172 protein-coding genes, 2 tRNA genes, 1 other RNA gene and 2 pseudogenes are annotated in these 184840 nt (G+C 66.0%); 101 read left to right on the top strand and 76 right to left on the bottom strand.

Features of this window, described 5'->3' with window-relative positions; translation table 11 throughout:
* Window positions 1-381: 381 nt before the first annotated feature.
* The 5 genes from HV793_RS29380 to HV793_RS29360 all read left to right on the top strand — a co-directional run bounded on the left by HV793_RS29380 (window position 382) and on the right by HV793_RS29360 (window position 4009).
* A complete protein-coding gene (locus HV793_RS29380) occupies window positions 382-540 on the top strand; it encodes a DUF5993 family protein (protein WP_013395673.1) in 159 nt (52 codons plus the stop codon).
* Window positions 541-550: 10 nt separating this feature from the next.
* Window positions 551-1123 carry a disulfide bond formation protein B gene (locus HV793_RS29375; protein WP_175214361.1) on the top strand — a complete coding sequence of 191 codons (573 nt, stop codon included), beginning with the start codon at window positions 551-553 and terminating at the stop codon, window positions 1121-1123.
* Between the two features lie 103 nt (window positions 1124-1226).
* Complete coding sequence (gene purE / locus HV793_RS29370) at window positions 1227-1748, top strand: 5-(carboxyamino)imidazole ribonucleotide mutase (protein ID WP_054451468.1); 522 nt, start codon at window positions 1227-1229, stop codon at window positions 1746-1748.
* Window positions 1749-1753: 5 nt separating this feature from the next.
* Window positions 1754-2944 carry a 5-(carboxyamino)imidazole ribonucleotide synthase gene (locus HV793_RS29365; RefSeq protein ID WP_054451466.1) on the top strand — a complete coding sequence of 397 codons (1191 nt, stop codon included), beginning with the start codon at window positions 1754-1756 and terminating at the stop codon, window positions 2942-2944.
* Window positions 2945-2956: 12 nt separating this feature from the next.
* Window positions 2957-4009, top strand: coding sequence for an L-threonylcarbamoyladenylate synthase (locus HV793_RS29360; RefSeq protein ID WP_175214360.1), 1053 nt, complete (start codon window positions 2957-2959; stop codon window positions 4007-4009).
* A 10-nt stretch (window positions 4010-4019) separates the two neighbouring features.
* Here HV793_RS29360 and HV793_RS29355 read toward each other — a convergent pair whose 3' ends face one another.
* The 4 genes from HV793_RS29355 to HV793_RS29340 are packed head-to-tail and all read right to left on the bottom strand — an operon-like array spanning window position 4020 to window position 7214.
* On the bottom strand, window positions 4020-4847 hold the full coding sequence (locus tag HV793_RS29355; RefSeq protein ID WP_054451462.1) for an IclR family transcriptional regulator domain-containing protein: 828 nt from the start codon (window positions 4845-4847) through the stop codon (window positions 4020-4022).
* A complete protein-coding gene (locus HV793_RS29350; RefSeq protein WP_175214359.1) occupies window positions 4847-5488 on the bottom strand; it encodes a 3-oxoacid CoA-transferase subunit B in 642 nt (213 codons plus the stop codon). Before HV793_RS29350 ends, HV793_RS29355 begins: the two co-directional genes overlap by 1 nt.
* Window positions 5489-5514: 26 nt before the next feature.
* Window positions 5515-6195, bottom strand: a complete 681-nt coding sequence (locus HV793_RS29345) for a 3-oxoacid CoA-transferase subunit A (protein WP_175181926.1) — start codon at window positions 6193-6195, stop codon at window positions 5515-5517.
* A 17-nt stretch (window positions 6196-6212) separates the two neighbouring features.
* Entirely contained in the window at window positions 6213-7214 is a 1002-nt protein-coding gene (locus HV793_RS29340; protein ID WP_054451456.1) for a Bug family tripartite tricarboxylate transporter substrate binding protein, read from the bottom strand.
* Between the two features lie 337 nt (window positions 7215-7551).
* Here HV793_RS29340 and HV793_RS29335 point away from each other — a divergent pair, with 337 nt between their 5' ends.
* The 7 genes from HV793_RS29335 to HV793_RS29305 all read left to right on the top strand — a co-directional run bounded on the left by HV793_RS29335 (window position 7552) and on the right by HV793_RS29305 (window position 14766).
* Entirely contained in the window at window positions 7552-8574 is a 1023-nt protein-coding gene (locus HV793_RS29335; RefSeq protein ID WP_054451454.1) for an amino acid ABC transporter substrate-binding protein, read from the top strand.
* Window positions 8575-8693: 119 nt separating this feature from the next.
* Entirely contained in the window at window positions 8694-9560 is an 867-nt protein-coding gene (locus HV793_RS29330) for an IclR family transcriptional regulator (protein WP_119450585.1), read from the top strand.
* 270 nt (window positions 9561-9830) lie between these two features.
* Window positions 9831-10739, top strand: a complete 909-nt coding sequence (locus HV793_RS29325; protein ID WP_175214363.1) for an arginase family protein — start codon at window positions 9831-9833, stop codon at window positions 10737-10739.
* Window positions 10740-10781: 42 nt separating this feature from the next.
* Window positions 10782-11570, top strand: coding sequence for an ABC transporter substrate-binding protein (locus HV793_RS29320; RefSeq protein WP_054451452.1), 789 nt, complete (start codon window positions 10782-10784; stop codon window positions 11568-11570).
* Between the two features lie 30 nt (window positions 11571-11600).
* Window positions 11601-12293, top strand: a complete 693-nt coding sequence (locus tag HV793_RS29315; RefSeq protein ID WP_054451450.1) for an amino acid ABC transporter permease — start codon at window positions 11601-11603, stop codon at window positions 12291-12293.
* 4 nt (window positions 12294-12297) lie between these two features.
* Window positions 12298-13050 (top strand): amino acid ABC transporter ATP-binding protein, encoded by a 753-nt coding sequence (locus tag HV793_RS29310; RefSeq protein ID WP_054451448.1) that lies wholly within the window; start codon window positions 12298-12300, stop codon window positions 13048-13050.
* Window positions 13051-13209: 159 nt separating this feature from the next.
* Window positions 13210-14766: an acetolactate synthase large subunit gene (locus tag HV793_RS29305; RefSeq protein ID WP_054451445.1), complete on the top strand. Its 1557-nt coding sequence runs from the start codon at window positions 13210-13212 to the stop codon at window positions 14764-14766.
* On the opposite strand, the gene HV793_RS29300 is transcribed toward HV793_RS29305, so the two are convergent.
* The 8 genes and pseudogenes from HV793_RS29300 to HV793_RS29265 all read right to left on the bottom strand — a co-directional run bounded on the left by HV793_RS29300 (window position 14763) and on the right by HV793_RS29265 (window position 22342).
* Window positions 14763-15473, bottom strand: coding sequence for an ABC transporter ATP-binding protein (locus HV793_RS29300; RefSeq protein WP_175214358.1), 711 nt, complete (start codon window positions 15471-15473; stop codon window positions 14763-14765). The genes HV793_RS29305 and HV793_RS29300 overlap by 4 nt on opposite strands.
* On the bottom strand, window positions 15470-16234 hold the full coding sequence (locus HV793_RS29295) for an ABC transporter ATP-binding protein (RefSeq protein WP_175214357.1): 765 nt from the start codon (window positions 16232-16234) through the stop codon (window positions 15470-15472). Before HV793_RS29295 ends, HV793_RS29300 begins: the two co-directional genes overlap by 4 nt.
* Window positions 16227-17309, bottom strand: a complete 1083-nt coding sequence (locus HV793_RS29290; RefSeq protein WP_175214356.1) for a branched-chain amino acid ABC transporter permease — start codon at window positions 17307-17309, stop codon at window positions 16227-16229. Before HV793_RS29290 ends, HV793_RS29295 begins: the two co-directional genes overlap by 8 nt.
* Before the next feature lie 2 nt (window positions 17310-17311).
* Window positions 17312-18193, bottom strand: a complete 882-nt coding sequence (locus tag HV793_RS29285; protein WP_175214355.1) for a branched-chain amino acid ABC transporter permease — start codon at window positions 18191-18193, stop codon at window positions 17312-17314.
* 25 nt (window positions 18194-18218) lie between these two features.
* Complete coding sequence (locus HV793_RS29280; protein WP_054451436.1) at window positions 18219-19379, bottom strand: ABC transporter substrate-binding protein; 1161 nt, start codon at window positions 19377-19379, stop codon at window positions 18219-18221.
* 37 nt (window positions 19380-19416) lie between these two features.
* Window positions 19417-20241 (bottom strand): alpha/beta fold hydrolase, encoded by an 825-nt coding sequence (locus tag HV793_RS29275; RefSeq protein WP_175214354.1) that lies wholly within the window; start codon window positions 20239-20241, stop codon window positions 19417-19419.
* Window positions 20238-21798 (bottom strand): annotated as a pseudogene (locus HV793_RS29270) (benzoate-CoA ligase family protein). Before HV793_RS29270 ends, HV793_RS29275 begins: the two are co-directional and overlap by 4 nt.
* A gap of 73 nt (window positions 21799-21871) precedes the next feature.
* Entirely contained in the window at window positions 21872-22342 is a 471-nt protein-coding gene (locus HV793_RS29265) for a DUF4863 family protein (RefSeq protein WP_054451429.1), read from the bottom strand.
* 176 nt (window positions 22343-22518) lie between these two features.
* On the opposite strand from HV793_RS29265, the gene HV793_RS29260 reads away from it, so the two are divergent.
* The 5 genes from HV793_RS29260 (at window position 22519) to HV793_RS29240 (ending at window position 28518) form a co-directional block, all read left to right on the top strand.
* Window positions 22519-23427 carry a helix-turn-helix transcriptional regulator gene (locus HV793_RS29260; RefSeq protein WP_042794737.1) on the top strand — a complete coding sequence of 303 codons (909 nt, stop codon included), beginning with the start codon at window positions 22519-22521 and terminating at the stop codon, window positions 23425-23427.
* A gap of 143 nt (window positions 23428-23570) precedes the next feature.
* Complete coding sequence (gene boxC, locus HV793_RS29255; RefSeq protein ID WP_175181930.1) at window positions 23571-25229, top strand: 2,3-epoxybenzoyl-CoA dihydrolase; 1659 nt, start codon at window positions 23571-23573, stop codon at window positions 25227-25229.
* Between the two features lie 58 nt (window positions 25230-25287).
* Window positions 25288-26715 (top strand): benzoyl-CoA 2,3-epoxidase subunit BoxB, encoded by a 1428-nt coding sequence (gene boxB / locus HV793_RS29250; RefSeq protein ID WP_054451425.1) that lies wholly within the window; start codon window positions 25288-25290, stop codon window positions 26713-26715.
* A gap of 54 nt (window positions 26716-26769) precedes the next feature.
* The gene (boxA, locus tag HV793_RS29245) at window positions 26770-28005 is read left to right on the top strand and encodes a benzoyl-CoA 2,3-epoxidase subunit BoxA (RefSeq protein WP_119450593.1); all 1236 of its coding nucleotides are present in this window, start codon (window positions 26770-26772) and stop codon (window positions 28003-28005) included.
* 69 nt (window positions 28006-28074) lie between these two features.
* Window positions 28075-28518 carry a MaoC family dehydratase gene (locus HV793_RS29240; protein ID WP_054451423.1) on the top strand — a complete coding sequence of 148 codons (444 nt, stop codon included), beginning with the start codon at window positions 28075-28077 and terminating at the stop codon, window positions 28516-28518.
* 10 nt (window positions 28519-28528) lie between these two features.
* Here the strand turns inward: HV793_RS29240 and HV793_RS29235 are convergent, their stop codons facing one another.
* The 4 genes from HV793_RS29235 to HV793_RS29220 all read right to left on the bottom strand — a co-directional run bounded on the left by HV793_RS29235 (window position 28529) and on the right by HV793_RS29220 (window position 33156).
* Complete coding sequence (locus HV793_RS29235) at window positions 28529-29515, bottom strand: TRAP transporter substrate-binding protein (RefSeq protein ID WP_175214353.1); 987 nt, start codon at window positions 29513-29515, stop codon at window positions 28529-28531.
* 173 nt (window positions 29516-29688) lie between these two features.
* Window positions 29689-30042: a nuclear transport factor 2 family protein gene (locus HV793_RS29230; RefSeq protein WP_054451417.1), complete on the bottom strand. Its 354-nt coding sequence runs from the start codon at window positions 30040-30042 to the stop codon at window positions 29689-29691.
* A gap of 124 nt (window positions 30043-30166) precedes the next feature.
* Window positions 30167-31360: an acyl-CoA dehydrogenase gene (locus tag HV793_RS29225; RefSeq protein WP_054451413.1), complete on the bottom strand. Its 1194-nt coding sequence runs from the start codon at window positions 31358-31360 to the stop codon at window positions 30167-30169.
* Between the two features lie 113 nt (window positions 31361-31473).
* A complete protein-coding gene (locus HV793_RS29220) occupies window positions 31474-33156 on the bottom strand; it encodes a thiamine pyrophosphate-binding protein (RefSeq protein WP_175214352.1) in 1683 nt (560 codons plus the stop codon).
* A gap of 185 nt (window positions 33157-33341) precedes the next feature.
* Between HV793_RS29220 and HV793_RS29215 the strand changes: the two genes are divergently transcribed.
* The 4 genes from HV793_RS29215 (at window position 33342) to HV793_RS29200 (ending at window position 36491) form a co-directional block, all read left to right on the top strand.
* Window positions 33342-34247, top strand: coding sequence for a LysR substrate-binding domain-containing protein (locus HV793_RS29215; protein ID WP_175214351.1), 906 nt, complete (start codon window positions 33342-33344; stop codon window positions 34245-34247).
* Between the two features lie 16 nt (window positions 34248-34263).
* Window positions 34264-35247, top strand: coding sequence for a site-specific tyrosine recombinase XerD (gene xerD / locus HV793_RS29210; protein ID WP_119450596.1), 984 nt, complete (start codon window positions 34264-34266; stop codon window positions 35245-35247).
* 41 nt (window positions 35248-35288) lie between these two features.
* On the top strand, window positions 35289-35777 hold the full coding sequence (gene ybaK, locus HV793_RS29205) for a Cys-tRNA(Pro) deacylase (RefSeq protein ID WP_054451406.1): 489 nt from the start codon (window positions 35289-35291) through the stop codon (window positions 35775-35777).
* A gap of 135 nt (window positions 35778-35912) precedes the next feature.
* Window positions 35913-36491 carry a DJ-1/PfpI family protein gene (locus tag HV793_RS29200; protein ID WP_054451405.1) on the top strand — a complete coding sequence of 193 codons (579 nt, stop codon included), beginning with the start codon at window positions 35913-35915 and terminating at the stop codon, window positions 36489-36491.
* A gap of 69 nt (window positions 36492-36560) precedes the next feature.
* Here HV793_RS29200 and adhP read toward each other — a convergent pair whose 3' ends face one another.
* Window positions 36561-37586, bottom strand: coding sequence for an alcohol dehydrogenase AdhP (gene adhP / locus HV793_RS29195; RefSeq protein ID WP_054451403.1), 1026 nt, complete (start codon window positions 37584-37586; stop codon window positions 36561-36563).
* Window positions 37587-37810: 224 nt separating this feature from the next.
* Here adhP and HV793_RS29190 point away from each other — a divergent pair, with 224 nt between their 5' ends.
* On the top strand, window positions 37811-38197 hold the full coding sequence (locus HV793_RS29190) for a ribbon-helix-helix domain-containing protein (protein ID WP_054451398.1): 387 nt from the start codon (window positions 37811-37813) through the stop codon (window positions 38195-38197).
* Between the two features lie 90 nt (window positions 38198-38287).
* Here HV793_RS29190 and pbpG read toward each other — a convergent pair whose 3' ends face one another.
* Window positions 38288-39487 carry a D-alanyl-D-alanine endopeptidase gene (pbpG, locus tag HV793_RS29185; RefSeq protein WP_225588909.1) on the bottom strand — a complete coding sequence of 400 codons (1200 nt, stop codon included), beginning with the start codon at window positions 39485-39487 and terminating at the stop codon, window positions 38288-38290.
* A gap of 374 nt (window positions 39488-39861) precedes the next feature.
* Window positions 39862-39936 (bottom strand) — tRNA-Arg (locus tag HV793_RS29180).
* A 309-nt stretch (window positions 39937-40245) separates the two neighbouring features.
* Here HV793_RS29180 and HV793_RS29175 point away from each other — a divergent pair.
* The 4 genes from HV793_RS29175 to HV793_RS29160 all read left to right on the top strand — a co-directional run bounded on the left by HV793_RS29175 (window position 40246) and on the right by HV793_RS29160 (window position 47819).
* Window positions 40246-41445, top strand: a complete 1200-nt coding sequence (locus HV793_RS29175) for an MFS transporter (RefSeq protein WP_119450599.1) — start codon at window positions 40246-40248, stop codon at window positions 41443-41445.
* Between the two features lie 7 nt (window positions 41446-41452).
* Entirely contained in the window at window positions 41453-41617 is a 165-nt protein-coding gene (locus HV793_RS29170) for a hypothetical protein (protein WP_166738338.1), read from the top strand.
* An 88-nt stretch (window positions 41618-41705) separates the two neighbouring features.
* Window positions 41706-44369: a PD-(D/E)XK nuclease family protein gene (locus HV793_RS29165; RefSeq protein WP_175214350.1), complete on the top strand. Its 2664-nt coding sequence runs from the start codon at window positions 41706-41708 to the stop codon at window positions 44367-44369.
* 3 nt (window positions 44370-44372) lie between these two features.
* The gene (locus tag HV793_RS29160; protein ID WP_175214349.1) at window positions 44373-47819 is read left to right on the top strand and encodes a UvrD-helicase domain-containing protein; all 3447 of its coding nucleotides are present in this window, start codon (window positions 44373-44375) and stop codon (window positions 47817-47819) included.
* 24 nt (window positions 47820-47843) lie between these two features.
* Here the strand turns inward: HV793_RS29160 and HV793_RS29155 are convergent, their stop codons facing one another.
* Window positions 47844-48638, bottom strand: coding sequence for an IclR family transcriptional regulator (locus HV793_RS29155; protein WP_119450601.1), 795 nt, complete (start codon window positions 48636-48638; stop codon window positions 47844-47846).
* Window positions 48639-48784: 146 nt separating this feature from the next.
* Here HV793_RS29155 and HV793_RS29150 point away from each other — a divergent pair, with 146 nt between their 5' ends.
* From HV793_RS29150 to HV793_RS29070, 17 genes are all read left to right on the top strand, one after another.
* On the top strand, window positions 48785-49864 hold the full coding sequence (locus HV793_RS29150) for an ABC transporter ATP-binding protein (RefSeq protein ID WP_175162064.1): 1080 nt from the start codon (window positions 48785-48787) through the stop codon (window positions 49862-49864).
* 28 nt (window positions 49865-49892) lie between these two features.
* Window positions 49893-50939, top strand: coding sequence for an extracellular solute-binding protein (locus tag HV793_RS29145; protein WP_175162062.1), 1047 nt, complete (start codon window positions 49893-49895; stop codon window positions 50937-50939).
* A 16-nt stretch (window positions 50940-50955) separates the two neighbouring features.
* Window positions 50956-51792 carry an ABC transporter permease gene (locus HV793_RS29140; RefSeq protein WP_119450604.1) on the top strand — a complete coding sequence of 279 codons (837 nt, stop codon included), beginning with the start codon at window positions 50956-50958 and terminating at the stop codon, window positions 51790-51792.
* Between the two features lies 1 nt (window position 51793).
* Window positions 51794-52585 (top strand): ABC transporter permease, encoded by a 792-nt coding sequence (locus tag HV793_RS29135; protein ID WP_119450605.1) that lies wholly within the window; start codon window positions 51794-51796, stop codon window positions 52583-52585.
* A gap of 26 nt (window positions 52586-52611) precedes the next feature.
* A complete protein-coding gene (locus HV793_RS29130) occupies window positions 52612-52920 on the top strand; it encodes a N,N-dimethylformamidase alpha subunit family protein (RefSeq protein ID WP_119450606.1) in 309 nt (102 codons plus the stop codon).
* Between the two features lie 48 nt (window positions 52921-52968).
* Window positions 52969-55209 carry a N,N-dimethylformamidase beta subunit family domain-containing protein gene (locus tag HV793_RS29125; RefSeq protein WP_175214348.1) on the top strand — a complete coding sequence of 747 codons (2241 nt, stop codon included), beginning with the start codon at window positions 52969-52971 and terminating at the stop codon, window positions 55207-55209.
* Window positions 55210-55217: 8 nt separating this feature from the next.
* Window positions 55218-56504 carry an NAD(P)/FAD-dependent oxidoreductase gene (locus HV793_RS29120; RefSeq protein WP_175214347.1) on the top strand — a complete coding sequence of 429 codons (1287 nt, stop codon included), beginning with the start codon at window positions 55218-55220 and terminating at the stop codon, window positions 56502-56504.
* A gap of 28 nt (window positions 56505-56532) precedes the next feature.
* Window positions 56533-56895: a cupin domain-containing protein gene (locus tag HV793_RS29115; RefSeq protein ID WP_119450609.1), complete on the top strand. Its 363-nt coding sequence runs from the start codon at window positions 56533-56535 to the stop codon at window positions 56893-56895.
* 286 nt (window positions 56896-57181) lie between these two features.
* An RNA gene (gene ffs / locus HV793_RS29110) (signal recognition particle sRNA small type) lies at window positions 57182-57279 on the top strand.
* Between the two features lie 213 nt (window positions 57280-57492).
* A complete protein-coding gene (locus tag HV793_RS29105) occupies window positions 57493-59652 on the top strand; it encodes a DNA polymerase III subunit gamma/tau (protein ID WP_175214346.1) in 2160 nt (719 codons plus the stop codon).
* 45 nt (window positions 59653-59697) lie between these two features.
* Complete coding sequence (locus HV793_RS29100; RefSeq protein WP_042794716.1) at window positions 59698-60024, top strand: YbaB/EbfC family nucleoid-associated protein; 327 nt, start codon at window positions 59698-59700, stop codon at window positions 60022-60024.
* Between the two features lie 19 nt (window positions 60025-60043).
* The gene (recR, locus tag HV793_RS29095) at window positions 60044-60652 is read left to right on the top strand and encodes a recombination mediator RecR (RefSeq protein WP_054451387.1); all 609 of its coding nucleotides are present in this window, start codon (window positions 60044-60046) and stop codon (window positions 60650-60652) included.
* Between the two features lie 68 nt (window positions 60653-60720).
* The gene (locus tag HV793_RS29090) at window positions 60721-61980 is read left to right on the top strand and encodes a CaiB/BaiF CoA transferase family protein (protein ID WP_054451385.1); all 1260 of its coding nucleotides are present in this window, start codon (window positions 60721-60723) and stop codon (window positions 61978-61980) included.
* 11 nt (window positions 61981-61991) lie between these two features.
* Window positions 61992-63032 carry an ABC transporter substrate-binding protein gene (locus tag HV793_RS29085; RefSeq protein ID WP_054451384.1) on the top strand — a complete coding sequence of 347 codons (1041 nt, stop codon included), beginning with the start codon at window positions 61992-61994 and terminating at the stop codon, window positions 63030-63032.
* Window positions 63025-63834 carry an ABC transporter ATP-binding protein gene (locus HV793_RS29080; protein WP_054451383.1) on the top strand — a complete coding sequence of 270 codons (810 nt, stop codon included), beginning with the start codon at window positions 63025-63027 and terminating at the stop codon, window positions 63832-63834. The genes HV793_RS29085 and HV793_RS29080 overlap by 8 nt, the downstream gene beginning before the upstream one ends.
* A gap of 3 nt (window positions 63835-63837) precedes the next feature.
* Window positions 63838-64632 (top strand): ABC transporter permease, encoded by a 795-nt coding sequence (locus HV793_RS29075; RefSeq protein ID WP_054451381.1) that lies wholly within the window; start codon window positions 63838-63840, stop codon window positions 64630-64632.
* Between the two features lie 12 nt (window positions 64633-64644).
* Complete coding sequence (locus HV793_RS29070) at window positions 64645-65172, top strand: carboxymuconolactone decarboxylase family protein (protein ID WP_175214345.1); 528 nt, start codon at window positions 64645-64647, stop codon at window positions 65170-65172.
* A gap of 62 nt (window positions 65173-65234) precedes the next feature.
* On the opposite strand, the gene tal is transcribed toward HV793_RS29070, so the two are convergent.
* Window positions 65235-66188, bottom strand: a complete 954-nt coding sequence (tal, locus tag HV793_RS29065) for a transaldolase (RefSeq protein WP_175214344.1) — start codon at window positions 66186-66188, stop codon at window positions 65235-65237.
* A gap of 219 nt (window positions 66189-66407) precedes the next feature.
* On the opposite strand from tal, the gene carA reads away from it, so the two are divergent.
* The 3 genes from carA (at window position 66408) to HV793_RS29050 (ending at window position 71666) form a co-directional block, all read left to right on the top strand.
* Window positions 66408-67562, top strand: a complete 1155-nt coding sequence (carA, locus tag HV793_RS29060) for a glutamine-hydrolyzing carbamoyl-phosphate synthase small subunit (RefSeq protein WP_059380170.1) — start codon at window positions 66408-66410, stop codon at window positions 67560-67562.
* A gap of 10 nt (window positions 67563-67572) precedes the next feature.
* A complete protein-coding gene (gene carB / locus HV793_RS29055) occupies window positions 67573-70812 on the top strand; it encodes a carbamoyl-phosphate synthase large subunit (RefSeq protein ID WP_054451376.1) in 3240 nt (1079 codons plus the stop codon).
* An 89-nt stretch (window positions 70813-70901) separates the two neighbouring features.
* A complete protein-coding gene (locus HV793_RS29050; RefSeq protein WP_054451375.1) occupies window positions 70902-71666 on the top strand; it encodes an SDR family oxidoreductase in 765 nt (254 codons plus the stop codon).
* 4 nt (window positions 71667-71670) lie between these two features.
* On the opposite strand, the gene HV793_RS29045 is transcribed toward HV793_RS29050, so the two are convergent.
* The 6 genes from HV793_RS29045 to HV793_RS29020 all read right to left on the bottom strand — a co-directional run bounded on the left by HV793_RS29045 (window position 71671) and on the right by HV793_RS29020 (window position 78017).
* Window positions 71671-72315, bottom strand: a complete 645-nt coding sequence (locus HV793_RS29045) for a histidine phosphatase family protein (RefSeq protein ID WP_013395601.1) — start codon at window positions 72313-72315, stop codon at window positions 71671-71673.
* Window positions 72316-72333: 18 nt separating this feature from the next.
* A complete protein-coding gene (locus HV793_RS29040; protein WP_175214343.1) occupies window positions 72334-73242 on the bottom strand; it encodes a LysR family transcriptional regulator in 909 nt (302 codons plus the stop codon).
* Between the two features lie 10 nt (window positions 73243-73252).
* Window positions 73253-74338 carry an ABC transporter ATP-binding protein gene (locus HV793_RS29035; RefSeq protein ID WP_175214342.1) on the bottom strand — a complete coding sequence of 362 codons (1086 nt, stop codon included), beginning with the start codon at window positions 74336-74338 and terminating at the stop codon, window positions 73253-73255.
* On the bottom strand, window positions 74335-76047 hold the full coding sequence (locus HV793_RS29030; protein WP_054451371.1) for an ABC transporter permease: 1713 nt from the start codon (window positions 76045-76047) through the stop codon (window positions 74335-74337). The genes HV793_RS29035 and HV793_RS29030 overlap by 4 nt, the downstream gene beginning before the upstream one ends.
* Before the next feature lie 86 nt (window positions 76048-76133).
* Window positions 76134-77459 carry an ABC transporter substrate-binding protein gene (locus HV793_RS29025; RefSeq protein ID WP_054451370.1) on the bottom strand — a complete coding sequence of 442 codons (1326 nt, stop codon included), beginning with the start codon at window positions 77457-77459 and terminating at the stop codon, window positions 76134-76136.
* A gap of 129 nt (window positions 77460-77588) precedes the next feature.
* Window positions 77589-78017, bottom strand: coding sequence for a hypothetical protein (locus HV793_RS29020; RefSeq protein WP_054451369.1), 429 nt, complete (start codon window positions 78015-78017; stop codon window positions 77589-77591).
* A 138-nt stretch (window positions 78018-78155) separates the two neighbouring features.
* On the opposite strand from HV793_RS29020, the gene HV793_RS29015 reads away from it, so the two are divergent.
* On the top strand, window positions 78156-79466 hold the full coding sequence (locus HV793_RS29015; RefSeq protein ID WP_175214341.1) for a solute carrier family 23 protein: 1311 nt from the start codon (window positions 78156-78158) through the stop codon (window positions 79464-79466).
* Between the two features lie 52 nt (window positions 79467-79518).
* On the opposite strand, the gene HV793_RS29010 is transcribed toward HV793_RS29015, so the two are convergent.
* A complete protein-coding gene (locus tag HV793_RS29010) occupies window positions 79519-81138 on the bottom strand; it encodes a methyl-accepting chemotaxis protein (RefSeq protein ID WP_054451367.1) in 1620 nt (539 codons plus the stop codon).
* Window positions 81139-81787: 649 nt separating this feature from the next.
* Between HV793_RS29010 and greA the strand changes: the two genes are divergently transcribed.
* Window positions 81788-82264 carry a transcription elongation factor GreA gene (gene greA, locus HV793_RS29005; RefSeq protein WP_054451366.1) on the top strand — a complete coding sequence of 159 codons (477 nt, stop codon included), beginning with the start codon at window positions 81788-81790 and terminating at the stop codon, window positions 82262-82264.
* Window positions 82265-82393: 129 nt separating this feature from the next.
* On the opposite strand, the gene HV793_RS29000 is transcribed toward greA, so the two are convergent.
* Complete coding sequence (locus HV793_RS29000; RefSeq protein ID WP_054451365.1) at window positions 82394-82993, bottom strand: YhbY family RNA-binding protein; 600 nt, start codon at window positions 82991-82993, stop codon at window positions 82394-82396.
* 18 nt (window positions 82994-83011) lie between these two features.
* Here HV793_RS29000 and HV793_RS28995 point away from each other — a divergent pair, with 18 nt between their 5' ends.
* The 5 genes from HV793_RS28995 to HV793_RS28975 all read left to right on the top strand — a co-directional run bounded on the left by HV793_RS28995 (window position 83012) and on the right by HV793_RS28975 (window position 88968).
* Window positions 83012-83644, top strand: coding sequence for an RlmE family RNA methyltransferase (locus HV793_RS28995; RefSeq protein WP_054451364.1), 633 nt, complete (start codon window positions 83012-83014; stop codon window positions 83642-83644).
* 214 nt (window positions 83645-83858) lie between these two features.
* Window positions 83859-85745 carry an ATP-dependent zinc metalloprotease FtsH gene (gene ftsH / locus HV793_RS28990; RefSeq protein ID WP_054451363.1) on the top strand — a complete coding sequence of 629 codons (1887 nt, stop codon included), beginning with the start codon at window positions 83859-83861 and terminating at the stop codon, window positions 85743-85745.
* An 18-nt stretch (window positions 85746-85763) separates the two neighbouring features.
* Entirely contained in the window at window positions 85764-86609 is an 846-nt protein-coding gene (folP, locus tag HV793_RS28985) for a dihydropteroate synthase (RefSeq protein WP_054451362.1), read from the top strand.
* The gene (glmM, locus tag HV793_RS28980; protein WP_119450615.1) at window positions 86606-87949 is read left to right on the top strand and encodes a phosphoglucosamine mutase; all 1344 of its coding nucleotides are present in this window, start codon (window positions 86606-86608) and stop codon (window positions 87947-87949) included. Before folP ends, glmM begins: the two co-directional genes overlap by 4 nt.
* A 212-nt stretch (window positions 87950-88161) precedes the next feature.
* A complete protein-coding gene (locus HV793_RS28975) occupies window positions 88162-88968 on the top strand; it encodes a GNAT family N-acetyltransferase (RefSeq protein WP_054451360.1) in 807 nt (268 codons plus the stop codon).
* A 181-nt stretch (window positions 88969-89149) separates the two neighbouring features.
* Here HV793_RS28975 and ppx read toward each other — a convergent pair whose 3' ends face one another.
* The gene (ppx, locus tag HV793_RS28970; protein ID WP_054451359.1) at window positions 89150-90637 is read right to left on the bottom strand and encodes an exopolyphosphatase; all 1488 of its coding nucleotides are present in this window, start codon (window positions 90635-90637) and stop codon (window positions 89150-89152) included.
* A gap of 220 nt (window positions 90638-90857) precedes the next feature.
* Between ppx and ppk1 the strand changes: the two genes are divergently transcribed.
* From ppk1 to HV793_RS28940, 6 genes are all read left to right on the top strand, one after another.
* Window positions 90858-92933: a polyphosphate kinase 1 gene (ppk1, locus tag HV793_RS28965; RefSeq protein ID WP_054451358.1), complete on the top strand. Its 2076-nt coding sequence runs from the start codon at window positions 90858-90860 to the stop codon at window positions 92931-92933.
* A gap of 290 nt (window positions 92934-93223) precedes the next feature.
* A complete protein-coding gene (gene pstS, locus HV793_RS28960) occupies window positions 93224-94264 on the top strand; it encodes a phosphate ABC transporter substrate-binding protein PstS (RefSeq protein ID WP_054451357.1) in 1041 nt (346 codons plus the stop codon).
* 155 nt (window positions 94265-94419) lie between these two features.
* A complete protein-coding gene (gene pstC / locus HV793_RS28955; RefSeq protein WP_054451356.1) occupies window positions 94420-95436 on the top strand; it encodes a phosphate ABC transporter permease subunit PstC in 1017 nt (338 codons plus the stop codon).
* Window positions 95437-95462: 26 nt separating this feature from the next.
* Window positions 95463-96317 carry a phosphate ABC transporter permease PstA gene (pstA, locus tag HV793_RS28950; RefSeq protein ID WP_082400756.1) on the top strand — a complete coding sequence of 285 codons (855 nt, stop codon included), beginning with the start codon at window positions 95463-95465 and terminating at the stop codon, window positions 96315-96317.
* 48 nt (window positions 96318-96365) lie between these two features.
* Window positions 96366-97142: a phosphate ABC transporter ATP-binding protein PstB gene (gene pstB / locus HV793_RS28945; protein ID WP_006221056.1), complete on the top strand. Its 777-nt coding sequence runs from the start codon at window positions 96366-96368 to the stop codon at window positions 97140-97142.
* 227 nt (window positions 97143-97369) lie between these two features.
* Window positions 97370-97446: transfer RNA gene (locus HV793_RS28940), tRNA-Pro, on the top strand.
* Between the two features lie 60 nt (window positions 97447-97506).
* Here the strand turns inward: HV793_RS28940 and HV793_RS28935 are convergent.
* Entirely contained in the window at window positions 97507-98076 is a 570-nt protein-coding gene (locus HV793_RS28935; RefSeq protein ID WP_225591306.1) for a TetR/AcrR family transcriptional regulator, read from the bottom strand.
* A 518-nt stretch (window positions 98077-98594) separates the two neighbouring features.
* On the opposite strand from HV793_RS28935, the gene HV793_RS28930 reads away from it, so the two are divergent.
* Window positions 98595-99431 (top strand): SDR family oxidoreductase, encoded by an 837-nt coding sequence (locus HV793_RS28930; RefSeq protein ID WP_125471439.1) that lies wholly within the window; start codon window positions 98595-98597, stop codon window positions 99429-99431.
* A gap of 66 nt (window positions 99432-99497) precedes the next feature.
* On the opposite strand, the gene HV793_RS28925 is transcribed toward HV793_RS28930, so the two are convergent.
* From HV793_RS28925 to HV793_RS28895, 7 genes are all read right to left on the bottom strand, one after another.
* Window positions 99498-100148: an HD domain-containing protein gene (locus HV793_RS28925; RefSeq protein ID WP_175214340.1), complete on the bottom strand. Its 651-nt coding sequence runs from the start codon at window positions 100146-100148 to the stop codon at window positions 99498-99500.
* Window positions 100149-100235: 87 nt separating this feature from the next.
* Complete coding sequence (locus HV793_RS28920) at window positions 100236-101564, bottom strand: purine-cytosine permease family protein (RefSeq protein WP_119450618.1); 1329 nt, start codon at window positions 101562-101564, stop codon at window positions 100236-100238.
* Between the two features lie 137 nt (window positions 101565-101701).
* Complete coding sequence (locus HV793_RS28915) at window positions 101702-102691, bottom strand: 5-oxoprolinase subunit C family protein (protein WP_054457871.1); 990 nt, start codon at window positions 102689-102691, stop codon at window positions 101702-101704.
* Window positions 102684-103556 carry a 5-oxoprolinase subunit B family protein gene (locus HV793_RS28910; RefSeq protein ID WP_119450620.1) on the bottom strand — a complete coding sequence of 291 codons (873 nt, stop codon included), beginning with the start codon at window positions 103554-103556 and terminating at the stop codon, window positions 102684-102686. The genes HV793_RS28915 and HV793_RS28910 overlap by 8 nt, the downstream gene beginning before the upstream one ends.
* On the bottom strand, window positions 103553-104953 hold the full coding sequence (locus tag HV793_RS28905; protein WP_175214339.1) for an acetyl-CoA carboxylase biotin carboxylase subunit: 1401 nt from the start codon (window positions 104951-104953) through the stop codon (window positions 103553-103555). Before HV793_RS28905 ends, HV793_RS28910 begins: the two co-directional genes overlap by 4 nt.
* An 8-nt stretch (window positions 104954-104961) precedes the next feature.
* Window positions 104962-105204, bottom strand: coding sequence for an acetyl-CoA carboxylase (locus HV793_RS28900; RefSeq protein WP_119450622.1), 243 nt, complete (start codon window positions 105202-105204; stop codon window positions 104962-104964).
* 37 nt (window positions 105205-105241) lie between these two features.
* Entirely contained in the window at window positions 105242-106018 is a 777-nt protein-coding gene (locus HV793_RS28895) for a 5-oxoprolinase subunit PxpA (RefSeq protein WP_054457867.1), read from the bottom strand.
* Between the two features lie 262 nt (window positions 106019-106280).
* On the opposite strand from HV793_RS28895, the gene HV793_RS28890 reads away from it, so the two are divergent.
* The gene (locus HV793_RS28890; RefSeq protein ID WP_175214338.1) at window positions 106281-107192 is read left to right on the top strand and encodes a LysR family transcriptional regulator; all 912 of its coding nucleotides are present in this window, start codon (window positions 106281-106283) and stop codon (window positions 107190-107192) included.
* 13 nt (window positions 107193-107205) lie between these two features.
* On the opposite strand, the gene HV793_RS28885 is transcribed toward HV793_RS28890, so the two are convergent.
* From HV793_RS28885 to HV793_RS28855, 7 genes are read right to left on the bottom strand one after another with little or no spacing between them, the layout of a single operon-like run.
* Window positions 107206-108366, bottom strand: a complete 1161-nt coding sequence (locus tag HV793_RS28885; protein WP_175214337.1) for an acyl-CoA dehydrogenase family protein — start codon at window positions 108364-108366, stop codon at window positions 107206-107208.
* Window positions 108367-108383: 17 nt separating this feature from the next.
* On the bottom strand, window positions 108384-108776 hold the full coding sequence (locus HV793_RS28880; protein ID WP_119450623.1) for a MaoC family dehydratase: 393 nt from the start codon (window positions 108774-108776) through the stop codon (window positions 108384-108386).
* An 8-nt stretch (window positions 108777-108784) separates the two neighbouring features.
* Complete coding sequence (locus HV793_RS28875; protein WP_119450624.1) at window positions 108785-109180, bottom strand: hypothetical protein; 396 nt, start codon at window positions 109178-109180, stop codon at window positions 108785-108787.
* Entirely contained in the window at window positions 109177-109578 is a 402-nt protein-coding gene (locus HV793_RS28870; RefSeq protein WP_119450625.1) for a Zn-ribbon domain-containing OB-fold protein, read from the bottom strand. Before HV793_RS28870 ends, HV793_RS28875 begins: the two co-directional genes overlap by 4 nt.
* A 1-nt stretch (window position 109579) precedes the next feature.
* On the bottom strand, window positions 109580-110731 hold the full coding sequence (locus HV793_RS28865; protein WP_175214336.1) for a thiolase family protein: 1152 nt from the start codon (window positions 110729-110731) through the stop codon (window positions 109580-109582).
* The gene (locus tag HV793_RS28860; protein ID WP_054457860.1) at window positions 110728-111537 is read right to left on the bottom strand and encodes an enoyl-CoA hydratase/isomerase family protein; all 810 of its coding nucleotides are present in this window, start codon (window positions 111535-111537) and stop codon (window positions 110728-110730) included. The genes HV793_RS28865 and HV793_RS28860 overlap by 4 nt, the downstream gene beginning before the upstream one ends.
* Entirely contained in the window at window positions 111534-112682 is a 1149-nt protein-coding gene (locus HV793_RS28855; RefSeq protein ID WP_054457859.1) for an acyl-CoA dehydrogenase family protein, read from the bottom strand. The genes HV793_RS28860 and HV793_RS28855 overlap by 4 nt, the downstream gene beginning before the upstream one ends.
* Before the next feature lie 228 nt (window positions 112683-112910).
* On the opposite strand from HV793_RS28855, the gene HV793_RS28850 reads away from it, so the two are divergent.
* The 18 genes from HV793_RS28850 (at window position 112911) to HV793_RS28765 (ending at window position 133357) form a co-directional block, all read left to right on the top strand.
* Window positions 112911-113912: a tripartite tricarboxylate transporter substrate binding protein gene (locus tag HV793_RS28850; RefSeq protein ID WP_054457858.1), complete on the top strand. Its 1002-nt coding sequence runs from the start codon at window positions 112911-112913 to the stop codon at window positions 113910-113912.
* Window positions 113902-116046, top strand: coding sequence for an acetate--CoA ligase family protein (locus tag HV793_RS28845; RefSeq protein WP_425321817.1), 2145 nt, complete (start codon window positions 113902-113904; stop codon window positions 116044-116046). Before HV793_RS28850 ends, HV793_RS28845 begins: the two co-directional genes overlap by 11 nt.
* The gene (locus HV793_RS28840) at window positions 116043-116819 is read left to right on the top strand and encodes an enoyl-CoA hydratase/isomerase family protein (protein WP_175214335.1); all 777 of its coding nucleotides are present in this window, start codon (window positions 116043-116045) and stop codon (window positions 116817-116819) included. The genes HV793_RS28845 and HV793_RS28840 overlap by 4 nt, the downstream gene beginning before the upstream one ends.
* 83 nt (window positions 116820-116902) lie before the next feature.
* Window positions 116903-117676: an IclR family transcriptional regulator gene (locus tag HV793_RS28835; RefSeq protein WP_125471425.1), complete on the top strand. Its 774-nt coding sequence runs from the start codon at window positions 116903-116905 to the stop codon at window positions 117674-117676.
* 235 nt (window positions 117677-117911) lie between these two features.
* Window positions 117912-118883, top strand: a complete 972-nt coding sequence (locus HV793_RS28830; RefSeq protein WP_119450671.1) for a thiamine pyrophosphate-dependent dehydrogenase E1 component subunit alpha — start codon at window positions 117912-117914, stop codon at window positions 118881-118883.
* A gap of 1 nt (window position 118884) precedes the next feature.
* Entirely contained in the window at window positions 118885-119859 is a 975-nt protein-coding gene (locus tag HV793_RS28825) for an alpha-ketoacid dehydrogenase subunit beta (RefSeq protein ID WP_175214334.1), read from the top strand.
* 14 nt (window positions 119860-119873) lie between these two features.
* Window positions 119874-120659, top strand: a complete 786-nt coding sequence (locus tag HV793_RS28820; protein ID WP_175161581.1) for an enoyl-CoA hydratase/isomerase family protein — start codon at window positions 119874-119876, stop codon at window positions 120657-120659.
* A gap of 3 nt (window positions 120660-120662) precedes the next feature.
* A complete protein-coding gene (locus HV793_RS28815) occupies window positions 120663-121883 on the top strand; it encodes a dihydrolipoamide acetyltransferase family protein (protein WP_054457851.1) in 1221 nt (406 codons plus the stop codon).
* 5 nt (window positions 121884-121888) lie between these two features.
* Entirely contained in the window at window positions 121889-123064 is a 1176-nt protein-coding gene (locus HV793_RS28810; RefSeq protein WP_054457850.1) for an acyl-CoA dehydrogenase family protein, read from the top strand.
* 73 nt (window positions 123065-123137) lie between these two features.
* Window positions 123138-124631 carry a long-chain-fatty-acid--CoA ligase gene (locus tag HV793_RS28805; protein ID WP_175214333.1) on the top strand — a complete coding sequence of 498 codons (1494 nt, stop codon included), beginning with the start codon at window positions 123138-123140 and terminating at the stop codon, window positions 124629-124631.
* Between the two features lie 36 nt (window positions 124632-124667).
* Window positions 124668-126026 (top strand): MmgE/PrpD family protein, encoded by a 1359-nt coding sequence (locus HV793_RS28800; protein WP_125471420.1) that lies wholly within the window; start codon window positions 124668-124670, stop codon window positions 126024-126026.
* Window positions 126027-126098: 72 nt separating this feature from the next.
* On the top strand, window positions 126099-127310 hold the full coding sequence (locus HV793_RS28795; protein ID WP_054457848.1) for an ABC transporter substrate-binding protein: 1212 nt from the start codon (window positions 126099-126101) through the stop codon (window positions 127308-127310).
* A 66-nt stretch (window positions 127311-127376) separates the two neighbouring features.
* Window positions 127377-128261 (top strand): branched-chain amino acid ABC transporter permease, encoded by an 885-nt coding sequence (locus HV793_RS28790; protein ID WP_054457847.1) that lies wholly within the window; start codon window positions 127377-127379, stop codon window positions 128259-128261.
* 5 nt (window positions 128262-128266) lie between these two features.
* Complete coding sequence (locus tag HV793_RS28785; protein ID WP_166738336.1) at window positions 128267-130081, top strand: branched-chain amino acid ABC transporter ATP-binding protein/permease; 1815 nt, start codon at window positions 128267-128269, stop codon at window positions 130079-130081.
* The gene (locus HV793_RS28780) at window positions 130074-130799 is read left to right on the top strand and encodes an ABC transporter ATP-binding protein (RefSeq protein ID WP_054457845.1); all 726 of its coding nucleotides are present in this window, start codon (window positions 130074-130076) and stop codon (window positions 130797-130799) included. The genes HV793_RS28785 and HV793_RS28780 overlap by 8 nt, the downstream gene beginning before the upstream one ends.
* Before the next feature lie 6 nt (window positions 130800-130805).
* The gene (gene lpdA / locus HV793_RS28775; RefSeq protein ID WP_119450637.1) at window positions 130806-132245 is read left to right on the top strand and encodes a dihydrolipoyl dehydrogenase; all 1440 of its coding nucleotides are present in this window, start codon (window positions 130806-130808) and stop codon (window positions 132243-132245) included.
* A gap of 42 nt (window positions 132246-132287) precedes the next feature.
* Entirely contained in the window at window positions 132288-132941 is a 654-nt protein-coding gene (locus tag HV793_RS28770; protein ID WP_054457843.1) for a TetR/AcrR family transcriptional regulator, read from the top strand.
* 101 nt (window positions 132942-133042) lie between these two features.
* Window positions 133043-133357 carry a hypothetical protein gene (locus HV793_RS28765; RefSeq protein WP_054457842.1) on the top strand — a complete coding sequence of 105 codons (315 nt, stop codon included), beginning with the start codon at window positions 133043-133045 and terminating at the stop codon, window positions 133355-133357.
* A 27-nt stretch (window positions 133358-133384) separates the two neighbouring features.
* Here the strand turns inward: HV793_RS28765 and HV793_RS28760 are convergent, their stop codons facing one another.
* Entirely contained in the window at window positions 133385-133987 is a 603-nt protein-coding gene (locus HV793_RS28760; RefSeq protein WP_175214332.1) for a LysE/ArgO family amino acid transporter, read from the bottom strand.
* Window positions 133988-134166: 179 nt separating this feature from the next.
* A complete protein-coding gene (locus tag HV793_RS28755) occupies window positions 134167-134391 on the bottom strand; it encodes an HP1242/YdcH family protein (RefSeq protein WP_013395499.1) in 225 nt (74 codons plus the stop codon).
* A gap of 256 nt (window positions 134392-134647) precedes the next feature.
* On the opposite strand from HV793_RS28755, the gene HV793_RS28750 reads away from it, so the two are divergent.
* Window positions 134648-135796 carry a sterol desaturase family protein gene (locus tag HV793_RS28750; RefSeq protein WP_175214331.1) on the top strand — a complete coding sequence of 383 codons (1149 nt, stop codon included), beginning with the start codon at window positions 134648-134650 and terminating at the stop codon, window positions 135794-135796.
* Window positions 135797-135875: 79 nt separating this feature from the next.
* On the opposite strand, the gene ycaC is transcribed toward HV793_RS28750, so the two are convergent.
* The 3 genes from ycaC to HV793_RS28735 all read right to left on the bottom strand — a co-directional run bounded on the left by ycaC (window position 135876) and on the right by HV793_RS28735 (window position 138298).
* The gene (gene ycaC / locus HV793_RS28745; protein WP_054457839.1) at window positions 135876-136502 is read right to left on the bottom strand and encodes an isochorismate family cysteine hydrolase YcaC; all 627 of its coding nucleotides are present in this window, start codon (window positions 136500-136502) and stop codon (window positions 135876-135878) included.
* 55 nt (window positions 136503-136557) lie between these two features.
* Window positions 136558-137235 carry a hydrolase gene (locus tag HV793_RS28740; protein ID WP_054457838.1) on the bottom strand — a complete coding sequence of 226 codons (678 nt, stop codon included), beginning with the start codon at window positions 137233-137235 and terminating at the stop codon, window positions 136558-136560.
* A gap of 115 nt (window positions 137236-137350) precedes the next feature.
* The gene (locus HV793_RS28735) at window positions 137351-138298 is read right to left on the bottom strand and encodes a LysR substrate-binding domain-containing protein (protein WP_175214330.1); all 948 of its coding nucleotides are present in this window, start codon (window positions 138296-138298) and stop codon (window positions 137351-137353) included.
* A 107-nt stretch (window positions 138299-138405) separates the two neighbouring features.
* On the opposite strand from HV793_RS28735, the gene HV793_RS28730 reads away from it, so the two are divergent.
* A complete protein-coding gene (locus HV793_RS28730; RefSeq protein WP_054457836.1) occupies window positions 138406-139224 on the top strand; it encodes a 2-keto-4-pentenoate hydratase in 819 nt (272 codons plus the stop codon).
* Between the two features lie 30 nt (window positions 139225-139254).
* Here HV793_RS28730 and HV793_RS28725 read toward each other — a convergent pair whose 3' ends face one another.
* The 9 genes from HV793_RS28725 to HV793_RS28685 form a co-directional block, all read right to left on the bottom strand.
* Entirely contained in the window at window positions 139255-140343 is a 1089-nt protein-coding gene (locus HV793_RS28725) for a LacI family DNA-binding transcriptional regulator (protein WP_054457835.1), read from the bottom strand.
* Window positions 140344-140368: 25 nt separating this feature from the next.
* A complete protein-coding gene (locus tag HV793_RS28720; RefSeq protein ID WP_054457834.1) occupies window positions 140369-141403 on the bottom strand; it encodes a M14 family metallopeptidase in 1035 nt (344 codons plus the stop codon).
* 66 nt (window positions 141404-141469) lie between these two features.
* Window positions 141470-141817, bottom strand: a complete 348-nt coding sequence (locus HV793_RS28715; protein ID WP_054457833.1) for a RidA family protein — start codon at window positions 141815-141817, stop codon at window positions 141470-141472.
* A 22-nt stretch (window positions 141818-141839) separates the two neighbouring features.
* Window positions 141840-142625 (bottom strand): transporter substrate-binding domain-containing protein, encoded by a 786-nt coding sequence (locus HV793_RS28710; RefSeq protein WP_054457832.1) that lies wholly within the window; start codon window positions 142623-142625, stop codon window positions 141840-141842.
* Window positions 142626-142649: 24 nt separating this feature from the next.
* Window positions 142650-143390: an amino acid ABC transporter ATP-binding protein gene (locus HV793_RS28705; protein WP_119450640.1), complete on the bottom strand. Its 741-nt coding sequence runs from the start codon at window positions 143388-143390 to the stop codon at window positions 142650-142652.
* The gene (locus HV793_RS28700; protein WP_054457830.1) at window positions 143377-144027 is read right to left on the bottom strand and encodes an amino acid ABC transporter permease; all 651 of its coding nucleotides are present in this window, start codon (window positions 144025-144027) and stop codon (window positions 143377-143379) included. Before HV793_RS28700 ends, HV793_RS28705 begins: the two co-directional genes overlap by 14 nt.
* Before the next feature lie 11 nt (window positions 144028-144038).
* Complete coding sequence (locus HV793_RS28695; RefSeq protein WP_175181996.1) at window positions 144039-144707, bottom strand: amino acid ABC transporter permease; 669 nt, start codon at window positions 144705-144707, stop codon at window positions 144039-144041.
* A 3-nt stretch (window positions 144708-144710) separates the two neighbouring features.
* Window positions 144711-146012: an alanine racemase gene (locus tag HV793_RS28690; protein ID WP_175214329.1), complete on the bottom strand. Its 1302-nt coding sequence runs from the start codon at window positions 146010-146012 to the stop codon at window positions 144711-144713.
* A gap of 117 nt (window positions 146013-146129) precedes the next feature.
* Complete coding sequence (locus tag HV793_RS28685; RefSeq protein WP_054457828.1) at window positions 146130-147092, bottom strand: AraC family transcriptional regulator; 963 nt, start codon at window positions 147090-147092, stop codon at window positions 146130-146132.
* Between the two features lie 319 nt (window positions 147093-147411).
* On the opposite strand from HV793_RS28685, the gene HV793_RS28680 reads away from it, so the two are divergent.
* The 3 genes and pseudogenes from HV793_RS28680 to HV793_RS28670 all read left to right on the top strand — a co-directional run bounded on the left by HV793_RS28680 (window position 147412) and on the right by HV793_RS28670 (window position 150092).
* A complete protein-coding gene (locus HV793_RS28680; protein ID WP_054457827.1) occupies window positions 147412-148458 on the top strand; it encodes an aldo/keto reductase in 1047 nt (348 codons plus the stop codon).
* Between the two features lie 159 nt (window positions 148459-148617).
* Window positions 148618-149355 (top strand): annotated as a pseudogene (locus HV793_RS28675) (YoaK family protein); the annotation flags it as partial.
* An 83-nt stretch (window positions 149356-149438) separates the two neighbouring features.
* Window positions 149439-150092: a thiopurine S-methyltransferase gene (locus tag HV793_RS28670; RefSeq protein ID WP_175214328.1), complete on the top strand. Its 654-nt coding sequence runs from the start codon at window positions 149439-149441 to the stop codon at window positions 150090-150092.
* A gap of 44 nt (window positions 150093-150136) precedes the next feature.
* Here the strand turns inward: HV793_RS28670 and HV793_RS28665 are convergent, their stop codons facing one another.
* The 6 genes from HV793_RS28665 to HV793_RS28640 form a co-directional block, all read right to left on the bottom strand.
* Window positions 150137-150904: an SDR family oxidoreductase gene (locus HV793_RS28665; protein WP_175161549.1), complete on the bottom strand. Its 768-nt coding sequence runs from the start codon at window positions 150902-150904 to the stop codon at window positions 150137-150139.
* Window positions 150901-151896, bottom strand: a complete 996-nt coding sequence (locus HV793_RS28660) for an NAD(P)H-quinone oxidoreductase (protein ID WP_054457823.1) — start codon at window positions 151894-151896, stop codon at window positions 150901-150903. The genes HV793_RS28665 and HV793_RS28660 overlap by 4 nt, the downstream gene beginning before the upstream one ends.
* A gap of 15 nt (window positions 151897-151911) precedes the next feature.
* The gene (locus tag HV793_RS28655; RefSeq protein ID WP_054457822.1) at window positions 151912-152616 is read right to left on the bottom strand and encodes an ABC transporter ATP-binding protein; all 705 of its coding nucleotides are present in this window, start codon (window positions 152614-152616) and stop codon (window positions 151912-151914) included.
* Window positions 152609-154390 (bottom strand): branched-chain amino acid ABC transporter ATP-binding protein/permease, encoded by a 1782-nt coding sequence (locus HV793_RS28650; protein ID WP_054457821.1) that lies wholly within the window; start codon window positions 154388-154390, stop codon window positions 152609-152611. Before HV793_RS28650 ends, HV793_RS28655 begins: the two co-directional genes overlap by 8 nt.
* A gap of 22 nt (window positions 154391-154412) precedes the next feature.
* The gene (locus tag HV793_RS28645) at window positions 154413-155279 is read right to left on the bottom strand and encodes a branched-chain amino acid ABC transporter permease (protein WP_054457820.1); all 867 of its coding nucleotides are present in this window, start codon (window positions 155277-155279) and stop codon (window positions 154413-154415) included.
* A 118-nt stretch (window positions 155280-155397) separates the two neighbouring features.
* Window positions 155398-156597 (bottom strand): ABC transporter substrate-binding protein, encoded by a 1200-nt coding sequence (locus HV793_RS28640; RefSeq protein ID WP_054457819.1) that lies wholly within the window; start codon window positions 156595-156597, stop codon window positions 155398-155400.
* Window positions 156598-156922: 325 nt separating this feature from the next.
* Between HV793_RS28640 and HV793_RS28635 the strand changes: the two genes are divergently transcribed.
* The 3 genes from HV793_RS28635 to kce are packed head-to-tail and all read left to right on the top strand — an operon-like array spanning window position 156923 to window position 159589.
* Entirely contained in the window at window positions 156923-157705 is a 783-nt protein-coding gene (locus tag HV793_RS28635; RefSeq protein ID WP_054457818.1) for an SDR family oxidoreductase, read from the top strand.
* On the top strand, window positions 157705-158661 hold the full coding sequence (locus HV793_RS28630) for a 3-hydroxyacyl-CoA dehydrogenase (protein WP_175214327.1): 957 nt from the start codon (window positions 157705-157707) through the stop codon (window positions 158659-158661). Before HV793_RS28635 ends, HV793_RS28630 begins: the two co-directional genes overlap by 1 nt.
* Window positions 158654-159589 (top strand): 3,5-dioxohexanoate:acetyl-CoA acetone transferase, encoded by a 936-nt coding sequence (gene kce / locus HV793_RS28625; protein ID WP_175214326.1) that lies wholly within the window; start codon window positions 158654-158656, stop codon window positions 159587-159589. The genes HV793_RS28630 and kce overlap by 8 nt, the downstream gene beginning before the upstream one ends.
* Before the next feature lie 39 nt (window positions 159590-159628).
* On the opposite strand, the gene HV793_RS28620 is transcribed toward kce, so the two are convergent.
* Both HV793_RS28620 and HV793_RS28615 read right to left on the bottom strand, forming a co-directional pair.
* A complete protein-coding gene (locus HV793_RS28620) occupies window positions 159629-160699 on the bottom strand; it encodes a glycerol dehydrogenase (RefSeq protein WP_175214325.1) in 1071 nt (356 codons plus the stop codon).
* A 21-nt stretch (window positions 160700-160720) separates the two neighbouring features.
* Window positions 160721-161425, bottom strand: coding sequence for a GntR family transcriptional regulator (locus tag HV793_RS28615; protein WP_054457814.1), 705 nt, complete (start codon window positions 161423-161425; stop codon window positions 160721-160723).
* A 127-nt stretch (window positions 161426-161552) separates the two neighbouring features.
* Here HV793_RS28615 and HV793_RS28610 point away from each other — a divergent pair, with 127 nt between their 5' ends.
* From HV793_RS28610 to HV793_RS28595, 4 genes are read left to right on the top strand one after another with little or no spacing between them, the layout of a single operon-like run.
* A complete protein-coding gene (locus HV793_RS28610; RefSeq protein WP_054457813.1) occupies window positions 161553-162410 on the top strand; it encodes a transketolase in 858 nt (285 codons plus the stop codon).
* Window positions 162411-163397: a transketolase family protein gene (locus HV793_RS28605; protein WP_175161538.1), complete on the top strand. Its 987-nt coding sequence runs from the start codon at window positions 162411-162413 to the stop codon at window positions 163395-163397.
* A 15-nt stretch (window positions 163398-163412) separates the two neighbouring features.
* The gene (locus HV793_RS28600; RefSeq protein ID WP_119450651.1) at window positions 163413-164234 is read left to right on the top strand and encodes a shikimate dehydrogenase family protein; all 822 of its coding nucleotides are present in this window, start codon (window positions 163413-163415) and stop codon (window positions 164232-164234) included.
* Between the two features lie 5 nt (window positions 164235-164239).
* Entirely contained in the window at window positions 164240-165838 is a 1599-nt protein-coding gene (locus HV793_RS28595) for a GMC family oxidoreductase (protein WP_175161536.1), read from the top strand.
* 109 nt (window positions 165839-165947) lie between these two features.
* Here HV793_RS28595 and HV793_RS28590 read toward each other — a convergent pair whose 3' ends face one another.
* Genes HV793_RS28590 through HV793_RS28570 form a run of 5 tightly spaced genes read right to left on the bottom strand, consistent with a single transcriptional unit; the run spans window position 165948 to window position 170747 of the window.
* Window positions 165948-166961, bottom strand: coding sequence for a proline racemase family protein (locus HV793_RS28590; protein ID WP_054457809.1), 1014 nt, complete (start codon window positions 166959-166961; stop codon window positions 165948-165950).
* 37 nt (window positions 166962-166998) lie between these two features.
* Entirely contained in the window at window positions 166999-167790 is a 792-nt protein-coding gene (locus tag HV793_RS28585) for an ABC transporter permease (protein WP_054457808.1), read from the bottom strand.
* The gene (locus HV793_RS28580; RefSeq protein ID WP_054457807.1) at window positions 167787-168635 is read right to left on the bottom strand and encodes an ABC transporter permease; all 849 of its coding nucleotides are present in this window, start codon (window positions 168633-168635) and stop codon (window positions 167787-167789) included. Before HV793_RS28580 ends, HV793_RS28585 begins: the two co-directional genes overlap by 4 nt.
* On the bottom strand, window positions 168632-169681 hold the full coding sequence (locus HV793_RS28575; protein WP_175214324.1) for an ABC transporter ATP-binding protein: 1050 nt from the start codon (window positions 169679-169681) through the stop codon (window positions 168632-168634). The genes HV793_RS28580 and HV793_RS28575 overlap by 4 nt, the downstream gene beginning before the upstream one ends.
* Before the next feature lie 13 nt (window positions 169682-169694).
* On the bottom strand, window positions 169695-170747 hold the full coding sequence (locus HV793_RS28570) for an ABC transporter substrate-binding protein (RefSeq protein ID WP_054457805.1): 1053 nt from the start codon (window positions 170745-170747) through the stop codon (window positions 169695-169697).
* A gap of 152 nt (window positions 170748-170899) precedes the next feature.
* Here HV793_RS28570 and HV793_RS28565 point away from each other — a divergent pair, with 152 nt between their 5' ends.
* From HV793_RS28565 to HV793_RS28540, 6 genes are all read left to right on the top strand, one after another.
* Complete coding sequence (locus tag HV793_RS28565; protein WP_225590506.1) at window positions 170900-171955, top strand: GlxA family transcriptional regulator; 1056 nt, start codon at window positions 170900-170902, stop codon at window positions 171953-171955.
* A gap of 63 nt (window positions 171956-172018) precedes the next feature.
* Window positions 172019-172729 (top strand): glutathione S-transferase, encoded by a 711-nt coding sequence (locus HV793_RS28560; RefSeq protein ID WP_175214323.1) that lies wholly within the window; start codon window positions 172019-172021, stop codon window positions 172727-172729.
* 182 nt (window positions 172730-172911) lie between these two features.
* Window positions 172912-174348: a methyl-accepting chemotaxis protein gene (locus HV793_RS28555; RefSeq protein ID WP_175214322.1), complete on the top strand. Its 1437-nt coding sequence runs from the start codon at window positions 172912-172914 to the stop codon at window positions 174346-174348.
* A 104-nt stretch (window positions 174349-174452) separates the two neighbouring features.
* On the top strand, window positions 174453-174677 hold the full coding sequence (locus HV793_RS28550; RefSeq protein ID WP_054457802.1) for a DUF1653 domain-containing protein: 225 nt from the start codon (window positions 174453-174455) through the stop codon (window positions 174675-174677).
* Window positions 174678-174681: 4 nt separating this feature from the next.
* Window positions 174682-175299, top strand: a complete 618-nt coding sequence (locus HV793_RS28545) for a 3'-5' exonuclease (RefSeq protein ID WP_119450657.1) — start codon at window positions 174682-174684, stop codon at window positions 175297-175299.
* Window positions 175300-175307: 8 nt separating this feature from the next.
* Window positions 175308-175667, top strand: a complete 360-nt coding sequence (locus HV793_RS28540; RefSeq protein ID WP_054457801.1) for a nucleotide pyrophosphohydrolase — start codon at window positions 175308-175310, stop codon at window positions 175665-175667.
* Window positions 175668-175696: 29 nt separating this feature from the next.
* Here HV793_RS28540 and HV793_RS28535 read toward each other — a convergent pair whose 3' ends face one another.
* Window positions 175697-175987: an antibiotic biosynthesis monooxygenase family protein gene (locus HV793_RS28535; RefSeq protein WP_054457800.1), complete on the bottom strand. Its 291-nt coding sequence runs from the start codon at window positions 175985-175987 to the stop codon at window positions 175697-175699.
* A gap of 454 nt (window positions 175988-176441) precedes the next feature.
* Here HV793_RS28535 and HV793_RS28530 point away from each other — a divergent pair, with 454 nt between their 5' ends.
* Both HV793_RS28530 and HV793_RS28525 read left to right on the top strand, forming a co-directional pair.
* Window positions 176442-176906 (top strand): hypothetical protein, encoded by a 465-nt coding sequence (locus tag HV793_RS28530; RefSeq protein ID WP_119450659.1) that lies wholly within the window; start codon window positions 176442-176444, stop codon window positions 176904-176906.
* 44 nt (window positions 176907-176950) lie between these two features.
* On the top strand, window positions 176951-177625 hold the full coding sequence (locus tag HV793_RS28525) for a hypothetical protein (RefSeq protein WP_119450660.1): 675 nt from the start codon (window positions 176951-176953) through the stop codon (window positions 177623-177625).
* Between the two features lie 47 nt (window positions 177626-177672).
* Here the strand turns inward: HV793_RS28525 and HV793_RS28520 are convergent, their stop codons facing one another.
* Window positions 177673-180081: a DUF3772 domain-containing protein gene (locus HV793_RS28520; RefSeq protein WP_119450661.1), complete on the bottom strand. Its 2409-nt coding sequence runs from the start codon at window positions 180079-180081 to the stop codon at window positions 177673-177675.
* Window positions 180082-180314: 233 nt separating this feature from the next.
* Window positions 180315-181235 carry a LysR family transcriptional regulator gene (locus HV793_RS28515; protein ID WP_119450662.1) on the bottom strand — a complete coding sequence of 307 codons (921 nt, stop codon included), beginning with the start codon at window positions 181233-181235 and terminating at the stop codon, window positions 180315-180317.
* Between the two features lie 240 nt (window positions 181236-181475).
* Here HV793_RS28515 and HV793_RS28510 point away from each other — a divergent pair, with 240 nt between their 5' ends.
* On the top strand, window positions 181476-182993 hold the full coding sequence (locus HV793_RS28510) for a succinyl-CoA:acetate CoA-transferase ScpC (RefSeq protein ID WP_175214321.1): 1518 nt from the start codon (window positions 181476-181478) through the stop codon (window positions 182991-182993).
* A gap of 131 nt (window positions 182994-183124) precedes the next feature.
* On the opposite strand, the gene HV793_RS28505 is transcribed toward HV793_RS28510, so the two are convergent.
* Window positions 183125-184069: a LysR substrate-binding domain-containing protein gene (locus HV793_RS28505; RefSeq protein ID WP_119450664.1), complete on the bottom strand. Its 945-nt coding sequence runs from the start codon at window positions 184067-184069 to the stop codon at window positions 183125-183127.
* Between the two features lie 120 nt (window positions 184070-184189).
* On the opposite strand from HV793_RS28505, the gene HV793_RS31200 reads away from it, so the two are divergent.
* The gene (locus tag HV793_RS31200) at window positions 184190-184495 is read left to right on the top strand and encodes a hypothetical protein (RefSeq protein ID WP_225596842.1); all 306 of its coding nucleotides are present in this window, start codon (window positions 184190-184192) and stop codon (window positions 184493-184495) included.
* The last annotated feature ends 345 nt before the right edge of the window (window positions 184496-184840 follow it).

Raw genomic sequence — 184840 nt, 5'->3', positions numbered from 1 at the left:
GGATCCCTCCGTCCGGACACCGGCTTACAGCATCTACCTATGAACGGGGTCTGAGGCCAACGCATTAGGCGACTGCCAGCCGAGGACCCCGAAGCCATCCGAAGCGCAGCCCCACCGGGGCGAGCATCGGAATGGCGCAGGGCAGCCTCGGCGGCTAAAGAACCCTGACGCCCGCAAGCTCGAAGCCCTACCGCTTCGCCCCCAGCAAGTTGGATTTACGTCCAACTTACCGCGGCCGGTCCAGATGGAGCGGTTTTTTCGACCCGAAAAGCGCTTGCCCTGCAAGTGTTATCAGGGCTTTCGATAGGATTTATTGCGAATTGTGACGTTATAATTCCCGGCTGCTTGCATGGGGACGTTCCCCAGAAAGGAGCTCCCAGCATGGTAATGATGTTGCCTTTCCTGACTGGCCTGATCGCGGTGTGGTTCGGCATGCTAGGCAGGCGCCGCCCCTGCGTGACCTTCTGGCTGCTGACGCTGGCGCTGTTCGCCGCCTGGTGCCAGTACCACATGACCAGCCCTCTGGCCTTGTCGTTCTGAGGGCGGGGCAATGATCTTCTCCCGCAATCCCGCGCGCGGCTCGCGCGTCCTCAATGGCCTGGCGCTGCTGGGCGTCACCAGCGCCCTGGGCATGGCCTTCTTCTGGCAGATCGCCTACGACGAGCTGCCTTGTCCGCTGTGCCTGTTGCAGCGCGTGGCGCTGCTGCTTGCGGGCGTGGGCTTCTTGCTGAACATGCGGTTGGGGCCTTCGCCCATGCACTATGCGATGAGCATCGCGGCCGCATTGGGCGGCATGCTGGCCGCCGGCCGGCAAGTGCTGTTACACATCGCGCCGGGCGATCCGGGCTACGGCTCGCCCTTCCTGGGCCTGCACTTCTACACCTGGGCGTTCATCGCCTTTGCCGCCATCATCGTGTTCTGCGCCGTGATGCTGGCTGTCGACCGCAAATGGGGCGACAACATGCTGCGCAAGCCGGTGTCGGTGCTGGGCGTGCTGGTCATGGCCCTGTTTTTCCTGGTGGCGCTGGCCAATGTGGGCAGCACCACGCTGGAGTGCGGGTTCGGGCCGTGTCCGGACAACCCTACCAGCTATCAATGGCTGGATTCCGCCTCCGCGACATAGCCCTTGCCGGCGCCGGGTAAAATACCGGGTTTCGCGGCATCCGTCCGCGGTCCTTTGACTTTCCGCGGCCCTGCGCCGCGGTCTCAACTCTACGACACCGGTTATGACAGCCAAGACTTCCGCAGCGGCAGAGGCCACCCCCGTGGTGGGCGTGATTATGGGTTCTTCCAGCGATTGGGAGGTCATGAAGCACGCGGTCACGATGCTGGAGGATTTTGGCGTTCCCCATGAGGCGCGCGTGATCTCCGCGCACCGCATGCCGCAGGACATGGCCGAGTACGGCGCGGCGGCGCATGCCCGCGGCCTGCGCGGCATCATCGCCGGCGCCGGCGGCGCGGCGCACCTGCCGGGCATGATGGCCGCCCTGACCGAAGTGCCGGTGTTCGGCGTGCCGGTGCCGTCCAAGTACCTGCGCGGCGAGGATTCGCTGCTGTCCATCGTGCAAATGCCCAAGGGCGTGCCGGTGGCCACTTTCGCGATCGGCGAAGCCGGCGCGGCCAATGCCGCGCTGCACCTGATCGCTACCCTGGCCGGCACGGACGCGGGCTTGCACAAGAAGCTGGTGGCGTTCCGCGCCCGCCAGACGCAAGCCGCGCGCGACATGAAGGTTCCGCCCGAGGCCTGATCAGAATGACTCAATCGACTGCTTTCATGATTGCTCCCGGCGGCTGGCTGGGATTGCTGGGCGGCGGCCAACTGGGCCGCATGTTCTGCCACGCGGCCCAGAGCCTGGGCTACAAGGTCGCGGTGCTGGATCCGGCCGCCGAATGCCCGGCGGGCATGGTGGCCGACCTGCACATCCAGGCCGCCTATGACGACGAGGCCGGCCTCGAGCGCCTGGCCCAGACCTGTCAGGCCGTCACCACCGAGTTCGAGAACGTGCCCGCGGACAGCCTGCGCACGCTGGCCACGCGCTGCCGCGTCAGCCCGGCCGGAGACGCCGTGGCCATCGTGCAGGACCGCATCGCCGAAAAGACGTTCATTGCCTCGCAAGGCATTGCTGTCGCGCCGCACGCCGCGATCCGCAGCGAAGCCGACCTGCGCGCAGCGCCCCAAGGGCTGTTTCCGGGCATCCTGAAAGTCGCGCGCCTGGGTTACGACGGCAAGGGCCAGGCCCGCATCAACACGCGCGAGGAAGCGCTGGCGGCCTTCGCCGAATTCGGCGGCGTGGCCTGCGTGCTGGAAGCGCTGATGCCGCTGGACTACGAAATTTCCGTGGTGCTGGCGCGCGGCTTCGATGGCGCGAGCGTGGTGTTCCCGGTGGCGCGTAACGTGCACCGCGACGGCATCCTGGCGGTGTCGACCGCGGCGCCGGTGCAGCAGGACGCAGCCCATGCCGAAAGGCAGGCCCGCGCCACGCAGGCCGCGCAAGCCATCGCGCAGGGGTTGGGCTACCACGGCGTGCTGTGCGTGGAATTCTTCGTGCTCAAGGACGGCAGCCTGATCGTCAACGAGATCGCGCCGCGCCCGCACAACAGCGGCCACTACACCATGGATGCCTGCCTCAGCAGCCAGTTCGAGCAGCAGGCGCGCGCCATGGCCGGCCTGCCGCTGGGCGGCTCCGACCTGCTGGCGCCCGCCGTCATGCTGAACATCCTGGGCGACATCTGGTATCCGTCGGCCACCGCCACGGCGCAGCGCGAACCCGATTGGGCCGCCGCGCTGGCCGTGCCAACCGCCAAGCTGCACCTGTACGGCAAGCGCGAAGCGCGCCGTGGCCGCAAGATGGGCCACATCACGATCGTGGCGCCCACCCTGCAGCAGGCTCGCGACGACGCCGCCCGCGTGGCGGCGGCGCTGGGCATGCAGGCTCCCGAGTAAAGCGCGGATTCCATGACTTCCTTGTCCCCGTCAGCATCCGCCACCGCCGCGGAGATCGCCCACGCCGCCCAGCGCATGCTGGACGGCGAGCTGGCCGCATTTCCCACCGAGACCGTCTACGGCCTGGGCGCGGACGCGGAAAACCCGCAAGCGGTCGCCAAGATCTACGCCGCCAAGGGCCGGCCTTCCAACCATCCCGTCATTGTGCACATCGCGCCGCAAGGCGATCTGTCGTACTGGGCGGCGGAAGTGCCGCAAGAGGCGCGCCTGCTGATCGACGCCTTCTGGCCCGGTCCGCTCACGTTGATTCTCAAGCGCGCGCCGCACATCGTCGACACGGTCAGCGGCGGCCAGGACAGCATCGGCATCCGCTGCCCCTCGCATCCGGTGGCGCAGGCGCTGCTGGAGGCTTTTGCCGCGGGCAAGCCCAACGGGCAGGGCGGCGTCGCGGCGCCATCTGCCAACAAGTTCGGCCAGGTGTCGCCGACGCGCGCCGAGCACGTGCGCAGCGAGTTCTCCGAGGAAGTCGCGGCCGGCATGCCGGTGCTGGAAGGGGGCGCCTCGGAAGTGGGCATCGAGTCCACCATCCTTGACCTGTCGCGCCTGGACCGCGGCGCCGGCCCCGTGCTGCTGCGTCCCGGCCACATCAGCGCCGCGCAGATCGAGGCCGTGCTGGGCGTGCAGGTCTTCGCGCCCGACGCCGCCGCGCCCAGGGCATCGGGCACGCTGAAGGCGCACTACGCGCCGCGCACGGCGCTGGAACTGGCTTCCGACGCACGCCTGCGGGACGTGGTGCAGGGGCAGGGCCTGCCCGAAGGCAAGGTCGTGGTGGTCGCCTACGGCGAGCGCCCCGATGTGCTCGACGCCCGGGTGCAGTGGCAGGGCGTGCCAGCCGATCCGGCGCGTTATGCGCAGGCCCTTTACGGCCTGCTGCGCGACCTGGACAAGCAGGGTTATGCGCGCATCATCGTGCAGGCGCCGCCTGCCACCGATGACTGGCACGCGGTCAACGACCGCATCGGCCGCGCCGCCGCTGCCTTCACGCTGGATACGACGGACCTGTAGGCCTTGCGCCTCAGGCCGCCAGGAACTCCCCGATCCGCTCCACCGCCTGCCGCAACGGCGGCAGGAACTCCTCCGTCAGCCGGTTCAGCGGCACCCGCGCCGCCTTGACACTGACGTTGACCGCGCCGCAGGCCTTGCCGCTGGCCGAGCGCACCGCCACGGAGATGGCGCGCACGTTCAGTTCCAGTTCCTGGTCGACGACGGCGTAGTCCTGCTCGCGGATGCGCGCGAGTTCGGCGCGCAGCTTGTCCTCGGTGACCAGCGTGAATTCCGTGTACGGCTGAAGCTCGGTCGCGGCGAAGTAGCGGGCCAGCGCGGGTTCGGGCAATTGCGCCAGCAGCACCCGGCCGATCGAGGTGCAGTACGCCGGCAGCCTGCTGCCCAGCCCCATCGAGGTCGCCAGCAGGCGGGTCACCTCGGAACGCGCCAGGTACAGCATCTCGTGGCCTTCCATGATGGCCAGCGCGCAGGTCTCGTTGATCGTGGCGCTGAGTTCTTCCAGCACCGGCTGCGCCAGCGACACAAAGGGCGTGGACGAGAAATAGGCGTAGCCCAGGCCCAGGATGCGCGGGGTCAGTACATAGAGCCTGCCGTGCTGTTCGGCGATGCCCAACAGGATCAGCGTGTGCAGGCAGCGCTGTACCACGGCGCGCGGCAAGCCGGCGCGGCGGCTCAGTTCGGCCGCGGTCTGCGGATGGCGGCGGGTGCCGAAGGCGCGGATCACATGCAGCCCGCGCGCCAGCGTCAGCATGTAATCCGGATCGCCGCGCAGCTGGTCGGGATGGTCTTCCGCCGCGAGCGGCGCGGCGTAGCCGGGCGGCGGAAGATTGGGCCGCATCAGGCTGCGCGCAATGGCGCGCCGGTGCGCGCCTGGAGGGCTGAGAGGGTCATGCCGTCGATCATATCCCGAACCAGCAGCCCGTCCGGCGTGACCTCGATGACGGCCAGGTCGGTATAGATGCGGTCCACCACGCCGGCGCCTGTCAGCGGATAGGTGCAGCGCTCGACGATCTTGGGTTCGCCGCCTTTGCTGTTGTGCTCCATCATGATGTAGACGCTGCGCGCGCCCACCGCCAGGTCCATCGCGCCGCCCACGGCCGGCGCTTCCCCCGGCTTGGCCAGCGACCAGTTGGCCAGGTCGCCGTTGGCGGCGACCTGCATGCCGCCCATGACGCAGATGTCCAGGTGGCCGCCGCGCATCATCGCGAACGAATCGGCGTGATGGAAATACGCGCCGCCTTCCAGCAGGGTCACGGGCTGCTTGCCGGCGTTGATCAGGTCCAGGTTGATGTCGGCTTCGGCGGGCGGCGGACCCATGCCCAGGATGCCGTTTTCGCTGTGCAGCACGATCTCGCGGCCGGCCGGCAGATGCGCGGCCACCAGCACAGGCATGCCGATGCCCAGGTTGACATAGCTGCCGTCGGGTATGTCCTGGGCCAGGCGGCGCGCCATGGCCTCGCGGGTCAAGGGTTGGAACATGCGGACTCCTTGGGATTCGGCCAGCCCTAGCTGGAAAAGGCGGCGTTGGCGACCTGGGTGACGCGCTTGACGAAGATGCCCGGCGTCACCACGGCCTCGGGCGACAGCTCGCCCAGCGCGACCTTGGCGCGCACCTGCACGATGGCGGTCTTGGCCGCCATGCACATGACCGGGCCGAAGTTGCGCGCGCTCTTGTTGTAGGTGAGGTTGCCCCAGCGGTCGGCCAGGTCGGCCTTTACCAACGCGAAGTCGCCATGCAGGGGCTGTTCGAAGACGTGGCCACGGCCGTCGATCATGCGCGTTTCCTTGCCGCGCGCCAGTTCGGTGCCGTAGGCTGTGGGCGTGTAGAACCCGCCCAGGCCGGCGCCGGCCGCCCGCAGGCGTTCGGCGATGGTGCCTTGCGGCACGCATTCCAGTTCGATGCGGCCCTGGCGGTAGAACTCGTCGAAGACCCAGGAGTGCGACGCCTTGGGAAACGAGCAGATCACCTTGCGCACGCGCCCGGCCTTGATCAACGCCGCCAGGCCGGTTTCGTGGTTGCCGGCGTTGTTGCTGACCACGGTGAGCTCGCGCGCGCCCTGCGCGATCAGAGCGTGGATCAGTTCGGTGGGCATGCCGGCGCCGCCGAAGCCGCTGATCAGCACGGTGGCGCCGTCGTGCACGTCCGCAACGGCGGTCTCGGGAGTGTCGTAGAACTTGTCGATCATGCGGGGCTCCTGCGCTTTCAGTCCACGGTGATACGCGCCTGCTTGATGATCCCGGCGTAGCGCGTCGAGTCCGTCTTCATCAGGTCGGCGAATTGCGCGGTGGTGCCGCTGACCGGCAGGAAGCCCGCGTCCAGGAATTTCTGCCTGACGTCGGGCTCCTTGACGATCTCGCTGATCTCGCGCGCCATGCGGTCGATGACCGGCGTGGGCGTGCCGGCCGGCGCCATCAGGCCCGCCCACGAACCGGTGACGAAGCCGGGCAGGCCGGCTTCTTCCATGGTCGGGATCGAGGGCTCGGTCGGCCAGCGCTGCTTGCCGGTGAACGCCAGCGCCTTCAGCCGGTTCTGCTTGACGTACTGCATGGGCACGAGGATCGGATCGAAGACCATGGACACGCGGCCGCCCAGCAGGTCCGCCAGGATGGGGGCGCTGCCTTTGTAGGCCACGTGCGTCATGGTGATCTTGCTTTGCAGCGCGAAGTCCGCGCCGGTCAGGTGCGCGCTGGAACCGTTGCCGCTGGAGGCATAGGTGAGCTTGTCCGGATTCTTGCGGGCATAGTCGACCAGTTCGGCCACCGTCTTCACGGGAATGTCTTCGGCCACGAACAGGAACAGGGGCAGGTCCGCCATCTGCACCACGGGCGTCAGGTCGGCGGGCTTGTAGCCCAGTTTGTATAGATGGAAATTGATGATGTAGGCGGGCAGGATGGAAAGAAAGGTGTAGCCGTCCGGCTCCGCCTTCGCGGCGATGGCGGCCCCCACGCTGCTGTTGGCGCCGGGGCGGTTCTCGATGATGATGGTCTGCTTCAGGCGCGGGCCGAGCTTGTCCATCACGATGCGCGTGACGATATCGGTCGAGCCACCCGGCGTGTACGGCACGATGACTTTGATCGGCTTGCTGGGCCAGTCGTCTGCGGCGTGAACGCCAGCGCCGGCGGCCAGGCCGGCGGCCGCCAGGGCCGTGCCCAGCAGGGATTTAAGGGTGCTGCGGCGGGACTGCAAGTGGCTTGCATGGGTCATGGGTTGGGTCTCCTCCATGAATCGGCCGCTCGCGTAGTCGCGGCCGTTATTTTTTGAGAGATCGCGGCGCCGGCAGCGGCGGGCCCGGGACGCGAAAAAAGTATGGCACCAAGGCAAGCGGCCATCGCGGTCTGGCGGGCGGATAAAGTTCGTTCACCGGACAGGTCTGCAACCTTCAGGAATCGCGCCCCGTCCTCCGGGTTTCCACTAGGCGCCTTCGCGTTGTTCACGCCGTGGACATGGCTTAATCTGGCGGCCGGCCCAGTAAGGCAGGGCTCGGTTTCAACCGCAGTCGGCTTACAAGCCGGCGCGGCATCCATACTCAGGAGAAGTGATCATGAAGCGGTCCATCTTGTTTGCAGCCGGCGCCTTGGCCCTGGCTTGCGCATCCCAGGCGGCGGTGGCGGGGCCCACCCTCGATGCCGTGAAGAAAAAAGGATTCGTGCAGTGCGGCCTGACCGACGGCGTATCCGGCTTTTCGGCGACCAACAGCAAGGGCGAATGGGAAGGCATGGACGTGGACATTTGCCGCGCGGTCGCGGCGGCGGTGTTCGGTGATCCGACCAAATTCAAGGGCACGCCGCTGTCCACCCAGCAACGCTTCACGGCGCTGCAATCGGGCGAGGTGGACGTGCTGCTGCGCACCGTCACGCTGACGCAGACCCGCGACACGTCGCTGGGCTTGGCGGCCGTGGCGGCCAGCTTCTACGACGGCCAGGGCATCCTGGTAAGCAAGAAGCTGGGCGTCAAAAGCGCCAAGGAACTCAACGGCGCCACGGTCTGCGTGCAGCCCGGCACCACCACCGAGCTCAACCTGGCCGACTGGTTCCGCACCAACAACATCGAATTCAAGCCGGTGGTGATCGACAAGGTGACCGAGGTCGTGCGCGCCTTCGAATCGGGCCGCTGCGACGCCTTCACCGACGACGCCTCGCAACTGGCCGCGGTGCGCGCCACCCAGGTCGCCAAGCCGGACGACTACGAGATCCTGCCGGAACGCTTCTCCAAGGAGCCGCTGGGTCCCATGGTGCGCCAGGGCGACGAGAACTGGCTGGGCATCGTGCGTTGGACGCTGTTCGCGCTGATGGAGGCCGAGGAATACGGCATCACCCAGAAGAACGTCGACGAAATGTTGAAGAGCAACAACCCCAACATCGCCCGCATCCTGGGCGTGACGCCGGGGGCGGGCAAGAACATGGGGCTGGATGAGAAGTGGGCCTACAACGCCATCAAGGCAGTGGGCAACTACAGCGAAGTGTTCGAGCGCAACGTGGGCAAGGACAGCAAGCTCGGCCTGCAACGCGGCACCAATGCGTTGTGGAACAAGGGCGGCGCCATGTATCCCTGGCCGATCCGCTAAGGTTCGCGCCAGCCAGGACGGCCCGGATTTCCGGGCCGTTTTTTTATGGCATCGCCACGCGATACGTCTGCACCGTATTGCGGTACGCTATGCGCTTTCCACTGGACGGCCCACGCGCCATGACGCAGACCCGAAACGCCGAGGATTCCCCACTGTTCATCGCCGCGCTGGCGCGCGGCGTCTCCGTCCTGCGGGCCTTCAGCGAGGGGCAGCCCGCCATGACCTTGCCGGAGCTGGCCGAAGCGACCGGACTGAGCAAGAGTTCGGTGCAGCGCTTCACCCACACGCTGTGGACGCTGGGCTATCTGCGCAAGGACCCCTTGAGCAAGAAGTTCTCGCTGGGGCCCTGGTCGCTGGAGCTGGGCATGAAGTACGTGCAGACCAGCCCGCTGGTGCTGGGCGGCAATCCTTTCCTGCACACGCTCAACCGCAACAGCCAGGAAACCTGCAGCCTGGCCGAGCCCGACGGTCTGGACATGGTGTACGTGGCGCGCTTTGCCACCCACAAGGAAATGTTCGTGAACATGCCGGTGGGCATGCGCCTGCCGCTGTACTGCACGGCGGCGGGCCGGGCGGTGCTGGCCAGGCTGGATCCCGCGGTCGCGCGCGGTCTCCTGGAACGGTGCGACCGCAAGGCCTACACGGCCGCCACCATCACAAGCATGGACGAGCTCCTGGCCGAGCTGGAGTTTGCCCGCAGGCACGGCTATGCGCGCTCCAACGGCGAGTTCTATCCGGGCGACATCACGGTCAGCGCCGCGGTGCTGGATGCCGGTGGCACGCCGGTAGGCGCGGTCAACGTATCGGTGCCGTCCAGCCGCTGGTCGTTCGAGCAGGCGCAGGCGGTGTTCGGTCCGCAAGTGGTGGAAACGGCGCACGCCATCAGCGCGTCGCGCACGCTGGGGCGGTCGCGCCCCTTCTATGAAATGGAGCCGCCGGGCGGCGCCCTGCGCGACGCGATGCCGTTCGCGGGCGACGAAGCCTGATTCCAGGGGGCCCGGGTCCTGGGCGCGCCGACCACGTGCGTTCGTTATTCATACTAATTTAGTCGGATATAAAACTGCTGATTAGGGGAAACTCCCTAATTGGCCGGATGCTTGTACGCACGCTACTCTTATTTCGACACGATCATATCGCACAGCGATTTGATTGAATCTAAATAGTGATCCCAGCCTTATCCAGGGCAGCGGTCGTCACCCAGGAGCCGAGTTGTGCAGCAGCCAGCCGAAGTCTGTTTTCATCCCGTCGCCGGGTTCATGGGCCTGCCTGCCGTCCGCGCCGCGGGCACGGGCGCGGCGCGCGCCTGCGTGGTCGGCATTCCCTTCGATTGCGGCACGCATCCGTTCCGGGTCGGATCGCGCCAGGGGCCGGACGCGATCCGCGAGCAGTCCAGGCTGCTGCGGCCGGTGGATATCTTCCGGCGCCACGGCATCGACAACCCGCCGGAGTTCCTGCGCGCCATCGATGTGGGCAATGTGGCCTGCCATCCGGGCGATCCGGACGCCTCCTATCCGCTGATCGAGGCCGGCATAGGCGCCATCCTGGATTCGGGCGCCATACCGATTTCCATGGGAGGCGATGGCGCGGTCACCTTGCCGCAGCTGCGCGCCGTGGCGCGCCGCCATCCGGATTTCGTGGTGCTGCATTTCGATTCGCACACCGACACCTATCCCATCCCTGGCTACAACACGGCCACTACGTTCACACGCGCCGCTGAAGAGGGGCTGCTGGACGTGGCCTCCAGCTTTCACATCGGCACGCGCGGCAGTTCCTTCATGCCGGGCGTGTTGGAGTTCGGGCGCGAGGTCGGCTACACGATCCTGCCTTATGACGACTTCGACCAGGACCAGAAGGGCGCGCTGGCCAACATCAAGCAGCGCATCGGCCAGCGGCCCGTGTACCTGTGCTTCGACATGGACATCTTCGATCCTTCCTGCGCGCCGGGCGTGTGCACGCCGGAGTGGGGCGGACTTACGGCCAAGGAAGGGCTGGCGCTGCTGCGCCAGCTCGCGGGCCTGAACTTCGTGGCGTTCGACGTGAACACCGTGTCGCCGCCGCAAGACGTGCAGGGGGCCACGGCCTTCCTGGCAGCCACCGTCATGCAGGAATTCTGCGCGCTGGCGGCGGTAGCGGTGCAGCAGTATCCGCAGGGGCGTCCGGCCTGAGCCGGCAGCGCCACGCCAACCAATTCATCCAAGGGGAAAACGATGAAACTCAAATCCATTCTGCTGGGCCTGGCTGTAGCCGGCCTGCTGGCCCAGGGCGGCGCGCAGGCGCGCACGCTGGACGAGATCCGCGCGGACCAGAGCCTGAACGTCGTCACCACGGCGTCCGCGCCGCCGCACGGCTTCAAGAATCCGAAGTCGAACCAGCTGGAGGGCATCATGGTGGACGTGGCCGCGGCCGTGGCCAAGCACCTGAAGGTGTCGGACAAGCTGTCCGACGTGCCGTTCTCCGGCCTGATTCCCACGCTGACCTCGGGCCGCGCCGACGTGATGTCCGCGCCGCTCTTCATCACCGAGGAACGCGCCCGCGCCATCGATTTCTCGGCGCCGGTCTATGAATGGGGCGAGGGCATCGTGGTCAGCGACAAGGCCGACAAGAAGTACGCCAAGTTCGAAGACATGAAGGGCCAGCGCGTAGGCGTGCTGGTGGACTCGGTGCAGTTCAACATGATCAAGGACATGCCCGGCACCAAGGTGTCGACGTACCAGGACTATTCCACGCTGCTGGCCGACGTGCGCGCCGGCCGCATCGACCTGGGCATCGTGGATCCGCCCAGCATCATCTACCAGATCAAGACCAAGAACATCCCCGGCGTGAAGCTGGACACGGGCTATCAGCCGCAGCGCAAGTGGCAGGTGGGCATGGCGGTGCAGAAAGGCAACGCCGCGCTGCTGGAGGCGGTCAACGGCGCGCTGGCACAGATGAAACAGAACGGCGAGCTCGCCGCCATCGGGCAAAAGTGGGGCGTGGCCGACCTGATGAGCAAGTGACGCCGTACCGGCACGGATAAGGAGTACGACTTGGATCTCGCGACCCTGCGCATGTACCTGACCCCCCTCGCCGAGGGCACGGTCTGGACCCTGGCGCTGTTTTTCTCTTCGGCATTCCTGGCGGTGGCCCTGGGCCTGGTCGTCTGTCTGTGCCGCCTGTCGCCGTCGCGGCTGCTCAGCCGCGGCGCGCGTTTCTACATCGACGTGATACGCGGCACGCCGCTGCTGCTGCAGCTGTTCTACATCTACTACGGCCTGCCTGAGATGGGCGTGGTCATCAACGGCTTCGTTGCCGGCGTATTGGGCCTGACGCTGAACTTCGGCGCCTATCTGGCCGAACTCTTCCGCAGCGGCATCCAGTCGGTGGACAGCGGCCAGTACGAGGCGGCGCGCGCGCTGGGCCTGGGCAAGGTGCAGCGGCTGCGCCGCATCGTGCTGCCGCAGGCCTTGCGCACGGTGTTCCCGGCGCTGGGCAACTACGCGCTGGTGCTGATCAAGGAAACCTCGCTGGTGGCCGTCATCAGCGTTTACGAATTGATGCGCGCGGGCGAAATGCTGGCGGGCGCCACCTTCCAGGCGCTGACCGTCTACACCATGGTGGGCGTCATCTACTTCGCCATGTGCAGCGTGCTGTCCTACGTGTTCCGCCGTTCCGAAAAGCGCCTGACCGTGCCGGGCTACTGGAGCGGCGCGGGCGAAAACCATGACATTTCCAAGGCCTGATGCGATGGATGGATTGAACTACGCCGCCCCTATCATCACGATGCAGGGCGTATGCAAATGGTATGGCGACTTCAAGGTGCTGGACGAGCTGGCGCTGGAGGTGTTGCCAGGCGAAAAGCTGATCCTGTGCGGGCCGTCCGGCTCCGGCAAGTCCACCACCATCCGGCTCTTGAACCGGCTCGAGGAACACCAGCAAGGCCGCATCGTCGTCGACGGCATCGAGCTGAACGACGACCTGAAGAACATCGAGCGCATCCGCGCCGAGGTCGGCATGGTGTTCCAGCACTTCAACCTGTTTCCGCACCTGACCGTGCTGGACAATTGCACGCTGGCGCCGATGCTGGTGAAGGGCGTGCCGCGCGAGGAAGCCGAGGCCCGCGCCATGGAATACCTGGAGCGCGTCAAGATTCCGCAGCACGCCTCCAAGTACCCGGGCCAGCTGTCCGGCGGCCAGAAGCAGCGCGTGGCGATTGCGCGGGCGCTGTGCATGCGGCCCAAGATCATGCTGTTCGACGAGCCCACATCCGCGCTGGACCCCGAGATGGTCAAGGAAGTGCTGGACACCATGGTGGCGCTGGCGCGCGACGGCATGACCATGGTGTGCGTGACGCATGAAATGGGTTTCGCGCGCGAGGTCGGCGACCGCGTGGTCTTCATGGACCAGGGCGCCATCGTCGAGGCCGACACGCCGGACAATTTCTTCCGCGCGCCGCGCACCGAACGCGCGCAGGCCTTCCTGGGGCAGATACTGGGTTGATCGGGCCTTTCAAATTCCGTTTGGCGGAACCTGTGGAATGGTTCCATGACGGCGGCCTGAAATGGCTCTAGCCGGTTTCGGCTACGCTACCTATCATGCATGTCACGCGGGCGCGCATGCGCCCATGCACCGCCAATGGAAAATGATCAGGGAAAAACGATGAACGGCGCTGATAGTCTTTGCGATACCTTGCTGGCCAACGACGTGGATGTTTGCTTCGCGAACCCCGGCACATCCGAAATGCACTTTGTCGCGGCATTGGATCGCAAGCCGAAGATGCGCTGCGTGCTGGGCCTGTTCGAAGGCGTGGTGACCGGCGCGGCCGACGGCTACGCGCGCATGGCCGACAAGCCTGCCGCGACGCTGCTGCACCTGGGCCCGGGCCTGGGCAACGGGCTGGCCAACCTGCACAACGCCAAGCGCGCCCGCACGCCCATGGTCAACATCGTGGGCGACCACGCCACCTATCACGTCCAGTACGACGCGCCGCTGACCAGCGACGTCGAAGGCGTCGCGCGCCCGATGTCGCATTGGGTCAAGCGCACCACCAAGGCCGCCGACCTGTCCGCGGACGCCGCTGAGGCCGTGGGCGTGGCGCGCCGCTCGCCGGGCAACATCGCCACGCTGATCCTGCCCGCCGACGCGGCCTGGACGGACTTGCCGGAAAACACCGCGCCGGTGCTGGCCAAGAGCGAGGCCTTGGCCCAGACCTCGGCCGACGCGGTGCGCGCGGCGGTTGCCGCGATCCGCTCGGGCGAAGTCACGACGCTGATGCTGGGCGGTTCCGCGCTGCGTGAACGCGCGCTGAATGCCGCCGGCCGTATCGCGCGCGCCACCGGCGTGCGGCTGGTGTCGGAAACCTCCAACCGCCGCATCGAGCGCGGCGGCTCGCGCACGCCGGTGGACCGTCTGCCGTATCCGATCGACCTAGCGGTGGCCAAGCTGAAGGACGTGCGCCATCTGGTGCTGGTGGGCGCGAAAGCGCCGGTCGGCTTCTTTGCCTATCCCGGCAAGCCCAGCCTGCTGGCGCCGCCCGACTGCAAGCAGGTGGTGCTGGGCACGCCCGAGCAGGACCTGGCGCATGCGCTGGAGTGGCTGGCCGATGAGCTCGGCATCGCCCAGGACGCGCCGCGCCTGGCCGCTGCCCCCGCCAACTACGAGGTGCCGCAGTCCGGCAAGTTGACTGGCGCCGCCGTCAACATCCTGGTCGCGCACCATCTGCCGGAGCAGGCCATCGTCTGCGACGAGTCCATCACCCAGGGCCGCGAATTCCCGCTCTACAGCGTCAACAGCGCGCCGCACGATTGGCTCATGCTGACGGGCGGCGCCATCGGCATCGGCCTGCCGCTGGCGACCGGCGCTGCCGTCGCCTGCCCGGACCGCAAGGTCGTCACCCTGCAGGCAGACGGCAGCGGCATGTACACCTTGCAGGCGCTATGGACGCAGGCGCGCGAGAACCTGGATTGCCTGACCGTGATCCTGGCCAACCGTTCCTACGCCACCCTGCACGGCGAGATGAAGAACGTCGGCGTACAGGAACCCGGGCGCAACGCCCGCCGCATGCTGGATCTGGAAGAACCGTACCTGGACTGGACGCATCTGGCGCGCGGCATGGGCGTGGAAGCGGTCAGCGTGGATACGGTGGAAGGCTTCGCGCGCGCGCTGCAGGAAGGCCTGAAGCGCCGCGGCCCGTTCCTGATTGAAGCGGTGATCTAAACCCCCAGATAGCGCGTCAACTGCTCGGGCTGCCGGGCCAGCGACGCGCTGTCGCCGTCCTGCACGATCTGGCCTTTTTCCATCACCAGGCAGCGGTCGGTGTGTTCCAGCACCGCCCGGTAATTGCGGTCCACGATCAGCGTGGACATGCCGCTGGAGCGGATCTGGCGGATGATTTTCCAGATCTCGGCCACGATCAGCGGGGCCAGGCCCTCGGTGGCTTCGTCCAGGATCAGCAGTTCGGGATTGGTCATCAGCGCCCGGCCGATGGCCAGCATCTGCTGCTCGCCCCCCGATAGCTGCTGGCCGCCATGGCCCAGGCGTTCCCGCAGGCGCGGAAACACCTCCAGCACGCGCGCGTAGGTCCAGTCCTGGCGGCCGTCGCGGCCGGCGCGCGCAGCCACCTGCAGGTTCTCGCGCACGTTCAGGTTGGGAAAGATGCCGCGCCCTTCGGGTACATAGGCCACGCCCATGCGGGCGATGGCATGGGGCTGCGCACGGGTGCAGTCGCGCCCGTCCACGCGCACGCTGCCCTGGGCGCTTCTTACGTGGCCCATCAGGCTGCGGATCAGCGTGGTCTTGCCCATGCCGTTGCGCCCCACCAGGCCTACGGATTCTCCGGGCGCGATATGCATGTCGATGCCGCGCAGCACATGGCTGGCGCCGTAGTAAACGTGCAGGCCGCCTGCTTCGATCAATGCGGTCATACGCTGGCTCCATGGCTGTCTTCGCCCAGGTAGGCGGTGCGCACGTCGGGGTTGGCGCGGATCGCGTCTGGCGTGCCGCTGGCGATGGCGGCGCCGTTGACCATGACGGTAATGGTTTCGGCGACGCGGAAGACCGCGTCCATGTCGTGTTCCACCAGCAGGATTGCGTGGCCGGGCTTGAGCGCTTCCAGCAGCTCCAGGATGCGGTCGGTTTCCTCGGGGCCCATGCCGGCCAGGGGTTCGTCCAACAGCAGCACCTGCGGTTCGCCCGCCAGGCACATGGCGATCTCAAGCTGGCGCTTGCGGCCATGCGGCAGCAGCCCGGCGTCGCGCGCGGCGTCGTCCGCCAGGCCGGTGCGCTCCAGCGCGTGACGCGCAAGCTCCGCGCTGTGGCGGCATTCTGCGGCGGACCGCCACCAGTGCCAGAAGCGCTGGCGGCGAGCCTGGGCGGCCAGCCTGCAGTTTTCGAACACGCTCAGTTCGGGAAAGATGGTGGACCGCTGGTAGCTGCGGCCCAGGCCCGCGCGCGCCCGGTCGGGCTGGCGCCAGGCCGTGATGTCGCGGCCGCCCAGCATGACTTGGCCGCTGCTGGGCGCGAGTTCGCCCGACAGGATGTTGATCAGCGTGGACTTGCCTGCGCCGTTGGTGCCGATGACGGCGTGGACCTGGCCGCGCTGCAATTCCAGCGACACGCCGTTCACCGCCGTCAGGCCGCCGAAGCGGCGCGTGACCGCGCTTGCGGCCAGCAGGACATCAGACATGGGGCTCTCCCTGGATGGGCAGGCGGGCGGGGGCCTGCTGACGGCTGGAATGCGCGGCATCCGGTTTGGGCGCGGCGCGGGCGGTGTCGGCGTCCGGGCCGGGGGCGGCAACGTGCGCCGCGCGGCGCTGGCGCAACTGAGCCGGCAGCCCGGCCAGGCCGTTGGGCAGCAAGGCCACCAGCGCGATGATGGCTACGCCCAGCGGCAGGTGCCAGTGGCGCGCGTATTCGCCGAAAATCTCCTGCGACTGGAACAGTTCCTGCATCAGCACCAGCGCCACAGTGCCCAGCACCGCGCCGCCCAGGCTGCCCATGCCGCCCAGGATCACCATTAGCAGCACCAGGCCTGATTGTTCCCAGGCCAGCAGCTCGGGCGTGACGAAGCCGTCCTTCAGCGCGAACAGAAAGCCCGCCAGGCTGGCCAGCGTGGCGCCGATGACATAGGCGGCCAGCTTGTAGGGATAGGTCGAGTAGCCGGCTGCGCGCATACGCTGTTCGTTGACGCGGATGCCGGCGAGCGCGGCGCCGAAAGGCGAACGCCGCAGCAGCGCCAGGAAGCCCCAGGTCAGCGCCAGGCAGGCGAGCACGAAGAAGTAGAAGGTCCGGGCATCGCCCAGGTCGAACGGCAGCCAGCCGCCCAGGGACAGTTCGGGCCGGAAGTACAGGTAGATGCCGTCGCTGCCGCCGCCGATCTTGGTGTCGTGGAACACGTAGTAGGCCATCTGCGAGAAGGCCAGCGTGACCATGATGAAGTACACGCCGCGGGTGCGCAGCGCCAGCGCGCCGGTCGCCAACGCATAGGCCGCGGCGGCGAGCAGGGCGGCCGGCAGCAGCCACCACAGGCCGGCGGCTTCGGATTCCGGCGACAGCAGCGCCGCGACGTAGGCGCCGATGCCGAAGAAGGCGGCGTGGCCCAGGCTGACCAGTCCCGCGCCGCCCACCAGCAGCTGCAGGCTGAGCGCGAAGATTCCATAGATCATGATCTTGATCGCCAGGCCGGTGTAGTAGTCGCTGCCGCTCCAGGAGAAAACGGCCAGCGCCAGCAGCGCCGCAATGGGCAAGAGTCGGTTCAACATGGTCAGCCCTGCTTGAACAGCCCTTCGGGCTTGCAAAGAAGTATGAAGGCCATCAGCAGGTACACCAGCACGCCCGCCGCGGACGGGAACAGCACCTGGCCGAAGGTTTCCACCACGCCCACCAGCATCGCGGCCAGGAAGGCGCCACGGATCGAGCCGATGCCGCCGATCACCACCACCACGAAGCAGATGATGAGTACGCCGTTGCCCATGCCGGGATAGACCGAGGACACCGGCGCGGCGATGCTGCCTGCCAGCGCCGCCAGCGCCACGCCCGCCGCGAACACCAGGCGGTAGAGCTTGTTGATGTCTATGCCCAGCGATCCGATCATCTCGCGGTTGCTGGCGCCGGCCCTCAGCATCATGCCCAGCCGCGTGCGCGTGATGACCCAGTACAGCAACAGCGCCACCGCGATGCCGACGGCGGAAATGAACAGCCGGTAGACCGGATAGGTCATGACGTCGCCCAGCGCGATGCTGCCCTGCAGCCAGGCTGGCAGGGGCACGCCGTGCACGTCGTTGCCCACCAGGATGCTGCGCAGTTCTTCGAAGACCAGGATCAGGCCGTAGGTCATCAGCACCTGCTGCAAGTGGTTGCGCTTGTACAGGTAGCTGAAAAAAGCGGCCTCCAGCAGATAGCCCAGGGTGCCGGCGGCCAGCACGCAGACCGCCAGCGTGGCCAGGAAGCCGCCGCCCAGCCAGCGGTCGACGGCCGGTCCCAGCGCGAACGCCATGTAGGCGCCGATCATGTAGAAACTGCCGTGGGCAAGATTGATGATGCCCATGATGCCGAAGATCAGCGTGAGTCCGCTGGCCACCAGGAACAGCAGCAAGCCGTACTGGAAAGCGTTCAGGCTCTGGATGAGCAGGATGCTGATGTCCATGGGGCCTCCCTGTGGCGGATTGCGGTCAGAGCTTGCAGCCGCGGGCCGGGTCGGCCAGCTTCTTCACGGCGATATCCACGACCTTGTTCTCCAGCCCGTCGACGCGGCGCAGGTAGATGTCCTGCACCGGGTTGCCCGCGCTGGACAGCGTGAAGGGGCCGCGCGGGCTGTCCACCGTGGCGCCGCGCATGGCCTTGCGGAAGTCTTCCTTCTTGGCGAAGTCGCCCTTGACCGCGGCCAGGCCCGACTGCATCAGCTGCGCCGCGTCATAGCCCTGCACCGCGTAGACGTCGGGCTGCGCCTTGTAGGCTTTGCTGTAGTCGGCGCGGAAGGCGTTGTCGCGAGGCGTGTTCAGGCCGTCGGCATAGTGCAGGGTGGTCAGCAGGCCTTGCGCCGAAGCGCCCTGGGCCTCCAGCGTGCCGTCGGTCAGGAAGCCCGAGCCGTACAGCGGGATGGTCTTGCCCAGGCCCGCGGCGTAATAGTCCTGCACGAATTTCACGGCGCCGCCGCCCGCGAAGAACGTGAACACCATGTCGGGCTTGAGCGCCGCGATCTCGGTCAGCAGCGGCTGGAATTCCACGTTGGGAAACGGCAGGCTCAGTTCCTTCACGACCTTGCCGCCGGCCTTCTCGAAGCCTTCCTTGAAGCCGCCGATGGCTTCGTCGCCGGCCGCATACTTCCAGGTGATGGTGACGGCCGTCTTGTGGCCCTTGGCAAAGGCCACCGGACCCATGGCGTACGCCGGCTGCCAATTGGTGAACGAGGTGCGGAAGATACCCGGGCCGCACAGCGGGCCGGTGATGGCGTTGGCGCCCGCGTTGGTCACGATCAGCGTGGTGTCGGCGTCCTTGGCGGCCTTGGCCAGCGCCATCGCCACGCCCGAGTGCACGGTGCCGATCAACACGTCCACCTGGTCGCGCTTGATCAGGCGGTTGGCGTTTTCGGCGGCCTTGGCGGGGTTGGACTCGTCGTCCACCTTGAAGTATTCGATCTCGCGTCCGCCCAGCTTGCCGCCTTGTTCGGCGACGTACAGCTTGAAGCCGTTCTCGATGGCGTTGCCCAGCGCGGCGTAGGTGCCGCTGTAGGGCAGCATGAAGCCGACCTTGATCTTGTCGGCGGCCTGGGCGCCGGTGGCGGCGAGCGTCAGAGCCGCGGCGAGCGCAGCCCGGGTCAGGGCGTGGTTCATGGTTAGTCTCCGTGCTTGTTATGGGCCGACGCAGTGGTCAGCGGGGTTTTTCCAGGCCGCCGATAAAGCTGGCGACGGCCTGGATAACGCGGGCTGGCTGGTCCTTGTGCGCCGAGTGGCCGCAGTCGGGCAGTTCCAGCAGTTCGGTCTGGGGCGCGAGTCGGCGTATGCCGCGTATCTGCGCCAAGCTGCCGTATTCGTCGTCCGCGCCCTGGATGGCAAGCACGGGGCAGGCGATGCGGGGCAGGTATTCGTCCAGGTTCCAGCGGCGGAAAGCCGGGTCCAGCCAGATGTCGTTCCAGCCCCAGAACGCCGAATCCGGGTCCGCGTGATAGCGCCCCAGCCGGGCTCGCAGGTCCGTGTCCAGATAGGCCTGGCGCGCCTGCGCGATGCTGGCGAGCGACACGTCTTCGACCAGGATATGGGGCGCGGCGGCGACCACGCCGGCCACCGCGTCGGGATGCATGGCCGCATACAGCAGGGCGATGGAGCCGCCGTCGCTGTGGCCGAACAGCACCGGCTTGTCGCGCCGGGCGTCCACGCCCAGCGCGAGTAACAGCGCGGGCAGCACCTCGCGCGCCTCGATGTGCATGAAGTCCACCGGTCGCTTTTCTGTTGGCGGCCGGGGCGTCGATTGCCCGTAGCCGTAGCGCGAATACACCAGTCCGCGGCACCCGGCTGCTGCACAGACGCGCTCGGGCCAGTCCTTCCACATGGATACGGACCCCAGTCCTTCGTGCAGGAAGACCAGCAACGGGGCGCCGGGGCTGTCGGACCCTATCCACTGGTATTCCAGGCGCAGATCCCGGCCGCCGGCATGAAACTCGGCAAACACGGTCTCGGCCACGGCGCAGGCGCTCATAGTGTGGCCTCTTCCAATTGGCGCAGGCGGAAGCGCTGTATCTTCCCGGTGGCCGTCTTGGGCAGTTCTTCCGTGAAATTGATCTGGCGCGGATACTTGAACGGCGCCAGATGCTGTTTCACATAGTTCTGCAGCGCGGCCCCGGTCTGCGCGTCGGGCTCGAAGCCGGGCCGCAGCACCACATAGGCCTTGGTCTTGACCAGCCCGTCGTGGTCCGGCACGCCGATCACCGCCGCTTCCAGCACGGCCTCGTGCTGCACCAGGATGTTCTCGACCTCCACTGGCGACACGTACTGGCCGCTGACCTTGATCATGTCGTCGCTGCGCCCGGCATAGGTGTAGTAGCCGTCCGCGTCGCAGGTGTACTTGTCGCCGCTCTTGAGCCAGTCGCCCAGGAAGCACTGGCGCGTCTTGTCGCGGTTGTTCCAGTACATCAGGGCTGCGCTGGGGCCTTTGATGTAGAGGTCGCCGATGGCGCCGGGCGGCACCGGGGCGCCGTTCTCGTCGCGCAACTGCACCTCATAGCCCGGCACGGGCTTGCCGGTGGTGCCGTAGCGCAGCTGCCCGGTCTGGTTGGAGATGAAGATGTGCAGCATCTCAGTGGAGCCGATGCCGTCCAGGATCTCGCAGCCGAAGTGGCGCGTGTAGCGTTCGCCGATGTCGCGCGGCAACGCTTCGCCGGCGGACGTGCAGATGCGCATGGCGACCTGTTCGCGCGCCGGCAGGTCGGGCGAGGCCAGCATGCTGGCGTACAGCGTGGGCACGCCGTAGAACACGGTGGGCCGATGCTGCGTCAGGCGTTTGAAGACCGCTTGCGGCGTGGGGCGTTCGCCCATCAGGATGACGGTCGCGCCCACGGACAGGGGGAAGGTCAGGCCATTGCCCAGGCCGTAGGCGAAGAACAGCTTGGCGGCCGAGAACACCACGTCGTCCTCGCGGATGCCGAGCACGGGCTTGGCATAGAGTTCGGCCGTGTGCCACAGGTTGCCATGGGTGTGGACCACGCCCTTGGGTTTGCCGGTGGAGCCGGACGAATACAGCCAGAAAGCGATCTCGTCGGACAGGGTGCGCGCCGCTGGCGCGAGCGGGGCGGCGGCCAGCAGCGATTCGAATTCGCGCCCGCCTTCGGGTAAGGGGCCGGCGGGCTGGGAAACCACCAGGTGTTCGACATCGGCGGCGGCCTGCCCCAGCGCGGTCTGCACCACTGGCAGCAAGGCGCCCGATACGAACACGGCGCGCACGCGGCTGTGGCCAATGATGTAAGCGTAGTCATCGGCGGTAAGCAGGGTGTTCACGGCCACCGGCACCACGCCCGCATGCAGCGCGCCCAGGAATACCACCGGCCAGTCGACAGTGTCCTGCATCAGCAGCAGGATGCGCTCCTCGCGCCGCAGGCGCCAGCTGGCGCAGCGCGCCGGCCATGCGCGCCACCCGCTCCGCCAGTTCGCCGTAGCTGATCTGGCGCGTGTCGTCGATGTAGGCCGGCTTGGCGGCGCGCGGCGCATTGAGCGCCGCCAGGTGGCTGGCGAAGTTGAGTTCGTCGGGACAGGCGTTCACGGTTGTCTCCTGATGTCCTGTGGGGGGAGCCGCGCTGTGTGTGTTTTTCTGGCGGCGGGTGGGGCGGGGCCTTTCAGGTGCGCGTGAATTCGATGGCGCCGCCCGGCAGCAGATACAGCACCAGCGCGCGGCCGCCGCTCACGGTCGGGCTGTGCGCGCTGCCGGGGCCGTAGACCAGCCAGCCGGCGCCGTGGCCGTCGAAGCGGGCGCCCTCGGTCAGCGGCATGATCATGTCGATCTCGCCATTGGGGTGCGCGTGGTGGGGGCCGGCAAGATCGTTCATGTCCACTACGTCCACCGAGCAGTCCGCCAGGTCTGGCGCGGGCTTGATGACGCGGCCGTAGCGGATGCCGCCGCCTTCCCGGCTGCACATCCAGCCCTCGGCCACGCCCTGCCTACAGGTGGCGTAGATCTCCTGGAACAGGGCGCTTTGCGGGCCGGCCTCGCGGTTCAGGCTTTCCTGCAGCGCCGCGTCCAGCGGCTGGCCTTGCGTCAGGCGCGTGACCTCGCGCATCAGGGCATGGAATTGATCAGGCGTACTCACCGGGCTCCTCCTTTACACTGTCGGCGCTTCAGAATCGACATGAAATCGACTGCTGCTTTTTTGCACATGAGGCGCTTTGGACTGATTGAATGGAAAAATAGTGCTTCCATTGATTATGGTCAAGCACTATAGTGCATAAAACGTGGTAATCAGGGTTTTTGCGGAGTCACGTAAACATGAATCAAGCGCTAGATGCGGCGCCATCCGAACCCAGGCGGGAAGCGTTCCTGGTGGCCTTGGGCGAGCGGGTGCGCCGCCTGCGGGCCATACGCGGCATGACCCGCAAGAGCCTGTCGCAGGTGACTGGCGTATCGGAGCGCCATCTGGCCAATCTGGAACATGGGGTGGGCAATGCCTCCATCCTGGTGTTGCTGCAGATCGCACGCGCCTTCAACTGCGCGCTGGCCGAATTGGTGGGCGACGTCACCACCGAATCGCCCGACTGGCTGCTGATCCGCGAGCTGCTCAGCGGCCGCACGGAATCCGACCTGCAGCGCGCGCGCGAGGCCCTGACCCAGCTGTTCGGCGTAGGGGCGGGGGCGCAGCGCCCCAACCGCACCCAGCGCGTGGCGCTGATCGGCCTGCGCGGCGCGGGCAAGTCCACGCTGGGCCAGATGCTGGCTGATGACCTGGGTTATCCGTTCGTGGAGTTGAACCGCGAGATCGAGCGCGTGGCCGGCTGCAGCATCCTGGAAATCCACAATCTGTACGGCCCCAATGCCTACCGCCGCTACGAACGGCGGGCGCTGGAAGAGGCCGTGCAGATCTACCCGGAAATGGTGCTGGCCACGCCGGGCGGGCTGGTGTCCGAGCCCGCCACCCTCAATCTGCTGCTGGCGCACTGCTACACGGTATGGCTGCGCGCCACGCCCGAGGAGCACATGGGCCGGGTCATGGCGCAGGGGGATTTCCGTCCCATGTCGGGCAACAACGAGGCCATGGCGGACCTCAAGCGCATCCTGGCCGGACGCGAAGCCTTCTACGCCAAGGCCGACCTCACCTGGGTCACCAGCAACCTGGATGTGCAGGAAAGCTTTGCCGGCCTGCGCACCCAGGTGCGCAAGGCTTGCGGCCTGCCGCTATAGCTGGATTCGATGCCGGCAGCGCCGGCAATATGCATTTTTGTGCATGCCCCGCTTGACGGGGCTTTTTTTGTCCTCTAATCTGCACAATAATTCATTTGATGCAGTATTTTTCCTGTTTTGGCAGGCGTACGAGGAGACACACTATGAGCAGCACCCTCAACCGGGTTGATTTCCGGACCGACCCCGAGCAGTACCGCCACTGGCGCTTGAGCTTCGACGGCCCGGTCGCCACGCTGGCCATGGATGTTGCCGAGGACGGTGGCCTGCGTCCGGGCTACAAGCTCAAGCTGAATTCCTACGACCTGGGGGTGGACATCGAACTGCATGACGCCTTGCAGCGCATCCGCTTCGAACACCCGGAAGTGCGCACCGTGGTCGTGACCAGCATGAAGGACCGCATCTTCTGTTCCGGCGCCAATATCTTCATGCTGGGTCTGTCCTCGCACGCCTGGAAGGTGAACTTCTGCAAGTTCACCAACGAAACCCGCAACGGCATTGAAGATTCCAGCCGCCACAGCGGCCTGAAGTTCATCGCCGCGCTCAACGGCGCCTGCGCCGGGGGCGGCTACGAGCTGGCGCTGGCCTGCGACGAGATCATGCTGATCGACGACCGATCGTCGGCGGTCGCGCTGCCCGAGGTGCCGCTGCTGGGCGTGCTGCCCGGCACCGGCGGCCTGACCCGCGTGACCGACAAGCGCCGCGTGCGCCACGACCATGCCGACATTTTCTGCACCCTGGTCGAGGGCGTGCGCGGCCAGCGCGCCAAGGATTGGCGCCTGGTGGACGAAGTGGTCAAGCCGGCCCGCTTCGAGGAGGCCGTGCGTGAGCGCGCGCAGGCGCTGGCGCAGGGCAGCGACCGCCCGGCAGGCGAGCAAGGCATCGTGTTGACGCCGGTGCAGCGCACGGAAAGCGCCGATGGCCTGTCCTACCGCTATGTGGACATCAAGTTGGACCGCGAGAAGCGCCAGGCCACCTGGACGGTGCGCGCGCCCGAGGGCGCGGTGCAAACCGAGCTGCAGGACATCGTCGCGGCCGGCGCGGCCTGGTGGCCGCTGCAGATGGCGCGCGAACTGGACGATGCCATCCTGTCGATGCGCACCAACGAACTGGACATCGGCACCTGGATCATCAAGACCGAAGGCGACGCCGCGCTGGTGTTGGCCGCGGATGCCGCGCTCCAACAGCATGCGGACCACTGGTTCGTGCGCGAAACCGCCGGCATGCTGCGCCGCACCTTGGCGCGCCTGGACGTGACCTCGCGCAGCCTGTTCGCGCTGATCGAACCCGGCTCCTGCTTTGCAGGCACCTTGCTCGAACTGGCGCTGGCTGCCGACCGCAGCTACATGCTGGACAACGAAGACGAATCCGCGCCCGCGCAGATCGTGGTGGGCGAGCGCAATTTCGGCGCCTATCCGCTGGTCAACGGCCAGAGCCGCCTGCAGCGCCGCTTCTATGAAGAGGAAGCGCCCCTGGAAGCGGTGCGCGCGCGCGCCGGCCAGCCGCTGTCGGCCACCGACGCGCTGGAGCTGGGCCTGGTCACCTATGCGCCCGACAACATCGATTGGGACGACGAGGTGCGCATGATGCTGGAAGAGCGCCGCGCGCTGTCGCCCGACGCCCTGACCGGGCTGGAAGCCAACCTGCGCTTCGGCGGCCAGGAAACGATGGAGACCCGCATCTTCGGCCGCCTCACGGCCTGGCAGAACTGGATCTTCAACCGCCCCAACGCCGCCGGCGACAAGGGCGCGCTCAAGCTCTACGGCAAGGGCGAGCAAGCCGCATTCGACTGGAACCGGGTCTGACGGCCCCGCGTCACCGCGCCGCGTGAACGCGGCCACCCCAAAGGAACAGGAGCGAGACATGTCTGGAATCAACTACACCGATAAGATCCCCAACAACGTCAATCTGTCCGGCGACCGCACCTTGCAGCGCGCGCTGGAGCATTGGCAGCCCAACTACCTGCAGTGGTGGCAGGACATGGGGCCTGACGGCTCCCACGGCTTCGACGTCTACCTGCGCACGGCGGTCAGCGTGCAGCCCGACGGCTGGGCGCACTTCGACCACGTCAAGATGCCGGACTACCGCTGGGGTATCTTCCTGGCGCCGCAGGACGGGCAGCGCAAGATCCATTTCGGCGAGAACATGGGCCGCGACGTCTGGCAGGATGTGCCCGGCGAGCACCGCGCCAACCTGCGCCGCATCATCGTCACGCAGGGCGACACCGAACCGGCCTCGATCGAGCAGCAGCGCCACCTGGGCCTGACCGCGCCGTCGCAGTACGACTTGCGCAACCTGTTCCAGATCAACGTCGAGGAAGGCCGCCACCTGTGGGCCATGGTCTATCTGCTGCACCGCTACTTCGGCCGCGATGGCCGCGAAGAGGCGGACGCGCTCCTGCAGCGCAGCTCGGGGGATTCCGACAATCCGCGCATCCTGGGCGCGTTCAACGAGAAGACGCCCGATTGGCTGGCCTTCTACATGTTCACCTATTTCACCGACCGCGACGGCAAGTTCCAGCTGTGCGCGCTGGCGGAGTCCAGCTTCGATCCGCTGGCGCGCACCACGAAGTTCATGCTGACCGAGGAAGCGCACCACATGTTCGTGGGCGAATCCGGCATCTCGCGCGTCATCCAGCGCACCTGCGAGGTCATGAACCAGCTCAAGACCGATGACCCGCAAGCGGTGCGCGCGGCCGGCGTGATCGACCTGCCCACCATCCAGCGCTACCTCAACTTCCACTACAGCGTCACCATCGACCTGTTCGGCGCGGATCAGTCCTCCAATGCGGCCATTTTCTACGGTTCGGGCCTGAAGGGCCGCTACGAGGAAAGCAAGCGCACCGACGACCACCAGCTGAAGAACGACACCTACCGCGTGCTGACCGTGGAAAACGGCAGGCTGCGCGAGATCGAGGTGCCGATGCTGAACGCCCTGAACGAAGTGCTGCGCGACGACTTCATCCGCGATTCGGTCGCTGGAATCGGGCGCTGGAACAAGGTCATCGAAAAGAGCGGCCTGCCGTTCCGGCTGCAAGTGCCGCACAAGGCCTTCAACCGCCAGATCGGCACGCTGGCAGGCATCCGCATGTCGCCCGAAGGCGAGATCCTGTCCGAATCGCAATGGCAGGCCAACAGTCACAAATGGCTGCCGACGCCCGAGGACCGCGCCTTCGTTGCATCGCTGATGGGCCGCGTCACCGAGCCGGGCAAGTTCGCCAACTGGATCGCGCCGCCCGTCATGGGCGTCAACCGCCAGCCGGTGAATTTCGAGTACGTCCGTTTCAACTAAAGCGGGGCGGCGGCTGTTTCCACGGCCGCCTACCGGAGCATGGGGAAGACCGAGATGAACGCTCCCTTACCAGCAGAAGTCCTGAAGCAGCACCTGATCGATCCCGAGATCTGCATCCGCTGCAATACCTGCGAAGAAACCTGTCCGATCAAGGCGATCACCCACGACTCGAACAACTACGTGGTGGATCCCGAGATCTGCAACGGCTGCATGGCCTGCGTGCCGCCTTGCCCCACGGGGGCGATCGACAACTGGCGGCTGATGGTACGCGCCGAAGCCTATGGCGTGCAGGAACAACTGGGCTGGGAAGAACTGCCGGGCGAGAAGGCGCTGCCGGAAACGGCTGCCGCCGCGCCGGCCTGCGATGAGCCGGATACGCCGCAGCCTGCCGCGCCCGCGACTTCCACCGCGCCCGGCGCAACGGTCCCGCCCTGGTCCGCCGCCCACCCATACGTCAACCTGTACACGCACAAGACGCCGATGACGGCCACCGTGGTCGGCAACTACCGCGTGACCGGCGCCGACACGGAAAGCGACATCCACCATATCGTGCTCGACTTCGGCGAGCTGCCGTTTCCCGTGCTGGAAGGGCAGTCCATCGGCATCCTGCCGCCCGGCGTGGACGCGCAGGGCCGGGCGCACCACGCGCGCCAGTACTCGCTGGCCAGTCCGCGCGACGGCGAGCGGGCCGGCTACAACAATCTTTCGCTGACCGTAAAGCGCGTCACCGAGGACCATGCGGGCGCGGCCGCGCATGGCGTGTGCTCGAACTACCTGTGCGACCTGGCCAAGAACGACAAGGTGCAGGTGATCGGGCCGTTCGGCCACACCTTCCTGATGCCCAATCACCCCCGCGCCAATCTCATCATGATCTGCACCGGCACGGGTTCGGCGCCCATGCGCGCGATGACGGAGCGCTACCGCCGCCGCATCGAGACCGGCGAAAACGGCAAGCTGCTGCTGTTCTTCGGCGCGCGCACCGAGCGTGAACTGCCGTACTTCGGGCCGCTAATGAAGCTGCCGCGAGATTTCATCGACATCAACCTGGCGCTGTCGCGCGAAGCCGGGCAACCCAAGCGCTACGTGCAGGACCTGATCCGCGACCGCGCAGGCGCGGTGCGGGAACTGCTGGCGGACCGCAATACCTGCATCTACGTGTGCGGGCTGAAGGGCATGGAAGTAGGCGTGCTGGATGCCCTGCGCGATGTGACGGTGCAAGCGGGCCAGGATTGGTCTATCCTGCATGATGCATTGCGCCGCGAAGGGCGCCTGCATTTCGAAACGTACTGAATCCACAAACATGCGTGGCAATCGGCGCGCGCTGGCGCGCCGATTGCATTTGCGGGGGGAATCCACAAAATGAAGTTCGCCGAGTTCAAGGACGGCATGGTCATCAAGGGCGGTCCGGTCACCCTGACGGAAGCCGAGATCCTGGAGTTCGCACGCAAGTTCGATCCCCAGTGGTTCCACACCGATCCCAAGCGTGCCTCCGAAGGGCGCTGGGGCGGCCTGATCGCCAGCGGCTGGCATACCTGCGCGCTGGCGATGCGCATGGCCGTGGACGCGGCGCTGCACGATTCCGAATCCTTCGGCTCGCCCGGCCTGGGCGAGGTGCGCTGGCGCACGCCGGTGCGTCCGGGCGACACCCTGCGCCTCGAAGCGCGCGTGCAGGGCGTGCGCACCTCGTCGTCGCGTCCCGACCTGGGCATCATTACCTGGGCCTGGACGGTCCTGAACCAGCACGACGAAGGCGTGCTGGAGCTGGACGCGACCAGCCTGTTCGATCTGTCCGGCGAAAACTGAGGCTGGCCGTCTAGCGCTTGCCTGTCTGCTTCAGGATGGCGGCGGCTTCAGGACCGGCTGCTGCCTTCCAGTTCTTGACCGAGTCCGCCGCGGCATCCTTCAGCGCGCGCTGCACGGGCAGCGGCACCGACGTATTGATCGCCACGCCGTTCTTGCGCATGTTGGCGTAGTTCTGCTGCAGGCGGCCGTCGATGCGCTTCCATTGTTCGGTTTCGGTCTGCGCCGCCGCCTGGTCGATGGCGCTGCGCGTGCGCGCATCCAGCGCCTGATACGCCTGCAGGTTCATCGTCGCCACCGAGATCGGCATCGCGTAGTTGATTTCCGCGAAGTTGGGCAGGTGCTCCCAGAGCTTGCGGCCCGCGCCGCCGTCGCCTGACGACAGTACCGCGTTCACCTCGCCCGAGGCGATCAGCGGCATCGCATCCGCGAAGGAAATGTTCTGCGCGCGGGCGCCGGCTTTCTGCATGACGTCCTGCGACGTGGCGTCGTAGGTGCGGATGCTCAGCTTCTTCAAGGCCGCGACGCTGTCCAGCTTCTGCTTGGACCAGATGCCGGACGCCGGCCACGGCGTGGTGTACAGCAGCTTCTGCCCATGCGCCGCCAGCAGCTTCTCGTAGGCGGGGCGGGCGGCCTTGTTCAGGTTGCGCGCCTTGGACAACGAGTCCGCCAGGAACGGCAGGGACGACACGCCGAACAAGGGATACTTGGCCGCCAGTGCGCCGGCGAAGGCATCGCCCGCATCCACCTTGCGCGCTTGCACCGCATCGATCATGTCGGCCGACTTGATCCCCTTGGACGCGTCATAGCTGGCGTCGATGACCACGTTGCCCGCGGTCTTGGCGCGGACCAGTTCGGCAAACGTGGATACGCCTTGTCCGGGCATGGAGGTGGCCGGATACTCGGTGGCCATCGTGAGGGTGGTGACGGCGTAGGCGCCATGGGCCATGAACGCCATGGCAATGCCTGTCATCAGGCGGAGGGTGGGACAGCCTTGCATGCGCGGCTCCTGGGCTCGGGGGGAAACCTGGTCGGGACACGCGGCAGGACGCGGGAGCGCCCGGCCCTGTGCCTGGCCGATGCTGCAAAGCGTACGGCGAGTGCAGGGGCTCGCCTATACGGGCTTTCGGCAATGCGCGGGTTGTTGCGGGGACGAGAGCGGCCTGGCGGCAATTACTGGATGGGCAGGCCGTGCATCTTCAAGAAGGACAGCTTGTCCCAGTAACCCCGCTGGAACACGATCCTGCCGCCGCGCACCGTAAAGAATCCGCAGCCGCGCAGCCCGAGGGGATCGCGCCATTCCAGGGCAGCAACCTCGCCGGCTTCATGGATCGTCTCCACGATGCAGGTCATGTCGGCCTGGGCGAACTCCCGTTCAAACATCGCGCGAATGGCCTCGCGTCCGACGATGGGCTCCTGGGTGACCTGATGGTTCACCGCCGCTTCATCGTAAAGCTCCGCCAGGCCAGCGGCATCGGCGGCATTGAACCGTAGGACCCATTCTTCGACCAGTTGCCGCGGAGTCATGTGTGCTTCCTTTTTTTGGGGGGACTTACGTTGTAAACGAAATTTGGGAGACCTTGCCGATCGTCGGTGCAGGGCGAAAAAAAAACCGCCCCGTAGGGCGGTTTCGTCGGAACCGAACAAGCGATCAATAGAACGCCTGGATGCCGGTCTGCGCGCGGCCCAGGATCAGGGCGTGCACGTCGTGGGTGCCTTCGTAGGTGTTGACCACTTCCAGGTTCACCAGGTGGCGGGCCACGCCGAACTCGTCGGAGATGCCGTTGCCGCCGAGCATGTCGCGCGCCAGGCGGGCGATGTCCAGTGCCTTGCCGCAGGAGTTGCGCTTCATGATGGAGGTGATTTCGACGGCGGCGGTGCCTTCGTCCTTCATGCGGCCCAGGCGCAGGCAGCCTTGCAGGGCCAGCGTGATTTCGGTCTGCATGTCGGCCAGCTTCTTCTGGATCAGCTGGTTGGCGGCCAGGGGGCGGCCGAATTGCTTGCGGTCCAGCGTGTACTGGCGGGCGGTGTGCCAGCAGGCTTCAGCGGCGCCGACGGCGCCCCAGGCGATGCCGTAGCGGGCGGAGTTCAGGCAGGTGAACGGACCCTTCAGGCCGGACACGCCGGGCATCATCTGGTCGGCGGACACTTCCACTTCGTCCATGACGATTTCGCCGGTGATCGAGGCGCGCAGGCCGACCTTGCCGTGGATGGCCGGGGCCGACAGGCCCTTCATGCCCTTTTCCAGGATGAAGCCGCGGATCTTGCCGTCGAAGTCGCCGCCGACGCACTTGGCCCACACCACGAAGACATCGGCGATGGGGGAGTTGGTGATCCACATCTTGTTGCCGGAAATCTTGTAGCCGTCGGACGTCTTGACGGCGCGGGTTTCCATGCCGCCGGGATCGGAGCCGTGGTTGGGTTCGGTCAGGCCGAAGCAGCCGATCCATTCGCCGCGAGCCAGCTTGGGCAGGTACTTCTGCTTTTGCGCTTCGCTGCCGAATTCGTTGATGGGCACCATCACCAGGGACGACTGCACGCTCATCATGGAGCGGTAGCCGGAGTCGATGCGTTCGACTTCGCGGGCGATCAGGCCGTAGCTGACGTAGTTCAGGCCGGCGCCGCCGTATTCGACGGGGATGGTGGCGCCCAGCAGGCCCAGTTCGCCCATTTCGGAGAAGATGGCCGGGTCGGTCTGTTCGTTGCGGAACGCGTTCAGAACGCGCGGGGCGAGCTTGTCCTGCGCATAGGCGTAGGCTGCGTCACGCACCATGCGTTCTTCTTCGGTCAGTTGCTGGTCCAGCAACAAGGGGTCTTGCCAGTGAAAGGAAGGATTCGAGGACATGCTGGGTCTCCGCTATGGATTTCGGAATGCTAGAAAGTTTAAACCTAAAATAATTCAGGCGGCAAGCGGCGAATGGAACGGCGGGCGCGCGGCGGCGCCGTTCCGTCCCGCCTTCAGTGCTGCGCCTTGAGCGCTGCGTCGCGGATTTTTTCCAGGGTCGTGCCCGGGGTGATGGTTTCCGGATCGATGAAGCAGTGCAGGATGGCCGGCTTGCCGCTGGCCAGGGCGCGTTCGAAGGCCGGGCCGAACTGCTCGGTGGTTTCGACGCGTTCGCCGTGGCCGCCAAAGGCGCGCGCGTAGTCGGCGAAATCCGGATTCTTCAGCTCGGTCGCGGAAATGCGGCCGGGGTAGTGCTTTTCCTGGTGCATGCGGATCGTGCCGTACATGCCGTTGTCCACCAGCACCACGACGATGGGCAGGTCGTACTGCACCGCGGTCGCGAATTCCTGGCCGTGCATCAGGAAGCAGCCGTCGCCGGCGAAGCAGACCACGGTCTTGTCCGGCGACACGCGCTTGGCGCCCACGGCCGCGGGCAGGCCGTAGCCCATGGAGCCCGACGTCGGCGCCAGCTGCGTGCCGTAGCGGGTGAAACGATGGAAGCGGTGCAGCCAGGTGGCGTAGTTGCCGGCGCCGTTGGTCATGATGGCGTCTGCCGGCAACGTCTTTTCCAGGTAGGCCATGACCTGGCCCATCTGCAGCGCGCCAGGCGTCGTGATGGCGCTGGGGTCGCTCCATTTCAGGTACGACTCGCGCATGGCCTGCGTGCCGGCGGCCCAGGCGGGCTGAGCCGGCGCCTTCAGGCCGGCCAGCGCCTGCGCGAAGGCGGCGGGCGAGGTATTGATGGCCAGGGTGGGGCGGTAGACGCGGCCCAGCTCGGCGGTATCGGGATGCACGTGCACCAGCTTCTGCTTGGGTACCGGTATGTCCAGCAGCGTGTAGGCCTGGCTGGGGTTTTCCGACATGCGGCCGCCCACCAGCAGGATCAGGTCCGCGTCGGCGACGCGCTTGAGCAGCGCGGGATTGATGCCCAGGCCCACGTCGCCGATGAAGCTGGGGTGGTCGGCCGGGAACAGCATCTGGCGGCGGAAAGACACGGCCGTGGGCAGCGCATGGCGCTGCGCAAAATCGGCGAACTGCTGCACCGCGCGGGCGTCCCAGCGCGTGCCGCCCAGGATGGCGACCGGATTCTTGGCTTCGGCCAGCAGCTTTTCCAGGTCGGCCAGTTGGCCGGCCGTGGGGGCGGAATCAATGACTTCGTAACGCGGCGCGTCGGCGACCTTGGCGGCTTCGACCAGCATGTCCTCGGGCAGCGCGATCACGACCGGGCCGGGACGGCCCGAGGTGGCAATGTGGAAGGCGCGCGACACCAGTTCGGGAATGCGTTCGACCTGGTCGATCTCGGTGACCCACTTGGCTTGCGTGCCGAACACGGCGCGGTAATCCATTTCCTGGAAGGCTTCACGTTCGCGCATGCCGCGCTCGATCTGGCCGACGAACAGGATCAGGGGGGTGGAGTCCTGCTTGGCGATGTGCACGCCGGCCAGCGCGTTGGACGCACCCGGGCCACGGGTCACCATGCAGATGCCGGGTTCGCCGGTCAGCTTGCCGTGGGCGTCGGCCATCATGGCCGCGCCGCCTTCCTGGCGGCACACCGTGACCTTGATGTCCGCATCGTGCAGGCCGTCCAGCACTGCCAGATAGCTTTCGCCGGGGACGCAGAAAACATGTTTGACGCCCTGCGCAACCAGCTGGTCGACCAGGATGTGACCGCCAAGGCGGGATTCTTGCTGGGACATGGGGGTGGTAGTCATGATGAGCCGAGGTTAGGACATCCGAGCATAATGTTCCTTGATCGCACAATGCAATTGATAAAATTGCACAATCTATTGACCCACCGGCACGACCTGCCATGCTGCGCCGCGGCAAGATCCGCGCGGCCGAGCGGCGGGGACGCCCGCCGGCACCTGGCGGTTCCCTCGATATGAGAAACGGCATTCCCAATCTGAGCGCCCTGCAGGCGTTTGAAGCGTCAGCCCGTCTGGGCAGCTTTTCCCGCGCGGCCGAGGAACTGTCCCTGACGCACAGCGCCGTCTATCGCCAGGTGGCCAGCCTGGAGGCGCGCCTGGGCGTGCAGCTGTTCACCCGGGTACGCCGGCGCATCGTGCTGACCGACCATGGGGCCGAGTACGCCGGCCGCATCCGCCACCATCTGGACCAGATCGAAAAAGACACCTTCGGCCTGGTCAGCCGCACCGGCATGGGCCGCAGCATCCATATCGCCGTGGTGCCCACCCTGGCGACGACCTGGCTGATCCCGCGCCTGGCGGATTTCCAGCGCGAGCATGGCGACATCACGGTCAGCCTGTCCGTGCGCACGTTGCCATTCCAGTTCAAGGACCAGCCCTTCGACGGAGCGCTGTATCACGGGGAGGGATTGTGGCCAGGCACCCAGGGCGTGCTGCTGTTCCCCGAGCGCGAACTCGTGCCCGTGTGCGCGCCGGAGCTGGCGGCACGCACGCCGGAGCCGGGCGCCAGCGCCTTGTCCGGCATGACCCATTTGCACCTGGCATCACGGCCCGACGCCTGGCGCCAGTGGTACGCGGCCAATAGCCATCTTTATGGTCCGCACGCCGCCGGCGGCCCGCGCTACGAACTCTTCACCATGGTGATGGCGGCGGTGCAGGCCGGCCTGGGCGTCGGGCTGATGCCGCGCTTCCTGGCCCAGCCCGCGCTGGACCAGGGCACGCTGGCGATGCCCGTGCCGCAATCGCTGTCGGTCAGCCAGGGCTACTACTTCGGCTATCCGCAGCGCAGCGAACGCTCCGAGGCGCTCAAGCTCTTCGAGAGCTGGCTGAAGTCCGCCGCCGCGGGCGTGGGCGGACGCTGAGCCGTAGAATCCTGGCATGCCCGCGACCCGCCCCCCGCTTGAATCCCAGGCCGATATCGACGCCTTCATCGACGCCGTCTGGCTGGAAGACGGCCTGTCGGCCAACACCCTGGCTGCCTACCGGCGCGACCTGACGGGCTTTGCCCGTTGGCTGGAAGACCCCGAAGCCTATGCGCGCGAAATGGCCGACCGCCATGGCGATGCGGCACAGGCCCACGCGCTGCCTGCTGGACCCGCCAAGCCCTTGCGCGATGCCGGCAAGGCTGACATCGAAGCCTGGTTCGCCTTCCGCCACGAGGAAACCCGCGCCACCACCGCCAACCGCAGGCTGGCCGCGCTGCGCCGCTTCTACGCCTGGGCCTTGCGCGAGCACCGCGCCGAACGCGATCCCTGCCTGACGCTGATCGCGGCCAAGCAGCCGCCGCGCATGCCCAAGACGCTGTCCGAGCAGCAGGTGGATGCCTTGCTGCGCGCGCCCGACCTGGAGCAGGCCCGTGGCCTGCGCGACCGCGCGATGCTGGAAACGCTGTATGCCACGGGCTTGCGCGTGTCCGAGCTGGTGGGCATGCGCACGCTGGACGTGAGCCTGAACGAAGGCGTGGTGCGGGTGGTGCTGGGCAAGGGCGGCAAGGACCGACTGGTGCCGTTGGGCGCCGAGGCCGCGCATTGGATCGACCGCTACCTGAAGTCCGCGCGGCCAGAGCTGGCGGCCGGGCGCGTGAGCGATGCGCTCTTCATCACCGGCCGGGCCGAAGCGATGTCGCGCCAGGCGTTCTGGCAACTGGTGAAGAAGTACGCCTTGCTGGCGGACGTGCGCGCGCCGCTGTCGCCCCACGTGCTGCGGCACGCCTTCGCCACGCACCTGCTGAACCACGGCGCCGACCTGCGCGTGGTGCAGATGCTGCTGGGGCATGCCGACATTTCCACCACGCAGATCTACACGCACGTCGCGCGCGAACGCCTGAAGGCGCTGCACGCGACCCACCATCCCCGCGGCTAGCCGGCGCGCGCCGCTTCGAAATTCTTCTTTCACGCATAACCATGAGCAAAGCCCGCCACGTTTCCGAAACGCCCGCCACCCAGTTCCTCAAGCAGAACAAGGTGACGTACACGGAACATACCTATGACTACATCGACCATGGCGGCGCGGGCGAAGCCGCGCGCCAGTTGGGCCTGGATCCGCATGCGGTGGTGAAGACCCTGGTGATGGAGGACGAATCCGCCAAACCCCTCATCGTGGTCATGCACGGCGACCGCGAAGTTTCCACCAAGAACCTGGCGCGCCAGGCCGGGCTCAAGCGCGTCGAGCCCTGCAAACCCGAGGTCGCGCAGCGCCATTCGGGCTATCAGGTGGGTGGCACCTCGCCCTTCGGCACGCGCAAGAAGATGCCGGTGTGGGTCGAGGCCGAAGTGCTGGACTACCCGGTGGTCTACATCAACGGCGGGCGGCGCGGGTATCTGATCGGCATAGACCCCAAGGTACTGGTCACGCTGCTGGGCGCCAAGGGCGTAACCGTCGCGCTGGAATAGGGCGGGCTGGCGTGGGCGTGGTATTCCCATACCACCACCCAAGCCGATGGCGGCGTCACAATAGGGGCGTAGATCAAGAACCGGAGCCCGGCCACGGGCGCTGAACCGGCTTTCCGCCATCCCTAGGAGACAAACATGAGCAAGCGACTGTTGATGCTGGTCGGCGACTACGCCGAGGACTACGAGACCATGGTGCCGTACCAGACCCTGCTGACGGTGGGGCACACGGTGCATGCGGTATGCCCGGACAAGAAGGCGGGCGACACCATCGCGACTGCGATCCATGACTTCGAAGGCGCACAGACCTACACCGAAAAGCGCGGCCACAATTTCGCGCTGAACTATGACTTCGATCGCGTCGAGCCGTCGTCCTACGACGGCCTGGTGATTCCGGGCGGCCGCGCGCCGGAGTATCTGCGCCTGAACGAAAAGGTGCTGGACATCGTGCGCGCCTTCGACAAGGCGGGCAAGCCCATCGCGGCGGTCTGCCACGGCGCGCAACTGCTGGCCGCGGCCGGCATCCTGAAGGGCCGCACCTGCTCCGCCTATCCGGCGTGCGCACCGGAAGTGCGCCTGGCAGGCGGCACCTATGCCGAGATCGGCATCGACCAGGCCTACACCGACGGCAATCTGGTGACGGCGCCGGCCTGGCCCGCGCATCCGGCCTGGATGTCGCAATTCCTGGCGGTGTTGGGCACGAAGATCACGCCCTGATCTTCAACGCCACAAAGCGCCAGGGCCGCAAACATGCGGCCCTGGCGCTCTTCCTTTACGGCTTGGAAATCAGGCGAAATCGAGCACGATGCGGCCTTCGATCTGGCCGCGCCGCATGCGGTCGAACACGTCGTTGATGTTCTCCAGGCTTTCGGTGGCGACAGTGGCGTGCACCTTCCCCTCTTCGGCGAACTGCAGCGATTCCTGCAGGTCCAGGCGCGAACCCACGATGGAGCCGCGCACGGTGACGCCGTTGAGCACCATGTCGAAGATCGACAGCGGGAAGTCGCCCGGCGGCAGGCCGTTGAGCGCCACGGTCCCGCCGCGGCGCACCATGCCCAGCGCCTGCTCGAAGGCCTTGGGCGATACCGCCGTGATCAGCGCGCCGTGCGCGCCGCCGATCTCGCGCTTGAGGTAGGCGGCCGGGTCGGTAGTCTTGGCGTTGACCGTGACCTCGGCGCCCAGGCGGCGGGCGAAGTCCAGCTTGGCGTCGTCGATGTCCACCGCGGCCACGTTCAGGCCCATGGCCTTGGCGTACTGCACCGCCATGTGGCCCAATCCGCCAATGCCCGAGATCACCACCCAGTTGCCCGGACGGGTGTCCGTCATCTTCAGGCCCTTGTAGACGGTCACGCCGGCGCACAGCACGGGCGCGACCTCGACGAAACCGACGTTCTTGGGCAGCAGGCCCACGTAGTTGGCGTCAGCCAGCGCGTATTCGGCGAAGCCGCCGTTCACGGAGTAACCGGCGTTCTTCTGTGTTTCGCACAGCGTTTCCCAGCCGCCCAGGCAATGCTCGCAATGCCCGCAGGCGGAATACAGCCAGGGTATGCCGACGCGGTCGCCTTCCTTCACATGGGTCACGCCCGCGCCCACCGCGACCACATGGCCGACGCCCTCGTGACCGGGAATGAAGGGCGGGTTGGGCTTGACGGGCCAGTCGCCTTCGACCGCGTGCAGGTCGGTGTGGCAGACCCCGCAGGCTTCAATCTTTACCAGCAATTCGCCCGGACCCGGGCGCGGCACCGCGACTTCTTCGATTGCCAGGGGCTTGCCGAATGCTCGTGCAACCGCTGCTTTCATGGTTTTATCCATCACTGCCTCCGAAGTCTGATCAAGATTCCTTATGCTCGAACGTGGACGCTTTCCCGACCATGATTTATATCAACCGAGCGGGTAGCCCGCCGATGCCGGAAACGTGTGGTTGCAGAAAGAGGCCGGCCGCCGCGCCCTTGCCCGGGCCGCGGCAAACGGCGTACAGTCAGCCGTAGGCCTCCCGGCCCAGGCCTCGCGCCCAGTCCCGAGTTCCAGGAGCTCCCATGTGTGAAATCTTCATCCGCGCCAGCGAACAGTCCTACGCGCCCGAAACCCGTTCGCTGCGGCTGCATGGCGTGGCTACCAGCCTGAGGCTGGAACAGTTGTTCTGGCAGGTATTGGAAGAAATCGCCGGCCGGGACGGCATGCGCGTGACGCAGCTGATCGAACGTTTGTACGACGAACTGATCGAGTATCGCGGCGAGGCCGCCAATTTCACGTCGTTCCTGCGCGTATGCTGCCTGCGCTACCAACTGTTGCAGGCGGAGGGCCGCATTCCGTTGGATGCGGCCGTGCCGATCCGTTCGCTCAACCCGCAGGCCGTGCTGGAAGGCTTGCCGCCCACGCTGTACGACGCCCAGCCTCTGCGCCCGAAACGCAAGGCCGCTTAATCCGCCAACACTGGCGCCGCCGCCACGGCAAAAAGCGAAGGGCCCGAATTTTCGGGCCCTTTGTTCATGTGGCGGTAGCGCAGCAGGCGGTCAGCCGCCAGACTGGATCGACGCCATCGCCACTTCATTCTGCACGATGCGGCGGATGCGCACCGCATCGCCGATGCGGGAGAGTTTGCCTTGTGAATCCAGCAGCACGATGGCCAGATCGCGGCCGTTGATGCGGGCCAGCATGACCAGGCATTCGCCGGCTTCGTTGATGTAGCCGGTCTTGGACACCTTGATGTCCCAGTCGGGCTTGCGCACCAGCAGGTTGGTGTTGCGGAAGGTCTGCGTGCGGTTGTTGACCTCGACGTCGTACTCGGTATCGGTGGAGTAGCGGTGGATCAGCGGGCGCTGGGAGGCCGCGCGCAGCAGTCGGGCCAGATCGTGCGGCGACGAGACGTTGTCGCTGGACAGGCCGGTGGGTTCGATGAAGCGGGTGCTGGTCATGCCCAGCGCCTGCGCCTTGGCGTTCATGGCGGCCACGAAAGCCGGCAGGCCGCCCGGATAGTGGCGGCCCAGCGCGTTGGCGGCGCGGTTCTCGGACGACATCAGAGCCAGGTGCAGCATGTCGCCGCGCGACAGCTTGGTGCCCACGCGCAGACGGGAGGTGGTGTGCTTGAGGCCGTCGACGTCTTCGTCGGTGATCTCCAGCATTTCGTCCATGGGCAGGTTGGCGTCGACCACGACGACGGCCGTCATCAGCTTCGAGATCGAAGCGATGGGGCGCACTACGTTTTCGTTCTTGGCGAAGATGACCGTGGACGTTTCCAGATCCTGCACGTAGGCGGTGCTGGAACGCAGGGCGGCGGCTTCGGCGCGCACCGAGGAGGCGGGCGGCGGCATGGCGGCCGAACCGACTGCGGCGGCAGCGGCGGCCCGTTGCGCGCGCGACGGCTTGTTTGGCTTGCCGTTCTTGCCGGCGGCCGCGCCCTTCTTGGGCGGCGTGCCCTTGGCTGCGACCTGCTTGCCGCCTTTGGGGGCGGCGGCTTTCTTGCCAGAGGAGGATTTGGGGGGAGCTTTCTTGGCGGAGGAGGCGGCTTGTTTGCCGGAGGCGCTCTTGCCGGAGCTGGCTTTGGGGGCCGGAGCCTTCTTTGCTTGTTGCGCCTTGCAGGCCGACGACTTGGCGTTGGTCTTGCAAGGGTCCGTATTCTTTGCGGCTTGGGCGGCGGGGGGCAGGAGCGCGCACACCGCCAGCGCCACAGGCGCTATCGCGTTCGCAATCGCACGTTTCCAGGGAAATGCCATGGTTTGAGCTGGCTTGTCAGTCTGTCAGTAAATGTTTCTTAAGCCGGCGTTTCGTCGGGCCAGAAAAAGTCCAGATGAATTAGAGGCTTACGCGTCGAATTTAAACAGCAATTTCAAGTTGCGCGCAAGGCGATTCGCTATCATCGTCCAAAAAAATAATAGTGACGTATTGACGCAGCTTCAATTCGTCACAAGACAAGTGCGAGAAGCTAACGGCAGGCCGCGCGTGAGCGTAGCCCGGATTAACCCTCATCCGGCTGAACGCGCGAGGTTTTTGTCCATGCCGGAGCAGGCAAACCGCGCTCACAAAAGCGCAGGGCTTCGGGCGCGTAGGGGGATGCAGGGAAGGGGGGCGTCGGAACCGACGCCAGAGATGGCCTCGCCGGGTGGAATCGAACCACCAATTGACCCTTAGGAGGGGCCGGTTATATCCATTTAACTACGGCGAGACTATTGCTGATCAGGCGGCAGCGTCGGTCGAGTGATCGCGCTTGCTTGCTAAGGCCTTGATATCGCTACGATTCTGTCGGCCCTGAGTTTATCACTGGGGGCACGGGTTTCGGCGCAGGACGCAAGTCTATCAGCAGGCGGCGCAAGCCCCAAATCCGTTGCCCTGCAACCCGGCTCGCTGGACCCGACGCCCAACGTGGCTATTGCCGGAGCGCGGAGGCTATTTGTATATGATGACCGGGTCCCGCGCTGCGCGCCGGACCGTCCCGTGGAGGGGGCGACGAACAAAACAACGAAAAACGGGTTTCATGTCTAACCAAACCGATACGAATTTCATCCGTACCCTGATCGTGGGTACGCTGGTGGTGCTGCTCGCGATGGGGGTGCGTGCCACCTTCGGGCTCTTCATGCAGCCGATGGGGCTGGCGCAAGGCTGGGGACGCGAAGTGTTCTCCATGGCCTTCGCTTTGCAGAACCTGGTGTGGGGCGTGGCCTGTATCTTCATGGGCATCATGGCCGACCGCTACGGTTCGGGCCGCACCATCGCGCTGGGCGCGCTGCTGTACATGCTGGGCATGATAGGCACGCGCTTCGCCACGGATGAAGCCACGCTCTATCTGACGGCCGGCGTGCTGGTCGGATTGGGCCAGGCCGGCACGACCTTTCCGGTGATCCTGCCCGTGGTGGCCCGCGCGGTTCCTCCCGCCTACCGCAGCACGGCGATGGGCATCGCCAGCGCTGGCGGCTCGCTCGGTCAGTTTGCCGTGGTGCCCACGGGACAGGTGCTGATCAGCGGCCTGGACTGGACGGGCGCATTGTGGGTGCTGTCGCTGTTCGTCGCTTGCGGCGCGCCCCTGGCGTATTTCCTGCGCGGACGTCCGCAGGCCCACACCGGGCCGCAGCAATCGCTGGCCTCGGCGGTCAAGCAGGCGGTACGCCACCCCTCGTTCCATTTCCTGTTCTGGAGCTACTTCGTCTGCGGCTTCCACACCGCCTTCATCACGCTGCACTTGCCCGCCTATGTCACGGACGGCGGCCTGAGCGCGGGGCAGGGCGCGACCGCCATTGCGCTGATCGGCCTGTTCAACGTGCTGGGCTCGTTCTATGCCGGCAAGCTGGGCGGCAAGTACAGCAAGAAACGGCTCCTCGCCGTGGTGTACGGCATGCGCGCCTTCGGCATTCTGCTGCTGCTCTGGATGCCGTTGTCGCCATGGGTGCTGTACGCCTTCGCCGCGTGGATGGGTTTGTTCTGGCTGGGGACCGTGCCGCTCACGCAAGGCCTGATCGGCCAGATCTACGGCCTGCGCTATGCGGCCACGCTGTCGGGCATCGTCTTCCTGGGGCACCAGCTGGGCAGTTTCATCGGCGTATGGCTGGGCGGATATGCCTATGCCAAGACCGGCAATTACGACGCCGTCTGGTGGCTGGGCGTGGCCCTGGCCGTCATCGCGGCGCTGTTGTGCCTGCCGGTGCGCGAACAGCCGGTTGCCCAGCCGGCCGCGGCCTGAGACGTTCATGAACCCTGCCAATCGTTCCGCGCCCGCCGCCCGCCGCCATCGCGGCTGGCGCGCGATTGGCGCGCTGGCCCTGGTTGCCGTCCTGGGCCTGGCTTTCTGGGGCTACACCACGCCGGAAATGCAGATCCACTGGGAAAACCTGGCCGCGCTCTGCGGCTTCTAGGCGCTTTTTCCGCTCGGCCTCGCGGTATCCTACGGCGGTATTTCTCTCCTCATCGCGCGCCGCCTGCGGGCGGGCGCTACGGATGCCCATGCAGGACTCATCGCCCTCCTATCCCGATCTATCGCTGCCGGACATCGGCGGCATGCCTGCCGCCGACACGCTGGTGCTGACGGTGAACAACCGCCTGTCGCGCCGGCTTACGCTGGAGCTGGCGGGCCTGCTGCGCCAGGAGCGCCAGGTCAGCGAGTTGCCGCGCATATTGCCGCTGTCCGCCTGGCTGGCCGATGCCGCCAATGAACTCGCGTTCGAGACGGATGGCGATGTGCCTGCCTATCGGCTGGACAGTTTCGCCACGCAACTGGTGTGGACCGAGGCGATCCGCGCTGAAGAAGCCGAGCGCGTGCTGTTGGATGCGAGCCAGGCCGCGCGCTTGTCGATGGATGCAGACCTGCTGATGGACGAATGGCAACTGCACGTGCCTTCGGGCGCGGATACCGACGAATACCGCGGCTTCGCGAAATGGCGGGTTCGCTACCGCCAGGCGCTGGCCGGCATCGATGCCGAGGATGCCAACCAGGGCTATGCGCGCGTATTGCGGGCGCTGGAGGACGGACGCCTGCCCGTGCCGCGCCAACTTGTGCTGGCCGGATTCACGGACATGTCGCCGCGCTTTCGCCGGCTGCTGCAGGCGTTTGAAGAGCAGGGCGCGGCCGTTGCGCAGTGGCGCGACGCGCAGCGCATTGAAACGCCGGCGCGCAGGTTCGAGGCCGCCGATCAAGGCGCGGAATGGCGCGCTGCCGCGGCCTGGGCGGCCGAGCGCTTGAAAATGCATCCCCATGGCCGCTACGCCATCGTCTCGCCCCAGCTGGAGGTGGAATCGCCGTTCGCGCGGCGGGTGCTCAGCCAGGCCCTGGCCGGGCGTGGCGGCGAAGCCGCGTACGCCTTCAACGTGGCGGTGGGGCGGCCGTTGAACGAATGGCCGATGGCGCGCGCCGCGCTCGCTTGGTTGCGCGCCCTGGCCGAATGCGCGCCGGGCAAGGGCTGTGGCGTGGAGGTGCTGGGCGCGGCCCTGTTGGGCGGGCATTGCGCGGGCGACGTGCGCGACCGCGCGCGGCTGGCCTCGATCGACGCGCGCTGGCGGCGCCAGGCGCAACTGCATGTCGGCCCGCAGGATTGGCGCAAGCTGCTGGCGGACTTGCCAGCGTTGGCGCAGGCCTGGAATCAGGCCATGGAAATCTGGACGCAGGGCGGCCGCCAGGCCACTTGCGACGTGTGGATGTTGCGCATGAAGGCCGCGCTGATGGCGCTGGGCTTTCCCGGCGAAGGCGTGCTGGACAGCGTCGGCTATCAGGTGATGGGCGCCTTGGGCGATGCGCTGGGCAGTTTTTCGGCGCTGGCGCCGGCCGCCGGGCGCCTGGGCGGCGTGGCCGCCGTGAACCTGCTGGAAAGCGTGGCGCGTTCCGCCTCGTTCCAGCCGCAACGCGATCCGCAGGTGCGCCTGGACGTGCTGGGTTTGCTGGAAGCCGAGGGCGGCTATTGGGACGGCGTCTGGGTGTTGGGCCTGACCGATGACGTGTTGCCGGCCTCGCCCAAGCCCAATCCGCTGTTGCCGCTGGCAGTGTTGCGCCAGGCCAAGGCGCCGCGCGCCACGCCCGAGCGCGAACGCGAATGGGCCGAAGGCATGTACGCGGCATTGTGTCGCTGCGCGCCCGAGATCATCGTCAGCCACGCGCACATGGACGGCGAACGCGAGCTGCGTCCGTCGCCGCTGATCGCGGCGGCAGCGCTGACGGACTGGACGCCCGCGGCGGCGCAAGCGTTGCCGGCCTTGCCGCAGGAATCGCTGGACGACGCGCAAGGGCCCGCTCTGGCGGCCGGCAATCGTGGCGGCGGCGGCCTGGACGTGCTGGACACGCAGGCGCGCAATCCGCTGTGGGCCTTCGTGCGGCATCGCCTGGGCGGCCGCGAAATGGCGCCCTATGCGGATGCGGCCACGGTCAACGTGCGCGGCCAGTTTTTGCACAAGGCGCTGGAACTGGTGTGGGGCATGATGCCCGATCAGGACGCGCTACACGAAGTCATGGCCACGGGCCGCCTGCCTGCCTTGCTGGAGCAGGCGGTGGCGCAAGCCGCGGACGAGGAACTGAAAGACTACGCGCCCGCCTTGCGCACGCTGGAATGCCAGCGCGCCCAGGCCGTGCTGGCGTCCTGGCTGGATATGGAAGCGCAGCGCCTGCCCTTCGCGGTGGCGCAGGTGGAAAAGAACCATCAATGGCAGCGCGGCGCGCTCAACCTGAAGCTGCGGCTGGATCGCATCGATACCCTCGGCGATGGCCGCAATGTCATCGTCGATTACAAGACCGGCGTGGCGGCGGCCAAGCCCGAACCCGACTGGTCGCGCAGTCGCCCCGTGAACGTCCAGTTGCCGTTCTATGCCTCGGTGCTGGCGGACGCCGCGGGCGGCGAAGTGGCGGGCCTGGTGCTGGCACAGATCCATGCGCGGCAGGTCGCCGCACAAGGCCTGGCCGACGAGGACCTGGGCGTGCCCGGCGTTACGCTGGCCAGCGACAGCAAGTACTTCGACGGGCTGTCCTGGCCGGAGATCCGGCAGCGCTGGCGCAGTGCCATCGAAGCGCTGGCCGACGAGTACGCCGCGGGCTACGCGGCCAACGTCGCGTATCGCCGCGACGACCTGAAATACTGCGATGCATTGCCGTTCCTGCGTTTGCATCTGGACGACGAGGACGCATGAGCCATGGCTGAACAAGAACGCTTGCCGCATGACCATATGGCGCGCGCCGACGCGCTGGATCCGACCCGTTCGTTTCTGGTGCAGGCGCCCGCCGGCTCGGGCAAGACCGAGCTGCTGACGGATCGCATCCTGGCGCTGCTGGCCACTGTGAACCGTCCGGAAGAAATCGTCGCCATCACCTTCACGCGCAAGGCCGCGTCGGAGATGCACGCGCGCGTGCTGAGCAAGCTGCGCCGCGGACTGGATGCCCCGCCCGAAGCCATGCACGAGCGCCGCAGCTGGGAACTCGCGCGCGCCGCATTGGCACGCAACGACGAGCAGGGCTGGCATCTGCTGGACCATCCCGCGCGCCTGGCCATCCGCACCATCGACTCCTTCTGCGCGGGCCTGGTGCGCAGCATGCCTTGGTTGTCGGAGCTGGGCGGCATGCCCGAGATCACGGATGATGCGCGCACCCACTACGAGGCGGCGGCGCGCGCCACCCTGGACCTTGCCGACGACTACGAGGCCGTGCGCATCCTCCTCAAGCATCTGGACGTGGACGTGCAGGCCGCCAAGGAGGCCATCGCCGACATGCTGGGTCAACGTGACCAGTGGCTGCCACTGCTGCGCCACGGCTCCGACCGCGAGGGCATGGAAGCCATGCTGGCCGAGGCCATCGGCGAAGACCTGGACGCGCTCAGCGAGGCCATGCCCTATGGCTGGGCCGAAGCGCTATGCGGCCCGGCGCGGCTGGCTGCCGCCAATCTGCAGGATGGAGAGACCGAAAACAAGCTGCTGGCCTTGCTGGACTGGACAGAAGAGCCTCCGCCTGACGCCGAAGCGCTGGAGCTCTGGCAAGCCGTGGCGCATCTGCTGCTGACGGGCACCGGCACCTTGCGCAAGACCGTCAACAAGAACCTGGGCTTTCCTGCCAAGTGCGCGCACAAGGACCCGTTCGTGGCGTGGCTGGAAGCCGCCGACCCGGACGCAGTCTGGGTGCGCCGCCTGCATGCGGTGCGCGACGTGCCCGCGCCACATTTCACCGATGCGCAATGGGAAGTGCTGGGCGCGCAGCTGATGACGCTGGCGCTGGCGGTGGCGCAGTTGCGGCTGCGCTTCGCCGACACGGGCGAGGTGGATTTCATCGAAATCTCGCAGCGCGCCGCGGCCGCGCTGGGCAGCGCCGACGATCCGGGCGAACTGCTGCTGAAGCTGGACGCCTCGATCCGCCATCTGCTCATCGACGAATTCCAGGACACCAGCCAGACCCAGCTGGACCTGCTGCGCACGCTGACCTCGGGCTGGCAGCAGGGCGACGGCCGCAGCCTGTTCCTGGTGGGCGACCCGATGCAGTCCATCTACCGTTTCCGCAAGGCGGAAGTGGGCCTGTTCCTGGAAGTCGCCGACATCGGCGTAGGCGAACTGCAGCCGGATTTCCTCAACCTTACCGACAACTTCCGCTCGCAGGCGGGCATCGTCGAATGGGTCAACCAATCGTTTGCGCAGTTGCTGCCCCGGCGCAGCGATGCGGCGGCGGGAGCCATCGCCTACAGCCCGTCCACCGCTTTCCATGAAGCGCTGCCGGAACCCGCTGTGCGCTTTCACCCGGCCTGGTCGCGCGAGGGCGCGGCCCCCGCGGAAGCGCAGGCTGAAGACATTGCGGTGGACCTGGTACGCCAGGCGCTGATCGATCACAAGGGGGCCAAGCATCCCGTCGCCGTGCTGGTGCGGGCACGCAGCCATCTGGGCAACCTGACCCGCCGCCTGGCGCAGGAAGGCATACGCTGCCGCGCGGTGGACCTGGTGCCGCTGGCCCTGCGGCCGGTGGTGGCAGACCTGGTGCAACTGGTGCGGGCCTTGTCGCATGCAGGCGACCGTCTGGCCTGGCTGTCGGTGCTGCGCGCACCGTACTGCGGCTTGACGCTGACATCCCTGCAGCGCTTATTCGGCGACGACCACATCACGCCGGTGCCGGTGCTGCTGGAGCGCGCCCTGCGCATCGCGCCGCAGACCGTACCTTCATCCGCCACCAGCGCGCCTCAGGGGTCATTGTTCGACGCGGCGCCCGCAGCGCCGGACACGCCATCGGCGCAAAGCGTGCTCGGCGCCGACGAGTTCGAGCGCTTACGTCAGGTGGCGGGCATCCTGCTCGACAAGCGCAACGCCTCGGGCGCCATGCCTTTCGCGGCGTGGGTGGAGTCGCTGTGGCGCCGCCTGGGCGGTCCTGCGCTGTATGCCGGACTGTCTGTGGCCAACGACGCGGAAAGCCTGTTCCAGCTGGTCGAGCGCCTGGCGCCGCACGGCGCCATCGACGTCGCGGCCCTGGACGCCGGCATCGCGCGCTTGTTCGCCGCGCCGGACGCGGCGGACGAAGACACGGGCGCGGTCGAAATCATGACCATGCACAAGTCCAAGGGACTGCAGTTCGAAACCGTCATCCTGTACGGCCTGCACCGCGCGCCGCGCGGCGATCAGGCGCCGCTCGTGCGCTTTGAGCAGAGCGGCGGCCGCGTGCTGTTCGGTCCGGTAAAGCCGCGCGCCGAAACCGAGGCCGACCCCCTGTCGCGCTACCTGGGCGCGCGCGAGGCGCGCCGCGCATCCTACGAAATCGATCGCCTGCTGTATGTGGCAGCGACGCGGGCGCGCAAGCGCCTGCACCTCGTGGGCCACGTGTCGGTGGACGAAGCCAGCGGTCAGGTCAAGACGCCGTCCTCCGCCAGCCTGCTGGGCCGCTTGTGGCCCTGCCTGGCCACACCGACACCGCCGTCGCTGGATGGCGAAACGGTGGGGCAGGAAGCCGACGGTCCCGAGTGGCAGGGCGAACCCTTGCGGCGGGTGGACCGCGCGGGCCTGGCGCAATTGGCGCGCGTGGCGGACGTGGCGGTCAGCCCCGGCTTTGGCGCCGCAGCGCGCGGCGCCTGGGGCGATGGCGGCGAACATCCCGCCTGGCAACTGGAGGCCGGCTACGACGCTGCCATCGGCACCTTGTCGCATGCCTGGCTGGCGCGCATCGGCCAGGACGGCGTTCAGGCCTGGTCCGCCGACGCGCTGGCCGAACGCTTGCCCGCCATGCGCCGCCAACTCACGCGCGCCGGCATCCCCGCCAGCCAGGCCGACGCCGCCTCCGAGGCCGTGCTCGAAACCTTGCAAGCCACCCTGGCCGACGAACGCGGCCTGTGGCTTTTGTCCCAATCCGGCGCCCGCCGCGAATGGCCCCTGATCGACGCCGCCGGCAAGGTGTCCGTCATCGACCTGGCCCTCAGCACCGAAGACGGCTGGCTCATCGTCGACTACAAAACCGGCCGCCCGCACCCCGGCGAAACCCCCACCGCCTTCGCCGGTCGCATGCGCCAACGCCACGGCGACCAACTGTTGCGCTATTGCGCGCAGGTCACGGCGCTGGACGGCCGCGCAGCGCGCGCCGCCCTCTACTTTCCGCGGGGCCGCGCCTGGATCGACCTGTTGTAGCGCGGGCCGCCGGCCCGGTGGCCGTCAGGTAAACGAGCGCACCGAATTGTTGATGCCGCGGGCGCAGTCGAACACTAGCGGACCCAGTCGCGCCAGCGCCTCTTCAAGGGTCCAGCGGCTGGTTGGCGCCACTATGTGCACGGCGGCAACGGGCGTGCCGCGCTGGCCCATGATGGGCGCGGCAATCGTCATGTCGCCCAGGAACAGCTCTTCCTTGTTGTACGCGATGCCTTCGCGCCGCGCTTGGCGGACGATCTCCATCAACCTGGTTGGATCGGTCTCGGTCCATTGCGTATGGCGCTGCAGCGGCGATGCATCGAGTATGGCCTGGGCGGCGTCTTCCGGCAGCGCTCCCAGGTAGGCGCGGCCGCTGGCCGTGCAGTACATCGGGATGCGGCTGCCGATGGGCATGTGGATGGGAATGAACTTCGCTGCCACGACCCGGGACACGTAGACCATTTCGTGGTCCAGGGGTTCGGTCAGGTTGACTGTTTCCCCGGTGATGTTGGACAGTTCGGCCAGAAATGGATTGGCGGCTTCGACCAGCGGGTCGGCCGCGATGTAGTTGTAGCCGAGTTCCAGCACTCGCAGCGTGGGGCTGAACTTGCGCGTCTTGGGCGATTTGCTGATGAGGCCCAGTTTTTCCAGCGTGTACACGGTGCGCTGGGCCGTGCTGACGCTGGTGCCCACGGCTTGCGCCACTTCCGACAAGGACATTGCGCTTTGCGCGCCGCGGAACGCGAACAGCACTTTCAGCCCTCTCGCGAACGAGTGATTGAACATGCCATCGTCGACTTCCAGTTCGGCCTGTTCCAGCATTTTGGGCTCCTCGTTTTCCCGAATTTTGGGTGTTAATTATCGCCTGGCGGTAATATTAAATCTTCATGCGGGATTTTACTATTGCCCAAAGCATATTCGTTCCAATATTCTGCGCTCATTCATCTGTTTTGCCGGAGTGTGTGAGCATGGGGCAGGGTCAGAAAACAGCGGGGACGCCGATCCTCCAGGTCCAGAACGTCAGCAAGACGTTTGGCGCGTCGGCGGCATTGAAGGGCGTCAGCCTCGATGTGCGCGAAGGCGAGTTTCTGACGCTGCTGGGCCCGAGCGGCTGCGGCAAGACCACGCTCATCCGGATCATCGCCGGCTTCGAAACACCCACCTCCGGCGAGGTGCGGATCGACGGGCTGTCGATCCTGTCCGCGCCGCCATACCGCCGTCCCCTCGGGATGGTTTTCCAGAACCTTGCCTTGTTTCCGCACCTCACCGTCGCGGAGAACATCGGCTACGGCCTGAGGATGCGTCGCGAAACGCCTGCCGCCATCCGCAGCAAGGTGGAGCGCTCGCTGGCGATGGTGGGCCTGGAGGGTTATGGCGCGCGCTACATCGGCCAAATCTCCGGCGGACAGAAGCAGCGCGTGGCGCTGGCGCGCGCCATCGTCATGGAGCCGCGGGTGCTGCTACTGGACGAGCCACTCGGCGCCCTGGATATGAAAATCCGCCGCCAGATGCAGACCGAGCTGAAGCTGATCCAGGAAAAGCTCGGCACCACTTTCATCTTCGTGACGCACGACCAGGAAGAAGCCCTGACCATGTCCGACCGCGTTGCCGTGTTCCGCAACGGTCTGATCGACCAGGTCAGCGATCCCGCCACCATCTACGAAAAGCCGCAGACCCGCTTCGTTGCGGAGTTCGTGGGCGACACGAACTTCTTCGAAGGCGTGGTGCAGACCGGCGCGGCGCGTGTGGACTGCGCCGAACTCCGCTGTGCCTTTGATCTGCCGGAGCCGCGTTTCGCCGCGGGCAGTGCCGTGGGTGTGTCGCTGCGCCCCCAGCACCTGAAGCTGACGCCGATGGCCGGCGCGCGCCTGCAGGCCCGCGTGGAACGCCGCGTCTACGCCGGACAGAACACCCGCGTCTGGCTACAGGCCGGCGCCCGCACCTTGATCGCCGACTGGCCTGCGCAGGACGGACTGCCCCTGCCCGAACAGGGCGCAGCCGTTGGACTGACCTGGGACGACAGCCGCATTTCGGTCGTTTCCCTCTAGCGCTGTTCACTCTTACTGGAGTCGCACAATGAGCATCCATCGATTCGCCAACTGGACCACCGCCGCGTTCATGGCCGTTTGCGGCGCAGCCGGCGCGCAGGAAATCACCATGGCCACCTGGGGCGGCGGCGTCGGTGCGGCGTGGCGCGAGGCCTACGCCGAGCCCTTCACCAAAGAGACCGGAATCGGCGTGAAGATCGTCGAAGTGCCCACGCCCGAGGCCCAGGTGCGCGCGCAGAAGGACGCACCCAAATTCAACGCGGCATTGTCGTCATTCTTCGAGGCCTCGCAGATGTACAGCGACGGTCTGCTCGAAGATTTCGACATGAGCGAGGTGCCGGCGCTGAAGAACGTGCCTGAGAAGTACCTGCTCAAGACGCCCGGCGGGCGCCTGATCGGCGTCAGCACCTATTTCGCCTACTACGGTATCGCGGTCAACAAGGACCTGGCCAAACCCTCCGATTTTTCGTCGTGGAAAGCGCTCGGCGATCCCAAATGGGCGGGCAAGCTATCCGTTACCCGCCCGGTCTACAGCTCGGCCTATGACCTGACCATCATGTCGGTGGCCGAAGGCGGCAATGAGCGCGACACCGCCAAGGGTTTGGCCCTGCTGACCGCGCTGGGCAAGAACTCGCTGGCGATGTACAGCTCGATGGCGCAGATGAACCAACTGCTGCAGCGCGGCGAGGTCACGGCGGCTCCCTATTACTCGACCCGCGTCTGGCAGATGAAGCGCGACGGGCAGACCAATATCGAGATGGTCATCCCCAAGGAGGGCGCGCTGATCCTGCCCTACATCGTGGTTGTGCCCAAGAAGGCGCAGGGCCGCGCCAGCTACCTGAAGTGGCTGAACTACGTGGCGCAGCCGGAAGGGCAGTCGCGCATCGCCGACGTCGCCGGCTATCTGCCGCTGAACAGCATGGCCAAGTTGTCTGCGGCCACTGAAAAAGAACTGGGACAACCGCTGAAAGCCCTGCGCGACCAGCTCTACCAGCCGGACTGGAACTACATCGCCGAATCCCGCAAGTCGCGCATCGAGCTGGTCGAGCGCGCCATGGCGGGCGCTGGCCGGTAAGCCCGGAGCCGCCTCGATGAAATCGACCCGGCCGCCGCTGATACTGCTGCTTCCTCCAGCGATCCTGATCCTCATGTTCGTCACGGGAATCGCCTATCTCGTCGTCGAATCGCTGCGCGCCGGGGAAGGTTTCGGCTTGGGCAACTTCGCCAGCTTCTTCGCTCGGGCCGACTACGTCGCGGTGCTGTTGCGCACGATAGGGATCGCGCTGGTTGTCACGCTGTTCTCCGTGCTGGTCGGTTATCCCATCGCCTATGCCATCTCGCGCTACCGGGGCAATCGGAATCTCCTGATGATGCTGGTCATCACGCCGTGGCTGGTCAGCGTGGTGGTGCGCACCTACGGCTGGGTGGTGATCCTGGGCCCCAAGGGCACCTTGAACTCGCTGCTATTGTCGCTCGGTCTGATCGATACGCCCATGCGGTTGATCTTCAACATGACCGGCGTCGTAATCGGCCTGGTGCATGTCTTCTGTCCATTCTTCATCGTTTCGGTGTTGGCGGTGCTGCTGCACCTGGACCGCGCGCTGGACGAGGCGTCGCAAACCTTGTCGGCTGGCCCGGTGAAGACCTTTATGCACGTCACCTTGCCGCTGAGTCTGCCGGGCGTTATTACCGGGGCCATGCTGGTCTACCTGCTGTCCACCGGCGCCATCGTCACGCCGCTGCTGCTGGGCGGCGTGCGCGACGGCATGCTGGCCACGCAGATCTACCAGGACGTGTTGCAGGTCTTCGACTACCCGAAGGCCGCCAGCATGGCGATCGTCCTGCTGTTCGCGGCGTTCTCGCTGGTCATCCCGCTGCAATGGCTTGAACGCCGCGTCGCCGCGCGCGTGTCCGGAATGGGAGTTTGATATGCGCTGGCTTTACCGCTTGCTGCTGGTGCTGCTGTTCGGCTTCCTGCCTTTGCCCATCCTGGTGGTGGCGGTGTCGTCGTTCACCTCCACGGGTTATTTCACCTTGCCTCTGGCCTCGCTGTCGTGGCGCTGGTACCTGGAATTCTTTACCGACGCGCAGTGGCTGGGCCTGCTGGCCGTCAGCGCCGGCATCGCCTTGCTGGTGGCGTTCATCAGCACCTCGGCGGCCCTGTTGGCCGCGTTGGTGCTGGACCGCAGCCGCATCAGGGGTAGCGGCCTGATGGAGTCCCTGATCATGCTGCCGCTGGTGTTTCCCAACGCGGCGCTGGGCGTGGCCTTCCTCGGACTGCTCGGCTTGCTGGGCGTCAGCGGCTCGTACCTGGGCATCGTGCTGGCGCATTGCATCATTACGCTGCCGTTCGCCTATCGCCCCATCCTGAACTCCTTGCGCAAGCTGGACCCCGCGCTGGGAGAAGCCAGCATGAGCCTGGGTGCGCGGCCCGCGCAGGTGCTGCGCACTGTAACCCTGCCCATGCTCAAGCCCGGCTTGATCACTGCGTTCCTGTTTTGCTTCATCGTGTCGTTCGACGAGGCGACGATCACCGTTTTCCTGGTCGCCCCCGATGTCAACACCTTGCCCGTGCGCATCCTCACGCAGATACAGGAAAGCGCCAGCCCGGTGATTGCCGCCATCGCCACGTCCCTGATCGTCTTCACGCTTGCGCTGGTGCTGCTGCTGGAGCGCACGGTCGGGCTGGAGATGTTCGCCGCGCCGGAGCGCGACCACTGAACCCCTTTTTATGTCCGGAGCCCGATATGTATGAGATCCAGCCCGAAGATGCGGAATTGCTCAAGCACTTCAGGACGACCACCACCAAGAACCGGCCGTTGAAGCTGAACCGCCTGCTCAACCGCTTGCGGATGGAGCCCATGGCCGGCAAGCAGGTCATCGTCTGCACCAAGCCCTATTCGGAATATGCCATTGGCACGCTGGGCGAGGGGCGGGGCGATCCGGTCGAGCTGGCGCCGCAGCGCTACGCCAAGTTGGCCGATGCGCAGTGGGCTTTGCTGAAGATCCGCTGGGCCATTCATTCCCCTTATCCCTGGCCGTCCGACCTGGACTGAACGCCGGCCGCCACGCCGTGTGGCCTGAACCCAATCGACGGAGCCTGTATGTACGAGATCCTGGGGTACCCCAGCACCTGGACGATCGCGCCGGGAGAGACCATAGAATTCAAAGTCAGCTGTGCGCAGGCACTGCGCTACGACGCCGATCTGGTGCGCATCCGCAGCGGCGACGTGTCGCCGGGCGCGCCGGGGCTGAAGGAAACCGTGGTGTTGTCTGGTATCGCCACCGGTATCGCCGGACGTCCGCAAGGCACGGAAACCGGCTCGCGCGCGGTGGCGCCGGCGTTCAGCGAGCCTGTCTCGGGCTGCAAGAGCTGGATCCTGGCGGTGATGCCGACCTTGCCCTGCAACGGCGGCGATCAGGCGATCCTGTCGCGCTGGGACGAGGCCGCGCACGTCGGCTACGCGCTGGGCCTGGACAGAGACGGCCGTCTGTTCTGGGAGCAGGGCAGTGGGGGCAAGAGCGAGCGTCTCACGCTGGCGTTGCCCATGGCCGCGAGACAGTGGTACCTGGTGGCGGTGAACATGGACCTGGATGCGGGAACGGTCGCGCTGCGGCAGACTCCCGCCAATCCCTTGCTGGCCGTGGATTCCCATGCGCAGGCTAGTGGCCGGCTGACAGCGGTGGATCCGGCTGCGCTGGCGAGCCTGCCGCTGACGATGGGCGCGGCCGCCACCGGCAAGCCGTTTCCACGCTATGCCCGGCACTATAACGGGCGGCTCGATTCGCCCACGTTGCTGCCGTATGCCGCGGGCGATGCCGACCTGGCGCAGCTGCGCGTCGAGGCCGCGGCGCGCCGCCATGCCGCGCCGCCTCTGGCCGCATGGGATTTTTCGCAACGCATCGACACCGACGTCATCGTCGACGCAGCCCGGCCCTGGTCCGAGGGGCGCATCGAGAACCTGCCCGCGCGCGGCGTGCCCGGCCTGCGCTGGGATTCCAGCGTCATGTTCTGGCGCGAACGCCCAGACCATTTCGCCGCGCTGCACTTCCATGACGACACGCTGGAAGACGCGGGCTGGGAAACCGACTTCAGCCTGGCCGTGCCGGATGACCTGCCCAGCGGCCTGTATGCGGCGCGCCTTACCGGCGCGGCGGGAGAGCAGGAGCGCATCACCTTCATCGTGCGCCCGAAGGCGGGCGGCCCACGCAAGCGGATCGCGTTCCTGGCGTCGACGGCCACCTACATGGCGTACTCGAACTCGCACTACCGCCTGGATGAAGAGGGCATGGAAATGAAGTCCGGCAACTTCATGGTCCTGTATCCATGGGAGACCTATCTGGGCGAGCATCGCGAGCTCGGCCTGTCCATGTACGACACGCATTCGGATGGCTACGGCGTCTACTACGCCTCGCGCCTGCGACCGGTTTTCAGCATGCACCTGCAATGCCGCACCTGGTCGCTCAATGGCGACACGCATTTCCTGGACTGGCTGGATGAAAAGGGTTTCGACTACGACGTCATCACGGACGACATGCTGCACGCGGAGGGTCTGCAGGCACTGGATGGCTACAAGGTCGTCATGACCGGCGCGCACCCCGAGTACTGGACCACGCGCATGTGGCAGGCAATGGTGGCATACCAGGGGCGGGGCGGTCGCCTCATGTACATGGGCGGCAACGGCTTCTACTGGCGTTGCGCCTACCATCCCGAGAAGCCCTGGCTGATGGAACTGCGCCGGACCGAGACCGGCGCCCGCTACAGCGAGACGCCGGCGGGCGAGAGCTACCACAGCTATACCGGCGAATACGGCGGCACCTGGCGCCGCATCGGGATCGCGCCGCAGACGCTGACCGGTATCGGCACGACCGCGACCGGGTTCGACGCCTCATCCTATTACCGCCGGCGGCCCGAAAGCCATGATCCGCGCGTCGCCTTCATGTTCGACGGCGTGGAGGACGAGATCATCGGCGATTTCGGCAGCAGCGGGGGCGGCGCCGCGGGCGACGAGATCGACCGCGTCGACTACCGCCTGGGCACGCCGCCGCACACCTTGATCGTGGCCCGCTCGGAAAAGCACACGCGCTACTACAACGTGGTGCCCGAAGAGACCACCTATCACCATCCCACCATCAACGGCGAGGAAGCCAAGCACTGCTATGCGGACCTGGTGTTCTACGAATGCCTGAACGGCGGCGCCGTGTTCTCCACGGGCTCGATCACGTGGGGCGCGTCGCTGGCCTGGAACGGCTACGACAACAACGTGTCGCGCATCACCGCGAACGTGCTTGCCCGGTTCGCCGACGCCACGCCCTTCGTGTTTCCCCAGGCCAGCGGACGCTGATACCCACCATGCGCGCACCAGACTCGGCCGATGCCCGGCAATCCTTGTGGCAGCAGACCGCGGGACAGGCGCCCGCGACGCCGGCCCTGACCGGTTCCGTCCAATACGACGTCGTCATCGTCGGCGCGGGCATTACCGGCCTGTCCACGGCCTTGCATCTGAGCGAATCGGGGCTGCGCGTCTGCGTGCTCGATGCCCAGGACCCAGGCTGGGGTGCCTCCGGCCGCAACGGCGGGCAGGTCATTCCGGGCATCAAGCACGACCCGCGGGCGATCTTGGCCCGTTATGGGAAGGAACGGGGGGAGCCGCTGTTGAGCATGGTGGGGTCGGCCGCCGACGCGGTGTTCGAACTTATCGATAGGCACGCCATCGCCTGCCATGCCACGCGCGCCGGCTGGATACAGCCGGCCCACTCGGCCCGGGCCCTGGAGACGGTGTCGGATCGGGCGCGGCAGTGGCTGGAGCGCGGCGCGCCGGTGGAAATCCTGGACCGGGAAACGGTCAGCGCGCGTCTGGGCACTGACCGGTTCCTGGGCGGCTGGATAGACCGGCGCGCCGGCAGCATCCAGCCGTTGCTCTACACACGCGGCCTGCTGGCGGCGGCGCAAGCCGCCGGGGCTGCCGTGCACGGCCATACCCGCGTCAAGGCGCTGGAGCGTTCAGGCCAGCATTGGCTGGCACGCACGGAGCAGGGCGCCACGGTCCGGGCAGACCACGCGCTGATCGCCACCAACGGCTATACCAACGGCTTGTGGCCAGGCCTGCAGCGCAGCGTCATCGCGGCCAACAGCTTCATCGTCGCTACGGGGCCGCTGGACGCGCAGGCTTGCGGTCACATCATGCCCGGCGGCGTCGTGGCCTCGGACTCCCGCCGCCTGCTGCTGTACTTCCGCCGCGACCATGAGGGCCGTTTCGTCCTGGGCGGCCGGGGCCAGTTCGCTGACCCCGTCGCGCAGCAAGACTGGGATCACCTGGTGCGGGGGGCGCGCATGCTGTTTCCCGAGCTGGCTCGGATTCCGTTTACCTACCGCTGGGCCGGCCGCATCGCCCTGACGCGCGACTTCGTGCCGCACGTGCACCAGCCTTCGCCCAACCTGCACATCCTGCTGGGCTACAACGGTCGCGGCGTTGCGCTGGCGACGCAGATGGGCCGCTACCTCGCCCGCACCATCGCCGCCGGCGAACCCATGCCATACCCGGTCACCCCGATCACGCCGCTGCCGTTCCACGGCCTTAAGCGTTTCTACATCGCCCTCGGCGTTGCCTACTACGGCCTGTGCGACAAGCTCTCGTAGAGGCGCCAACCCCAACCCCGGAGCACCCATGTCCATCCAGCACATCCCCCAGACCGGCGACTCCGCCCAGCTCGACGAGCTCGGCCCCGTCGGCATCCCGCTCAGCGACCCCGCCTGCACGCTGCGCGCAAGCAAGATAGTGATCCCCGGCGCCGAAGCCACCAGCGCCGGCATCTGGGAATGCACCCCCGGTCAGTTCCGCCGCGAGGTCCAGGAAGGCGAGATCATGCACATCCTTGCCGGCTCCGGCACCTTTACGCCCGACGGCCAGCCCCCCCTGCAATTCCGCGCAGGCGACACCCTGGCCATGCCCCCCGGCACCCAAGGCGTCTGGCACATCCACGCCACTGTCCGCAAACTCTATGTTCTGGCCGCCGCCACGTCCAAATAAGAAGCCATCGCCCGGCCAACCCTGCAACCCGTCACCCCTCCCATTCGCGATCAGGCATATCAAGAAAAGCGCAGCCCAGTGGAGATAGCCAAACGAGGGGGAAAGGCGCGCAAAAGCAGTCCAAGCCAGGCAAAGCGAAGCGAGCCAAAAGGACCAGCGAAGCGACGTCCCAACCCCCTCCCCCTCGGGGGGAGGGCCGGGGAGGGGGCGCACATTCAGCCCCCCGGGGCCCGCCAGCCGAGAGGCTAGCAAGCAAGCGAAGCGCAGCTCTGCTAGAATCTCGGCTGGCGGGCCCCTCCGCATGGTTCGGCGGTGAACCTGGTCAGGTCGGGAACGAAGCAGCCATAGTCGTTTAGGGTCAGTGCCGGAGTAAGGCTCGCCAACCGGATTCTTCAAAGCAGCGCGTCATGACTATCCATGATGTCGCCGCTTTCAAGGGGGACGGGGTTATTTTCCAAGGATACGTTCCACGGGAATAAGCCCGTCCCCTTTGCGTTTCAGGCCGCGCTGAGCATGGATGCCATGCTCAGCGCCGAACCCCGGCAGCTGGACCGGCCATTTCGGGCCAGCTTGCGAAACAGGCTCTACAATCCACCCATGACTTATCTGGTACTGGCCCGCAAGTGGCGGCCGAGATCGTTCGATACCCTCGTGGGACAGGATCACGTGGTGCGCGCGCTGACGCATGCGCTCGACACCCAACGCCTGCATCACGCCTGGCTGTTCACGGGAACCCGCGGCGTCGGCAAGACCACGCTCTCGCGCATCCTGGCGAAGTCCCTCAACTGCGAAACAGGCATCACGTCCAAGCCTTGCGGCGTCTGTCGCGCCTGCACGGAGATCGATGCCGGGCGTTTCGTCGACTACCTCGAGCTGGACGCGGCCTCGAACCGCGGCGTCGAGGAAATGACGCAGTTGCTGGAGCAGGCGGTGTACGCGCCGGGAGCAGGGCGCTTCAAGGTCTACATGATCGACGAAGTCCACATGCTGACCGGGCATGCGTTCAACGCCATGCTCAAGACACTGGAAGAGCCGCCGCCGCACGTCAAATTCATCCTCGCGACCACCGACCCGCAGAAGATTCCGGTGACGGTGCTGTCGCGCTGCCTGCAGTTCAACCTGAAGCAGATGCCGGCCGATTCCATCGTCGGCCATCTGCAGGCCGTGCTCGGCCAGGAAGCGGTGGGCTTCGACGTGCCGGCCTTGCGGCTGATCGGGCAGGCGGCCGCGGGGTCCATGCGCGACGCGCTGTCGCTGACCGACCAGGCCATTGCCTATAGCGCCGGCAACCTGACCGAGGACGCCGTGCGCGGCATGCTCGGCACCATCGACCAGCGGCATCTGGTGCGTCTGCTGGATGCGCTGTCCGCTGGCGACGCCAAGGGCGTGCTGGCGGTGGCGGATGAACTGGCCATCCGCGGCCTGTCCTATGCTGGCGCCTTGGCCGACCTGGCCGTGCTGCTGTCGCGCGTCGCCATCGAGCAGCGCGTGCGCGGCGTGACCCCCGCCGAGGATCCGCTGGCCGGCGACATTGCCCGGCTGGCGCTGGCTCTGCACCCGGACGCGGTGCAGCTGTTCTATTCCGTGGCGGTGCACAGCCGCAGCGAACTGACCCTGGCGCCCGACGAGTACGCGGGCTTCATCATGGCCTGCCTGCGCATGCTGGCGCTCAATGGCGACGCCGGCCCGCAGACCGCGCTCGAAGCGCCCGCCGCGCCGGCCCGTCAGACTGCCGATGCGGCCGCAGCGCCGGCGGCAGTTGCCGCGCCTGCGCCCGCCGCGGCGCAGCCCCAGCCCGCGCCGGCAGCCGTTCAGCCCGCAGCCGCACCAGCGGTTGCGGAGCCTGCACCGGTCGCCGCGATTCCGGCGCCGCCCGTGGCCGCGCAGGCTCCTGCTCCGGCTGAGTCCGCGGCTCCCGCAGCCATCGCGCAGAAGGCTGAACCGGCGCCTGCCGCGGCGGAACCCGAACCGGCCGCGTTGGAACAAACTTCGCAAGCCACCCAGCCCGGCAGCGTGCCGCCCTGGGAAGAACTGCCTGCCGATGCGCCGGCCATGTCCGAATCCGAAGCTGGCAAGACCGCTGGTTCGGCCGCGCTGGCGGTCACGCCCGCGACCGCCGCAGCCATCGCGCCCGCGCCCCAAGCCGACGACGGCGAAGGCCCGCCCGCCTGGGTCGACGAAGAAATCCCGTTCGAAGCCGAAGGCGGCTTTGCGCCGGACAACGGCTTTACGTCGGATCCCGACGACGATGATTTCGAAACCCTGGCCAGCGCGCCCTCGGCCGCGCCGCCGCCAGCGGCCCGCCGCGAAGGTCCGGCGCCCGCGCGCAAGCGGCAGTCGTCGCGCGCCCGCCTGACGGACATGACGTCGGAAACCTGGCCCGAGCTGGCTGCGCGCCTGCCGGTCACCGGCTTGGCGGCGGAACTGGCGCGCCAGAGCGCATGGGCCGGCGTGCAGGGCGATGCCGTCATCCTGCGCGTGGCCGTCAAGACGCTGGCCGAAAGCGAAAGCCGCGTCCGTCTGCAGACGGTGTTGTGCGAACATTTCGGCCAAGGCATACGGCTGGACGTCGAGGTCGGCGTGACGGGCGAGGCGACGGCGCATGCCGTGGCCCAGGCCGAACGCGCCGCCCGCCAGCAGGCCGCCGAAGAGGCGGTCGCGGTCGACCCGTTCGTACAGGCGCTCGTCGCCGATTTCGGCGGCCAGGTCGTCGCCGGCTCGATCCGCCACGTAGATTCCCCCGCCACCGCTGCCTGAAGCGGCGGCCATCTCTCATTCCCCTCGTTCAAGGAAGCATCGATCATGATGAAAGGACAACTGGCCGGCCTGATGCGCCAGGCGCAGCAAATGCAGGAAAACATGAAGAAGGCGCAGGACGCGCTGGCCGAGATCCAGGTCGAAGGCGCCTCCGGCGGCGGCCTGGTCAAGGTCACCATGACCTGCCGCCACGACGTCAAGCGCGTGGCCATCGATCCGTCGCTGCTGGGCGACGACAAGGACATGCTGGAAGACCTGGTCGCCGCCGCGTTCAACGACGCGCTGCGCAAGGCCGAAGCCACCTCGCAGGAAAAGATGGCCTCGGTCACCGCCGGTATGCCGCTGCCCCCGGGCATGAAGCTGCCGTTCTGAACGCAGCCCCAAGGCCGCAATGGACCCGCTACTGCCTGAACCCGAGCCGCTCGTCTCGCTGATCGAGGCGCTGCGGCGCCTGCCCGGCGTGGGCGTGCGTTCTGCCCGGCGCATGGCCTATCACCTGCTGCAGCATGACCCGCAAGGCGCGGACATGCTGGGGCAGGCGTTGGCGGGCGCGGTGCGGGACCTGAAGCATTGCGCCCGCTGCAACAGTTTCTCGGAAGAGGAAGTCTGCGGCACCTGCATCAATCCCAAGCGCGACCCCTCGCTGCTGTGCATCGTCGAGACGCCGGCCGATCAGAACATGATCGAGTCCAGCCACGGCTATCGCGGCCTGTATTACGTGCTGATGGGCCGCGTCGCGCCGCTCGAAGGGATCGGTCCGCGCGAGCTGGATTTCGAGCGGGTGATCAAGCGCGCGACCGACGGTGTGGTGCAGGAGGTCATCCTGGCCACCAACTTCACCGCCGAAGGCGAAACCACCGCCCACTTCCTGGGCGAAGCGCTGGGCGAGCGCGGCCTGCGGGTCACGCGGCTGGCGCGCGGCGTGCCTGCCGGCAGCGAGCTGGAATACGTCGACGCCGGGACCATCGCCTGGGCCCTGATGGAGCGCAAGACCACCTGATTCCGCAGTACCAGAACGCCTTGCCGGCAACGTATCGGCAACGGCAAAAACCGTGAGGAAGACAAGCCATGTCAGCGCTGACCGGACTGAAGGTCCTGGAACTCGGCACGCTCATTGCCGGCCCGTTCGCCGCGCGCATCTTCGGCGAATTCGGCGCCGATGTCATCAAGGTGGAAACGCCCCACGGGCCTGACGGCACGGGCGGCGGCGACCCCATCCGCAGCTGGCGCCATCTGCACGAGGGCAATTCCCTTTGGTGGACGGTGCAGGCCCGCAACAAGCAATCCATCGCACTCAACCTGAAAGATCCACGCGCGCGGGAGATCGCCCGCAAGCTGGCGCTGGACGCCGATGTGGTGGTCGAGAACTACCGGCCGGGCGTGCTGGAGAAGTGGGGGCTGGGCTACGAACAGCTGCGCGCCATCAACCCCGCGCTCATCATGGTGCGCCTGTCCGGCTATGGGCAGACCGGGCCCATGAAGGACCAGCCGGGCTTTGGCGCCATCGGCGAATCCATGGGCGGGCTGCGCTACGTGTCGGGCCATCCCGACCGGCCGCCCCTGCGCGTGGGCATCTCCATCGGAGATTCCATCGCCGCCTTGCACGGCGTGATCGGCGCGATGATGGCGCTGCGGCACCGCGACGCCACCGGCGGGCGCTGGAACGGCAAGCAGGGCGCGGAGTGCCAGGCGGGGCAGGGCCAGATGGTGGACGTAGCGCTGTACGAGGCCGTGTTCAACATGATGGAAAGCCTGGTGCCAGAGTACGACGTGGCCGGCGTGGTGCGCGAGCGTACTGGCGGCGCGCTGCCCGGCATCGTGCCTTCGAATACCTACACCACCCGCGATGGCCAGAACATCGTCATCGCCGGCAACGGCGACGCGATCTTCCACCGGCTGATGCGCGCCATCGGCCGTGACGATCTGGCCACGGATCCGGGGCTGGTGCGCAACGACGGCCGCGCCAAGCGCGTGGACGAGATCGACGGCGCCATCCAGCAGTGGTGCGGCGCGCGCGGCATCGAAGAGGCGCTGGGCGCGCTGAAGGGCGCCGACGTGCCGGTGGGCAAGATCTACAGCGTGGCCGACATGTTCAGCGATCCGCAGTTCCTGGCGCGCCGCATGATAGAGCAGCACCGCTTCCCTGACGGCACGCCGGTCAAGCTGCCGGCCGTCGTGCCCAAGCTGTCGGAGACGCCCGGCGAGACGCGCTGGGTGGGGCCCGTATTAGGGGAACATACCGAGGAAGTCCTGAAATCGCTGGGGTATGATTCAGCGGCTATAGAAGAGCTGGCAAAGACCGGCGCTATCGGTCTGCCCGACAACTAGGAGACAAGCACATGTCAGTCACTCGCCGTGATCTGCTCAAGATGGCCGGCGCCGCCGGCGTCATGGGCATGGCGCCCGCCATCGTGCGCGCGCAGAAGCTGGAGAAGACCAAGGTCCAGATCGCAGTCGGCGGCAAGCCGCTGATCTACTATCTCCCCCTGTCCATCGCGGAAGCCCGCGGCTACTTCAAGGACGAAGGGCTGGACGTCAGCATCGCCGACTTCGCGGGTGGCTCCAAGGCCTTGCAGGCCGTGGTGGGAGGCAGCGCCGACATCGTGTCGGGCGCGTTCGAACACACTTTGTCCATGCAATCCAAGGGCCAGGCCTACCGCGCCTTCGTGCTGCAGGGCCGCGCGCCGATGATAGGCGTGGGCGTGTCCAAGAAGAACCTGCCCAACTACAAGAGCGCCGCCGACCTGAAGGGCAAGAAGATCGGCGTGACCGCGCCGGGCTCGTCCACCAACATGGTGGTCAGCTTCTTCCTCGCCAAGCACGGCCTGAAGGCCTCGGATGTGTCCATCATCGGCGTGGGCGCCGGCGCCGGCGCAGTGACCGCGCTGCGCAGCGGCCAGATCGACGCCATCTCCAACACCGACCCCGTGGTGTCGATGCTGGAAATGCCGGGCGACATCCAGATCATCGTCGATACGCGCACGCTCAAGGACACCAAGGAAATCTTCGGCGGCAACATGCCGGCGGGCTGCCTGTACGCCCCGCAGGCCTTCCTTGACGCCAATCCCAACACCACCCAGGCCCTGGCCAACGCGCTGGTGCGCGCCGACAAGTGGATCCAGAAGGCCGGCGCCGACGAAATCGCCAAGGTCGTGCCGGAAACCTATCTGCTGGGCGATCCGGCCGTCTACAAGGCCGCCATCGCCAAGAGCCTGGAAGGCCTGTCGCCGGACGGCCTGATCCCCGAGGATGGCGCCGCCACTGCGCTCAAGGCGCTGGCTGCCTACCAGGCGGATTTCGACGGCTCCAAGATCGACCCGTCCAAGGTCTGGACCAACGACTACGCGCGCCGCGCCAACGAGAAGTACCCCAATGGCTGAAGCCGCGCTGTCGCTGGAAAACATCAGCTGCACCTTTGTCTCCCGCGACGACCGCTCGCAGCGCTACACCGCCGTCAGCGACACGACCCTGGCCATCGCGCCAGGGGAGTTCGTGTCGGTGGTGGGTCCGACCGGATGCGGCAAGTCCACCCTGCTCAACGTCAGCGCCGGCTTGCTGGCGCCATCCTCGGGCAGCGTGAAGGTGTTCGGGCAGCCTCTGTCCGGCATCAATGAGCGGGCCGGCTACATGTTCCAGGGCGAGGCCCTGCTGCCCTGGCGCAGCGCGCTGGACAACGTGGTGGCGGGCCTGGACTTTGCCGGCGTGCCTCGGCAACAGGCGCTGGAGCGCGGCCGCGAATGGATGCGCCGCGTGGGCCTGGGCGGCTTCGAGGGCCGTTATCCGCATCAGATGTCGGGCGGCATGCGCAAGCGCACGATGCTGGCGCAGACGTTGATCCGCGATCCCGACATCATCCTGATGGACGAGCCGTTCTCGGCGCTGGACATCCAGACGCGCCAGCTCATGGAGAACGAGGTCCTGGACCTGTGGATGGCCAAGCGCAAGGCCGTGCTCTTCATCACGCACGACCTGGACGAGGCCATCGCCATGAGCGATCGCGTGGTGGTGCTGTCGGCAGGGCCCGGCACGCACCCCATCGGCGAATTCGCCATCGACCTGCCGCGTCCGCGCGACGTGGCCGAAGTGCGCACGCATCCGCGCTTCGTGGAGCTGCACTCCGCCATCTGGGGCGTGCTGCGCGAAGAAGTTCTTAAGGGCTACGCCCAACAGAAGCGAGCCTAGGCCATGTCCAAGCTGATCAAACCCGGTTCGGCCAGCCTGCGCTTCTGGCAGTTGCTGCTGCTCGTCATCATTCTTCTCGTTTGGCATTTCGCGTCGCGCGATCCCAAGGTGGCCTTCTTTTTCGGCGAACCGCTGAAAGTGTGGGGCCGCATCTGGGCCTGGTTCGTGACCAACGCGGACATCTATACCCACCTGGGCGTGACGCTGACCGAAACCGTGCTGGCGTTTTTCATCGGCACCATCGCCGGCCTGGCCTTTGGCCTGTGGCTGGGTCTGTCGCCCGGCGCAAGCGCGATCCTCGATCCCTACATCAAGGCCGCCAACTCGATGCCGCGCGTCATCCTGGCGCCCATCTTCGGCATGTGGTTCGGCCTGGGCATCTGGTCCAAGGTGGCGCTGGCCGTGACGCTGGTGTTCTTCATCGTGTTCTTCAATGTCTACCAGGGCGTGCGCGAAGTCAGCCCCACCTTGCTGGACAACGCCAGGATGCTGGGCGCGCGCCGCCGCCAGCTGTTGCGGCACGTGTACCTGCCGTCTGCCACCAGCTGGGTGTTTTCCAGCCTGCATACCTCAGTGGGCCTGGCCTTCGTGGGCGCGGTGGTGGGCGAGTATCTGGGCTCGGCCAGCGGCGTGGGCTATCTGATCCTGCAGGCCGAAGGCACCTTCGACGTCAACACCGTGTTCGCGGGCATCATCGTGCTCACGGCTTTTGCGCTGGTGCTGGACGCCATCGTCGGCATGGGCGAAAAGCGGCTGATGAAATGGCAGCCCAGGTCCGGCGAAACCGAAAAGATCTGACCGGAGTTTCCCATGGCCCGTCTACCCTACGCCGACCTGACCCATCCCGAAGCCAAGCCTCTGGTCGACCGCATCGTCGCCGAACGCGGCAGCGTCCTGCACCTGTACCAGATGCTGCTGCACAGCCCCGCGGTGGCCGGCGGCTGGCTCAATTACCTGACCTCGATCCGCCAGCTCAGCACCTTGCCTGGCGATCTGCGCGAGCTGGTCATCATGCGCGTGGCGGCCATCAACGGCGCGCCCTACGAGGCCGACCAGCATGCGCCGATCGCGCTGAAGGAAGGCGTTTCGCAAGTGCAGCTGGACGCGCTCAATGATTGGGAAGCGTCAGATCTGTTCGATGAACGCGAAAGGGCGGTGCTGGCCTACACCGACGCCATGACGCGACAGGTGCAGGTGCCGGAACCGGTGTTCCAGGCGGCGAAGGCGGCGATGGGCTCCGAAAAGCTCATCGTGGAGCTGACCGCGACGGTGGCGGCCTACAACATGGTGTCGCGCTTCCTGGAAGCGCTGCAGGTGCATTCACACGATCACCGCTGACGCATGCGCGCGGCCGCGAGGGCCGCGCGCATGCTTGCGGATGTGGCAGAGGAAAGTCGCGCTCAGGCGCGCTGCGCCTCGATCAACGCATCCAGCTTGACCGCGTCCGCCACGAACAGGCGGATGCCTTCCGACAGCTTTTCGCTGGCCATCGCATCATCGTTGAGCAGGGTGCGGAAGGTGACCTCGTCCGCGCCGATGCGGGCGATGTTGGCGGGCACGTCGTCGGCGCGCAATTGCGCGGGCGCGTCGCCCTCGGTGCCGGCCAGCTTGGTCAGCAGCTCGGGACTGATGGTCAGCAGGTCGCAGCCCGACAGCGCCAGGATCTGGCCCACGTTGCGGAAGCTCGCACCCATGATTTCCGTGGGGATGTCGAAGTGCTTGTAGTACTGGTAGATCCGCGTGACGGACAGCACGCCGGGATCGCGCGCCCCGGCATTGTCGGCCTCGACCCAGTTGGCGCCGGCGGACTTCTTGTGCCAGTCGTAGATGCGGCCGACGAAGGGCGAGATCAGCTGCACGCGGGCATCGGCGCAGGCCACGGCCTGCGGCAGCGAGAACAGCAGGGTCAGGTTGCAGCGCACGCCTTCCGATTGCAGGGCGCGGGCCGCCTGGATGCCTTCCCAGGTCGAGGCGATCTTGATCAGCACGCGCTCGCGCGGCACGCCAGCGGCTTCGTACAGGGCGATCAGGCTGCGGGCGCGTTCGATGGTGGCGCGGGTGTCGAAGGACAGGCGGGCGTCGACTTCAGTCGACACGCGGCCGGGCACGATGTCCAGGATGGCGCGGCCAAAGGCCACCAGCAGGCGATCCGTGAGTTCGGCAGTGGGCGCGCCGCGGTGTTCGCGCGCGGTCTTTTCCAGCAGGGGACGGTAGGCGTCCTGCTGGACGGCCTTAAGAATTAGGGACGGGTTTGTGGTGGCGTCGGTGGGACGCAACGCCTTCATCGCTTCGAAATCCCCCGTGTCGGCGACGACGGTGGTGTGGTTGCGCAGGGCGTCAAGTTGGCTGGGCATGGACGGTACGGCTCGCTGCAGGCTAGGGTTGAAGGTGTCCTAGCGTATCACCGAGGCCGCAGGCGCGCTGCCGGCCGGACGGCGGAGGGGGACGGCGGGACGCGGAAAAACAGGCCAAAACCCCGTTTCCGGCCTTATTTGGCGCGGTTCCCCGAGAAAAACGGCCGCTCAAGGTATAATCCGAAGGTTTGATTATCGATTCTAAAACCGGGGTTTACTGTGCTGCCGCAACTCTTTCCCGAGGGGATCAACCGCTTCCCTCCTGCAATTCTGGCTCTGGCGGACGGTACCATTTTTCGAGGCGTGTCGATCGGTGCGCCTGGGCATACCGTTGCCGAAGTGGTGTTCAACACCGCGATGACCGGGTACCAGGAAATTCTCACCGATCCCAGCTATAGCGGCCAGATCGTCACGCTGACCTATCCGCACATCGGCAATACCGGCGTCAACGCCGAAGACGTGGAAGCCAAGCGCGTCTTTGCCGCCGGCCTGGTGGTCCGCGACTGTCCCGCCCGCGTGTCGAACTTCCGTTCCACGCAATCGTTGCCTGAGTACCTCTCCGAGCAAGGCGTCGTCGCCATTTCCGGCATCGACACCCGCAAGCTCACCCGCATCCTGCGTGAAAAGGGCGCCCAGGGCGCCTGCATCTTCGTCGGCACCGACGCCGAGCGCGCCGTCGAGCTGGCCCGCGGTTTTGCCGGCATGGCCGGCCAGGACCTGGCCAAGGTGGTGTCGCTCAAGGATCGCGCCGAATGGACCGAAGGCACCTGGCAACTGGGCGAGGGCTTCTCCAAGCCCGACCAGTCCAAGTTCCACGTCGTGGCCTACGACTTCGGCATCAAGACCAACATCCTGCGCCTGCTGGCCGACCGCGGCTGCCGCCTGACGGTGGTGCCGGCCCAGACCAGCGCCGAGGAAGTCTTGAAGCTCAATCCCGACGGCGTGTTCCTGTCCAACGGCCCTGGCGACCCCGAGCCCTGCGACTACGCGATCGAAGCCACGCGCGCCTTCCTGGACAAGAAGCTGCCGGTGTTCGGCATCTGCCTGGGCCACCAGATCATGGGCCTGGCGCTGGGCGGCAAGACGCTCAAGATGAAGACCGGCCACCACGGCGCCAACCACCCCGTGCAGGACCTCCAGTCCAAGCGCGTGTTCATCACCAGCCAGAACCACGGTTTCGCTGTCGACGCGGCAAGCCTGCCGGCCAACGCGCGCGTGACGCACGTCTCGCTGTTCGACGGCACGCTGCAGGGATTCGAGCTCACCGACCGCCCGGCCTTCTGCTTCCAGGGTCACCCCGAAGCCAGCCCGGGTCCGCACGACATCCTTGAACTGTTCGACAAGTTCATCGCCCTGATGTCCGGCCAAAAGTAAAGATTGCATCATGCCCAAGCGTACAGACCTAAAAAGCATACTCATCATCGGCGCCGGCCCCATCATCATCGGGCAGGCCTGCGAATTCGACTATTCCGGCGCACAGGCGTGCAAGGCGCTCAAGGCAGAGGGCTACCGCACCATCCTGGTGAACAGCAACCCGGCCACGATCATGACGGACCCGGAAACGGCCGACGTCACCTACATCGAGCCCATCACCTGGCAAGCCGTCGAAAAGATCATCGAGCGTGAAAAGCCCGATGCGTTGCTGCCCACCATGGGCGGCCAGACCGCGCTGAACTGCGCCCTGGACCTGGCCCACCACGGCGTGCTGAAGAAGCACAACGTCGAACTGATCGGCGCCAACGAGCACGCCATCGAAAAGGCCGAAGACCGCCAGAAGTTCAAGCAGGCCATGACCGACATCGGCCTGGAATCGGCCAAGTCGGGCGTCGCCCACAGCATGGACGAAGCCTGGGAAGTGCAGCGCCGCATCGCGGCCGAAGTCGGCACCTCCGGTTTCCCCGCCGTGATCCGCCCCAGCTTCACCATGGGCGGTTCGGGCGGCGGCATCGCCTACAACGCCGAAGAATTCGAAACCATCTGCCGCCGCGGCCTGGAAGCTTCGCCCACCAGCGAACTGCTGATCGAAGAGTCGCTGCTGGGCTGGAAGGAATTCGAGATGGAAGTGGTCCGCGACAAGGCGGACAACTGCATCATCGTCTGCTCCATCGAAAACCTGGACCCGATGGGCGTGCACACGGGCGACTCCATCACCGTGGCGCCGGCTCAGACGCTGACCGACAAGGAATACCAGATCATGCGTAACGCATCGATCGCGGTGTTGCGCGAGATCGGCGTGGATACGGGCGGCTCGAACGTGCAGTTCGCCGTCAATCCCAAGAACGGCCGCATGATCGTCATCGAGATGAACCCGCGCGTGTCGCGTTCGTCGGCGCTGGCGTCCAAGGCTACCGGCTTCCCCATCGCCAAGGTCGCCGCGCGCCTGGCCGTGGGCTACACGCTGGACGAGCTCAAGAACGAAATCACCGGCGGCGCCACGCCCGCCTCGTTCGAGCCCTCGATCGACTACGTGGTCACCAAGGTGCCGCGTTTCGCCTTCGAAAAATTCCCCACCGCCGACGCGCGCCTGACCACCCAGATGAAGTCCGTGGGTGAAGTCATGGCCATTGGCCGCACCTTCCAGGAATCCTTCCAGAAGGCGCTGCGCGGCCTGGAAGTGGGCGTGGACGGCCTGAACCAGAAGACCACCGACCGCGAAAAGCTGCAGGTCGAACTGGGCGAACCTGGTCCGGAACGCATCTGGTACGTGGGCGATGCCTTCGCGCAGGGTTTCACGCTGGACGAAGTGCACAACATCACGCACATCGATCCGTGGTTCCTGTCGCAGATCAAGGAAATCGTCGACATCGAGCTGGCGCTGGAACAGAAGACGCTGGCTGACCTGGACTACGCCACGCTGTGGGAACTCAAGCGCCGCGGTTTCTCCGACCGCCGCCTGGCCTTCCTGCTGGATTCCTCGGAATCCGAAGTGCGCAAGCTGCGCCACCAGCTGAACGTGCGTCCGGTCTACAAGCGCGTCGACACCTGCGCCGCCGAATTCGCCACCCGCACGGCCTACATGTACTCGACCTACGAGGAAGAGTGCGAAGCCGCGCCCACCGACCGCAAGAAGATCGTGGTGCTGGGCGGCGGTCCGAACCGCATCGGCCAGGGCATTGAATTCGATTATTGCTGCGTGCACGCCGCGCTGGCGCTGCGCGATGACGGGTACGAGACCATCATGGTCAACTGCAACCCGGAAACCGTGTCCACCGACTACGACACCTCGGATCGCCTGTACTTCGAGCCGCTGACGCTCGAAGACGTGCTCGAGATCGTCCACAAGGAAAACCCGGTCGGCATGATCGTCCAGTACGGCGGCCAGACCCCGCTGAAGCTGGCGCGCGCCCTGGAAGCCAACGGCGTGCCCATCATCGGCACCAGCCCTGAATCCATCGACGTGGCCGAAGACCGCGAGCGCTTCCAGAAGCTGCTCAACAAGCTCGGCCTGCGCCAGCCGCCCAACCGCACTGCGCGCACCGAAGGCGAGGCCCTGGCCCACGCCGCCGAAATCGGCTATCCCCTGGTCGTGCGTCCCAGCTATGTGCTGGGCGGCCGCGCCATGGAAATCGTGCACGAGCAGCAGGACCTCGAGCGCTACATGCGCGAGGCCGTGAAGGTCAGCAATGACTCGCCGGTGCTGCTGGACCGCTTCCTGAACAACGCCACCGAAGTGGACGTGGACTGCCTGGCCGACGGCGAAACCGTCTTCATCGGCGGCGTCATGGAACACATCGAGCAGGCCGGCGTGCACTCGGGCGACTCGGCTTGCAGCCTGCCCCCGTACTCGCTGTCGGCGGAAGTCATCGCCGAGATCAAGCGCCAGACCACGATGATGGCCAAGGCATTGAACGTCAGCGGCCTGATGAACGTGCAGTTCGCGATCCAGGGCGGCGACGTCTACGTGCTGGAAGTGAACCCGCGCGCTTCGCGCACGGTGCCCTACGTTTCCAAGGCCACCGGCCTGCAACTGGCCAAGATCGCCGCGCGCGCCATGGCCGGCCAGACCCTGGCTGCGCAAGGCATCACCAAGGAAGTCGTGCCGCCTTACTTCTCGGTCAAGGAAGCCGTGTTCCCGTTCGTGAAGTTCCCGGGCGTGGACACCATCCTGGGTCCGGAAATGAAGTCGACCGGCGAAGTGATGGGCGTGGGCACGAGCTTCGGCGAAGCCTTCGTCAAGTCGCAGCTGGCCGCGGGTGTGCGCCTGCCGGAATCCGGCACGGTGTTCATCAGCGTCAAGAACCAGGACAAGCCCCTGGCGGTGGAAGTGGCGCGCGGCCTGCACGCGCTCGGCTTCAAGCTGGTCGCCACGCGTGGCACGGCTGCCGAGATCGAAGCCGCCGGCATTCCGGTTCAACTGGTGAACAAGGTCACCGAAGGCCGTCCGCACATCGTCGACATGGTGAAGAACGGCGAGATCTCGCTGGTCATCAACACCGTCGAAGAGCGCCGTAACGCCATCGCTGATTCGCGCACCATCCGCACCCAGGCGCTGGCCGCCCGCGTGACCTTCTTCACGACCATCGCCGGCGCCCGCGCCGCGGTCGAAGGCATGCAATACCTGCGCCAAGGCCTGGGCCTGCAGGTGTATCCGCTGCAGGAGCTGCACGCTTCCTTGCAAGGCTAAGCCGGCAAGCGACACAATAGGGCACGCGAAAGCGTGCCCTATTTTTTTGCAACGCGATTCCGCAACGCTACGACAGGCATCAGGCACACATGGAAAGAGTCTTCATCACCGGCGCCAGCAGCGGCCTGGGACGCGCCTTGGCGCAGCAATACGCGTCTACGGGCGCCACGCTGGGCCTGCTGGGCCGGCGCGAGGACGCGCTGCGCGAACTGGCCGACAGCCTGCCCGGCGAGCACCGCTGCTATGCAGTGGACGTGCGCGACCGCCAGGCGCTGCATGCCGCGGCACAGGATTTCATTGCCTTTTGCCAGGGCCGGGTGGACGTGGTCATCGCCAGCGCCGGCATCAGCGCCGGCACCCTGACCGAGCATGGCGAGGACTACGACGTCTTCAAGGCCATCGTCGACACCAATCTGCTGGCCACCGTGGCAACCTTCGAACCCTTCATCGCGTCCATGCGCCAGGCCGGGTCGGGCAGGCTGGTGGGCATCGCCAGCGTGGCAGGGGTGCGGGGGCTGCCGGGCGCGGGCGCCTACAGCGCGTCCAAGTCGGCGGTGGTGACCTATTGCGAAAGCCTGCGGCTGGAGCTGGCCGCCGAAGGCATAGACGTGGTGACGATCGCGCCCGGCTACATCAAGACGGCGATGACGGCCCACAACCCGTATTCCATGCCTTTCCTGATGGAAGCAGACGCCTTCGCCCGCCGCGCGCGCAGCGCGATCGGGCGGGGCGCGTCCTATGTGGTGATTCCGTGGCAGATGGGCATCGTGGCCAAGCTGATGCGCTTGTTGCCCAATGCCGTCTACGACAGGCTGGCGCGCAACGCGCCGCGCAAGCCGCGCCGCGCGCGCTAAGCGTTCACGGCACCACGTCGTTGCCGACTTCGTCGGTCACGTGGCCCACGTCGCCCCAGTCCAGCACCTGCCATTTACGGCCCTGCACGCCGACGCGGTTGATGCTGACGTTCAGCAGCGAGGCGTCGCGCGGCCCGTTCAACGGCACGCCCGAGGCATGGCGCCAGATGATGTCCAGCACGCCGCCGTGCGTGAACATCAGGATGCGTTCGTCGTCGTGGCGGCTGGCGATGTCGTCCACGGTGGAAATGACGCGGGACTGGAATTGGCCCAGCGTTTCGCCGCCGTCCAGCGGGCGCAGCGGGTCGCGGCTCTTCCAGGCGGCAGCGGCTTCGGGGGCCAGCACATCGATGCGTTCATGGTCCAGGCCTTCCAGCACGCCGAAGCCGCGCTCGCGGATGCCCGGCTCCACGCGCACGCGCAGGCCCAGCTGTTCGGACACGGGCACGGCGGTGGCGTGGGCGCGCTGCAGGTCGCTGCTGTAAATGGCGTGGATGGGCGTGTGGCGAGCCTCTTCGCGCATGCGCGCGGCCAGCAGGCTGGCCTGGTTGACGCCGAATTCGTTCAGGGGGATGTCTTGCCAGCCTTGCAGGCGGCGCTGGCGGTTCCAGTCGGTTTCGCCGTGGCGGATGAACCAGATTTCAGTCATTACGGTCTTGATGCGGATTTAGAGCTGGCCGGACGCGAGGGGCGCGCGCGGTTTCCAGATGGTTTGAATGATCGAGCTTAACGCGACCAGCGCGGGCTCGCTAGCGCGCTCATAGGGCAGGATGAATCCCAGCATGGCGTCCACGCGCGCCTGGCCCCAGACGATGAAGTCGTTCGAGGCCGCGCCGGCCAGCGCGGCTTCCTCGCGCAGCAGGGCGCAGCCGGCGCCCGCGCGCACCAGCGCGTCCAGGTTGGCCTGGTCGTCATTCTGCATCACGATGCGCGGCGACAGGCCATGGCGTTCGAACATGTCGCGCAAAAGCAGGTGCGTATGGCTGCCGGCGGGGCCGTCCAGCCAGGGCAATTGCGCCACCTCGCGCCAGCCGCCGCGCTTGAGCACGGCGGCGTGCTCCTTGGGCATGGCGATGCGGTAGCGCACGCTGCGCAGGGGCTGCCAAAGCACGCCGCGCGGCGGATTCGCGGCGATGATCAGCGCCGCCGGCAGGCGGCCGGTGCTGACCTGTTCCGCCAACGCGGCGGCAGGCAGGGTCTGGGTCTTCAGCTCGACCAGCGGCAGGCGCTGGGTGACGGCCGAGGCCAGTTCGCCCAGGCGCAGGAAATCCGGCTTTTCGCTGGGCACGCCCAGCTCGACCGCGCCATGCAGGCTGCCTTGCAGCTGCTGGGCTTCGGATTTGAACTGCGCGCCCAGCACCAGCAGCGATTCGGCGGTGGGCAGCAGCACCTCGCCGGCCTTGGCCAAGGCCAGCCTGCCGCCGCTGCGGTCGAACAAGGCCACGCCCAGGCTTTGTTCCAGCGCCTTGATCTGCGCGGTCACGGCGGGTTGGGTCAGCGACAGCGCCTCGGCCGCCTTCGTCAGGTTGCCCAGCCGGGCGACGGTGACGAAGGCGCGGATCTGATAGATTTCCATGGCCCCGAGTTTAGGCCGCCAGGAGCCGCACTTGGGTAGGTTCGAGACCGATGGAAACCGGAGCGCCGATGGGGAAGGGCGACAGCCCGGCCAGATGCGATTGGTCCGCCGTCAGCCGCCGCTCGCCGATCTGCACCTGATAGCGGGTGAACTCGCCCAGGAACTCGCTGCTTTCCACGATGCCCGGCAGCCACACATAGCGCGCGTCGCCCAGCCCGTCCGCCATTTCGATCTGTACCGTGTGCGGGCGGAAGCTGGCCGCCAGCCGGGTAGCGGCGGGCGCTTCGCCCGTGAGCGGCAGGTGCAGGTCGCCCACGCCTTCCACCGCCAGCACCACGCTGCCGCTGGTGCGTTCGCGCACGTCGCCTTCCAGCACGTTCATCGTGCCCACGAAGTTGGCGACGAAACGGTTCACCGGATAGTCGAACAAGGTGCTGGGCGCGCCGATCTGCTGGACCACGCCATGGTCCAGCACCGCCATGCGGTCGGCGGTGGTCATGGCCTCTTCCTGGTCGTGGGTGACGAAGATGGTGGTGATGCCAAGCCGGCGCTGCAGGCTGAGCAGGTCCTGGCGCATCTGCACACGCAGCTTCTTGTCCAGGTTGGACAGAGGCTCGTCCAGCAGCAGCACCTGCGGCTCGATCACGATGGTGCGCGCCAGGGCCACGCGCTGCTGCTGCCCGCCGGAAAGCTGGTTGGGGCGGCGCTTGCCATACTGGGACAGGCCGACGAGGTCCAGCGCGGCCTCCACCTTGGCATGGATCTCGGCGCGCGGCAGCTTGCGTTCGACCAGGCCGAAGGCCACGTTGTCCCAGACCGTCATGTGCGGCCACAGCGCATAGTTCTGGAACACCATGCCGATGTTGCGGTTCCAGGGCGGCGTGCCGCTGATGTCCTTGCCGTCCACCAGCAACTGCCCGGCGCTGTGCCGGTTGAAGCCGGCGATCAGCCGCAGCAGCGTGGACTTGCCCGACCCCGAGGGGCCCAGCAGCGCGAAGAACTCGCCGGGTTCGATGCTGATGTTGACGTCCTTGAGCACTTCCGTCTTGCCATAGGACAGCCGGATGTTGCGGCATTCGACGCTGACTTTCTTCATGCGGATTCCCCTTCATTGCGAGCCGGCCGCTGGCGCGACTGGGCGCGCTCCACCAGCAGGTGCGAGACATACGTGCCGATGGCCACCGCGGCCACCGCCAGGACGCCGAGCGCGGCGCCGGGACCCCGCCCCGCTGCGCTCTGCATGTACAGATAGATGCCGTAGCTCATGGGCGCCTGGCTATCCTTGGTCACCAGCATGATGGTGGCCGACAGTTCCACGGCCGCCGTCACGAAGCTGGTCACGAAGCCCGCCAGCATGCCGCCCGCCATGAGCGGCACCACCACGCGCCGTATGGTGCTCATGCGCGTCGCGCCCAGCGATTGCGCCGCCTCTTCCAGCGAGATGTTGATCTGCTGCAGCGAGGCCACGCAGGAACGCAGGGCGTAGGGCAGCCGGCGCACCGAGTACGCGATCATGATGATGATCCACGACGAGGTCAGCAGCGTGCCCGTGCCGGGCAGCTCGATGCCGCGGAAGGTGCGTAGAAAGCCGATGGCCAGCACGATGCCTGGAATCGCCAGCGCCGCGGAAGCCAGGAAGTCCAGCCACTGGCGCGCCGGCAAGCGGGTGCGGAGCATCAGGTAGGCAATGGCAGTCCCCAGGATCACGTCCACGCCCGCGGCCAGGCCGCAATAGAGCAGGGTGTTGGCGATCATGCCTTGCGATTCGGAGAACACCGCGGCGTAATGCGCCAGCGTGTAGCCGTCAGGTAGCGGCGCAAAGCTCCAGACGCTGGCCAGTGACAGCAGCAATACGCCCATGTGCGGCGACAGTACCAGCAGCAGCACCAGGATGATCCAGCCATAGGCCAGCACGCTCTCCATCGGGCGCAGTTTGCGCTTCTGGATGGAGCCGCCGCCCTTCTGCAGGGTGGAGTAATCGCGGCCCTTGAGGACCCGTGCCGACAGCCACAACGCCAGGATCGAGAAGCCCACCATGATCACGCTGATCACATAGCCCAACGGGTCCTCCAGGCCCACCTGCGTGATGCGCAGATAGGCTTGCGGCGCCAGCATGTTGGTGGTGCCCAGCACCAGCGGCGTGCCCAGGTCGTCGAACACCTTGACGAACACCAGCGAGGCGCCAGCCACGTAGCCGGGCAGGGCCAGCGGGAAGATCACGCGGCGGAACAGGCGAAAGCCCCGCGAACCCAGGTTGAAGGCCGCTTCTTCCATGGCGCCGTCGATGTTGCGCAGCGCCACCACCAGGTTCATCAGGATGAAGGGGAAGTAGTGCAGCGCTTCCACGAAGATGACGCCGTTCAGGCCTTCCATGAACGGAATGGTGAAGCCGAACCAGTCATTGAGCAGCAGGTTCACGCTGCCCGAGCGGCCGAAGATCAGCTGCATCGCGACCGCGCCCACGAAGGGCGGCATGATCAGCGGCAGCACGCCCAGCGTCTGGATCAGCAGCGCGCCGCGGAAATCGAAGCGCACCGTGAAGTACGCCAGCGGCACGGCGATCAGGGACGCCAGCAGCGCCGACCAGCCCGCCACGTACAGGCTGTTGAAGAAGGCTTCCTTCATCAGCGGCTGGTTGAAGAAGGCGCCGAAGTGGCCCATGGTGAAGCTGCCGTCGGCGTTCACGAATGCGCTGTAGAACACCGTGCCCACCGGCACGGCCAGGAACAGCAGCAGAAAACCGAACACCAGTAGCGCCGTCAGCAGGGGGCCGACGGGCAGGCGCGAGTGGCCCGAAGAATTCATCGAGATTCCCGAAATCGTTGCCAGGGGAAAACCGCGGCAGCGGACGGGACCGGCCCGTCCACTGCGCGTCCTGCGGGTGTGGCGGCCTAGAGCGCGGCGGCCTGCTTGGCGAGCTTCACGGCTTCTTCGTAGTTCGCCTTGGAACGGCCGTTCCATTCGCCTTCCAGCTGAGTGATCTGCTGGTTCACGGCGGCGTCCTTCTTGTTGCCGGCGAAGATCGCCAGGAAGGCCGGGTCGGCGGCCTTCTTTCCGTCGATCAGCGGCGCCCAGGTCAGCTTGCGGGCCTGCGCCAGCAGTTCGGCAGCCTTGCCGCTCTTGGCCTTGTCGCCCAGCTTGGCTTCGGCGTCGTAGATGGCCTTGGTGGCGGCCTGCAGTTCCTTCAGGCGGAACGTGACCGTCTGGTCATACAGTGACTGCACCACGTAATAGCGCGACTGCGACAGGTCGGCGTTGAATTGCACCTTGCTGCGCTTGGCGATTTCAGCGGGGTCGGGGTAGCCCTGGGGAATCTTGCCGGCCAGCGCCGTGTAGGGCAGCACTGGCAGGCGCGAGATCTTGGGCTCCAGCAGCAGTTCTTGCCCGGCCTGGCTGAGGGTGAAGGCGATGAACTTCTTGCCTTCCTCAGAGTTCTTCGCGCCGGCGATCAGCGCGATGTTGGCCGGCACGATGGCGGTTTCGGAGGGGTAGACGAATTCGACCGGGAACTTGGAATACTTGCTGGACAGGCCGAAGAAGTCGATCACCGGGCCGGCGCCGAACTGGCCGTTGTTCACGCCGTCGGGTACGCCGAACGAACGCTCGGTCACGGCGCTGCTGTTGCCCGACATGCGCAGCAAGGTGCTCCAACCTTCGTCCCAGCCTTCGCCCTGGAGGATGGTTTCCACCGTCAGGTGCATGGTGCCCGAGCGCGACGGCGAGGTGATCCCGACATGGCCGAACCACTGCGGCGACAGCAGGTCCTTCCATTCCACCGGCGCAGGGATCTTGTGCGCCGCGATGTAGCGGGTGTTGTAGATGATGCCGTAGCCGGCCAGGGCCTGGCCCAAATACATGCCGCCCGGATCGTTGATGGGATAGTTGCCGATCTTGTCAGGCACCTGCTTGTTGGCGACGTCGGTGGAACTTGCCAGCAGTTTGTCGCGGCCCAGCACTTCGAAGGCGTCGGGCGCGCTGGCCCAGAACACCTCGGGGCGCTGGCCGGCGGGCGTTTCGCGCACATAGGCGATGCCCGATACCGTGTTCTTGTTCAGGACTTCCAGCGTGATGCCGGGATTGGCCTTTTCGAAGGCCGTCTTGTAGGCCTGGGTGAGGTCTTTGGGGAACGACGTGATCACCGTGACGGTGCCTGCCAGGGCAGGGGCCGCGCAAACGGCCAGCACCGCACCTGCAAGGGCTGTGCGCATTGCATGCATGGTTTGTCTCCGTAGTTTTAGATTTGTCCGGAGACAGTACTGGCCGGCCTGGGCAGCGTCCAATCACAAATTTTGATGCGCGCCATCAATGCGGGCGCCCCGGCTGGGCGGGGCGCCGAGCCTTGCCCGCTAGGCCGTGGCGGATATGCCGCCTTGCATGGCCCGGGCCTGCTTGTCCATCACTGCGGTGATCTGCTGCTGGATCTGCATCGCCTGGGCGTTGAGCGCCATCAGTTGCTGGGCCTTCATTTCGGCCGGCATGCTGCTGGCCTTGACCTTGGCGATCTGGTCCATCACGCGCTTGAGCTGCTTCTGCAATTCCTTGATCTGGCGTGTGTAGGCGTCGTCGTTGCTGGAGTCTTCGGTTTCCTTGGCTTCCTGCACGTTGCCCATTTTCAGGCCGCCTGGGTTGTTGACGCGGATCTTGCCGTCCGCGGACACCGTGCTCGCTTCCGCGTCCGAGGCGCTCTTGGCTTCCTTGTTGGCCTGGATCTTCTGGGCCCAGAGGTCGGCCAGGCTGTTGATTCGGGAACTGCCGCTGATGGGATCGATCGCCATGATTGCTCCTGCCGCCTATGAGGATTTCGGGGTTTTCACTAGTACGGCATTCTGACGGTGAACTTAAGCATTGCCCCCTGTTTGCGGCCCCCTTTACACTGGCGCCCGCTCACACCCAACACCTACTTTGGGATATCCATGTCCAATTCCTACTTTCCGCGCTGGCGCCTGGCGGACGACGCCGAGCCCGGCGTCATCATCGCGCCCGACGAAAGGCTGTCCTGGCCCAAGAACGTGGCCATGGGCGCCCAGCACGTGGTTGCCATGTTCGGCTCCACCGTGCTGGCGCCGCTGCTCATGGGCTTTGACCCGAACGTTGCCATCCTGATGTCAGGCATCGGCACGCTGATCTTCTTCCTGTTCGTGGGCGGACGCGTTCCCAGCTACCTGGGTTCCAGCTTCGCCTTCATCGGCGGCGTGATCGCGGTGACCGGCTATGCCGGCGGCGGGGCGAACGCCAATATCGGCGTCGCGCTGGGCGCCATCATCGCCTGCGGCCTGGCCTACACGCTGATCGGCCTGATCGTCTGGTTCGTCAACGCGCGCGCCGGCGGCGGCGCGAACTGGATCGACACCCTGATGCCGCCCGTCGTCACGGGCGCGGTGGTTGCGGTCATTGGCCTGAACCTGGCCCCGATCGCCGCCAAGGGCGCGATGGGCGCATCCGGTTTCGACAGCGTGATGTCCATGGTCACCATCCTCTGCGTGGGCGGCATCGCCGTGTTCACCAGGGGCATGGTGCAGCGCCTGCTGATCCTGGTCGGCATGATCCTGGCCTGCGTGGTGTACGGCATCCTGGCCAACGGCATGGGGCTGGGCAAGCCCATCGACTTTTCGGGCGTGGCCGGTGCGGCCTGGTTCGGCTTGCCGCATTTCGCCGCGCCGGTGTTCAAGGCCGAGGCCATGGGCCTGATCGTGCCTGTCGCCATCATCCTGGTGGCCGAGAACCTGGGCCACGTGAAGGCCGTCAGCGCCATGACCGGACAGGACCTGGACCGCTATCTGGGCCGCGCCTTCGTCGGCGACGGGGTCGCCACCATGGTGTCCGGCGCCGTGGGCGGCACGGGCGTCACCACCTACGCCGAGAACATCGGGGTGATGGCGGTCACGCGCATCTATTCCACCCTGGTGTTCGTGGTCGCCGCCCTGATCGCCATCGTGCTGGGCTTCTCGCCCAAGTTCGGCGCGCTGATCCAGATGATCCCGGGGCCCGTGCTGGGCGGCATGTCGGTGGTGGTGTTCGGCCTGATCGCCATTGCCGGCGCCCGTATCTGGGTGGTCAACCAAGTGGACTTCAGCGACAACCGCAACCTCATCGTGGCTGCGGTCACGCTGGTGCTGGGCGCGGGCGACTTCACGGTCAAGTTGGGTAACTTCACGCTGGGTGGCATCGGCACCGCCACCTTCGGCGCCATCATCCTGTACGCCTTGCTGCGCCGCAGGAAGTAAGCGGCGCGACCACGCGCGGACCCGGCGTCGCGCGCGTGGCCGGCCAGCGCGCCTACGTGCCCGACAGCCTCGTGGCAGAGGCCGTGGCGGTCACGGCCACCGGCACCGCCTCGATCACCTGTCCGGATTGCGTCTTGAATACCGCGGTGGCTTCCGCCAGGCGCCGCGCCTGTTCCTCCATCGCGGCTGCCGCCGCTGACGCTTCCTCGACCAGCGCGGCGTTCTGCTGGGTCACCTCGTCCATTTGCGAAATTGCCAGGCTGACCTGGTCTATGCCGCCGGCTTGCTGCGTCGAAGCGGCCGAGATCTCGGCCATGATCGCCGCCACCCGCTGCACGGAATCCACAATTTCCTGCATGGTCTGCCCGGCTGCGGCGACCTGGGCCGAACCGGCGGCGACCGTGTCCACCGAAGCTTCAATCAGCGTCTTGATCTCCTTGGCGGCCTGCGCCGCGCGCTGGGCCAGGGTGCGGACTTCGCCCGCGACCACGGCAAAGCCCTTGCCCTGTTCGCCGGCGCGCGCGGCTTCCACCGCGGCATTCAGCGCCAGGATGTTGGTCTGGAAGGCGATGCCATCGATCACGGACACGATGTCCGCGATCCGCCGCGAACTGTCCGAGATGCCGTGCATCGTGGCCACCACCTGCTCCACGTTCTGGCCGCCGCGCTGCGCCACGTCCATGCTGACCGCGGCCAACTGATTGGCCTGGGCGGCGTTTTCCGCATTCTGCTTGACGGTCACCGCCAGCTCTTCCATGGTGGATGCGGTTTCTTCGAGCGCCGCGGCCTGTTCTTCGGTACGCACTGACAGGTTGGAGTTGCCGGCAGCGATTTCCGCCGCGCCCACATTGATCTCATCCACGCCCTGGCGCACGGACGTCACCGTGCGGGTGAGGCCCTCCTGCATGCGTTTGAGCGAAGCGAACAGGACGCCGATCTCATTGTTGGAGCGGGTTTCCACGCGGTTCGTCAGGTCGCCGGCCGCGATGCGGTCAAAATGCCTGCCAGCCTCCTGCAGCGGACGCAGCACGGCGCGCCGGATGAAGGTCCAGCACAATGCCGTCAGCAGCAGGGCGGCGGATATCAGCGCGACCGCCGAGATCCGGGCGGTGGAGTAGGTTTGCTCCGAGCTTGCCAGCACGCCGTCGCTGCGCTCCTGGACCCGGGCCAGGAAGGCTTGCATGTCTTTCATGAAGTAGGCGTCTGCCTGGGGCAGCCGTCCCTCGTCCTGGCGGTACTTGGCAGGCGAGCGTGCCTTGAGGTCGGATTCCAGTGTGTCCAGGATGGCGGCGTACTCGGTGAAGCGTCCCTGCAGCGTCTGGGCCAGCTCCTGACCGCGAGGACTCTTGGGGACGGCCATGTAGCGGGCGAAGCGCTCGCGCGCCTGCTTCAGATGGCTGGCGGCTTCGTCCCCGGCCAGCCCGGCCTGGTCCATGCCGCCGGCCTGCATGGCAGCCATGCCCGCGCCGAGCGCCAGTCGCGCGCGCAGCAGGGCGGCGTTGGCTTCGTAGAGCGGGTCGACCTGATGGACCGCGACATTGTTCAGGTCCTTGATCTCGGTCACGCTTTTTTCGGCGTTCATCCAGCTCAAGCCGCAAGCCAGCGCCAGGGCGACGACGAAGCAGCCCAGCACCAACAGCATTCCAGTACGGACTTTCAATTTTTCCAGCATGAGAGCTCCTCGTTCTTGAACGCGATCCGCCGCGCGAAGGAACGGCCCAGGCCGCCCGCCGAGCGGCGGAATGGCGAACGTCGCGCCGGGTGGCTGCGATGCGTCCGCCTCCACTGCAACTACCCGCAAAAACAAGACTCCTGCCCCTGGCACGTGCTTGCGATCAGCAGCCCCGGCCAATCGGCAGTGATTTCAATGTATTAAATTGTCATGAATGACACAATTTGTTGTTTTATACTGATTCAGTCCGTTTTTGCTGGCGTTTTTGAGAGGTAAGCATCGGCTGTTGCAAAAAACTATCGAAGAGTAGTTTTTACGCCACACCTGCGCCATGGCGCGCGATTGCGGCCTGCCCCATCCGGCTTTCGGGTGGATCAGGAAAAACTGAAAAAAATGACGGGTTTTAGCGGGTTACAGCGGCGAAATGCGGCGAAAACAGCGGTTTCTCCGGCGGCTTGCAATTCCCGTGGACTTTGACCACAATATGACCTTGATTGCCCCGGTTCCGACCCGAGCCGGGGTTTTGTTTTGGTCGTCCGCGCCGCTCGCCAGTTTTTGCTTTTACCCGGCTGCCTGCGCGCGCCAGGATTCCGACCTTCACCGAGAACGCTCCGTCCGGGGCGTTTTCTACTTTTGTTTGGGAAACGACATGTCTGCCATTCCTTTGACCGTGCGCGGGGCCGAGCGCTTGCAAGAAGAGCTCCAGCGGCTGAAAACCGTGGAACGTCCTGCCGTTATCAACGCGATCGCTGAAGCGCGTGCGCAGGGTGATCTGTCGGAAAATGCCGAGTACGACGCTGCTCGCGAGCGCCAAGGCTTTATCGAGGGCCGGATTGCCGAGCTTGAAGGCACGCTTTCCAACGCCCACCTGATCGATCCTACCGCCCTGGATGCCGAAGGCCGCGCCGTGTTTGGCGCCACCGTCGACATCGAGGACCTGGACTCGGGCGATCGTGTGACGTACCAAATCGTCGGCGACGTTGAAGCCGACATCAAGTCGAACCTGATTTCCGTGTCCAGCCCGGTGGCGCGCGCGTTGATCGGCAAAAGCGAAGGCGATGTGGTCGAGGTCAAGGCCCCGGCTGGCGTTCGCGAGTATGAAGTCCTGGGCGTGCGCTACATCTGACGCCAACGTAGTAAGCTGGAAGTTGTCAAAACACCATAGTCCGAACCGTGCGTTCGACTGAATTCCGCGGTTTAATGCGGATCGCTATGGTGGACCGGGCGCGTAAAGCGCCCGTTTTTGTGCCTGCACTTACCTTTTCGTCGACTTGCGGCTGGTGCCGCTGCGTGCTCCGGCCCGCAGGCTGAGCGCGCTGCCGGCGCGGCGGGGAATGCCGTGACCGCTGGCGGTGGTCTTCCTGGTGCCAGGGCGCATGGGCTTGCCGTTCTTGTTGAGCTGGTCCTGGGGCACGAAGCGCGTCTTCGGCTTGGGCTCTTCGGATTCGCTGCGGCGCGGACGCTTGGCCAGGGTCTTGCCTTCGGCGGCCAGCTTCTTGGGCGTGTGCGGCTCAGAGGCGCGGCGCTTGGCAGGGCGTTCGGGTTCCATGGCGGCCAGCGCGGCGGGCTTGATGTTGCCGGCCAGCGGGCGGAACAGGATCAGCGTCTTGCCCAGGTGGTGCACCGGGGCGCAGGAAAGCGTGTCGCAGATGGTCGACAGCATTGCGTCGCGGGCCTCGCGGTCGTCGCCGCCGGCGCGCACCTTGATGAGGCCATGCGAAGTCAGCGCCAGGTCGATTTCCTTGAGCACGGCTTCGGTCAGGCCATTGTCGCCAATCAGGACGACGGGGCGCAAAGGGTGAGCGGCGGACCGAAGGTCGCTGCGCTCACGAGAGGTAAGTTCTAATATAGGCATGCGTGGAATTGTACGGTAATGGCCAAGAATAAATTCTCTAAAGACTGGATTCACCAGCACATCAACGATCCCTATGTGAAGCTGGCGCAACAGAAGGGCTACAGGGCCCGCGCCGCCTTCAAGCTGATCGAGATCCTGGATACCGAGAAGCTGATGCGCCGGGGCGACCTCGTGGTCGACCTGGGTTCGGCGCCCGGCAGCTGGTCCCAAGTGGCGCGCGAGCGCCTGGCGGGGCCGGGCGGGGTCGTGGACGGACGCATCATCGCGCTCGATATCCTGCCCATGGAACCCGTGGCGGGCGTTGAATTCATCCAGGGCGACTTCCGCGAAGATGAAGTTTTGAAACAATTGGAAGACATGGTCGGATCGCGCGCGGTGGACCTTGTTATTTCCGACATGGCCCCCAACTTGTCAGGGGTGGGTATTGCCGACTCCGCGCGCATCCAGCATGTGTGCGAGTTGGCGATGGAATTCTCCTGCGCCCACCTCAAGCCCAACGGGGCGCTGATCGTCAAGGCTTTCCACGGCAGCGGCTTTTCGCAGATCGTGGAATCCTTCAAGCAGCGCTTCAAGCGGGTGGTCGAACGCAAGCCGAAGGCATCGCGGGACAAATCCTCCGAAACCTTTCTGGTTGCGCGCGATCTGAAGTAGCCCGGGTCCGGGGCGCGCCGCCTCGGATTCGAAAAACCTACAGCCTGCCGGGACAACGACCAGAAAATTCGCGAATAAGACAAAACTCAGAGGGGCTCAGGCATCCCGGGACGCAATCTGGTCTGACAGGGTAGAATGAGCTATTGACATACTTGTGACTGTGCCATATGCGGGTGCGCGGTCGCCGGTCGGAATCGAAAGCAGGAGATCGACCTTGAATAATTCATTTTCGAAAGTCGCTGTCTGGATGGTGATAGCCCTCGTGCTGTTCACCGTCTTCAAACAGTTCGACGGACGCGCTCAGACCCAGGACGGCGTGACCTACACGCAGTTCATGGACGACGCCAAGGCGGGACGTATCCGCAAGGTCGACGTCCAGGGCGACGTGCTGTACGTCACCCCTGACGCGGGCCGCGCCTACACGCTGACTTCGCCGGGCGACCTCTGGATGGTCTCCGATCTGCTGAAGTATGGCGTCCAGGTGTCGGGCAAGCCGCGCGAAGAGCAGTCGTTGCTGATGAGCATCTTCGTGTCGTGGTTCCCCATGCTGTTGCTGATCGGCGTCTGGGTGTTCTTCATGCGCCAGATGCAGGGCGGCGGCAGGGGCGGAGCGTTCAGCTTCGGCAAATCGCGCGCCCGCATGCTCGACGAGAACACCAACCAGATCACCTTCGCCGACGTTGCCGGCTGCGACGAAGCCAAGGAAGACGTCCAGGAACTGGTCGATTTCCTGCGCGACCCCAGCAAGTTCCAGAAGCTGGGCGGCCGCATTCCGCGCGGCGTGCTGATGGTCGGCTCGCCGGGTACCGGCAAGACGCTGCTGGCCAAGGCCATCGCGGGCGAAGCCAAAGTGCCGTTCTTCAGCATCTCGGGTTCCGACTTCGTTGAAATGTTCGTCGGCGTGGGCGCGGCCCGCGTGCGCGACATGTTCGAAAACGCCAAGAAGCACGCTCCCTGCATCATCTTCATCGACGAAATCGATGCGGTCGGCCGCCAGCGTGGCGCCGGCCTGGGCGGCGGCAACGACGAACGCGAACAGACGCTGAACCAGATGCTGGTGGAAATGGACGGCTTCGAGTCCGGCCAGGGCGTCATCGTCATCGCCGCGACCAACCGTCCCGACGTGCTGGATCCCGCGCTGCTGCGCCCGGGCCGCTTCGACCGCCAGGTCGTGGTGCCGCTGCCCGATATCCGCGGCCGCGAGCAGATCCTGAAGGTCCATATGCGCAAGGTTCCGCTGTCGCCCAACGTCGATGCGACCGTGCTGGCGCGCGGCACCCCGGGCTTCTCGGGCGCCGATCTGGCCAACCTGGTCAACGAAGCCGCGCTGTTCGCCGCCCGCCGCAATGGCCGCACGGTCGACATGTCCGACTTCGAAAAGGCCAAGGACAAGATCATCATGGGAGCGGAACGCCGCTCCATCGTGATGCCCGAAGAGGAACGCAAGAACACCGCGTACCACGAGTCCGGCCACGCGATCGTCGCCCGCCTGCTGCCCAAGACCGATCCGGTCCACAAGGTCACCATCATCCCGCGCGGCCGTGCGCTGGGCGTGACCATGCAGCTGCCTGAGACCGACCGCTACAGCATGGACAAGGGTCGTCTGCTGTCCACCATTGCCGTGCTGTTCGGCGGCCGCATCGCCGAAGAAATCTTCATGGACCAGATGACGACGGGCGCCTCGAACGACTTCGAACGCGCCACCGCCATCGCCCGCGACATCGTCACGCGCTACGGCATGACCGACGAGCTGGGCCCGATGGTCTATGCCGAGAACGAAGGCGAAGTGTTCCTGGGCCGCAGCGTCACCAAGACCACGCACATGTCGGAAGCCACCATGCAGAAGGTGGACACCGAGATCCGCCGCATCATCGACGAGCAGTACAGCGTTGCGCGCAAGATCCTGGAAGACAACCGCGACAAGGTCGAAGTCATGACCTCCGCGCTGCTCGAATGGGAAACCATCGACGCCGACCAGATCAACGACATCATCGAGGGCCGTCCTCCGCGTCCCCCGAAGACGCCTCAGGGCCCGTCGGATACGTCCGATACGCCGCCCACGGGCCTGGCGGCAGGTGGCAATACGGCTGCCGCTGTCTGAGGCTGCTCATCCTGAGTTATGGCAAATAACTTCCTTTGCGGGCGCTTCGAGTTTGATCTCGAGCGCCCGCTTGTCATGGGTATCGTCAACGTCACGCCGGACTCCTTTTCCGACGGCGGCCAGCATGACGATACGGATTCCGCAGTGGCGCATGCGCGCCAATTGATCGCCGAAGGCGCCCAGATCCTGGACCTGGGCGGCGAATCCACGCGCCCCGGGGCCGATCCGGTGTCCGTGGCCGACGAACTGGCTCGGCTGCTGCCGGTGGTGGAGGCGCTGCGCGATTGCGGCGTGCCCCTGTCCATCGACACCTTCAAGCCGGAAGTCATGCGCGCCGTGCTGGATGCCGGCGCGGACATGATCAACGACATCTACGGCTTCAGGCAGCCCGGCGCCGTCGAGGCGGTGGCGCATTCGCGCTGCGGGCTTTGCGTGATGCACATGAAGGGCGAACCTCGCACCATGCAGGCCGCCCCGCCCGAGTACACCGACTTGATCGGTGAAATCGGACTCTTCCTGGGGGCTCGCGCGCACAAGCTGCGCGCGGCCTGGATCGATCCTCGCCGCATCGTGCTGGACCCGGGCTTCGGCTTCGGCAAGACGGGCGACCAGAATTTCCAACTGTTGCGCCGGCTGTCCAGCCTGCGCAGCGCCGGTTATCCATTGCTGATCGGCCTCTCGCGCAAAACCATGATCGGCCAGGCTACCGGCCGGCCCGTGGGCGACAGGTTGCCCGGCAGCATCGCCGCAGCGCTTGCCTGCGTGGCGCGTGGCGCTTCCATCGTGCGGGTGCACGATGTGGCGGCCACGGTCGACGCGCTCAAGGTATGGCACGCGGCAGAACAAGGAGCACTCAGTTCATGATTCGACGCAAATATTTCGGTACCGACGGTGTCCGCGGCGAAGTCGGCGGTCCGGTGATCAACGCCGAATTCGCGCTGCGTCTGGGTTACGCGGCCGGCCGCGTCCTGGCGCGTGAGCACGCCGTGCGCGGCGGCAGCCGTCCGCAGGTCGTGATCGGCAAGGACACGCGGATCTCCGGCTACATGCTGGAATCCGCGTTGGAAGCCGGCCTGTCGGCGGCAGGCATCGACGTGCTGCTGGCCGGTCCGATTCCGACCCCCGCGGTGGCCTACCTGACCCGGGCGCTGCGACTGGTGGCGGGGATTGTCATCAGCGCTTCGCACAATCCGTACCAGGACAACGGCATCAAGTTCTTCTCGGCGCAGGGCATGAAGCTGCCCGACGAGATCGAGGCCGACATCGAAACCGCCCTGGACGAGCCGCTGGGCTGCGTCGCCTCGGAAGCGCTGGGTCGCGCGCGCCGCATGGGCGACGCGCAGGGTCGCTACATCGAGTTCTGCAAGAGCACCTTCCCCAACGATCTGGACCTGAACGGCATGACGATCGTGGTGGACGCCGCCCATGGCGCCGCCTACAACATCGCGCCGCACGTGTTCCGCGAACTGGGCGCCGAAGTGCACGCCATCGGCGTCAATCCGGATGGCTTCAACATCAATAAGGGCGTGGGCGCGCTGCATCCCGAGCTGCTGGCCAAGGAAGTGCACGCTCGCGGCGCCCAGTTGGGCATCGCGCTGGACGGCGACGCCGACCGCCTGCAGATGGTCGATGGCGAAGGCCGCATCTACAACGGCGACGAACTCATGTACGCCATCGTCCGCGAACGCATGCAGCGCGGCAAGGTGGACGGCGTGGTCGGCACGCTGATGACCAACTTCGGCTTCGAACGCGAAATGCAGCGGCTGGGCGTGGGCTTCGAGCGCGCCAATGTCGGCGACCGCTACGTGCTGGAGCAGATGCAGGCGCGCGGCTGGCTGTATGGCGGCGAAAGCTCCGGCCATCTGCTGTGCCTGGACTGCCATTCGACGGGCGACGGCATCGTCGCCGCGCTGCAGGTCCTGACTGCGCTGCGCCGCAACTCGGTCGGGCTGGCGGAGTGGGTGAGCGATCTGCGCATGTATCCGCAGAAGATGATCAATGTGCCGCTGACCCCGGGCCAGGACTGGAAGACGCATGCCGGCTTGAGCGCGGCGCGCAAGGCCGTCGAAGCCGAGCTGGACGGTCGCGGCCGCATCCTGATCCGCGCTTCGGGCACCGAGCCGAAGCTGCGCCTCATGGTCGAGGCCGAGGATGAAGCCCTGGCCGTCTCCTGCGCCGAGAAGCTTGCGGCCAGCCTGGGATAAACGCTGCCTTACGATTTCGAGCAAGGCCACCCGGCGCGTGACGGGTGGCCTTTGTTTGTTCAAGGGTTGTATAGATTTGTAAAGTTTTGTCGATTTGGGCGGAGGATTGATTTATTCGCTCCAGACTAAACTTCATAGTCACGTAACATATTGGTCAAGTCTTTGACATACAGGGCGTCCACACTGGCTGGACTCTCTAGGAGCTTCGCGCAATGCTGGAATTAGCACGCATCAATCCGAGCCGTAATGCCGCGGAACCTTGGACCGGCGCCGCCGCCAAGGTGCTGGTGGTGGGCTTGGCGCGCACCGCTGAAGAAATCGAGCAGATTCAACGCCTGCGCTACGACGTCTTCACCGAGGACATGGGCGCGGTGTTCCCCGACGCCCAGGACGGCATCGAGCATGATCGCTTCGATCCGTTCTGCGAACATCTGATGGTCCGCGAGCTGGATACGGGCCGCGTAGTCGGCACCTACCGGATCCTGACGCCGGAAAAGGCGCGAGAGGCTGGCGGGTATTACTCGCAGTCCGAGTTCGACCTGTCCGGGCTGGGCTCCATCCAGGACGAGCTGGTCGAAGTCGGCCGCTCTTGCACCCACCCCGACTACCGCAGCGGCGGCGTGATCATGCTGTTGTGGTCTGGCCTGGCCGAATACCTGCGCCGGGGCGGCTACCAGTACGTACTGGGCTGCGCCAGCGTCAGCCTGCGCGACGACGGCGTCACCGCCGCTGAAGTGTGGCGCACCATTTCCAAGCAGCTGCCGCAGGGCGATGAGCCGCGCGTGACGCCGCTGCACCGCTATCCGGTGGAAAAGCTCAACAGCACCTTGCCGGCGCGCGTGCCGCCGCTGATCAAGGGTTACCTGAAGCTGGGTGCCAAGGTCTGTGGCGAGCCCGCCTGGGACCCCGATTTCAACGCCGCGGATTTCCCGGTCCTGCTGAAGATGGACCGCATGGACGAGCGCTACCGCCGCCATTTCGGGCTGGATCAGCCCGCAACCGCCGCTGTCCAGCGCTGAGACCCCCATGCGCCGCCTGTTCCGCCGCATGAAGATCAGGTTGATACGGCGGGCCACCAGGCCCTTGCGCATGGAGCTCAAACGGCTGGATCGCGAAACCGATCTGTCGCCGTTCTAGCGCACCGGCCCCGCAGCGCGGGGCCGGAACAGGGCGGCGCGAGCGCGCCGCCCGGCTGGTTCCTCAGAACTCCAGCAGTTCGAACGAAAAGCCCACCTTGTTCCACTCGGCTTCTTCCGCGCGCAGCGTGAAGTCGCTCAGTGGGTGCTGCGCCAGCCATTCGCGGTTGACCCGCACCACGATCGAGTTGTCGCGCACCGACGCGGTCAGCGGCAGCGGTTCGATTTCATTGCGGCGGCGGAACAGCAGCACCGCCAGGCGCAGGCTGAGGATGGCCTTCCATTGCGGGCGCGAGCGCACCAGCGGTTCCAGCTTGGTCAGCTTGCCCTGATGGCCGAGCGCAAGCAGCGCCAGCAACTGCTGGTCGGCGCGCGAGAACCCGGGCATGTCGGCGTTTTCCAGCACGTAGGCGGTGTGCTTGTGATACGCGTTGTGGGCGATGGACAGACCCACTTCGTGCAGATCGGCCGCCCAGCCCAGCGCGGGGCGCAGCTCCGCGCGTTCCGGACCGTCCGGGAACATGGCGTCGAACAGCGTCAGCGCAGCGTGGTGCACGCGACGCGCCTGGTTGACGTCGACGTGGTAGCGCTTCATGAACTGGCGCACCGATTCATCGCGCTTGTCATGCTCGTCATCGCGGCCCAGCAGGTCGTACAGCACGCCCAGGCGCAAGGCGCCATCGCCGGTGTGCATGACGTCGATGCCCAGCTCGTCGAACAGGGCGCTCATGATGGCCAGGCCGCCGGGCAGCACGTCCGAGCGTTCGATCTTGATGCCGGGCAGTTCGGATGGGATGACGCGGCCCGAGCGGATGATGCGGTCCTTCAGCTTGTTCAGGCCGGCGCGCGTGATGCCTCGGTCCGAGAAGCGGCATTCGGTCAGGATGGCGAACAGCGCCTTGGCCGTGCCGGAGGAGCCGTAGGCTTCCTTCCAGCCCATCTTGCGGTACTGCTTGGCGATGACTTCGATCTCGCGGCGCGCGGCCAGTTCGGCCTGCTTCATCTGATGCGCGTCCACCACGCCGTCCGAGAAGAACTGGCGGCTGTAGCTGACGCAGCCCATGTAGAGCGAGGACATCAGGCCGGGCTCGTGCCCTTTGCCGATGATGACTTCGGTCGAGCCGCCGCCGATGTCGATGACCAGGCGCTTGTTGGGCGAGGGGGGCAGGGTGTGAACCACGCCGGAGAAGATCAGGCGGGCCTCTTCGCGGCCGGCGATGACTTCGATGGGAAAGCCCAGCGCGGCTTCGGCGCGCGGCAGGAAATCCCGGGTGTTTCGGGCGACGCGGAACGTATTGGTGGCGACGGCGCGGACCCGGTTGGGATGGAAGCTGCGCAGGCGGTCGCCGAAGCGCTCCAGCACGGCGATGGCTCTGTCGATGGCCTCGTCGCCCAGCCTCTTTTCGGAGTCCAGGCCGGCCGCAAGCCGGACGGTTTCCTTGAGGCGGTCGATCTGATAGATCTGGGGCGTACCGTCCTGTTGAACGATGCGTCCGATGGAGAGGCGGAAGCTGTTGGACCCGAGGTCCACCGCGGCCAGAAGTTGATCCATGCGGCTCGTAAATATTGTCTGAGAGGTGGCCCGATTATAGAGATCCCATGTGACAGCGCCCCCGCCCACGTTTTTTTTCTTATGGAACAGGGGTTTGCGGCATCTGATCCGCCTGCTATGCGTCCCGGTTTTGGCGTACGCTACGTATTTGCTGCTGTGTCATGGAACCGTCACTTTTTTGCAGTAAAACTCCACGCTCTCCCTACGTATGGAATCCGGTATGCCCTCACGCCCTCCTGCCGAGCCTTTGCTTCTGAACCGCGAGTTGTCGCTGCTGAAATTCAACGAACGCGTGCTGGCGATGGCGGAGAATCCCAAGACTCCCTTGCTGGAACGCCTGCGCTACGTCTGCATCGTCAGTTCCAACCTGGATGAGTTCTTCGAGATCCGGATTTCCAGCCTGAAGGAGCAGCAGCGCCAGTCGCCGAATCTGGTGGGGCCCGACGGCATGACGCCCGACCAGGCGTTCGACAATGTGCAGCAGGCGGTGCACGAACTGGTCAACCGCCAGTACAACCTGCTCAACGACGAGATCCTGCCGGCCATGCACGCCGAGGGCATTTCGTTGCACCACGCGTCCGAATGGAATCCGCAACAGCAGGAATGGGCGCGCGATGTCTTCAATCGCGACGTGATGCCGCTGCTGACCCCGATCGGACTGGATCCGGCGCATCCGTTTCCGCGGGTCTACAATAAGAGCCTGAATTTCATCGTGTCGCTGTCGGGCGCCGACGCCTTTGGCCGGCAGGCCTCGATCGCCGTGGTGCAGGCGCCGCGCGCCTTGCCGCGGCTGATCAAGATGCCGCAGGAGCTGTCGGGCCAGCCCGAGGGCTACATCCTGCTGACCTCGCTGCTGCGCGCCTTTGTCGGCGAGCTCTTCCCGGGCCTGGAAATGCTGGGCTGCTATCAGTGGCGGGTCACGCGCAACAGCGACCTGTTCGTGGACGAGGAAGAAGTCACCAACCTGCGCCACGCCTTGCAGGGTGAATTGTCGCAGCGCAACTTCGGCGCCGCCGTGCGCCTGGAGATCGACAAGCTGACGCCGGTCGAACTGGAACACTTCCTGCAGCGCGAGTTCTCGCTCAAGGCCGAGGACACGTACCGCGTGCCGGGGCCGGTGAACCTGTCGCGCCTGATGCAGCTGTGCAACTCGGATTCGCGCCCGGATCTGTTGTTCCCGGATTACCGCGCGCCCGTGCCGGCGCCGTTCGACCGCGTGGGCGACAAGCCGGCCGAACTGTTCGAGGCCGTGGCCGAGCAGGACCGCCTGCTGCACCATCCCTACCAGTCGTTCCAACCCGTCATCGACTTCCTGACCGCCGCCGCGCTGGATCCGGACGTCATGGCGATCAAGCAGACCATCTACCGCACCGGCGAGGACTCCGAGCTGATGAAGATCCTGCTGGCCGCCGCGCGCGCCGGCAAGGAAGTGACGGTGGTGGTGGAGCTGATGGCCCGCTTCGACGAGCAGACCAACATCAACTGGGCTTCCAAGCTGGAAGAGGTGGGGGCGCACGTCGTGTACGGCGTGGTGGCGCACAAGACGCACGCCAAGATGGCCGTGGTGTTGCGCCGCGAAAAAGGGCGGCTGCGCCGCTATGCTCACCTGGGCACCGGCAACTATCATCCGCGCACGGCGCGCCTGTACACCGACTTCGGCCTGCTGACCGCGGATCCGAAGCTGTGCGAGGACATGGACAAGGTGTTCGCGCAGCTGACCGGGCTGGGCGCGCGCCGTTCGCTCAAGGCGCTGATGCAGTCACCCTTCACCATGCACGACGGCATGGTGGCGCTGATCCGCGCCGAGGCCCGCGCGGCCAAGGCCGGCAAGCGTTCGCGCATCATGGCCAAGATGAACTCGCTCTTGGAAGAACAGATCATCGAAGAGCTTTACAAGGCCGGTCAGGCCGGCGTGAAGATCGACCTGATCGTGCGCGGCGTATGCGCATTGCGCGCCGGCGTGCCGGGGCTGTCGGAGAACATCCGGGTGCGTTCCATCGTCGGCCGCTTCCTGGAGCATTCGCGGGTCTTCTACTTCTACGCCGAGGGCGAAGAAACCGTGTACCTGTCGTCGGCCGACTGGATGGACCGCAACTTCTTCCGCCGGGTAGAGATCGCTTTCCCGATCTACGACAAGACCCTGAAGAAGCGCGTCATCGACGAAGCCTTCACCTACGCCCTGCGCGACAACCAGCTGGCCTGGCAGCAACTGCCCGACGGCGACTACACCCGCGTCAAGAGCCGTCGCGAGCCCTTCAACGTGCACCAGTACCTGATGCAGAAGCTGGGCGTGTAACGCCAGCCGCCCCGACCGGGGCGGTTTTCGAAGCAAGGCCTCCCATATGTTACGTCCCCTTTTTGGGATGGCGGTGTTCGAGGCAAATCCTCCCCAGATCCAGGCCGCGCGGATCCGGCTCCGCGCCGGTCCGCCACCGGCGCCCCCTGGGAGGGAGGCGCGCAGCGCCTCGGGGGGATCATGACTGTCACTATCCTGTCATGTGGGACTTCTATTATTCGAGGGTCGCTGAAAGACAGGCAGTTTTCCAAGCCTGCCAGACTCCTCCAACGAGCACAGAAGGAACCCTGATGTTCAAACGTGTCTTCAAACAAGTTTCCCTGGGCGTCGCGCTGAGCGCCGCCGTATTTGCCGTCCAGGCCGCCGACGTGACCGGCGCCGGCGCTTCGTTCCCGTACCCGATCTACGCCAAGTGGGCCTCCGACTACAAGGCCGCCACCAATAGCGCCGTCAACTACCAGTCCATCGGTTCGGGCGGCGGTCAGCAACAAATCATCGCCAAGACCGTCGATTTCGGCGCTTCGGACGATCCCATGAAGGCTGCCGATCTGGAAAAGAACGGCCTGCTGCAATTCCCGGCCGTCATCGGCGGCACGGTTGCCGTGGTGAACATCGACGGCGTCGAACCCGGCAAGCTGAAGCTGTCGGGCAAGGTCCTGGCCGATATCTTCCTGGGCAAGATCAAGAAGTGGGACGACGCTGCCATCAAGGCGCTGAACCCCGACCTGAAGCTGCCGGCCGCCGACATCATCGTCGTGCACCGCTCGGACGGCTCGGGCACCACCTTCGGCTGGACCAACTACCTGTCCAAGGTGTCGCCGGACTGGAAGTCGACCGTGGGCGAAGGCAAGGCCGTCAAGTGGCCCGTGGGTCAGGGCGGCAAGGGCAACGAAGGCGTCGCCGCCTACGTCGGCCAGCTGAAGAACTCGATCGGCTACGTGGAATACGCCTACGCCAAGCAGAACAAGCTGGCCTGGACGCAACTGCAGAACAAGGACGGCAAGTTCGTCCAGCCGGAACAGAAGGCGTTCGCAGCCGCGGCCGCCAACGCCGACTGGAAGAGCGCGCCGGGCATGGGCGTGGTCCTGACCGACGAGCCGGGCGCCGATTCCTGGCCCGTCACCGCCGCCACCTTCATCCTGGTCCACAAGTCGCAAGACAAGCCGGCGCAGGGCAAGGCCGTGCTGGAATTCTTCGACTGGGCCTTCAAGAACGGCGCCAAGTCGGCTGAAGCCATGGACTACGTGCCGCTGCCGGAAGCCGTGACCAAGGAAATCCGCGCCGCCTGGGGCGAAGTCAAGGCCGCCGACGGCAAGGCCGTCTGGCAATAAAGGCTTGAGCGCGAGGGAGGCCGGCTGACAATGCCAATCTCCATCGCGCGCAATCCACAGCGGCCGCCGCTGGCGTTCCGGATACGGGATGCTGGCGGCGGTCCGCCGCAAGACCTTCGAAGTTTCTCCCCTGGTTTCCTAAGGAAAGTCCATCCATGAGCGCGGTAATGGATAATAGTGTGCCGCTTTCGCCCAGCGTGGCGGACTCCGTGACTACCGGCACGCCTTCGCCTATGAAGCAAAACAAAAACGCGCTGATGGATGCGCTATTCAAGAACCTGACCCGCCTGTTCGCCTTCCTGGTGTTCATCCTGCTGGCGGCGATTCTTGTTTCCCTGATCTACGGCAGCCGCGAATCGCTGGCCAAGTATGGCCTGTCGTTCCTCTGGCTCAACGACTGGGATCCGGTCAATTCGAACTACGGCGCCGTGGTGCCCATCATCGGTACGCTGCTGACCTCGGCCATCGCCCTGATCATCGCCGTGCCCGTGTCCTTCGGCATCGCCATCTTCCTGACCGAACTGTCGCCCACCTGGCTGCGCCGCCCCCTGGGCACAGCGGTCGAAATGCTGGCGGCGATTCCGTCCATCATCTACGGCATGTGGGGCCTGTTCGTCTTCGTCCCCGTGTTCCAGCAGTATGTGCAGCCCTTCATGATCGCCACATTGGGCAGCCTGCCCGTGATCGGCGGCATCTTCGCGGGGCCGCCCTTCGGCATCGGCATCTTCACGGCCGGCCTGATCCTCTCGATCATGATCATCCCGTTCATCGCCGCGGTGATGCGCGACGTGTTCGAACTGGTGCCGGCGATGCTCAAGGAATCCGCCTACGGCCTGGGCAGCACGACCTGGGAAGTGATGTGGCGCGTGGTGCTGCCCTACACCAAGTCGGGCGTCATCGGCGGCATCATGCTGGGCCTGGGCCGCGCGCTTGGCGAAACCATGGCGGTGACCTTCGTCATCGGCAACGCCTTCAAGTGGTCCGGTTCGCTGTTCTCGCCGGGCAACTCGATCGCTTCGGCGCTGGCCAACGAATTCAATGAAGCGGGCGGCATACAGAAGTCGGCGCTGCTGGAACTGGGCCTGATCCTGTTCCTGATCACGACCATCGTGCTCGCGCTGGCCAAGATGCTGCTGGTTCGCTTGTCCGCCAGTGAAGGCAAGAAAACCTGACGCGCCGCGAGCACAAGGAAAAGATCATGGCTGTATCCGTACTCAATATGCAGAACGGCACCTATCGCCGGCGCCGCGTAGTCAACCGCATCATGCTGACCGTGTCGCTGGGCACCCTGGTGTTCGGGCTGTTCTGGCTGTTCTGGATCATTCTGACGCTGTTGATGAAGGGCGCGCCCGCGCTGTCGTACACGCTCTTCACCGAGATCACGCCGCCGCCCGGGCAGACCGGCGGTCTCATCAACGCCATCTTCGGCAGCGTGATGATGGCTGGCGTGGGCACGCTCATCGGCACGCCCGTCGGCATCCTGGCCGGCACCTACCTGGCCGAATACGGCCAGCGCGGCTGGCTGGCGCCGGCCACGCGCTTCCTGAACGACGTGCTGCTGTCGGCCCCGTCCATCATCATCGGCCTGTTCATCTACGCCGTGTACGTGGCCCAGGTGGGGCACTACTCGGGCTGGGCCGGCGCCATCGCGCTGTCCATCCTGGTGATTCCGGTGGTGGTGCGCACCACCGACAACATGCTGCTGCTGGTGCCCAACAGCCTGCGCGAAGCCGCTGCCGCGCTGGGCTGCCCCAAGTGGCGCATGATCACCATGGTGTGCTATCGCGCCGCCAAGACCGGCATCATCACCGGCGTGCTGCTGGCCATCGCCCGCATCTCGGGTGAAACCGCGCCGCTGCTGTTCACCGCGCTGTCGAACCAGTTCATGTCCTTGAACATGAACGGCCCGATGGCCAACCTGCCGGTCGTGATCTACCAGTACGCCGCCAGCCCCTTCAAGGACTGGAACAACCTGGCCTGGGCCGGCGCCACCCTGATTACGCTGCTGGTGCTGGGCATCAACATCATCGCCCGCAACATGTTCCGCAAGTAAAGATCGCTATGCCGGCGCGCCGGGCGCGCCGGAGCCAAGGGAAACCAAATGGAAAACACCGCTACCGCCGTCAAGAACAAGATCGAGGTCAAGAACCTGAACTTCTACTACGGCAAGTTCCATGCGATCCGCAATGTGAACATGTCGATCCAGGAGAAGAAGGTCACGGCCTTCATCGGCCCGTCGGGCTGCGGCAAGTCCACGCTGCTGCGCACCTTCAACCGCATGTTCGAGCTCTACCCCGGCCAGCGCGCCGAGGGCGAAATCATCCTGGACGGCGAAAACCTGCTGACGGCCAAGACCGACATCTCGCTGATCCGCGCCAAGGTCGGCATGGTGTTCCAGAAGCCCACGCCGTTCCCCATGAGCATCTACGACAACATCGCCTTCGGCGTGCGCTTGTTCGAGCGCCTGTCCAAGGGTGAAATGGACGAGCGCGTGGAATGGGCCCTGAGCAAGGCCGCGCTGTGGAACGAAGTGAAGGACAAGCTGCACCAGAGCGGCAACAGCCTGTCGGGCGGCCAGCAACAGCGCCTGTGCATCGCGCGCGGCGTGGCCATCAAGCCGGAAGTGCTGTTGCTGGACGAGCCGTGCTCGGCGCTGGACCCGATTTCGACCGCCAAGATCGAAGAGCTGATCGCCGAACTGAAGAACGACTACACCGTCGTCATCGTGACGCACAACATGCAGCAGGCCGCGCGCTGCTCGGACTACACCGCCTACATGTACCTGGGCGAGCTGATGGAATTCGGCCAGACCGACCAGATCTTCGTGAAGCCTTCGCGCAAGGAAACGGAAGACTACATCACGGGCCGCTTCGGCTGACCGTTGCGTTTCGGCTCTGCAAATGGCGGCGCGCTGTTCGGACAGCGCGCCGTTTTTCATTTGCTGTTACAGCAGCACCTGCTCGGAGCCCGCCGGGGCTGCTCCTGGACGTTGCCCGCATGGCGGCCGGGAATCAGCACCATGAACATCCTCGCCAGCGCGTAACAGCCCCGCAGGCCCAGCCGCATAGGCCAACCGGGCCGGGATCTGGTATAGTTGCCACCCTTCGGGGCGTAGCGCAGCCTGGTAGCGCATCTGCTTTGGGAGCAGAGGGTCGTGAGTTCGAATCCCACCGCCCCGACCAATGAAAAAAGGCCGTCAGCGACATGTCGCTGACGGCCTTTTGCCATTTCCGGGCTGACCCTCAGGTCAAGCGCAGCATCCGCCGCATCCTGTCCGTCAGCAGCTGCTTGATTGCATCATCCGGGAGGCGCATTGGACCCGGGTCCGTCAGCATCATGGCACTGAGCGTTCCCAGCAGCATCTGCATGGCGATCTGGATTTCCAATTCTGTGTCCACGCCCGCCTGGACCGGCATTTTTCGAGCCAAGGCCGGCACGAACAGGGCATGCATATGGCGATTCAAGATGACCAACGGACTCGATTCTCGTTCGGCCATCGAGAAATCCTGTAGCACGGCCTTGAAAGTCCCCTGGCTTTCGCGGCAGCCATCGACGTAAAAATCCACCATGGCTGCGACGATATCCGAGGCGGTGCCTTCGGTCCAGACGGCGTCTTGGCGGACAAGATTATCGGCTTGCGCTTTGCTTTCCGTGACGGCAGCGTCCAGGACTGCCGCAAGAAAGGTCTCTTTGTCCTGGAAACGGCCATAGAACGCGCCGATGGATGTGTCCGCGAGACGTATCACGTCACCAATCAGTACCAGGTCCAGGTTGGCGTGCCGTTCTATCAATTCGCGGCCGGCGCGGATCATCCTGGCCAGGGACTCCTCGCTGCGTAACTGACGGGGAGGGCGCGGAACGCCCGGTGATTGGGCGACCGGGCGAGCGGCTTTCCGCTCCCTGGAAGCGCGCGTTGTCTTGGTAGTTGTTTTCTGCGATGGAGGGGCTGCCATGACAACATCTATCCAAACCTGAAGTGCCACATTATGCCGTAGCAGATGCGCTCTCTTATCGATCAAGCGCCTGTTGCTGCCACGTCATAACGGGGAGGTTGTTTGCAGGACGAACGGCGGTCACAGGTGCTTGGCCCAGCACTGATCTCGGCCTAGGGAAACCTCGCGTTGAACGGCCTCAAGTACCTTCCAATAATAGAATTAGAATTCTAATTATTGTGTGACAACGAAATATGGCCGTGGGTTGGTCCTCCTGCCAGCTCTGCCGTATCCCACGGATCAGTCCGCGACTTGCGTGGATGCAACGGCAGGTCATGCGCACGGCGGCGATGCGGCATGGCGCGGCTCCTCGCATAGCGGCATTGGAGAAGAGAATCATGAGCGATTACATCTCAGGCAAGACCATCGTCATTACCGGGGCAGGCGGCGGCTTTGGACGCCAGGTCGCGCAGCAGGCCGCCGCCCGTGGCGCGCTGGTGACGTGCGGCGATATCGACGCGGACGCTGCGGCGGAAACCGTCGCGCGCATTACCGCGGCGGGCGGCCGGGCGCAGGCCCTAGCCGCGGATGTCCGCATTCTGGATGACCTGAGAGGCCTCGTCGGCGCCAGCGTGCAGCGCTATGGTTCGATCGACGTAATGCTCAACAATGCAGGCATCATGCCGCTGGCTTTTGTCGCGGATCACTCGCGTGCCTACGATGCCTGGATGCGTTGTATCGACATCAATATGAGGGGCGTGTTCAATGGCATGATTGCCGCCCACGATGCGATGATCTTTCAGGGGCGGGGCCACTTCATCAACATCTCGTCCATCTATGGGGACTTCCCCGCAGTGGGCGCGGCAATCTACGGCGCCACCAAAGCCGCAGTCAATTTCATGTCGGAAGCCGTGAGGACGGAGGCGCGCGGGAAGATCAAGGTTACGACCATCAGCCCCACCGGAGTGCCCAACACCGGACTTGGCGGGTCCGTAGCCAACCACGCTGCCGCCGTCGGGAGAGTCGGGAACAACATGGAGCAATTCATGGCAATGGTAAAGGGCCTGCAGGAAGGGGCCCTGCCGCCTGATCTCCGCGATCCGGAGAGCCTGTCGCATATGCCGGTGGAGCCTGACTCGATCGCCGACGCGATCCTGCTGGCCATCGATCAACCATGGGGCGTTTCGGTCAGCGACATGACGGTGCGCGCTTCGGCGGATTGCTTCGTGCTGTGATGGATCCGGGGTTTGTCGGCCAGGCGCCGCCAGCCTGCCAATTGATGGCGTGGGCGGGAACCTGAATCAGGCCGACCAATCTGCCACGAACTCATCACGAAACCGCCGTATCCAGTCCAGCCGCGTGGCAGCAAGCGCGCGGCCGCCATCCGTCTGCATGGTTCCCGCGATGCGTGCGAGCTTCAATTCGATGTGATCCAGCGCGTAGGCGCCGTCGTCCAGTTGCCGATGCATGCCCATAGGGTCGGTGGGGTGCGCAAGCGCCCGCCCCAGTTGCCCGCCGACATGGAACATGCGGGCCAGTCCCACCGGTCCAAGCGCATCCAGGCGGTCGGCATCCTGCACGATGCGGGCCTCGATGGTCCGGGGCGGGATGTTGGCGGAGTAGCTGTGGGCCTCGATGGCGTGATGGACGGCTGCGAGCTTGGTTGAGGGATAGCCGGCGGCCTGCAGCTCACGCACGGCCTCGTCAGCCGCCATGGTCGATGCGCGCGCCCGGTCGGGATGGTTCTTGGGCAGGTTGACAAGGTCATGCAGGTAACTGGCGGCCATGACCACCATGGCGTCGGCTTCGGGGTGGTGGGCCAGCATGCTGTTGGCGGCCTTCCATACGCGTTCCAGATGGCTCAGGTCATGGGCGCCGTCACCGGTATCCGCGCTCTGGGCGATCAGTATGAGCTGCGGCCGCAATGCCGCCAAATCTTCGCGCATCTTCATTTTCTTCCGCCAGCTTCGGGACCAGCGGAAAGTGTACACAGGACGTTTTCGGGCCGGGCGTTTTGCCGCGCGGCCCGCAGCGCGGCCTTAGCCGCCCTGCGCCTGCATCCGTGCCGCCGCCGTGGAGCAGATCCGGTACACCAGCGCCGACACCACGAAGCTGGCCGGCGCGGCCAGCGTCGCCGCGAAACCCTCCGTGTGCATCAGCGCCAGGCCGCAAATCGCGCCTGCGAACCAGCCGGCCAGGCCTGCGCGGTTGAATGCGGCCCCGCCATGTTGCGGCGCGGACTCCTGGTCGCCCAGAATGTGCACCAGGGCCACCGCCACCCACGACACCACGAAGATGCCCTGGTAGGCGAGCGCCTGCAGCAGATACGAGAACACGTCCAGCAGCATCAGCGCATACGTCACCGCGCCCACGATGACCGCCCACATCGCCTTGGGCCAGCGCATGCCCGGCCAGCGCGCGAAGAATGCCTGCATGTTGATGGTGGCCAGGTAGTAGTTGGCGGTGTTGATGCGGGTCTGCGTGATCCACACGAACAGCAATCCGCCCAGGCCCATCAGCTTGAGCAGCGCCAGCACCACCGACACCTCCGACAGCGCGGCGTCGCTGGGGATGGTGCTGACCAGATAGATGCCGGCCACGCCGTTGAGCAGGAAGGTCACCAGATAAAAGGGCATGCCGAAGTTGTAGCGGCTATGGTAGGTCTGGTCTTCGCGCTTGCCGAAGCGGGCATAGTCGAAGGTGAACATCATCAGGACCCATACGCCCATGTAGTACACGAAGGCGTCCCACCAACCGCCGGGGACCGGGCCTTCGGGCGGACCGAATGACAGCCAGGCATCGCTGTAGCCGTATTCCTGCGTCGCCATCACCACGGCCAGCAACAACCCCAGCAAATAGAAGGGCAGCAGCACGCCGTTGAACTTGTCGAGCCATGTTTGCACGCTGCCGAAGATCAACAGCACGCTGTAGATGACCACCACCAGCGCCACCAGCCAGTACGGCACGGCAGGATAAAGATGATGCGCGGCGACCGACATCACCGCGCCTTCGAACACCGCGTAGTAGATGGCGGTGGCGAAGAAGATCAGGGTGGCCAGCGCCGCGCCCGAGGTGCCGAAGAGCCGGCGCGAGAACAGCGCCACCGACAGGCCGCTGCGGATGGCGTAGCGGCTGATGACGCCGTTGATCAGCCCGTAGCTGATCACCGACAGCACCATGCCGATGATGGCGTTGCGGGCGCCGTATTTCAGCGCGAGCGTGGCGCCGACGACGATGTAGAACACGGCGCTGCACACGGCCCACCAGGCCATGGTGAGGGCGTAGCGGGGCATGCGGTCGCTGTCGGCGACGGCATGCAGCGAGTTGTCCGTCTCATCGGACGGTTTGCGTGGGGTCATGTTGGCCATGTCGGATCTCCTGGCGGGATCGGATGCTGCGGTTCGACTGCGGAACGGGCGCGGGTCGCCCACCGGCCTTGCCAGGGGGCAAGGCCGGGATATAAGAAAAACCGGGAGAAGAGCGCGGACCGGCCGCGCCCCGGGGATTAGCCGCTGAGCGCCTGATGCAGCCGCTCGAAGCGGGCGCGGTAGTCGCGCCTTGCGGCCACCGCCTGCTCCAGCGTCACCCGCTCGAAATGGGCGCTCTGGTTGGGCTGCATCTGACCGACCTTGTCCAGGTCGGCGCTGATGACCGTGCCTATCATGGCGTAGCCGCCGCCGGACACCGCATCGCGATGCAGGATGATGGGTTCCACGCCCGCAGGCACCTGGATGGAGCCGATGGGATAGCAGGCGTCGACGATGTTCGACGGATCGGCGCCCGCGCCGAAAGGTTGCTCGCGGGCGCGAAAGCGTAGCGGGCGGCCCTGCTTGTAGCGGTAGCCGATGCGATCGGCCTCGGAGGTCACGGTCCAGGCGTCTTCATAGAAAGTGGCGGCGGATTCTGGCTCCAGGCGGTGATCGTATAGACCCGGAAGCACGCGCAGCGTCTGCGTCTTGGGCGGGGCCTCGGCCAACGCGGCCGGCAGTTCGCGGCCCACGCGCGTGCGGATGGACGCCCGGCCCACCGCCAGCCGGTCGCCGGCCTGCAGCTTGCGGCCTTCGTGCCCGCCGATAGCGCCCAGCGCGTAGGTCGAGCGGCTGCCCAGGACCACAGGGACGTCGATGCCGCCCGCGACCGCCAGGCAGGCGCGGGCGCCGGCCTGCACGAAGTCGAACGACAGCCGGCTGCCGGCCTGCACCGCCAGCGCCACATTGCAGGCCTGCGCCACGCCGTCGATCTTGGGGATCATGCTGGCGCCCGTCACGGCAATCACGGCGGTGCGGTGGAACAACAGCTCCGGGCCGAGCAGCGTGCATTCCAGTACCGCGTCGCCGGCGGCATTGCCCACCAGCAGGTTGGCGGCGGCCAGCGCGTACTGATCGAGCGCGCCGGACGGCGGTATGCCCAGGTGGTAGTGGCCTAGGCGGCCCGTGTCCTGCACCGAAGTGGCCAGGCCGGGCTTGATGACTTCGATGATGGGATCGTTAGGCATGGAGCGTCTCCAGCAGTTGGGCGTTGCAGGCATCGGGCGCGCGCTGGAACTCGGCCAGCGAGAACGACACGGGCCGGATGCGCAGGTCGAAGCTGCCGGCCTCGACCTGCGCCGTGGCCTGGTCGTACTCGTCGCGGGTGATGGGCTTGAACTTCACGATGTCGCCCGGGCGGAAGAACACCATCGAATCGCGCAGATGCGCCTGGCGCTGGGCAGGTTCGAAGATGGGTGCTGGCGTGACGCCGAACATCTGGTAGCCGCCCGCGCCGCGTACCGAATAGATGCAGCCGAAGCAGCCGCCGTGTCCCACCGTGTGTTTGGGAGTATCGGTGCGGGGGCGCAGGTATTTGGGAACCTGCAACTGGCGCTCGCGTTCCACCATCTGGTACATGAAGGGCAACCCGGCCACGAAGCCCACCATGGACACGAACCAGGGCGAACCGGAGTGGGCGTCGATGAAGCCTTGCACCGAGTCGTGGCCGTTGATGCGGGCCGCGTACTCCAGGTCGGTGGATTCCGGATCCTGGTGCCTTTCGCGAAACCGCATCAGGGTCTCGTGGGTCCAGGGGTCGTTGTAGTACACCGGCACTTCGATGATGCGGGTGGCCAGCGTCAGGTTGGCCAGGTCTATGCCCGCCTCCAGTTCGCGCAGCAGGGCCAGCAGGGCGTCCGGCGCGATGCGGTCGGGGTCGTACCGTACTTGATAGGACGCGTTGGCCGGGCAGATCTCGGTCACGCCGTCGACCGCGCGTTCGCGCAGCGCCCGCGTGATCGCCATGCCCTTGAAGAAGGATTCCAGCGACATGTCCTCGCTGATCTCGACGAAGATGAACTCGTCGCCGCCATGGGTGTAGCGCAAGCTCATTGGTTTTCCTCCCGGTCCCTTTGCATCCAGGCTTCAAGATAATTGGTGTGGTAGCGGCCCGCCAGCACGTCCGCATCCTCCAGCAGTTCGCGGTGCAGGGCCAGCGTTGAATGCACGCCCGTCAGTTCCACTTCGTCGAGCGCGCGCGCCATGCGCGCCAGCGCCGCCGCGCGGCTCTCGTCCCAGACGATCAGCTTGGCCAGCAGCGAGTCATAGTAGGGCGGCACGGCGCAGCCCGGATACAGCATCGAGTCCACGCGCACGCCGGGCCCGCCGGGCCAGCGCACGTGTTCCACCCTGCCAGGGCTGGGCGCGAAGTTGCGCTTGGGGTCTTCGGCGTTGATGCGGCATTCGATCGCTGCGCCGCGGATGGCGATGTCCTGCTGGCGTAAGCGCAGGGGTTCGCCGTCGGCGATGCGCAGCATTTCGCGCACCAGGTCCACGCCCGTGATGGCTTCGGTGATGGGGTGTTCGACCTGGATGCGGGTGTTCATCTCGATGAAGTAGAACTCGCCGGCGCCGCGGCTGTCGTCATACAGATACTCCAGCGTGCCCGCTCCCCGGTACCCGACCGAGCGCGCCAGTTGCGCCGCCGATTCGCATAGTTTCTGCCGGGTGGCGGGGTTCAGGGCGGGTGAGGGCGCTTCTTCCAATACCTTCTGCCGGCGCCGTTGCAGGGAGCATTCGCGTTCATACAGGTGGACGGCGTTGCTGCCGTCGCCCAGAACCTGCACTTCGATGTGCCGCGCGCGCGGCAGATAGCGCTCCAGGTATACACCGGCTTCGCCGAAGGCCGCCTGCGCCTCGGCCTGGGCCTGCGGCATCTGCGCGCGCAGTTCGGCTTCGTCGCGCACCACGCGTATGCCGCGCCCGCCGCCGCCCGCGGCTGCCTTGATCATGAGCGGGTAGCCAATGATGGCGGCATGGGTCAGGGCTTCGTCCAGCGATGACAGCACGCCTTCGCTGCCAGGCACCGTCGGCACGCCGGCCGCCTGGGCGCAGGCGCGCGCCGCCGCCTTGTCGCCCATCGTGCGGATGGTGGCGGCATCGGGCCCGACGAAGATCAGGCCGGCGTCGCTCACGGCCTGCGCGAATGCCGCGTTTTCCGACAGGAAGCCGTAGCCGGGATGTACTGCCTGGGCGCCGGTGCTGCGGGCGGCCTCCAGCAGCGCTTCGGTGTTCAGATAGCTGCGCGTCGCGTGCGAGGGGCCGATGAGCACCGCTTCGTCGGCCATGCGCGTGGCCAGCGCGTCTCGGTCCGCTTCGCTGTATACGGCCACGGTGCGCATGCCCAGTTCGCGGGCGGCGCGGATGATGCGCAAGGCGATTTCGCCGCGGTTGGCCACCAGCACCTTGTGGATGTTGCGCGGCCGGTAGGGAAGATGGGTATCGGACATGGCGCGGCCTATCCCTCGATGCGCAGCAGGGGCTGTCCGGCTTCCACCGGTTCGCCGTCTTCCACCAGGATCTCGGCCACCACGCCGCCGGTGGGCGTTTCGATCTGGTTGAACTGCTTCATGACCTCGACGATGCCGATCACGGCGCCGGCGGCGACCGTGGCGCCCCGCTCCACGAAGGGGGCAGCGTCGGGGCTGGGGCGGCGGTAGAAGGTTCCGGGCAGGGGGCTGGGAATATCGTGCAACGGCATGGTTTTCTCCTTGGAATGTCGTTCGGGCGGCAGGGGGTCAGGGGCCGGTCACGCTGGGCGGCGCGATCCGGATACCGTGGGCTTCCAGCTTCTCGCGGGTGGCGCGCACCAGGGACAGGGCGCCGGGCGTGTCGCTGTGTATGCAGACGGAATCGAAGTCGATGGGGATGTCCTTGCCTTCGACCGTGCGCACGCGGCCCTCGGTGCAGGCGCGCAGCACTTTTTCGGCGACCTGGGCGGGGTCCAGCGGCTGGGTGTAGCGGGTGAAGACGATGGAGCCGCTGGCGTCGTAGTCGCGGTCGGCGTAGAACTCGCGCACCACGGGCTGGTTCAGTTCGCGCGCCAGACGGTAGGTGACCGAGCTTTCCATGCAGTACAGCGCCAGCGTGGGCTCCAGCTCCTGCAGCGTTTCGATCAAACGGCGCGACAAGGCTTCGTCGCGGGCGGCCTGCATGTACAGCGCGCCATGCGGCTTCACGTGCTGCAGGCGCAGTCCGTGCAGTCGGGCGAATTCGCGCAGCGCGCCCAGTTGATAGACGATGTCGTGCACCAGCGCTTCGGCGCTTTCGCGCATGTCCCGCCGGCCGAAGCCGACCAGGTCGCGAAAGCCGGGATGGGCGCCGATGCAGACGCCGTGTTCGCGGGCCTGCAACACCGTGCGGTTCATGATCCGAGGGTCGCCTGCATGGAATCCCGTGGCGATGTTGGCCGAACTGATCAAGGGCATGATCGCTTCGTCCACGCCGTCCCCGATGGTCCACGGGCCGAATCCTTCCCCCATGTCCGAGTTGAGGTCGATGCTGCGTTTGCTCATTGCCGGAGGCTCCTTGGCGTTGCTCGCCGCATTCGACGCGGCGTGTGACGTGAACATTAGCCAAGGCCGAGGGGGACAAAAAGATCTTTTTATTGATCGATCAATATTTGTTTTTTAGATAACTATCCGTCGAATTGGCAGCATCGTTCCGACGGTTTTCCTATGAAAAATAAGGGATACCCCTGATAAGACGCATCGGATCGCAGAGAGAATATTCAGATATTCTGGGGTAAAGATATCGATTAAAAAGATAAAACCGGACATGTCGATTACCCTACGTCAGCTCAAATACTTCATCGCCGCAGCCGAACTGGGCCAGATTTCGCAGGCGGCAATCCAGCTGGCGATATCCCAGTCGGCCATCACCAGCGCCATCCGCGAACTGGAGGAGACAGTGGGCACGGCGTTGTTCCTGCGGGGCGCCCACGGCGTGACGCTGACTCACAGCGGCCGCACCTTCTTGAACCACGCCTACAACATCCTGTCGTCGGTCGACGAGGCCCTGCGCATGCCGGCGACGGCGGAAGAGGTCTCGGGCCGCCTGTTGCTGGCGGCGTCCTATACGGTGATCGGCTACTTCCTGCCGTATCACCTGCAGCGGCTGTCTCAGCTGTATCCGCGCCTGGACATCCAGCTGCACGAACTGAACCGCAGCGCAATCGAGGAAGGCCTGATCGCAAACCGCTATGACATGGCGGTGCTGCTGACCTCGAACGTCGCCAATCCGGATCTGGCGGTGGAGCATTTCTTCGGCTCGCCGCGACGCCTGTGGCTGCCGGCCAGGCATCCCTTGCTTGCGGCGGACGCCGTTACCCTGGAGGACGTCTCGCGCGAACCCTTCATCATGCTGACCGTGGACGAGGCGGCCTACACCGCCTTGCGTTACTGGAACGAAACCGCCTTCAAGCCCGACGTGCGGCTGCGCACCTCATCCGTCGAGGCGGTGCGCAGCATGGTGGCCAACGGCAGCGGCGTGGCCCTGCTGTCGGACATGGTCTACCGGCCCTGGTCGCTGGAGGGGCGGCGGATTGAAACGGTACAGCTCAAGGACCCGATTCCGCCCATGAACGTCGGGTTGGCCTGGCGCCGGGGCGCGGAAGTGTCGCCCGCCATGCAGGCGGTGCGGGACTATTTCCGGCATGCGTACATGGCGCAGCGGGGCGGGGCGGGCTGAACGCGGACCGGCGCTACGCCCGCTTGCCGGGATGTATGCCCATGGTCTTCGCGATGACTTCCAGCATGATCTCGTTGGCGCCGCCGCCGATGGCCGTCTGCCTCAGGTCGCGATAGGCGCGAGAGATCCAGTTCTCGTTCATGACGCCCTGGCCGCCCCAGAACTGCAGGCATTCGTTGGGAATCTTCATGGACAGCTTGCCAGCGTAGTACTTCGCCATGGAGGCGAACTGGGCGATGTCCTGGCCGTCCAGGTATTGCTCGATGGCACGGTACAGCAGAGAGCGCAGTGCCTGGATCTCGGTCTGCATTTCGGCGAGCTTGTGGTAGACCACCTGATTGGACAGGATTGTGCCGCCGAACACTTGCCTCTGGCCGGCGTATTCGATGGTCTCTTCGATGGCCCGCTCCATCGACCGCATGCTGCGCGCCGCGACGAACATGCGTTCTTCCTGGAACTGCTCCATCTGGTAGATGAAGCCCATGTTCTCTTCGCCGATGCGGTTGCTGACTGGTACCCGCACGTCGTCGAAGAACAGTTCGGCCGTATCGGAGGCGCGCAGCACCAGCTTGTCCAGCTTGCGCGACACGCTGACGCCGGGAGTGTTCAATGGCACGATGATGAGCGATTTGTTCTTGTGCGGTCCGCCGTCCTGCGAGGTATTGCACAGCAGGCAGATCCAGTCGCCCTGCACGCCATTGGTGATCCACATCTTCGATCCGTTGATGACGTAGTCGTCGCCGTCGCGCCGCGCCCAGGTCTTTATCTGCGACACGTCCGAGCCTGCCGAGGCTTCGCTTACGCCGATGCAGCCGACCAGATCTCCCGCGATGGTGGGCGCCAGGTAGGCGCGCTTGAGCGCATCGCTGCCGTGATGCGCCAAGGCCGGAGTGCACATCGTGCTTTGCACGCCGATGGCCGAGGTCAGCCCGCTGGACCGGACTTCGCCCAGGGTCTCGGCGAAGACCATTTCGTAGCTGAAATCCAGCTCCATGCCACCATACTCGGCAGCCTTTCCTATGCCCAGCAGCCCGGCGGATCCGAAGGCCTTCATCACGCGGTGCGCAGGGAAAATCTGCTCGGCCTCCCACTCGTCCAGATAGGGGTCCAGGTGTTCGGCGATGATGCGGCGGGTGGTCCGTTCGAGTTCGCGATGCTCGTGGGTCAGGTGCATGGCTGTTTCCGGTTGGTTCAGTTGGCTGCCGGTGCGCCGGCGTCGGCTAGCGTGACGTGGCCGGCGATCAGCGCGACGCCGCCGGCATCTCTTACCCAGACGTCATATCTCCCTGGCGCATCGGCCACGCATTGGCCGCCTGCGGTGATGAGGCCGCCGGCATGCAGCGGCTTGAGAAAGCGGATGTCCAGGTCGAATCGTTCCAGCGCCGCGGCACCGAAGCTGCGCGCCAGCGATTGCCAGATCAGGTTGACCGACAGCGTGCCGTGGGCGATGGTGCCGCCCATGGGCGTGGCCGAGGCGAATGCCGGATCTACGTGCAGGGGATTGAAGTCGTTGGTCAGTTCGGCATAAAGATCGATGTCCGCCTGAGTGACCTTCATGGATACTTCTTCCAGTGTAGGCGTCATGGTGTGTCCTAGGCGGCCCAGATCAGATTCATTCGGCCGGTATAGAGGGGGCGTCCAGTTGCGCCCTCGCCAGCGACTTCAAGTCGTAGATAGCGACGTTCGCCCCGCATTTCCTTGTCCAGGCAGCGCACCGTGGAACGTACGCGTTCGCCAGAGCGCGGCAACCCTTGGACGCAAAGCGCTTGCCGCGCATGGATGTTGCCGGGCGGGCGCGGCGTCACCACGTTCAGGTAGGCGCGCATCATCAGCGCGACGGCCAGGCCGGCCTGCCTGGCCGGTGCGTCCTGCGCGTGCTGGCCGAACAGGCGTTCCCAGAGCGCCAGCAGCCTCGCGTCGAGCGGCTCTTCCCATTCGCCCAGCACGGAACCAGGGGTAAAGCTGTCATAGGTATACAGCGCGCTCATGGCGTCTCCGGTTCGGCAATCGGGAGCAGGTGGTCGCCGCGGGGCTCGAATCCGATCCGCACCCGCTGGCCGATGGCGAGCGGCGAGTTGGCGTCATTGCGGGTGTTGACCATCAAGCGGAATCCCTCGTCCAGGTCGACCAGGGCGATTACATAGGGCGCTTCGGCCTTGAAGGCCGCGTTCGGTGCACGATGCACCGTGGTATGGCTGAGCACGGTGCCCAGTCCGGCGGATTCGTTCCACTTCAGCTGCTGTCCGTGGCAATGAGTGCAGACACTGCGCGGAATGCGCTGCACCGCGCCGCATTCGCCGCAGGTCTGGTAGCGCAGCTTGCGGTCGCGGCAACCTTGCCAGAAAGGCTGCGTTTCCGCGGTGGGGCGTATGGAGGGCTTTTCCATTTCAGGCGGCTCCCAGGATGAGTGAGCAGTGGGCGGAAAGGATGCCGCCGTCTCCGTGCACGAAGGCCAGGTTGGCGCCATCCACCTGGCGGGCATCCGCCTGGCCGCGCAATTGATGGACGGCCTCGACCGCATGGAACATGCCGCCGGCCGCGCCGGAGTGGCCATAGGACAGCAGGCCGCCATGGGTATTGCAGGGCAGGGCGCCGCCCAGGCCCAACTGGCCTTGCAGGGCGGCGGGCCCGGCTTCGCCGCGCGCAAAGAATCCAATGGATTCAAGTTCGACCAGCAAGGTGATGGTGAACGAGTCGTAGATGAGAGCGACGTCGATGTCGGCGGGCTTCAGGCCGGCCGCCGCGAACGCGCGTGCCGACGAGGCCTTGCAGCCGAAATCGACCAGGCTGGGTGCGGACACGATATGTTCGTGCGTATGGCCCTGGCCCGCACCCAGGATCTCCACGGCACGGTGGCTGGTGTTGGTGGCAGGGCGGCGGCTGACCACCAGCGCCGCGCCGCCGTCGGAAACCAGGCAGCAGTCCAGCATGCGCAGTGGCGTGCTGATCTCGCGCGAGTTCAACACGTCCTCAATGGAGATCGGCTCGCGCTTGTGGGCCTTGGGATGCCGGCCGGCATGGCGGCGGTGCTCCACGGCGATTGCTGCCAGGTGCTCGGATGTCACACCGTAATCGTGCATGTAGCGTTGCGCAACCAGCGCATAGGAAGCGGGCACGCTGATGCCGAAGGGGCGCTCGAACTGCGGGTGGCCGACCTCGGCCAGCGCCGCCACCGCGCCGTCGCGGGACAGCCCCGTCAGACGGTTGTCGCCCGCGACGACCAGGACGTGGTTGCACTGGCCGCTGGCCACCAGGGCGGCCGCCTGCATGACCATGATGCAGGCGCTGGCGCCGCCGGCCTGTATCGCGGTGCAGAAGTTCGGATTCAGGCCCGCGTATTCGCAGAACACGGAACCGAGCATCAGGTGCGGCTCGGTAAAGGAATAGGCGCACAACACGCCGTCGATGTCGCCGGGGTCCAGGCCCGCGTCGCGTATCGCGCCGAATGCCGCTTCCGCGTGCAGGCCCATGCAACTGGAACCTGGCAGTTCGCCGACGCGCGTGTCGCAGGCGCCAGTGATGTAGGCGTTCATGCTCATGCGGCGCCGTCCTTGCCGGGCTTGGCGGACCAGTTGAATGCGAGGGGCTGCTTGTCCAGGAAGCGCGCCACGGCGTCGTCGTGGTAGACCGTGTGCAGAGCCAGCGCCTGGGCATGGGCCTCCAGTTCGGCCAGCGTGTTCTGGTCCAGGTTGAAGGAGCGGTTGAGTATGTTCTTCGACATGCCCAGCGCTTCGGTCGATGCGGCATGGAATCGGGCGGCAAGCGCCAATGCCTCGTCCAGCAGGGATTGCGGCGGGACGATGCGGTACAGGATGCCGAGGGCGCGCGCTTCTTCGGCGTCCACTTCGCGTGCCGAGAACACGAGTTCCTTGGCGCGCTGAAGACCGACGATGCGCGGCAACAGGAAAAAGCCGCCCAGGTCCGGCACTAGGCCGATGCGTCCGAAAACGGCACAGAACCGCGCGCCCGGCGTGCCCAGGATGAAATCGCAGGCCAATGCCAGATTGAAGCCCGCGCCAAAGGCGGGGCCGTCCACCGCGGCAATGACGGGCTTTTCCAGATTGACCAGCTCATGGAACCAGGTGTGCAGACGGCGTATGCGATCCCGGTCCTTGTACACAGGCCGTTTGGCCTCGGACAGCGATTTCAGATCGCCGCCCGCACAGAACACGCCCTGGGCGCCCGTGATGACCACGGCTTTGACCGTGTCGTCGTCGCGCGCTTGAAGCACGGCTTCGGCCAGGCTTTGGCGCACCTCGAGATCGAAGGCGTTGCGTCGTTCGGGACGGTTCAGGGTGATGAGGAGTGTCGCGCCGCGGCGCTCGCGCAGGACATAGTCGTTCATGGCTTGAATCCCAGGCTGTTGGCGATGATGTTCTTCTGGATCTCGCTGGTGCCTTCGCCGATGATGTAGACCAGCGCGTCGCGGTGGATGCGGCCGACCGGATACTCGCGCATGATGCCGGCGCCGCCGAAGATACGGATGGCTTGCTCGCTGACCGAAACGGCGGTTTCGCTGGCGACCAGCTTGACGCGCGCGGCCGTGGCCGCGTCCAGGGTTCCCTGATCCACGCGCCAGGCGCCGTAATAGACCAGCCAGCGGGCCGCTTCGATCTGCGCCGACATCTCGGCAAGCTTGTGGCCGATGGCCTGATACTGGCCGATGCGCTTGCCGGCCACCAGACGGTCGTTGGCGTAGGCGGTGGCGGCATCGAAGGCCGCGCGCGCCATGCCCAGGGCATTGGCCGCCACGCCGACCCGGTTTTCGCTGAGCGATTCCAGGATCAGCGGATACGTGCCTTCGGTTTCGCCGAGCAGGCAATCGTCGGGCACGAAGGCCTTGTCGATGTGGATAAGCGCCGTTTCCGACGCGCGTATCCCTTCCTTCTTGAGCTTGGAAATTTCGAAGCCAGGATTGGGCAGTTCGACGATGAACAGGCTGATCGAGTCAGGACGGAGGTCGGGACTGGTGCGCGCGGCTACCAGCAGGAAGTCGGCAAAGGGCGCATTCGTGATGTAAAGCTTGCTGCCATGCAGGCGCCAACCGCCTTCAACGCGTTCGGCCCGGGTCTTCATGGCGCGCACGTTGGAGCCGCCGTCCGGTTCGCTCAGGCCGAAGCCGGCCACTTTCCGGCCGGCCAGCGCGGGCGCCAGGAAACGCGCCTTCTGCGCCGGCGTGCCCGCTTTCCATATGGGCCAGATGCCCAGATGCGTATGGGCCGACCAGGTGGAGGCGAACGCCTGGGACAGGTAACTCAGCTCTTCGCGCACGATGCAGTCGCTGATTTTGTCCAGGCCGCTGCCGCCATCGGCTTCCGGATAACGCACGCCCAGCAGGCCCAGATCGCCCCAGCGTTCAAAGACGTGCTTCGGAAAGGTTTCCTGTTCTTCAGCATCGAAGACCAGGGGGGCGAGTTCATCCTGGCAAAGCCGCCGCACGGTATCGCGGACGGCTTCGTGTTCACTGGAAAACGCAAAGCTCAAGCTCACGGATATGCTCCTTTGTCTCCGCTGGCGATGCCCGTCACCCTTGGCGTGTCGGGCATCTTTAAATTCTTTATAGAGAATAATATTCTCGTTAAAAAATATAATAGCCAGCGTTCATTGATGCGTCAATCATCGGATCAGGCGGTTTTGTCCTTGACAAGCCGGAGGGTCAATCCTAGACTTTATTCGCTATAAAGATAAATATTCGCTATACAGAATAAAGGAGACAACATGAAGACCGGATTACCCCTGCTTCAATCCTCATTCTCGTCGCGGGCGGCCAGCCTGGCTGCGGCTGCCTTTATGGCTTTGGGCTCAGGGTCGGCCCGTGCCGAGCCTGTCTACCCGTCCAAACCGATAGAGGTGATCGTGGCGTCCTCGGCGGGCGGCATCCTGGACACTATCGCGCGCACGGCCGCGCACGGCATCGAACGCCTGGGCCAGCCTGCCGTGGTCAAGAACCTGCCGGGAGGCGGTGGCACCATCGGCACGCAGGCAGTGGCGCGCGCGCCGGGAGACGGCTACACCTTGGGGGCGGTAGCGACCAGCCACGCCATCAATCCCAGCATGTATTCCAAGCTGCAGTACGACACCGCGCGCGGATTCAGCAACATTACGCAAATGGTGGAGCTGACCAACTTCCTGGTCGCCAATCCTGCGGTCCCCGCGTCCAACCTCAAGGAGTTCATCGCGCTGGCAAAGTCCAAGCCAGGCACCCTGACATACGGCTCTGCGGGCGTCGGACAATCCAATCATCTTTCAGGCGAGTTGCTGCAGCAGGCCGCCGGCATCAAGCTGGTGCACGTGCCTTACCGGGGCAGCGCACAGGCGTTGACGGATCTGCTCGGCGGGTCGCTTTCGGTGATGTTCGTCGACGCGCTTTCGGCCGAACCCTATGTAAAGTCAGGAAAGCTGAAGCTGATCGCGATTACCGGATTGGAGCGGTCGCCGGCCTATCCCGACTATCCCACGCTGAATGAATCCGGCTTGCCGGGGTTCAACGGCAATACCTGGCTCGGCCTGGTTGCGCCTGCCGGCGTGCCCAAGAACATCGTCGACAAATTGCAGGGAGCGGTGCGCGCGGAGTTCGAGGATCCCGTCGTGCGCAAGCGTCTGCTGGGGCAGGGCGTCATTCCGGTAGCTTCCGCGCCGAAGGCTTTCAGCGAGTTCCTGGACGGCGAGATGAAGCGCTGGGACCAGGTCATCAAGACGGCGGGCATCGATGCGAACTGAAATGATGGAAGACATGAACATCGTGGGCGGCGCGTCACCGCAGGCGCTGGCAGGGGCGGCGCGCGCGGCCGCCGTGCTGGAGGCGCGCAGCGTGGCCATCGTGGGCGCTTCAGCCGATCCGGGGAAGATCGCCGGCCGACCTTTGGCCTACATGCTGTCGCGCGGCTTTGTCGGCAAACTGTTTCCGGTCAATCCGACGCGCGATCAGGTGCAGGGTCTCAAGAGCTATCCCTCGTTGGCCGCGATAGGTGAGCCGGTGGATCTGGCCATAGTCGGTACGCCGGCGGGGCTGGTCGAGGATGTGATCCGCGAGGGCGCGGCCGCCGGCGTCAAGGCGTTCGTCGTGTTTTCTTCGGGCTTTTCCGAAACGGGCGAAGAAGGCGCGGCGCTGCAACGCAGGCTGGGCGAACTAGCGCGGGCCCAAGGCGTCACGATACTCGGCCCCAACTGCCTGGGCGTGGCCAATAGCGCCACCGGACTCATTGCCTCGTTCACCACCGCACTGGAGGAAACGCCAATCAAGCAGGGCGGCTTCGCCTTCGTCAGCCAGAGTGGCGCGTTGGGCGCGTACTGGATGGACATCTGCCTGCGTTCTGGCCTGGGATTCAGCAAATGGATCACCACCGGCAATGAGTGCGACATGGATGCGGCGTCGGCCATTGCCTATCTTGCCGACGATCCGCAGACGCGCGTCATCGGACTTTACGTCGAGGATATCCGCGATTCCCTGGCGTTCCGACGGGCGCTGCTGCGCGCGGCGGCAGCCGGGAAGCCGGTCATCGCGATCAAGGCGGGCCGCTCGCAGGCGGGCGCGGCGGCGGCTGCTTCGCATACGGGAGCGCTGGCCGGCGACGATGCCCTGTATGACGCCTGCCTGCGTCAGCATGGCGCGCTGCGGGTGGATTCGCTGGGCCAGATGATGGATGTGGCCCGGCTGTTCCTGTTCGACAGCGTGCCGCAGGGCAAGCGCTTGGCCGTCATGTCCGTGTCGGGAGGCGCGGGCGTGCTCATCGCGGACGAAGCCGAACGCTGGGCGCTGGAGCTGCCCGCGCTTGCGCCGCAGACGGCCCAGGCGCTGGCGCCGGTGTTGCCTTCCTTCGTCAAGGCGGCCAATCCGCTGGACCTGACCGGCAATGTGGTGCAGGACACCGCCAGCATTTCAAGGGCGCTGGAGGCCGTGGCGCGAGACCCGGGCAACGACGCCATCGTGCTGTTCGTTGGCCTGATGCACAGCATCGCCACGGCGTTCACCGACGCCATCGCCCAGGCGCGCCAGCGTACCCATCGTCCCATCGTGGTGATCTGGATCGGCGCCAAGGAAGAGTCGGTGAGTGTGCTGGAGCAGGCGCGCATACCCGTGTTCCGCGATATCCCGCCCGCGGTTGCAGCCCTGGGCGCTGCTGTGCGTCTGAATGGCTTGCGCCATGCGGCGCTGACGGCGCCGGCGTTGCCGGCACCCCGGTGCGATGCGATGCCGGCCGCTAGTATCGCGTTTCTGCTTGAGTGGGACAGCAAGGCGCTATTGCGCGAACTCGGAACCGCCGGCATCCCCGACGGCGTGCTGGTGGACGGCGATATGCCCGACCGCTTGCCCGCGCCCTTGGCTTACCCCGTCGTCGCCAAGCTGCAGGCCAGTACTGTCCTGCACAAGAGCGACATAGGCGGCGTGGTGCTCGGCATCATGGACGACGAGCAATTGCGAGCAGCCCTGCTGCGCCTGCGCGCAATCGCCAGCGACAGGGGCATCGACGCGAGGGGCATCCTGCTCGAATCCATGCAGCGCTTCGACCACGAATTGCTGCTGGGCCTACGCCGCGACGTCCGATTCGGCCCCACCTTGACGCTGGGCCGCGGCGGGGTGGAAGTGGAGCTGGATCCCGACGTGGTCTGCCGTTTGCTGCCGCTGGACGCTCAAGGCATCCGGGAAATGATCGAGGGCCTGCGCTCGGCCAAGCTGCTGCAGGGGTTTCGGGGGCGCGGCGCCGTTGACCTGCCAGCTCTGGCTCGGCAGATTGCGGGGTTGTGCGAAGCATTCCTGGCGCGGCCGGACCTGGCGGAAATCGAGATCAATCCGCTGGCAGTGGGCGAGGGGCAGGCCTGGGTGCTCGATGCGGTCGTGAGCAGGTTCGAATGACGGCATCCTCGCACCATGTGCTGGTTCACGACGCCGCTGGCGTCCGTACGCTGATCCTGGACCGTGCGGCCAAGGCCAACGCCCTGAACGTGGAAATGCTCGACGTGTTGCGGCGCGCGATTGAAAGCGCCCCGGCCGCAGGGATTGGGCTGATCGTTCTCCGCAGCGCTTCGCCCTCCCTGTTCTGTGCCGGCGGCGATATCGAGGAGTTCGTCCGCAGTGCGGCGTTGTTGCAAGCGCAGGGGCAGGGCCTGCGTGAACTGATGGCCGCCATGGCGCGCTCTCCGGCTCCCGTCCTGGCTGTCGCCCGAGGCAAGGCGGCGGGGGCCGGCGTCATCCTGCTGGCGCTGACGGACATCGTCATTGCCTCGGCGGACCTCACGCTCGCGTGCCCGGAAATCGCTTTCAACATGTACCCCGTCATGGTCCAGACCGCGCTGGAAACCAAGATCAGCGGCGCGCGGGCCCGCCAGTTGTGCCTCAGCGGCCAACTGCTGAAGGCCGAGCCCGCCCGCGACCTGGGACTGGTGACCGATGTGTTGCCGACCGAGGACTTCGAGCGGCTTTCCGCCGAGCGCCTGGCGTTCTACATCGCGCGCCGCGAGGCGCTGGTCATTGCCCGCAAGGCGCGTTTGTTGCGGGAGCCGCCCGATTGCGCCGTCGGACGCATCGAAGCGCTAGAGCCCCTGATGCACGAAAACTTCGCCAGGCCCGGCGTGCAGGAAACCATACGCGGCTATCTTTCCAGCATGCGCGCCAGGCGCTCCGGTTGATATGCCCGCCGGGTTTGTGCGGGCAGGCGCTCTATGCCACAATTTTTGCTCTTTTCTATCCAGAGAAATTCTCTGTCTTCAGAATGACGACCGAACAACCGGAAAAACTCGTAGGTGCTCTCGTGGGCGGATTACGCGTCCTGCGCTACCTGAGCGCCGCGCCCTCGGGCGTGGGGGTCACCCGCGTGGCGCGCGACCTGCAACTCAATTCCAGCACTTGCTACAACTTCCTCAAGACGCTGGTATATGAAGGCTTGGTGTCGTTCGATGAAGCCACGAAAACCTATTCCATCGCGTTGGGGCTGGTCGAGCTCGCCAAGGGCGCGCTGGAGCAGGGATCCTACGTGCGGCTGGTGCATCCGCATTTGCGCGATATCGCGCGCAGCCACGGCGTGACTGCGACGCTCTGGCAGCGCACGTCCAATGAGCGCGTAGTGCTGGTGGACCGTGCCGACACCGACAGTTCGGTGCGCGTGCACATGAGCGTGGGCCAGCGACTGCCCATGTACATCGCGGCGCTGGGCCGCTGCATGGCGGCCCATTCCGGGCTGGATGACAAGGAATTGCGGCAACGTTTCGACAACCTGAGGTGGGACGACAAGCCGCCTTTCAAGGACTATATGGAAGGCGTGCGCGAGGCCCGTGAAAAGGGTTACGCGGTGGACGCCGGCAACTACGTCAAAGGCGTCAGCACGGTTTCCGCCGCGGTGCTCGACGAATTCGGCAAAGCCGCCATGGCCATCAGCGCCGTTGGCTTCAGCGCCCAGGTTTCGGGCGAGGCGCTCGAGCGCCTGGGCGTTGACCTGCGCGACCGCGCCGCGCTGATCTCCCGCGCACTCTCGGGCGGCCGCGCCTGATTCCCCACCGCTGACGCCACGCTGCCCGTGTCGCCGTGCGGGCAGCGCGGCCGCTGCCCCTTCCAGCGCGGGAAAACTCCCTGAAAAACCCGATTGACGTTCTCGAGAACCTTTGCTTATGATTCATCTAACCGTACGGTTAGTAAATTAACTGACCGATAACTTATATGTAACAGCATGGCGCCAAGGCAGGCGGCGTGGAATCAAAAATAGCGGTTGTTACGAGGAGGCAATGGTGGCTAGCGCCAACAAAGAGCAGTTGCTGGACGCATACCGGCGCATGTTGCGCATCCGGCTGGCCGAGCTCAGGCTCGGACGCTTGTTCGCGGACGGGGAGGTGCCCGGCTTCATCCATCTGAGCATCGGCCAGGAGGCCGTCGCCGCTGCGATGGGTATGGTGCTGCGGGCGGACGATACCGTCGCCTCGACCCACCGTGGCCATGGTCATGCCCTGGCCAAGGGCATCGACATCGAAGATTTCTTCCTGGAGCTGATGGCGCGCGAAGAGGGTATCTGCAAGGGCCGTGGCGGTTCGATGCATGTCGCCAACCTGTCCATCGGCATGCTGGGCGCCAACGCCATCGTCGGCGCCAGCATACCGATAGCCCTGGGCAGCGCACTGGCCCATCAGGTGCAGAAAAAGGACTGCGTGGCGGTGGCCTTCTTTGGCGACGGCGCCATGGCCGAAGGCGTGCTGCATGAAAGCCTCAACCTGGCTGCGCTGTGGCGCCTGCCGTTGCTGTTCCTGTGCGAGAACAATGGTTGGGCCGAGTTTTCTCCCACCCACAAACAGTTCGTGGCGCCGCTGGACAAGCTATCGGCCGCCTTTTCCATACCCCACGAAAAAATCGACGGCAACGACGTGTTGGGGGTGGCCGACGCCGCCAGCGCGGCCGTGGCGCGCATACGCGCCGGTGAAGGTCCGCGGGTGCTGGAGTGCATCACTCACCGTTGGCGCGGCCACTATGAAGGGGATCCCCAGAAGTACCGCCCTTCCGAAGAGATCGAGGGCCTGGGCGAGCATGATCCGGTAGCGCGCTTCGAAGCGGTGCTGGATCAGAACGGGGTCGCCAAGGCGCAGCGCGAACAGGCGTTCGAGGAGGTCCAGGCCCAGGTCGAACGCGCGGTCGAACGCGCGCGCATGGGGCGCCAGCCCGTGTGGGAGGACGCGCGCAATGATGTCTACACCATGAACGAGGCGAACTGAGATGGCTGAACTACGTTTTGCCCATGCCATCAACCGCGCGTTGGCCGAGTGCATGGAGGAGGATCCCACGGTGTTCCTGTTCGGCGAAGACATCGCCGAAGCCGGAGGGCCGTTCGGCGTCACGCGCGGGCTGCATGCCCGTTTTGGCCCGGACCGCATCCGCGATACGCCGATTTCCGAAGCCGCCATGGCCAACGCGGCAGTGGGAGCGGCTCTGTCCGGTCTGCGTCCCGTGCTTGAAATCATGTTCATGGACTTCATGACGCTGACCATGGACGCGCTGGTCAACCAGGCGGCCAAGGCTCGCTACATGTTTGGCGGGCAGGCCAGTGTGCCCATGGTGGTGCGGACCCCGCATGGCGGCGGCATCAGCGCGGGGCCGCAGCATTCCCAATGCCTGGAAGCATGGTTTGCCCACATTCCGGGCCTGAGAGTGGTGTGCCCCAGCAACCCCGCCGATGCTTATGGCCTGCTGAAGTCAGCCATTCGCGATCCGGACCCGGTGGTGTTCGTGGAGAACAAGGCCTTGTATGCCCTCAAGGGCGAGGTGGCCGATGATGCCGGACCGATACCGCTGGGCCGGGCCCGGGTTGCACGCCCGGGCCGAGACCTGACCGTGGTGAGCTACGGCGCGACCGTGCACAAGGCCTTGCGGGCCGCCGAGGCCCTGGTTGCCGATGGCATCGAGGCCGAGGTGCTGGATCTGCGCAGCATCCAGCCCTGGGACGAACAGGCGGTGCTGGCATCGCTCGAACGCACCCACCGGCTGCTCATCGTGCACGAAGCCGTGGAGGCATTCGGGGTCGGCGCCGAGATCGCTGCACGAATGGCGGACATAGGTTTTGACGAACTCGACGCGCCCATCGCTCGTGTCGCGGCGCCCTTCGTTCCGGTGCCATTCGCTCCATCGCTCGAAGAACAGTACCAGCCCCAAGAGGCCGATGTCATAGCCGCCGCGCGCAAGCTCTGCGCGTGAACCCAGGAGACAGCATGAACGAACCCAGCATTCTTGCCGAAGTCCGCAATCGCGTCGGCATCATCACCATCAATCGGCCGAAGGTGCACAACGCGCTGGACATTCCAACCTTGATCGAACTGGAGCGGGCTTTCGCCGCATTGGAAGCCAGCGACGACTGCCGCGTCATCGTCATCACGGGCGCCGGCGATAAGTCCTTTGTGGCGGGAGGCGACCTGGCCGACCTGAATTCACGCCAGGGGCTGGCGCACTACCAGGAGTTCGCCGAGGATATCCATCGCGTGTTCCGGCGCATCGAAGTCAGCGACAAGCCGACGATCGCTGCGGTCAACGGCTGGGCGTTGGGCGGCGGCACCGAGCTGCTCCTGGCCATGGACCTGCGCATCCTGGCCGATAGCGCCATGATTGCGCTGACCGAGATAAACCTGGGCCTGTTCCCGGGGGCGGGCGGTACGCAGCGCATCATCCGGCAGGTCGCGCCTTGCCTGGCCAAGGAGCTGATGTTCACGGGCGGGCGCATCAGCGCCGCCGATGCGGTGCGCATGGGCCTGGCCAACCGCGCAGTTCCGAAAGACGAACTCATGGCGCAGACTCTGGCGCTGGCGGAGCAGATAGCAGGCAAGTCGCCGCTGGTGTTGAAGCTGCTCAAGCGCACGCTGCGCGACGGCGCCGACATGCCCCTGGCCAATGCGCTGGCGCACGAGCAAGCCATGATAGGCCTGGTGCTGGACACGCGCGACGCGCATGAGGGCATCGGTGCATTCCTTGAAAAGCGCGAAGCGCGCTTCGCGGGGCAATAGCCCATGGGCGCGCTGAATGACCTGCTGATGCCCAAGCTCGGCCTGACCATGACCGAGGGCATGTTGATCGAATGGAGCGTGGCCGCTGGCGACCAGGTCAAGGCTGGCGATCCCTTGTTCGTGGTGGAGACCGACAAGGTCGCCAACGAAATCGCGGCGGAGGCAGACGGGCAGATTGGCGAGATCCTGGTGCAGGCGGGCGAAACCGTTCCCGTCGGCGCTGTGGTCGCGCGTTGGACGGGCCCGGGCCAGCGGGCGGAGCAGGAACCCGGCCTTGCTGCCGGGGAGGAGGCAACCGTCATGACCAAGCCGGCCGTGCCGGCGTGCGTCGAGCCGGCGCCAGTCGTGGGCGGCCGCATCGTGGCCACGCCGCTGGCGCGGCGCCTGGCCCGTGAACTGGACGTGGATCTGGCGAAGGTCGGCGGCACGGGGCCTGGCGGACGCATCAAGGCGGCCGATGTGCGCCAGGCGGGAGCGCCGGCGGCGCTGGCGAAGAGCGCCGACGAACTGACGGTTGCGGCAAAGGACGTCGGCCAGCGAGTCACCGCCAGCGGGCTGGTGCAGTCCATGGCCCGCCGCATGACGCAAGCCAAGCAGGTACCTCATTTCTATCTCTCGGCCGAAGCGGAAGTCAGCGAGCTGCTCGCCTTGCGCGGCCGGTTGAATGGCCAAGCTGACGCACCCCGGTTGACCTTGAACCACTTCGTCATCGCCGCGGTGGCGCGGGCGCTCGAGGCCTTGCCGCAACAGAACCGCATCTGGAACGACGACCATATCGTGCAGTTCCAGGCCATTGACGTCGGTGTGGCGGTCACGACCGAGCGCGGGCTGATGGCGCCCGTCCTGCACGGGCTGGCAGGCGCCACGCTGGACGGCATCGCACGGCAGTCGGATGCATTGCTCGAACGCGTGCGCTCGGGCAATGCCACCCGTGAGGACATGATTGGCGGCGCCATCTCGATTTCCAACGCGGGCATGTTCAACGTCACATACATGACGCCCATCATCAACCCGCCCCAGTCGGCCATCCTGGGCGTGGGCAGCATTCGCGAGATATTCCGGCCCGACTCGCAAGGCGCGCCCGCGCTGCGGCGCGAAATGGGCTTGGTGCTGGCAGCGGACCATAGGCTGCACGACGGTGCGGGCGCACTGAAATTCCTCAATCACGTCATCGAATTGCTGCAGGACCCCTACCGGCTGCTGCGTACCCATACTCAAGGATAGATCACATGGACTTTTCGCTTTCGGACGAGCAGAAGCTGATAGTCGAGACCGCGCGCCGCATTGGTGAAACGTATGGCGTGGAATACTGGTACGAACAGGACCGCAAGAACGCGTTCCCCCAGGCGTGCTGGCAAGCCATTTGCGAGGCCGGCCTGGCAGGCGCGGCGCTGCCCGAGGAGCATGGCGGATCCGGCCTGGGCATGGTGGAGTTGGCGCTCATCGTCGAGGAACTTTCCGCAGGCGGCGGCGGTTCGACGCTGGGCCAGCTATTCATGATCAATCCCATCTTCGGCGGCGTGCCGATTTCCAGGTTCGGCAGCGAGCAGATGAAGCGCGAACTGCTGCCCGGCCTGACCAGCGGCAAGATCAACTTCTGCATGGCGCTTACCGAACCCGATGCCGGCACCAACACGCTGGCCATGAAGAGCTTCGCCGCTGCCCAGCCCGATGGCAGCTGGCGCCTGGATGGACGGAAGATCTGGATCACCGCCGTGGATGCCGCGCAGAAGATGCTGGTCGTGGCGCGCACTGCCAAACCCGTCGAAGGGGCGCGGCCAACGGACGGTATCTCCATGTTCATGATCGACGTTGAACGCGAGGGCCTGAGTTACTCGGCCATCGAGAAGGTGGGCACCCAGACGCTCAGCGCATGTTCGGTGTTCTTCGACAATGTCCGCATCGAAGCACATGAACTGGTGGGCACGCTGGACAAGGGCTTTCGCGAATTGCTGGACGTGCTCAATACCGAGCGCATCGTGACGACTGCCAGCCTGGTCGGCGCGGGCAGGTTGGCGGAGCGCCTGGCGGTGCAGTACGCGAACGACCGCAAGGTGTTTGGCGGCAAGCCCATCAGTGCCTACCAGGGTCTGCAATTCCCCCTGGCGCAATCGCATGCGGAACTGCAGTGCGCGCGGCTCATGAACCTGAACGCGGCCTCGCTGTGCGACCAGGGCTTGCCCTATGGCACCGAGGCCAACATTGCCAAGCTGATAGGCTCCCAGGCTGCCAGCCATGCCATCGAACGCAGCATGCAGACGATGGGCGGCATGGGCTATGCGCGTGAATTCCATGTGGAGCGCTTGTGGCGCGACGCCAGGCTGTTCAAGTTCGCGCCAGTGTCGGAAGAAATGATCCTGAACTACATCGCCATACACGATCTCGGCATGCCGAAGTCATACTGAAGCGCCAGAATCGAGATGCGGGACCGGCCCAGGCCGCCACCCGCGCCGAGCCGCCATCCAAGGGAGACCCACCATGCTCAATCTGAGCGCAGCCATCGCCTATCACGCCCGGCGCACCCCCGATCGCGCCGCCATCATCTATCGCGATGAAGCCATCAGCTATGCCGACTTCCATGAACGCATCCGCCAGGCGGCGGCGTTGCTTCAGTCGCATGGCATAGGCCGCAACGACGTGGTGGCGCTCTTCATGAAGAACAGCGCCGCCTTCCTGGAACTGGCGTTTGCGGCCAGCTACCTGGGCGCGGTGTTCCTTCCCATCAACTACCGGCTGGCGGCGCCCGAGGCCGCCTACATTCTTGCCGACGCCCGAGCCAGGCTGCTTTTCGTGGACGAGGAGTTCGCGGAGGTGGCGGCCCTGGAAGTGCCGAAGGTAGTGCTGAACGCGGAGGGCCAGGCCGATTCGCGCAGTCTTGGCAAGCCAGGGCGGGAAGTGCCAGAACCGGCCGCCATGGCACAGGACGACCTGGTCCGGCTGATGTACACGTCCGGCACCACCTCGCGCCCGAAGGGCGTGATGCATACCTACGGCAACCTCCACTGGAAATCGATCGACCATGTGATCGCGCTGGGCCTGACGCACCAGGAGCGCCTGCTGGTGGTGGGCCCGCTTTATCACGTCGGCGCCTTCGACCTGCCAGGTATCGCGGTGCTGTGGGTGGGCGGCACGCTGTGCGTGCACCGAGAGTTCGACCCGGAAGCGGTGCTTGCTTCCATCGAGCGCCATGGCCTCACCTGCGGCTGGATGGCCCCTGTCATGTTGAGCCGCGTGCTGGCCGTGCAGCACCCCGAACGGTACTCCCTCGATACCTTCGGCTGGTGCATTGCCGGAGGCGAAAAGACGCCGGAATCCCGCATCCGAGACTTCACCCGCGTGTTTACCCGGGGACGCTTTATTGATGGCTTCGGCATGACGGAAACCTGCAGCGGCGACACGCTCATGGAACCCGGCCGTGAGCTCGAGAAGATAGGTTCAACCGGGCGTGCATTGCCGCATGTGGAGATCCGCATTGCGGACAATGAGGGCCGCTGGTTGTCCGCCGGAGAGAAAGGCGAGATCTGCGTGCGCGGGCCCAAGGTGACCAAGGGCTACTGGAACGCACCCGAGAAAACCGCTGAAGCTTTCTTCGGAGATTGGCTGCGCAGCGGGGACGTGGGCTACCTGGACGATGAGGGATTCCTGTTCGTCACCGACAGGACCAAGGACATGATCCTGACTGGCGCGGAGAACGTGGCCTCCAGCGAAGTCGAGGCCGTGCTCTACGAAATGCCGCAGATCGCCGAAGCCGCGGTCATCGGCGTGCACGACGAGCAGTGGGGCGAGCGGATCACTGCGGTGGTGGTGCTCAACCCCGGGCACACGCTGACGCTGGAAGAGCTGGACCGGCATTGCCGCAAGCGCGTGGCCAACTTCAAGGTGCCCCGGGAATTGAAGGTGGTGGAGGAACTGCCGCGCAATCCTTCCGGCAAGGTCCTCAAGCGCGTGCTACGCGATCGCTACAACGGCTGACACGCGGCAAACACATAAGAAAGCAGGGGAGAAGACATGAGTTTGGCCAGAAAATTCGCGGCGTTTTCGACGGGTCTGACCGTCGACAGCCTTCCTGAACCCGTGGTGGAAAAGGTCCGCGCCTGCGTGCTCAATGGTTACGGCATTGCATTGGGCTCGCATCCCACGCCGTTCTTCCGCGTGGCCGAGCGGGCCGTCCTGGCGATGGACGGTGAACGTCCCGGCGGCGCCACGCTGCTTGGCAGCGGCCGCCGCAGCACGGTGGCGGGTGCGGCGCTTGCCAATGCCGCGCTGTTCCATGGCAGGGCGCAGGAAGATACCTGCGGCGTGGCACATTTCGGCGCCATCCTGCTGCCGCTCCTGACAGCGCTGGTGGAGCACGGCGAAGGGGCCATGGAGGATTTCCTGCCCGCATTGGTGGCAGGCTATGAGATCGGCGGCGCATTGGAATCTGCCTATTCGGCCCGGACGACCGCCGCAGGCTTGCGCGCTTCGCCGCTGTACGGCACGGTCGCCGCCGCGGCTGCCGTTGCCCGGTTATGGCGCTTGTCCGAGGAGCGCACTGCGGCGGCGTTGTCCAACGCCGCCTCGTTCACAGGCGGCATCCTGCAGTCTTTCGGCGATGGCACCGACGAATGGCGCTACCAGGTTGGAATGGCCGGGCGCAACGGGCTGGCGGCGGCGACGCTGGCGGCCCATGGTTCCGTATCCGCGGACGGCGCCTTCGAGGGCAAGTCCGGCTTCGCACGTGCCTTCGTCAGGGCCGAATGCGATGTCGCTGCCATAGCCGGCGGCTTGGGCAAGGACTGGTCGCTGCTCAAGGTGACTTTCAAGCCATACCCCGTCTGCGCACTCAACCAGACGCCGGTCCGCGCCTGCCTGCGGCTGCGGGACCTGCTGGGCACGCGCGGCAGCGCCCTGAGGACCCTGCGCGTATACCTGAACCCTACGGTCGTGGGCTATGCGGGCATGGACAAGGAGGGACCGTTCCAGAGCATTTCCGGAACGCTCATGAGCACGCAGTTCTGCGTTGCCACGACCTTGCTGCATGGAACGCCAACCATCGCGCATATGGCGCAATTTGGCGACACGGCCGTGGCAAGCCTGATCCCGCGGATCCGGCTGCATGCCGACGATGCTCTCGGCTTGCTGGCCTGCCGCCTCGAAGCGGAACTGGAGGGTGAGAGCGAACCTCTGATAGTGCGGCTGGACACCGACCACACGGAATACAGCTACGACCGGACCCGGGTGTCCGCGCTGATACGCGGCATCGGCGAAGAGACCGGTGTGGCGCAGCGCGCCTATGACCATATCGAACGTTTCGCGGCCGAACTGCCACAGGCGGAAATGGCAGACGTCCTTGCCGCCTTCAAAGAGATCCAGACGGCCCGCTGAGAGGCCAGTGGATGGCGCTTCGAGAATTCGGGGCGCGTCACTACAACGTGCAAGAACCTAGGAGGAGACGACATGTCCTGGTACAGGAAATCCACGCCTGCGTGGTTGGCGGCCGCCGTGGCGGCCTTGGTTTCGGGGGCCGCGTTGGCGGCGGATACGGTCAAGATCGGCATGACCTCGGCCTTGACCGGCCCCTATAGCGAGTTTGGCGAAGGCAACCGGCGCGCCGTCGAGCTCGCCGTCGAACAATGGAACGCCAAAGGCGGCATCAACGGCAAGAAGATCGAGATTGCGATGCTGCTGGATGACCAGCTGAATCCGGACCGCGCGGTGCAGAACATGCGCGCCATTCTGGACAACAAGGATATTGTCGGCATCATCGGTCCGGCGGGCAGCGGACCGACCCTGGCTGTGATCGACATGGCCCAGGCCGACGGCCGCCCCTACATGAACCCCATCGCGCAGACGCCGGTCGTGACCTATGCGGGCGAGAAGACCGGAGAAAAGCCGCGGCCCAATGTGTTTTCGTTCGCGCTGCAGAACGACATCGAGGCCGTGGCCATGGGCGAATACCTGGCCAAGCGCTTCAAGCGCATCGGCATCGTGCACGAAAGCACGGCCTACGGCGTGACCGGAGTCGATTACCTGTCTGCCTCCATAGGCAAGAACGGCGGCGCCAAGCCTGTCGCGACGGACTCCTATAACCAGGGTGCGCAGGACATGACCGCGCAGGTGGCGCGCATGAAGCGCGCCAACGTCGATGCGATCGCCGCCATCGGCCTGGGCAAGGACCTGGCCGTGCTGCGCAGGACCATGGCGCGGCTGAACGTGAACGTGCCGCTGGTCGCCTCCAATGGCGCCTTGGGGCAACCCTACCAGGAGGGCGCGGGCGATCTGACCCTGGGCACCCTGGGCACGATGATCGGCGCGTTCGGCAATCCCATGCGTCCGGCGGCGGCGGACTTCGCCAAGGCCTACAAGGCGAAGTACGGCGCCGACCGCTGGTGGGGCAACGACCCGGAGAATCCGCAGCTGTTCATGGCGATCTCGGTGTCCAACGGCTACGACGCGGCCAATGTGCTGTTCGAAGGCATACGCCAGGCCAACTCCACCGATCCCAAGGCCATTATCGCGGCGATCGAATCGATCAAGGACTTCCAGGGCGTCAACACCACCTACAACTTCTCGAAGAGCCGTCATCACGGCATCGAGACGGATGGCGTCAAGGTGTTCGAGTACGTGAAGAAGGACGACAAGGTCCGGCTGCAGCCGGTCGCCCAGTAACTGGCACGTCGCGCGTCCGGCGCCATGAGGCGCTGGGCCGCGCCCGTCTGTATGGATGATGGTGATATGGATTTCTTTATCCAAATGATCGTGTCAGGCCTGAGCGTCGGCGCCGCCTATGCGTTGATCGGCCTGGGCCTGAACCTGACGTTCTGGACCACGCGCGTGCTCAATTTCGGACAGGGTTCGGTGTTGATGGCGGGGGCGATGCTGACGGCCGTCATGGTCGGCGCCGGGGTCAACGTGTTCCTGGCGGTGGGCGTGTCGCTGCTGGCCACGGCCTTCATCCTGTGGGTGGTCGAGGTGGTCGGCGTGCGGCCCACGCGGCGCATTGCCGGCAGCATGGGGTGGGTGGTCTCCACCCTCGGCATAGGCATCTTCCTGCAGGGTGTGGCGAGCTGGCTGTTCGGGACACAGGCTGTGGCGTTTCCGGACGTGCTCTTCAGCAGCACCGACACGGTGGAGTTCATGGGTGCCTACATTTCGCTGCAGTACATCGCCGTGTTCGTCATCAGTGTGATGATCGTCGGCCTGATGGAGCTGTTCCTGCGCCATTCCATCTGGGGTTACGGCGTGCGCGCGGTCGCGCACGATCGCGACCTGGCGTCGCTCATGGGCATACCGGTCTACCGCGTGGTGGTCTTCTCGTTTCTGGTGAGCGGCGTGCTGGCTGGCATCGCCGGCATCCTGGTGTCGCAGGTGTCGGGAACGGTGGATCCGAATTTTGGCCTGCATCTGCTGATCCTGGCATTTGTCGCCGCGGTCATGGGCGGCATGGGCAGCGCGTTCGGCTCCCTGGTGGGCGGGCTGATCCTCGGCATCCTGGAGAAGCTGGTGGGGGGCTACGTCTCGCCCGCCGCGGCCGAGGTCGTGGCTTTCGTGCTTTTGATAGGCGTGTTGACGATCCGGCCGCAGGGCCTGTTCGGCAAGCGTGAAACCGTGAAGGTGTGAGGACGATGAAACAGCTGGGGAAAATCCTGTCGAACTCCTGGACGCTGGGCGTGCTGGCCGTGGCGCTGGCGATAGGCGCCGGCCATGTCGCCACTGGCACGGTGCAGATGTGGAGTTTCGTCATCATCAACATCCTGCTCGCCCAGGGCATCAATCTGCTGACCGGCATCAGCGGGCAGATCTCGCTGGGCCATGCCGGATTCTTCGCCATCGGCGCATATGCCAGCGCGATCGCGATGAAGTCCTGGGGAGTGCCGTTTCCGGTGGCGCTGTTCCTGGCAACCTTCGGGGCGGCCGCAGTCGGCCTGCTGCTGGCGGGCCCGGCGGGCCGCGTGCGCGAGTTCTACCTGGCGATGATGTCGCTGGGTTTCGGCTTGATCGTCTACGAGCTGGCGCGCGAACTGCGCGGCGTGACGGGAGGAGTGATGGGCATGCGGGGCATACCTTCGTCGCAGATCGGCACCTTGCAGATCTTCGGTTGGACCATCGATACCGTGGCCTATTTCCGCATCCTGTTGGCAGTGTTGCTGGTGGTCATGCTGATGCTGCGCAACTTCGTCAAAAGCCATTTCGGCAGGGCATTCTATGCCGTGCACGTCAGCGAAATCGCGGCGGGATCGCTGGGCATCTCCCAGGCTGCCGTCAAGCGCGCGGCCTATGCGATCAGCGGCGGCCTGGCCGGCCTGGCTGGCGGTTTCTATGCGCACATGATCGGCTACCTGACGCCGGAAAGCTTTGGCCTGATGCGGTCCATCGAGATCCTGGTGATGTCGATCGTGGGCGGGCTGGGTTCGCTGGCAGGCCAGGTGTATGGGGCGGTGCTGTTCACCTACTTGCCGCAGAAGCTCCAGGCCTTCAATGACTATCAGTACATCGTCTACGGCCTGATCCTGGTGTTCATCTTCACTTTGCTGCCCAAAGGGCTTGCGGGCCTGCTGCGCACGCAGACGCGCTACAGCAAGTTCGACCAGTTGCGCCTCGCGGCGCCGGTCGAGGCTGAGCCGCCTTTGTCGCAGCGGCAGGCCGCCGCGGGCGCCGAAAGGCAGCAAGCGCTGGTGCGGGTTGAAGACGTGGTCATGGAATTCTCGGGCCTGCGCGCGCTGGCGGGCGTGTCGCTCGAGCTGCGCGCCGGCAGCATCACCGCGCTGGTCGGGCCCAATGGTTCCGGCAAGAGCACCCTGGTCAATGTCATCAGCGGCATCTATGCGCCGACCTCGGGGCGCATTTTGTACAAGGGCCGGGACATCGCGGGCTGGCCCTCGTACAAGGTTGCGCAGGCGGGCATTACCCGTACCTTCCAGGATCCGCGCAACGTGCCCAGCTTTACCGTGCGCGAGAACATCCTGATGGGAGCCCATCGGCGCTATCGGCATGGCGCGCTGGCCGCGGCGTTCAACACCCCAGGCGCGAGGCGCGAAGAGGGCGCATTGCTGCGCCAGGTCGAAGCCTTGATGCAGGCGGCCGGGCTGGCCGGCCATGCGGACGCCATCATGAGCGAACTGCCCTATGGCATCCAGCGCCTGGCCGAGGTCGCCCGCGCCCTGGCCAGCGATCCGGAGCTGCTGCTGCTGGATGAGCCTGCCGCCGGCCTGTCGGAGGTGGAGTCGGAACACCTTATCAGGCTGGTCCGCCTGGCGCGTGACCATGGCGTGGCCATCATGATCATTGATCACCACATGGATTTCCTGGCCGAACTGGTTGAGGAGGTGGTGGTGTTCGAAGCCGGCGAGGAAATCTATCGGGGCGACATGGACGGCATGCGCGCCGACCAGGCCGTGATCCAGGCCTATCTTGGCGTTGAGGAGCCCGTCCATGCTTGAAGTCCGCAATCTGCAGGTAAGTTACGGTGCAATCGACGCCGTGCGCGGTGTCAGCCTGACCGCGCGCCCCGATGGCATCACCGCCTTGATCGGTGCCAACGGCGCCGGCAAATCGTCGCTGATGCGGGCGATATCCGGAGTCACGCCGATCAAAGGCGGGCAGATCCTGCTGGATGGAGAAGACATATCCCGCTTGCCGCCGCATGAACGCGCGCGGCGAGGGCTGGCTCATGCCATGGAGGGTCGGCGCATCTTCCACCAGCACACCGTCGAGGAAAATCTGATCACAGCCTGGCATTTCCGCAAACCAAAGGGAAACTTCAAGGTCGCCGTGGAACAGGTGTACGGCAATTTCCCGGTCCTGGCGCAACGCCGAACGGCGAAGGCTGGGACCCTTAGCGGGGGCCAGCAGCAGATGCTGATCCTGTCCATGGCCACTTTGCACGAACCACGTTGCGTGTTGCTGGACGAGCCCTCCCTGGGACTGGCGCCCATTGTTGTGGCGCAGATCTTCGATTTCATCAAGCAGTACTGCGCGCAGGGCGGCCGCGTGGTGCTGCTCAGCGAGCAGATGGCCAGCCTGGCGCTCAGGGTGGCGGATTTCGGCTATGTGCTCAAACACGGCAAGACAGTCTTCGAGGGCACGCGCGACGTGCTGACGGGCAGCGCCGGCGCTGAGCTTTCCAGCGCCTATCTGGGCGCGGGCAGAACGGAATAGGCAGACATGCAGACGGAAAAGAAGGACAGGCCGCCCACGGGCGGGAGTATCGATACCGAGCTGCTGGTGTTGGGCGGTGGGCCGGGCGGCTATACAGCAGCCTTCCGCGCCGCTGACCTGGGGCTGTCGGTGACGTTGGTCGAAGATCGGCCCGGCCTCGGAGGCGTATGCCTGAATGTGGGCTGCATTCCCTCCAAGGCGCTGTTGCACGCAGCCCGCGCCCTGGAAGAGACGCGCGGCCTGCACGAGCTGGGCATCGAATTCGGCGAGCCCCGCATCCGTCTGGACAAGCTGCGACAGTGGAAAGAAGCGCTGGTCGCCAAGCTGAACGGCGGACTGGCGGGCCTGGCCCGACGGCGCAAGGTCCGTGTCGTGCACGGAAGGGGGCAATTTGCAGGACCCAACACCCTGGAGGTCGCCGGCGGCCCCTCTGTGCACTTTCGCCAGGCCATCATTGCAGTGGGTTCGCACCCCGTGCGCCTGCCGGACTGGCCGGAAGATCCGCGCATCATGGATTCGAGCGGCGCCCTGGCGCTGGCGGATGTGCCCAGGCGCCTGCTGGTGGTGGGCGGGGGCATCATTGGCATGGAACTGGCGACGGTGTACGCGGCGCTGGGCGTCCGCGTCACAGTGGTGGAGCTGACCGACGGTCTTTTGCCGGGATGCGACCGCGACCTGGTGCAGCCCCTGGCGCAGCGGGTGGCGGGCCGCTATGAGGCCATCCTGACGGGGACGCGGGTGGTGTCGGCCAGCGCCCGGGAGGATGGGGTGCACGTCGTGTTCAGCGGGCCGCAAGACGCCGGACCCCAGGTGTATGATGCCGTCTTGGTTGCGGCCGGCCGCCGGCCCAACGGGGCCAGGATCGGCGCGGATCGGGCGGGAGTCCATGTGGATGAACGCGGCTTCATACCCGTCGATGAGCGCCAGCGTACCAATGTCTCCCATATTCTTGCCATAGGCGACGTCGTCGGCGAACCGATGCTGGCGCACAAGGCGGCCTACGAGGGCAAGGTGGCGGCCGAGATCGCGGCGGGCAAGAAAGCTGCCAACGATGCCAAGGTCATTCCCGCGGTCGCTTACACGGATCCGGAAGTGGCTTGGGTAGGTTTGACCGAGACAGCCGCGCGCCTCAATGGCGTGGCGTTCGAGTCGGCCAGCTTTCCGTGGGCCGCCAGCGGCCGAGCGCTGAGCCTGGGGCGCGGCGAAGGACTCACCAAGATCCTGGTCGATCCGCAGACCCGCGCCTTGCTGGGGGTAGGCATGGTGGGGCCGCAGGCGGGCGACCTGATCGCCGAGGCGGCGCTGGCCATCGAGATGGGGGCGGAGCCCGGCGACATTGCGCTCACCATACACCCGCACCCGACCTTGTCGGAGACGCTGGCATTCGCGGCCGAGGCATACGAGGGGACGCTCACCGAGTTGTTCCTCTCCGGGAAAAAAAGTTAAATATGCGGCCGGTCCACGCAATTCACCGGGAGGGTTTGATCAGTGGCAACATGGAATAATTCGGTGCCCACGCACAAGGCGATGCACCAATTGAAGCGCGAAGCGCTGTTGCGCCAGGCGATTGCCGCATTCAACCAGAAAGGGTTCCACGCCACTTCGCTGGGAGACATCGCGACCAGCCTGGGCGTTACCAAGGCGGCGCTCTACCACTATTTTCCGAACAAGCACGCCCTGCTGTACGAGGCGTTCGCCGAGGCTTTGAGAGTAGGCTTCGAGGCCATCGAAGCGGCGGAACGCCATGGCGGCACCGGCCTGGAAAAGCTGCAGCTGGCGTTGCGCGAGTACCTGGAGGTGACGCTCAGCGAAATGAGCCGCTGCGTCATCATCACCGAGGAACACGCGCTAGAGCCCGATGACCGCGCCGAGATCGTCAAGCAGCGCGACCGCTTTGAGGCCAAGCTGCGCGCCTTCGTGCGCGAAGGGATGGAGGACGGCAGCATCATCCAGTGCGATCCCAAGCTGGCTATCTTTTCCATTTTTGGCGCGGTGAACTGGGTGCCGAAGTGGTATTCGGACGCGGGTGAATGGAACAACAAGCAGTTGGCCAAGGGCATGTCCGAACTGCTGTGCCGCTCCATCGCCAGCAAGCCGCCCGAGGCGTTCGCACCCGACATCGGCAAGATGCAGGTGGAATAGGCGCACCGCAGGGCGAAAATTTACGTTCTAATCTCGGTCTATCCAGCAAGCGCAAATACGCCGGCCGCCCCTGCGCGGCCCGCCAGACCGGGGAAAATAGAATGAGAACATCCTTGCTTTTCGTGGCCGCCCTTGTGACGGGCTGCGCCAGCGGTTCCAGCGACCTGCTGACCGAATCGAAGGTGGCCGCCATCAAGCTCAACGTCACCACCTACGAAGAGATGGTCCGGGACTACGGCCCGCCCCGGTCGCAGGGCGTCGGTCGCGATGGGCTGACGACGGCCACCTGGTTCTATTTCGACAATAGCGCCTACGGCGCGATGGACAACCAGCAGACGCTGACCGTGATCTTCAACAAGGACCGCACGGTGAAGGACTACGTGAACGCATCCGCCGGGTCCGGCAAGAGCCGCTAGGCCGCGCAGGGGCTTCGGCCCAGGTGTTCAGAGCACCAGCTTCAGTCCGATGGCGAACATGGCCGCGGCGACGCAGCCGTCCAGCACCCGCCACGCATCGGGATTGGCGAAGATGGGCCGCAGCAGGCGCGCGCCATAGCCCAGCGCAAAGAAGAAGGCGAAGGACGCCGTGATCGCGCCCAGCGCGAAGGCGGTCTTGTGGCCGTCGTACTGGCTGGAGACCGAACCCAGCAGCACCACGGTGTCCAGGTACACGTGCGGATTGAGCCAGGTCAGGGCCAGGCAGGTCGCCAGCGCGGCGGCGCGTCCGGCGGTCTGGGTGGATGAGGGCTTGAGGCTGTCGTGGCGGGCGCGCAGCGCCGATATGAGGCTGCGCGCGGCGTAGACGAACAGGAATAGCGCGCCGCCGTAGCGCAGGGCGGGTTCCAGCCAGGGCAGTGCGCCCACGGCCAACCCGAAGCCGGCCACGCCGGCGCTGATCAGGATGGCGTCGGACAGGGCGCAGGTCAGGCAGACGGCAAAGACATGTTCCTGGCGCAGGCCTTGGCGCAGGACGAAAGCGTTTTGCGCGCCGATCGCCATGATGAGGCTCAGGCCGAGCAGGAATCCGGGAATGTAGGCGGTGGTCATCGATACCCTTCAGCGAAGGGCGACAGACTAGCCTTTGAGGTCGGATTAGGAAAACTAATTATCCTAATCCTTATTTAGTAATCCTAACTCAGCCGTACACGTCTCGGTGGCCAGGGAGGGCCGGCAATGGCGGCACGGAGCCGGCTTGGCCCGATGCCGCCCGAAGCGAAGCGATGCTTTCAGCTGCCGCCCTGGTCGGCAGCGCGCAGGATGCCGTACAGCTTGTCCTTCAGGTGCAGTTTTTCTTTTTTGAGCACTTCAACCTCGTTGCCCGACGCCGGCTGGATGCCGGCCTCCATGTTCTTGATTTCCTGGTCCAGGTCATTGTGACGCTGGAACAGCGCGGAGAAATGCGCGTTTTCGGATTTCAGTTGGGTAATGAGGTGGCGGTATTCAGGGAACATAGGGGCCTCTTTAAAGAACCGGTTGATGGGCACTGCGGGAAACCGGGGAACCTGATGATCCATAAAGCTTTCGATTCCATGACACGCCAACCCCGCGCCGTTGTCAACCATCCGGGTGCTTGCAGTCCGTCCGAGAATTGATGTCGCGCAAGGCGCTGGCAGGGGCGTCATTCTGTCGTGCCTGATCACGTTTTATTACATGAAGATCCGTCCCCGGCGATAAACTCGCTTCCCCGTGGTCTGCCATAAATTTGAAATGAATCAGCGCGCGTCCATCCTTCGCCAAGTCTTACAGCTTTTCAAGCAGGACGGGAGGATCCATCCGGGTACGGGCATGATGAGCGGCGTGATCGCGCTGTTCCTGGCGATCCTGGCGGTCCTGGGCGTCCTGGCGTTCCACTTCCCCGCCTACCTCACCACCCCGGAGCTGCGCAGCTTCTACAACGTGGACGCGATGCGGGCCCTGCTGTTCACCGCGCTGCTGATTTCGGGCAGCATCGCGCTGGCCAATACCGTGCTGGGCCGCCAGCGCTGGCTGAACATCGCGGCCTTCGTGCTGGTCTGCGGCGCAGTGGCGGCGGGGGGCAGCAACGTGGTGGTGACCATGTCCAATACGGGCAATCATCCCTATCTGGGGCTGGATTGGTTCATCCTGGACCTGCTGGCGTCCAGCACGGTTTTCATCATTTTCGAGAAGCTGTTCCCGCTGTACCCGGGCCAGCCGGTGTTCCGCGGCGAATGGCAGGTGGACATGAAGCACTTCCTGTTCAACCACCTGTCGGTGGGGGCGGTGCTGCTGTGCATCAACTTCTTCGTGCACCGGCTGTTTTCCTGGGCGGCCTACGAACCGCTGCAGCAGGCCATCGTGTCGCTGCCTTACCTGGCAGAGCTGTTCCTGGCCGTGCTGGTGGCGGATCTGGTGCAGTACGCGGCGCACCGCGCCTATCACGAGGTGCCGTTCCTGTGGCGCATCCACGCGGTGCACCACAGTACCCGTACCCTGGACTGGCTGGCCGGTTCGCGCCTGCACATCGTCGAATTGCTGATCACGCGGGTCGCGGTGCTGGGCGTGCTGTTCGCGCTGGGCTTTTCCAAGCCGGTGCTGGACGCCTACATCATCATCGTCGGCTTCCAGGCGGTGCTGATCCATTCCAACGTGAGGCTGCCCTGGGGCTGGCTGCGCTACATCATTGTGACGCCGGACTTCCACCATTGGCACCATTCCTCGGATACCGAGGCCATCGACCGCAACTACGCCGCCCACTTCTCGTTCATCGATTACGCGTTCGGCACGGCGGTGCGCGGCGTGAGCAAGCGCCTGCCCGAGAACTACGGGATCCTGGATAACGACATGCCAGGCACGTTCCTGGCGCAGCAGGCCTACCCTTTCGCCCGCAAGAAATGAAGCTGCGGCGCGCCCGATGCGCGCCGCAGTGGAAGTCAGAGCCAGCCGGCCATGCGCCCGGGCGCGGCCGGCGGGGACCTTACCTGCTGCCCTTGACGGTGGAGTAGGCCGCCATCAGGTTGCGGTAGTCGGGGATGTGGTTGGAGAACAGCGTCCCCAGGCCTTCGATGTCGTTGCGCCAGTCGCGGTGCAGTTCGCAGGCCACGCCGAACCAGCTCATCAGCTGTGCGCCGGCCTGTTCCATGCGGCTCCAGGCGGCATTGCGGGTCACTTCGTTGAAGGTGCCGGACGCGTCGGTCACGACGAACACGTCAAAGCCTTCCTCCAGGGCCGACAGCGCCGGGAAGGCCACGCAGACCTCGGTGACGACGCCGGCGATGATCAACTGCTTCTTGCCGGTGGCCTTGACGGCCTTGACGAAGTCTTCGTTGTCCCAGGCGTTGATGTTGCCCGGGCGGGCGATGTAGGGCGCCTTGGGGAATTTGTCTTTCAGCTCCTGGACCAGCGGGCCGTTGGGGCCGTCTTCGAAGCTGGTGGTCAGGATGGTGGGCAGCTTGAAGTATTCGGCCAGGTCGGCCAGCGCCAGGACGTTGTTCTTGAACTGGTCGGGCTGGAAGTCCCGGACCAGGGACAGCAGGCCCACCTGGTGGTCGACCAGCAGCACCGCGGCCTGGGTCTTATCGAGTTTCACATAGGGCTTGGTCATTGCGTACTCCATGAGGGAATTGCGCGCCCTGCGGCGCGCGGGAAACCGGGCGGACTCAACGCTGCGAGTCGAGCTGTTCGCCCTTCTTGATGACTTCCTGGGCCCGGTTGTAGCTTTCGATCAGCAACTGATAGGGCGGGAAGATCTTGGTATAGACCTCGGCCCACTTGGCCGCGTCTTCGCGGTGCCAGGTCTTTTGCAGTTCCGCCGCGACGGCGCCCGTGTCCATGGGCACGACGCCGGCCTGCACCACGCGCGCCAGCGTGATTTCCTGGGCCATCTTGCTGTAGGTGCCCGAGGCGTCGACCACCACGAAGACCTTGTAGCCCTCGGCCACCGCGCTGATGGCGGGGAACGCCATGCAGACGCTGGTGATGGTGCCGGCAATGATCAGGGTCTTGCGGCCGGTTGCCTTGACCGCGGCAACGAATTCAGGGTTGTCCCAGGCATTGATTTCGCCTTTGCGCGCGACATATTTCGCGTGCGGGGCGTTTTCATGGATTTCAGGAATCAGCGGGCCATTGGGGCCCTGCGGCACGGAAGCGGTGGTGATGACGGGCAGCTTCGCCAGGGTGGCCATCGAGGCCAGCGCGCCGGCCAGCGAGCGCAGCTCGGTCATCGGCATGTCGGCAACCGTCTGGAACAGGCCGCTCTGGTGATCGATCAGCAGCATGACGGCATCGTTGGGATCGATGACGGGGCGCTGGCCATTGAAGTTGGCGGGGACGCTCATGGTGTGCTCCTGTTGACGTGGGGCTAACCATGCTAGGAGCAACGCTGGCCGCTGGGTAGGCGGGAGAAATGGGTTTCTGCGTCCCATTCGTCGGACGCTGCGGGCGGCCCCGAAGCTACTTCAGGGTGGGCACCTTGTGGCGCACCTGCGTGTCGTGTTCGCGCTTGGCCACTTCCTGGTACTCCGAACTGAGGAAGTCCAGCAGCTCGCGCACGCCGGGCAGCAGGCCGCGGCGCGACGGAAAGATGGCGTGCACGCTGCCGGCTTCCGGCTGCCAGGGGGCGCCTACGTCCACCAGGGTGCCCGCGTCCAGTTCCTCGCGGATCATCAGCAGGGGCAGGGAGACCACGCCCACGCCGCGCAAGGCGGCCTGCTTCAGCGCCAGCATGTCGTCCGTCACCAGGCGAGGCGTGAACGGCACGACGATGCGCGCGCCGTCCGGCCCGTCCAGCCGCCAATGGGATTCGCGCTGTTCCGTACCCAGGGCCAGCGTGGGCAGTTCGCTCAGGGCGTGCGGATCCGCAGGCAGCTTGATGCTGAGCGCCAGCGCCGGGCTGGCCACCAGGCACTGGCAGCTCATGCCCAGCGGTTTCATGATGAGGTCGCTGCTCTCGATGGGACCGAAGCGCACGCGCACCGCGATGTCGAAGCCCTCGCGCAGCACGTCCACGGGGCGGCTGAAGCTCTTCAGGTAGACGTGGACCTTGGGGCAGCGGACCATGAAGCGGGCCACCAGGTCGCCCAGGAAGTAGTAGATCAGCGCGGGCGGCGCGCTCATGCGTATGGTGCCTTGCGGTTCGGCGCGGGTGCGGTCGATGACTTCCTGGGCGGCTTCCGCGCCCGCCAGCATCGACAGGCATTGCTCGTAATATTCCTGACCCAATTCGGTCACGGCGAAGCTGCGCGTGGAACGCTGGATGAGCCGCACGCCGAGCCGGTCTTCCAGCAGCGCAATGCGCCGGCTCAGGCGGGATTTTGGTATGCCCAGCGCCCGTCCCGCGGGTGCGAATCCGCCGTTCTTGACGACCTGGACGAAGTAATAGAGGTCATTCAAGTCATGCATTGCTTCCCCGCTGTTCTGAAAATAGGACGTCTAGGGGAGCATATAACGGCTGCGGCACTGTGCGGGCAGGTTTTCTTTTACATTTGAGCGTACCTTCAGGAGCCACCATGCCAGCTTCCGACCCGGCGGCGCTCGCCCGTGAAATCAAGGCGGCGCAGGACCATGCCTCTTACATCGTGCCGGTCACGGCGCGGCGTCCGCGCTTCGACCTGGATGCCGCCTATGACGTGGCTGCGCGCATCCATCAGGCGCGGCTGGGGGAAGGCGCGCTGCTGGTCGGCCGCAAGATAGGCTTCACCAATGCCGCGATGTGGGCGGCGCTGGGCGTGGATTTTCCCGTGTGGGGACGCGTTTATGAACACAGCGCGGTTTATGACGACACCGGCGAAGTCCATTGCCGCCTGGGCCGCTATGTCGAGCCGCGCATCGAACCCGAGATCGTGCTGCATTTCCATTGCGCGCCGCCGCGCACGCGGGAGCTGGCCGCCATATTGGAATGCGTGGATTGGATCGCCCATGGGTTCGAATTGGTGCAGTCGCACTATCCCGCCTGGCAGTTCCAGGCCGCCGATACCGTGGCCGACAACGCCTTGCACGGCGCGCTTTACATCGGGCCGCTGATGGAGCCGGCCGAGCTCGGCCCGGGCTTGATCGAACGGCTGGCGGACTTCCGGGTGGAGCTGTCCTGCAACGGCATCCGCCGTGAAACCGGTGCGGGCGCCAACGTGCTGGGCAGTCCGCTGGCGGCGCTGGCCCATCTGCTGGAGGTGCTCGGGGAGCGTCCGGCCGACGAGGCGATCCAGGCGGGCGAACTGGTCACGACCGGAACGCTGACCAAGGCATATCCGGTGCACGCGGGCGAAACATGGAGCACCACGCTGGACGGCATCGGCTTGCCGGGCCTGCGCATCGTGTTCGACGAGTGAGCCCGCGCCGGTTGCCGGCGCGCAGGGACGCTAGGCGCTGGCGCGCTGGTTCAAGGTCAGCGGAAACACTTCCTGGCGCGCGGCGGGCGCGCCGCCATTCAGGCGCTGCAGCAGCAGTTCCCCGGCGCGGGCGCCCAGCTTGCGGCTGTCCACGCCGATGGTGCTCAGGCCGGGCTCGATTTCGCGGGCGATGTCGGTATCGCCGAAACCCAGGATGGCGATGTCGCGGGGAATTGCGAGTTTGCGGTCGCGCGCCTCGAACAGCGCGCCCACCGCCAGCAGGTCGTTGGCGCAGAACACGGCGTCAAAGGCCTGGCCCATGGCGAGCAGGCGGCCCAGGGCGGCGCGGCCATCGGCGATGGTTTGCGCATTGTCCACGGCCAGTTCGGCCACCACCTGCAGGCCAAGTCCGGCAGCGGCGGCATTGAAGCCCTGGCGCCGCAGTTCGCCGCGGCCGCCCTGGCGCGCCACGAAGGCGACGCGGCGGTAGCCGCGTTCGGCCAGATGGCGCGCTGCCATGACGCCGCCGTCATAGTTGGAAAAGCCCACCAGCATGTCGATCGGGTCGCGCGGATAGGCCCAGGTCTCCATGATGGGGATGCCCAGTTCGCGCAGCGACTGGCGGTTTTCCTCGAGCTCGATGACGCCGGTGAACAGCACCGCCGCGGGCCGCAAGGCGCGCAGCGACGCGATCATGCTGGTTTCCTTGGCGTAGGAATACGAGGTCTGTCCGACCATCAACTGGTAGCCCTGCGGCTCCAGCACTTCGGCGCAGCCCTGCACGGCCAGCGCGAACTGCTGGCTGAGGATGTTGGAGACGAACGCCGCCACCACGCTGGACTGCCCGGAACGCAGGGCGCGCGCGTGCGGATTCGAGGCATAGCCGGTCTGCGCCACTACCTGCAGGATACGGTCGCGCTTTTCCTGGGCCACTTTCTCGGGCTGGCGCAAGGCCCGCGACACCGTGATGGGCGATACGCCCGCCAGCCTGGCCACTTCCTCGATGCGCGGCGGCTTGGCGGGGGCGGCCGCGCGGGCGGGCGCGGCGGCGCCCTCGGGACGCACGCGCAGCACGTCGTCGTAGGTGGGGGCGGAAGGAGGCGCGGGCCGGTGGGTCATGCGATTTCTTTTGATTGTTCCGGGATCAGGCGGCAGGCGTCAGGATATCAGCCTGACCGACGGGACGCGCAACCTGGATCAGGCTGTCGCCGGATTCGCAGTCGGTATGCAGCCGCCGCGAAATGACGATACCCGATACCCGGAAACGCAGGACTTCCTCTTCCGCGTCCAGCTGGTTGAGGTCATGGTAGTAGCCCGCGACGTCGCCCGCGCGCACGCTGGCGCCGATGTCCACCGCCGGCTCGAACCAGCCGCGCCGGGTGGCGAAGATGTTCTGTTCGTGGCTGTCCAGCTCCAGCAACTGCATGGCGGGCGCGCCGGGCTGGTGCGGGCCGAGCACGGGCGCATCGGTCACGCCCAGCTTTTGCAGCAGGTTGTCGATGGCGCGCTGGGTCGCGGCCAGCGTGGCCGGCGTCAGCGTGCCGCCGCCGCCGAACTCGCCGCTGATGCCGATCGCGCCAGCGCGCGCGGCCGCCGCCATGGAGGTGGGCGCATCGCGGCCATTGGCGGCGACGAAGGCGTGGCCCATGCCCAGCGAACCCATCAGGTCCAGCGCGCGCGCCATGCGCTCGGGCGAGTCCTGGCGCTCGATCAGGGCGGTGGGCAGGTGCGCCATCGAGGTGCCGCCGGAATGGATGTCGAACACCACGTCGTGGCGCGGGAACAGTTCGTGTTCGAGAAAGTGCGCCAGGCGTTCGGTCGGGGTGCCGCCGGGTTCGCCGGGAAAGGCGCGATTGAGGTTGCCATTGTCCAGCGGAGAGCGCCGCCGCGCCGCCATCACGGCTGGCAGGTTGGCCAGCGGCAGGATGGTGACTTCGCCGCGCATGCGGGAGGGATCCAGGCGGCGGATCAGCCGGCCCAGGGCGACTTCGCCTTCGTACTCGTCGCCATGGTTGCCTGCCATGAGCAGCACGCGCGGGCCGCTGCCGTTGCGGATGCGGCAGATGGGCGTCTTGATCTGGTAGTAGGGCGAACGGTCTACCGAGTAGGGGGTGCCCAGGAAACTGAGCGCCTTGCCGTCGGCATCGAAATCTATGTCGTGAAACAGGCCGGTATGCATGGGGAGATACAACAGCGCCGCGCGAGGCGGCGCGAAGAGGGATCGGAAGGCTGCAGCAAAGCGCGCTTAGCGCAGCGCGGCGACCGCGGTCATTTCGACCCGCAGGTCGGGGTCGGCCAGGCGGGCTTCGACGCAGGCGCGGGCCGGCGGATTGGCGGGGTCGACCCAGGCGTCGTAGACGCGGTTCATGGCGTCGAAGTCGCCGATGGCGGGCAGGAACACGTCCACGGCCAGCAGGCGCGATTTGTCGCTGCCGGCTTCGGCCAGCAGCGCTTCGATCTTGGCCAGCACTTCGCGGGTCTGCGATTCGAGCGAGCCCTGGCGGTTGTCGGCCACCTGGCCGGCGATGAACACGAAGCCGTTGTACGAGACGGCCTGGCTCATGCGCGAGCCGGATTTGTAGCGTTTGATCATGCGAGTCCTTTGTTGGGGCCGATTACATCTGCGGCAGGGTCTGGGCTTCCTTGAACCATTTTTGCTGCAGAGCCGGCAGCTTGCCGTTCAGGCGGTTGGTGAAGAGGAAGGTATTGATCCAGTTCAGCAGGTTCTGCTGGCCCTGCTGCACGGCGGCATGCGCGGGCGATTGGCGGATCAGGAACTTGAGTTCGGGCGCCTTCGCGGCGTTGTCCTCGGCCACCTTGAGCGCGATGGCGCTGTTCTCGGCGAACGATTCCGACTGCCCGGCCAGGTAGGCGGCCACGGCCGAAGGCGTGTCCTCGAAGCGCACCAGCTTGGCGCCCGGCGCGTTGTCGGTGAGCCAGATGTCCAGCGTGGAGCCCTTGGCGACCGCGATGCTGTGGCCCTTCAATTCGTCCACCGTTTTGGCTTGCGGCATGCTGGCGCCGCCGTAGATGCCCAGGTTCACCGCGGCATAGGGCTGCGAGAACATGACCTGCTGGGCGCGTTCCGGCGTGGCGCCGGCGGCCGCGATCAGCACGTCGACCTTGCCGGCCAGCAGGCTGGGAATGCGGCTGGCGCCGGTGACCTGCACCAGCTCCAGCTTCACGCCCATGTCGGCGGCCATGAGTTTGGCCAGGTCGATGTCCAGGCCCGCGGCCTCGCCCTTGGCGTCCTTGAAGCCCCAGGGCGCGGCGTCCATCAGCACGCCCACGCGCAGCTTGCCCGCGCCCAGCACGTCCTGCAGTTTGTCGGCGGCCGAGGCGGGCGCGGCCAGGGAGAGACAGACGGCCGCGGCGGCGGCCAGCTTGGCGAACAGTTTCATGCAATGACTCCAGGAGCGGATGGTTCAGTGGGTGGACGGCGCGGCCGTGCCGATGAATTGGCGCAGCTCGGGGGTTTGGGGATTGGCGAAGAGTTCGGCGGGCGGGCCTTGTTCCCAGACGCGGCCCTGGTGCATGAACACGACCTTGGACGCAACGTTGCGGGCGAAGGCCATTTCATGCGTCACCAGCACCATGGTCATGCCCTGGCGCGCCATGTCTTCCATGACCTTCAGCACTTCGCCCACCAGTTCCGGGTCCAGCGCCGAGGTGACCTCGTCGAACAGCATCAGTTGCGGCGCCATGGCCAGGCAGCGCGCGATCGCCACGCGCTGCTGCTGGCCGCCCGACAGCAGGGCCGGATAGGCGTCGATCTTTTCAGCCAGGCCGACGCGGCGCAGCACGTCCAGCGCCAGCGCGCGGCCCTGCGACTTGGCGATCTTGCCGTTGAGCGTGGGCGCCAGCGTGATGTTGCGCTCCACGTTCAGGTGCGGAAACAGGTTGAACTGCTGGAACACGATGCCCACGCGCTGGCGGAACTGGCGCAGGCCGGGCATGCTGGCGTGGATACGTTCGCCGCCGATGCGGATGTCGCCGTCGTCCACCGTCTCCAGCGCGTTCAGGCAGCGTAGCAGGGTGGACTTGCCCGAGCCGGAGCGGCCGATGATGGTGACGATCTCGCCTTCATTGACTTCAAGGGAGACGCCGTTGAGCACCGCGTTGGCGCCGAAACGCTTGTGGATGTTGGAGACTTCAACGAGCGCCATGGAAGCGGCCCTCCAGGTTACGGGCCCACATCGTCAGGGGCAGGCACGCCGCGAAGTACAGCAACGCGACGCAGGAATAGACCAGCAGGGGCTGGAAGGTGGCGGCGCTGGCGATCTGTCCGGCGCGCGCCAGTTCGACAAAGCCCACCACCGAAGCCAGCGAGGTGCCCTTGACGAGCTGCACCAGGAAGCCCACGGTGGGCGGCAGCGACAGGCGGAACGCCTGCGGCGCGATCACATGGCGGAACTGGTGCCACTTGGACAGACCCAGGCAGGCGGCCGCTTCCCATTGCTCGTGCTTCACGGCCTGGATGCCGCCGTACCAGATCTGGCCCAGGAAGGCCGCCGTGTAGATGATGAAGGCGACGCTGACGGCGGTCAGCGCGGGCACTTCGATGCCCAGGAACACCGGCATGCCGAAGTAGAAGAACATCAGCAGGCCCAGGAGCGGCACGCCCTGGACCAGTTGCTGCATGGCCGCGGCCAGCCAGCGCAGCGGCGCCGAACGGTGGCCGCGCAGCAGCGCCAGCCCCAGGCCCAGCGGCGCGCCGATGGCCAGCGCAATCAGCACCAGGGCCACGGTCCATTGCAGCGCGCTGAGCAGGGAGGCGAAATCACTCAGGGTAAATGTACGCATGCTCGCGACTCCTAGCGGCGCACGGGCCAGGTGAAGGCCAGGCTGCCGGCCAGGGCCAGCAGCGCCTTGGTGATCAGCACCAGCGTGAAATAGATGCCGCAGATCACCGCATAGACTTCAAAGCTGCGGTAGGTGCGGCTTTCGATGAAGCTGCCGGCATGGAACAGATCCTCGGCCGATACCTGCGAGGCCAGCGAGGTGCCCAGCAGCAGGATGACCAACTGCGTGCCCAGCGCGGGGTAGACGTTGCGCAGGGCGGGCGCCAGCACGATGTGGCGGTACACCTGCCAGGTGCTCAGGCCCAGGCAATGGCCGGCCTCGATCTGGCTGCGCGGAATGGAATCCAGGCCGGCGCGCAGGATCTCGATGGCGTAGGCCCCGAAATACAGGCTGAGCGCCAGCGCCGCGGCCACGAAGGGGGGCATGCGCAGGCCCAGACCCGGCAGGATGAAGAACACGACGAACAGCTGGATCAGCGACGGCGTGTTGCGGAACACCTCGACATAGGCGCGCAACGCCAGCTTGACCGGCTTGGGGCCATGGCGCGTCAGCAGGGCGCCGGCCAGGCCGATGGCCAGCCCGGCGATCACGGCGATGACGGTCAGCTCCAGCGTGACCTGGATGCCGTCCCAGAGCTGTTCGCGGTAGCGCCAGATCTGTTGGAAGTTCAGCTGTTGCATGGCTTATCCGAAGAACGTGCGGTAGGCCGACTGCACGCGGCCATCGGCGTCCAGGCCGAAGAAAACGCGCCAGCGGTCCAGACAGGTGCAGGGATGCGAAATGCCGAACTCGATCACGTCGCCCGGCGCCAGTTCGCTGTCCGGCGCGATGGCCAGGAAGGCGTGCTGGTCGTTGAGCCGCGTGACGCGGGTTTGCGTGTCCCAGCCGGGCAGGGCCGCGCCGCCGCGGAAGGCGGCCAGCGGCGCGGGCAGGTCCTGGTCGTAGGACACGTCGCGCATGCCGAAACCGCAGATCGCCAGGCCCGGTTCCGGTCGCGACAGGACTTCGCCCCACAGGCGCAGGGCCGGCCGGAAGTCGGTGGCGGCGTTGCGCGCCTGGCCGTCGACCAGGAAGCCCGCGCGGGCGTCCATGGCCTGCAGCGCGCGCTGATAGGTGCCATGGTCATGGAAGAAGATGGCGCCGCTGCGCAGCACCAGCTGGGCATTGCCGTCCTCGGACAGCCAGCCCTTGGCCGCCTGAGTGACATGGTCGAAGAAGGCCGAGCCGCCCGCGGTGAACACCAGAGGCGCGTGCGGCGCCAGCGCGCGCACTTGCTTGAACGCGCGGGCGGCGCGCTCCATCAGCGCGGCGATATTGCTGGCGGTGAGCGCCGCGTCCGAGCTGGCGACGGCGCCTTCGTAGGTGGCCACGCCCGCCAGCGCGAGCTTGTCGCCCTGCTCACGGATCGCGGCCAGGATGGCTGCGACCGCGGCATCGTCGCGCGCGCCCGCGCGGCCGCCGCCGACTTCCACCAGCACCTCCACGGGCCGGCCGGCTTCAGCGGCCGCGGCGGCCAGCGAACGCACGGTGTCGGCGGAGTCCGCGAATGCCAGCAGGCGCGCATGGGGGTAGCCGGCAAGCAGCTTGCCCAGGCGGGCGCCGCTGGCCGCGCCGCCGATCTCATTGCCCAGCATCAGGCGGGTTACGCCTGCGCGCAGCAGCACGGCGGCCTGCTGCAGGTTGGCGACGGTGGCGCCCCAGGCGCCGGCATCGAGCAGGCGCTGCACGATCTGCGGCGACATCGGCGTCTTGGCATGCGGCGCCAGCGCCGCGCCGTGGCTGCGGGCGTACTGGAAGATCTGCTCGACGTTATGGGCGAAGGCGGCCTCATCCAGCGTCAGGACGGGCAGGGCCATGTTGCCGCTCCTGGGCTGCCAGCCCCGGGCCGCCACGCCGCGCAGCGGGACGGCGGGCTCGCCCGGAGGAATGCCCCGGTAGGTATCGTCCAGTGGAGTATCGAGCAGGGTTTCCAGGAAGGGATTCATGTGGCCGCCGAAGAAAGATCAGGGTTATGACAACGTTGTCATTTGATGGCGGCAGTCTAATGGTAACGTTGTCAAATTAGGATTAGGGCAATCCCCTAGGGATGCCCGACCGGCGGCTCAGGCCGGCGCCGACGCGGTTTCGTCCTTCCAGCGCTGCTTGTCGCGCAAGGGCGGCGAACCGAACAGGCGGCTGTATTCGCGGCTGAACTGCGACGAGCTTTCGTAGCCCACGGAATGGGCCGCCAGCGCTACGCCCGCGTCATCGGTCAGCATCAGGCGCCGCGCTTCCTGCAGGCGCAGGTGCTTCTGGTATTGCAGCGGGCTCATGGCGGTGGCTTGCTTGAAATGATGGTGCAGCGAAGACACGCTCATGTGCACGTCGCGCGCGATTTCTTCCACGCGCAGGGGCTGGGCATAGTTGTCGCGCAGGATGCGGATGGCCTTGGCCACGCGGTTGAGCTGGCTGTCCTGCAGCACCGATTGGCGCAGCACCGCGCCCTGGCCGTTCATCAGCAGGCGGTACAGCAGCTCGCGCTTGACCAGGGGCGCCAGGATGGGAATGTCGCGCGGCGTGTCCAGCAGGCGCAACAGGCGCAGCACCGCGTCCAGCAGCGCGCCGCCCAGCGGATTGACGCAAAGCGCGCGCGCGGCCTCGGCTGGCGGCTGCGGCGGCAGGCTTTCGTCGCTGATCAGCGAGGTGATCTCCTCCACGTTCAGCTCCAGCCGCAAGCCCAGATAGGGCAGCGTCGGGCTGGCGACGGACACCTTGGCCACGACCGGCAGATCCACCGAGGAAATCAGGTAATGGAAGGGGTCGTACTCGTAGGCATCGTCGCCGATGAGCAAGCGCTTGGAACCCTGGGCGATGACGCCCAGCGCGGCCTTCTGCAGTCCGGGCTTGGCGCCGGTGGGCTGCGAAATGCGGTGCAGGAACAGGCCCTCGATGGGCGTGTCCAGCGAACCCTCCAGGTCGCCGGTCATGCGTTCCAGCGTGCAGAGCAGTTCGCGCCGCGCCGGCTCATAGGCGACGTCCAGGGGCGGGACGGCGACTCTGGCGGCAAGTGCGGATGTGATGGTCATGGGGGCTCCCGTGGCGCGCCGTGCCGGATGGGCGTTGGCGGCAGAAAGTCGGAGGATTGGGTGGCTTTCAGTTTATGCCTAAGCTTGCCTGCATCCAGGCTGCGGCGCTTTTCATGGAGAAATGGGCAGAAAATTCGGAGGAATGAGCGGCCAGGCGCCGCAGACTGGCCAGCGCTGCAGGATTGGGCAAAAAAAGGGCAGGATCAAGCAGCGTCCGCGCCGGCCCCTGGACGCATACTTTCCTTCATCCCGGCAGGCGGGCCGCGGCCATTCCATCCCGGAGCGCCGGCTCCCGCCCAGCCCTTGAAGGAGCGCAACCATGCGGTACAAGAAATTCGGAAGCACCGGCCTGTTCGTGTCGGAACTCTGCCTGGGCACCATGACCTTCGGCGGCGGCGGCGAGTTTTGGAGCAACATCGGCAGCCTGCAGCAGGAAGAGGCCAATCGGCTGGTGGGCCGTGCCTTGGATGCCGGCGTCAATTTCATCGACACGGCCGACGTGTATTCCGAGGGCCGCTCGGAGGTCATCACCGGGCAGGCGCTGCGCGACCTGAAGGTGGCCCGCGAGGACGTCGTGATCGCGACCAAGGTGTTCGGACCGACGGGCGCCGGCGTCAATGCGCGCGGCAACTCGCGTTCGCACATCATCGACGGCGTCAAGAAAAGCCTGTCGCGCCTGCAGCTGGATCATATCGACCTCTACCAGATCCACGGCTTCGATCCCGCCACGCCGGTGGAAGAAACGGTCAGGGCGCTGGACAATCTGGTGCAGCATGGCCACGTGCGCTACGTTGGCGTGTCCAACTGGGCCGCCTGGCAGATCATGAAGGCGCTGGGCATTGCCGAACGCCTGGGGCTGGCGCGCTTCGAGTCGCTGCAGGCCTATTACACGATCGCCGGCCGCGACCTGGAGCGCGAGATCCTGCCCATGCTGCAAAGCGAAGGCGTGGGGCTGATGGTGTGGAGCCCGCTGGCTGGCGGCCTGCTGAGCGGCAAGTACAGCCGCGACGGGCAGGCCGAAGCCGGCAGCCGCCGCGCCGCCTTCGACTTCCCGCCGGTGGACCAGGAACGCGCCTACGACAGCATCGACGTTCTGCGGCGCGTCGCCGGCGCGCGCGGCGTATCGGTGGCGCAGGTGGCCCTGGCCTGGCTGCTGCACCAGCAGGCCGTGACCAGCGTCATCATCGGCGCCAAGCGCGTCGACCAGCTGGACGACAACCTGGCGGCCACGGCGATACGCCTGACGGCGGACGAACTGGCCGAGCTGGACCAGGTCAGCGCCTTGCCGCCGGAGTATCCGGGCTGGATGCATGTGCGCCAGGGCGAATACCGGCGCAAGCAGCTGAGCGAATCCGGCGGGGCGTAAAACGCCGGGGACAGGCGGGGCCGCCAGCGGTGGGACCGCCTCCGGCGAGGCCGCCGCCGGCGTGGCTGCCGGCGGGCGTGCCAGGCCTCGCGCCGTGCCGCGGCGACTAGAATGTCATGCACATTGCTGTGTATGGATTCTTGTCTTCAAGGGACACGCGTGGCCATTCCGTATCTACGCCGCCTGACGGCCGTCAGCCGCAGCCCCCAGGCCAACAGGCACCTGGCTTACATCCTGACCTTCACCGCCGGCGCGGTCAACGCCGGCGGCTTCCTGGCCGTGCAGCAATACACCTCGCACATGTCCGGCATCGTCTCCATGATGGCCGATCACCTGGCGCTGGGCGGGGTGATCGTGGTGCTGCAGGGGCTGGCGGCGCTGCTGTCCTTTCTGGCCGGCGCCGCCAGCTCGGCCTTCCTGATCAACTTTGGGCGCCGCTCGCACCTGACCAGCGAATACGCGATGCCGCTGCTGTACGAAGCCGTGCTGTTGCTGGGCTTCGGCTTGCTGGGCGCCAACCTGGAAACGCTGCGCTGGTTCTACGTGCCGGGCACGGTCATGCTGCTTTGCTACATCATGGGTCTGCAGAACGCCATGATCACCAAGCTGTCGCGCTCCGAGATCCGCACCACGCATGTGACGGGCATGGTGACCGATATCGGCATAGAACTGGGCAAGCTGTTTTACTGGAACGTGGCCCAGGGCGATCCGGCCTCGATGCAGCCGGTGCGCGCGGACCGCAGCAAGCTTGTCGTGCTCACCGTGCTGGTGTCGCTGTTCTTCGTCGGCGGCGTGACGGGGGCATATTCCTTCTTCAACTTCGGGTTCGGCTCGACGGTGCCGCTGGCGCTGGTGCTCATGGTGCTGGCCGCCGTACCCATTGTGGACGACATCCGCAGTCTGCTGCCGCGCATGTAGGGTCTGTGCGCCCGCCGCCGAACTACAATGCCCTGCACCGATACACAGGAGGCAGACCGGGCATGGACGCGGAATTCTGGCTGGAGCGTTGGCGCGAAGGGCGCACGCATTTTCATCAATCGCGGGTCACGCCGCTATTGCAGAAGTATTGGCCGACGCTGGGCGTGCCCAAGGACGGCCGGGTGCTGGTGCCGCTTTGCGGCAAGTCGCTGGACATGGTGTGGATCGCGGCGCAGGGGCATTCCGTGCTGGGCGTCGAGCTGTCCGAGCTCGCGGTCGAGCAGTTCTTCGAAGAAAACGAACTCAAGCCGCTCACGCACGTGTCCGTCTATGGCAAGCACTACGTGGCGGGCAGCATCGAAATCATCTGCGGCGACATCTTCAAACTGGATGCGCAACTGCTGTCGCATTGCGTGGGCGCCTATGACCGCGCCGCGCTGGTGGCGTTGCCGGACACCATGCGCGCAGACTACGTGCGCCACGTCTACGGCAATCTGTCGCCCGCCTATCAGGGACTGCTGATCACGCTGGACTACCCGCAGGAAGAAATGGCGGGGCCGCCGTTCTCTGTCGTGGACAGCGAAGTGCAGAACATCTTTGCGGGCGTGTCGCCCGCCAGGATCATCGACCGCCGCGACATCCTGGAAAAGGAACCGAAGTTCCTGGCGGCCGGCGTCAGCCGGCTGGACACCGTGGTCTATCACCTGGGCGCGTAGGAATGAAGACGGCGCCCGCCTGAGCACAGGCGGGCGCCATGCTCTCAGGTCATCAGCCAGCCGCCGGCCACGTCCAGCACCTGGCCGGTGACGAAGCGGGCTTGATCCGACGCGAAGAACAGGCAGGCATCCGCTACTTCTTCCGGTGTACCCAGGCGGCGCAGCGCGGTTACCTGCGCAACCGCGTCATTGATTTCCTTGGGCACGGTTTTCAGCAAGGGCGTGCTGATGCGTCCAGGCGCCAGGGCGTTGACGGTGACCTGGTGCTCGCCCAGTTCGGCGGCCCAATGGCGCGTCAGACCGATCAGTCCGGCCTTGGTGGCCGCGTAATGCGCCGCCACGATGTCGCAATAGGCGCGGCCGGCCACGGAAGACATGTTGATCACGCGGCCCTGGCGCTCGCGCACCATGTGCGGCGTGGCCAGGTGCGTCATGTAGAACACGCTGTTCAGGTTGACGGCGACCACGTTCTCCCATTCCCTGGGCGGCATCTCCCAGACCTTCAGCGCGCGTCCATCGGTCTTCGGTGAAATGCCGACGTTGTTGACCAGGATGGTGGCCGGACCCAGCTCTGCGCTGATGCGTTCGTAGGCTGCCTGGCACTCCTCGAAGCGCGCGACGTCCGCGTGCACGAAGCAGGCTTCATGGCCGCGCTTGCGCAGTTCCTTTTCGTAAGCCTGCCCGCCCTGCGCATTGAAATCGATGAGACCCACGCGGCCGCCTTCCGCCAGGAAGCCTTCGACGATGGCCGAGCCTATGCCGCCGACCGCGCCCGTCACGATGGCCACCTGGTCCTTGAAGCGCCCGCTCATGCGGCCACCTTCAGCATGATCTTGCCGATGTGCTTGCTGCTTTCCATCAGCGCATGCGCCTGGGCCGCTTCCGCCAGCGGAAACACCTTGTGGATGCGCGGCAGGCATTGCCCCTGTTCCATCAGCGGCAACACTTTTTCCGCCAGCGCGCGGGTGATCGCGCCCTTGTCCTCGTCGGAGCGGGGGCGCAGGGTGGAGCCGGTGAATTGCAGGCGCTTGAGCATGATGGGCATGGCGTCGATCTCGGCCTTGCTGCCCTCCAGGAAAGCGATCTGCACCAGCCGGCCATTGAGCGCCAGCAGCCGCAGGTTCTTGTTGATGTAGGCGCCGCCCACCATGTCCAGTATCACGTCCACGCCCGCGCCGCCGCTGCCCTGGCGCACCGCCGCCTCGAAGTCGGCCTCGCGGTACAGCACGGCATGGTGCGCGCCGGCGGCCAGGCAGGCGTCGGCCTTCTCCTGGTTGCCTACCGTGGTCCAGACTTCGGCGCCGAAGGCGCGCGCCAGCTGGATCGCGGTCAGGCCGATGCCGCTGGAACCGCCGTGCACCAGGAAGCGTTCGCCGGCGGCCAGACGGGCGCGGTCGAACACGTTGGTCCAGACGGTGTAGTAGTTCTCGGGGATGGCGGCGGCCGTCAACAGGTCCAGGCCGCGCGGCACGGGCAGGCAATGGCGTTCGTCCGCCAGGCAGTATTGGGCGTAGCCGCCGCCCGGCGTCAGCGCGCAGACCTGGTCGCCGACTTTCCAGAGGCTGGCGTCGGGCCCGGTGGCGACGACGGTGCCGGAAACCTCCAGCCCCAGGTGGGGCGACGCGCCCGGAGGCGGTGGATAGGAGCCGGAGCGTTGCAGCACGTCGGGGCGGTTGACCCCGGCGTAGGCGACCTCGATCAGCACCTGGCGGCCGGCGGGGGCCTCCATGTCGCGTTCGGCCAGGCGCATGCAGTCGGGCGCGCCGCCCTGGCCGTGGTCGATGTATGTGCAGCGTAAAGACATAAGGAATCCTTGGTATCAATGGCCCAGGTAGGCCTTCTTCACATGCGGGTCGCTCAGCAGCTCCGCGCCAGTGCCGGTGCGTACGATGGCGCCGTTCTCCAGCACGTAGCCGCGGTCCGCCAGCCGCAGCGTGCGGAACACGTTCTGCTCCACCAGCAGCACGGTCACGCCGTGCGCGGTGACGCCGCGGATGATGTCGAACATCTGCTGCACCAGCAGCGGCGACAGGCCCAGCGAGGGCTCGTCGAACACCAGCAGCTTGGGATCGGCCATCATGCCGCGCGCGATCGCCACCATCTGCTGTTCGCCGCCGGAAAGCGAGCCGGCGTACTGGTTCAGGCGTTCCTGCACCCGCGGGAAGATACCCAGCACCTCGTCCAGCTTGCGTTGCACGATGGGGCGGGCGGCGCGCTTGTAAGAACCCATCAGCAGATTGTCGCGCACCGTGAAATGCGGGAACAGCTGGCGGCCTTCGGGAATCATGGTGATGCCCGCGTCGACGATGTCGTAGGGCTTGCGGTTGGTCAAGTCCTGGCCTTCGAACTCGACTTTGCCTTCCATGGCGGCGATGACGCCGCACAGCGTCTTCAAGGTGGTGGTCTTGCCGGCGCCATTGGCGCCGATCAGCGTGACGATCTCGCCCGCATGGACCTCGAAGTTCAGGCCGTTCAGGACCTGGCTCTTGCCGTAGCCCGAGGACAGATTCGAAACCTTAAGCATCCTGGTACTCCTTGCCCAAATAGGCCTCGATGACGGCGGGGTTCTCCACCACGTCCTTGGGCGCGCCGCTGACCAGCACCGCGCCTTCGTTCAGCACGATGATGCGGTCGGACAGCGCCATGGTGGCCTGCATCATGTGCTCGATCAGCAGCACCGATACGCCGGAATCTCGGATGCGGCGGATCATCTGGATCGACTTCTCGATGTCGGTCGGGTTCAGTCCCGCCATCACCTCGTCCAGCAGCAGGATGCGCGGCTTGATCGCCAGCGCGCGGGCGACCTCCAGGCGCTTCATGCCGCCCACGGTCAGGTTGCGCGCCTCGATGTCCAGGTACTTCACCAGGTCGGTCTGCTCGGCGACTTTCAGTGCGATCTGCTCGGCTTCGTCACGGTTCGACGTGCGGATGAAGGCGCCCAGCATGATGTTCTCCAGCACGGTCAGGCCGGTGAACGGCTTGGCGATCTGGAAGGTGCGGCCCAGGCCCTGGTGCGCGAATTCGTCGGGCGTCTTGCAGGTGACCCAGTTGCCTTGCGCGTCCAGCATGGTGATGCCGCCCTTGTCCGGCGACAGGAAGCCCGACAGCAGGTTGAAGACCGTGGTCTTGCCCGCGCCGTTGGGGCCGATCATGCCCAGGATCTCGTTCTGGTTCAGCGTCAGCGACACGTCGTTGGTGGCGCGCAGGCCGCCGAAGCTTTTGAACAGCTTGTCGGCCTTGAGCACCGGCTGATCCGTGCGTTCGGCGCTGTGCAGGCGCAGTTCATCGGCCAGCTTGAGCTTGGCGCGGGGCGTGCCCAGATAGGGCAGACGCGACAGCCAGCGTTCGATGGCCGGGCCGAAGGCGCCGGCCAGGCCGCGCGGAATGGTCAGCACCACCGCTACCAGGATCAGGCCGTAGATCAGCCCGTGCATGCCGTTGCCCACGCTGCTGAGCCAGCCGCGCGCCAGTTCGGCGATGGGCAGCACCAGGAAGGTGCCGGCGATGGGCCCGGCCACCGTACCCAGCCCGCCAATCAGCGCGAACATGGCCACCTGGATCGACAGCTCCAGCGAAAACGCCGAACTCGGGTCCACGAAGGTCAGGTAGGTGATGTGGAAGGTGCCGATGATGCTGGTCAGCATGGCGGACACGACCGCGGCGATGATCTTCATGCGCACGGTATGGATGCCGACCGCCAGCGCCGCGTCCTCGCGTTCGCGGATCGCGATCAGGTAATGGCCGATGCGCGACTTGCGGATGTACCAGGAGGCCCAGGTCACCAGCAGAAACAGGCCGAAGGCGATGATCACGTAATTGACCTTCTCGCGGAACACGATCCAGGTCCAGCCTATGTTCAGCGGCAGGCTGATGCCGCTGGAGCCGCCCGTCCAGCTTTCTTCGTGGATCACCAGGAGGCGCACCACCTCCAGGATCGCGATGGTGGCCAGCGCGAAGAACGGGCCGCGCAGCCGCAGCGTGGGGTAGCTGATGAGGATGGCGACCGCGCCCGAGATCGCCGCGCCCGCCAGCATGCCGAACCACGGCGAAATGCCGAAGTTCTGCGTCAGCAGCGTGGCGGTATAGCCGCCGATGCCGTAGAACACGGCGTGGCCCAGCGATAGCTGGCCGGCGTAGCCGCCGACGATGTTCCAGGCCACGGACAGGGCCGAGAACACGAACAGCAGGACGAACAGGTTGGTCCAGAAGGGCGTGCCCATGATCACAGGCACAAGGAACATCGCAATCAGCAGGATGAGGCTGACGTAGGTCTTGGGGTGTCGGATATCGGGAAACACATCTCGCTCCTTGTTGCTCTGATCACTCTGTGCCGACGCCGAACAGGCCGTTCGGACGCAGCACCAGGATCAAGAGGAAGATCCCGAAATAGACGACCTCTTTCAGGTCGGGGGCGATGTAGAAGCCAGCCAGCGTGTCCACGATGCCGATGATCATGGAGCCGGCCACCGCGCCGTACAGGCTGCCCAGGCCGCCCAGCACCACGATGACGAAGGCCGTCAGCACGAAGTACGTGCCCACGGTGGGAAACACCGGATACTGCGGCGCCAGCAGGCCGGCGGCGATGCCGACAAAGGCCGTGCCCAGGCCGAAGGCGATGGCGTAGACGTTGTTGACGTTCACGCCCATCAGGGTGGCGGCGTAGCGGTGCTGCGCCACGGCCCGCAGCGCGCGGCCCAGGTAGGTGCGGTGCATGAACAGGTGCAGCAGCACCGCCAGGGTCAGGCCGATCACGAAGGTGACGAGCTGCCCGGTCACCATCGAATAGGGGCCGATGTCGATGGCGTTCGTGCCCAGTTCCACCGGCGCGCGATAGACGTTGGCGCCGAATATGACCAGGGCGAGATTCAGCAGGATGGTGGACACGCCCACCGTGGCGAAGATCTGGATATGCTGGTCGGCGTTGAGCAGCGGCTGGATGATGCCTTTCTGCGTCAGCGCGCCCAGCGCGAACAGGATGACGGCGACGGGCACCAGGCCGGCATAGGGATGCACGCCGAATTGCGCCGCGATCAGATAGACCATGTACATGCCTATCATCAGGAACTCGCCGTGCGCGAAGTTCACGACGCGCACCACGCCGAAGATCAGCGTCAGCCCCAGGCTGATGATGGTGTACGCGCCGCCCAGCAACAGGCCGTTGATGACCAGTTGAATGAATAGTTCCATGTTGCAACCTCTTAGAGCGGGTAGCGGCCCCGGCCCGGCCGTGTTGTCGGCCGGACCGGGGCGCGCGGACCCCGGGATACGTCAGGCGCCCCCGAGCGCCTGAGCACTGGCGTGGCGCTTATTTCTTGAAGACCGGCTTGCCGAGTGCGAGGTTGCTGGGCGCGATGGTGACCAGCTTGCCGTCCTGCCACTGCATCACGTAGAACGTGGATGCATTGTTCTGGCCGTCTTCGCCGAAGTCGAAGGCCCAGCCGTTGGCGCTCTGGCCGGCCGGCTTCTTGTAGGCCAGGACGGCGGCGCGGATCTTGTCCTTATCCGTGGACTTGGCGTTGCCGATGGCTTCGAAGAAGGCCTTGGCGCCGACGTAGTTGGTCAGGCTGTGGCCGGATTGGGGATCGCTCTTGTAGGTGGCCTTGTAGGCTTCGAGGAACTTGTCCAGGCCGGGCGCGCCTGCGGGATTGATGGAGGATTGCGGGAAGTCCAGGTCGAACACGCCGTTCATGTCGGCGCCCACGGCCTTGGCCGTGTCCGCCAGCGAATAGCCGCCGCCCGCGCCGATCACGACCTTGGGCTTGAAGCCCGCGGCGCGCGCCTGGCTGAAGAACAGAATGGCGTCGTTCTGGTAGGCCGTCTGCAGCACCACGTCGACCTTGGCGCCCTTCAGGCGCAGGATCAGCGAGGACAGGTCGACGGTCTTGGCCGAGTACGGCAACACTTCCGCGACCGTATAGCCCAGTTCCTGCGCGCGTTTTTTCTCGGTGGCGGCCACGTCGGTGCCGTAGGGGCCGTCCTCGTGGATGATGCCGATCTTGATGTCCTTGGGGTTCAGCCCCATGCCCGGCGCGATGGTGTCGTGCAGCGCGTTGACCACCGACACGCCGTACAGCGCGGTGTTGGGGTTGCTGCGGAACAGGTACTTGTAGCCGCGGGTGGTGATCTTGTGCGCGGTGGCGCCCAGTTCGAAATAGGGCACGCCGGCCAGCTCGGTCACGGGCGAGGCCGCGTAGGAAATGCCGGAAGCGTAGCTGCCGAACACGCCGACCACGTTGGAGGAAATCAGGCGCTTGGTTTCCGACACGGCTTGCGTCGGATCGACGGCGTCGGCCTTGATGATTTCGATCTTCTCGCCGTTGACCCCGCCCGCGGCGTTGATTTCATTGACGGCCAGCTCCAGGCCGCGATAGCTCTCTTGTCCCAGGAGCGCGAGCGCGCCGCTGAACGGGAAGAGGGCGCCTACCTTCATGTCGGCCGCTGCGGTGCCGCTTGCCAGCGCGCCGCATACGCCCAGCGCCAAAGCAATTTTGTTGAACTTGAACACTGTCTACGCTCCTTTGTCGGTATGGGATGCGGACTTTCTTGTTTGGTCCGTTTTTTTGAATATATGATATATCGGCCGGGCGGGTAGCAAACCCCGCCTTGGATTCTAGTGGGGGCCGTAACCCGCCGAATCGGGGAATTCCCTAAAGCCGCATGAATAAAGACTTAGCGGGCTGACGTCGAGCAAATCCAGGTGCTTTTGCTACTTCGGGATGACACTTTTCGATGTACGGCCCGGTTGCAATAAACGTCATAAGCCGGCGGTTTTTTTCATATATCGTATATCATCAATCGGCTGTTTTTCATAAGAATCAGGAGACAGAGGCATGTTCGAGGAAGTGGATTTCGCCGGGAAAAAGGTGCTCATCACCGCCGGCGCGGACGGGCTGGGCCTGGAGATGGCGAAGGTGTTCCGCCATGCCGGCGCCTCCGTGTTCGTATGCGATGTGAACCAGGAGCGCCTGGCCGCGCTGCCGGCCGAATTGCCTGGCGTGCATGCGGCCCTGGCCGACGTCTCGGACGAAGACAGCGTCGCCGCGCTGTTCGATCAGGTCCGCGCCAAGCTGGGCGGCCTGGACATCCTGGTCAACAACGCCGGCGTGGCCGGTCCCACTGGCTACGTCGAAACCCTGTCCAAGGCGGACTGGGACCGCACGCTGGCCGTGAACATCACCGGACAGTTCCTGTGCGCGCGCCAGGCCATCGGCCTGCTCAAGGAGTCCAAGGCCGGCGTGATGATCAACCTGTCGTCCGCGGCCGGCCATCTGGGCTTTGCCGGGCGCTCGGTCTATTCCGCCTCGAAGTGGGCAGTGATTGGCTTCACCAAATCCCTGGCCATCGAACTGGGTCCCTATGGCATCCGCGTCAACGCCATCCTGCCGGGCGCGGTGGAAGGGCCGCGCATCCGCGCCGTGATCGCGGCGAAGGCGGATACGCTGGGCCGTCCGGTGGAGGAGATCGCCGCGCAGTACGAGAACCAGGCCGCGCTGGGCCGCATGGTCACGGCGCGCGATATCGCCAACATGGTGCTGTTCAACGCCAGCGAGGCCGCCCGCAGCGTCTCGGGGCAGGCCATCGTGGTGGACGGCTTCACACAGAAGCTTTACTGATGGACGCCGGGTCCAAGGCGCAGCGCGCCGCCATCATCGGAACCGGCCTGATCGGCCAGGGCTGGGCCATCGTGTTCGCCCGCATGGGCTGGGAAGTGCGCCTGTATGACGTCAACGCCGCAATGCTGGCCGAAGCCCGCGGCCTGATCCTGCAGCAGCTGCGCGAACTTGAAGCCCAGGGCTTGCTGCAGGACGCCGAGGCCATAGGCGGGCGCGTCCATGTGGCAAGCAACCTGGCCGATACCTTGAAGGGCGCCAGCTACATCCAGGAGAACTCGCCCGAAAACGTCGAGATCAAGCGGGCGCTGTTTGCCGAACTGGACGCGGCGGCCGAACCCGACGCGATCATCGGCAGTTCCACGTCCAGCATCCCCGCCAGCGAATTCACCGGGCATCTGGCCGGGCGCCACCGCTGCCTGGTGGCGCACCCGGTGAATCCGCCATACCTGATCCCGGTGGTGGAACTGTGCCCCGCGCCCTGGACCAGCCCGCAGGCCGTCGATTCCGCCCGCGCCGTCATGGCCGGCATCGGCCAGAAGCCGGTGCTGGTGCGGCGCGAAATCGAAGGCTTCATCCTCAACCGCCTGCAGGGCGCGCTGCTGCACGAGGCGTTCCGCCTGGCCAGCGCGGGCATCGCCAGCGCCGAGGACATCGACGCCACGGTGAAGGACGGCCTGGGCCTGCGCTGGTCGTTCATGGGGCCGTTCGAAACCATAGACCTCAACGCGCCGGGCGGCATCGCCGACTATTGCGCGCGCTACGGCGGGCTGTACCAGTCCATCGGCGCGACCCAGGGCGAACCCGTCGCCTGGGACGGCGCGCTGGTCGAAGCGCTGTCGGAGGAACGCCGCGGCTTGCTGCCGCAGGAAGATCTTGCCAAGCGCCGCTTCTGGCGCGATGAAAAACTGATGCGCCTCATGCGCCATAAACAGGACAACGGAGACAACAATGGCTAAGCCCAAGCAGAAAGTCATCATCACTTGCGCCGTGACGGGCGCCATCCACACGCCCAGCATGTCGCCGCACCTGCCGGTAACCGCCGACGAGATCGCGGAGGCTGCCATCGGCGCGGCCAAGGCGGGCGCGGCGGTGCTGCACCTGCATGCGCGCGATCCGCAGACCGGCAAGCCGTCGCAGGATCCGGCGCTGTTCAAGCCCTTCCTGGAGCGGATCAAGCGGGAAACGGACGCCATCATCAACATCACCACCGGCGGCAGCCCGCATATGACGGTGGAAGAGCGCATGCGCCCGGCCACCACCTTCAAGCCGGAACTGGCGTCCCTGAACATGGGGTCCATGAACTTCGGCCTGTACCCCATGCTGGGCCGCTTCAAGGAGTTCAAGCACGACTGGGAGCGCGAGCATCTGGAGAACAGCCGCTCGCTGGTGTTTCGCAATACCTACCAGGACATCGAATCGATCCTCGCGCTGGGCAACGCCAACGGCACCCGCTTCGAGTTCGAGTGCTACGACATCAGCCACCTGTACAACCTGGCCCATTTCGTGGAGCGCGGCCTGGTCAAGTCGCCGCCCTTCATCCAGTCGGTATTCGGCATCCTCGGCGGCATCGGCCCGCACCCCGAAGACCTGATGCACATGAAGCGCACGGCCGACCGCTTGTTCGGCAACGACTATGAGTGGTCGATACTGGGCGCCGGCCGCGGCCAGATCCCGCTGGCCACCATAGGCGCGGCCATGGGCTCGAACGTGCGGGTGGGGCTGGAGGATTCGCTGTGGATCGGCCCGGGCGAAATGGCGCAATCCAATCAGGTGCAGGTGGAGCGCATCCGCACCATCCTGGAGGCGTTGAACCTGGAAATCGCCACGCCCGCAGAAGCGCGCGCCAAGCTGGACTTGAAGGGCAAGGACAACGTGGCGTTCTGATGCGGCCAGGGGCCGGCCGCTATCCGGCCCCTTGTCGCGTCAGGCGCGGCGGCGCAGCGCGGCAGCCAGCGTGTCGGTGTCGAGCGCGCGGTCGAAGTTGGCGGCGTGGCGGGCCTTCAGGCTCAGCTCCGCAGCCAGCCGCAGTTCCGCGTCGTCCGGCATGTCGGCCGCGCCCAGTTCGCGCAAGGTGGTGGGCAGGCCCACCAGGGCATACCAGCGGGTCAGCTCGTCCAGCATGCCGTCCGTCCGGCTTTCCAGGTCCAACTGCACCAGCAGGCCGACCGCCACCTGCAGGCCATGCGGGGCGCTCGCCACGCCGCTGATCTTGGGCAGTCCGCGCGTCAGCGCGTGGGCGATGGACAGGCCGCCGCTTTCGAAACCGAGGCCGCTCATGAGGATCATCGCTTCCACCACGCGTTCAAAGGCCGGCGTGGGCTGGCCGCTGCCGGCAACCGCCACGGCATCCGCGCCGTCGGCCAGCAGGGTGCGCAGGCAGCCGTCGGCGATGAACTGGGCGGTGAGAGGCGGCGCGCCGTCATACATGTTGCGGCCGCCGTTGCGGCCGCATTGCTCTGCCTCGAATTTCTTCGAGACCGCGTCGCCCAGCCCGGCGAGAAAGAAATTCGCCGGCGCGGTGGCGATGACGGCGGTATCGACCAGCACGATGGTGGGGTTGAACAACATGTGCTCCACCGCCAGGAGATTGTGATGGGCGTCGTACAGGACGTAGTTCTTGCTGGTCGGCGCGTCGTTGGACGCGACGGTCGGCACGGTGATGAGATGGCAGTGCGAGGACTTGGCCACCGCCTTGCCCGCGTCCAGCGCCTTGCCGCCGCCCACCGCGATGACCATGTCGATGCCGGCCGGCGTGGCCTGCGCGCGCAATTGCGTGATCGCGGCCGGCGTCAGGTCGCCTTCGACCATCAGCGGTATCAGCGACACGTTTTGCGCCGCGCACAAGGCTTCGATTCTTGGCCCCAGCACGCCATGCACGTAGCTGTCGATGACCAGGGCCGCGCGGCGGCCGAACAGGGCTGCGTACTGTCCCAGGGTGTCCAGGGCGCCGGCGCCCTGGATGTAGCGGCTGGGCGCGCCAAAAATCTTCAGCATCGGATTTTCCTTCGGGTTTGCCTATTTGCGGGCAGCGGGGGGGCGGTAGTCGAGTTCCTTTTCGCGCTCGACCAGCCAGTCGATCATGATCTTGCCGCCCCAGACCAGATCGGCCTGGATGGCTTGCCTGGCGGCTTCGGAGTCGCGCGCTTCCAGGGCTTCCAGCACCGCTTCGTGGCGGTGCTCGTTCTGCGAATAGTCCAGGCCCGAGGTCTTGACGTGGAACACCTTGAGGATGGGGCCGGTGATCACCCAGAACGATTCCACCGTGGCGCGCAGGATGGGCTTGTTGCTGGCTTCCAGGATGGCGAAGTGGAATTTGCGGTTCAGGTAGCTGGCGCGCTTGGGATCGCTGGCGGTGCAGGAAATGAAGTCCCGCTGCAGCGCGATCAGGTTGTCCAGTTGCTTGCGCGTGATGTGCTGGGCGGCCTCGGCCGCGCCCATGCCTTCCAGGTGGAAGCGGATCTGCTGGATTTCACGCAGCTTTTCCGAATTGACGTAAGGCACGTAGACCGCGGTGGCCGCCTGCATTTCCAGGCCTTGCTCGCTGATCAGCCGGAAGATGGCCTCGCGTACAGGCGTGATGGAGACGCCCATTTCCTGGGCCAGTTCGCCAATGATCAGGCGTTCGCCGGGTTCGTACTGCCCGTTGATCAGGGCATTGCGGATTTCGTTGTAGACCCTGACGGAGAGGTTCTCTTTCTTGACCGGTTTAAGGCTGGACATGACAGGCTCAGGCTTGCTGTATTGATGGGGGCGGGTGGATTCGGGATGAATTCTATCCCGCCATGGCAAATTCGAGCGCGATGGGTATATTATATATCATATATCCTAACAGCGAAAAGGAAGCGCCATGAGGAGTGACAGGGAGGTCCCCACCGAAGGGGAGGTCGGGCTGCTGCGGGAAAAGGCCCGCCACATCCGGCTGGAGACCATCAGGTTGATCGAGATCGCCAAGGTCGGGCATTACAGCTCGGTGTTCTCGTGCGCGGAAATCTTCGCCGCGCTGTACTACGACGTGATGCGGCTGCGTCCGGGCGAGCCTCAGTGGCCCGACCGCGACCGCTTCCTGATGGGCAAGGGCCATGCGGCGGTGGGCCTGTTCCCGGTGTTGGCCGACCATGGCTTCATTGCCCGCGAACTGCTGGACGGCTACACCCGCCTGGGCAGCCCGCTGGGGGACCATCCCGACATGAGCAAGGTGCCGGGCGTGGATTTCAGCTCGGGTTCCATCGGCCATGCCTTGTCCAATGGCGTGGGCATGGCGGTGGGCGGGCGCATGAGCGGGCGCGACTTCAACGTCTTCGTGCTGCTGGGCGATGGCGAGATGCAGGAAGGCCAGGTCTGGGAGGCGGCGCTCTTTGCCGCCCACAACCGCCTGTCGCGCCTGGTCGCCATCGTCGACCGCAACGGCTACCAGCTGGACGGCAAGGTCGACGACGTCATGGGCGTGGAATCGCTGAAGGAAAAATGGCAGGCCTTCGGTTGGGAGGTGCACGAAGTGGACGGCCATGACCTGGCGGAACTGACCGCCTTGCTGCGCCGCCTGCGCGCGGACGAATCGCGCGCCAGGCCGGCCTGCGTGATCGCAAAGACCATCAAGGGCAAGGGCGTCTCCTACATGGAAACCGAGCCAGGCTGGCACCTGGGCTACCTGGCGCCGCAAGATGCGCAAAGCGCCGTCGAAGAAATCCTTTCCCGCGAGATCTGAATGGCACAGGCACAAGTTCTCTCTCCCGATTCCTGGCAGTACCGCGCACTGAACGCGGTGAACCCCGGGCTGTCCTATCTTTCCGACGCGCTGATCGAATTGGCTGCGGCCGGCCATCCGGTGGTCGCGGGTTCGGCCGACCTGCAGTACTCCAACGGCCTGAACCGCTTTGCCCAGGCCTATCCCGACCGCTATGTGCAGTTCGGCATTTCCGAGCAGAACATGGTGTCGGCCGCGGCAGGCCTGGCGACCACGGGCATGATGCCCTTCGTCGCGACCTTCGCGTCCTTCCTGGGTCTTCTGTGCTGCGAACAGATCCGCATGGACGTGGCGTATACCAAGCTGCCCGTGCGCCTGATCGGCCACCACACCGGCATCAGCCTGGGCTTTTACGGCACCTCGCACCACGCCACCGAAGATATCTCGACGATGCGGGCGCTGGCGGGCCTGACGGTGGTTTCGCCTGCCGACGGTCCGCAGCTGGCATCCGCCATCAAGGCATCGGTGGACTGGCCCGAGCCGATCTACTTCCGCATCGGCCGCGGCCGCGACCCGCAGGTTTACGAAGATGGCGTGCCGTTCGAGTTCGGCCGCGCCATCGTCCATTCCAGCGGCTCGGACCTGAACATCATCGCCTGCGGCATCACCATGCACGCGGCCCTGGCCGCCGCCGAGCAGCTGCGCCGTGAAGGATTGTCGGTGGGCGTGATAGACATGCCCACTATCAAGCCCCTGGACCGCGACGCCGTGCTGGCCGCGGCGGGCAAGTCCCGCGTGCTGATGACGGTGGAAGAGCACAACGTGCTGGGCGGGCTGGGCTCGGCCGTGGCCGAGGTGCTGGCCGACGCGGGCACAGGCACGCGCCTGCGCCGCCATGGCATCTACGATGAATACAGCCTGATTGCGCCGCCCACCACCCTGTATGCGCACTACAAGCTGGACGCGGACGGCATCGCCGACGTCGCGCGCGCCACGCTCCGGCCCTGAGACATGGAGACAGACATGAAGGAAATCACCGGCACCACGCGCCTGTTCGGCATCCTGGCCGATCCCATCCACCACGTGAAGACGCCGCAGCGCATGAACGAGCATTTCGCCGCCATCGGCTTCGACGGCGTGTGCGTGCCGTTCCACGCCCGGCCGGACAACCTGGCGGAGGTGGTCGCCGGGCTGCGGCGGCTGGAGAACCTGGGCGGCGTCATCGTCACGGTGCCGCACAAGACCGCGATACTGGACCTGGTGGACGACGCCACCCCCGTGGCGCGCAAGATCGGCGCGGCCAACGTGGTGCGCCGCGAGGCCGACGGCAAGCTGGTGGCGCACATGCTGGACGGCGAGGGATTCGTGCGCGGCCTGCAAAGCGCGGGCGTGTCGCCGCAGGGCAAGAGCGCCTATCTGGCGGGGGCGGGCGGCGCGGCCAACGCTATCGGTTTCGCGCTGGTCCAGGCCGGCGTGTCGCGGCTGACCATCGCCAACCGCACCACGGCCAAGGCCGAGGATCTGAAGGCGCGCATCCTGTCGCTGCATCCCGGCGCCCGGATCGATGTGGGTACGGCCGACCCCTCGGGGCATGACCTGGTGGTCAACGGCACTTCGCTGGGCATGAAGCCGGACGATGCCTTGCCGCTGGACGCCAGCCGCCTGACGCCGGACCAACTGGTCTGCGAAGTCATCATGCAACCCAAGGACACGGCCTTGCTGCTGGCGGCGCAGGCCCGCGGCTGCAAGGTGCACTACGGCGCGCCGATGCTGGCCTGCCAGATCGAGCTGATGGCGCAGATGCTGGGCGTGGCGGCGGACCAGCCGGCCGACGCAGGACGCTGACGGGTATGAGCGACTACGACTTCATCATTGCCGGGGGCGGCACGGCGGGCTGCATCCTGGCCAACCGCCTGAGCGCCGACGGCAAGTACCGCGTGCTGATGCTGGAGGCCGGGCATGAAGCCCGCAGCATGTGGATCTCGATCCCGGCGGGCTTTTCCAAGCTGCTGGTGAACCCGGAATACAACTGGCGCTTCGCCACCGAGCCTGAAGACAACGTCCATGGCCGCAGCATCGCCGTGCCGCGCGGCAAGGGCGTGGGCGGTTCGACGCTGATCAACGGCATGATCTACGTCCGGGGCCAGCCGCAGGATTACGACGGCTGGGAGGCGGCGGGCGCGACCGGCTGGGGGTATAACCAGGCCGAGCGCATCTTCCGCAAGATCGAATGCTACGAACCCGGCGACGCCAGCCGCGGCAAGAACGGTCCCATGCATCTGGAAGAAGTCGCCGAACGCTTTCCCATATCGGATGCCTTTCTGCAGGCAGCGCAAGAAGACGGCCAGCCCTTGAATCCCGACTACAACGGCGGCAGCCAGGAGGGCGTGGGCTACTACCAGGTGCTGCAGCATCGGGGCAGGCGCTGGAGCGTGGTGGACGGGTACTTGAAGCCCGCCTCGGGCCGCAAGAATCTCAGCGTGGAATGCGGCGCGCACGTGACGCGGCTGGTGTTCGAGGGCAAGCGCTGCGTGGGCGTGGCCTATCGCAAGAACGGACGGGAGCACATCGTGCGCGCGCGGCGCGAGACGCTGCTGTGCATGGGCGCGGTGCAGTCGCCGCAACTGCTGGAGCTGTCCGGCGTTGGCAATCCCGCTTTGCTGCAGTCATTCGGCATCGCGCCGGTGCTGGCGCAGCCGCAGGTGGGCGAGAACTATATCGACCACTTCGCCACCCGCATGAACTGGCGGGTGAAGGGCACGGTGACGCTTAACGAGATGTCGCGCGGCTGGCGCCTGGCGCAGCAGGTGGCGCGCTATTACGCCAGCCACAAGGGCATCCTGACCCTGGGCACGGGGCTGGTGCACGGCTTCGTGAAAAGCGCGCCGGACCTGCCCGCGCCCGATGTGCAGTACTTCTTCGTGCACGCCAGCTACGCCAATGCGGCCGAACGCATCCTCGACCGGCATCCCGGCATGACGATAGGCGTGGCGCAGCTGCGGCCCGAGTCGGTCGGATCCATCCACATCAAGTCGGCGGATCCGCAGGCGGGACCGGCGATCCGCCCCAACTTCCTGTCCGCCCAGGTGGACCGCGACAGCCTGGTGGGCGGCATGCAGGCGGCCCGGCGCATCGTCGGCCAGCCGGCCATGCGGCGCTATGTCGAATCGGAGATCAGCCCCGGCGCGGCGGTGGACAGCTACGACGAATGGCTGGACTTCGCGCGGCGCAATGGCCAGACCATCTACCACCCGATAGGCACCTGTCGCATGGGTTCTGACGCCGCTGCAGTCACCGACGTGCGCCTGCGGGTGAACGGCCTGTCCGGCCTGCGCGTGGTGGATGCCTCCGTGATGCCGAAGATGGTGTCTGGCAACACGCAGGGCGCCGTCATGATGGTGGCCGAGCGGGGGGCGGAGATGATCCTCGAGGATGCGGCTCGGGAATAGGTAAGCCCGCCGCGCGATGGGCCTTTCGCCGCCGGGCCGCCCCAAGGCGAAAGGGCCCCCCTGGGGGCAGCTAGCGCACCTGGTGCGCGCGGCGTGGGGGCAACACCCTTCAGCGGATGAGGAAGCCGGCGCCGACGGGGTCGTTCTTGTCGATCACCCAGCGCGCCGTGCCCAGGATGCTGGCCGTGCCCTTGACCGTGGGACGCACGGCGCGGGTGCCGTTCAGGTCCACCTCGCCCAGCAGGCAGCCTTCGAACACGCCGCTGCCCAGCAGGCCTTCCGACTTGATCGGCTGGTTCAAGCCCATCTTGCCGCGCGCTTCGAACATGGCCATCATCGCGCTGGTGCCGGTGCCGCCGGGCGAACGGTCCAGCTGGCCGGCGCTGAAAACGTGCACGTTCTTGTAGAACGCGCCTTCGATGGTCGGCTGGTGCCAGAAGGTGATGAAGTTCAGGTTGTTGATGTGGGCCTCGGTCGGGTGCTGGATGCGGTGGCGGGCATTGAGCTGGTCGCGCACGATCAGGCCCATGCGCGACAGCTCCGTGCCGTTGTCCGGCGAGATGCGCAGGTCGCAGCCCGACAGGTCGACGATGCCGAAGTAATTGCCGCCCCAGACGATGTCGGCCGACAGCTTGCCGTAGCCGGGCAATTCCACTGGAATGTCCTGCGCGGCCACGTAGGCAGGCACGTTCTCGAAGCGCGTCCACAGCACGTTGTCGCCCTCGGAAGCCACTTCCGACACGACCAGGCCGGCGGTGGTTTCAAAGCGGATCTTGGTGATGCCGTCCTTGCCGCGGGGCACCAGGCCGTTGGCCACCATGGCCATGCTGACCGCGATGGTGCCGTGGCCGCACATGTGCGAATACTCGGTGCCGTCGATGTAGATCAGGCCCGCGTCGTATTCGGGGCTGGACGGCGGCGTGAGGAACACGCCGAACATGTCCTTGTGGCCGCGCGGCTCGCGCATCAGCGCCTTGCGCAGCCAGTCGTAGTTCTGCTCCAGGAAGGCGCGCTTCTCCAGGATGGTGGAGCCGGCGGGGTAGGGGATGCCGCTATGCACGATGCACAGGGGCTCGCCTTCGGTATGGGTATAGATGACATCGAACGCGTCTTGCTTGCGCATGACTGTGACTCCAGACAGGTAAGGTAGGGAAGAAAGGTTATTTGCCGCGTTCGGACAGCATGTCCAGCCCGACGGTCAAATCCAGGATGACGATGGCGATCACCGCAACCACGATCGTGGCGCCCGATACGGCTGCGATGGTCGGATCTATCGTGTATTGCACGTAGTTGAAGAGCTTCACGGGGATGGTGTTCAAGTCCGCCGTGGTGTTGAAAATCGACAGCTCCACGTTGATCCAGGAAGAGATGAACGCGAAGATCGAACCGGTGACGATGCCTGGACGGATCTGCGGCAGCACCACCAGGAAGAAGGTCGTCCACGGGTTCGCGCCCAGGTCGGCCGAGGCTTCTTCCAGCGCGCGCTGCTCCGGCGTCAGCAGGGTCAGCGTGGACCGCAGCACGAAGGGTGCGATGATGACGATGTGCCCGATCAGCAGGGACAGGAAGCTGCGCGTCAGGCCGAAGTACGCGCCGTATTGCAGCAGCGCCGCGCCCAGCACGATGTGCGGCAGCACCAGCGGCGACATCAGCACCGAGGTCAGCGCGGCCTTGCCCGGGAACTCGTAGCGCGCCACCGCCAGCGCGGCCGGCACCGTCAGCAGCACGGCCGCGGCCGTGGCCGCCAGCGCCAGCACCGTGCTGGTCGTGAACGCGGCGACGTAGCCGGCCTCGATCAGCAGCGTGCGGTACCACTCCAGCGTGAAGCCCTTGGGCGGAAACGCCAGGTAGGGCGTGGACGTGAACGAGGAACCCAGGATCACCACCAGCGGCAGGGCCAGGTAGGCCAGTACCCCCAGGGCGACCAGGCGGATCAGGTTGCGGGCGATCATCGCGCGGCTCCCGGCAGGACGGCGGCGCGGTTGGCAAGCGCCACCAGGATCAGGGTGAACACCAGCAGCACCATGCTCAGCGCGCCGCCGTAATGGAAGTCGAACACCGTGCTGTACTGCTGGAAGATCAGCATCGACAGCACCGACACACGTCCCCCCGACAGCAGCGCAGGCGTCACGTAGGCGCTGACGGCCAGGGTGAAGACCATGATGGCGCCGGACACCACGCCGGGCAGGGTCAGCGGCCAGGTGATGTGGAAGAAGGTCGCCGTGGGACTTGCGCCCAGGTCGGCCGAAGCCTGCTCGCAGGCGGGATCGACCCGCGCCAGCGCATTGCCCACCGCCAGCACCACGAAGGGCAGCAGCACGTAGACCATGCCGATCAGGATGCCCAGCTCGGTGCCGATGAAACGCATCGGACGGTCGGCGATGCCCGCGCCCACCAGGGCCTGGTTGACCAGCCCGTTGCGGCCCAGCAGCACCATCCAGCCGAAGGCGCGCACGATATTGCTGGTGAACAGCGGCACCACCAGCAGGATCACGCAGAAGCGCCGCCAGGCCTGCCAGCGCACCACGCGTACCAGATACCAGGCCAGCGGATAGCCCAGGATCACGCAGGCGACCGTGGTGAAGAACGCCAGCCGGAAGGTCACCAGGATCACGTCCCAGTGGTACTGGTCGCCCAGCACGCGCAGGTATTGCTGCGGAGTCAGGGTCAAACCATCGGCGCCGCCGGTGATGCTGGCCAGCGCCACCACCGCCAGCGGCGCCAGGAAGAAGGCCGCGAAGAACAGCACGGGAGCCGCCAGCAGCAGGCCAGGCGAACGCCAGGCGCGCGCGTTCATGGCCGTTCACCGATCAGGTGCAGGTGTTCCGGCGCGAAAGCCAGGCGCGCCGCGGCGCCCGGGCCCAGCCCCGACGGCGCAATGCCGCCGTGGCGCGCCACCAGGACCTGTCCGCCGATGTCCACGTGGATCATGCAGTGGCTGCCCACGTTGATGACGTCGGTGACCGTGCCGTTCAGCGCAAGCGCCGCCGATTCATCGGCCAGGCGCAGATCCTCGGGCCGCAGCACCGCCACGCCGCGCGCGGGCGCGGCCTTGCCCGGGAACGGCACGCGCAGTCCTTGGGCATCCAGCAGCAGCACATCGCCGTTGGCGGTGTACGGCATGAAGTTGGCGTCGCCGATGAACTCGGCCACGAAGCGGGTGGCGGGATGCCGGTAGATCTCGGTCCCGCCGCCCACCTGTTCTATCTTGCCCGCATGCATGACCACCACCCGGTCGGCCATGGTCATGGCTTCTTCCTGGTCGTGCGTGACGAAGATGAAGGCGATGCCCAGCTTGGCCTGCAGGTGCTTGAGTTCCAGCTGCATGCGCTTGCGCAGCTTCAGGTCCAGCGCTGACAGCGGTTCGTCCAGCAACAGCAGCTTGGGCTGGTTCACGATGGCGCGCGCCAGCGCCACGCGCTGCTGCTGGCCGCCGGACATTTCGCGGGGATAGCGCGGACCGAAGTCCGCCAGGCCCACCATGTCCAGCGCCGACCGGGCGCGCCCGGCCGCTTCCTGCTTCGACGCGCCCTGGCGCCTCGGGCCATAGGCCACGTTTTCCAGCACGTTCATGTGCGGAAACAGCGCATAGTTCTGGAACACCGTGTTCAGCGGCCGGTGGTGCGCGGCCAGGCGGCTGATGTCCTGGCCTTCAATCAGGATGCGGCCCGATTCGGGCCTGAGAAATCCGGCGATCGAACGCAGCAGGGTGGTCTTGCCGCAGCCGCTGGGACCAAGCAGGGCCACGAACTCTCCCTGTTGGATCTCCAGATCGATGCGGTCCAGCGCCTGATAGGCGCCAAAGCGCATCGACACGCCTTCAATGGTAAGCAAAGCGGACATGTTCTATCCCGGTCTAGCGCTTGCGGGCAACCTGGCGGTTCCAGGCGTCCGTGACCTCGGCGCGGCGGCTGTTGATGAGGTTCCAGTCGAACAGGCTCAGGTTCTTGACCGAGCCGTCCGCGCCCCAGGGCAGCTTGCGCGCCACGTCCTTCGGCACCTGCACATCCTTGACGGCGGGGCCCAGGTACAGGCGCGTGGCCAGGCAGGCGGCGGCATCCGGCGTGAGCGCGGTGTCGATGAACTTCTGCGCGGCCGCCTTGTTCGGCGCGTTCTTCACCAGATGCAGGCGCGCATCCGTGGCCCAGGCGCCTTCCTTGGGCACGGCGAAGCCGATGGGCAGTCCCTTGTCGATCAGATCCCAGGCGCCCACGTTGAAGTGCGCGCCGATGATGGCCTCGCCGCTCTGGTAGGCGTTGGTGGCTGCGCCCGAGCTGTCGAAGAACAAGGCCGTGTCCAGCGACGCAAGCTTGGCGTACAGCGGCGCCAGGTTGGAAGGATCGACAGAGAACACCCGCGCCAGGAAGAAGATGAACGGCACGCCCGACGAGTTCGCCGGCGAAGGAATGGCGACCGCGCCGGCATACTCGGGCTTCCACAAGTCCTTCCAGCTGGCGGGCGCCTGAGGCACTTCCTTGGTGTTGTAGGCGATGCCCAGCGAGTAGTAGCCGGTGCTGACCGCGTAGGCGCTGTCGCCATTGCGGTACACGCCCTGGTCGATGACGTTCTTCAGATTGGGAATGCCGGCGGGATCCAATGCGTCCAGCACGCCGGCTTCCGCGGCCAGTTCGCTGATGCCGCCGTCCATCCACGCCACGTCTATGGTGGGCGCGCCCTTCTGCTGCTGCAGCTTGGCCAGCGTGGTGGTGGACGTGCCCACTTCCGGCACCACAGTCACGCCGGTGGCCTTGGTGTAGGGCTCGGCCACGCAGGCGCGGAACGCGTCGCCCCAGTTGCCGCCGTACCAGGCGACGGTGATCTTCTGCTGCTGGGCCAGCGCCTGGCCGGCGGCCAGCAGTCCGGCTCCCAGCAATGCGGCGCGCAGCGCGCGGCGGGTAGGTGTTGCCATGTCGGATTCCCCTTGTCGATTTATCGGGTCCGGTCTGCCTGCGCCGGCGGGCGCTGCGGGACGGAGCCATAGGTGCATCTTGGGCGATCCCCGGGAAAACCAGCTTGAAGGCCTGGGACAAAAACTTGAATAATTGCGACATGGAAACCGCTATGCCCGCCTCGACGTCGTCTTTCTCCTATGACGGTGAGTGCAGCGCCCTGCCTCAGGGGAAACCCGCACTGACCGTGGGTATCGTGCTGCTGGACCAGTTCACGCTGGCCGCCTTTGCCGGATTGGTGGACGTGTTGCGGCTGGCGGGCGACCACGGTGGACGCAGCCGCCAGATCCATACTGCATGGCGCGTCATGAGCTGGGACGGCAAGCCGCGCTGCTCCAGCGCGGGCCTGACCATAGACGTGGCCGATGGCCTGCCCGAAGACCCGGCCCAGTTCGACTACATAGCGGTCTGCGGCGGCAACGACTACTTCAACGGCCGCCTGCCCGACCCCCTGCGCGACTGGCTGCAACTGGCGGCGGCGCAGCGCGTGCGGCTCTTGGGCATCTGCACCGGGACCTTCGCGCTGGCGCAGGCTGACGTCATCGGGCCGCGCACGGTCTGCGTACACTGGAATGTGCTGGACACCTTTCGCGAACGTTTTCCGCAGACGCGGGCGGTGGTGGACCGGCTGTTCGTGGATGAAGGCGACCTGATTTCGTGCGCAGGCTCCACGGCCGCGATCGACCTGGGGCTGTACCTGGTGGCCCGGCATTGCGGGCGCGACAAGGCCCAGCAGGCGATGCGGCACATGATGCTGCAAGGCGTGCGCCCGGGGCGGGTGCCGCAGGCGCATTTCCACACGGACCTGTCGGGCATCCAGGATCTGCGCGTGCGCCAGGCCGCGCACTTCATCGAGCAGCGTATCGACAACCCGCCGCCGCTGGATGCGATTGCGCGCTACGTCGGCGTCGGGCGCAGGCAGCTGGAGCGCGCCTTCCGCCTGGCCACTGGCATGTCGCCGATGGCGTTCCAGCGGCAATTGCGGCTGGAATACGGCAGCTGGCTGCTCTTGAACAATCCCAGCAGCATCACGCAGATCGCGCTGGACTGCGGGTTTGCGGATGGCGCGCATTTCTCGCGCGATTTCCGCGCGCATTTCGGCCAGTCGCCGCGCCAGTATCAGCAGGCCGCCGGCCGCGACGGCGGAGTCAGCGTGTTTCCCGCCTGAGGCGTCTGCACGGCTCGTTCCGGCGCCGGCAGGCCCTTGGGCTTATCAACGGAAGGAGACGACATGACCTATGACCTTTGGTACTGGGACGGCATCCCCGGACGCGGCGAGTTCGTGCGCCTGGCCCTGGAGGCCGGCGGCATTCCGTATCGCGAATGCGCACGCCAGCCCGGCGCGGACGAAGGCACGCTGGTGGCGGACCTGAGTTCGGCGCGCAAGCATCCGCCGTTCGCGCCGCCATATCTGGTCGCGGGCAAGATGACGCTGGGGCAGACCGCCAACATCCTGCTGTTCCTGGGCGAAAAGCACGGCCTGGCGCCGGACTCGCAGGAAGGGCGGCTGTGGGTGAACCAGCTTCAGCTCACCATCGCCGACATGGTGGCCGAAGCGCACGACACGCATCATCCGATATCCGCCAGCGAGTACTACGAAGACCAGAAGACCGAGGCCGCGCGCCGGGCGCGCTGCTTCCGCGAAGAGCGCATGCCCAAATTCCTGGGCTACTTCGAACTGGTGTTGGGCGGGCCGCAGGCCTGGCTGGCGGGCGGCAAGCGCTGGACCTATGTGGACCTGTCGTTGTTCCATCTCGTGGACGGCCTGCTCTACGCCTTTCCGAAACGCATGGCGACCCTGGCCGTGCGTTATCCGAACGTCATGGCGTTGCATGCGCGCGTGGCGGCGCTGGCGGAATTGCAGTCCTACTTCGACAGCGGCAGGCGCCTGCCTTTCGGGGAGGGGATTTTCCGCCAATATCGCGAATTGGACGCGGCTTGAGTCCGGATAAACCCTGGTGTTGCTGAATCCCTATTTTTTTGATGGGTGTCTTGAAAATCTTGAGACCCGCTCATTTTTAAGATTAAATATTTGCAAATTGTTAGATAAATATTTCCATTTGTCTCGCGGCAGATAGGTCGAACGGCATCAAACCACCCGGACGCCGGGCAGGAGACGTCAAGATGAAATGGATCACTCTCAGCCAACTGCTACGCCTGGACCGTGGCATGCAGAAGGCAGACATGCTCGGGCAGATCGCTGCGATCCACAACGCCCAGGCCGTCATCGAGTTCGACCTGGACGGCCACGTGCTGGCGGCGAATTCGAACTTCCTGGACACCATGGGCTACGCGCTGGACGAGATCGCGGGGCAGCACCACCGCATGTTCGTCGACCCGGCGGAGCGCGCATCGGCCGCCTACGCGGAATTCTGGAACCGGTTGCGGCAGGGGGGCCGCGATGCGGGGCGCTACCGCCGCATCCGCAAGGATGGCAGCGACGTCTGGCTGCAAGCCTCGTACAACCCGATCTACGACCGCCATGATCGGCTGGTCAAAGTGGTCAAGTACGCCGTCGACATCACCGCGCAGCAGCAGCGGCAGGCGGACGTGGAAGGCCAGTTGGCGGCGATCTCCAAGGTCCAGGCCATCATCGAGTTCGAACTCGACGGCACCATCATCCGCGCCAACGATTTGTTCCTGGGTGCGGTGGGCTATCGCGCGGACGAAATCCAGGGACGTCATCACAGCATGTTCGTCCCGCCCGAGGAGGCGCGCGGCGAGGCATACAAGGAGTTCTGGCGCAGGCTGCGCAACGGCGAGCATGACACCGGGCAGTACCTGCGCATCGGCAAGGGCGGCCGCCAGGTCTGGATCGAAGCCAGCTACAACCCGATCTTCGATGCCGAGGGCCGGCCGGTCAAGGTCGTCAAGTACGCCACCGACATCACGCGGCGCTTTACCGCCGCCCAGACCTTGCGTGTCGCGGTCCAGGGACTGACCGAAAACGCCGAACGCGCGGGCCAGGCCAATACGCTGGCGTTGGACGCCTGTCGCGTGGCCGAGCAGGGCGGCCATACGGTGCAGGAAGTGGTGCAGACCATGGGCGGCATCACCCAGAGTTCACGCCGCATTTCGGAAATCATCGGGGTCATGGACGGCATCGCCTTCCAGACCAACATCCTGGCGCTGAACGCCGCCGTCGAGGCCGCGCGCGCCGGCTCGCACGGCAAGGGCTTCGCCGTGGTCGCGGCCGAGGTCCGCAGCCTGGCGCAGAACAGCGCGGCGGCGGCCAAGGAGATCAAGGACCTGATCACTTCGTCGGTGCAGCAGGTCGAGAGCGGCGCGCGCCAGGTCCAGTCGGCAGGCTCGACCATGGACGATATCGTCGCATCGTCGCGCCGCGTGACTGAAATCATGGCGGAGGTGGTGGAGGTGTCGCTGGCCCAGTCCGCCAGGCTCGGCGAGGTCACCGAGGACATCACGCAGCGGGCAGGAGAGCCCGCGCGCGCCGCGCCGCCCACCGCCGCGGTCAGGCCCATGGCCCCCGCTCTGCGGGGCAGGCCGGCCGCCAATGGACCGCTGCAGCCGCAGGCCGAGCGGCAATACGTGCGCTACTGAGCCGGCGCCGCCGGGCCGATGCGCTATAAAGACGGTATTGATCTGAACCCGCAGGCCCGGGCAGGAACCCTCCGCCCGGGCCGCGCCATTTGCGGCCACCAACCATGACCGAATCCGAAGCACTGGCTCTCGCCTCGCACCGCCATTACAAGGGCGGCCTCTACCTTTATGTGGGCACCGCCCGCCACTCCGAAACCGAGGAGTCCCTGGTGGTCTATGAACACTTGTGGCCTCACGAGCGCGGCTTGTGGGTGCGTCCGGCCGATATGTTCTTCGGTCAGCTGCCCGACGGCACGCCCCGCTTCGCGCCCTTGCGGCCGGTGGAGTAAGGCCGTGGCGTTCTATTACCGGCGGCCGCGCGCAAGCGGCGCTGCGCCTGCCCGCGCAACGGGCGCAAAGGCCGGCAGCGAGGCGCTGGCGGCCGCGTTGCAGGCATTGCGCGGCCCGTTCATCGTCGCCGACTTGGAAACCACCGGCCTGTCCACCGCCACCTGCGAGATCCTGGAGTTCGCGGCGGTGCGCGTGGGCGCGGCAGGCGCGCTTGAGCGGGAGTACACGCAGGTCGTGCGCACGCGCGGACCAGTGCCGTCCTTCATCAGCCGCCTGACCGGCATCACGCAGGCGGAAGTCGACCGAGACGGCGTGCCGGTGGCGCAGGCGTTTTCCTCCTTCCTGGATTTCGTGGAAGACCTGCCGGTGTTTTTCCATAATGCTTCGTTTGACCGGCGCTTCCTGGGCGCGGCGGCGGACCAGACCGGCCTGCCGTTCGCCAACTCGACCCATTGCACGCTGGCGCTGGCGCGGCGCGCATGGCCGGAGCTGCCCTCGCACAAGCTGGAAATCCTGGCGCGCCATGTCGGCGCCTCGGATCCCACCCACCGCGCGCTGGCAGACGTGCGCACCACCGTGGCCGTGGCGCTGGCGGCAAGCTCCCGCCTGGCCGCGGGCTAGGAGTTTCGATGTCCGACCTGGAACATATCCGGCTGGCCGTGCGCCGGTTTACCGAAGAGCGGGAGTGGCAGCCCTTTCATACGCCCAAGAACCTGGCGATGGCGCTGGCCGGAGAGGCGGGCGAACTCGTATCCCTGTTCCAGTGGCTGAGCGAGGCCGAGTCGCGCAAGATGCCGCCCGAGAAGCTGGCGGACGCCGCGGACGAAATCGCGGATGTGCAGATGTACCTGGTGGCCCTGGCGGACCAGCTCGGCATCGATATCGCCGACGCGGTGGCGGCCAAGATGGTCAAGAATGCGCGGAAATATCCGGCGGATCGGTTTCGCGGCAGCGCGCGCAAGTACGACGATCCGCCTGAACAGTCCTGACTCGCGCGCGGCGCGGCCAGGCTGGCCGCTCAGAGCACTTTTTGCTCGTGATGCACCTGGGGCGGTTCGACGAAAAAGCCCGCCACCAGCTTGCGCCATTCCTGGAAATCGCTGGATTCGCGGAAATCCACCATGTGGTTCTCTACGGTTTCCCAAGCCACGACCAGCGTGTAGCGCTGCGGCTGTTCGATGCTGCGGTACAGCTCCATGCCGTGGCAGCCGCGGGCCCGCAAGAACAACGGTTTCGCCTGCGCGACGCCCGCCTCGAACAGCGCTTCCTGTCCTTCGCGGACATGGATGCTGGCAATCTCCTGGATCATGGTCTGGTCTCCAAACAGATGAGGCCGGGTAGCGCCCGGCCGGCCGCCGTAGTATCGCTGAAATTTCCGCGCCGGGCGTGTTTCGGACCCTGCCGCTTCCGTTGTGCGCGTTAGGGAAATTGCCCGAGGCGGCCACCCTCATTCCCATCCATAAAGTTGAACCCGGGCGCGCGCGCCGCGTGGCTTGCGCCGATTCCCTCGTCCATACGCACGGCCGCCGCGCAAGATCGCCGCAAATCTGGCCGATTGTTTTACAGCTTGGTGTCGTCCATCGGGACTCGGTCGCCCGTTTAGGCGATATCGACTTGCCTAGGACGGAGCAATCATTCCGTACCAATACGAAAGTCCCACGCCTTTCGTCATTGTCCAGGCGTGGCGCTGAGCGGTAACGGTCCGCGCCGGTCGGTCGCCGGTAATCGTGAATCCGTGCATGCACGGAGCAGGAGGAGCTGAAATGAAAAAGCTCATGGCAGTCGCCGCGTTGTCCTTGTTCGCTGTCTCGGCCTATGCGGACCCTGGTGGCTCAATCACGGGTCACGCGGGCGCAATCAATGGCACCGCGTCATCCATCTCCACGGGCAGCTCCGTGGCCGCCACCCAGATCAATGGCTACGGTTCATCCACCCAGGTGTCGTTCGGCATGACAGGCGGCGTTGCGGAAGTGGGCGGCAGCTTCAGCCGCGATGGCACGCAAGTGGTCACCAGCACGCGCCAGTACGCCAATAGCGATTCGTACGGCCATGTCTCGGGCAACGCGCCCATCATGGTGGGCGACAGCATCGCTAACGGCAGCGCCACGTTTGCCCAGACTGACACCAGCGCTTCGGCGACGGGTTCGTTCCATGCGGTGAATGTGGGTGCGTTCGGGTCGATACACGGCATCGGCCCGGTGGGCCATGTCGGCGGTTTCAATCACTGACCCAGTTATCCGGACGGCTTCGGCCGTCCGGGCGAGGGGACATCATGAAGACCATAGTGCTTGCCATTTCCCTGTCGCTGGCGGCGGTGTCCGCCAGCGCCCAGACCAGCAGTTCCAGCGCGACGACATCGGCATCCTCGGGATCGACCAACGCCGGCAACAATCAGGGCATCACGCTCAACTCCAGCAACAGCGGGTCCAGCACGCTGCGCAGCGTGCCGCCGCTGGGCGGACAAAGTTTCTACGGTTCTTTCTCGTCCGACAGCTGCATGGTTTCGGCGGGCGGAGGCGGCGCCGTTGTCGGCTTCGGCATGAACATAGCGATCCCGATCGAGGACCAGAAGTGCAGCCTGCGGCGCAACTTCGAGCGAACCATGCAGGCGGCCGCCTCGACCAGGGATGCGGACCGTTCGCGCCGTCTGGAGACCGCGGCCATCGACATCCTGTGCCAGACCGACGATCGCACCAAGGCGGCGCTGGTGGCGCAGGGGCTGTGCACCAATCCCGCGTTGACGACAGCGGATCACCGCTTCGACAGCAATGCGGTCGCGCAGGCGGCGCCGCCTGCCGGCGGCCCGGTCCTGGCTGACCGGCCTGTGCCGCCCGCGCCTCCTGCGCCCGAGGCGCAAGCCTATCCGGTGCGCAGCGTGCAGAGCGCCGCGCTGGCGTCGCCGCCGCTGCGCAACCGAACCTATACCGATCTGTACACACCGGGCTGATGCTGGGGCCCGCTCGTCCCGGCGGGGCGGGACAAGGGAGGGATGATTCAGGATTGGGCGGGCGGCGGTACGGCGAGGGGAGCCGCCGCCGGCTGGGGGGCCGACGCCAGCAGCATGGTGGGCGGCGAAGATACTTCCAGGCCCGCGTCATGCAGGCGCTTGAGCAGGGTGAACAGCAGGGCGCTGCGCACGCCGTAGGCCGCCCGGGGGGAGGACACGTAGCCCTTGGCGTTGAAGACCAGATTGCCGCCTTCGATGCCATCCAGGAAGACGTTGGGCGCGGGCGTGTCCAGCACGTCTTCGTGGTCGGAGAAGGCCTGCAGGATCAATTCGCGCACCTGTTCGGCATCGGTGGAGAGCGGCAAAGGCAGCTTGATCTGCACCAGCCCCAGCGGGTTCGAGCGGGTCACATTGCGTACGGTTTTGGTGACGAACTCCGAATTCGGCACGATCACCGTGGAGCGGTCCCCCATCTGGATTTCCGTGGCGCGCACGTTGATGCGCAGGATGTCGCCCTCGACGCCGCCTAGCGACACCCAGTCGCCCACCTTGACGGGGCGCTCGGCCAGCAGGATCAGGCCGGACACGAAATTCTGCACGACCGCCTGCAAGCCAAAACCGATACCCACCGACAGCGCGCTCGCGATCCACGCCACGCGTTCCAGGCCGATGCCCGCGGCCGAAAGCGACAGCGCCACGGCGATCACGAAACCTGCATAGCCGAACAGCGTGGCTGCCGACAGCTGCATGCCCGGGTCCAGCTCGGTCGTCGGCAGGTAGCGGTTGGACAGCCAGCGCTTGAGCATCTTCACGGCCAGCAGCGACAGCGCCAGCACCAGCAGCGCCTGCAGCACGGCGCCGGGGCGGATCTGGGCTTCGCCGATGGCGAGTCCCTTGCGCAGCTGGTCGAAGCGCTGCAGCAGGTCCATCGGCGCTTCGCCGAAGGGCGCGGCCAGGAGAATCACGGCCAGCAGGCCGACCGCCACGCGGCCCACGCCCGACAGCAGCACGGCGGCCTGGTCGCGCATACTGGGCGCTTCGTGCTCGCCGCCGTCGCGGTGCGAGGTGCCGAGCAGCGTGCTGAAGCCGTCCTCGATCAGCGTCGACAGCAGATAGGCGGAGGCCAGCACGATCAGCACCCACAGCACCTGCTTGACCATGAAACTGCCGAACGCCACATAGCCCGCCAGCAGGCTGGCCAGGCTCAGGATCAGCACGGTCCACACCGCTCCCAGCAGCAACGAGACCCAGAACGGGATCGGCGTCTCGCTTTCTTGCATGGCCTGGCGCCGCAGCCGGCGGCTGATGGCCAGCACCGCGCCCAGCATCGCCATGGTCAGGACGGCGACGATGCCGGTCAGTGTGATGGTGGTGGTCAGGCTCGCGTTCAAGAGCACCGGCAGTCGCTCGGCCAGCCAGATCATCACCACCAGCACGCCCAGCACGGCGGGCAGCCAGCGCAGGCGCGCCGCCACGATGTCGCTGACGGGCGGCAGGCGCCACGACGGCCGGTTCGCGGACAGGAGCGCATAGCCCAGGCCGGACACGTAGCCGCCGAAGCAGACCGTTCCCACCAGGTTCGCGAGCAACGACGAGGTGTTGTCGCTCAGCTGCGAATTCCAGTCCAGCCCCATATGAATCAACAGCGCGACGACGCCCGGCGTGGCGACGGCCAGGACCACATGCGTGACCGCAAGAAAGGAGCGGCGCAGGCGCCCCGGCGGCACGCGCGTGGCGGTTATCCGCAACAGGACCCGGCCGATGGCGATACGCAGGGCGATCGTCAGCGCGATCGCCGCGCCCAATAGCAGCCAGCCCCATTTCGGCGTCTGGCCGACCGCGGTAGCGAGGTCGTCGCGCAGCGCTTCCAGCCGTTCGAGGTCGCGCGGGAACTCCTCGCGGAACTCGGTCCAGAATTGGTCGGACAGGAACGAGTCGCGTCGCTCGCCCAGGCGCGCCTGGAACTGCTTGCGCCGCTGCGCCGATATCTGTTCGGCCGTTTGCCCGGCATCCACGGACAGCAGCCTGGCCAGCTTGATCTGCGCATCCAGCGCCCGGCTGGTCTTGTCCAGTTGCATGCGCTGGGCCGCAACGTCGGACGCTTCCTTGACGCCTTCGGGCGGCGTGCCCAGTTCGCTCAAGCGGGCCGTCACGCTGGCCAGCTGGGGCGTCAGGCCCTCGGCGGCGGCGTCGGCCTTGGACTGGATGTCCAGCGCGTCGCCGCGCTGCTTCACCAGGGTGGCGTCATCGGTCTCGTCGGCAACGCGCTTGCGGATGTCGTCGATCTGTTTGCGCGCGGTTGCCAGCGCCGCTTCCGTGTCGGCGGGCGTGGGCGGCGCCGCGGCATGGGCCGGCAGCAGGAAAAGGACTAGCAGCAGCGCCGCAATCAGCGTCGTGAAAATCGACGCGCGGGCGCGGTGAGGCCGCGCGCGCAGGGGAATGGAAGTCTGTGTCATGTTCTGGGGCGAGTCGCTCGCATTCGAGGCGGGAGCATAGCAAGCCGCCGCCTCATTCGTTGCAACAAAAACGAGCGCTACGGCCCTATTTGTTTTGGCGTGCTCGGCGGCTATCGCGCGGGCGCGGACCAGGGATAGAAATAGGGCCGGATAGGTGACGGAAGGCCGCTGGCAGGGCGTGCCGGGCACGGCGTCCGCAAACCATATTTACGAGGTCAACGTTTGGATTCAACTCAAACAGCACGGACGCTCGGCGCGGCCCGCTTTTTGGGCTTGCCCAGTACCGCGTCGCATACCTCCAGCCAGGCGCGGGCGGCATAGGACAGATAGCCGGACTGCTGCCAGATATGGCCGACTTCCCATTGCATGCCGGACTTGGCCAGCTTGGCGGTGCTCAAGCCGCGCGTTTTCATGCGCTGCATCAGGGGCTCGGGCAGTAGCGCCACGCCCAGGCCCGCCGAAGCCATTGCCACCAGGAAGTCCCAGTGCGCGCTCTGGGCCGCGATGCCGGGCTGGAAACCGGCATCGGCAAACGCCTGCCGCAAGCGCCGGGTCATGGCGAAGTCGTCCGTGGGTATCAAGAGGCGCGCGTCGCGCAGGGCGGAGAGCGGCAGCGAGGTCTTGCCGGCCCAGGGCGCGTCGGGCGGGCCGATCACCCAGATCGGGTAGCTGCCGAAGGGCTGGGCGGCCAGGCCGCCGTCCGGCGCGATCGGCAGTATGGTCGCGCCCACTTCCAGTTCCCCGCTCGCCACCAGTCCTTCCACGGCCTGGCCGGTGCCTTCGCGCAGGGTCAGGTGTATGCCCGGATGCAGTTCACGGAAGCGCTTGACCACCGGCGTGAACAGCAGGTTGATCATGGGCGGGATGCCGACTTCCAGCGCGCCCCGGCGCAGGTCCGCGGTCTGGCGCAGTTCTTCCGATAGTTGGCGCATCGTTTCCAGCACCTGCAGGCCGCGCTGGTACATGACCCGGCCGGTATCGGTGGGACGGGCTGTGTGGCCGTCGCGGATCAAGAGCGGCGTGCCGGCCTCTTCTTCCAGCTGGCGGATCATCTTGCTCACCGTCGACTGCGTCACGAACAGCGTCTTGGCCGCCTGCGTGAAGCTGGCGTGCCTGACGGTTTCGACGAAGTACCGCAATGCGCGCACGTCCATGGACCGGAATTCCCTCGCGCGTTGCGCGCAAAACATTCAAACGATGAAAAAAGCGACTTATTTGGATGATTTTAAGTCATTACGAGATTTGAGCCGGCCTTCCTATACTGCGGAAAATTCGTTCCCGGGCCGCCTCGAGTCGGCCCGGGAGCCTTGGGAAACGCCGCGTCAGACGGCGCCTGGGCGCATGGCGGCAATGCCGCGCCCCGCCGCACGTAGGCCCTTGAATCTGGAGACACCATGCATCTCGACCGTATCCGCCACCCTGGGCTGCGCGCCAAGATCACTTCCGCCGATCAGGCGGCTTCGCTGGTACAGGACGGCATGACCGTCGGAATGAGCGGCTTCACCCGCGCGGGCGACTGTAAATCGGTGCCGGCGGCGCTGGCGGCCCGCGCCGAGCGCGAACCGTTCTCCATCACCCTGATCACCGGCGCGTCGCTGGGCCATGACACGGACAAGATGCTGGCGCAGGCCAATGCGCTGGCGCGCCGCATGCCGTTCCAGGTCGACACCACCCTGCGCCGCAAGATCAACCAGGGTGAAATCGCCTTCATCGACCAGCACCTGTCCGAAACCGTCGAGCAGTTGCGCGCGGGCCATATCGGCCCCATCAACGTGGCCATCATCGAGGCCGCCGCCATCACCGAGACCGGCGCCATCGTGCCGACCATGTCGGTGGGCAACTCCGCCTCCTTTGCGCAGCAGGCGGACGTCATCATCATCGAGCTGAACATGGGCGTGCCCGCCGCCATCGAGGGTCTGCACGACATCTACGTGCCCGAAGCCCGCCCGGCGCGTCAGCCCATCGGCCTGGTTTCTCCCGACCAGCGCATCGGCCAGTCCTGCATTGAAGTGGACCCGGCCAAGATCGCCGCCATCGTCATCACGCAAGAGCCGGACAGCCCGTCCAATGCCTTGCCGCCCGACGAGGAAACCAATGCCATCGCCGGCCACATCAATGATCTCCTGCGCCGCGAGGTCGACGCCGGTCGCCTGACTAACGAGCTGCTGCCCTTGCAGGCGGGCATCGGCACCATCGCCAACGCGGTGCTGCACGGCTTCGAGTCGTCCAGCTTCGAGAACCTGACGATGTACTCGGAAGTGTTGCAGGACAGCGCTATCGAACTGCTGGACCAGGGCAAGCTTGCATTCGCGTCGGCCTCTTCGATCACGGTGTCCAAGCCCGTGTACGAAAAGATCCTGGCCAACATGGAGCACTACCGCGAGCGCATCGTGCTGCGCCCGCAAGAGATCAGCAACGCGCCCGAGATCGTGCGCCGTCTGGGCATCATCGCCATCAACACGGCGCTGGAGTTCGACATCTACGGCAACGTCAATTCCACGCACGTGGGCGGCACCCACATGATGAATGGTATTGGCGGTTCGGGCGACTTCGCGCGCAACGCGCACCTCGCGATCTTCGTGTCCAAGTCCATGGCCAAGAACGGCGACATCTCCAGCGTGGTGCCCATGGTGTCTCACGTCGACCACACCGAGCATGACGTGGACGTCCTGGTCACGGAATGCGGCCTGGCGGATCTGCGCGGCCTGGCGCCGCGTGAACGCGCGCGCGCGGTCATCCAGAACTGCGTGCATCCGTCCTACCGCGACGCCCTGCAGGACTATTTCGACCGAGCCTGCGAGCGTGGCGGCCAGACGCCGCATCTGCTCGAAGAAGCGTTTTCCTGGCACCAGCGTTTCAATGAAACCGATACGATGCGGCCAGCCAGCCCGGCTGCGCGCAAGGTGGCCTGAGGCCCGCCGCAAAGTGTGACTGCCGCCGCCGCGGCGCCTGCCGGTGTTTGCGTGCGTAGCGCATCCCGGCTTGCGGGCCGTGGTTTCCGCTGGCGCCGCGATTTGGTAGAGGTAAAGCAGCGGAGGCTGCTTTACCTTTTTTTTGCCTGGCCTTTCTTGCCGGGGCCGGACTTGGGGGCGCTCAGGTTTTCGCGCGACATCTCCAGCTCGTCGCGCAGCCACTGCTTCAGTTCCACCAGCGGCGCCCAGTCGCGCAGGCTGGGCCGGTAGACCAGGTGATAGGTCTGCGCCTGTTCGTACTCGATGCTGATCGGGGAAATCTGCACCAGCCGGCCCGAGCACAGCGCGTCCGCGGCCAGCAGTTGGCGTCCCAGCGTGATGCCCAGGCCCTGCTCGGCGGCCTGCATCATCATGCCGGCATCGTTGAAGGAGGCCACCGGCGTGATGGGCGTGTCCAGCCCTGCGGCGCTGAACCAGGTTTGCCAGAGCTCGCGCTCGCCCAGCAACGGTTGGCGCGCGAGCGTCTGCGGCGAATGATCGGGGAGCGCCGCCGCGGTTTCCGGCGATGCCAGGACGATCAGGGGCAGGGGCGTGTCGAACAAGGTCTCCGATTCCACACCCGGCCAGGGGCCGCGCCCAAAACGCAGCGCGGCATGAAAACCGTCGCGCAACAGATCCACCACTTGCTGCGAGGTCTCGATTTCCAGCGTCAGGCCCGGGTTGCGCTCGCGCCACCGCGCCATGCGCGGCAACAGCCAGCGTTGCGCGAAAGAAGGCAGAACCGACACACGCAAGCGTTGTTCACTGCCCGAGGCCGCGGCCGACGCTGCCATCGTCCCTTCATCCAGCAGTGCCATGGCGCCCTGCACACTGCACAAGAGCGCGGCGCCAGCGGAATTCAGGACGATGCCCCGCCCGCTGCGCTCGAACAGGGGAAAGCCCAGTTGGGTTTCGAGCACCTTGATCTGCTGGCTGACGGCGCTGTGGGTCAGATGCAGCCTTTCGGCGGCCGCGCGCAGGTTCTGCAATTCGGCCACGGCGCGGAAGGCGGGGAGGGTGCTGAGCGGCAGGCGCATGGAGAGGACCCAGTAAGAGATTGGTCATCATAGCTTACCGATACCCCCAAAACAATTCGATTTTCAGCCGAGTATTGGGCGACTACGCTTACCAAAGTGCATAAACACCTGGAGCCCATCATGTCCGCACAGCTTTGCACCCCGTCTTCTTCCGCCCTGGCCGCCATTTCCAGGGATCGTCAGCAGTCCGCCGCCCAGCCCGTCACGGCGCCGTCCGCCGAATTGGCAGCGCCCCGCGTGGGATTCATCGCGATGCTTGCGGCCGCCTATCGCAAGCGCCGCAATGAAGCGCGCCTGCGTCATCTGGCTGCCGATCTGGATGAGCACATGCTGCAGGATCTGGGCGCACCCAGATGGCTGATGAACGAAGCCGCAGTCAAGCGCGACCTGGCGCGCTTGCGCGACGCGGACTACCTGCGCTGGTAGCCGGGGCCTTTTGCCCCTGATGGGCGCCCCACCCGGCGTTATTGTCTACTCCCCCCGCGGCCCCGCCTTCTATATATAGAAGGCGGGGCCGCGCGCTTGCCAGGGAGATGACCTGTCTTCCAGCTATATATAGCCTAGCGGGTGGTGCAAGAGCGGCGCCGCTAGTGGGGCGCTGCAGATCGCGGAGACATCTGGAACAAATATTTGGCTGCACGGCATGACGCGCAGAAAACTTGTGCTATAGTCTCGCTCCTTCGCAGTTCGGACAGTTTTGAACCGCGAAGCCAAGCAAGCACAACAGGTCGGGCAAGAGGATTCGAGCCAGGTCTGCCGCAAAGCAGTCAG

Origin of the sequence: Achromobacter aegrifaciens, from assembly GCF_902859965.1 — a bacterium.
Lineage (GTDB): Bacteria > Pseudomonadota > Gammaproteobacteria > Burkholderiales > Burkholderiaceae_B > Achromobacter > Achromobacter aegrifaciens.
The sequence above is the reverse complement of the archived record's forward strand: the minus strand, read 5'-3'. Positions and strand labels throughout refer to the sequence as shown.

Bases quoted from the DNA above. Each gene is read 5' to 3' on its own strand.
- HV793_RS29380 (WP_013395673.1), top strand. From the start codon at position 382: ATGGTAATGATGTTGCCTTTCCTGACTGGCCTGATCGCGGTGTGGTTC.
- HV793_RS29375 (WP_175214361.1), top strand. From the start codon at position 551: ATGATCTTCTCCCGCAATCCCGCGCGCGGCTCGCGCGTCCTCAATGGC.
- purE (WP_054451468.1), top strand. From the start codon at position 1,227: ATGACAGCCAAGACTTCCGCAGCGGCAGAGGCCACCCCCGTGGTGGGC.
- HV793_RS29365 (WP_054451466.1), top strand. From the start codon at position 1,754: ATGACTCAATCGACTGCTTTCATGATTGCTCCCGGCGGCTGGCTGGGA.
- HV793_RS29360 (WP_175214360.1), top strand. From the start codon at position 2,957: ATGACTTCCTTGTCCCCGTCAGCATCCGCCACCGCCGCGGAGATCGCC.
- HV793_RS29355 (WP_054451462.1), bottom strand. From the start codon at position 4,847: ATGCGGCCCAATCTTCCGCCGCCCGGCTACGCCGCGCCGCTCGCGGCG.
- HV793_RS29350 (WP_175214359.1), bottom strand. From the start codon at position 5,488: ATGTTCCAACCCTTGACCCGCGAGGCCATGGCGCGCCGCCTGGCCCAG.
- HV793_RS29345 (WP_175181926.1), bottom strand. From the start codon at position 6,195: ATGATCGACAAGTTCTACGACACTCCCGAGACCGCCGTTGCGGACGTG.
- HV793_RS29340 (WP_054451456.1), bottom strand. From the start codon at position 7,214: ATGACCCATGCAAGCCACTTGCAGTCCCGCCGCAGCACCCTTAAATCC.
- HV793_RS29335 (WP_054451454.1), top strand. From the start codon at position 7,552: ATGAAGCGGTCCATCTTGTTTGCAGCCGGCGCCTTGGCCCTGGCTTGC.
- HV793_RS29330 (WP_119450585.1), top strand. From the start codon at position 8,694: ATGACGCAGACCCGAAACGCCGAGGATTCCCCACTGTTCATCGCCGCG.
- HV793_RS29325 (WP_175214363.1), top strand. From the start codon at position 9,831: ATGGGCCTGCCTGCCGTCCGCGCCGCGGGCACGGGCGCGGCGCGCGCC.
- HV793_RS29320 (WP_054451452.1), top strand. From the start codon at position 10,782: ATGAAACTCAAATCCATTCTGCTGGGCCTGGCTGTAGCCGGCCTGCTG.
- HV793_RS29310 (WP_054451448.1), top strand. From the start codon at position 12,298: ATGGATGGATTGAACTACGCCGCCCCTATCATCACGATGCAGGGCGTA.
- HV793_RS29305 (WP_054451445.1), top strand. From the start codon at position 13,210: ATGAACGGCGCTGATAGTCTTTGCGATACCTTGCTGGCCAACGACGTG.
- HV793_RS29300 (WP_175214358.1), bottom strand. From the start codon at position 15,473: ATGACCGCATTGATCGAAGCAGGCGGCCTGCACGTTTACTACGGCGCC.
- HV793_RS29295 (WP_175214357.1), bottom strand. From the start codon at position 16,234: ATGTCTGATGTCCTGCTGGCCGCAAGCGCGGTCACGCGCCGCTTCGGC.
- HV793_RS29290 (WP_175214356.1), bottom strand. From the start codon at position 17,309: ATGTTGAACCGACTCTTGCCCATTGCGGCGCTGCTGGCGCTGGCCGTT.
- HV793_RS29285 (WP_175214355.1), bottom strand. From the start codon at position 18,193: ATGGACATCAGCATCCTGCTCATCCAGAGCCTGAACGCTTTCCAGTAC.
- HV793_RS29280 (WP_054451436.1), bottom strand. From the start codon at position 19,379: ATGAACCACGCCCTGACCCGGGCTGCGCTCGCCGCGGCTCTGACGCTC.
- HV793_RS29275 (WP_175214354.1), bottom strand. From the start codon at position 20,241: ATGAGCGCCTGCGCCGTGGCCGAGACCGTGTTTGCCGAGTTTCATGCC.
- HV793_RS29260 (WP_042794737.1), top strand. From the start codon at position 22,519: ATGAATCAAGCGCTAGATGCGGCGCCATCCGAACCCAGGCGGGAAGCG.
- boxC (WP_175181930.1), top strand. From the start codon at position 23,571: ATGAGCAGCACCCTCAACCGGGTTGATTTCCGGACCGACCCCGAGCAG.
- boxB (WP_054451425.1), top strand. From the start codon at position 25,288: ATGTCTGGAATCAACTACACCGATAAGATCCCCAACAACGTCAATCTG.
- boxA (WP_119450593.1), top strand. From the start codon at position 26,770: ATGAACGCTCCCTTACCAGCAGAAGTCCTGAAGCAGCACCTGATCGAT.
- HV793_RS29240 (WP_054451423.1), top strand. From the start codon at position 28,075: ATGAAGTTCGCCGAGTTCAAGGACGGCATGGTCATCAAGGGCGGTCCG.
- HV793_RS29235 (WP_175214353.1), bottom strand. From the start codon at position 29,515: ATGCAAGGCTGTCCCACCCTCCGCCTGATGACAGGCATTGCCATGGCG.
- HV793_RS29230 (WP_054451417.1), bottom strand. From the start codon at position 30,042: ATGACTCCGCGGCAACTGGTCGAAGAATGGGTCCTACGGTTCAATGCC.
- HV793_RS29225 (WP_054451413.1), bottom strand. From the start codon at position 31,360: ATGTCCTCGAATCCTTCCTTTCACTGGCAAGACCCCTTGTTGCTGGAC.
- HV793_RS29220 (WP_175214352.1), bottom strand. From the start codon at position 33,156: ATGTCCCAGCAAGAATCCCGCCTTGGCGGTCACATCCTGGTCGACCAG.
- HV793_RS29215 (WP_175214351.1), top strand. From the start codon at position 33,342: ATGAGAAACGGCATTCCCAATCTGAGCGCCCTGCAGGCGTTTGAAGCG.
- xerD (WP_119450596.1), top strand. From the start codon at position 34,264: ATGCCCGCGACCCGCCCCCCGCTTGAATCCCAGGCCGATATCGACGCC.
- ybaK (WP_054451406.1), top strand. From the start codon at position 35,289: ATGAGCAAAGCCCGCCACGTTTCCGAAACGCCCGCCACCCAGTTCCTC.
- HV793_RS29200 (WP_054451405.1), top strand. From the start codon at position 35,913: ATGAGCAAGCGACTGTTGATGCTGGTCGGCGACTACGCCGAGGACTAC.
- adhP (WP_054451403.1), bottom strand. From the start codon at position 37,586: ATGGATAAAACCATGAAAGCAGCGGTTGCACGAGCATTCGGCAAGCCC.
- HV793_RS29190 (WP_054451398.1), top strand. From the start codon at position 37,811: ATGTGTGAAATCTTCATCCGCGCCAGCGAACAGTCCTACGCGCCCGAA.
- pbpG (WP_225588909.1), bottom strand. From the start codon at position 39,487: ATGGCATTTCCCTGGAAACGTGCGATTGCGAACGCGATAGCGCCTGTG.
- HV793_RS29175 (WP_119450599.1), top strand. From the start codon at position 40,246: ATGTCTAACCAAACCGATACGAATTTCATCCGTACCCTGATCGTGGGT.
- HV793_RS29170 (WP_166738338.1), top strand. From the start codon at position 41,453: ATGAACCCTGCCAATCGTTCCGCGCCCGCCGCCCGCCGCCATCGCGGC.
- HV793_RS29165 (WP_175214350.1), top strand. From the start codon at position 41,706: ATGCAGGACTCATCGCCCTCCTATCCCGATCTATCGCTGCCGGACATC.
- HV793_RS29160 (WP_175214349.1), top strand. From the start codon at position 44,373: ATGGCTGAACAAGAACGCTTGCCGCATGACCATATGGCGCGCGCCGAC.
- HV793_RS29155 (WP_119450601.1), bottom strand. From the start codon at position 48,638: ATGCTGGAACAGGCCGAACTGGAAGTCGACGATGGCATGTTCAATCAC.
- HV793_RS29150 (WP_175162064.1), top strand. From the start codon at position 48,785: ATGGGGCAGGGTCAGAAAACAGCGGGGACGCCGATCCTCCAGGTCCAG.
- HV793_RS29145 (WP_175162062.1), top strand. From the start codon at position 49,893: ATGAGCATCCATCGATTCGCCAACTGGACCACCGCCGCGTTCATGGCC.
- HV793_RS29140 (WP_119450604.1), top strand. From the start codon at position 50,956: ATGAAATCGACCCGGCCGCCGCTGATACTGCTGCTTCCTCCAGCGATC.
- HV793_RS29135 (WP_119450605.1), top strand. From the start codon at position 51,794: ATGCGCTGGCTTTACCGCTTGCTGCTGGTGCTGCTGTTCGGCTTCCTG.
- HV793_RS29130 (WP_119450606.1), top strand. From the start codon at position 52,612: ATGTATGAGATCCAGCCCGAAGATGCGGAATTGCTCAAGCACTTCAGG.
- HV793_RS29125 (WP_175214348.1), top strand. From the start codon at position 52,969: ATGTACGAGATCCTGGGGTACCCCAGCACCTGGACGATCGCGCCGGGA.
- HV793_RS29120 (WP_175214347.1), top strand. From the start codon at position 55,218: ATGCGCGCACCAGACTCGGCCGATGCCCGGCAATCCTTGTGGCAGCAG.
- HV793_RS29115 (WP_119450609.1), top strand. From the start codon at position 56,533: ATGTCCATCCAGCACATCCCCCAGACCGGCGACTCCGCCCAGCTCGAC.
- HV793_RS29105 (WP_175214346.1), top strand. From the start codon at position 57,493: ATGACTTATCTGGTACTGGCCCGCAAGTGGCGGCCGAGATCGTTCGAT.
- HV793_RS29100 (WP_042794716.1), top strand. From the start codon at position 59,698: ATGATGAAAGGACAACTGGCCGGCCTGATGCGCCAGGCGCAGCAAATG.
- recR (WP_054451387.1), top strand. From the start codon at position 60,044: ATGGACCCGCTACTGCCTGAACCCGAGCCGCTCGTCTCGCTGATCGAG.
- HV793_RS29090 (WP_054451385.1), top strand. From the start codon at position 60,721: ATGTCAGCGCTGACCGGACTGAAGGTCCTGGAACTCGGCACGCTCATT.
- HV793_RS29085 (WP_054451384.1), top strand. From the start codon at position 61,992: ATGTCAGTCACTCGCCGTGATCTGCTCAAGATGGCCGGCGCCGCCGGC.
- HV793_RS29080 (WP_054451383.1), top strand. From the start codon at position 63,025: ATGGCTGAAGCCGCGCTGTCGCTGGAAAACATCAGCTGCACCTTTGTC.
- HV793_RS29075 (WP_054451381.1), top strand. From the start codon at position 63,838: ATGTCCAAGCTGATCAAACCCGGTTCGGCCAGCCTGCGCTTCTGGCAG.
- HV793_RS29070 (WP_175214345.1), top strand. From the start codon at position 64,645: ATGGCCCGTCTACCCTACGCCGACCTGACCCATCCCGAAGCCAAGCCT.
- tal (WP_175214344.1), bottom strand. From the start codon at position 66,188: ATGCCCAGCCAACTTGACGCCCTGCGCAACCACACCACCGTCGTCGCC.
- carB (WP_054451376.1), top strand. From the start codon at position 67,573: ATGCCCAAGCGTACAGACCTAAAAAGCATACTCATCATCGGCGCCGGC.
- HV793_RS29050 (WP_054451375.1), top strand. From the start codon at position 70,902: ATGGAAAGAGTCTTCATCACCGGCGCCAGCAGCGGCCTGGGACGCGCC.
- HV793_RS29045 (WP_013395601.1), bottom strand. From the start codon at position 72,315: ATGACTGAAATCTGGTTCATCCGCCACGGCGAAACCGACTGGAACCGC.
- HV793_RS29040 (WP_175214343.1), bottom strand. From the start codon at position 73,242: ATGGAAATCTATCAGATCCGCGCCTTCGTCACCGTCGCCCGGCTGGGC.
- HV793_RS29035 (WP_175214342.1), bottom strand. From the start codon at position 74,338: ATGAAGAAAGTCAGCGTCGAATGCCGCAACATCCGGCTGTCCTATGGC.
- HV793_RS29030 (WP_054451371.1), bottom strand. From the start codon at position 76,047: ATGAATTCTTCGGGCCACTCGCGCCTGCCCGTCGGCCCCCTGCTGACG.
- HV793_RS29025 (WP_054451370.1), bottom strand. From the start codon at position 77,459: ATGCATGCAATGCGCACAGCCCTTGCAGGTGCGGTGCTGGCCGTTTGC.
- HV793_RS29020 (WP_054451369.1), bottom strand. From the start codon at position 78,017: ATGGCGATCGATCCCATCAGCGGCAGTTCCCGAATCAACAGCCTGGCC.
- HV793_RS29015 (WP_175214341.1), top strand. From the start codon at position 78,156: ATGTCCAATTCCTACTTTCCGCGCTGGCGCCTGGCGGACGACGCCGAG.
- HV793_RS29010 (WP_054451367.1), bottom strand. From the start codon at position 81,138: ATGCTGGAAAAATTGAAAGTCCGTACTGGAATGCTGTTGGTGCTGGGC.
- greA (WP_054451366.1), top strand. From the start codon at position 81,788: ATGTCTGCCATTCCTTTGACCGTGCGCGGGGCCGAGCGCTTGCAAGAA.
- HV793_RS29000 (WP_054451365.1), bottom strand. From the start codon at position 82,993: ATGCCTATATTAGAACTTACCTCTCGTGAGCGCAGCGACCTTCGGTCC.
- HV793_RS28995 (WP_054451364.1), top strand. From the start codon at position 83,012: ATGGCCAAGAATAAATTCTCTAAAGACTGGATTCACCAGCACATCAAC.
- folP (WP_054451362.1), top strand. From the start codon at position 85,764: ATGGCAAATAACTTCCTTTGCGGGCGCTTCGAGTTTGATCTCGAGCGC.
- glmM (WP_119450615.1), top strand. From the start codon at position 86,606: ATGATTCGACGCAAATATTTCGGTACCGACGGTGTCCGCGGCGAAGTC.
- HV793_RS28975 (WP_054451360.1), top strand. From the start codon at position 88,162: ATGCTGGAATTAGCACGCATCAATCCGAGCCGTAATGCCGCGGAACCT.
- ppx (WP_054451359.1), bottom strand. From the start codon at position 90,637: ATGGATCAACTTCTGGCCGCGGTGGACCTCGGGTCCAACAGCTTCCGC.
- ppk1 (WP_054451358.1), top strand. From the start codon at position 90,858: ATGCCCTCACGCCCTCCTGCCGAGCCTTTGCTTCTGAACCGCGAGTTG.
- pstS (WP_054451357.1), top strand. From the start codon at position 93,224: ATGTTCAAACGTGTCTTCAAACAAGTTTCCCTGGGCGTCGCGCTGAGC.
- pstC (WP_054451356.1), top strand. From the start codon at position 94,420: ATGAGCGCGGTAATGGATAATAGTGTGCCGCTTTCGCCCAGCGTGGCG.
- pstA (WP_082400756.1), top strand. From the start codon at position 95,463: ATGGCTGTATCCGTACTCAATATGCAGAACGGCACCTATCGCCGGCGC.
- pstB (WP_006221056.1), top strand. From the start codon at position 96,366: ATGGAAAACACCGCTACCGCCGTCAAGAACAAGATCGAGGTCAAGAAC.
- HV793_RS28935 (WP_225591306.1), bottom strand. From the start codon at position 98,076: ATGATCCGCGCCGGCCGCGAATTGATAGAACGGCACGCCAACCTGGAC.
- HV793_RS28930 (WP_125471439.1), top strand. From the start codon at position 98,595: ATGAGCGATTACATCTCAGGCAAGACCATCGTCATTACCGGGGCAGGC.
- HV793_RS28925 (WP_175214340.1), bottom strand. From the start codon at position 100,148: ATGAAGATGCGCGAAGATTTGGCGGCATTGCGGCCGCAGCTCATACTG.
- HV793_RS28920 (WP_119450618.1), bottom strand. From the start codon at position 101,564: ATGGCCAACATGACCCCACGCAAACCGTCCGATGAGACGGACAACTCG.
- HV793_RS28915 (WP_054457871.1), bottom strand. From the start codon at position 102,691: ATGCCTAACGATCCCATCATCGAAGTCATCAAGCCCGGCCTGGCCACT.
- HV793_RS28910 (WP_119450620.1), bottom strand. From the start codon at position 103,556: ATGAGCTTGCGCTACACCCATGGCGGCGACGAGTTCATCTTCGTCGAG.
- HV793_RS28905 (WP_175214339.1), bottom strand. From the start codon at position 104,953: ATGTCCGATACCCATCTTCCCTACCGGCCGCGCAACATCCACAAGGTG.
- HV793_RS28900 (WP_119450622.1), bottom strand. From the start codon at position 105,204: ATGCCGTTGCACGATATTCCCAGCCCCCTGCCCGGAACCTTCTACCGC.
- HV793_RS28895 (WP_054457867.1), bottom strand. From the start codon at position 106,018: ATGAGCAAACGCAGCATCGACCTCAACTCGGACATGGGGGAAGGATTC.
- HV793_RS28890 (WP_175214338.1), top strand. From the start codon at position 106,281: ATGTCGATTACCCTACGTCAGCTCAAATACTTCATCGCCGCAGCCGAA.
- HV793_RS28885 (WP_175214337.1), bottom strand. From the start codon at position 108,366: ATGCACCTGACCCACGAGCATCGCGAACTCGAACGGACCACCCGCCGC.
- HV793_RS28880 (WP_119450623.1), bottom strand. From the start codon at position 108,776: ATGACGCCTACACTGGAAGAAGTATCCATGAAGGTCACTCAGGCGGAC.
- HV793_RS28875 (WP_119450624.1), bottom strand. From the start codon at position 109,180: ATGAGCGCGCTGTATACCTATGACAGCTTTACCCCTGGTTCCGTGCTG.
- HV793_RS28870 (WP_119450625.1), bottom strand. From the start codon at position 109,578: ATGGAAAAGCCCTCCATACGCCCCACCGCGGAAACGCAGCCTTTCTGG.
- HV793_RS28865 (WP_175214336.1), bottom strand. From the start codon at position 110,731: ATGAGCATGAACGCCTACATCACTGGCGCCTGCGACACGCGCGTCGGC.
- HV793_RS28860 (WP_054457860.1), bottom strand. From the start codon at position 111,537: ATGAACGACTATGTCCTGCGCGAGCGCCGCGGCGCGACACTCCTCATC.
- HV793_RS28850 (WP_054457858.1), top strand. From the start codon at position 112,911: ATGAAGACCGGATTACCCCTGCTTCAATCCTCATTCTCGTCGCGGGCG.
- HV793_RS28845 (WP_425321817.1), top strand. From the start codon at position 113,902: ATGCGAACTGAAATGATGGAAGACATGAACATCGTGGGCGGCGCGTCA.
- HV793_RS28840 (WP_175214335.1), top strand. From the start codon at position 116,043: ATGACGGCATCCTCGCACCATGTGCTGGTTCACGACGCCGCTGGCGTC.
- HV793_RS28835 (WP_125471425.1), top strand. From the start codon at position 116,903: ATGACGACCGAACAACCGGAAAAACTCGTAGGTGCTCTCGTGGGCGGA.
- HV793_RS28825 (WP_175214334.1), top strand. From the start codon at position 118,885: ATGGCTGAACTACGTTTTGCCCATGCCATCAACCGCGCGTTGGCCGAG.
- HV793_RS28820 (WP_175161581.1), top strand. From the start codon at position 119,874: ATGAACGAACCCAGCATTCTTGCCGAAGTCCGCAATCGCGTCGGCATC.
- HV793_RS28815 (WP_054457851.1), top strand. From the start codon at position 120,663: ATGGGCGCGCTGAATGACCTGCTGATGCCCAAGCTCGGCCTGACCATG.
- HV793_RS28810 (WP_054457850.1), top strand. From the start codon at position 121,889: ATGGACTTTTCGCTTTCGGACGAGCAGAAGCTGATAGTCGAGACCGCG.
- HV793_RS28805 (WP_175214333.1), top strand. From the start codon at position 123,138: ATGCTCAATCTGAGCGCAGCCATCGCCTATCACGCCCGGCGCACCCCC.
- HV793_RS28800 (WP_125471420.1), top strand. From the start codon at position 124,668: ATGAGTTTGGCCAGAAAATTCGCGGCGTTTTCGACGGGTCTGACCGTC.
- HV793_RS28795 (WP_054457848.1), top strand. From the start codon at position 126,099: ATGTCCTGGTACAGGAAATCCACGCCTGCGTGGTTGGCGGCCGCCGTG.
- HV793_RS28790 (WP_054457847.1), top strand. From the start codon at position 127,377: ATGGATTTCTTTATCCAAATGATCGTGTCAGGCCTGAGCGTCGGCGCC.
- HV793_RS28785 (WP_166738336.1), top strand. From the start codon at position 128,267: ATGAAACAGCTGGGGAAAATCCTGTCGAACTCCTGGACGCTGGGCGTG.
- HV793_RS28780 (WP_054457845.1), top strand. From the start codon at position 130,074: ATGCTTGAAGTCCGCAATCTGCAGGTAAGTTACGGTGCAATCGACGCC.
- lpdA (WP_119450637.1), top strand. From the start codon at position 130,806: ATGCAGACGGAAAAGAAGGACAGGCCGCCCACGGGCGGGAGTATCGAT.
- HV793_RS28765 (WP_054457842.1), top strand. From the start codon at position 133,043: ATGAGAACATCCTTGCTTTTCGTGGCCGCCCTTGTGACGGGCTGCGCC.
- HV793_RS28760 (WP_175214332.1), bottom strand. From the start codon at position 133,987: ATGACCACCGCCTACATTCCCGGATTCCTGCTCGGCCTGAGCCTCATC.
- HV793_RS28755 (WP_013395499.1), bottom strand. From the start codon at position 134,391: ATGTTCCCTGAATACCGCCACCTCATTACCCAACTGAAATCCGAAAAC.
- HV793_RS28750 (WP_175214331.1), top strand. From the start codon at position 134,648: ATGAATCAGCGCGCGTCCATCCTTCGCCAAGTCTTACAGCTTTTCAAG.
- ycaC (WP_054457839.1), bottom strand. From the start codon at position 136,502: ATGACCAAGCCCTATGTGAAACTCGATAAGACCCAGGCCGCGGTGCTG.
- HV793_RS28740 (WP_054457838.1), bottom strand. From the start codon at position 137,235: ATGAGCGTCCCCGCCAACTTCAATGGCCAGCGCCCCGTCATCGATCCC.
- HV793_RS28735 (WP_175214330.1), bottom strand. From the start codon at position 138,298: ATGCATGACTTGAATGACCTCTATTACTTCGTCCAGGTCGTCAAGAAC.
- HV793_RS28730 (WP_054457836.1), top strand. From the start codon at position 138,406: ATGCCAGCTTCCGACCCGGCGGCGCTCGCCCGTGAAATCAAGGCGGCG.
- HV793_RS28725 (WP_054457835.1), bottom strand. From the start codon at position 140,343: ATGACCCACCGGCCCGCGCCTCCTTCCGCCCCCACCTACGACGACGTG.
- HV793_RS28720 (WP_054457834.1), bottom strand. From the start codon at position 141,403: ATGCATACCGGCCTGTTTCACGACATAGATTTCGATGCCGACGGCAAG.
- HV793_RS28715 (WP_054457833.1), bottom strand. From the start codon at position 141,817: ATGATCAAACGCTACAAATCCGGCTCGCGCATGAGCCAGGCCGTCTCG.
- HV793_RS28710 (WP_054457832.1), bottom strand. From the start codon at position 142,625: ATGAAACTGTTCGCCAAGCTGGCCGCCGCCGCGGCCGTCTGTCTCTCC.
- HV793_RS28705 (WP_119450640.1), bottom strand. From the start codon at position 143,390: ATGGCGCTCGTTGAAGTCTCCAACATCCACAAGCGTTTCGGCGCCAAC.
- HV793_RS28700 (WP_054457830.1), bottom strand. From the start codon at position 144,027: ATGCGTACATTTACCCTGAGTGATTTCGCCTCCCTGCTCAGCGCGCTG.
- HV793_RS28695 (WP_175181996.1), bottom strand. From the start codon at position 144,707: ATGCAACAGCTGAACTTCCAACAGATCTGGCGCTACCGCGAACAGCTC.
- HV793_RS28690 (WP_175214329.1), bottom strand. From the start codon at position 146,012: ATGAATCCCTTCCTGGAAACCCTGCTCGATACTCCACTGGACGATACC.
- HV793_RS28685 (WP_054457828.1), bottom strand. From the start codon at position 147,092: ATGACCATCACATCCGCACTTGCCGCCAGAGTCGCCGTCCCGCCCCTG.
- HV793_RS28680 (WP_054457827.1), top strand. From the start codon at position 147,412: ATGCGGTACAAGAAATTCGGAAGCACCGGCCTGTTCGTGTCGGAACTC.
- HV793_RS28670 (WP_175214328.1), top strand. From the start codon at position 149,439: ATGGACGCGGAATTCTGGCTGGAGCGTTGGCGCGAAGGGCGCACGCAT.
- HV793_RS28665 (WP_175161549.1), bottom strand. From the start codon at position 150,904: ATGAGCGGGCGCTTCAAGGACCAGGTGGCCATCGTGACGGGCGCGGTC.
- HV793_RS28660 (WP_054457823.1), bottom strand. From the start codon at position 151,896: ATGTCTTTACGCTGCACATACATCGACCACGGCCAGGGCGGCGCGCCC.
- HV793_RS28655 (WP_054457822.1), bottom strand. From the start codon at position 152,616: ATGCTTAAGGTTTCGAATCTGTCCTCGGGCTACGGCAAGAGCCAGGTC.
- HV793_RS28645 (WP_054457820.1), bottom strand. From the start codon at position 155,279: ATGGAACTATTCATTCAACTGGTCATCAACGGCCTGTTGCTGGGCGGC.
- HV793_RS28635 (WP_054457818.1), top strand. From the start codon at position 156,923: ATGTTCGAGGAAGTGGATTTCGCCGGGAAAAAGGTGCTCATCACCGCC.
- HV793_RS28630 (WP_175214327.1), top strand. From the start codon at position 157,705: ATGGACGCCGGGTCCAAGGCGCAGCGCGCCGCCATCATCGGAACCGGC.
- kce (WP_175214326.1), top strand. From the start codon at position 158,654: ATGGCTAAGCCCAAGCAGAAAGTCATCATCACTTGCGCCGTGACGGGC.
- HV793_RS28620 (WP_175214325.1), bottom strand. From the start codon at position 160,699: ATGCTGAAGATTTTTGGCGCGCCCAGCCGCTACATCCAGGGCGCCGGC.
- HV793_RS28615 (WP_054457814.1), bottom strand. From the start codon at position 161,425: ATGTCCAGCCTTAAACCGGTCAAGAAAGAGAACCTCTCCGTCAGGGTC.
- HV793_RS28610 (WP_054457813.1), top strand. From the start codon at position 161,553: ATGAGGAGTGACAGGGAGGTCCCCACCGAAGGGGAGGTCGGGCTGCTG.
- HV793_RS28605 (WP_175161538.1), top strand. From the start codon at position 162,411: ATGGCACAGGCACAAGTTCTCTCTCCCGATTCCTGGCAGTACCGCGCA.
- HV793_RS28600 (WP_119450651.1), top strand. From the start codon at position 163,413: ATGAAGGAAATCACCGGCACCACGCGCCTGTTCGGCATCCTGGCCGAT.
- HV793_RS28595 (WP_175161536.1), top strand. From the start codon at position 164,240: ATGAGCGACTACGACTTCATCATTGCCGGGGGCGGCACGGCGGGCTGC.
- HV793_RS28590 (WP_054457809.1), bottom strand. From the start codon at position 166,961: ATGCGCAAGCAAGACGCGTTCGATGTCATCTATACCCATACCGAAGGC.
- HV793_RS28585 (WP_054457808.1), bottom strand. From the start codon at position 167,790: ATGATCGCCCGCAACCTGATCCGCCTGGTCGCCCTGGGGGTACTGGCC.
- HV793_RS28580 (WP_054457807.1), bottom strand. From the start codon at position 168,635: ATGAACGCGCGCGCCTGGCGTTCGCCTGGCCTGCTGCTGGCGGCTCCC.
- HV793_RS28575 (WP_175214324.1), bottom strand. From the start codon at position 169,681: ATGTCCGCTTTGCTTACCATTGAAGGCGTGTCGATGCGCTTTGGCGCC.
- HV793_RS28570 (WP_054457805.1), bottom strand. From the start codon at position 170,747: ATGGCAACACCTACCCGCCGCGCGCTGCGCGCCGCATTGCTGGGAGCC.
- HV793_RS28565 (WP_225590506.1), top strand. From the start codon at position 170,900: ATGCCCGCCTCGACGTCGTCTTTCTCCTATGACGGTGAGTGCAGCGCC.
- HV793_RS28560 (WP_175214323.1), top strand. From the start codon at position 172,019: ATGACCTATGACCTTTGGTACTGGGACGGCATCCCCGGACGCGGCGAG.
- HV793_RS28555 (WP_175214322.1), top strand. From the start codon at position 172,912: ATGAAATGGATCACTCTCAGCCAACTGCTACGCCTGGACCGTGGCATG.
- HV793_RS28550 (WP_054457802.1), top strand. From the start codon at position 174,453: ATGACCGAATCCGAAGCACTGGCTCTCGCCTCGCACCGCCATTACAAG.
- HV793_RS28540 (WP_054457801.1), top strand. From the start codon at position 175,308: ATGTCCGACCTGGAACATATCCGGCTGGCCGTGCGCCGGTTTACCGAA.
- HV793_RS28535 (WP_054457800.1), bottom strand. From the start codon at position 175,987: ATGATCCAGGAGATTGCCAGCATCCATGTCCGCGAAGGACAGGAAGCG.
- HV793_RS28530 (WP_119450659.1), top strand. From the start codon at position 176,442: ATGAAAAAGCTCATGGCAGTCGCCGCGTTGTCCTTGTTCGCTGTCTCG.
- HV793_RS28525 (WP_119450660.1), top strand. From the start codon at position 176,951: ATGAAGACCATAGTGCTTGCCATTTCCCTGTCGCTGGCGGCGGTGTCC.
- HV793_RS28520 (WP_119450661.1), bottom strand. From the start codon at position 180,081: ATGACACAGACTTCCATTCCCCTGCGCGCGCGGCCTCACCGCGCCCGC.
- HV793_RS28515 (WP_119450662.1), bottom strand. From the start codon at position 181,235: ATGGACGTGCGCGCATTGCGGTACTTCGTCGAAACCGTCAGGCACGCC.
- HV793_RS28510 (WP_175214321.1), top strand. From the start codon at position 181,476: ATGCATCTCGACCGTATCCGCCACCCTGGGCTGCGCGCCAAGATCACT.
- HV793_RS28505 (WP_119450664.1), bottom strand. From the start codon at position 184,069: ATGCGCCTGCCGCTCAGCACCCTCCCCGCCTTCCGCGCCGTGGCCGAA.
- HV793_RS31200 (WP_225596842.1), top strand. From the start codon at position 184,190: ATGTCCGCACAGCTTTGCACCCCGTCTTCTTCCGCCCTGGCCGCCATT.